Origin of the sequence: Acidovorax sp. 106 (assembly GCF_003663825.1) — a bacterium.
Lineage (GTDB): Bacteria > Pseudomonadota > Gammaproteobacteria > Burkholderiales > Burkholderiaceae_C > Acidovorax.
In genome coordinates this window covers 3753731-3984416 of record NZ_RCCC01000001.1, presented here as the reverse complement: position 1 = coordinate 3984416, position 230686 = coordinate 3753731, and the positions used below count along the sequence as shown (strand labels likewise).

185 protein-coding genes, 1 tRNA gene and 3 pseudogenes (2 of these 189 cut by a window edge) are annotated in these 230686 nt (G+C 62.7%); 97 read left to right on the top strand and 92 right to left on the bottom strand.

All coding sequences use genetic code 11. The features are described from left to right. The 5 genes from C8C98_RS17540 to C8C98_RS17520 form a co-directional block, all read right to left on the bottom strand. Positions 1–405: the start of a cell wall metabolism sensor histidine kinase WalK gene (locus C8C98_RS17540; RefSeq protein WP_121455331.1), read on the bottom strand. Its footprint begins 1092 nt before the window's first position; only the first 405 of its 1497 coding nucleotides appear in the window; its start codon is at positions 403–405; its stop codon lies off the left edge, out of view. Beyond that, positions 402–1088: a response regulator transcription factor gene (locus C8C98_RS17535; protein ID WP_121455330.1), complete on the bottom strand. Its 687-nt coding sequence runs from the start codon at positions 1086–1088 to the stop codon at positions 402–404. The genes C8C98_RS17540 and C8C98_RS17535 overlap by 4 nt, the downstream gene beginning before the upstream one ends. 9 nt (positions 1089–1097) lie before the next feature. Continuing rightward, positions 1098–1406, bottom strand: a complete 309-nt coding sequence (locus tag C8C98_RS17530; protein ID WP_121455329.1) for a hypothetical protein — start codon at positions 1404–1406, stop codon at positions 1098–1100. Between the two features lie 29 nt (positions 1407–1435). Continuing rightward, complete coding sequence (locus tag C8C98_RS17525) at positions 1436–1906, bottom strand: Spy/CpxP family protein refolding chaperone (RefSeq protein WP_121455328.1); 471 nt, start codon at positions 1904–1906, stop codon at positions 1436–1438. A gap of 173 nt (positions 1907–2079) precedes the next feature. Further along, positions 2080–3348 carry an HD-GYP domain-containing protein gene (locus C8C98_RS17520; protein ID WP_121455327.1) on the bottom strand — a complete coding sequence of 423 codons (1269 nt, stop codon included), beginning with the start codon at positions 3346–3348 and terminating at the stop codon, positions 2080–2082. A 463-nt stretch (positions 3349–3811) separates the two neighbouring features. Between C8C98_RS17520 and C8C98_RS17515 the strand changes: the two genes are divergently transcribed. Both C8C98_RS17515 and C8C98_RS17510 read left to right on the top strand, forming a co-directional pair. Beyond that, the gene (locus C8C98_RS17515) at positions 3812–5065 is read left to right on the top strand and encodes a site-specific integrase (RefSeq protein ID WP_121455326.1); all 1254 of its coding nucleotides are present in this window, start codon (positions 3812–3814) and stop codon (positions 5063–5065) included. A 239-nt stretch (positions 5066–5304) separates the two neighbouring features. Further along, positions 5305–5496: pseudogene (locus tag C8C98_RS17510) on the top strand (transposase); the annotation flags it as partial. Positions 5497–5583: 87 nt separating this feature from the next. Here the strand turns inward: C8C98_RS17510 and C8C98_RS22085 are convergent. The 6 genes from C8C98_RS22085 to C8C98_RS17490 all read right to left on the bottom strand — a co-directional run bounded on the left by C8C98_RS22085 (position 5584) and on the right by C8C98_RS17490 (position 22882). Continuing rightward, positions 5584–5898, bottom strand: a complete 315-nt coding sequence (locus C8C98_RS22085; RefSeq protein WP_233574585.1) for a hypothetical protein — start codon at positions 5896–5898, stop codon at positions 5584–5586. Positions 5899–6112: 214 nt separating this feature from the next. Then, positions 6113–10366, bottom strand: coding sequence for an RHS repeat-associated core domain-containing protein (locus C8C98_RS17505; RefSeq protein ID WP_121455325.1), 4254 nt, complete (start codon positions 10364–10366; stop codon positions 6113–6115). Next, on the bottom strand, positions 10354–14286 hold the full coding sequence (locus tag C8C98_RS21830; protein ID WP_158600181.1) for an Ig-like domain-containing protein: 3933 nt from the start codon (positions 14284–14286) through the stop codon (positions 10354–10356). Before C8C98_RS21830 ends, C8C98_RS17505 begins: the two co-directional genes overlap by 13 nt. Before the next feature lie 13 nt (positions 14287–14299). Then, a complete protein-coding gene (locus C8C98_RS21635) occupies positions 14300–17152 on the bottom strand; it encodes a hypothetical protein (RefSeq protein WP_147436403.1) in 2853 nt (950 codons plus the stop codon). A gap of 37 nt (positions 17153–17189) precedes the next feature. Further along, complete coding sequence (locus tag C8C98_RS21630) at positions 17190–18002, bottom strand: rhodanese-like domain-containing protein (protein ID WP_147436401.1); 813 nt, start codon at positions 18000–18002, stop codon at positions 17190–17192. A gap of 41 nt (positions 18003–18043) precedes the next feature. Beyond that, entirely contained in the window at positions 18044–22882 is a 4839-nt protein-coding gene (locus tag C8C98_RS17490; protein ID WP_158600180.1) for a choice-of-anchor U domain-containing protein, read from the bottom strand. 411 nt (positions 22883–23293) lie between these two features. Here C8C98_RS17490 and C8C98_RS21625 point away from each other — a divergent pair, with 411 nt between their 5' ends. Then, positions 23294–24415 carry a hypothetical protein gene (locus C8C98_RS21625; RefSeq protein ID WP_147436400.1) on the top strand — a complete coding sequence of 374 codons (1122 nt, stop codon included), beginning with the start codon at positions 23294–23296 and terminating at the stop codon, positions 24413–24415. On the opposite strand, the gene C8C98_RS17485 is transcribed toward C8C98_RS21625, so the two are convergent. Then, on the bottom strand, positions 24366–25178 hold the full coding sequence (locus tag C8C98_RS17485; RefSeq protein WP_121454226.1) for an IS5 family transposase: 813 nt from the start codon (positions 25176–25178) through the stop codon (positions 24366–24368). The genes C8C98_RS21625 and C8C98_RS17485 overlap by 50 nt on opposite strands. A 334-nt stretch (positions 25179–25512) precedes the next feature. Here C8C98_RS17485 and C8C98_RS17480 point away from each other — a divergent pair, with 334 nt between their 5' ends. Then, the gene (locus C8C98_RS17480) at positions 25513–26118 is read left to right on the top strand and encodes a tetratricopeptide repeat protein (protein WP_121455322.1); all 606 of its coding nucleotides are present in this window, start codon (positions 25513–25515) and stop codon (positions 26116–26118) included. 21 nt (positions 26119–26139) lie between these two features. Further along, positions 26140–26574, top strand: coding sequence for a tetratricopeptide repeat protein (locus C8C98_RS17475; protein WP_121455321.1), 435 nt, complete (start codon positions 26140–26142; stop codon positions 26572–26574). A 274-nt stretch (positions 26575–26848) separates the two neighbouring features. Here C8C98_RS17475 and C8C98_RS17470 read toward each other — a convergent pair whose 3' ends face one another. From C8C98_RS17470 to cysS, 11 genes are all read right to left on the bottom strand, one after another. After that, positions 26849–29497: an ATP-binding protein gene (locus C8C98_RS17470; RefSeq protein ID WP_147436398.1), complete on the bottom strand. Its 2649-nt coding sequence runs from the start codon at positions 29495–29497 to the stop codon at positions 26849–26851. Between the two features lie 721 nt (positions 29498–30218). Beyond that, complete coding sequence (locus C8C98_RS17465; protein WP_233574584.1) at positions 30219–30476, bottom strand: hypothetical protein; 258 nt, start codon at positions 30474–30476, stop codon at positions 30219–30221. Positions 30477–30899: 423 nt separating this feature from the next. Further along, positions 30900–31481 (bottom strand): hypothetical protein, encoded by a 582-nt coding sequence (locus tag C8C98_RS21620; protein ID WP_158600179.1) that lies wholly within the window; start codon positions 31479–31481, stop codon positions 30900–30902. Between the two features lie 581 nt (positions 31482–32062). Continuing rightward, positions 32063–41758, bottom strand: coding sequence for an RNaseH domain-containing protein (locus tag C8C98_RS17455; protein WP_121455318.1), 9696 nt, complete (start codon positions 41756–41758; stop codon positions 32063–32065). 28 nt (positions 41759–41786) lie between these two features. Further along, a complete protein-coding gene (locus C8C98_RS17450) occupies positions 41787–45287 on the bottom strand; it encodes an ATP-binding protein (protein ID WP_121455317.1) in 3501 nt (1166 codons plus the stop codon). After that, positions 45280–46545: a hypothetical protein gene (locus tag C8C98_RS17445; protein ID WP_147436394.1), complete on the bottom strand. Its 1266-nt coding sequence runs from the start codon at positions 46543–46545 to the stop codon at positions 45280–45282. Before C8C98_RS17445 ends, C8C98_RS17450 begins: the two co-directional genes overlap by 8 nt. 760 nt (positions 46546–47305) lie before the next feature. Continuing rightward, positions 47306–47398 (bottom strand) — tRNA-Ser (locus C8C98_RS17440). 227 nt (positions 47399–47625) lie between these two features. Further along, on the bottom strand, positions 47626–48576 hold the full coding sequence (gene tilS / locus C8C98_RS17435) for a tRNA lysidine(34) synthetase TilS (protein WP_121455315.1): 951 nt from the start codon (positions 48574–48576) through the stop codon (positions 47626–47628). Positions 48577–48714: 138 nt separating this feature from the next. Beyond that, positions 48715–49692, bottom strand: a complete 978-nt coding sequence (locus C8C98_RS17430; RefSeq protein ID WP_121455314.1) for an acetyl-CoA carboxylase carboxyltransferase subunit alpha — start codon at positions 49690–49692, stop codon at positions 48715–48717. 87 nt (positions 49693–49779) lie between these two features. Beyond that, the gene (locus tag C8C98_RS17425; protein ID WP_370450418.1) at positions 49780–50454 is read right to left on the bottom strand and encodes a DNA-3-methyladenine glycosylase; all 675 of its coding nucleotides are present in this window, start codon (positions 50452–50454) and stop codon (positions 49780–49782) included. Between the two features lie 45 nt (positions 50455–50499). Beyond that, positions 50500–51876, bottom strand: coding sequence for a cysteine--tRNA ligase (gene cysS, locus C8C98_RS17420; RefSeq protein ID WP_121455313.1), 1377 nt, complete (start codon positions 51874–51876; stop codon positions 50500–50502). Between the two features lie 214 nt (positions 51877–52090). On the opposite strand from cysS, the gene C8C98_RS17415 reads away from it, so the two are divergent. From C8C98_RS17415 to C8C98_RS17390, 6 genes are all read left to right on the top strand, one after another. Then, a complete protein-coding gene (locus C8C98_RS17415) occupies positions 52091–53176 on the top strand; it encodes a tetratricopeptide repeat protein (protein WP_121455312.1) in 1086 nt (361 codons plus the stop codon). 167 nt (positions 53177–53343) lie between these two features. Beyond that, positions 53344–54615 (top strand): L,D-transpeptidase family protein, encoded by a 1272-nt coding sequence (locus C8C98_RS17410; protein ID WP_121456349.1) that lies wholly within the window; start codon positions 53344–53346, stop codon positions 54613–54615. Continuing rightward, on the top strand, positions 54612–55193 hold the full coding sequence (locus tag C8C98_RS17405; RefSeq protein ID WP_121455311.1) for a peptidylprolyl isomerase: 582 nt from the start codon (positions 54612–54614) through the stop codon (positions 55191–55193). The genes C8C98_RS17410 and C8C98_RS17405 overlap by 4 nt, the downstream gene beginning before the upstream one ends. 45 nt (positions 55194–55238) lie before the next feature. Beyond that, complete coding sequence (locus C8C98_RS17400; RefSeq protein WP_121455310.1) at positions 55239–55745, top strand: peptidylprolyl isomerase; 507 nt, start codon at positions 55239–55241, stop codon at positions 55743–55745. A gap of 16 nt (positions 55746–55761) precedes the next feature. Beyond that, a complete protein-coding gene (locus C8C98_RS17395; RefSeq protein ID WP_121455309.1) occupies positions 55762–56553 on the top strand; it encodes a UDP-2,3-diacylglucosamine diphosphatase in 792 nt (263 codons plus the stop codon). Positions 56554–56591: 38 nt separating this feature from the next. Continuing rightward, the gene (locus C8C98_RS17390) at positions 56592–57428 is read left to right on the top strand and encodes a zinc-dependent peptidase (RefSeq protein WP_121455308.1); all 837 of its coding nucleotides are present in this window, start codon (positions 56592–56594) and stop codon (positions 57426–57428) included. 41 nt (positions 57429–57469) lie between these two features. Here C8C98_RS17390 and C8C98_RS17385 read toward each other — a convergent pair whose 3' ends face one another. Both C8C98_RS17385 and mdeB read right to left on the bottom strand, forming a co-directional pair. Then, entirely contained in the window at positions 57470–57892 is a 423-nt protein-coding gene (locus C8C98_RS17385) for a DUF2267 domain-containing protein (RefSeq protein ID WP_121456348.1), read from the bottom strand. A 71-nt stretch (positions 57893–57963) separates the two neighbouring features. Beyond that, positions 57964–60654 carry an alpha-ketoglutarate dehydrogenase gene (gene mdeB, locus C8C98_RS17380; RefSeq protein ID WP_233574581.1) on the bottom strand — a complete coding sequence of 897 codons (2691 nt, stop codon included), beginning with the start codon at positions 60652–60654 and terminating at the stop codon, positions 57964–57966. Between the two features lie 102 nt (positions 60655–60756). On the opposite strand from mdeB, the gene C8C98_RS17375 reads away from it, so the two are divergent. Then, positions 60757–61224 (top strand): Lrp/AsnC family transcriptional regulator, encoded by a 468-nt coding sequence (locus tag C8C98_RS17375; protein ID WP_121455307.1) that lies wholly within the window; start codon positions 60757–60759, stop codon positions 61222–61224. 39 nt (positions 61225–61263) lie between these two features. On the opposite strand, the gene C8C98_RS17370 is transcribed toward C8C98_RS17375, so the two are convergent. The 5 genes from C8C98_RS17370 to C8C98_RS17350 all read right to left on the bottom strand — a co-directional run bounded on the left by C8C98_RS17370 (position 61264) and on the right by C8C98_RS17350 (position 65046). Beyond that, positions 61264–62148 carry a DUF3014 domain-containing protein gene (locus C8C98_RS17370; RefSeq protein WP_121456346.1) on the bottom strand — a complete coding sequence of 295 codons (885 nt, stop codon included), beginning with the start codon at positions 62146–62148 and terminating at the stop codon, positions 61264–61266. A gap of 169 nt (positions 62149–62317) precedes the next feature. After that, on the bottom strand, positions 62318–62992 hold the full coding sequence (locus C8C98_RS17365; RefSeq protein ID WP_121455306.1) for an alpha/beta hydrolase: 675 nt from the start codon (positions 62990–62992) through the stop codon (positions 62318–62320). A 62-nt stretch (positions 62993–63054) separates the two neighbouring features. Beyond that, complete coding sequence (locus C8C98_RS17360; RefSeq protein ID WP_121456345.1) at positions 63055–63900, bottom strand: class III extradiol ring-cleavage dioxygenase; 846 nt, start codon at positions 63898–63900, stop codon at positions 63055–63057. A gap of 146 nt (positions 63901–64046) precedes the next feature. After that, positions 64047–64469 carry an alternative ribosome rescue aminoacyl-tRNA hydrolase ArfB gene (gene arfB, locus C8C98_RS17355; RefSeq protein ID WP_233574701.1) on the bottom strand — a complete coding sequence of 141 codons (423 nt, stop codon included), beginning with the start codon at positions 64467–64469 and terminating at the stop codon, positions 64047–64049. 226 nt (positions 64470–64695) lie between these two features. Then, positions 64696–65046, bottom strand: coding sequence for a hypothetical protein (locus C8C98_RS17350; RefSeq protein WP_121455305.1), 351 nt, complete (start codon positions 65044–65046; stop codon positions 64696–64698). Between the two features lie 208 nt (positions 65047–65254). On the opposite strand from C8C98_RS17350, the gene C8C98_RS17345 reads away from it, so the two are divergent. The 11 genes and pseudogenes from C8C98_RS17345 to C8C98_RS17295 all read left to right on the top strand — a co-directional run bounded on the left by C8C98_RS17345 (position 65255) and on the right by C8C98_RS17295 (position 76809). Then, the gene (locus C8C98_RS17345; protein ID WP_121455304.1) at positions 65255–67117 is read left to right on the top strand and encodes a glutamine--tRNA ligase/YqeY domain fusion protein; all 1863 of its coding nucleotides are present in this window, start codon (positions 65255–65257) and stop codon (positions 67115–67117) included. 89 nt (positions 67118–67206) lie between these two features. Beyond that, positions 67207–68637, top strand: coding sequence for an AAA family ATPase (locus C8C98_RS17340; protein ID WP_121455303.1), 1431 nt, complete (start codon positions 67207–67209; stop codon positions 68635–68637). Between the two features lie 8 nt (positions 68638–68645). Continuing rightward, positions 68646–69269, top strand: coding sequence for a hypothetical protein (locus C8C98_RS21615; RefSeq protein ID WP_147436392.1), 624 nt, complete (start codon positions 68646–68648; stop codon positions 69267–69269). A gap of 39 nt (positions 69270–69308) precedes the next feature. Beyond that, positions 69309–69842: pseudogene (locus C8C98_RS17335) on the top strand (DUF924 family protein). 132 nt (positions 69843–69974) lie between these two features. Then, a complete protein-coding gene (locus C8C98_RS17330; RefSeq protein WP_121455302.1) occupies positions 69975–70775 on the top strand; it encodes a CPBP family intramembrane glutamic endopeptidase in 801 nt (266 codons plus the stop codon). Positions 70776–71049: 274 nt separating this feature from the next. Next, positions 71050–71388, top strand: a complete 339-nt coding sequence (locus C8C98_RS17320) for a hypothetical protein (protein WP_121455300.1) — start codon at positions 71050–71052, stop codon at positions 71386–71388. 186 nt (positions 71389–71574) lie between these two features. Further along, positions 71575–72078 carry a helix-turn-helix domain-containing protein gene (locus C8C98_RS17315; RefSeq protein ID WP_121455299.1) on the top strand — a complete coding sequence of 168 codons (504 nt, stop codon included), beginning with the start codon at positions 71575–71577 and terminating at the stop codon, positions 72076–72078. Beyond that, positions 72068–72781, top strand: coding sequence for a nucleotidyl transferase AbiEii/AbiGii toxin family protein (locus tag C8C98_RS17310; RefSeq protein ID WP_121455298.1), 714 nt, complete (start codon positions 72068–72070; stop codon positions 72779–72781). Before C8C98_RS17315 ends, C8C98_RS17310 begins: the two co-directional genes overlap by 11 nt. Before the next feature lie 32 nt (positions 72782–72813). Continuing rightward, positions 72814–73140 (top strand): hypothetical protein, encoded by a 327-nt coding sequence (locus C8C98_RS17305; protein WP_121455297.1) that lies wholly within the window; start codon positions 72814–72816, stop codon positions 73138–73140. A gap of 434 nt (positions 73141–73574) precedes the next feature. Continuing rightward, a complete protein-coding gene (locus tag C8C98_RS17300; protein WP_233574580.1) occupies positions 73575–74675 on the top strand; it encodes a restriction endonuclease in 1101 nt (366 codons plus the stop codon). A gap of 412 nt (positions 74676–75087) precedes the next feature. Beyond that, positions 75088–76809, top strand: a complete 1722-nt coding sequence (locus C8C98_RS17295) for a diguanylate cyclase (RefSeq protein WP_121455296.1) — start codon at positions 75088–75090, stop codon at positions 76807–76809. A 181-nt stretch (positions 76810–76990) separates the two neighbouring features. Here the strand turns inward: C8C98_RS17295 and C8C98_RS17290 are convergent, their stop codons facing one another. Both C8C98_RS17290 and C8C98_RS17285 read right to left on the bottom strand, forming a co-directional pair. Continuing rightward, a complete protein-coding gene (locus tag C8C98_RS17290; protein WP_233574700.1) occupies positions 76991–77932 on the bottom strand; it encodes an isopenicillin N synthase family oxygenase in 942 nt (313 codons plus the stop codon). A 622-nt stretch (positions 77933–78554) separates the two neighbouring features. Further along, a complete protein-coding gene (locus tag C8C98_RS17285) occupies positions 78555–78746 on the bottom strand; it encodes a hypothetical protein (protein WP_121455294.1) in 192 nt (63 codons plus the stop codon). 246 nt (positions 78747–78992) lie between these two features. On the opposite strand from C8C98_RS17285, the gene C8C98_RS17280 reads away from it, so the two are divergent. Together C8C98_RS17280 and C8C98_RS17275 are read left to right on the top strand one after the other, a co-directional pair. Then, on the top strand, positions 78993–80012 hold the full coding sequence (locus tag C8C98_RS17280) for an ABC transporter substrate-binding protein (RefSeq protein WP_121455293.1): 1020 nt from the start codon (positions 78993–78995) through the stop codon (positions 80010–80012). Further along, positions 80009–80530: a nucleoside deaminase gene (locus C8C98_RS17275; RefSeq protein ID WP_121455292.1), complete on the top strand. Its 522-nt coding sequence runs from the start codon at positions 80009–80011 to the stop codon at positions 80528–80530. Before C8C98_RS17280 ends, C8C98_RS17275 begins: the two co-directional genes overlap by 4 nt. A gap of 233 nt (positions 80531–80763) precedes the next feature. On the opposite strand, the gene C8C98_RS17270 is transcribed toward C8C98_RS17275, so the two are convergent. The 3 genes from C8C98_RS17270 to C8C98_RS17260 all read right to left on the bottom strand — a co-directional run bounded on the left by C8C98_RS17270 (position 80764) and on the right by C8C98_RS17260 (position 83040). Further along, on the bottom strand, positions 80764–81162 hold the full coding sequence (locus tag C8C98_RS17270) for a DUF6678 family protein (protein ID WP_147436390.1): 399 nt from the start codon (positions 81160–81162) through the stop codon (positions 80764–80766). A gap of 7 nt (positions 81163–81169) precedes the next feature. Further along, on the bottom strand, positions 81170–82144 hold the full coding sequence (locus tag C8C98_RS17265) for a M14 family metallocarboxypeptidase (RefSeq protein ID WP_121455290.1): 975 nt from the start codon (positions 82142–82144) through the stop codon (positions 81170–81172). Between the two features lie 113 nt (positions 82145–82257). Then, positions 82258–83040, bottom strand: a complete 783-nt coding sequence (locus C8C98_RS17260; protein WP_121455289.1) for a transporter substrate-binding domain-containing protein — start codon at positions 83038–83040, stop codon at positions 82258–82260. A 231-nt stretch (positions 83041–83271) separates the two neighbouring features. Between C8C98_RS17260 and katG the strand changes: the two genes are divergently transcribed. The 7 genes from katG (at position 83272) to C8C98_RS17225 (ending at position 89341) form a co-directional block, all read left to right on the top strand. Then, the gene (gene katG / locus C8C98_RS17255; protein WP_121455288.1) at positions 83272–85500 is read left to right on the top strand and encodes a catalase/peroxidase HPI; all 2229 of its coding nucleotides are present in this window, start codon (positions 83272–83274) and stop codon (positions 85498–85500) included. 343 nt (positions 85501–85843) lie between these two features. Further along, a complete protein-coding gene (locus C8C98_RS17250) occupies positions 85844–86164 on the top strand; it encodes a DUF2322 family protein (RefSeq protein WP_121456342.1) in 321 nt (106 codons plus the stop codon). A 136-nt stretch (positions 86165–86300) separates the two neighbouring features. After that, on the top strand, positions 86301–86774 hold the full coding sequence (locus C8C98_RS17245) for an SRPBCC family protein (RefSeq protein WP_121455287.1): 474 nt from the start codon (positions 86301–86303) through the stop codon (positions 86772–86774). A 158-nt stretch (positions 86775–86932) separates the two neighbouring features. Beyond that, complete coding sequence (locus C8C98_RS17240) at positions 86933–87181, top strand: hypothetical protein (protein WP_099655203.1); 249 nt, start codon at positions 86933–86935, stop codon at positions 87179–87181. 168 nt (positions 87182–87349) lie between these two features. After that, entirely contained in the window at positions 87350–88237 is an 888-nt protein-coding gene (locus tag C8C98_RS17235; protein ID WP_121456341.1) for a peptidoglycan DD-metalloendopeptidase family protein, read from the top strand. A gap of 64 nt (positions 88238–88301) precedes the next feature. Beyond that, positions 88302–88559, top strand: coding sequence for a hypothetical protein (locus C8C98_RS17230; protein WP_233574579.1), 258 nt, complete (start codon positions 88302–88304; stop codon positions 88557–88559). Between the two features lie 107 nt (positions 88560–88666). Then, positions 88667–89341, top strand: coding sequence for a pseudouridine synthase (locus C8C98_RS17225; RefSeq protein WP_121455286.1), 675 nt, complete (start codon positions 88667–88669; stop codon positions 89339–89341). A gap of 235 nt (positions 89342–89576) precedes the next feature. Here the strand turns inward: C8C98_RS17225 and C8C98_RS17220 are convergent, their stop codons facing one another. The 4 genes from C8C98_RS17220 to C8C98_RS17205 form a co-directional block, all read right to left on the bottom strand. Next, positions 89577–89954 carry a hypothetical protein gene (locus C8C98_RS17220; RefSeq protein ID WP_121455285.1) on the bottom strand — a complete coding sequence of 126 codons (378 nt, stop codon included), beginning with the start codon at positions 89952–89954 and terminating at the stop codon, positions 89577–89579. Between the two features lie 51 nt (positions 89955–90005). Further along, a complete protein-coding gene (locus C8C98_RS17215; protein ID WP_121455284.1) occupies positions 90006–90401 on the bottom strand; it encodes a hypothetical protein in 396 nt (131 codons plus the stop codon). Positions 90402–90530: 129 nt separating this feature from the next. Then, complete coding sequence (locus tag C8C98_RS17210; protein WP_233574699.1) at positions 90531–91082, bottom strand: DUF2242 domain-containing protein; 552 nt, start codon at positions 91080–91082, stop codon at positions 90531–90533. A 386-nt stretch (positions 91083–91468) separates the two neighbouring features. Beyond that, the gene (locus C8C98_RS17205) at positions 91469–93520 is read right to left on the bottom strand and encodes a DUF3857 and transglutaminase domain-containing protein (protein WP_158600178.1); all 2052 of its coding nucleotides are present in this window, start codon (positions 93518–93520) and stop codon (positions 91469–91471) included. Positions 93521–93927: 407 nt separating this feature from the next. On the opposite strand from C8C98_RS17205, the gene C8C98_RS17200 reads away from it, so the two are divergent. After that, a complete protein-coding gene (locus C8C98_RS17200) occupies positions 93928–94365 on the top strand; it encodes a thermonuclease family protein (RefSeq protein WP_121456339.1) in 438 nt (145 codons plus the stop codon). Positions 94366–94394: 29 nt separating this feature from the next. On the opposite strand, the gene C8C98_RS17195 is transcribed toward C8C98_RS17200, so the two are convergent. Next, complete coding sequence (locus C8C98_RS17195) at positions 94395–96095, bottom strand: flagellinolysin (protein ID WP_121455281.1); 1701 nt, start codon at positions 96093–96095, stop codon at positions 94395–94397. Positions 96096–96369: 274 nt separating this feature from the next. On the opposite strand from C8C98_RS17195, the gene C8C98_RS17190 reads away from it, so the two are divergent. From C8C98_RS17190 to C8C98_RS17180, 3 genes are all read left to right on the top strand, one after another. Beyond that, positions 96370–97659: an MFS transporter gene (locus C8C98_RS17190; RefSeq protein ID WP_199726608.1), complete on the top strand. Its 1290-nt coding sequence runs from the start codon at positions 96370–96372 to the stop codon at positions 97657–97659. Positions 97660–97864: 205 nt separating this feature from the next. Further along, a complete protein-coding gene (locus C8C98_RS17185; protein WP_121455279.1) occupies positions 97865–99553 on the top strand; it encodes a DUF1800 domain-containing protein in 1689 nt (562 codons plus the stop codon). A gap of 123 nt (positions 99554–99676) precedes the next feature. After that, a complete protein-coding gene (locus C8C98_RS17180; RefSeq protein ID WP_121455278.1) occupies positions 99677–100888 on the top strand; it encodes a DUF1501 domain-containing protein in 1212 nt (403 codons plus the stop codon). A 121-nt stretch (positions 100889–101009) separates the two neighbouring features. Here the strand turns inward: C8C98_RS17180 and C8C98_RS17175 are convergent, their stop codons facing one another. Both C8C98_RS17175 and C8C98_RS17170 read right to left on the bottom strand, forming a co-directional pair. Next, entirely contained in the window at positions 101010–101927 is a 918-nt protein-coding gene (locus tag C8C98_RS17175; RefSeq protein WP_121455277.1) for a DHH family phosphoesterase, read from the bottom strand. A gap of 96 nt (positions 101928–102023) precedes the next feature. Next, positions 102024–102359 (bottom strand): ankyrin repeat domain-containing protein, encoded by a 336-nt coding sequence (locus tag C8C98_RS17170; RefSeq protein ID WP_121455276.1) that lies wholly within the window; start codon positions 102357–102359, stop codon positions 102024–102026. A 114-nt stretch (positions 102360–102473) separates the two neighbouring features. On the opposite strand from C8C98_RS17170, the pseudogene C8C98_RS17165 reads away from it, so the two are divergent. The 3 genes and pseudogenes from C8C98_RS17165 to C8C98_RS21930 all read left to right on the top strand — a co-directional run. Then, a pseudogene (locus C8C98_RS17165) lies at positions 102474–103232 on the top strand (pseudouridine synthase); the annotation flags it as partial. Between the two features lie 131 nt (positions 103233–103363). After that, positions 103364–106663 (top strand): WD40 repeat domain-containing protein, encoded by a 3300-nt coding sequence (locus tag C8C98_RS17160; RefSeq protein WP_121455274.1) that lies wholly within the window; start codon positions 103364–103366, stop codon positions 106661–106663. Positions 106664–106965: 302 nt separating this feature from the next. Continuing rightward, positions 106966–107109 carry a hypothetical protein gene (locus C8C98_RS21930; RefSeq protein ID WP_162995987.1) on the top strand — a complete coding sequence of 48 codons (144 nt, stop codon included), beginning with the start codon at positions 106966–106968 and terminating at the stop codon, positions 107107–107109. Positions 107110–107272: 163 nt separating this feature from the next. On the opposite strand, the gene C8C98_RS17155 is transcribed toward C8C98_RS21930, so the two are convergent. Both C8C98_RS17155 and ylqF read right to left on the bottom strand, forming a co-directional pair. Beyond that, a complete protein-coding gene (locus tag C8C98_RS17155) occupies positions 107273–109573 on the bottom strand; it encodes a bifunctional diguanylate cyclase/phosphodiesterase (RefSeq protein WP_233574578.1) in 2301 nt (766 codons plus the stop codon). A gap of 132 nt (positions 109574–109705) precedes the next feature. After that, the gene (gene ylqF, locus C8C98_RS17150; protein ID WP_121455272.1) at positions 109706–110680 is read right to left on the bottom strand and encodes a ribosome biogenesis GTPase YlqF; all 975 of its coding nucleotides are present in this window, start codon (positions 110678–110680) and stop codon (positions 109706–109708) included. A gap of 179 nt (positions 110681–110859) precedes the next feature. Between ylqF and C8C98_RS17145 the strand changes: the two genes are divergently transcribed. Continuing rightward, the gene (locus tag C8C98_RS17145) at positions 110860–111114 is read left to right on the top strand and encodes a hypothetical protein (protein ID WP_121455271.1); all 255 of its coding nucleotides are present in this window, start codon (positions 110860–110862) and stop codon (positions 111112–111114) included. Next, positions 111111–111365 (top strand): oxidoreductase-like domain-containing protein, encoded by a 255-nt coding sequence (locus C8C98_RS17140; protein WP_121455270.1) that lies wholly within the window; start codon positions 111111–111113, stop codon positions 111363–111365. The genes C8C98_RS17145 and C8C98_RS17140 overlap by 4 nt, the downstream gene beginning before the upstream one ends. Positions 111366–111455: 90 nt before the next feature. Here the strand turns inward: C8C98_RS17140 and gshA are convergent, their stop codons facing one another. After that, positions 111456–112979, bottom strand: coding sequence for a glutamate--cysteine ligase (gshA, locus tag C8C98_RS17135; protein ID WP_121455269.1), 1524 nt, complete (start codon positions 112977–112979; stop codon positions 111456–111458). Between the two features lie 166 nt (positions 112980–113145). Then, a complete protein-coding gene (locus C8C98_RS17130; protein WP_121455268.1) occupies positions 113146–114054 on the bottom strand; it encodes an SDR family NAD(P)-dependent oxidoreductase in 909 nt (302 codons plus the stop codon). Positions 114055–114690: 636 nt separating this feature from the next. On the opposite strand from C8C98_RS17130, the gene C8C98_RS17125 reads away from it, so the two are divergent. From C8C98_RS17125 to tolA, 10 genes are all read left to right on the top strand, one after another. Continuing rightward, on the top strand, positions 114691–115317 hold the full coding sequence (locus C8C98_RS17125; RefSeq protein WP_121455267.1) for a DUF938 domain-containing protein: 627 nt from the start codon (positions 114691–114693) through the stop codon (positions 115315–115317). An 88-nt stretch (positions 115318–115405) separates the two neighbouring features. Further along, entirely contained in the window at positions 115406–115696 is a 291-nt protein-coding gene (locus C8C98_RS17120; protein ID WP_099655183.1) for a 2Fe-2S iron-sulfur cluster binding domain-containing protein, read from the top strand. Between the two features lie 287 nt (positions 115697–115983). Continuing rightward, the gene (ribBA, locus tag C8C98_RS17115; RefSeq protein WP_121455266.1) at positions 115984–117105 is read left to right on the top strand and encodes a bifunctional 3,4-dihydroxy-2-butanone-4-phosphate synthase/GTP cyclohydrolase II; all 1122 of its coding nucleotides are present in this window, start codon (positions 115984–115986) and stop codon (positions 117103–117105) included. Between the two features lie 2 nt (positions 117106–117107). Continuing rightward, complete coding sequence (gene ribH / locus C8C98_RS17110) at positions 117108–117572, top strand: 6,7-dimethyl-8-ribityllumazine synthase (protein WP_099655181.1); 465 nt, start codon at positions 117108–117110, stop codon at positions 117570–117572. Further along, positions 117569–118156, top strand: a complete 588-nt coding sequence (gene nusB / locus C8C98_RS17105; RefSeq protein ID WP_121455265.1) for a transcription antitermination factor NusB — start codon at positions 117569–117571, stop codon at positions 118154–118156. The genes ribH and nusB overlap by 4 nt, the downstream gene beginning before the upstream one ends. Before the next feature lie 167 nt (positions 118157–118323). Then, the gene (locus C8C98_RS17100; RefSeq protein WP_121455264.1) at positions 118324–119508 is read left to right on the top strand and encodes a pyridoxal phosphate-dependent aminotransferase; all 1185 of its coding nucleotides are present in this window, start codon (positions 118324–118326) and stop codon (positions 119506–119508) included. A gap of 20 nt (positions 119509–119528) precedes the next feature. Next, positions 119529–119945, top strand: coding sequence for a tol-pal system-associated acyl-CoA thioesterase (ybgC, locus tag C8C98_RS17095; protein ID WP_099655178.1), 417 nt, complete (start codon positions 119529–119531; stop codon positions 119943–119945). Further along, on the top strand, positions 119942–120646 hold the full coding sequence (gene tolQ, locus C8C98_RS17090) for a protein TolQ (RefSeq protein WP_121455263.1): 705 nt from the start codon (positions 119942–119944) through the stop codon (positions 120644–120646). Before ybgC ends, tolQ begins: the two co-directional genes overlap by 4 nt. Before the next feature lie 9 nt (positions 120647–120655). Continuing rightward, positions 120656–121078, top strand: a complete 423-nt coding sequence (locus tag C8C98_RS17085; RefSeq protein ID WP_121455262.1) for a biopolymer transporter ExbD — start codon at positions 120656–120658, stop codon at positions 121076–121078. 24 nt (positions 121079–121102) lie between these two features. Beyond that, on the top strand, positions 121103–122179 hold the full coding sequence (tolA, locus tag C8C98_RS17080; RefSeq protein WP_121455261.1) for a cell envelope integrity protein TolA: 1077 nt from the start codon (positions 121103–121105) through the stop codon (positions 122177–122179). A gap of 104 nt (positions 122180–122283) precedes the next feature. Here the strand turns inward: tolA and C8C98_RS17075 are convergent, their stop codons facing one another. Beyond that, positions 122284–122685, bottom strand: a complete 402-nt coding sequence (locus C8C98_RS17075; protein WP_121455260.1) for a hypothetical protein — start codon at positions 122683–122685, stop codon at positions 122284–122286. Positions 122686–122820: 135 nt separating this feature from the next. On the opposite strand from C8C98_RS17075, the gene C8C98_RS17070 reads away from it, so the two are divergent. Next, entirely contained in the window at positions 122821–123672 is an 852-nt protein-coding gene (locus tag C8C98_RS17070; RefSeq protein WP_199726607.1) for a helix-turn-helix transcriptional regulator, read from the top strand. Positions 123673–123772: 100 nt separating this feature from the next. Here the strand turns inward: C8C98_RS17070 and C8C98_RS17065 are convergent, their stop codons facing one another. The 5 genes from C8C98_RS17065 to C8C98_RS17045 form a co-directional block, all read right to left on the bottom strand. Beyond that, a complete protein-coding gene (locus tag C8C98_RS17065; protein ID WP_121455258.1) occupies positions 123773–126331 on the bottom strand; it encodes an ankyrin repeat domain-containing protein in 2559 nt (852 codons plus the stop codon). 145 nt (positions 126332–126476) lie between these two features. Continuing rightward, positions 126477–129068: a bifunctional aconitate hydratase 2/2-methylisocitrate dehydratase gene (gene acnB, locus C8C98_RS17060; protein WP_099655170.1), complete on the bottom strand. Its 2592-nt coding sequence runs from the start codon at positions 129066–129068 to the stop codon at positions 126477–126479. 128 nt (positions 129069–129196) lie between these two features. Then, positions 129197–129832, bottom strand: a complete 636-nt coding sequence (locus C8C98_RS17055; RefSeq protein WP_099655169.1) for a hypothetical protein — start codon at positions 129830–129832, stop codon at positions 129197–129199. A 28-nt stretch (positions 129833–129860) separates the two neighbouring features. Beyond that, a complete protein-coding gene (locus C8C98_RS17050; RefSeq protein ID WP_370450417.1) occupies positions 129861–130754 on the bottom strand; it encodes a CoA ester lyase in 894 nt (297 codons plus the stop codon). A gap of 194 nt (positions 130755–130948) precedes the next feature. Then, positions 130949–131935: a malate dehydrogenase gene (locus C8C98_RS17045; protein WP_121455256.1), complete on the bottom strand. Its 987-nt coding sequence runs from the start codon at positions 131933–131935 to the stop codon at positions 130949–130951. 202 nt (positions 131936–132137) lie between these two features. On the opposite strand from C8C98_RS17045, the gene C8C98_RS17040 reads away from it, so the two are divergent. From C8C98_RS17040 to fghA, 10 genes are all read left to right on the top strand, one after another. Continuing rightward, entirely contained in the window at positions 132138–132926 is a 789-nt protein-coding gene (locus C8C98_RS17040) for a GntR family transcriptional regulator (protein WP_121456338.1), read from the top strand. A 134-nt stretch (positions 132927–133060) separates the two neighbouring features. Next, a complete protein-coding gene (sdhC, locus tag C8C98_RS17035; protein ID WP_099655166.1) occupies positions 133061–133495 on the top strand; it encodes a succinate dehydrogenase, cytochrome b556 subunit in 435 nt (144 codons plus the stop codon). A gap of 63 nt (positions 133496–133558) precedes the next feature. Continuing rightward, positions 133559–133924: a succinate dehydrogenase, hydrophobic membrane anchor protein gene (gene sdhD, locus C8C98_RS17030; protein ID WP_099655165.1), complete on the top strand. Its 366-nt coding sequence runs from the start codon at positions 133559–133561 to the stop codon at positions 133922–133924. Between the two features lie 22 nt (positions 133925–133946). Then, positions 133947–135755: a succinate dehydrogenase flavoprotein subunit gene (sdhA, locus tag C8C98_RS17025; RefSeq protein WP_121455255.1), complete on the top strand. Its 1809-nt coding sequence runs from the start codon at positions 133947–133949 to the stop codon at positions 135753–135755. 25 nt (positions 135756–135780) lie between these two features. Continuing rightward, positions 135781–136485, top strand: a complete 705-nt coding sequence (locus C8C98_RS17020; RefSeq protein ID WP_121455254.1) for a succinate dehydrogenase iron-sulfur subunit — start codon at positions 135781–135783, stop codon at positions 136483–136485. A 19-nt stretch (positions 136486–136504) separates the two neighbouring features. Beyond that, a complete protein-coding gene (locus C8C98_RS17015) occupies positions 136505–136825 on the top strand; it encodes a succinate dehydrogenase assembly factor 2 (RefSeq protein ID WP_121455253.1) in 321 nt (106 codons plus the stop codon). Between the two features lie 56 nt (positions 136826–136881). Then, a complete protein-coding gene (locus tag C8C98_RS17010; RefSeq protein ID WP_121455252.1) occupies positions 136882–138192 on the top strand; it encodes a citrate synthase in 1311 nt (436 codons plus the stop codon). A gap of 275 nt (positions 138193–138467) precedes the next feature. Further along, positions 138468–138734: a metal/formaldehyde-sensitive transcriptional repressor gene (locus C8C98_RS17005; RefSeq protein WP_099655160.1), complete on the top strand. Its 267-nt coding sequence runs from the start codon at positions 138468–138470 to the stop codon at positions 138732–138734. A 151-nt stretch (positions 138735–138885) separates the two neighbouring features. After that, positions 138886–140001, top strand: a complete 1116-nt coding sequence (locus C8C98_RS17000) for an S-(hydroxymethyl)glutathione dehydrogenase/class III alcohol dehydrogenase (RefSeq protein ID WP_121455251.1) — start codon at positions 138886–138888, stop codon at positions 139999–140001. A gap of 114 nt (positions 140002–140115) precedes the next feature. After that, positions 140116–140979, top strand: coding sequence for an S-formylglutathione hydrolase (fghA, locus tag C8C98_RS16995; protein ID WP_121455250.1), 864 nt, complete (start codon positions 140116–140118; stop codon positions 140977–140979). Positions 140980–141083: 104 nt separating this feature from the next. On the opposite strand, the gene C8C98_RS16990 is transcribed toward fghA, so the two are convergent. Next, on the bottom strand, positions 141084–143012 hold the full coding sequence (locus tag C8C98_RS16990; RefSeq protein WP_121455249.1) for a PhoX family phosphatase: 1929 nt from the start codon (positions 143010–143012) through the stop codon (positions 141084–141086). Positions 143013–143313: 301 nt separating this feature from the next. Between C8C98_RS16990 and C8C98_RS16985 the strand changes: the two genes are divergently transcribed. The 7 genes from C8C98_RS16985 to C8C98_RS16960 all read left to right on the top strand — a co-directional run bounded on the left by C8C98_RS16985 (position 143314) and on the right by C8C98_RS16960 (position 152701). Further along, positions 143314–146316: an EAL domain-containing protein gene (locus C8C98_RS16985; protein WP_121455248.1), complete on the top strand. Its 3003-nt coding sequence runs from the start codon at positions 143314–143316 to the stop codon at positions 146314–146316. 30 nt (positions 146317–146346) lie between these two features. Beyond that, on the top strand, positions 146347–146622 hold the full coding sequence (locus C8C98_RS21610; protein ID WP_147436388.1) for a hypothetical protein: 276 nt from the start codon (positions 146347–146349) through the stop codon (positions 146620–146622). Continuing rightward, the gene (locus tag C8C98_RS16980; protein WP_121455247.1) at positions 146619–147494 is read left to right on the top strand and encodes an HDOD domain-containing protein; all 876 of its coding nucleotides are present in this window, start codon (positions 146619–146621) and stop codon (positions 147492–147494) included. Before C8C98_RS21610 ends, C8C98_RS16980 begins: the two co-directional genes overlap by 4 nt. Continuing rightward, entirely contained in the window at positions 147491–148459 is a 969-nt protein-coding gene (locus tag C8C98_RS16975; protein ID WP_121455246.1) for an ATP-binding protein, read from the top strand. The genes C8C98_RS16980 and C8C98_RS16975 overlap by 4 nt, the downstream gene beginning before the upstream one ends. Positions 148460–148488: 29 nt before the next feature. Continuing rightward, on the top strand, positions 148489–149871 hold the full coding sequence (locus C8C98_RS16970) for an HD domain-containing phosphohydrolase (RefSeq protein ID WP_121455245.1): 1383 nt from the start codon (positions 148489–148491) through the stop codon (positions 149869–149871). Between the two features lie 452 nt (positions 149872–150323). Further along, complete coding sequence (locus C8C98_RS16965) at positions 150324–152081, top strand: phosphoethanolamine transferase (protein ID WP_121456337.1); 1758 nt, start codon at positions 150324–150326, stop codon at positions 152079–152081. Between the two features lie 149 nt (positions 152082–152230). Then, positions 152231–152701, top strand: coding sequence for a hypothetical protein (locus C8C98_RS16960; RefSeq protein ID WP_121455244.1), 471 nt, complete (start codon positions 152231–152233; stop codon positions 152699–152701). A gap of 343 nt (positions 152702–153044) precedes the next feature. Here the strand turns inward: C8C98_RS16960 and C8C98_RS16955 are convergent, their stop codons facing one another. The 9 genes from C8C98_RS16955 to C8C98_RS16915 form a co-directional block, all read right to left on the bottom strand. Next, entirely contained in the window at positions 153045–154532 is a 1488-nt protein-coding gene (locus C8C98_RS16955; RefSeq protein ID WP_121455243.1) for an NAD-dependent succinate-semialdehyde dehydrogenase, read from the bottom strand. A gap of 92 nt (positions 154533–154624) precedes the next feature. Next, on the bottom strand, positions 154625–155713 hold the full coding sequence (locus tag C8C98_RS16950; protein ID WP_121455242.1) for a tartrate dehydrogenase: 1089 nt from the start codon (positions 155711–155713) through the stop codon (positions 154625–154627). Between the two features lie 42 nt (positions 155714–155755). Then, on the bottom strand, positions 155756–157402 hold the full coding sequence (locus C8C98_RS16945; RefSeq protein ID WP_121455241.1) for an ABC transporter ATP-binding protein: 1647 nt from the start codon (positions 157400–157402) through the stop codon (positions 155756–155758). A 10-nt stretch (positions 157403–157412) separates the two neighbouring features. Then, positions 157413–158288, bottom strand: a complete 876-nt coding sequence (locus tag C8C98_RS16940) for an ABC transporter permease (RefSeq protein ID WP_121455240.1) — start codon at positions 158286–158288, stop codon at positions 157413–157415. An 80-nt stretch (positions 158289–158368) separates the two neighbouring features. Next, entirely contained in the window at positions 158369–159325 is a 957-nt protein-coding gene (locus C8C98_RS16935; RefSeq protein WP_121455239.1) for an ABC transporter permease, read from the bottom strand. A 37-nt stretch (positions 159326–159362) separates the two neighbouring features. Next, the gene (locus C8C98_RS16930; protein ID WP_121455238.1) at positions 159363–160982 is read right to left on the bottom strand and encodes an ABC transporter substrate-binding protein; all 1620 of its coding nucleotides are present in this window, start codon (positions 160980–160982) and stop codon (positions 159363–159365) included. 91 nt (positions 160983–161073) lie between these two features. Continuing rightward, a complete protein-coding gene (locus tag C8C98_RS16925; protein WP_121455237.1) occupies positions 161074–162375 on the bottom strand; it encodes an FAD-binding oxidoreductase in 1302 nt (433 codons plus the stop codon). Positions 162376–162425: 50 nt separating this feature from the next. Continuing rightward, positions 162426–163091 carry a haloacid dehalogenase type II gene (locus tag C8C98_RS16920; RefSeq protein ID WP_099655149.1) on the bottom strand — a complete coding sequence of 222 codons (666 nt, stop codon included), beginning with the start codon at positions 163089–163091 and terminating at the stop codon, positions 162426–162428. Positions 163092–163301: 210 nt separating this feature from the next. Continuing rightward, positions 163302–164783, bottom strand: coding sequence for an aldehyde dehydrogenase (locus tag C8C98_RS16915; RefSeq protein ID WP_121455236.1), 1482 nt, complete (start codon positions 164781–164783; stop codon positions 163302–163304). A gap of 300 nt (positions 164784–165083) precedes the next feature. On the opposite strand from C8C98_RS16915, the gene C8C98_RS16910 reads away from it, so the two are divergent. The 7 genes from C8C98_RS16910 (at position 165084) to C8C98_RS16880 (ending at position 172236) form a co-directional block, all read left to right on the top strand. Continuing rightward, complete coding sequence (locus C8C98_RS16910; RefSeq protein WP_121455235.1) at positions 165084–165980, top strand: GNAT family N-acetyltransferase; 897 nt, start codon at positions 165084–165086, stop codon at positions 165978–165980. Positions 165981–166033: 53 nt separating this feature from the next. Next, entirely contained in the window at positions 166034–166966 is a 933-nt protein-coding gene (locus C8C98_RS16905) for a glyoxylate/hydroxypyruvate reductase A (protein ID WP_121456336.1), read from the top strand. Between the two features lie 278 nt (positions 166967–167244). Next, positions 167245–168648 carry an aspartate aminotransferase family protein gene (locus C8C98_RS16900; protein WP_121455234.1) on the top strand — a complete coding sequence of 468 codons (1404 nt, stop codon included), beginning with the start codon at positions 167245–167247 and terminating at the stop codon, positions 168646–168648. A gap of 104 nt (positions 168649–168752) precedes the next feature. Further along, positions 168753–169247 carry an Lrp/AsnC family transcriptional regulator gene (locus tag C8C98_RS16895; RefSeq protein ID WP_099658574.1) on the top strand — a complete coding sequence of 165 codons (495 nt, stop codon included), beginning with the start codon at positions 168753–168755 and terminating at the stop codon, positions 169245–169247. 18 nt (positions 169248–169265) lie between these two features. Continuing rightward, positions 169266–169670, top strand: a complete 405-nt coding sequence (locus tag C8C98_RS16890; protein WP_121455233.1) for a (2Fe-2S)-binding protein — start codon at positions 169266–169268, stop codon at positions 169668–169670. Further along, positions 169667–171055, top strand: a complete 1389-nt coding sequence (locus tag C8C98_RS16885) for an NAD(P)/FAD-dependent oxidoreductase (protein ID WP_121455232.1) — start codon at positions 169667–169669, stop codon at positions 171053–171055. The genes C8C98_RS16890 and C8C98_RS16885 overlap by 4 nt, the downstream gene beginning before the upstream one ends. Beyond that, positions 171052–172236 (top strand): FAD-binding oxidoreductase, encoded by a 1185-nt coding sequence (locus C8C98_RS16880; RefSeq protein ID WP_121455231.1) that lies wholly within the window; start codon positions 171052–171054, stop codon positions 172234–172236. Before C8C98_RS16885 ends, C8C98_RS16880 begins: the two co-directional genes overlap by 4 nt. 144 nt (positions 172237–172380) lie before the next feature. Here C8C98_RS16880 and C8C98_RS16875 read toward each other — a convergent pair whose 3' ends face one another. Both C8C98_RS16875 and C8C98_RS16870 read right to left on the bottom strand, forming a co-directional pair. Beyond that, complete coding sequence (locus C8C98_RS16875; protein WP_147436386.1) at positions 172381–173232, bottom strand: hypothetical protein; 852 nt, start codon at positions 173230–173232, stop codon at positions 172381–172383. A gap of 258 nt (positions 173233–173490) precedes the next feature. After that, positions 173491–174390, bottom strand: coding sequence for a LysR family transcriptional regulator (locus C8C98_RS16870; protein WP_121455229.1), 900 nt, complete (start codon positions 174388–174390; stop codon positions 173491–173493). Between the two features lie 103 nt (positions 174391–174493). Between C8C98_RS16870 and C8C98_RS16865 the strand changes: the two genes are divergently transcribed. From C8C98_RS16865 to C8C98_RS16855, 3 genes are all read left to right on the top strand, one after another. Next, entirely contained in the window at positions 174494–175468 is a 975-nt protein-coding gene (locus C8C98_RS16865) for a tripartite tricarboxylate transporter substrate binding protein (protein ID WP_121455228.1), read from the top strand. Between the two features lie 80 nt (positions 175469–175548). After that, positions 175549–176382, top strand: coding sequence for a substrate-binding domain-containing protein (locus C8C98_RS16860; RefSeq protein WP_121455227.1), 834 nt, complete (start codon positions 175549–175551; stop codon positions 176380–176382). Positions 176383–176550: 168 nt separating this feature from the next. After that, positions 176551–177615: a porin gene (locus C8C98_RS16855; protein ID WP_121455226.1), complete on the top strand. Its 1065-nt coding sequence runs from the start codon at positions 176551–176553 to the stop codon at positions 177613–177615. Between the two features lie 235 nt (positions 177616–177850). Here C8C98_RS16855 and C8C98_RS16850 read toward each other — a convergent pair whose 3' ends face one another. Next, positions 177851–178750 carry a LysR family transcriptional regulator gene (locus C8C98_RS16850; protein ID WP_121455225.1) on the bottom strand — a complete coding sequence of 300 codons (900 nt, stop codon included), beginning with the start codon at positions 178748–178750 and terminating at the stop codon, positions 177851–177853. A 95-nt stretch (positions 178751–178845) separates the two neighbouring features. Between C8C98_RS16850 and C8C98_RS16845 the strand changes: the two genes are divergently transcribed. Further along, the gene (locus C8C98_RS16845) at positions 178846–179901 is read left to right on the top strand and encodes a sodium-dependent bicarbonate transport family permease (protein WP_121455224.1); all 1056 of its coding nucleotides are present in this window, start codon (positions 178846–178848) and stop codon (positions 179899–179901) included. Between the two features lie 160 nt (positions 179902–180061). On the opposite strand, the gene C8C98_RS16840 is transcribed toward C8C98_RS16845, so the two are convergent. The 4 genes from C8C98_RS16840 to C8C98_RS16825 all read right to left on the bottom strand — a co-directional run bounded on the left by C8C98_RS16840 (position 180062) and on the right by C8C98_RS16825 (position 183913). Continuing rightward, entirely contained in the window at positions 180062–180415 is a 354-nt protein-coding gene (locus tag C8C98_RS16840; RefSeq protein WP_121455223.1) for a cupin domain-containing protein, read from the bottom strand. A gap of 69 nt (positions 180416–180484) precedes the next feature. Beyond that, entirely contained in the window at positions 180485–181729 is a 1245-nt protein-coding gene (locus tag C8C98_RS16835; protein WP_121455222.1) for an amidohydrolase, read from the bottom strand. Beyond that, entirely contained in the window at positions 181726–182424 is a 699-nt protein-coding gene (locus tag C8C98_RS16830) for an HAD-IA family hydrolase (protein ID WP_121455221.1), read from the bottom strand. Before C8C98_RS16830 ends, C8C98_RS16835 begins: the two co-directional genes overlap by 4 nt. Positions 182425–182680: 256 nt before the next feature. After that, positions 182681–183913 carry a PA0069 family radical SAM protein gene (locus C8C98_RS16825; RefSeq protein ID WP_121455220.1) on the bottom strand — a complete coding sequence of 411 codons (1233 nt, stop codon included), beginning with the start codon at positions 183911–183913 and terminating at the stop codon, positions 182681–182683. Positions 183914–184144: 231 nt separating this feature from the next. Here C8C98_RS16825 and rnk point away from each other — a divergent pair, with 231 nt between their 5' ends. Then, on the top strand, positions 184145–184558 hold the full coding sequence (gene rnk, locus C8C98_RS16820) for a nucleoside diphosphate kinase regulator (RefSeq protein WP_099655125.1): 414 nt from the start codon (positions 184145–184147) through the stop codon (positions 184556–184558). A 102-nt stretch (positions 184559–184660) separates the two neighbouring features. Here the strand turns inward: rnk and C8C98_RS16815 are convergent, their stop codons facing one another. Next, positions 184661–185779 (bottom strand): acyltransferase, encoded by a 1119-nt coding sequence (locus C8C98_RS16815; protein WP_121455219.1) that lies wholly within the window; start codon positions 185777–185779, stop codon positions 184661–184663. A gap of 254 nt (positions 185780–186033) precedes the next feature. Between C8C98_RS16815 and C8C98_RS16810 the strand changes: the two genes are divergently transcribed. From C8C98_RS16810 to C8C98_RS16800, 3 genes are read left to right on the top strand one after another with little or no spacing between them, the layout of a single operon-like run. Next, positions 186034–186618, top strand: a complete 585-nt coding sequence (locus C8C98_RS16810) for a GbsR/MarR family transcriptional regulator (protein WP_099658568.1) — start codon at positions 186034–186036, stop codon at positions 186616–186618. A gap of 4 nt (positions 186619–186622) precedes the next feature. Then, positions 186623–187993 (top strand): cytochrome ubiquinol oxidase subunit I, encoded by a 1371-nt coding sequence (locus tag C8C98_RS16805; RefSeq protein ID WP_121455218.1) that lies wholly within the window; start codon positions 186623–186625, stop codon positions 187991–187993. Positions 187994–188012: 19 nt separating this feature from the next. Continuing rightward, entirely contained in the window at positions 188013–189023 is a 1011-nt protein-coding gene (locus C8C98_RS16800; RefSeq protein ID WP_121456335.1) for a cytochrome d ubiquinol oxidase subunit II, read from the top strand. Positions 189024–189171: 148 nt separating this feature from the next. Here the strand turns inward: C8C98_RS16800 and C8C98_RS16795 are convergent, their stop codons facing one another. The 7 genes from C8C98_RS16795 to C8C98_RS16765 all read right to left on the bottom strand — a co-directional run bounded on the left by C8C98_RS16795 (position 189172) and on the right by C8C98_RS16765 (position 197143). Next, positions 189172–190125: a nitronate monooxygenase family protein gene (locus tag C8C98_RS16795; protein WP_121455217.1), complete on the bottom strand. Its 954-nt coding sequence runs from the start codon at positions 190123–190125 to the stop codon at positions 189172–189174. Positions 190126–190287: 162 nt separating this feature from the next. Beyond that, positions 190288–192078 carry an acyl-CoA dehydrogenase gene (locus tag C8C98_RS16790; RefSeq protein ID WP_121455216.1) on the bottom strand — a complete coding sequence of 597 codons (1791 nt, stop codon included), beginning with the start codon at positions 192076–192078 and terminating at the stop codon, positions 190288–190290. A gap of 75 nt (positions 192079–192153) precedes the next feature. Further along, positions 192154–193086, bottom strand: a complete 933-nt coding sequence (locus C8C98_RS16785; RefSeq protein WP_121454349.1) for an electron transfer flavoprotein subunit alpha/FixB family protein — start codon at positions 193084–193086, stop codon at positions 192154–192156. Beyond that, entirely contained in the window at positions 193087–193836 is a 750-nt protein-coding gene (locus C8C98_RS16780; RefSeq protein WP_121454348.1) for an electron transfer flavoprotein subunit beta/FixA family protein, read from the bottom strand. It lies immediately after the preceding gene. 198 nt (positions 193837–194034) lie between these two features. Beyond that, a complete protein-coding gene (locus C8C98_RS16775) occupies positions 194035–195393 on the bottom strand; it encodes a mechanosensitive ion channel family protein (protein ID WP_121456334.1) in 1359 nt (452 codons plus the stop codon). Beyond that, positions 195393–196208, bottom strand: a complete 816-nt coding sequence (locus C8C98_RS16770) for an enoyl-CoA hydratase (RefSeq protein ID WP_370450416.1) — start codon at positions 196206–196208, stop codon at positions 195393–195395. Before C8C98_RS16770 ends, C8C98_RS16775 begins: the two co-directional genes overlap by 1 nt. A gap of 29 nt (positions 196209–196237) precedes the next feature. Beyond that, positions 196238–197143, bottom strand: coding sequence for a histone deacetylase family protein (locus C8C98_RS16765; protein ID WP_121455215.1), 906 nt, complete (start codon positions 197141–197143; stop codon positions 196238–196240). Between the two features lie 101 nt (positions 197144–197244). Between C8C98_RS16765 and C8C98_RS16760 the strand changes: the two genes are divergently transcribed. The 4 genes from C8C98_RS16760 to mltB all read left to right on the top strand — a co-directional run bounded on the left by C8C98_RS16760 (position 197245) and on the right by mltB (position 202662). Then, positions 197245–198165 (top strand): MoxR family ATPase, encoded by a 921-nt coding sequence (locus C8C98_RS16760; protein ID WP_121455214.1) that lies wholly within the window; start codon positions 197245–197247, stop codon positions 198163–198165. Beyond that, on the top strand, positions 198165–199208 hold the full coding sequence (locus C8C98_RS16755; RefSeq protein ID WP_121455213.1) for a DUF58 domain-containing protein: 1044 nt from the start codon (positions 198165–198167) through the stop codon (positions 199206–199208). Before C8C98_RS16760 ends, C8C98_RS16755 begins: the two co-directional genes overlap by 1 nt. 150 nt (positions 199209–199358) lie before the next feature. Next, the gene (locus tag C8C98_RS16750) at positions 199359–201476 is read left to right on the top strand and encodes a DUF3488 and transglutaminase-like domain-containing protein (protein ID WP_121456332.1); all 2118 of its coding nucleotides are present in this window, start codon (positions 199359–199361) and stop codon (positions 201474–201476) included. 97 nt (positions 201477–201573) lie between these two features. After that, positions 201574–202662 (top strand): lytic murein transglycosylase B, encoded by a 1089-nt coding sequence (gene mltB / locus C8C98_RS16745; protein WP_121455212.1) that lies wholly within the window; start codon positions 201574–201576, stop codon positions 202660–202662. 50 nt (positions 202663–202712) lie between these two features. Here the strand turns inward: mltB and C8C98_RS16740 are convergent, their stop codons facing one another. Beyond that, positions 202713–204059 carry a branched-chain amino acid ABC transporter substrate-binding protein gene (locus tag C8C98_RS16740; protein WP_121456331.1) on the bottom strand — a complete coding sequence of 449 codons (1347 nt, stop codon included), beginning with the start codon at positions 204057–204059 and terminating at the stop codon, positions 202713–202715. Between the two features lie 93 nt (positions 204060–204152). Between C8C98_RS16740 and C8C98_RS16735 the strand changes: the two genes are divergently transcribed. Then, complete coding sequence (locus C8C98_RS16735; protein ID WP_099740842.1) at positions 204153–204548, top strand: Hsp20/alpha crystallin family protein; 396 nt, start codon at positions 204153–204155, stop codon at positions 204546–204548. A gap of 142 nt (positions 204549–204690) precedes the next feature. Here C8C98_RS16735 and C8C98_RS16730 read toward each other — a convergent pair whose 3' ends face one another. The 5 genes from C8C98_RS16730 to C8C98_RS16710 form a co-directional block, all read right to left on the bottom strand. Next, positions 204691–205899, bottom strand: coding sequence for an ABC transporter permease (locus C8C98_RS16730; protein ID WP_121455211.1), 1209 nt, complete (start codon positions 205897–205899; stop codon positions 204691–204693). Continuing rightward, positions 205899–206693, bottom strand: a complete 795-nt coding sequence (locus tag C8C98_RS16725; RefSeq protein WP_121455210.1) for an ABC transporter ATP-binding protein — start codon at positions 206691–206693, stop codon at positions 205899–205901. The genes C8C98_RS16730 and C8C98_RS16725 overlap by 1 nt, the downstream gene beginning before the upstream one ends. Then, positions 206690–208066, bottom strand: coding sequence for an efflux RND transporter periplasmic adaptor subunit (locus C8C98_RS16720; RefSeq protein ID WP_121455209.1), 1377 nt, complete (start codon positions 208064–208066; stop codon positions 206690–206692). Before C8C98_RS16720 ends, C8C98_RS16725 begins: the two co-directional genes overlap by 4 nt. Positions 208067–208193: 127 nt before the next feature. After that, positions 208194–209615 carry an efflux transporter outer membrane subunit gene (locus tag C8C98_RS16715; protein ID WP_121455208.1) on the bottom strand — a complete coding sequence of 474 codons (1422 nt, stop codon included), beginning with the start codon at positions 209613–209615 and terminating at the stop codon, positions 208194–208196. A 210-nt stretch (positions 209616–209825) separates the two neighbouring features. Then, a complete protein-coding gene (locus C8C98_RS16710) occupies positions 209826–210779 on the bottom strand; it encodes a helix-turn-helix domain-containing protein (protein WP_121455207.1) in 954 nt (317 codons plus the stop codon). 230 nt (positions 210780–211009) lie between these two features. Between C8C98_RS16710 and C8C98_RS16705 the strand changes: the two genes are divergently transcribed. Then, on the top strand, positions 211010–212461 hold the full coding sequence (locus C8C98_RS16705; protein WP_121455206.1) for an aldehyde dehydrogenase: 1452 nt from the start codon (positions 211010–211012) through the stop codon (positions 212459–212461). A gap of 86 nt (positions 212462–212547) precedes the next feature. On the opposite strand, the gene tsaD is transcribed toward C8C98_RS16705, so the two are convergent. Further along, positions 212548–213597, bottom strand: coding sequence for a tRNA (adenosine(37)-N6)-threonylcarbamoyltransferase complex transferase subunit TsaD (gene tsaD, locus C8C98_RS16700; protein ID WP_121455205.1), 1050 nt, complete (start codon positions 213595–213597; stop codon positions 212548–212550). Between the two features lie 45 nt (positions 213598–213642). Further along, positions 213643–214806, bottom strand: a complete 1164-nt coding sequence (locus C8C98_RS16695; RefSeq protein WP_121455204.1) for a branched-chain amino acid ABC transporter substrate-binding protein — start codon at positions 214804–214806, stop codon at positions 213643–213645. Positions 214807–215011: 205 nt separating this feature from the next. On the opposite strand from C8C98_RS16695, the gene C8C98_RS16690 reads away from it, so the two are divergent. The 5 genes from C8C98_RS16690 to C8C98_RS16670 all read left to right on the top strand — a co-directional run bounded on the left by C8C98_RS16690 (position 215012) and on the right by C8C98_RS16670 (position 221324). Continuing rightward, complete coding sequence (locus C8C98_RS16690; protein ID WP_121455203.1) at positions 215012–215638, top strand: ANTAR domain-containing response regulator; 627 nt, start codon at positions 215012–215014, stop codon at positions 215636–215638. A gap of 557 nt (positions 215639–216195) precedes the next feature. Beyond that, positions 216196–217440, top strand: coding sequence for a CmpA/NrtA family ABC transporter substrate-binding protein (locus C8C98_RS16685; RefSeq protein WP_121455202.1), 1245 nt, complete (start codon positions 216196–216198; stop codon positions 217438–217440). Positions 217441–217504: 64 nt separating this feature from the next. After that, on the top strand, positions 217505–218455 hold the full coding sequence (gene ntrB / locus C8C98_RS16680; RefSeq protein WP_121455201.1) for a nitrate ABC transporter permease: 951 nt from the start codon (positions 217505–217507) through the stop codon (positions 218453–218455). Beyond that, positions 218452–219288: an ABC transporter ATP-binding protein gene (locus C8C98_RS16675; RefSeq protein ID WP_121455200.1), complete on the top strand. Its 837-nt coding sequence runs from the start codon at positions 218452–218454 to the stop codon at positions 219286–219288. The genes ntrB and C8C98_RS16675 overlap by 4 nt, the downstream gene beginning before the upstream one ends. A gap of 80 nt (positions 219289–219368) precedes the next feature. Continuing rightward, the gene (locus tag C8C98_RS16670) at positions 219369–221324 is read left to right on the top strand and encodes a methyl-accepting chemotaxis protein (RefSeq protein WP_121455199.1); all 1956 of its coding nucleotides are present in this window, start codon (positions 219369–219371) and stop codon (positions 221322–221324) included. Between the two features lie 45 nt (positions 221325–221369). Here the strand turns inward: C8C98_RS16670 and C8C98_RS16665 are convergent, their stop codons facing one another. From C8C98_RS16665 to C8C98_RS16640, 5 genes are all read right to left on the bottom strand, one after another. Further along, positions 221370–221810 (bottom strand): CBS domain-containing protein, encoded by a 441-nt coding sequence (locus C8C98_RS16665; RefSeq protein WP_121455198.1) that lies wholly within the window; start codon positions 221808–221810, stop codon positions 221370–221372. Positions 221811–222403: 593 nt separating this feature from the next. Continuing rightward, positions 222404–223423, bottom strand: a complete 1020-nt coding sequence (locus C8C98_RS16655) for a TRAP transporter substrate-binding protein (protein ID WP_121455197.1) — start codon at positions 223421–223423, stop codon at positions 222404–222406. A 64-nt stretch (positions 223424–223487) separates the two neighbouring features. After that, complete coding sequence (locus tag C8C98_RS16650; protein ID WP_121455196.1) at positions 223488–224780, bottom strand: TRAP transporter large permease; 1293 nt, start codon at positions 224778–224780, stop codon at positions 223488–223490. An 8-nt stretch (positions 224781–224788) separates the two neighbouring features. Further along, a complete protein-coding gene (locus tag C8C98_RS16645; RefSeq protein WP_121455195.1) occupies positions 224789–225331 on the bottom strand; it encodes a TRAP transporter small permease in 543 nt (180 codons plus the stop codon). Continuing rightward, positions 225328–225849 carry a gluconokinase gene (locus C8C98_RS16640; RefSeq protein WP_233574576.1) on the bottom strand — a complete coding sequence of 174 codons (522 nt, stop codon included), beginning with the start codon at positions 225847–225849 and terminating at the stop codon, positions 225328–225330. Before C8C98_RS16640 ends, C8C98_RS16645 begins: the two co-directional genes overlap by 4 nt. Before the next feature lie 168 nt (positions 225850–226017). Between C8C98_RS16640 and C8C98_RS16635 the strand changes: the two genes are divergently transcribed. Next, positions 226018–227043 carry a LacI family DNA-binding transcriptional regulator gene (locus C8C98_RS16635; protein WP_121455194.1) on the top strand — a complete coding sequence of 342 codons (1026 nt, stop codon included), beginning with the start codon at positions 226018–226020 and terminating at the stop codon, positions 227041–227043. A 74-nt stretch (positions 227044–227117) separates the two neighbouring features. Here C8C98_RS16635 and C8C98_RS16630 read toward each other — a convergent pair whose 3' ends face one another. Further along, positions 227118–227510, bottom strand: coding sequence for a hypothetical protein (locus C8C98_RS16630; protein WP_121455193.1), 393 nt, complete (start codon positions 227508–227510; stop codon positions 227118–227120). 73 nt (positions 227511–227583) lie between these two features. Beyond that, positions 227584–229233, bottom strand: coding sequence for a PAS domain-containing methyl-accepting chemotaxis protein (locus tag C8C98_RS16625; protein WP_121455192.1), 1650 nt, complete (start codon positions 229231–229233; stop codon positions 227584–227586). 671 nt (positions 229234–229904) lie between these two features. On the opposite strand from C8C98_RS16625, the gene nirB reads away from it, so the two are divergent. Beyond that, positions 229905–230686 carry the 5' end (the start) of a nitrite reductase large subunit NirB gene (gene nirB, locus C8C98_RS16620; protein ID WP_121455191.1) on the top strand. It continues 1663 nt past the right edge of the window, so the window shows 782 of its 2445 coding nt (coding positions 1–782); it begins with the start codon at positions 229905–229907; its stop codon lies beyond the right edge, outside the window.

The window sequence follows — 230686 nt, the reverse complement described above, 5'->3', positions numbered from 1 at the left end:
GTCGGGGTGCGAGTCCCACTTCACCACAGGCCCCTCGATGTGCATGTGGATGGGCAAGCGCCCCACAATGGCTTGGGCGCGCTCAATACTGGGCGGGGTGCCCACCTCTTCCACCAGCCGGTCCACATAGTCCATGAGCAACGGGCGAGCGGCCTCGCGCCAGCCGATGGCAATGGCTTTTTGAACGCCCCCCATGAAGGTGATGGCCATGGCCAGGGCCAGCAGCAAAAACACCAGCACCAGCCGCAGGCGCAGCGAATACCCCACGGCATCGCGTGCACGGCGGTGCCAGGGGCAATAGGGTGCGGTGCCGCAGGCGTTTTCTTCACCGCCGGGGTGGTCCGCCGCGTACCGTCCTCTGCGCCAACGGGGAGGCCTGGTCCGCGCAGTTCGCTGGTCGCTCATGCAGCCACCCTGCGCAGTGCCAGCGAGTAGCCCGCATTGCGAAGGGTTTTGATGCAGTCCAGCGGTTCCAGCTTTTTGCGCAAGCGGCTCACCACGATGTCCACGGCGCGGGTGTACAGCTCGGCGTCGTGCCCGCGCAGCTGGTTCAGAATGTCGTCGCGGCTGAAGACGCGGCCTGGCTCGCGCGCCAGCAGGTGCAGCAAATCAAACTCGGTGCCCGTCAACTCCAAGGCCTGGCCTTGGCGCACCACGCTGCGGCGGGCCGCATCGATGCTCAAGCCGTCAAACCGGATCACATCCCCCGCCTCGCCCACACCGTTGCCACGCCGCCTGCGCAGCACGGTTTGCATGCGCGCCACCAGCTCGCGCGGCTCAAAGGGTTTGGGCAGATAGTCGTCCGCGCCCAGTTCCAGGCCCACCACGCGGTCCATCACATCGCCCCGCGCAGTGAGCATGACGATGGGCAAATCGCTTTGCTTGCGGATGGTGCGGCACAACTCAAAGCCATCCATCTCCGGCAGCATGACGTCCAGGATGGCCGCATCAAAGCCGCCTTGCCCCAACCGGGCCAGCCCGTCACTGGGGCGCAAGGCATGGGTCAGTGCCATCTCAAACCGCTGGAAGTAAGTGGTCAGCGGGGGGCCCAGCTGTTCATCATCGTCAATAAGCAAAATGCGGTGCATACCGAATTTTCACACTGCAGCGCTGTCGGCAACGCCTGCCAACGCCCGGTGCCGCAGAATCATCCGGCGCAAGCGGGCTTGCGCAGGACCATGGAGCTGGTCGAAATGGTCGGCCGCATCCAGCAAAGCGGGCAGCAGGCTGGCCGCCACATCGGGCCTGCGGGCTGCCAGGCCCATGGCATGGCCTCGATCAAACCGGGGCCCCCACACCAGGGACATCAATTCATCGTGTGGCTCCTCCAGCCCAGCGAGCAACTGGGGGCCATGGGCGCGCAGGCCTTTGGCCAACTGGTGAACCGGTTGCATTGCAAGGTGCATGGTGCGCTCCTGAGAAGCTGTTCAAACTGTCAGCCGTGCGATGCCATCCAGCCACGGCGGCGCTGCATCATGTCGCGCACTTTTTGCTGCTGGGCGGGTTGCAGGCTGTCATAAAAATCGCCCAGCGCGGCAATCACAGCAGGGCCGCCAGCCTGCACAGCGCGGGTCTTTTCGTCGAGCAGGGACTGGGCAGCCGATCGGTCAAACCGCTCGCCTGCCACCAGGGCCTGCACCTGCGATCGGGGGTCACCTGCCGCACCGGCCATGGCCTTGCGCTGGGCCAGCAGCACGTCGGTCAGTGCCTGCAGCTTTTGCTTTTGCTCGGCATTCAGGTCCAGTTTGCTGCCGATGCGCTCGACCATCTTGCCCTGCATCTGGGCCATCTGCTCAGGGCTGGCATCGTGGTGCCAAGGCCTTGCGCTAGAGCAGGCTGTGAGCCCACCCAGGGCAATGCTGGCGCCAAACACAGTGAACAGGGATTTCTTGATCCAGGACTTCATGACAGGACTCCTCACAACACAGCGTTGAACATGAACGCCATGGTGCCGCCCGCGCTGGCAACCGTCGTCTCTGGGCAGTTTCGGTTTATTGCGTTTTGTTTCAGCGCCCGGTTGCCCTGGCGGCGTACGAGCGTTGACTCAAGGCTTGTCCGCCACTCACACTCGGGCCCGCGTCACGCCCCCATCGCCAAGGAGTCACACAGCGCCAGCAGCTGCCCCGCCTCGGGCTCAGGCAACTGGCCTGCACGCAACAAGGTCGCACGCTGCACGCCACGCAGACGGAAGTACAACTCATCCTCCAGCGCTTCCACCTCGGCAGCGTCTGCACTGAGCAGGGCTGCGGGGTTCCACAAGCCGCTCTCGTTCCAGCCCGTGCGCAAGCGACCCAACAAGAACTGCGCCAAAGCCAGCGCGGTCTGCATGGCAGGCAACTGGGCCACTTGGGCCAGTGCCAGCACGCGCTGCTCTGCGCCCGCCAGCACATCACCCAACGCCGCCAGCCGTTGTTCAATCTCGCTGGCCTGCAGGACGGCAGACTGCGGCGGCTGAGCGCCTGCCGCCTGGGTGATCTTGCCCACCCAATGCAAATCAAACTCGCCGGGCACCGCACGCAGCGCCACGCTCGCATGCAGCAGATGGCTGTACGGACTGCGCAGCGCATTGAGCGTGGCCTCAGTCACTGCCAACAAACGCCCCTGCGGGGACATCTTCCCGCCCCCCAAGGCGTTGGGGTAGCCAGATTGGTCCAGGCGCTCATGGTGTTCGGCAATCGCCCGCGCCACCTCTGCCGGGTAATTGGTGAGCTGCGCCACCAACAAATAGCCCACATGGGGGTGCACAACCAATTGCTGGTAGCTGGCAAAGTCCAGATCGCGGTCCGCCTCAGCCTCGCCATGCAGTGGATCGATGTACATCTCGCCCACATCGTGCAACAAGCCACTGAGCAAGGCCAAACGCACCGCCGCGTCGTCCCCGCCATCCGCCGCCATCAACGCCCCGTTGAGCGCCATGGCCGCCACGGCATGCGCGTAGTGCGCAGGCCGCGCCGTTTGGGCCGCCGTCAGCAGCAACTGGGCCACGGGGTGCAGCGTGATCCCCCCTACCAAGGCCAGCAAACGCGGGGCATGGGGCTGCAATACCGGCACCAGCGGCGACGCACTCTGCAACACATCCTGCACGGTCTGCACCAAGCCCGCCACCGACACGCCGTCCTCGGCAATCAGGCTGGTCTCCAGCGGCTGACGCAATTCGCGGTCCAATAACCTGCGCTGCAACGAAGCAGACACAGGCTGGTTGCCCGCCCACAGCTTCACGCCGGAAATATCGTAAATATCGGTGGCCGAGATGATGCGGCGGGTTTCGCCAGCTTCCAAAATCGTGGCCAGCGCATGCGGGTTGGCTGTGCCAAATGCGCTACGGCTTGCAGTCGTCGATGACGTCATGGAGAGTCTCCCCAAAGCTTGGTGCGCTGATTATCTGCCCGAGCACCGCAATTGCATCAGCCAAGCCGCGCAAATCACGCACACACCTTGCCGCACAACAACGGTTTGCCCCAACCAGCGCAAACCCGGATATAGCAACGAGCGGCCATGCTGGAGAATGGGGACGCAAAGAAAAAAGCCCAAGTGACGAATCACTTGGGCTTTATCTTGGCGGAAACGGAGTCTCCCTCCGCCCAATCCAGACGAGTCCAACTCCGTCTAACACAGCAGCGCAACCAATTGATTCATATTGGCTTTTCACAAAGTCTGCGCTCTGCAATGTCCAATCAAATCCTACAAAATCCACTCCAATCGTATTTTTTTTGGTAGATACAATGGTGGAATAAATTCGACCTCAATTCAATGAAGCAGGAAATCGGCCATTGACTCCATAAAAGGCGAATACGACATAAGGATTTGAAATATGGCACGAAAGGCCAAGGAACTCTCGGCACTGGAAGTTGGACGATTGACCTCTCCAGGACATCATGCAGTGGGGGGCGTAGCAGGACTCTATTTATACGTTGTGGACTCAGGCGCAAGGTCCTGGGTTCTACGAACAACTGTGGGCTCTAAACGTCGTCACATGGGCCTTGGCGGCTTCCCTGAAGTGCCACTGGCCAAAGCCAAAGAAAAGGCACGTGCAGCCAAGGAGCAGATCACTCAAGGGATTGATCCCATTGCTCAACGCATTGCGATTGCCAGCAGCCTCAAAGCGCAACAGGCTACTGAGATCACATTTGAGAAGGCAGCTCAGGCCTACATCGAAGCCCACGGAGAAAGCTGGAAGAGCCCCAAGCACAGAGCGCAATGGAGCGCCACGCTGATGACGTACGCGTATCCGCACTTTGGCAATTTACTGGTGAAAGATGTTGTTCAAGAACATGTCCTCAAAGCGCTCGAGCCCATCTGGAAAACCAAAACAGAGACAGCCACGCGACTGCGAGGACGGATCGAGAGTATTCTGGACTGGGCGACGGTGCGCAAATACAGAACAGGCGACAACCCAGCCCGATGGAAGGGGCACCTGGACAAGCTGCTACCAGCCCCCGGCAAAATCCAGAAGGTGGAGCACCACAAAGCCCTGCCCGCATCTCAGATGTCAGCCTTCATCAAGGACCTGCGAACCCGCGAAGGGCTGGCGGCCCGCGCGCTGGAATTTTCCATCCTATGCGCATCACGCAGCGGAGAGGTGCGTGGAGCTCGCTGGACTGAAATCGACATGCACCAAGCCATTTGGGTTATCCCCGCCGAACGCATGAAAGCAGGCAAGGAACACCGAGTGCCACTGAGCACTCAAACCTTGAAGCTACTGAAATCGATACCAAAATCAGAAGCCGGAGATTTGGTATTCACATCCACGACCGGCAAGTCTCTGTCTGATATGGCACTCACTACCGTATTGCGGCGTATGAAAGTCGATGCCGTCCCCCACGGATTTCGCTCGACCTTCAGAGACTGGGCAGGCGAAATGACGAACCACCCACGCGATGTAGCAGAACAAGCTCTTGCACATACGCTGGAGAACAAAGTAGAGGCAGCCTATCGCCGGGGTGATGCCCTTGAGAAAAGACGGCTCATGATGCAAGAGTGGGCGGATTACTGCGATGCATCGACTCATGCTGAACAGGCGCCAAAACTAAGCGATGCGTTCACGGGTGGCTGGCGTGTGAGCTGAGGCAAGGCGACACACCAAACGCTACAAACAGAATTTATTGCAGCGGCATTGGGTGTCGCAGGTCTTGCACTACGCCCCACTGGAGGAAACTGGTATTGGTGCCTGCTGTGAGCGCGCTGAGGTTGAACGTTTTTGGCTCTAGCACTGGCTTGGGCTGACCAGGGCTACACGGGTGAAACGGCATCCAAGCAGCGCAGAGCAAAGGCATTGAGCTGCAGATCGTGAAGCTGCCCGAAGCGAAAAAAGGCTTTGTGCTGCTGCCCCGGCGCTGGGTGGTGGAGCGCAGCTTCGGCTGGCAGGCGAGATTCCGCAGGCTCTCGCGGGACTACGAGCGGCTACCCGAAGTGCTCGGTGGACTGTATTTCCTGGTGTTTGCGGTGCTCATGTTGCCCGCTACCGCCCGGGTGCTGGCTGCCGCGGGAAATTCATAACACGCTCTAATGCAACAAAGCCAATTTAGAGAAATTTGCGCTTCATTTTTCAATCCACCATAGGATGCGAGCCCGCTCCGTCACACCTCAACTGAAAGTGCACTCGTGAGTGGCGTAATTTAGCTTGGAAATACTATAGCTTGGGCTATATATCTTCACACACCCACCACTTGAAAAAATCAAATAACTTTTTTCAATGAAATGCCCGACAAATCGAACCCGTCGCCCCTCACAGACAAGAGCACCACTGCAGAAATCACCTCGCACAAAACTTGCCATAGCCTCTTCATCCATTTTCTCGTACAAAAAAATCAATACAAAGGCAGTAGAGGCATAAAAAAATAAAGATAACAAAAAACAAGTCCAAAATCCACCCAAAAACTTATCTCCACGCACCTTCATTCGAAATCTATTAACAACAAAATATAACAACCAAAAAAAATTAAACGGAATCAAAATTATAAATACCGTCGAAACATAAAATTCCCCCCCAAAAAAACAAAAAATACACAAAAAAAACTGAATTAAAAAATTAATCCAAAAATACCTTTTGCTCATGAAAATATAAGTATGACTATTCGCCAAACTTGCCATAAAAAACCACACTCACAACGAATCATTTTTTACATTCTTCTTCACATTTCTTCGAGACAAATTTTTCAAAAGAATCTGATAATCCCGCTTCATTTCCCAGCTTCACACCGCTCAAATCACCGCCAACATCTTCAAGCCACCCGTCAAATCCGACATTATTGTTTCTTGCACTGACAGCAGATCCAATAGGAGAATAGTATCCAAAAAATACAGTTCCCGATACCGCAGCTCCATAACGCGCCCAACCAGCACTTCGCACAAACCTATGTTGAACCAAAAAATATTGCAAATCGACCCCATCAACAACCAGCGGCAACCCAAGCTCCTGTAAAAAAATTTGCTCCTGAGTTATATCATGGCTATATAGATCGTCACCGCGAATCCACGGATTATCTTTCTTTGTAGCCATCTTCCTCAAGGCATCGCATAAAGTAAATAATCCAAATGGATCCACCAATATTAGTGGATTGGCATTGCTATAACCGTAAGTATTAATTCCACCATTAAGCCCAATCGGATCCCGCTGTACATACCGCCCCGTGCGTGGCCAGTAGTCGCGGAAGTAGTTCTGGTGTAACCCGCTCTCGTCGTCGTAGTACTGCCCTGCAAACCGCAGGTTCATCGTGATGACGCTGTTGGTGTCTACATGGGTTTCCCCAAACGCTTTGCTGATCGCCTTCCACGTTTGCGCGCCAGATTTGTCTGTCCCCAGTACCGGTGTTTCCAGGTGGTCTGTGTGCAGGTAGTGGTATGCCGTGGACGCGTTGCTCAGGCCGGCGTTTTGTGGGTTGGTTTGCGCTTGCCACAGGGGGGCAGTGCTCCACAGGCCCGCTACCCGCGGGTTCCAGCCATAGGCTTTGGTAAGCATGCCGTGGTCGTTGAGTTCTGCCAAAAGGCCACTGCTGCTGTAGGCGTAGTAGGTGGTTTGGCTATTGCCACCTTGGATGGTGGTTTTGCTGATTCTGCGCCCGAAGGGGTCGTAGCGGTAGCTGGCTTGTATTGCGCCGCTGCCTGCGTTGTTACTGCTGCGGCTTTCTTCAAACCTCACCAGCCGCTCTGCAGCGTTGTACTGGTAGGTCTTGATGCTTTGGCTATTGGTTTCTTTTTGGGTGTGCCCTTGCGGGTCGTATTGCACTTGGGTCGCCAGAGTTTGACCATTTTGCTGCGCAGGGTATTGCGTCAGTTGATTGACTGCGTTGTAGCTCCAGGCTCCCGGTTGATGGGCACTGCTGGTGCGGTTGTGAACGCTGTCATAGGTGTAATGCTCTGTGGGCAAGCCCAGAGTTTGCAGGGCTGTGTCGGGCTTCGCCTGAGTGAGACGGCCAAGGGCGTCGTGGCTGTATTGGGTTAGCCCCAAGTCGCTGGTAATTTGAGTGATGTTGCCTGCAGGGTCGTATTGGTAGCTGCGGCTCATCAGGGTTTGGTTGGCGGCGCCTTGCACTGTGATGCCCAACGGGCGTTGCAGTGCGTCAAACGTTTGGGTTTTAGTAGCCCCAGGGGTTTGGATTTTGGTAGGTTGCAACCATTGGTAGTCGCCGTAGGTGATGGCGCTGCCGTTGGGTAGCTTGACTTGGGCCAGTTGTCCTTGCAGGTAGCTGTATTGGGTTTGGCTGCCGTCTGGGTAGGTATGGCTTGCCAGTTGGCCGTCTAGGTTGTAGCTTTGCCCCACCGTGACGGCGCCGGGGTTGTTGCCCAGTTTGGTAGCGCGCTGGGTGATGCGGCCCAAGGCGTCGATTTGGTAGGTGGCTGCGCTGATGGCTTGGCCTTGGCCGTCTTGTTGGTCGTAGGCAATGAGCTGGTTGTTAGCGTTGTATTGGTAGGTGATGCGCTGGTCGAGCGTGGTGCCTGCCTGCAGGTGTTCTTCTACCGTGAGGTTGCCCACTTTGTCGTATTGGTAGCGGCGGATGTTGCCGCCGGCATCGGTGCGCTGGGTTAGCTGGCCTGCTGCGTCATACTGAAAGCGCGTGATGCCGCCACCAGGGCGAGTTTCTTGCAGCAGTCGCCCGGCTTTGTCGTAGTCAAAGCGGTGGGTGTTGCCCTTGGCATCGGTCACGCTGGTTGCGTTGCCGTGTGCATCCCAGGTTTGTTTGGTGCTTTGGTTCAGGCTATCTATGGTTTCTACCGTGCGACCAAATACGTCATAGCGGATGAGTGTGGCGTTGTCAGCGGGGTCCATCATGCTGATGCGCTGCCCCAAGGCGTTCCAACCAAAGCGCCACGTGAGGGCTTGGGGGTTACTCACGTTGCCATCGGGCGTTTGAATGATTTGCGTGACGCGACCGAGTGGATCGTACCGATACGCCTGTTGGAAAGTGGGGTACTTGACGCTGGTGACGCGACCCGCCAAGGCGCTGCCCTCCAACCCGTAAACGATTTGGGTTGCGTTGCCGGCGGCGTCCACATTCCCTGTGCGACGCCCTAGCCCGTCGTATTGGGCTTGCAGTTTTTGCCCGCCGGGGGTGGTTCGAGACAGCTGACGGCCAAGCGGGTCGTACGCCCGCTTGGAGATTTGCCCCAAAGGGTCCTCAATGCTAACAATGCGACCTTTGGAGTCGTAGCCAAACTTCCACGTACTGCTCAGTGCATCCAAATAGCTGCCAAGTTGCCCGGCATTGTTGTATTGGAACTGCTTGGCTCTGCCCAAAGGGTCTTGCCAGCGCAGGTAGCGGCCAAGCTTGTCATGCTGGGCGCTCCAGGCGTTGCCCAAGGGGTTGGTCAACCCCACCAAAATACCTTGATGGCTGTAACTCAACTGGGTGCTGTTGCCCACGCCGTCTGTGACGCGTGTGAGGTTGCCCCAGGAGTCATAGGCGTAGGTTTCCGAGATGGCGTCTGCGCCTTGTGCGCCGCCAGCACCTCGGGTGTAAGTCAGTGTGTTACCCCATTGGTCATGGGTGTATTTGTGACTGATTTGCTCAGGCAAACCGGCAGCCTCGACAGCCTCTACCAAGTTGCCTTGGCTGCTGTAGCGCCAGGTAGAAATGGTGCCCAAGGGGTTTACTTGCCGAACGATGCGCCCTTGCGCGTCGTATTTTGTGCTGACGCTACTGCCGTCTGCATATACGACGCGCAATGGTCGTAAGTCTGCGTCGTATTGGGTGGTGGTGGTTTGGCCTCTGGCATCAATTAAACGATGCTGGGCAGCACTCTCAATAATGCGCTCCCATTGCTTTTGGCCTTGCAGGGTGAACTCCAGGTGCCAACCGTCTTTGTTGTACCGATTTTGGGCGTTGCTGCCATCCGGGCGTTGTATAGAAATAAGATACTCTTGTCGCGTGCGGTTGTAGTCAATACGGTAATCCCACCGCGCGCCAGATTCATCCGTGAAGCTGGCGACTCGTGCATTACGCGGTTTTGGGGCCTTCGTACTGCCGCTACTTGCGACTGCCCCGGATGTGCCGCCACCGCTGCCGTCAGAAGACCCGCTGCCCAAACCTGCAAAACCGGCAGCTGCAGGTAACTCTCCAGGATTCGAGCCATAAGACACGGTGACGCTGGCTCCCGCAGGGTTGATGCGCTTGATGATTTGATTGTGGCTGTCGTATTCGTATCGCCAGGCTTGGTTTTCGCTATCTATGACTTGCTCTAGCAGCCCTTGCGAAGACCAGCGGTACTGAACGCTGCTGCCTGAGATATCGACGATATTAGAAATGCGTCCGCTGGGGTCATAGTTCAGCGTATAGATTGTTCTACCCAGGGGGTCTTGCACATTGACAAGATTGCCACCGCTGTCACGAACAAAAGTGACTTTGGCACCATTAGAGTTGTTGTAACTCAGAATAGCGCCTGATTTACTGTATTGAATAGCATTACCTAGTGGGTCATACCAACGCCAGCCACTGACTGTTTTCTCAATCAGGTTGTTGCTGTCAAAACGATAGACCTTGCCCGTTGAACCGCCTGCTGCTTCGCCTGAAAGGCTCCCTGTACGCTCGTAAATACTGCCTGCACGCTCAATGGCCAGAACCCCGCCCATTGGATCTGGTATCAAGCGCAAGTTCGCCCATGCAGGGTTGATGTACCACTGCCCAGCAGCCCAAGTTCGCAAGATCGACACCTGGCCTGCTAGGGTTTTCACAGTCAGATCCGTGCCTTTTTCCGTGTACTCCTGATTGGGCAAAAGAACTTGCTGCGCTTGGCTAGCGGTAGGAAGCAACAAGGCCGCGACAAGGCGTATAAGCGGCAGTATGAACCACATTCGTTGGAGGGCTTGCATAAAATTTAATAAAAAAGTCTTCTCGATCGATGCGATTTCTCTGATCACTACGGCTTGCATGGTGGGGGGGGTGGGGGCCCACCGCCGCCGCCGCCGCCGCCGCCGCCGCCGCCGCCGCCACCGCCACCGCCACCGCCACCGCCACCGCCACCTCCTCCTCCTCCTCCTCCTCCTCCTCCTCCTCCTCCTCCTCCTCCTCCTCCTCCTCCCCCTCCTCCTCCTCCTCCGCCGGTGCCACCACGTGCACATGTGGAGCAACCCTCAGGTGGGCACCTAGTGAGAGAAGTAAATATGGGGCCTCCAACCCCTCCACCACTTCCGCCCCATCCTCCGCTACCCCCACCGGTACCTCCGTTCGATCCGCTCGCCCCACTACCCACAGCGGAGCAACTTCCGCCGAACAAACGGCTGATGTTCAGACAGAAGCCCCCCGTACTCGTATCTCCTGCAGCACAGGAAAACTTGAAATTCACACATGCACTGGCTCCATAGCTACTGCAACTTGCTGCCTTAGCGACTGCGTCAGCTTTCTCCCGAGGCACTGCAGCGCTCTTTCCTGTGGTCAAGAGGTTGCGAATGGCCTGCTGCACCTGAATGCTTGGGCTGTAGCCTGTGGCTAGCGGCAACAACTTGGTGGTGTCATTGAGCACCACACCGCTCTTGATGGGCGCAATCGCCGTGATTCGGTAGGGAATAACCACGCGGGACTTCGCGGCCAGCTCTTTGGGCATTTCTCCAAAAAACTCATACCGGTAGTTTTGGTCTGTCTTGGGCAACGTGAATTGCAAGTCGTCTGCACGCACCAATCCATAGTTGCTCACAGTAATCTCGCCTGTGATTTCCTCGCCCACCTGCATGTCTGGAAGATTGATGCTGGCGGGTTCCATCAAGACGACAGGTGCTGGAACCTGAGTTTGGTACGTTGCCTCCAAGGTGATGTGGTACTCGTCCTTGATGGTGGTTTCCGTCACGCTGAACTCAACGCTGATCAACTGGCTGTCCAGGAAGACGCGCTCACTTGCCGTCAAACCGGCACGCACTTGCACGCGGCCGCCAGCATCCGTGTGACCGGGTGCACTGACGCGCCAGCGGTAGTTGCCCGGAGCCAAGCTGGTCGCCTCTGCAATCCCTTGATCGTTGCTGGTAAGGCTGCGGATATCCGCCGTCAATGCTTCGTTTTGAAGCTTGATTGTGGCGCCTGCCAAACCGGGGATCAACTGGCCGTTCTTGTCCAAGGTGTTGGTGTAGATGTCCACCAGTTTGAACCGCACGCCACCTTGACCACTCTGTGCCACAGCAATCGTGACGGGAACTTTGCCACCTGCATCGTTCTCTGCATTGATGCGCAGCTCGTATTGGTAGTAGCCGTCGCTGATATCTGCGCCTGGACTGGCGACGATTTGCAAGCTGGTGGATTGCCCGATATCGAGGTTTCCGATATCGGAACTGCTCGCCAAGCGCACCCAGTTGGGCGGAGTACCGCCGGTCGGCGTGAGCAAGGTGGCCTTCACGGCCTGCGCTGCAGCCAACCCTTTATTGGTGACAGTCACGACACCACTGGCGGATTCCCCCTGCTTCACACCGATTTCCACCAAACTTGGTGAAGGGCTCAAGCCCGGGGTCGCTTCATGGAGCTGATAGTCCAAACGCAGCTCAGCACGCGGCGTAGTACCACTCTCTTGTGCGAATGCCTTGAGGATGATCGTGCCTGTGGCGCCTGCAGCCTCACTCCCCTTCAGCGTCAACGTCATTGGCACGGCGGTGCCTGCGGCTACATCGATCGGCTGACCGAGATCGAGTGTGATGCCTGGAGGCAAACTACCCGAAGGCTGGTCAGCGGCTTGAGCGACCCACCGCACCGCCTTGGCCCCGGTGCCTGCGCTGGCTCTCACCTGCAGTTGCACTGGAGTCGCCTGCCCCCGTATGGCATTGAGCTTGTATTGGCTGTAGTTGAAACTCAGGCGGTTGATCGTGAATTGCCCGGCTGCGGGCCTGGACGCATAGGTGCTGTCGTCGGGATGGACAACGTACACCGAATAGGTTCCAGCATCATTGGACTGCGGCACAAAGCTGTAGCTGAACTGCCCCGATGCATCACTGACCAATGTGATCCGACGCTCGAAGCCTTGCACACGCAAAACCAGCTTGAGCGAGGCGTTGGGTACAGACTGGGCAGAACTGTCTGTGGTCGCAACCTGTCCAGTGATGATGATCGGCTGCTCGCCAAAGGACAGTGCGGGCGTGACATTCAAAGCACGAGTGCCGTAGGGCATGACCGGGGCAGGAGGTGGCGGTGGCACCTGCTGCACTTGCACGACGCGCTGAGTCTGCGCCGACTTTCCGGAAACGCCCCTAGCAATCGCTGTCAGCGTGTAGCTGCCATCAGGCAGTGCACCCGTGTTCCACTCCACATTCCAAGGTGCAGCAGTGAGTGTCCCGAGCACGACGGGGCCCGTGGCGGTATCCGCTTGAATCTGTACTTGTGAGATTCCGCTGGCATCAATCGCACTGACCTGTACGTTGACCAAACCCCTCACGATGGCTTGATCGCTTGGGCTCAAAAAGGTCACCGTCGGTGGAGGCTGCACGTATGACACAGCAACCGCCGCACTGAATGGGCCATCGCCACGCGCATTGATCGCCCGGGCCTGGAGCGAATGGGTACCTTCCGCTGGAAGCTGAACGCTACCGGCAAAGTTGCCAGTGCTATCTGCGGCATAAAGCTGTCCAATCACTTGCCCATTCAGGGTCACCTGTACATTCGACCAAGGCTCCGCCGTCCCGGCAAAACTCAGGAAGGACGATGTAACCGTCGCACCATTCGAAGGGCTCGTAATGGCAGCAGCGCCGGGACGTTGCATATCCAAAGTGAAAGGCACATTGATGGTCGTGATACCACCTTCGGGATCACGTGCGATGGCCGCGATCGTGTGCGCGCCATTGCTGAGGTTTTCAAAACGAACTACGCCACGAGCTTCCACCGGGCTTGCTTCGGTGCTTGGCGCAGGCGAGGCACCATAGCTGCCGCCAGCAACTGGCGCACCGTCAACGTAAGCTTCCAGTTGTGTAACGCCCTTGGCACTGTATGCGCTGAGCACAAGCTCTCCTGCGTTGCGCAGCGTAGCGCCCGCAGACAGGGCTTGCCCCGCAAAACTGAGTGTCATCGTTGGGCCGGGTTTCCCCGAAGGATCCAGCGTCAGGTAAGGCTGATAAGCCACGCCTGAGCTGACCCTGCTGCCCTGCCCGGACGGATTACCGGCACTGTCTCTAGGGCCCGTAGGATGTCCCCACCAATTGTTTGCAGCCTGCACCACGGACTGTGGTGAGTCATTCAACACACCGTACGACGTGTTTTCTGCCAGACTGCTTTGGGTAATCGTTGGCGTTGCCATCAAGCTCGAACGCAGACCGATTCCATTGCCAACAATCCGACTAGATTGGATTTGAGGGGAGCCTTGCCCCGTCACCCAAAGGCCTACCGGGCTTCGTTCCAGGCGCAGATCAGAAAAGACAAAGGAGCCGCCTTTCAGATTCAGCGCCGCACCAGCATTGGCCAGTGCTGGGGGAACATTCTGAGTCCCACCCGCATACCGCAAGGTGAGTCCGTTGATGCTGATGTTCGCGGGCTTCACCTCGTCAGACAGAAAGACACCCAGCCAATCAGCGGCAGCGGGTGTGCTGCTGGAATTGCTACGAACAGGAGTGCTCGCCGTCGAGTCATGCTCACTGGTGAAAACCACGCCTGAACCGGTTCGCAGTTGATCTCGGACCCAAAGCCCGGAGCCAGGCTTCTGTGCATTGGCGCCCGCGCCAAACTTGACCACGACTCCATCAGCAACAGTCAGTTGAGCATCTGCCGCGGCGGCGGTCTGAGCCAGGCCCAGTGCCAACCCAAGACTCACAAAAGCCAGCAGGCATCGGCGAATGAGGGACATGCCTAGAGTGCAAATGAACTTGGAAATAACCATCATTAAAAACATTATTTGCACTCCACTAAGCCGGTGGCCTCACGTCAAAGCGCTTTGTATGCACAGGAATGCCAGGCACGTTGATGGTGAGCAGAGAAGTCCCCAGCGAGAGAAATTGCAATTCAACAGAAATACATTCCTGACGAGCACTCCACATCACCGGGGCAACCACAGAAGCTACGGCCTCGTCGGACATCTCCACTTGGATATTCATGTCTGACAATGAATAGCTGCGCACACCCCACGCGGGCGCAGAAAGGCAGATTTCATAGGAGCGAACGTCACCCACATTGGCGGTCTCAGCCAGGTCCCAGCCTCTGGAGTCAATAGAGAGGCTGGGAGGCACCACTTTGATGGATCTTCTTCCAACGTCGGGGTAAACATCTGGAAATGCCGGGACAGTAGCTTCCAGATTTACCTGTCCTGGGCTCAGGCCCGTAACCTCCAAATACGCGTATTCCTCGTTGGGCTTAACTTCGACAGGCGATGTCGCACTGCACACAGAAGCATCAGAGCACTGAATATGGACATTCAACGGCTGCGAGAGAGATGCAGGGCTCCCCCGATACGTCGCCTGCACGCCAAACTTGGCGGTGAATCCCTGCACAACGGTCAGAGCTGAGCAATCGCCACAAACTGCACTCATCGCGATCTGGTCATCAGCCAATACGGTAACTGGCTCAGTTCGACTACTCATGCCGTTGGCCGTGCTCAAGCCAATGCGATAGCTGCCACGGGTACTTGCCTCGCCCACATACAGAGGGACGGTACATGCTGATCCGGGCTCAATACGCGCTTGAGTGACGGGGGCTCCGCCCTCCGGTTGATCATAGATTGCGCTGACCAAGCCAGCAGGCACTTGATCAGGCAAGCTCAGATCCATCACCCATGCAGCACTATTCAATACTTGACGGTTGTAATACGGTGCGGCCTCAGGAACGGACAAGCAGATGCGGAAGCCCTGACGAACGCCCATGAATCTCTCTGAATTGACACCGTTGTCATCGGTCGTGTCCCAATAGTCAGTCCAAACCAGATGGGGCTTCACAACATGCACATCGGCCACGGCCGCCACCGCGTGCTCAGCCGATGCATGTAACTTAGTCACACCAGCCGCATACCCGATGACTGGAACATCAACCGTATCCCCCCAGTAAGGGAAATAGACACTCTGGGCAGAACAGACCGATGAGTCCTCGCAAGTGAGGGCTACAGTCAGGCGGTCGTATCCGTGGTAGCTGAATGGCTCCATTTTTCGGCGTAAACGGACCTTTCCAATCAAACCTTCGCCCACCGCAATCTGCCCGCTTCCAGAGACAGCCTCAATGAATAGCTCGGTCGGCTTGACCACTGTGATGTTGTTTTGACTTGCAGTAAATCCAGCACCACTCAGTTGCAATCGAGCGTTACCGGGGGCAATAGCTTGAATTTGGAATGAAGGCGTCGTTTGTGGATACAGGTTCTCTCCACTGACAGAGGCCTCGTTGACAATCACTTTCAGGACAGAAGGAGCGGAGCTATCCATCTGCGCCTTCAGTCCACCCTTTGGCGCTGGTGGAACCACTTGTCTGACAGAGATTTCAAGCTGCTCACCCACCAGCATGCGACTCGGAGCAAGGAATTCAGCATAGAGACCAGAAACGAATTCCAGATCGACCGAGCCCTCGCGAATGGCATACCCGGCTGGAGCCTTTGCACTCACAGTGGCCGTTGTCCCGGAGGCCCCTCCCTGGACGACGAAAGCGCCACGGCTCTCGCCCCCGGCAATCGCAACGCTTGCAGGATGCTGCACCGCACCCGCAGGGGTACTGAACAACGGTACTGCTATCCCACCGCTAGGCGCAGGTTCGGATAGATCAACGTACACCGTGTATGGAGAGCCTGCCAACATTTGATTGTGACTGGGCCAAACGCTCAAATCGACGTAAGGAATATTTGCCACTTCCACCCGCACTCCAGCTGTACCCAACTCAGGATGAGAGACAGATATGGAAGCTGCGCCAAGCTGCGATTGCGAGGAAACGTTGAAATTGACTTCACTTGCCCCCTCTGGAACCCTCAGGACGCCAGGGCCTTGCACGATATAAGAAGCGGATGAAACGAACGAAAGGTCCCGCCCCCCCTGAGGGGCCGGTTGCGTCAGCTTCAAGCGCAATGGCACATTCGAGTTGCGCGGTACTTTGATCTCAGCAGGCTCAATCAGCATCTGCGCAAGACCGACCTCCACCAAACCTTGCTCAACAAAATAAGGAATGCCTGCCAATGCCCAGCTGACTTGCCCCGTGATCACGCCCGCAGGCACCAGCACGGCATCGATCAGGTTTCCCTCAGCTGTAAGCCCCTTGCCAACAGGCGACGATTCCAGATCTATTCGGACAGCGGGTCCATTGTTGAATCGCAGCGAAACACGGTTTAGCGTAGGAGAAGATTTTTCGACAACGAGACCGCTGCCGTACTCGACACGTACATAGTCCCATTGGGTTTGCTCGTTTCGGGTTCCTTCCGTGAAACGCCACACCCCCCAGTCGCCCGGGGCTGGCGATGACTTGGCTGAAGTAATGACGATCGGCTGATCTTGAGTCCCCACGGCACGCACAGCCCCACGCATGACTGTGAAGCTGGACGACGGCTCCATGCGAATTTGCACGCCAGGATCTACAGTCAACGTAGCGTCCTGATCCAGCGTCACATTGCCTTGCACCGTGACGGGAGACTGCGCCGCAGTCCAGCGAGTGTTCGCTGCAATAGAGCCAGAGACGGTCAATGCCCAGGCGGATTGGGATGCGCAAACACCCAACAGCAGTCCCACGAAGGTTGCTGCGGTGCTTCTCACCACGCTCAACCGCCGCTGGTTTGTAGCGTCCTTGAGGACTTGCATGAATGAACCGATAGATCGCATGAAAAATCCCAAATGCTCAAGAACCACACGAGCGAGGCAAAGGACGCCCGGCATGGGCCGCCGACTGCTGCTGCTGTTGCAGATATGCGTTGTAAGAATCCCAACCGCCAGAGAGCCAGGCCAGAGCTCTTGCGCCGGGCTTGTACGGGGTTTGCTGCAGTCGCGCTAACAACGATTGCCCACTGGCCTGGTTTGGCGTGAGCAGCAACCATTGCTGGTGTGATCCCAGCGGCTTTGCACGCTCTGCATCGTTCAGCGCTTGCACAAGTGCTGCGTCATCCACCGACGACGGCAAATTGACTTCTGGTTTTCCTACAAGGCTCTGTACTTGCTCTGGACGCAGACCAATGCCGATCAACCGCCACTGGCCATCCAGTGCACCGAGCCAAGCCTCTTGCGGCGTCACCATGTCCACGGACTGGATTCGCGCCCAACTTCGCGCACCGCCGAGCAAAACCTGCACTTTGGAGAAACCTTGCTTGCGTAGCGATAGGCACGCAGTTGTCAAAGCACGCAAATCAACCCCTGTTCCTACCAAAGTCAGAGGCTGGTCACGCAAATAACGGCGGTCCGCCACCGACGGCAGCGGCAAAGCAACAGCGCCAGGCAGAGGAGCCACCGCAGCCTCCCTCACATCGAGAGCCATTCCCCCAGCACGCCGAGCTTCCACGACGTCGACCCAACACTGCGTTTCTTGCGCCGAATACGAAAGTGCTTCGGTATGGCCAAATTCAGGTACCGTGGGCTGGGGGTAGTCCACGCGCAGGCACGCAGAAACCTCCGGCTCCTGCGCCCACGCTGGCAAAGCAGTCGCAGACAGAACGAGCATGCACCCCACCACAAGCGGGCGCAAAAAGCGTTCCCGGACCATCATGTGCCCCGAGAGTTGCGGCGCTGTACAACCCCTCCAACCGCAAAGATCAACAGGCTCAGGAACATCAGAACTCGCCAATCCATGACAGGGATAGGCGCTGGATCCGTCGCGGGGATTGCGGCAGCAATCACTGGACCACCGGGATCCCGGATCACGCCGTTGACCGTCAGGTCGTCGTCACCAAGGCCCCCGTCTTTGATCGTGTAAGACACCGTGTTACCGCTGATTCGCAGGTTGTTTGGTGGGTACCAAATCTTTCTGCCGCCAGAGGTACGGGTGACCCCGTACTTGAGGTAGCCCGTGATCCCACGCAGGTCTGGCCAGGTCGTTGTGATGGTGACTTCGCCGCCTGGTGTGCAACTGACCAACTCAAAGTCAAACACGCCATGTGGCAACAGGATCTGCCCCAGCACAGGTCCCATTCCAGAGGCAGGCATCATCCTGGTTGCGTCGGGGTTGAACGCACAGGAGGCGCCACCACCAGAAACACGCGCGGTGACTTGCCCCGTTCCGGTCGCAGAAGTTCCAGTGAACACCGGCGTTGGCACCGGTGCAGCCACGTTGGTCATGCCAAAGACTTGTGTAGCAGAAGCGTCAGACGCGATTGCGACGCGCACTTGATAAGCCCCGGTCACCGCATTGGCACGCAACAGCGGAGATACAGCGGTCCCGTTGAGATCGGTGTTGACCAAAATGACGTTGGAGGATTGGCCTTCAAACTGTGCAGAAGCCCCGCTGGATGGCACTTCAAACCGCACGGCTACGCCGCTCTGAGGACGGCTTTGTGCATCCACCACGCGAACAGTCAGTGGCTTACCAAACACCACGCCGGTGCGTGCTGACTGGCCATTGCCGTCGACCGCCAACAAGCGCAGCGACTGCGCCAACTGGTTCTGCAGAGAGAAGCTCACACTAGAGGCCGCCCCTTGGGCTGCCGCACTGACTTGATAGGCGCCCACACTCATGTTGGCGCGCACCCGAGGCGATACGGCAATGCCTGAAGCGTCTGTAGTGACAAGGGCCGTCACGGCACTTTGACCCGCGCCTTCGAAAGCCGCCCCAGCACCTGTTGCGGACGCAATGGCATCAAACTGCACGGACACCCCGGCCTGTGGGCGATTCTGAGCATCCACTACACGAACACTCAAGGACTTCCCAAACAAGGTGCCAATCGTGGCGGACTGACCTTGCCCATCGACAACCTGAATGGTCAGGTTTGATGCGACCAACGGATTGTTTTGCAGCGAGAACATCGCAGAAGAATTCAGCCCGTTGACGGTAGCAAGCGCTTGGAAAGTGCCTGCAACAGCGTTCGCAGCCAAGCTCGGAGAATGCGCAACGCCTTGGGAGTCCGTCACACCGACTGCACTTGCATTGCCTCCAGCAAAGCTTGCGCTGGCACCTGTGCTTGGAAGCTCAAAACGCACAGACACACCGGCCATGGGGCGGCCACGACCATCCAGCACCTGCGCGGCGAGCACTTGGCCAAAGACCTGCCCAACAATCGAAGTTTGTCCGCTACCACCAACGCTGGTGATCTGCGCAGGAGTCAGCGCAGGATCAGGAGTCCAACGGGTTTGGAGCAAGAAGAACCATCGGGCAACGTCCAAACGCAGCTCCGCAATCGATGGAGCGGAAGGCAAGGTCGACAGCTGGTCCAAACTCGCTTGCAAATTCCCAAGCAACTCAATCGCAGTATTCCAATCACTTTGTTGCTGCGCCTGCTCAACCTTGCCCAGGGCATCACGGGCTTGAGCGACAGCTTCTTGCTGCTGTGCCCCAACTGGCGTGATATCGGCCAGAGCCAGCTTGATGCGCGGGACCAATGTATCCAGCCCCAGTACTTGCAGCGCAGTGGTTTGCGTGGCGAGCAAGCCCATATCAGACGTATCCAAGAGCTGCGATTTCGCCTCGGCAGCGCCAGAGGTCAAAGGCATCATCAACTCCAGTTTGACGATTTGCTCCTGGCCCGCAGGCAATGCAAGCGCCCATGACGGCTGCGCACTCGATGAAGCCCCTTGAGCGGGAGGCTCCGCATCGCGATAAGTGACGCCAGACGTGAGGTCCATCTTCAGATTGACGGACTTTTCAGCGGCCCCTACAGGGGCAAGGCTTCGGGCTTTGACTTTCAGGCCGAACACGGAACCCGCCAAAGCAGGCTGAGTCTTCGGAACAGGAGTCAATGCGAGCAGACGCTGCTCAGCAAATTGCGACCAAACGCCGCCGCTCGATGCAGCGTCGAGCAGATCAAAGCCCGCCAACAGGGATTGACCCAGACCATAAACATGGGACGCGATGGCTGGCTTTCCGGAAGCGACATAGACTCCGTCCAAAGTAGCAGTATTCAGCTGTAGCGGGTAAGCGGCACCGAGGGTCGGCATCGCCGTACCACCCGCCAGGGCGACCTGGAGGTTGCTGCCCAGAGCGGTCTCTTCGAAGGTTGCGCCAAATACATCAGAGACTCCACGCATAGAAACTGCGTTTCCTCCGTCCAAGACCACAGAGTCTCCCCTGCGTACAGCCGCGCGGACTTCAGCCTGGGCCGTGGCATCCAGACTGCTTGTTCCCCCCGCAAACCACAGGACGTTGTATGCACCGGTGCGCATAGCAACTCGCCAATCACCCGACTGTGTCACAACCAAAGCCCGGATAGATCGCGCTGCGAACCAGGCGCGAGCAGCGTCAGCCTTGCGCACAGCACAAGCTTCTGCGTCTTGAGACGAGCTAACTTCTGGACATTGGCTCCACACCAACACTTGGGTCTGCGAGTACAACTCTTGTGCAATCTCCGCGCCACTCTGCGGATCCTTTTGCACCAGCAGGTTCACGCGACTTTGGTTGTTGTCGCCCACGGGATCTTTGGTCTGCGAGCCAATGGCTGCGGTCCACGTGATGGACCGGGACTTACCGTCGCTCAAAGGTTGAGCAAGAGCGTGCACCGTAAGAGTGGCCGACTGGTCTTTAGACAGAGCACCGACATTCCAAACCGATCCATCAAATGCGCCCAAACTCGCCGTGACGATCTGTTGAGACAGTCCAGCCGGAAGCGCCGCTTGAACCGTCACGCCTTGCGCTGTGTCAGGACCCTTGTTGGTCGCAGTGATCGTGACGATCGCAGTCTTTCCGGGAATCAACTCGTAAATGTTGGACTGCGCAGTCACTGCCACATCTGCTGATGAAGTCTGGCTGCTACCGTCAACTGGCTTGCGCTTGGAAATCACATAGCCGCTGGCATTCGTACCTGCGAGGAGCACGATATCGCGGATCAAACCGTCCGAGGCAACACCACCCGCACTGCCAACGACCCAAGTGCCATTGATCCAACCGCTGCGCTCACCCGCTTCCAGCTGATACCGGCCTGGCATCAGGCCGCTGTAGGAAAATTTTCCTTGAGGATCTGTGTATGCCTGAATCGATACATTTCGGCCCTGGGCATCAACCCCCTTCAGGGCAACCATGAGGTTGCCTTCCGGTGCTTCGCCCGCATCGCGCACACCGTTGCCGTTCGCATCAAGATAGGCCGTGCCGCCCAACGTGGCCGTAGAGCTGTCCGAGAAAACCAGGGTGTACTGTCCCGTCGTGTTGCTGTCAAAAACGTGGACGTAATAACTCCAGCTCAGGTCGCTATTGCGCGATTTGGAGAGCCAGAAATTTTGAGCGAGCAGTTGCTTGCCATCGCTGCGCAGGACTTGAGCAAGCACACGAGAGCCGCGCGAAGGGTCGGGTAACTTGACATGCACATGGCCTTGGGTTGCAGGGAACTGCAATGCGAGGTTTCCGCCCGAAACGGTATTCAACGAAGCTGCGCCAGACAGGTTGAAAACCGGGTTGTCTCCGCCCTGGGAGTCGTAGACCCGGTAACCGTCGCCCTGTTCAGCCAAGAAGTCATCAATGTCATCCTGGCCCGGCAGATCAACACGGACATCGCGAACCAACTTATGGGTCACGATTTCTTTGATCAGTGATGTCACCGCTCCACCCAAGGAATCGGCATGGACAAAACTGGCATTGAACTGGGTGAATCTGCCCGCCAGCGTGGTCTGCATCAGCCACCGCCCCATCTTGGCGCTCTGCGGCGCGATATCGCCAAAATCCAGCAGCAAGCTCTTTCCGGCGATCGCGTTGCCCACGTATCCACCCAGGATGGTGAAGTCGATCAGCAAACCCTGGCGGTTTTCCACGATCTTGGGTTGTGCGGATTCAATTTGCAACTTCGCGGCAGTACCTGCTCCAACGTTGGCAACTCGAACCCCTAGCGTGAACGGCTCAGAGGCTTCTGTCTCTGGGGTGAATGGGTCGTCCCCGAAAACATCCGTGGGCAAAAAGTAGTCAAGCCGCAAAAGCGGCTGAGGACGGACAACAACGTAGTCGGGCGTTACTTCAACGGTGCTCGTCTGACCGTCCAATGTGTAGGTGACACGCGCGCCGATGTAGTAGAGGCGCCCTTCAGAGGTGGTGCCACCAGCGCCCTGCGAGGGAATGATCAGCCAACGGATATCAGCGGTAGCTTTTGCCGCCAAACTGGCACTGCCATCGATTGCCGTCAGACCCGTCAAATTATCTGTACGTACGAAGAAAGAAGCGCCTGATGCATTGGCATCGGTTGTGGCGACAACGTCGTTTTGATCCTGATCTTTGAAAAGCAGGTCGATCTTGACGTTGGACAGAGCGCTCGTTTCCAAGCCGTTTCTGATGACCATGTGGGCATCAAAAGCCTGGCGCTCTAAAGAGAGCTTTTGCTCAATGACGATTTTGACTTCGGCACAAACCGAATCTTGGGCATTGGCTGAGCGCCCCCATGCACCGCATAACGCGGTCAAGACCAGGACGGTCATCCACAGCCAATTCAGACATGCGCACGCCGACACGCTGAGTTGGTTAAGTCCAACTCGCACCCCTCCCAAGCGCATATGCGCACTCCCTGATGATGAAGTTACGTGGCGCCTAGGGACGCTCTGGTTCGCAACTTTGTTTGTGTAGTTTTAGTAAAGCCGACGAGCTTATCGGATGAGCACGCCAAACACGCAACAAAACGTCAAAAATTTGATGAATATTAACAATTACTCACACACAGTCACTTCGTTGCGCTGTTGGCCCAATGCGTAATTTTTGGCACTTCAAGCAGATTTCATTTCAGATTCTTACCGTGAAGATATCCACCCCCTCTACGCAAGTTATCTTTCCAGCAGATTCCGTCCTCTGCGACGCGGACGCGTAGTGAAGCACCCAGAAAGGTTGAACAAGCGATGAGCAAGAACACTCAGGTAAAAAGAACAAAGGTGAATGAAGATCCGGAAAAACAGGCACCGGCCAAAAATCCTGCTGATAAGCTTTCCCAACACAAGGCTGAAACCAACCCAACGCTCGCCACAGGGACCGAGGGCAAAATTCTAAATTCAGGATCTTTTTTCACTCGGCTAGCATCCAGTTTTGCCGTTTTATCCGCAATTGTTTCACTTGTGGGATACGGCGTTATAAGCGGGATGGTCCTAACCTTTGGACACAGCCAAGATACGCTGATCAACTCAGGATTTGACTTGATCACAATGGTTTGGCCTGCGGTGTTCGTGTTCATCACTTCGCTGAACTCGGTTCTGTCTTTTGACCTTCTCATTTCCCTCTGGGAAAAGGGGAAGGTAACAGTGTGCGCATTCGCTGCCACAATCTTTCTGCTGCAAGTTGTTTTGCTATGGCTTCGCCCGTGGCAAGTAGACGCTAGCGCCTTTCGGCAGAAACTGAGGGGTTTTTCGACAAAAAAACGGTCTTTTTTTGAATCCGTCTGCTTGGCTGCTCCCGGGGCAGTTCTTTTCGGGGCAGGTTTCTTTGCAATCCAAGTGACAGGCGCATTCATAGCCATTTCACTGCTTTGCTTGGCTATATTTTTTCCTAGCCTGGGATATGTCAGCGGGGCTGCCTATACACAAAAATATGTCGTAGAACCTAAACGATGCGCATCTGCATCGGGGCGAACTACCCGGCTGGAGCGAGACACACCAAAGTCCAAGAATCAGATGCAGGAATATGGTGCAGACTGCGTCATTGTGCATTCACTGGATCCTAGCAAGCCATTTTTTCGAGCTGGTCGCACAGTCCTATCCTCTTCCAGTTTCATTCTGATCTGGGATTCAGAATCAGGAGGAGCGCATCGAATTCCACTCTCAGGCATGGGCGTTAGCTCGATCGGGGAAGAGAGCTTCCAGCAAATGCACCAACTCTTGGTCAATTACTCATCTTCATGTTTATCACTGACCGGGGACGGGGAAGCGTTGGTACGGAGAATCGACCAGGTTGCCAACGATGCGTGCAAGTTAGAGCGTGTTATGAACTTCCCGCTGCAGCCAGCACCCGTGCGGCAGCGGGCAACATGAGCACCGCAAACACCAGGAAATGCAGCCCGCCGAGCACTTCGGGTAGTCGCTCGTAGTCCCGCGATAGCCTGCGAAACCTCGCCAGCCAGCCGAAGCTTCTCTCCACCACCCAGCGGCGCGGCAGCAGTACAAAGCCTTTCTTTGCCTCGGGCAGCTTCACGATGTGCAGGTCGATGCCGTTGTCCTGCGCCGCTTTGGATGCCGCTTCACCCGTGTAGCCTTGGTCTGCCCAGGCCAGTTGTACCGTGTGGCCCGTGGCCTGCTGTACGTCTTCGCACAGGCGCTGCACCTGCGCACGTTCCTGTTCGTCTGCAGGCGTGACATGCACTGCCAGCAAGTGGCCCAGCGTGTCCACGGCCATGTGCACCTTGCTGCCGCGCTTGCGTTTGTAGCCGTCGTAGCCTGCACGTGGACCGCTCTCGCAACTCGATTGCAGCGTGCGCCCATCCATCACTACTGCGCTGGGCTGGCCCTGGCGCCCCTGTGCTACGCGAATGATGGAGCGCAGATCCGACACTATCGCCTCGAAGCAGCCCGCGTCAAGCCAACGCCTGCTTTGCTGGTAGACCGCCTCCCACGGCGGCAGATCGTTGGGCAGCATCCGCCAGGGCGCTCCTGCGCGCACCAGCCAGCGCAGCGCGTTGAAGACTTCGCGCAGATCATGCTCGCGCTGGGGCGCGTGCTGATTCATCAAGGTCAGGTAGGGCGCAGCGAAGCTCCATTCTTCATCGCTGACGTCTGTCGGGTAAGGCTTGCGGGGCATCTGCAAACTCTACCCTTGGCTCCGTGCTCACGCAGCAAAGTTCATAACACGCTCTAAGCGCGAGACAAAGTAAAAAAAGGCCCGTCGAAATTGCGATGGGCTTTTTTATACGTTCTACCTTTGATTTTCAGCACGAAAGCAGAAAGACCGCTTGCAGTAGCTAAAAAGTCATTGCGGACATGCATCTGAATTCCTGGTTAGGGCCCGATAGCGCCCCTCACCGTGGGGCAGAATCCGGCCAGAAGGCGACATTAAAACTGTTACTTGCGCCCCAGTACTTTTGCGCTCCTGCTTTCTAGAATCTCATTTTCAATATTTTGTCGTTTGCATAGCAATGATTCGTCTAGTTCTTTCAATCCTTCTTTTTTCTGTTTTTCCTCAAATAGGTCTTGCTCAACAGGATGCGTTGAAGGCCCGCAATGATGCGGTTGCAAGACTCTATTTGCTGGGTCAATATGACCGAGGGATAGCTTTAGGAAAAGAAGTTCTTTTGGAAACAGAGGCGGGACTTGGGTCACAGAATCCAAACCTGGCTTACACACTCAATAATCTTGCCTTGCTCCATGTCGCTCGTGGGAATTTTGACGCTGCCGAGCCTCTTTATAGGCGGGCGCTTCAAATTATGGAGAAGGCCCGTGGACAGAATGATCCCAACTATGCAGGCACACTTGTAAATTTGGGCGATCTCTGCCTAGCAATGGGAAAATACTCGCAGGCAGAGATTCACTACAAACGCTCGCTGGGAATAAAACAAATCTGGGCGGGGCCAGACAGCCCAAATACTGCAATTAGTCTGCACAAGCTCGGCAGTTTTTACAACTCACAAGGGAGGCATAGGGAAGCTGGCCCCTTGTTGAAGGATGCATTGAGAATCAATGAGAAGGTATACGGACCAGATCATCCTCAGATTGCTGCAAGCTTGAGTGGCATTGGGCTTTAGTTTCTTGATGAAAAAGACTATGTGCAAGCCGAAACCACTTTGACTCGCGCTCTAAAGATCAAAGAGAGCGGTTTGCCTTCAGATCATCCAGATTTAGGTTCGTATATGGGGAATTTGGCTTCTGTTTATCAAGCCCAAGGCAGGTTCCCCCAGGCCGAGACCATGTTTCTACGCGCCTTGTCGATCAAAAAAAAGGCACTCGGGGAGGAGAATGCCGAAGTGGCGCTGAGCATGAGTAACCTTGCAGAGGCCTATATTGGCCAAGGATCATTTGAGAAAGCTGAGCCTATAGCGCTTCGCGCTCTAAAAATCAGCGAAAGCACTTTGGTGCCAAACCATCCGGATGTTGCCGTCCGCCTTGCAAGTTTAGTCAAGATTTACAGGGCAACTGGCCGAGCTGAATTGGCCAATGATTTGGCAATGCGCGTAACGAAAATATCGGCCGAAGTTCGCTAGCGGCTTTATGGGCGGCACCATAAAGGTCGGCTTTGGAGCGGGAGCAACGACTGCTTTGGGCCCGTTGCAGACCTTAGGACCGGCAAATAGCAGACGTTCCGCGCGGCAGTCCGCAGTCTGCCCTAAGCGCACGATAGAAGTTTGCTCCGCAACATTGCGGAAGCGGGCTTTGTTCTACCTTGGTCTGGGCAACCAGAAGACTCGTGTGCGCAGCAGCTTGACAGCCTTTGTGGCGGGCGCCGTCCCTCAGCCGAAACCGCAGCGAAGGTGCCGGTCATGGACCTCCGACCTCCAGCTTGTATTGGTATCTGAAGTGTTGCTCGAGCTGGACTGCTTCTCTCCACCCCCTTTTTCTTACCGCGAGGATGGAACGTCGAACAGGCTCAATTGCTTCTGGCCGACCAAGCAAAATCGCGGCCCTGATTGTCTTGATCAGCTGCGCCCTATCACTGAGGTGCTCCAACGTTGGCACAATTGCTTCAGACATTGCCGCCCTCTGTGACTCCTCAAGTCCCGCAGGCAGCAGGATGGTCAGATCACGGGCCAAGTCGGCAGTGGTAGCCGGGTCGAGAATCGACTCGTTCAGTAGGTCCAATGAACGCCTCACTAAGCGAGAAGCCAGATGCTCATCTCTACTTCTTCGAACGGACCTGACCGCAGCACGGAGGATCTCGACCGAGGTGCCATCGAATTGAAGGTAGGCCTCGATCATCGGACGAATCTTCAATGCAATCTCATTGGTTGCCGAACTCACGCTGAGATACAAAACGTCAAGTGTCTCGGTGGTCGGGAAATGGGTGGCGATCGACCAATTTGCAGTCTGCTCGCCGACCGCGACTTGCTGCTCATGCGATCCGCAATCCCTAGCAACTCGAACGAAGCGACGCCGTCCAGGACCATCCGCGTTCCGTCGGTAGAACTCGATTAGGCGAGAGAAGAGTGCATTGAACTCTTGTCGCGTTTTCCGACTCAGTGCTAGGCCGACATCAATGCGATCGATAACGCGATCTGGCGTTGCGGCTGCCAAGAACTTATGAGCTAAGGTAGATTCCCCAACGGACTCGAGCAGCGCAGCCAATCGATGCGCATCCGCAAAGGACGCATTCGGCAAAAGTCGCTCGACGCCGATCACCAACTGTTCCTTTTTGCTCCGAATTTGAGCGGTCAACGAAGAATCCGCAACCGATTTTTCGAGCAATCGAACGATCAACCGACGCTCGTCCGAGTTGGCTGGGTCGCAAGCACCGCAAAGTTTTATCGTCCTATCAACGAGATCGACCTCGGCTGCTTCTACGAGCGCCTGAGCCACGATGGAATGTCCGACTCTAAGTCGAGGCCTCCCTCCACGAGTCTCCAACACCGAAGCCAATCCGTCGAAGCTCGGGTCTCGCCAGAACGGTTGGCCCGGTCCTTTCGTTCGTTCAAGAAGGGATTGGGGAACAGCACTGTCGTATCGCCCAATGATGCAGAGATCAATGAAGCTGTCAAATGAAGGCTTTTGCCTGAGAGGCCTAAGCACGCCCTTGGCAAAGAGTTCCAGAGAGCCGCCCTGCAGCGTCAATGAGAGTGCAAGGAGTTGCCCGGTCTCGATAAACCGCGTGACTTGACCAGGACTCAAACCTGCAGACTCGGCTCTTTGCCTTCCTACCAGTTTCTGCAGGCCGCTGACAAACTCATCCGATAGGCTCCCAAGCACAACGCTATAAACGGCTAGCCTCATCAGATCCATCTTCGTTGCAGCTGAAGCCTCACCCGGCCGGCTCGACGCCAGGACGCACAAGCCAGGCTTCACCCGTGCGTTCAGAGCCTCTACGAAGCTAGCATGTCGCCAGATATCATCGACCACTAATATCACCGGCCGCGCAGAGAGCCTATGCAAGCGCAAGATTTCGATCCAATTCGACTCGGCGAGGTCGCTCGGGGCCCAAACATCAAGCACCAAGTGGGTTCCTGCAGCATGCGCGTCCCAAGCAATTTTCCTAATCAGCGCACTTTTCCCGGAGCCCGGCATTCCCTCAACAACGATCATCCCGCCGGAGTTGTGAGTCTGAACTAGCGCGTCCCTGATCAATACTCTTTCCGGTCGCTCGACATCCAGCCCGTTGGCCACCGCGGCCCACAGGATCGAGGCCGCCCCTTGCAGGAAGGCATTACGCCTTAATGGAGTCATCTCAAGGTTCTTCCTTGCAGGAAGTAGCCGGCAAGCAGCGCCGTCGCGGCCTGGATGACCTTCAGGAAGACCCACCAAACAATCTACGACCTCTGAGACCTGGAAGGTCGCTCTTGGGACAAGCGCCGACTGAAGTCGGTCAAGACTCGCTTCGACATGTTCAGGCGGAACACCAAATCGGACGAGGTTCCAAGCCGCCTGTGCCCTCAGGTCATCGGCCGCGTCGGCGTGCACAAGGATCTCGAACTCAGCGCTCATCAAGACTCGGGTTACACAATCTAGAATTCTGTCCGGTGCAAGCCCCTCGCTGTAGTCATTTCCAATCAGCGATTGAATTTCCCTGGCATGGTCCTCAACGTAAACCCGACGCAGAACTTGATATGAGCTTTCCTCGTAAGGAGAGCTCGTGCACACCAGTCGGAACTTGGGAACATCAGGATCCTGTCGACCACGAGCGACTGCTGTTATCAAGTCGCGAGCAAAGCCTGCGACGATTTCCTTGAGTTTTCCAAAGCCCAAAGTGCCAGGCTTGAGATCCTTCGCTTGAACTAAGACTTCGCCGCCATCTTTGAACTTTAGATCGACGTCTTGCGCACCTTCGTACCGCAGTTCAACGAGACCTCTTTCGCCAGTTGGTAACCAAGTCAATCTCACGAGCGCGTAGGCCTTCTGAAACGTGAAGCCTTTTTCTGCTGTGCTCCCGCCCTTACGCGGCTTGGTCTCCAAGTCCGCGCCATCAATGGACCAGTTCAAGCTCAACCCCCTCATTTTGCTCAAGCAGCCACTGTCCTTGGGAAAGCTGCATCGCGGCAGCCCATATCGTGATCCGTCCGCAAAGCGTGAAGTGGTTCACAGTACAGGTGAAATGTCGACAACAACGGAATACAAGCAACGAAGTTTCCCCAAGAATGCCATGCAGCCAGGAAGCCCGCTTCGGAGGAGCTTCCCCAGAGCCAGCGACAGTCCGCTCCTGGCCGAGAACCGCATCCTAGCGCAGACCAGCAGGCGCTCGAAACGGACATCTAGTTGCCGCTAACGACAATTGCTACGCGAGACGGCCATTTGTCGTCATCGACCCAAACCGCAACTCGGGTTCTCGGCGTCAGCCCGTCAATGCTCCCGAGCGATGCACCTTCGGATGTCATCACCCCAATGGAACCTGTGGGAGTTTGAACGTGGCCATCGAAAACAAGGCTAAGTCCTGAAGGGCCGACAAAACTTAGTGAAACTTCGGTTTCGCCGTCCACATCCGCCTGGGTTCCCACGCTTACACAGCTATCACTGTGCGAGACCAAGGCTTCATACTCTGGAATCGCAGCGGCTTCGTTGCTTGGGTCCAAAATGAAAAGGATGGCGTTAGGTACCGCTAGTTTCATGCTCATCAATGTCCGTTTCTCCTAACCGCCTTCAGTGACCGCAGTTGGCCGGATTCTGCCCCATGGCAAAGGGCGCTAGCGGACCGAGAGTGGACGCGTTAGTTCCTCTTGAAGTTGACAGCGGCATCCAGCGGCTCACCAGACTCAAACGGCTCAAGGCGGTTTCTTGCGAAGCCAATGAGCCGTTCCATAGCGTCCAGTGGCACATCGTTTGCGAAGGTCGTCACCGTGATTGATCGGCTGGCATCGCATCGGAATACCTCAGCCACAACATCACCACCTTCAGTAACAAGCTCGCACCCGAGGCCATCGCGGATGACATCTGAGGCAGTTTGAATCTTCAGTGTCAAAGTCATTAGTTCACTCCAAATGCCCGCTTCTGGCCGGAAGCACGCGATCGCCGTGGCTCACCAAAGCTGTCTATCATTGGCAGCAGCAAACCAGCAGCGACTGCTTTCGGGGGACCGAAAAGGCGCTCTCTGCCGGGAGCAGTCCTCCGAGGCATTGCCACAAGCGATGGCTTCAGGTTGATCTCGGCCGTTTGAGGGTTCGGCCTGAGCGGCGGCTCTCGCCCACAGCAGTTGTCTGAGATACGGACTCTGGCTGGCAGCGTTGGCCCTGTAACCAGCCGTTTAGCTCTGCGAAGGCGCTCGGGCGGCCCCTTGCGGCCGCTGCACCGATCTGCAGCTGACTCAGTTCGACACATTGGTGTCATTACCTGACAGGAATTCGCCACCCTGGACTCCTGTTGGCTTTTCCTAGACGCTGCCTGCTCAGTCTCAAGCTAGCAGCGCGTCGAGAGCAAGGACCATCTCTCGAATATCTTCGGCGGCTGGAGGTCGCATGTGTGCAATGGCATCGCGCACTTTCTTGACCTTGAAACATGCAGTCAGTGCCGCATTCGCAGTTTCATTCAGCCCCTTGAAGGGGTCCGCAGCATCCCGGTGACTCATCGCCACCATGTCGTTGAACTCAAGATCGTCAATGGCGATGCACTGGAAGCTACCCGGTCGCCACGGTGAAGGCTTCTTCCATACACCTTTCGTGTGGAAGAGATAATCCTCCAGGCTATCCCGCAGCTTGCCGATGACCGGTAGACGCCGCTCCTCAATCCACGGAAGCAGTGCTCGAACACAGGCCCGCCAGTAACGCTGCTCGAGGCGCTTCCATGCCATCGCCGACCCGGCTGCCTGCGCCCGCACTTCAAGCCAGTCCTTCAATGCGCCGCTGGCCCGGTCGTAGGACGCATCCCTCTGCGGCATCGAAGCAAACGATGTAGGGAGTTGCAGGAGGGCGTTGGGGTGAAGCGCCATCAACTCTTCAGCCACAAGCGGGTCTGCTCCGGCAAACTCAATCACCAAGTGCCTAGCCAGTGAGGTGCTTCCCGGCCCCCTGCGGCCTACCAAGCGTTGAGTAACATAGGCGTGCATCTCGTCTTCCGACAAGGTGCCGTCAAAGCGCAACTCACATCTTGACTTTGGTGGCAAGGGGTCAGCTAGAAGGCTCCACACCACCACTAGCCGCACGGCGCCAGCACTCAGCGTTGCTGACTCCTTGACGAACTCCTCAAAGTATCTCCTGCATCTGTCACTGGCTCTTACTGACAGGGGTGTCAGCACGACGGTGACACGAGGGGGCTGTGACCAATGAGCGAGCTCCATTGGTGAGAGCTTGCCTCGAGCAAAGTGATGCCCAACGTCCGACTCGATGTGGGAGCCTTCGTGGACGTCTAGAAACACCACCCGTTCCGTCTCATGACATGCTCGCTTGAAGGCATCGTGAATGACATGCTGCGCCCCGGCGACCGCACCTCCCGCCAAGCAGACAGTCCCGGCTGAGTGCCCTTCTAGCATGTGTCCGAGCTTTACCAGGAACGACGTCGGTCCAGGCATCGCCCAATAGATGGGGACCGATACCTGAACAAGGGGGTGGTCGGTACTCATCAGGGGCGCGCCAACAGAAGATCCAAGTAGAGCGCAGGAACGTCCCACACGCCCGTTGGCGCAACCTGAATCAAGCCCATCCACTGAGCAAACAACAGATGATAGTCATTCAGCTTGTTAGCCGGGAGCAACTCGTGCTCTTGACCTGAGTGATTGGGGGTTTCATGCAAGCTTAGCAGCACCGTCTCCAGCGCCTGGAGCTGGTCAGGCAGCAGGCAGCTTGCGATACCGATGCGGCTGTAGAACGCCCCCAAGTCGAGCGTAAGTCTCTTCAGCGCTTGTCCCGGCAAGGCCAGAGCTTCGGTCAAGGTAAGTGTGGAGCCCGCAATACTTTCGAGCTCTTCGCCATACCCACAGCTTGCGCGCAAGATTGCCGCGCGAGCCTCAGCACTGTCACGGACAGGCAGATTCTCGTGTTGGTTGTGATTGAAGCGGAAATAGACGGCATCATCGCTCCAATTGGGGACGGCGGCCATCACGGCATTCTTGGGCAACGGCTTAGTCGCAGAGACGCTGCGGATGGCAAGCGCCAACGCCTGCCCGGGACTTGCGATAAGGAACGGCCGAACAGTGGGCAAATTGACCCGGCCTGCGGCCTCGCCTTGCACTGCCAATCGGCCTTGGTCCCCCGCAAGAGCTGCGTATAGATCCAATTGGTCCGGCTGCCAGCTCCTGGACGGCACCCCGATCAGGCGGGTCTTTCGGTCGGAAGCCTTGCGTCGCACTCCGTTAACGTAGTTTCTCGCCTCGTCGGTCGTTGATGCGCTCTTAACTTCAAGAACTGCATCCTCTTGTGGGACCTCCCAGACACCACGAAGCTTCTCCACGGCGCACACTCCGCTCAGCTGATTCCCAACTAGCACCATTAGGTCGCCGGGCGTGCTGCGCAGATAGTTGCGGACCCAGGCACTCGGCATGGGGAAGGTCTTCGATTCCGACTTGAGCGTAACGGGAAGGCGTGCCTCGCCGTAGGAACGATCTTCGGTCGGGGTCTCACGTGCCAGCTCTTCCAGTAAGTGGCTGACTTGCTCCATTTCACCGAGCATCGTGGCGATGTCAGGCGTGCGCAGCTGGTAGCGAGGGCCATTGCGCTCAAGGATTGTGAGTTTATCCATCTCGTCAAGCAGTGCTTCGTAGGCACCGGGCGCGGTACTCTTGAAGTGCGCCGGTGCCTGACTGATGCAGCTGTCCCGAATCTCGGTGGCAGTCAGCCCAGCAAAGACACTGTTGGCAGGTTCAGCATACGAATGCTCGGCCAGAATCAGCGCGATCGCCTTGTAGCGCTTATCGAGGTTTAGGTTCAGACCAAACTTGTCTCTGATTTCCTGCAAAAAGGCCTCGTCGCACTCCACGGCGTCCAAGTCTGCCGAGGTAATGCGCGTAGTGAGCTCTTTACCCGCTCGGTTGTTGTACAGCCTGTTGACAAGGTTTCGGCAGTAGAGCTGGATGAACGCCGGGTAAAAGTTGCACACTGCCATGATGCGCAATGGCAGCTCCTCATCGCCGCGCTCAAAGTAGAAACCCAGCGCTGCCAGCGGTTCAGTGATGAGGTCTACGCCGTTGGAAATGTCATTCCCCGACGAGAAAGGCTGGAGTGCGATGGGCTGGGCCTTGCCAAGTGCCGTGTTTCCTCCAGTCGTCATGCGAGTAAGGTTGTGCAGCCCAGCAATGACGTAGCGGATGCGCGCACGACCAAGTGTCGAATCACTCAGAGCTTGTAAGCTTGCCAAGAACGGAGCGTTGGACAGAAGGTCCTCTCGCATCACGTCGTCGGCTTCGTCGATAAGCAGGTAAATAGCGTCTGCCTGACAGCGACCAGCCGAGATTTCGTCTTGGATGTGCTCTCGGATAGTCTGGTCGGACTTTAAGTCCGGTCTGTCGTTGGTGATGAAGCCTGCTGTGACCAACGCCTTATAGATGGACTTCCATGCAAAGAACCGGTAGTTGTCCTTGAAGCCCGCGGGGTCGTTACCGCTCAGCAACGACACATAGACGGCAAGCTCGCCCACGAGCTTCCCATCCAGTCCCTTCTGCAAATGCGTCTTGGACTCCTCCAGAATCTGGTTCAGAAGAGAGGATTTGCCCAGTCGACGCCCGCCATAGAGCACCGCCGAGGACGCCACATTGCGCAGGTCCTCAAGTTCCTGAGTGCGCCCGAAGAACATTTCAGGCGGCACCGGACGCGCGTTGTAATCGTTGTACGGATTAGTGTGGAAGGACAGCAGGCAGACTTCCAGCAGTTTCGCAAGACGTTCAGCCGGGTGCGTGGCGAGGTAAGCCACCAAGTCGTCGTCCAAGAGGAGCACTTGGTGCTTATGTCCCAGCTGTGCGCGTTGCTGCAAGGACAAACCTCCACGGCACAAAAGAAAGGTTGGAGTGTTGGTAGGCAGCTGCGCCACTCGCTGACCGAAACGCTCCGGTGTTGACGTCATATGCCGGGGCAGGATGTAGCCTTGGACGTGTGTCGCGAGAGACCCAAGGGCCGGGGGGATGAAGACCCCGAAGCCCGAAGCTGCAAGATCCGCGAAGGGCTTGCCGTCGATAAAAAACATGCCCTCGTTGGGCGCAGTAATGGTCGGTTCCTGTGCGATGCCCGCCCCTTTGAAGAAGCTGCGCAGTGCCTCGGCCACGGCGTCTTTGCTCTCAGGGTCGAAGATTCGCTGCCAATGATCGATAAACTCAGCCACGCTGGCACGTTCACTGTCCCGGATGGACAACAACCACTCGGGAGCCTGCCCAGGGACGGACTTTTCATCACGCAGCACCGCACTGAGCCCATCCAAAACCCGTTGGCCTTGTGTGATGTCCCGAAGCTCCTTACGGAAAGCCTCGTAAGTGAGGGCTACACGGCGCTCTTCGAAGCGCACTAGCGGAAGCTTCCCTTCCCGTAGCAACATGAACTCGCTGCGCGCCACCCGGACGCTCAGGGCCGTTCCCTGCTCAAGCGTGGCAAGAATGCGTGTTTTCTTTTGCTCTAGCTGGCGCAGCGTCACGGGGTCGAGCTTCAGAGCCTGCTGCTCGCGCACGAAATCCTCGATCGCGAGGCGTAGCTTCTGCCTACTGAGGTCAATCCTGCTGTCAAGCGACTTGAGCACAACGCCTTGCAGCACAGCCCGGGCATGCGGAAAGTCAGGATAGAGGGTCGCGCCTTTCGGTGATGCGCCGATCTCTTGGGCACTGTTGGCACGCGATAGAGACTCGAGCACCTTGAGCATGCGCCCCGCCTCTGTCTGCGATAGAGCGCTCAAGGCCAGGGCGTTGGTCACGCGCTGCTGAGCTTCTTGAACCTCAAGCTTGAACGCGTTCCGAGCGTCCCGGTAGACGGCGTCTGTTGCATCATGCCAGGTCGAGGCCATTGGCCGACCTTGCCGATCCAGTCGCTCGGCGATAATTCGGGCAGGCAGTAAGCGTTGCGCTACGCGGTGTTCTTCTGCCGCGTCGCCGAGCAGCCTTTGTAGGCCAGTAGCCCTTCCTTCACCAGGCTCCCCGCGGCGCAAACTCGCAAGAGCCTGCGTAACTGCGGAATGAAGTTGCCCAGCCTCGCCAAGCGTGACTTGGTTCGCCGCGTCGCCGGATGGGGACCATTTCAGCACCGGCTTCAGGTCACGCCCCAAAGGGTACCGCAACAGCAGGACTTGCTCTTCCTCAGCAAGCGTCCCCTCCCGAGCGTCCTGACCCATCAAGTCAATTGCGGCAGTGAGAGCAGACACCAACAATTGCTTGTGTACGGCGGAAGCGTCCTCTGCCAGGTCGAGGTCAGAGACGTACCCAAGGGCCATCTTGAGCTCTCGGAACAGTCCACTCAAGAAGTCAGCATGCTTTGGCGGCAGCGAGGCTTGCTTGCTGCTCTTCTGCCTGTCCAGAAGCGCGACGTATTCGGCAGTAAAAGCGGCGGTAACTCGAAGGTTCTGGACCAGATAGTCTCGCCCGACTCCCTCAATGGGTCGACGACGACCAATCTTTCGGCGCAAGTCGTCGATGGTCGCGAGGCCCTTGCCTGCCAACTTCTGTACGTCGGGCAGCATGGCTCGTACCTTGGCGTCATCTCCTCGTGCGATCGCCTCGACGCACACCCCCGTTGCAAATCCACTCTCGCCTGAGCAGATGGCCGAATGCATCTCGATATAGTCCGTCAACGCCCAAGTCGTCACCAAGTCGGAGTCACTGACCCAGCTCTTGGCGCGTCGGCGCATCCGCAGCACTCCGTCTAGCAGCGCTTGCTGCAGGCTAACCTTGGCAGCCGAGAGAATCTCTGGGGTCAAGTGCAACTGGATCGAGTCAAGCGTGGCGATGCGCTCAACGAGCGCATGAAGTTCAGCGTGTTGCTGTAGACGCGGGCGCAGAAACTCGATGGCCGCCCACCGTACGCTGTCTGTTGATCCTTGCAGAAGCATGGGCAGCAGTGCCGCCCCGAGCACTCCCAGGTGCTCAGGAAATGAATGCACTCCGGAGGCGGCTGCATTTGGCTCAGCCAGCCATTTGCCCAGCATGTCGACAGCGCTTGCATCTAGTGGCCCCCGCTGCTCAGCGCTACGCAAGATGGCAGGAACTGCAGTCCAAAGCTTGGACGTCGCTCCTGGCATCACCTCACTCAGCACCAACGCCTCAGCGGAGGCCAATGCCCAGTATCGGCTACGCAGGCACTCTGCCAGAGTCTGGAGTGCCGGCTCAGTCAAGGGTTGCGGCCCTGAAGCTTGCGACTGGATAACCTCGAAGTCTTCCGGTGGCAGCGAGTCCTCAAAGTCCGGATGGGAAGGCTCAGACTTCACTTCATCCACAGCGGCGACTTCGGCGGGCTGCGCGATTGCAACTTCTGCCGGCTCGAAGGCCTCTTTGGTCTCGAACACCACAATTTCTGGCGACTCTGCCACCATCGCCGCAGTCTGCTCAACCACAGCAGGTACGGGCTCAGGGACAACTGTATGCAGATCGCAAATCGGGTCAGGTTCCGTTTCAGGCGGTTGGTCAGGGGTAGGGGCTGGAGGTGAAGTGCCCGGACCTTCAGCCAGAAGCGCACAAGCCGTCAGGACGGTCCTCAGGTTCTGCTCAGCCTCGCCCGCGCGCTCCAGAGCTTCGCCAAGCAGCGCAGTCTTGCGGCGCAGCTTGTCTCTAGCGGTCAACGTCTCGGCGCCTTCGAACTCCCCAGCATCGATATTGACGACCGCCTGAGTCGCAAAGTTAGCTTGCGCTACCGCTTTCTGCAGCTCAACAACCTGTTGCTCAACCGCTTGGAAAGCCTCGTCGTTCGGTTCGCTGCCCACCACGTGCTCTGCCGCGAGGAAGTGCCAATCACCCACCTCAAGCTCCGGGCTCATTGCCGAGAGCGCTTCGCGTGCTAGGGTCTCTAGCCCCGTAAGCATGTGCTGCCACTGCAACCGTACAGCCGCTGCGGCGAGGGCTGCCGCCGCGGCTGCACGCTCTTGCGCTTCTGCAACGCGGCAAGCCTCTTCGGCGGCCTCAGCGGCTAGTCGTGCCGCCTCGTGGTGCTCGTGCTTGGTTTTGAGGTCCTCAAGGTGGGCTCTGCAGGCTGCCAGGAGCGTATCGAAATCGCCACTCCCAGGTACGGGCCACTCGGGCGGGTCTCTACTCAGGTCTTCGCCCCGGGCGATCTCTTGCGCAGCCATAGGCGGCGCGGTGGCGGCTGCGGACCCGGTGTCGCCCACGACAAGTTCAGCGGCGGCTGCCAATGCTGTGCTCGCAGTTGCAGACGCCAATGTTTCTGCCGTCGACACGTTGGACGCTGAGGGGTCTGGGAGAGCTTGCGCAGGCTCAACCAGGTCAGCAGGCCGCAGAATCCCTGGGACGAAGTAGGTCTTGTTCTTCCAGGTTCCGTTGCGGCGATCATCGTAGACCTGCTTGCAGACCTCAAAACAAGTCGTCATGTACTCAAGACCGGCCAAGGCGTAAGGGCCCATTGCGCTCGAGTCGGCCGCCTTTAGAACTTCTGGCAACAAGTCCTTGTAGGGATGGTGGCCCATCATACAAAAGGCCCAACCAAGCCCCTCGTCGTTCTTCTCCTTGCCGAGATGGCGAACCAGGTCTGGAAGGTCTTTCCAAAATTGCCCGCCGCTGACACCCCCCTGCTTCTTGCCGGATGCCTCCAGGTACTGACCGTAGCAATCGTCCAGCTTATAGAAGAGGCGTTTGCTAACGGGCAGCAGCTGAGAGATGTCAAGCGCGTACGCCGACTGAGGAATGCTCAGGCGCCGCATCACCCAGTCCGGGAAGTGGGCTACAGAGGGTGCATCTCCCTTCTGTGGGCGAAGTCGGATCGGGAAGGTGCCCAACTTCTTCCAGTAGTAGCCGATAGCACGCTTGTCTTTCGGCCAGGCGTCTGGTGGCAGCACCGTGTCCTTCGTGACAAACCACGGCGGCTCGACTCTAACCCGCACGCTTTCCGCGAGCATCGCCTCATAGGTCTGCTTGGCGGCAAGTCCACTGGCCGGCGAGAACAGCACAAGCGTGGACTGACCCGCTTCCAGCGCCCGCTGGAGTCTGGGGTCGTCAAGTGTGATCGGCTTCTCCTCTTCGTGCATCGCCCGCGCAGCCGATGGTTCCGGCTCAGCCTGAGACGCACTTTGCTTCGTACTTGCAGCGCCGTCAGCTCGTGGCACTGTGCCACCCGTTGAGGCAGCATCCATCGTCATAGTCGTGTCGGCCGTCAGTTCAGGCAGGCCCTCCAGCACCTCCGCGACAAGTTCGCTTTGCAGCGAAGACGCCATCTCCATCACAGCAGGGGCGGATTCCGGCGCCTGCGAGTCAGAATTATGAACAGTTGCCTCGCCCCCCTCCGCGTCGGCTGAATCAGCGTACCGGATGACGTAATCACGCACCTTGCGCTCAAAGAACAGGGGGGCTGGCAGTGCCGTCCAGTCGTCGTAATGTGCGTATCCCAGACGGAGGCCCATGACCAAACTTACCAAGGAGTCAGGCTTGAGCGCATCCGAGGCGTGCACCACGGTCACTTCAAGGCCTCCGGGGAGCGCGGCGTTGTCCTTGGCCACAGGCAACGTGCGACGCTCAAACCACCCATTGCCCTTAGGGCTCATGCGCGACCGGGGGCGGAAGGACGACATTCCCCTCTTGGTCTGCACGGTGTTCCGATAGCCCATCACCACAAGGTAGTGCGTCAGCCCCTCCCCGGCAGATGCCTCATCAAGCGCGACCGCGGTCTTGTATGTTGTCGCGTATTGCTCCTCAATGCTCGTACGCGTGGGCGTCGGTGCGGGCTCTGAGCGCCACTCATCGAACTTCTTGGTGTTTACCCATCGCATCACCATGGTGGCGTTGCGGTCCGACCGCAGCCTCAAGAGAGTCATCTGGGGATACGCCGTACCAAAGTCCGTGCCATCAAGGACAGCGCGCCGTCCCTGAGCAGCGATGAGCGATTCGTCGGACAACTCCTTCCACAATCCGGCCACCGTCGACCAGTCCACGAGTACGACAGCCTTCGGGTCTTCCTCACAGATTTTGCCGAGCGTCCTCCGGGCGATGTCGCCGAAGCTCTCTTTGAGCCAACGCTCGTCACCAGAAAGCTGCCGCTGACTGCCGAGCCACTGCAACCCCTCGTTCAGCGGCTTCCAGCCCATCTGAGTTACACGACTGCCCTTGCGGCCGGTGAAGGCAACGCTAGTTGCGCCCGTCGCAACCTCGAGGCGCGTAAAGACGATGAGACACACCCGCTGCTCTTGGGTGAAGGCTCGCGCGTTCGAGCGAACAGCTTGCACGCCGTAGATCGCTTTGGGTACATTGTTGCCCAGGCACCCCTGAACGAACGACTGCACGCCGAACACCACACCCGAGTGGGCCAAAAACACATCCAGCAGCGCGCTCTGTACGCGATGAATGAAGTGCTGAGCATCGAGCTGGCCTGTGCGACGGTCTTTTTCGAGCGGCAGCAGATGATGAACGTTCGCCTCACCATGCATGCACATTGCGTGCAGGCCAGCGAAGTAGTTCACCGGGTCTTCAGCGCGATTGCCGACATCTTTGGCTGCGCAAATGAGAACATGGCGAGCACCCGTAGCGCCCGCCTTCACCTGCTCGGCGATGGGCTTCCACCGATCCACGCGCGCCTCGAACCGACGCACACCCTTCTCATCAGAGAGCTCAAGGTCGGAGCGCAGGCCGTGAACACCCTGAGGCAGCGGTGAGAACTCAAGGCGAAGACTGTCACCAAACACAGCCTTCGCGCTGCCTTCGATGAGCTTTTTCTCGGCGGCACCATCAACGAACACCCACAGCGAGGGAATGTGGTTGGGGTGAATTCGCTTCAGCGCTGACGAGTTGGCGTTGCGATGACGCTCCAGGCGTGCCCGGCGCTTGGCCTCGGTCGCCCCGTCATCGACAGCAGCCTCTTCGTCGGTTGTACTTGAGGACTCTTCGTCTTCCGAGGGTTCAGGCTGCTTCAGGGCTGCACCAGCCACGCCAACGTCGTCCTCGTCAGGCGCCACGTCGCCCACCTTGAGCCGCGCGACCTCGCTCTTGGCCTGCGTCATGGCTCGCGGAATCTTGACCACTCGGTAAGGCACCACCGGGTCGAGGACATCCGGGAGAAGTTCAACCACTCGATCCCGCAGATCCACTTCGTCGCTCTCGAAGACGGTGCGCTGTTGCACGTAGTCGAAAAGCGTCGTCAGCTCGGGCAGGCCGACCCACCAGCCCCCACTCGTTGGACGCGGACGTCGGATGGCATCGTCCAGGGTCACAGGAAGCGCATCACGCTCGGTGGTCAGGCTTTGGTAGAGACCGTACTCGTCTCCAAACTCCCACCCTTCCTTGTTGCGGCGGATGTTGGCAGGCAAGACCGGGTACTCTGGGCTGAAGACGTAGCACCGGACGGTGGGCGGGGCATTGGGCTTTCGACCTGGGACCTTCTTTGCCCAGACGCGCTTCACCGGCGTGATCTTGAGGTAGAGCTCGCCGCCCGTCGGCAACGAGGCCACAGACAAGCGCGCGACCATGGAGAAGGTAGTGTCGTTTCCCGTTACCTTCGTCGGCCACGTCATCAGCTCGACCGAGCCTTCGAGTGACGTTGCGTCAGCAATAAGCTCGCAGGGTCCTAGCCCCTCGAAAAGCTCCTCGCCAGCCAAGCGTTCGGCCAGGTGCTTTGCAATCAAGTCCCATTGCGGTTTGGCAACCTGACCGTTGCCTTGGCGAACCACAAGGGCTTGCCGCCGCGCCTGCAGGCCGATGTGCGCGGCTAAAATCTCTCGCTTGACGGCACTTGCAGCCTCGACCAGTGCGTTGCGCTCAGCCCAAGGCGCAACGATGTCCACGTACCACCGCAGTAAGATGCTGGCAATCTCTTCTTTGAGCTCCGCGTGGCAAGTGTCGTCGAAAAGGTCGTCACCGACAGCGCGCAGCTCCAGTGCAGCCTTGGCCGCATCCTTGAGAGCAAGGTCCCTGTCCAACCTCACGATGCCTTCGAGCTTGGCCATGAACAATGCCCTAAGCTTGACGATCGGGAGGTTCTTCTCATCTTTGCCCTTCGAGGCCTCAAGCAGAGACTGCAAAGCGGTCTGCAGTGGCCCGGTGAAGCGCACTGCCAACAAGGATATCTCTTGCTTGAGCCACTCTGCGCGCAGCCTGGCCCCTATGAGAACTGCACGGTCACTACTCTTGGCATCAGGCGAGCGCTGCCAAACGGTCAGAGGGGTGGAGGAGGTATTCGTGTTCGTGCTCTCGTCACTCATTTCGTTCCCTGATTAGTCTTTCTTGTTGTCAGTCTTCTTCTGTCTTCAAGCCGCTAATGGCAGTCAGCGGCGCGTAGAACGAGCGATAAAGATTCTCATAGCAGTCCCGAAGTGCCGTATCGGGGTGAGTCAGGCAGTCATCGAGAATGCGACGCATCATTAACAACATCGACGTGCGGTTGTTGTCCGGCTGACCGTTCGCAGACTTCGGCGCCCATGCGGCATCCACAAAGTAGACGAAGGCCGGACAGTCGCCTCGCATTGCTCGGCCGATGGTCTGCAGGATCATGATCATCTGGTCGGCGACGAACGGGCGCCCGAACTCCCCGAGTGCTCGGGACGCCTGAGGCAGGCGTAGCAAGGCCCCGACCTTGTGCGATACCTCCGAGCGCCGGGCACGCATGGTGGCAAGGGCTTCCGCTGGCGAGGCAAAGCTTGCTTGGTCGAACGCCTCAGATGCTGCCCCGACGACTCCTTGCAAGAATCCGAGGCTGTCGCTCCGCGGGTGGGGCCGGGTCAGGAAGTAAAGCGAGCCGATCATGGCCTTGTCCGCCCTCGGGCCGAATTTGTAGACGATGTTGACGCCTCGCCCGATGGCACTCATCGGGAAAATGAAGAGGTCCCAATCCTTGTCATCGCCGAGGCGCTCGACTTCAGATGCAGTAATGCCGTGCTCAGACGCCAAGGCGAGCCCGCCACCGCGCACCAGGTAGCGCACTCGATCACGCCAAGCGGGAAACTGCTGGCGGATGTGCTCGTAGAGCATCTCGCACTGCTCGTAGCTGTTGACCACGAAGGCTGCTTTACGGTCAACGCCGTCAACGACGTCGTTTTGGGCGAGCGCAGACTCCACCTTGCTAACGCGGCCTCCTTCGAGCAGCTCTGTAGCCATGGCCTTGAGCACGAACTCCCGGCGAGACAAGCGAGACCCGCTGAAGAAGAGCCGCTGGCGATCGTCATACGGGTCCTTTAGCGGCAGGAAATAGTAGCGCGAGTCCGCCCAGCCAGCACCAGCGTTGGGGCGACGCAGAACATAGTGCGGACCCTCGTTGATGTGGTAGCTCGGGCTGTCTTGCAACAGGGACGTCGCACTCGTCAACAGTACCGCCGGTCCGGTGCCACCCGAGTCTCTGCCCAGCTGCGCGATTCGATGCATCAGCATCCGTGGCGTGCCCACAAAGCCGACGTGCGCAATGTCGACATCCCCTTCATCGCCGACGGTGTACCGAACGCCGCTCAGGCGGCCCGCAAGGGACTCAGGCACGAACCCTAGCAGTTCCTTGGACGGGCGAGACTCGAACACTTCGTCGCCGAGGATGCCTTGACCGTTGAGCAGTCGCAGGTGCGGCCCCAAGCCAAAGTGCTGCAAGACAAGCAAGGTGACGTTGGCCAGCAGCCGAACGTGTTCCGTGAAGAACTTCGGCTCCTTCGCCGGGGCAAGTCCTGGTGCACGCAGCAGTACACAGGCGAGCACGTTGAGGTACTCATCGGTTCCCTCCCGGTCCCAGGTGTCTAGGGCATCTAGGACCTCTGCCGCATATGCGCGGACGGCATCTGGCGTCACGTGCATCTGCGCAGCGATCTTCGAGACCTCGCTATCCCCCATCCTCGATGAAGCAACAGCCGGTGGCTCGTCACCCGAGCCTTCGCCGTCATCTTCGCGCTGCAACTCGTTGAGGTGCCGAAGCGCTTCACCGCCTTCGCGGAATGCCACCCGCTTGGCGGCGTAGTCCCAGATGCGCTCGAGTCCTTGACGGGCGTCCAAGTGCGCTTCCACCTCTTCCTCGTCCTCCACCGCGGCTGCAAACCGGCTCAGCGGGAACATGTCGGCAATCAAGGACAGCCCCGTCAGGAGCTTACGCGAGTATTCGTCGCGAAACTCCTTGGGCGACTTCACAATCCCTGCAGTCAACCGCTCGGCTGCTTGGCCAAAGCGCCCAGACATGACCATGATGGTGGCAATGGATGTCCCGCCAATGAAGGCGTTGCGCCCCTGCGCCGCCGGTGCATGTAAGTCCAGCAACAGACGGTTCCACACCGAGTCTGAGTCGCCAGAGAGCTTCATCAGTGGCGTGCCTCGGCCATCCATGTTGGCCTGCGCACCGTCGCACTCATCGACGACGACCAGGTCAAAGGTGCGCGCAAGATGCTCGAAGTGCTTGAGTTGCACGTCGCTGAAGAGAGGTGAAATGTCGCGGTCGGTCGACAGGATGTGACCTGCCCAGACGTTGGCATCGACCAAAGCCCGCTCGGCTTCTTGGCGCCCGCACACTGATGCCAAGGCGCACTGATGAGCGGCCGGCCTATTGCTGGCCTTGGCGCCGGCCGGGGTCTGGTGGACCTGCTGGCAAGGCGGATGTGCGTGCGGGAAGGCAGCCTCCTCGTCACCTGCAAAGGCCGCCAGACTGCAGTTGGTTGCGAAGAACGGCGCCGCTGTCCGAGTGACTGCATAGCCCCGGTTGTCTTGGGAGAGGGCTGCGGCAAAGCTCGCAACGTGCTTCGAGCGCGCCTTGTCGCTCTGACCGAACAGAAGAGCTGAGCGCACGTCGTACAGGGCAAGGCGTTCGATGAAACCCGTGGCCACCTCAATCGAAGGGAAGAGGAAGCACACGCGGTAATCGCGCTCGCTGGCCCAGGCCGCCAGCAAATACAGAAGCGTTGTCTTGCCGGCTCCTGGTAAACCGATGAGATGCTTAACCCCGATGAGCTCAAGTGCGTCGCACTCGGCCAATCCAGCTGGTGTCGCCTGCATCAACACCGCAGTCTTCTCGCCAGTGGCAGTGTGCAGTCGTCGATACCAGCTTCTCTCGCCAGGCCTTTGGCGACCAGCGGTTTCGTCCATGGTGTCAAACCTATCTGCGGTTGCTACTAGGTCAGACCACCGAACAAGCTCTGGTGCGCGCCCGTGACGGGCCATGTCCATGATGGGCGGCTCTGGCGGCTGATAGCCAAGCGGCGCAATTGCGGTCTCGAAATGCTGGCGCTCGTCAATCACGCGAGCAAGAAAGGTCGGGTCGTGGCGCTTGCGGGGAGCACGCTTGCGCACGAGCAACGGCGAAGTTAACGATGCCAGCGCCTCACGAACGTCGTCGGGCATGATGGACGTCCACACGGGTTGGACGTTGAGTTGCGCGTCAACCTCAAACCTTTTGCTGCGTCCGTCCTCTTCATCGACGGTCGGCTTTGACACGCTAGGTGCTCCAGCCCCGGAGTCACTCGGCTCAGGATCGTCGTCCCACACCTTCGGTTTTTTCCCTTGGCGGCGCTTTTGATCCAGACGCCTGTGCGCTTCGTTGTATTGGTCGACCATCAAGCGCAATTCGCGCTGGCTCCAAGGAGCGTGGCCGTCGATGCGCAGGTTTTGAATCGCAGTGACAATGTTGCCTGGCAGCGTCTTCATCACCGAGTCAAAGCCCGTGAGAAAGGCTGGGAGGTCGCGCAGGTGTGTCTTGCCAAGCAGCTGCGTAGCCAGCAAGCACAGGTAGTTGAGCGCATTGGCGCCGCGATAGGGTTGGAGGCGCTCACGCATGGCCGATCTCCTCCACTGCGTCTCTCAATGTCAACGCGCGGATGGCCGACCCTTCGAGGCAGGCACTCAGTCGGTCGATGTAGTTGGGGACTCGTCGCGCCAGCCAATCCGGAATCACCAGCAGCGGCTTCTTGTAGGTGCGTAGACCGCCTGGCCGACGCTTGAGTCGCTCGCCCAGCAGCTCCGGACTACTATAGGCTTTGAGATCAATCCCGACTACACTTCCTTCACCGAGGTCCAGGTCGACGGTGTCGCGGTTGGGGTAGAGCCGCACCTTGTGGCCGAGCGCTTCGAGCTTGTCAGCAAGACGCAGCTCATCGATGCCCGGCTCGAACCAGTACTTGCGCAGTGACTTGTTCAGGCGATACAGATCCGTGCTCGGTACAGTGCTTCCCGGGTGGGGGCCGTGCTCCGCGCAACAGGCAGCCGTTGTGCAGCGCAAGGCGCGGCCTGACACTACCATGATGTTTCCGCAGTGGCTGCATAGCGTCGCCTCATCGCCAGCGACGAGGCCGGCTGGCAGCGGTTCGTAGAACTGCTGGTCGATGCAAGTCCAAACAGGCGTAGGTAGCCTGCCATAAAAGCGGAACATCTTGCTTCGTTGGATGACCGGGTTGCGCACAACGAACGCCCGCGCTTGACTATAGTACTCGTCAGCGTCCTTCGTGGGCTGCTTGGACAGGGCGTCTTGGAACGCCGCAAACACTTGCTCCTCAAGCAGGCCTGTCACGCCGCTGAACCCTACAGCCAGTTCTTCGGCTTCCAGCGTTGGCATCCGGTCCTCGGCGTCGATAAGCCGCACAGAGTTCAAGCCAGCGTCTTTGACGGCGGCGACGGGAAGCCACTCGCCCAGTGGTTGCTTGCAGATGGCTAGCAGCTGGTGGATCTCCGCGCCGATATCACTCAGGCCTTCGACAAGGCGAGCCCTGGAGACAAGAGCCATCGCCCGCCGATCCTCATCCGAGAGACCCGACACATCGGCGCGCAGGCGATCGACACCTGAAACCATAGACGCACCACCACCCATGAACACTTGGCGAGCTTGACGGGTCACTAGTGCTGCCAAGGCGACTGGCAGCAGTTTCATGGCGTCGTTGCCCTGGACCCACTTTGGTCCGCCGCCACCGATGGAGGAGCTGGTAGAGAGAGGTTCGTCGGGCTTCGATGTCTCACGCACAAGCGCCTCGATCTTCTCAATCAGCAATTTGGGCATTTTGCGGTAGTCGCTTGAGTCTGCAGGCATGCGGTAAGTCTTCATAGCCCGCGACTCCACGCCGACTAGCGCCGCAAATTGATCCCACTTTAGCTTCTTCCCAACTGGGGCAAGAGCCGTCTTAGCTGCCGCAAGGAAGGCCTTCTGGTCCGATAAATTGGCGTCTAAAAGCATTCTCTAGCGTGGGCCGAATATGATCCGCTCTAAGGACCGCCAGTGCTTACAACTAGCTACAAAAGTCCGCAGCGCGTACCATAAAGCCACAACAACCGGCAGTCAAGCCTTCGTGCGACGCCGTGGTGGCAAAACAGAACGCCTAGCAGCGGCGCATAAGCCTCAGTTTCGATTGCAGCAACCATCAGCGGTCAAGCGTCTGCTGATCGGGCAAACAAGCGGAAGACGGCTGTGCGATCTTTTACAGTCGCAGGAGAGTTTCTCGATGATTGTCCACTTGAGTGCTGCGACGCCTCGTCCCAGCCAAAACCAGTCGCTCAAGAATACGGTCAGCTTGCGCCCGATTGCCGCAGTGGACTCATCACCAGATGCACACCGCTCTACATCGACCGACCGAAACCGCTGCAAAGTAGTCTTCTAGGCGTTGAGAGAAGCCACAGAGCAGCAAATCAAATCGAGTCAACCACGAAGGCCAGGAAGACCCGAGTTGCGCCTCGTCAACAAAGTAGCCGATGACCAAAGAGTCCAATTTTCTCCAACTCCATCCAAACCAATGCGCACATGAATTGGTAGATTGATTGGTAGATAGAAACAAAAAAGCGCCCCGAAAGGCGCTTTTTTGCTTGGCTTTTGGCGGAAACGGAGGGATTCGAACCCTCGATGAGGCTCTACACCCCATACTCCCTTAGCAGGGGAGCACCTTCGGCCACTCGGTCACGTTTCCAATCCGGCTATTATGCCTCATTTTTAGCGCCTCTCAGCGAAACTCGAACGTCAGGCAAACGGACGGAAGTTGGATCGAATGTGTTGCGCAGCCCGTATCCGATCTGCTCGGACTGTGTTTCATTGATCGTTTTGGCGATGCAGTTTCCAAAGCGAGAGCCTCTGCAGCCCTTGCCCCCCGAGCTCACAGGCCATGAGCACATTCCCCTGCTGGCTCTCATACAAAGCCTAGGTGCAACACCAATCCAGAACCGCCCCTTGACGGACAACGAAGCCCCGCCCTACCTTGAGCCGCAATCGATGCCCTCGGGTGGTGCAGGCGGCCACTTGGTCCAGCAGTTCGGCCAGTTGGGCGGCGGAGGGTGTGGTGTAGTGGTGCACACGCAGCCAGTGGCGAAGCACATTGGCTTGCCGAGCCCGGCTCAGCGCTTGCAAGGCCTTGATCTGTGGCGGTGCGCCAATCAGTAGCAAGTCTTGCCGGGCGACTTCTTGCAGCAATGCATCGGCCTGAGCGGCGTGGGATGCGGCGCGGCCAAAAGTGTCGCGGAATGCGGGGAAGGCGGCCTCCAGCGCAGGCAAAAGGCGTGCGCGGATGCGATTGCGGGTAAAGCGCTCGTCGCTGTTGCTGGGGTCTTCCACCCAGGTCTGCCCGCTCTGGCGCAGCCAGTCGCGCACTGCGCTGCCTGGCACCTGCAGCCAGGGTCGGTACCACGGTCGACCTGCGCGCTGCCACTGGGCGGGCATGGCGGCCAGGCCCGCGACGCCTGCGCCTCGGGAGAGCGCCAGCAGCATCGTTTCCACTTGGTCATCGGCATGCTGCGCCAGCGCTACCGATTTAATAGTACCTAGCGTTGAATCTTCGGCCAATGCGGCATCAAAGGCTTGGTAACGCGCCTGGCGAGCAGCGTCTTCAGGGCTCTGCCCGCTGGCGTGGCGGGCATCCACCCGCTGCACCACCAGGGGCACCTCCAGTGCGCTGCACAACTGCAGGCAATGCGCCTCAAACCCCGCAGCCGCAGCCTGCAAGCCGTGGTTGACATGGATCGCCCAAACTTGGCCCGGCCACTTCTGGGCCGCCGCCAAAAGCAATGCTGTGGAGTCCGCACCGCCACTCAGTCCCACGGCCAAGGGCAACTCCGGGTTGAAAGCGGCCATTGCCGCATCTACAGACAGCGTCATGCCAAACCCGCCCTTCCCGAAATGCCCAGCAAGGGGGCGACCCACCCTGCCACAAAGGCCAGCACAAAGACAAAGGCCCCTTTCGGGGCCTTGGCATGGGGGCGATGAAAACAGCCCATCGCAATCATGTGCGTGCGCTCAGCGGCTGTCGGCCTTGGTATCGCTGAAGCGGCCGTAGCTTTGCAGGCGCTCGTAGCGACGGTCGAGCAAGTCCTTGGTCTTGAGGTCTGCCACTTGGCGGAAGGCATCGCCCAGCGCGCGCTTCAGGAAGGCCGCCATTTGCTTGTGGTCACGGTGCGCGCCGCCCACAGGCTCGCTCACGATTTTGTCCACCAAACCCAGGGCCTTGAGGCGATGGGCGGTGATGCCCAAGGCGTCAGCCGCTTCCTGGGCCTTGTCGCTGGTCTTCCAGAGGATGGACGCGCAGCCCTCGGGGCTGATGACTGAGTAGATGGCGTACTGCAGCATGACGACCTGATCGGCCACGCTGATGGCCAGCGCGCCGCCCGAGCCACCTTCACCAATGATGGTGGTGATGATGGGCACTTCCAGCTGCGCCATCTCGAAGATGTTGCGGCCAATGGCTTCGGACTGGCCGCGCTCTTCGGCATCAATGCCTGGATAGGCGCCAGGGGTGTCCACAAAGGTGAACACAGGCAGCTTGAACTTCTCGGCCGTCTTCATCAGGCGCAGCGCCTTGCGGTAGCCCTCGGGCTTGCTCATGCCAAAGTTGCGCATGGCGCGCTCCTTGGTGTCGCGCCCCTTTTGGTGGCCCATCACCATGCAGGCGTGGCCGTTGAAGCGGGCCAGCCCCCCCACGATGGAGAGGTCGTCTGCATAGTGGCGGTCACCGTGCAGCTCCACAAAGTCGGTGAAAATGTCGCGCACGTAGTCCAGCGTGTAGGGACGCTCAGGGTGACGCGCAATCTTGGTGATCTGCCAAGGGCTCAGCTCACTGTAGATGTCTTTGGTGAGCTGCTGGCTCTTCTTGCTCAGCTGGTCAATTTCTTCCGAAATATCGACAGCGCTTTCGGTCTGCACGTAGCGCAGTTCTTCGATTTTGGACTCAAGTTCGGCAATCGGCTGCTCGAAATCCAGAAAGGTTTTTTTCGCCAACGTTTTTCTCCTTAGGTCGCGCACTGCGGGGCGGCCACAAATGGCACGCAATGTAACCGATGGCGGGCAACGGTCAGTTGTCCGCCATCAATCGGCGGCGGGTGCGGGGTCCAGCGATCGCCAAATATACCAAGTTGCCACACTGCACCAAGGCTTCCAGGCCTCGGCCACTTCACGGGCGTCGCTGCGGCTGACCAGCTCGCCAGAAAAGTAATTCTGGCTGATGCCAGTGATCAAGCCTGGGTCGTCCAGCGGCAGCACATTGGGGCGCTGCAGATAGAAGATCAGGAACATCTCGGCCGTCCAGCGGCCAATGCCACGGATGTCCACCAGCTCGGCAATGATCGCCTCGTCGTCCATGGACTCCCAGTCCTTGACATGCAGCTTGCCATTGTCAAAGTGCAGCGCCAAATCCACGAGGTAGTCGATCTTGCGGGCGGACAGGCCTGCCGCACGCATGTCGTCCACCTTCAGCTTGAGCACATTGGCAGGGCTCAGTTGGCGCGACAAAGCGGCAAAGCGTTCCCACACAGCTTGTGCGGCTTTGACCGAAGATTGCTGACCCACGATGCTGCGCGCCAGCGTGGTGAAGGCATCGCGGCGGGTTTGCAGCGCTGCATCGCCAAATTGGGGGATCAGGCGCTTCATCACCCGGTCTTTTTTGACCAAGTGCTTGCACGCTTCGGCCCAGTAAGCAGGCGTCGTCAGCACGGGCGAAGCCTCAGGGGCATCGATTGATGCTATTTTTTTAGTAGCTGCCACCGCTCATCCAGTCTGCCTTGATGGCGGTTTTATTCACACAAACGTTCACTGCGCAGCTTCCCAGGTCGTCCCAGCGGCTGAATCCTTGAGCACGATGCCTTGCGCCAGCAGCGCCTGACGGATGCGGTCTGCCTCGGCGAAGTCCTTGGCAGCCTTGGCGGCAGCGCGGGCGGCGATTTGGGCCTGGATGGCAGACTCGTCCAGCCCGGCACCGGCCTGCAAGAAGGCCTTGGGGTCGCCTTGCAGCAGACCCAAGCATTGGCCCAAGCCCTTGAGCAGGCCCGCCAGCTCGGCAGAGCGGGTCTTGTTGACCTCGCCAGCCAAGTCAAACAGCACCGCTACCGCTTCGGGCGTGCCAAAGTCTTCGTCCATGGCGGCCTTGAAGCGTGCGGCGTAGGAATTGCTCCAGTCCACCGCCACGGCAGCGGGCTCCACCAGGCTCAGGGCGGTGTACAGGCGCTTGAGCGCCTGGCGGGCATCGTCCAGGTGGGCATCGCTGTAATTGAGGGCGCTGCGGTAATGGGCACGCACAATGAAGAAACGCACCGTCTCAGCGTCGTACTGCTTGAGCACATCGCGGATGGTGAAGAAGTTGCCCAGGCTCTTGGACATCTTCTCGTTGTCCACGCGTACAAAGCCGTTGTGCACCCAGAAATGGGCCAGCGGCTTGCCTGTAGCGCCTTCGCTCTGGGCGATTTCGTTTTCGTGGTGGGGGAACTGCAGATCGGCCCCGCCACCGTGGATGTCAAAGGTCTCACCCAGCGTGGCGCAGCTCATGGCCGAGCACTCAATGTGCCAGCCCGGGCGACCAGTACCGAATTCGCTGGCCCACTTGGCGTCTTCCGGCTCATCGGCCTTGGCGGATTTCCACAGCACGAAGTCCAGCGGGTCTTCCTTGCCGTCTTGCACGGCTACACGCTCGCCCGCACGCAGTTCGTCCAACGACTTGCCCGACAGCTTGCCGTAGCCGTCAAACTTGCGCACGGAATAGTTCACGTCACCGTTGCCAGCGCGGTAAGCCAGGCCCTTGCCTTCGAGCTGGCCGATCAGCGAGAGCATCTGCGGCACATATTCAGTGGCCCGAGGCTCAACCGATGGAGGCTCAATGCCCAACAGGCCGATGTCCTGGTGCATGGCCGCAATCATCTCGTCGGTGAGCTGGCGAATGGTGATGCCACGCTCCAGCGCGCGCTTGATGATCTTGTCGTCAATATCAGTGATGTTGCGCACATAGGTGACGCGGTAACCGCTGCTTTTGAGCCAGCGCTGGACCACATCAAAGGCCATCATCATGCGGGCGTGGCCGATGTGGCACAGGTCGTAAATGGTCATGCCGCACACATACATGCGGACGTGGCCAGGTTCGAGCGGGGAAAAGTCTTCCAATGCACGCGAAAGCGTGTTGTAGATGCGCAAACTCATGGGGTATCAGTGTCGGGAATGGGGAGGATGGGCGATGCGGATCGCCCTGCAGCGCGGAGGCACAGCCCCACGCGGGGGACGGTGCCCGGCACCGGACACCCTATGAAATCACCAGCGGCAACAGCGCACCGTCATGACAACCCCCCTCAGCTACAATCCGCCGAAGTATAAGCCCGGCCCGGGTTTCACGCCGTTCAACCCCTCCAGAACCCCCATGAAGCAAGTCCGCCGCACCCTTCCCCGACTCCTGCGCCTGTTGGCACTGACGGCGCTTGTCGGCACCGGCGCAGCCCAGGCCAACGACTACGCCGACATCACCCAGTTGCTCAAGGCGGGCAAGGCAACAGAAGCACTTGCCAAGGCAGACCAGCGATTGTCTGCCAACCCCCGCGACCCTCAATTGCGCTTCCTCAAAGGCGTGGCGCAAGCCGACTCCGGCAAGCCCGCTGACGCTGTGGCCACGTTCACCAAGCTGACCGAGGAATACCCCGAGCTGCCCGAGCCCTACAACAACCTGGCCGTGCTGTACGCCAACCAAAACCAGTTGGACAAGGCCCGCACCGCTTTGGAAATGGCCATTCGCACCAACCCCAGCTACGCCACGGCGCACGAAAACCTGGGCGACATCTACGCCAAGCTGGCCAGCCAGGCCTACAACAAGGCGCTGCAGCTGGACGCGGCCAACGCCACATCGCTCAAGCCCAAGCTGGCGCTGATCCGCGAACTGTTCTCCGCCGACGCGGCCAAGGGCGCCAAGCCCGCCGCAGCCGCACCGGCCCCTGCCGTGATTGCCGCGCAGCGCCCCGCCCCCTCACCTGCGGCAACACCGGCGCCGGCTCCAGCAGCAGCCCCTACGGCAGCCCCTGCACCCGCAGCAGTTGCCCCTGCCGCCAGCCCCGCACCTGCAGCGGCCCCAGCGGCTGCGCCCGCTGCCGACACAGCCAAGAAAGAGGCCGCCAAAGACACCAAGGAAGTCTCTGCAGCCGTGCAAGCCTGGGCCGCAGCCTGGGCTGCCAAGGACATGAAGGGCTACCTGTCGGCCTACGGCAAGGAATTCAACCCACCCGGCAAGCAAACCCGCGCCGCTTGGGAGAAAGAACGCGAAGCCCGCATCGTGGGCAAGTCCAAGATCACCGTGCAAGTGTCTGACCTGAACGTGTCGATGAACGGCAGCAAGGCCACAGCCCGCTTTCGCCAGGCCTACAGCGCCGACTCGCTTAACGTGACCAGCCGCAAGACGCTGGACCTGGTAGAGACCAACGGTCGCTGGCTCATCGTGCGCGAAGCCACAGGCGGTTGATTGCCCCCTGGCGCCCCAACTCCAGCCCAGACTCCACACCTTTGATAGGGCCGACAGCGCAAGCCGTTGGCTCTTCGGTTTTTTCTGACAGCCCCTTGATACAGCGCCACAGCGTGCCAGCCCCTTACTGCAGCGTGCAAACCCCCTTCTGGATTCGCCACGCGGCCATGGCCGTGACCCTGTTCGCCTTGGCGGCGCAGTCTGCAGCGGCCCCGCCGGTGCATGCGCAAGCATCGCAGCCAGCGGCCAAAAGCAAGCGCCCCACCCCCGCTGCGCAGCGCGCCGCCCCAACCCCTGTGGCCCCCAAGGCGCTGCAAGACGGTCAGGCCGAAACGCGCCTGCTCAAGGTGTATCAATTGGCCAGCGAGGGGCGCGGCCGCGAGGCACTGGCCCAGGCCGAAAGCCTGGCCCGCGAATACCCCAATTTCCAGCTCGCACAACTGGCCGTGGGCGACTTGCTGGCCGCGCGCGTGCGCCCCATCAAGCAGCTGGGCGATGTGCCAGAGCCAGCCCTGCCCTACCCGCCCGAAGTGACCGCCACGCTCGATGAGCTGCGCACCGAGTCGCGCCAGCGCGTGCAGGCCCAGCGCGCCCGCCCGGCGGCTACGCACATTCCGGCGCAATTTGTCGAGCTGGCCCCGCGCTACAAGCACGCCATTGCCATCGACGCCTCACGCTCGCGGCTGTACCTGTTTGAGAACACGGACAAGGGCCTGAAGCTGGTGGCCGACTACTACGCTTCGGTGGGCAAGTCGGGCATTGAAAAAGCCTCTGAAGGAGACCAGCGCACGCCCCTGGGCGTGTACTTCATCACCAGCCGCCTCGACCCGGCCACGCTCAAAGACTTCTACGGCGCGGGCGCCCTGCCCATCAACTACCCCAACCCGCTGGACCAGAGCCGGGGCAAGACCGGCAGCGGCATCTGGCTGCATGGCACGCCACCTGAGCAGTTCTCGCGTGCGCCACTGGCCACCGATGGCTGCGTGGCCCTGGCCAACCCTGATCTGGAGCGCATCTTGCGCACGGTAGAGCCACGCTCCACCCCCGTGGTCATCGCGCAGAAGCTGCAGTGGGTGCAGGCCCAGAGCATGCAGGCCGAGCGCCAGTCGTTTGAGACGGTGCTCAATGCCTGGCGCACCGCCAAGTCCAACGGCGATATGAACCGCTTGCTAGGCTTTTACGCCCCCGACTTTCAGAGCTACAAGAAAAAGCCCCTGGGCGAATGGGCCGCCGTGCTGCAAGCCGAGGCCCAGGCACTCAAGGGCCGCACTGTCCACCTCAAGGACAAGGCCTACCTGCGCTGGACCGATTCGGCCGACACCATGGTGGTAACGTTCGGCGAAGTGGCCGAGGGCGCACGCACCGGCCCCATCAAACGCCAATACTGGACGCGGCGCGGCCAGCAGTGGCAAATCTTTTTTGAAGGAGTGATTGGATGATTTCCAAAAGAAAATCGATGCTGGCGCTTTCAGGACTTGCGCTAGCAGCTATGTTTTCAGTAGCAACAGCCCAAGCGCAAACCGCACCCAAGGTCAAGCTCGCTACGTCCATGGGCGACATCGTGGTGCAGCTCGACCCTGCCAAGGCCCCCAAGTCGGTCGAGAACTTCCTCTCCTACGTGAACGACAAGCACTACGACGGCACCGTCTTCCACCGCGTGATGGACGGCTTCATGATCCAGGGCGGCGGCTTTACCGCCGATATGGTGCAAAAGCCCACCAAGCCGCCGATTCCGCTCGAAGCCAGCAACGGCCTCAAGAACGACACCTACACCATCGCCATGGCGCGCACGAGCAACCCCAACTCGGCCACCTCGCAGTTCTTCATCAACGTGAAGGACAACGCCATGCTCAACGCCCCCAACCCCGACGGCCACGGCTATGCCGTGTTCGGCAAGGTGGTGGAAGGCACTGCCGTGGTCGACAAGATCAAGGCCGTGGCCACCGGCAACAAGGGCGGCCACCAGAACGTGCCCAACACCCCCATCACCATCACTTCCGCCACCGTGGTGAAGTGATTCCGTATTTCTACCCCAGACCTTTTTTCTGAAAGAAGCATTGCCATGAGCAACCCACAAGTCGAACTGCACATCACCGGCTACGGCGTCATCACCCTCGAGCTGGATGCTGCCAACGCGCCTAAGTCCACCGAGAACTTCCTGGCCTACGTGAACAAGGGCCACTACAACAACACGATTTTTCACCGTGTGATCCCCGGTTTCATGGTGCAAGGCGGCGGCTTTGAGCCAGGCATGAACCAGAAGAACTCCGATGCCCCCATCGAGAACGAAGCCAAGAACGGCCTGAAGAACGCCAACTACACCGTGGCCATGGCCCGCACCAGCGACCCGCACTCGGCCACTGCACAGTTCTTCATCAACGTGGCCGACAACGGCTTCTTGAACCACACCTCGCCCACACCCCAAGGCTGGGGCTACGCCGTGTTTGGCAAAGTGGTTTCGGGCACCGACGTGGTCGACAAGATCAAGGCTGTGAAGACGGGCCGCAAGGGCTTCCATGACGACGTGCCAAAGGAAGACGTGGTCATCGAAAAGGCTGTGGCACTCTGATCCTCTTGAAGGCTCTGTGACCCCGACCGTGCCCACGTTCGCGGAGCTTGTTGCTCCTGCGCACTGGCGCACGGTCGATTTCATTTCGGACCTGCACCTGCAGTCCAGCGAGCCCGCCACCGTGGCCGCATGCCTGCACTACCTGCAGGCCACACCCGCCGATGCCATCTTTCTGCTCGGCGACATTTTTGAAGTCTGGGTGGGCGACGACGCCCTCGACGACCCTGGCAGCTTCGAGGCCCAGGTCTGCGCCCAACTGCAAGCCGCTGCACAACGCTGCGCGCTGTACTTCATGCACGGCAACCGCGACTTTTTGGCGGGCAATGCCTTTTTGCAGCACTGCGGCATCACCGGCCTGCCAGACCCCACCGTGCTGACCTTTGCAGGCCAGCGCTATTTGCTCAGCCATGGCGACCTGCTGTGCATTGACGACACGGACTACCAGCGCTTTCGCGTACAGGCGCGCAGCAGCGCCTGGCAGCAACAGTTTTTGTCCCAGCCCCTGGCCACGCGGCGCGCGCAGGCACGCGGTATTCGGCAAGAGAGCGAGGCGCGCAAGCAGTCCGGCGCCATCTATGCCGATGTGGACCACGCCAGCGCCATCGCCTGGCTGCAAGCGGCAGGCGCCCACACACTCATCCACGGCCACACCCACCGGCCCGCTGACCACGCCCTGGCCCCGGGCCTGCAGCGCGTGGTGCTGAGCGACTGGGACGCCACCGCATTGCCCCCCCGGCTGGAAACACTGCGTTTGTCCGCAGCGGGCTTGGAACGGGTGGCCCTGGCCCCCATGTACCAGCCATCCTGACTCAGGGGCCGTGATCGCGTCCCCACCAGATCACTGCCATGCCTCCCATCCTCAATCGGCTTTGGCGCCATGTGCGCGCCACCGTGGCCCCCGTGCCCGACATCTCGGCAGACCTGTGGCTGCAGACACTGCAGCGCTACCCGTTTTTGGCCGCGCTGTCGCTGCACGAACAAAGCAAGCTGCGCGCACTGAGTGCGCTGTTTCTGGACCAAAAGCAGTTCCACGGCGCGCACGACCTCACGGTGACCGATGCCATGGCCATCGACATTGCGGCGCAGGCCTGCCTGCCGCTGCTGCACCTGGGCGAAGCCGCCAAGGCGCTGGACTGGTACGACGATTTCGTGACCATCGTGGTGCACCCCGGCGAGGCCGTGGCGCGCCGCCAGACGGTGGACGAGGCCGGTGTGGTGCACGAACACACCCAGGTGCTGCTGGGCGAAGCCATGGAGCGCGGCCCGGTGATGCTGAGCTGGCAGCATATTGCCAACGCACACGAGAACACCGAGCGCGGGCACAACGTGGTGGTACACGAGTTTGTGCACAAGCTCGACATGCGCACGGGCACGGCCAACGGCTGCCCGCCCCTGCCTGCGGGCTTCATGGGCGCGCGCACGGGCCGTGGCGCTTATGAAGCCTGGTGGAACGCGTGGGAGCCTGCCTACCAGAACTTTCGCGAGCGCGTCATCCTGGCCGAGCGCTTTGGCGCTGAGCAGCCCTGGCTAGATGCGTACGGCGCCACGTCACCCACCGAATTTTTTGCCGTGGCTTGCGAAGCGTACTTTGTGAACCGGTCGCGCTTTGCGCAAGAGTTTGCGGCGCTGGTGCCGGTGCTCGATGCGTTCTTCATGCGCTCGACAGACCTGCGCGGGCTGTAAGAACCTGCGCCTAGCATCAACCGCTGGGCACTTCGGGGCCCTTAATCCACCGCCCAATAGCTGCGCGCGCCCTCGGGCATGGATTCCATGGTCCGGTCCCATGTGGGCGGATGCACCTGTTCACGCAAAGCGCGAGCGACAGCCAGCACCGCGTTGTCGGGCGAAAAGTTGTGCTCGTGCCGGACCGACCGCACATCGGCCAGCCACGCACTCGCATCGCCAAAATCCTTCGGCGGCTGATTGGGGTCCCAATCTTCCACAAACAGGGCGCGCACCATGGGCGGCAGCACCCGCGCAAATCGAATGCCGTCGGCCAGACTCAGGCGGGATCGGAAGGCATGCAAAACCCCCACCACCATATTCCAGGCCATGTTGGTGGTGGGCAGGCCAGCGTGATCGCGAGCGGACACCAGAAATCGCTCGAACTGCAGCGTAGGGTTTTGGTATTCAAAAGGAGGCGGCATGTAGCGATCGTATCGCGCGAGCCCCTGCGCCCCAGCACCGCCAATGCCCCTGGCTACATCGGCGCTATCCATCAAACACCCCGCTGCAGCGCAAACCGCGCCGCCTTGGCCACTGCCTGCGCATCCACCCCGAAGAACTGGCGCAGTGCCGCGCGCGTGTCGCTGCGGCCAAAGCCGTCGGTGCCCAGGGTGAGGTAGCGGCGGCCTTCGGGCACGAAGGCACGTACGGTTTCTGGCACAGCGCGCACGTAGTCGGTGGCGGCAATCACGGGGCCCTGGGTTCCTGCCAGTTGCTGCGCCAGCCACGGGGTCTGGGGGACCGCATCACCGTCCATGGCGCGCTGCTCGCAGGCGATGCCGTCGCGGGCCAGCTCGCTCCAGCTGGTCACGCTCAGCACCGTCACCTCCACGCCTTCGGCCGCCAGCAGCTCGGCTGCCTTGACTACTTCGGTCAGTATGGCACCCGAGCCCATGAGGGTAACGGATTTGGATGAAATCGGGCTCTCATGCCCGTCCTTCAAGCGCTGGTAGCTCCTGAAAACATAGCATCCACGCAATACCCCCTCGGCTGCATCCGCAGGCAAATCGGGCTGTGCGTAGTTCTCGTTCATCAGCGTGACGTAGTAGAAAACGTCGCGCTGCTCGGCCACCATCTCGCGCATGCCAGCGTCGATGATGACGGCCATCTCGCCCGCGTAGGCCGGGTCATACGCCTTGCAGTTGGGGATGGTCGCTGCCACCAGGTGGCTGGTGCCGTCCTGGTGCTGCAGCCCCTCGCCGCCCAGTGTGGTGCGGCCTGACGTGGCGCCCAGCAAGAAGCCACGCGCACGCTGGTCGGCGGCGGCCCAAATGGCGTCGCCCACGCGCTGAAAGCCGAACATCGAGTAGTAGATGTAGAACGGCAGCATGGCCAGGCCATGCACGCTGTAGCTGGTGGCCGCCGCCGTCCAGCTCGCAATCGCACCCGCCTCGCTGATGCCTTCTTCCAAGATTTGGCCGTCCAGCGCCTCACGGTAGCTGAGCACCGAGCCGATGTCTTCCGGCGCATAGCGCTGGCCCACGCTGCTGTAGATGCCCACCTGCTTGAACAAATTGGCCATGCCAAAGGTGCGCGCCTCGTCGGCCACGATGGGCACGATGCGCGGACCCAGCGTGGCGTCTTTCAGCAGCGTGCCCAGCATGCGCACAAAGGCCATGGTGGTGCTCATCTCCTTGTCCTGCGGCTGCAGCGCAAACTGGGCGTAGCTGGCCAGGGGCGGCACGGGCAATGCGTCACAGGCCGTCTCGCGCCGGGGCAGGTAGCCGCCCAGCGCCTGGCGGTGGCTGCGCAGGTAGCGCATCTCGGCGCTGTCTTCGGCGGGCTTGAAAAAGGCGAGACTGGTGGCCTGCTCGTCCGTGAGCGGCAGGTTAAAGCGGTTGCGAAACTCGATGAGGTCCGTATCGTCGAACTTCTTTTGGCTGTGCGTGGTCATCTTGCCCTGCCCGGCCGTGCCCATGCCGTAGCCCTTTTTGGTGTGGGCCAGGATCACGGTGGGCTGGCCCTTGTGGGCGGCGGCTGCAGCGTAGGCGGCGTGGATCTTCACCAGGTCGTGCCCGCCGCGCTTGAGGCGGTCAATCTGCTCGTCCGTCATGCCCTGTGCCAGCGCGGCCAGTTCGGGGCTTTGGCCGAAGAAGTTGTCGCGGTTAAAGCGCCCGTCCTTGGCGGCAAAAGTCTGCATTTGCCCGTCCACCGTGCCTTGCAGCGTGCGCACCAGCGCGCCGGTCAGGTCGCGGGCAAACAGGCCGTCCCAGTCGCTGCCCCACACCAGCTTGACCACGTTCCAGCCCGCACCGGCAAACAGGCGCTCCAACTCGTCGATGATGCGGCCATTGCCGCGCACCGGGCCGTCCAGGCGCTGCAGGTTGCAGTTGACCACCCAAACCAGGTTGTCCAGGCCTTCGCGCGCGGCCAGGGTCAGCGCGCTCATGCTCTCGGGCTCGTCCATCTCGCCGTCGCCAAACACACCCCACACTTTTCTACCTTGGCAATTGAGCAGGTTGCGGTGCGTGAGGTAGCGCATGAAGCGCGCGTGGTAGATGCTGCTGATAGGGCCGATGCCCATCGAGCCTGTGGGGAACTGCCAGAAGTCGGGCATCAGCCAAGGGTGCGGGTAGCTGCACAGGCCCTGGGCTCCGGCTGCGGGCGCCGTGAGTTCCTGGCGGTAGTGCAGCAGGTCTTGTTCAGACAAGCGCCCTTCCAGAAACGCCCGCGCATACACGCCCGGCGCGCTGTGGGGCTGAAAGAACACCAAATCGCCCCGGTGCTGCCCTTCGCCCAGCCCCTCGCGGGCACGGAAGAAATGGTTGAAGCCGCTTTCAAAAAGGTCTGCAGCGCTGGCGTAGCTGGCGATGTGGCCACCCAGTTCTCCATACGCCTGGTTGGCCCGCACCACCATGGCCAGCGCGTTCCAGCGCATGATGGACGCCAGCCGCTCTTCCACGGCCAGGTCGCCAGGAAACACTGGCTGGTTCTGCACCGCCACCGTGTTCACGTAAGGCGTGTTGAGCTGGGGCTGCCAGCCAATTTGCTGGGTGCGCGCCAGGTGCACCAGCTCGGCCAGGATGTGGCGCGCCCGCTCTGGCCCCTCGGTGGCCACCAAGGCCACAAAGGCATCGCGCCATTCGGCGGTTTCTTGGGGGTCCGCATCCGGCGCACCCAGGGTGCAATCGAAGGCGACGGGATCAGCGGCTTGCAGCAGGGTGTGGGGTGTGGGGGCGTTCATGCCATTCACTGTAGTGAGGACATCGCCAAATAAGTTGCCGATCTCGCTCCATATTCAGAGCAGACCAGCACAGAATGCCACAAAATCCATAAACTGCAGCACATGAAACTGGACACCATCGATTTGCGCATTCTGGCCGAGCTGCAGGCCGACGGCTCGCTCTCCAACGTGGAGCTGGCGCGGCGCGTGCACCTGTCGCCCTCGCCGTGCCTAGCGCGGGTCAAGGCGCTGGAGGCTGCGGGCGTCATCAGCCGCTATGTGGCGCTGGCAAGCAGTGCCGCGCTGGGGCTGGGCTTGAATGTGTTCATCAACATCAGCCTCAAAACCCAAAGCAAGGAAGCCCTGGCCGACTTTGAGCGCCGCATTGCCGAACACGACGAAGTAATGGAGTGCTACCTGATGACCGGCGACAGCGACTATCTGATCCGCGTCGCGCTGGCCGACATGGCGGCGCTGGAACGCTTCATCCTGGAGCAGCTCTCCCCCATTCCGGGGGTGGAGAAGATCCGCTCCAGTTTTGCGCTGAAGCAGGTGCGCTACAAAACCGCGCTGCCGCTGCCCAAGGCTTGAGCAGCACCGCCGCAGCGAGCGCAGGCCACACAGGAAGGGTCAGCGCCGCGCCAGCTCACTCGTTGCAATGCGCTTGCGCAGCTCGCGCAGCACGGCCTTGGCGCGGGCCTCGTTGGCAGGACCCATGCGCACCATGATTTTCTGGCCGCTCGACAACGCCTGCAGCGCCGGGTCGGCAAACTCATAGCGCAGCCAGGGCCGTGGGTCGGGCACCTCGGTTTGCACCGAGGTCAGCTTGAGCAGCAGCGGGCCCTGTGGCTCTGGGGCTTTGATCAGGTGGTCCAGCACGGCCACCAGCCGGTCGTTGAAGTAACGATTGGGGTAGCCCAGCTCTTCATACGCCTGCTGAAACAGCGGGTACAGCCGCGCATACAGTGCCACCGCGTTGTCCATGGGCACCGACTCGGCAAACCCCAGCATGGCCGCGTAGCGCGCGGCATTGGGCTTGGCGGCCACCAGTTCGGCCCCTTCGCCGTCCACCAAAAAGCGCTGGGGGGTGGGGTGCACCGGCCACACACGCACAGGGGCATGGGCCTGGGTCAGGCTGTCTACCGTGGCCACTACGCGGCGCGCAAACGATTCGGTCTGCAAGAGCGACGACACCTGGCCTGCACCCAGCACTTCGGACAGTAGCTCCGTCACCATCACATCCGATTCGGCCAGCGGAGGCAAGGCCGTATCGGGCGGGCCCAGCACGCCCACGGGGTTTTGCACCCCGGCGGGCGCCGGTGCGGCGTTGGGCGCCGCAGGGGCAGCGCCCTGCGCGGGGGCTGCAGCCAGCACCGGGCCGGGCTGCGCGGGCTTGAGCCACACCCAGGCACCCACCGCCGCTGCCAGCACCAGGGCCCCGGCCCCCACCGCCAGCAGCACGGGCGATGCTTGCCGCCGGGGCGGCCGAAATCGGGTGTCTTCTTTGTCAGGCATGTGCATTCCTCGTCATGTCAAAAGGGCGCCATCGGGGCGCCCCATCCGAGCAATGTAGCGGCGTGCGCCGCCGTTGGCGGGCACAGCCTGCCCAGGTGGTGTAACAGCGTGTTGCCCTTGTGCAGAACAAGCCGCAGCGCCCCAACGAGAGGGCGTGGGGACTACGCCGTTACAGCACAGCGGAAGGCGTGCTGCCCAGCCCCTGCAGCCAGGTCACCGTGGCCGCCAGTTCTGCGGGGCGAATCTCGTGCGCGCCCGGAAACTCCCGGAACGTGACCGACACCGGCAACTGCGCCATGTGGTGCGCAATGGCATGCGCATGCGCGATGGGGATGACGTTGTCGTGCGTGCCGTGGCTCAGCCACAGTTGGCGGCCGTGCAGCGCCTCGGCCGGGGCCGTGAGGGGCACCACCTGCGCCAGCAAGCGGCTGTGCCACACCATGGCGGCGTGCAGCAAGCCGGGCTGGGTCAACAGCAGCGACAGCGCCATGATGCCGCCCTGGCTGAAGCCGCCCACCACCACCCGCTCGGGGGCAACGTGGAGCTGGGCAGACGCAGCGGCCACAGCCTGTGCCACCAGGGCGCGGCTTTGCGCTTCTTGGGCTTCGTTGATGGAGCGCTCGCCATTGGGCTCGATCGAAAAATCAAACCACGCAAACGAGCCCGGCCCCATGCGAAACGGTGCGCGCAGGCTCACCACATGGAAATGGTCTGGAATGTGCGACGCCAGACCAAACAAATCTTGCTCGTTGCTGCCCACGCCGTGCATCAGCACCAGCAGCCAGGGGTGGGGAGTGGAAGCAGCAGCGGGGCGCTGCAAAAAGGTGAGTGGCAAATCAAGCATTTTCAGGCGCCAAAGGCTGTTTTGGATCGGTCAAAAAAGTGCGCGTGCAAGACGCGCACCACTCAGTGAACAGGGTGCAAGGCAAACGCATCCATGGCCAGCACGCTGTACATCACCTCGCGGCTGAGGTAGTTTGCGCGCAAATCGTCGCCCGCAGCGCCCAGGGCAAAAAACAGCGGCAAAAAGTGGTCTTCGGTCGGGTGGGCGCGCGCAGCGTGCGGCGCCTGGCTGCGGTAGTTCAGCAGCGCCTTCAGGTCGCCACGCACCACGGCGTCTTCAATCCAGCGGCTGAACTCGACCACGTACGGTGCGGGCTCAGTGGACCCGCCAAAAAACTCCGACAGGTTGTGCGTCATGCTGCCCGAGCCCATCACCAGCACGCCCTGGCTGCGCAAGCTGCGCAACGCAGCGCCCATGGCATACACCTCTGCCGGGCCAGCCGCTGCGGGCAAAGCCACCTGCACCACCGGCACATCGGCCTGCGGAAACAGGTGCATCAGCGGCACCCAGGCACCGTGGTCAAACGGCCGGGCGGCATCGCCCTGCGCGGGCATGCCCGCAGCGCTGAGCAGCGCCACCACCTCGGCCGCCAGCGCTGGCGAGCCCGGTGCGGGGTATTGCAACTGGTACAGCGCAGGCGGAAACCCGCCAAAGTCATGCCACGTCGCAGGCTGCGGGCCCGCCATGACCAAGGGCGAGCGCGCCATCCAATGCGGCGACATGATGACCACGCCCCGCAGCCCCGGAAACTGCGCCTTCAAATCCTGCCCCCAGCGCCCCAGCGCTGGCCCCGTCTCACCTGCGTCCACCGCAAACAGCGGTGCACCGTGCGAGACAAACAGCGCAGGCAAAGCCAAGGCCGGGGCATTCGCAGACGTGACTTGGGGGGCTGACGGTGTGGCAGACATCGTGGACATGGTGAACCTTTGGTAACTAATAGCCACTGTAAAAGAGATCACCCAAGCGAAAAAGTAGCCCACCCACAACGGATTGTTCTAATTTCAGAGCCAATCCTGCAGTGCAGATGCAGCAGCCTGCATGCGGTGCCACAGCCTCAATCCCCGCCCCGCACCCTGCCCCGCAGCGCCTTGGTCTCACCCCGCTGGCTTTTACCTGCCAAGCGGCGCTGCTGGGAGCCATAGGTGGGCTTGGTGGCGCGGCGCGTGCGGGGCGCCACAGCCACAGACTGCACTAGCGCATTCAGCCGCGCCAGCGCATCGGCGCGGTTTTGCTCCTGGCTGCGAAACTGCTGCGCCTTGATCACCACTACCCCCTCTTGGGTGATGCGCGTGTCACGCAGGGCCAGCAGGCGCTCTTTCACCGGCTCGGGCAATGAAGAGGCGGGCACATCAAAGCGCAGGTGCACCGCGCTCGACACCTTGTTCACATTCTGCCCACCCGCCCCCTGGGCGCGCATGGCAGAAAACTCCACCTCCTGCTCATCCACGTACAGCAAAGGCGCCACCGCCAGCATCATCCGCACCCCACTCTGTTCATACCCACCCCGTGTCCCGCCACAACCTGTTTAAGAACCTGTTCAAAGGGGCACATCATAGGCAGGCGCAAAAAAACGCCCTGGCATACGCGATGCACAGGGCGTTGAGAAGGCGCCCGAAGCCCTGAAGCAGGGCAAACAAGCGCCGAGGGGAACCAGGAGACAACGGTGCCAAGCCCACCAGGGGCTGGGCACCACCAGCGCTCAATCAGCGCCAGTCACGGTATCCGTGGTGCCGGTGGTGGCGGTGCCCTTCACGGTAGTAATAACCGGGGGGCGGTGCGTAATACACCGGTGCGGGTGGCGCGTAGTACACCGCTGGGGGTGGCGGTGGGGGGGCGTAGTAAATGGGGCGTGGGGCCACATACACAGGGGCCGGGGCCACATAAGCAGGGTAGCCGTAGCCATAACCATTGCTCACACCCACCGACACACCGGGCGAATTCACGCCAATCGACCAATTGACATCGCGCGCCTGGGCAGTGCCTGCGCCAGCCAGCAGCGCCAGTGCCACACCAGCCGCAGCGGCCATGGCTTGGATAGAACGGGTTTTCGTCATGGAAATCTCCTTTTTGAAGGGAGGCGGCCCACGGGTGGGGTTGGCCTCTGCAGTGCATAACGCACCAAGTGACCAAAAGGATGTCATGAAAACACCGCAATATTGTTTCTGGAAGTACACACTGACAAGCGCCCAGAGAAATACGTCACACAAAGCCCAAGTTCGCCCACAGGCCCGCCAGCCTGTAACCGCCGCCTAAAATGGGCGAATGAGCACCCCCAACCCCGCCAACACCCAACCTGCAGGCACCGCCGCAGCCCCTGAATCCGTCAAGCCCAGCAACTTTCTGCGCCAGATCATTGAAGCCGATCTGGACAAAGGCACCTACGCCGCCCGCCGTTGGGCTGGCACCCCAGGCGACGCCGCCCACCAAGCCGCAGGCGAGCCCGACCCCGCCAAAATCCGCACCCGCTTCCCGCCCGAGCCCAACGGCTACCTGCACGTGGGCCACGCCAAGAGCATCTGCATCAACTTTGGCCTGGCGCGCGACTACGGCGGCGTGTGCCACCTGCGCTTTGACGACACCAACCCCGAAAAAGAAGACACCGAATACGTCAACAGCATCATTGACGCCGTGAAATGGCTGGGCTTTGACTGGAACGGCAGCCAGGGCGACTACAGCGCCGCCCCTTACCAGGCCAGCGACTACTTTGGCTTCATGTACCGCGCGGCGGAATATTTGATCGAAGCCGGCCACGCCTATGTGGACGAGCAAACGGTAGAGCAGATCCGCATCAACCGGGGCGACTTCAGCAAGCCCGGCGTCAACAGCCCCTTCCGCAGCCGCACCCCGGCCGAAAATCTGGCCAAGTTCCGCGAAATGCGCGACGGCCAGCACGAAGACGGCTCGATGGTGCTGCGCGCCAAGATCGACATGGCCAGCCCCAACATCAACATGCGCGACCCGGCCATCTACCGCATTCGCCGCGCTACGCACCACAACACGGGCGACACATGGTGCATTTACCCCATGTACACCTTTGCGCACCCCATTGAAGATGCGCTAGAGCAAATCACCCACAGCCTGTGCACGCTGGAGTTTGAAGACCAACGCCCCTTCTACGACTGGCTGCTGGAGCGCTTGACGGAAGTGGTAACACTTCCCGATGGTCGCGTTGTGGGCGGCCTGCTGGCATCGCCCCCGCCCAAGCAGTACGAATTCGCCCGCCTCAACCTCACCTACGTCATCACCAGCAAGCGCAAGCTGGCCCAGCTGGTGTACGACCATAAAGTGAGCGGCTGGGACGACCCCCGCATGCCCACCATCGTCGGCTTGCGCCGCCGTGGCTACACCCCCGCCGCCATCCAGACCTTTGCCGACCGCATTGGCGTGACCAAGTCCGACAGCTGGATCGACTACAGCACACTGGAAGGCTGCCTGCGCGAAGACCTGGAGCTAAAGGCCCACCGCGGCATGGCCGTGCTCAACCCCGTCAAACTCGTGCTGACCAACTGGGACGACGTCATGGGCGCAGGCCACCTGGAGCCCTGCACCCTGCCCGCCCTTCCCCACCCACCCGAAGGAACAGAGTCGCCAACCCGCCACTTCACCATCGGCAAAGAAGTCTGGATCGAACGCGAAGACTTTGAAGAAGTGCCGCCTAAGGGCTACAAGCGCCTCTTCCCCGGCAACAAGGTGCGCCTGAAGGGCGGCTACGTCATCGAATGCACCGGCTGCACCAAAGACGCTAACGGCGTCATTACCGAAGTGCTGGCCACCGTGGTGCCCGACACCAAGAGCGGCACCCCCGGCGCCGACAGCGTCAAGGTCAAGGCCGCCATCACCTGGGTGGGCGTGGCCGACGGCGTGAACGCCGAAGTGCGCATGTACGACCGCCTGTTCCTGGACGCCCACCCCGACGCGGGCGGCAAAGACTTCATCGAAAGCCTGAACCCGAACAGCCTGAAGGTGGTGACCGCCATCGTGGAACCTTCATTGGCCAATGCCAAGCCGGACGACAAGTTCCAGTTTGAGCGGCACGGGTACTTTGTGGCGGACCGGGTAGATCACCGGGCGGAGAAGCCGGTGTTTAACTTGGCGGTGGGGTTGAAGGACTCTTGGGGAAAATGAGCTGTTCAGCCTTGCTTGCCAGAAAATCAAATAATATTTAGTTGAAAAGCCAAAATCAACTCAACTTCCTCGTAGCTAGGAACTGCACAATGCTAACAAGACTTCGTGTCAAAGGATTCAAAAGCTTAATCGATTCCGAAGTTCGATTTGGCCCATTCACATGCATTGCCGGGGCAAATGGAGCGGGAAAGTCGAATTTATTCGACGCCATTCTATTTTTACGTGACTTAGCAGATCACTCTATTATTGAAGCAGCGCATCGAGTTCGCGACAGAAATGGTGGTCGCAAAGGTGATTTACGGTCTCTATTCACAAAGACTATCGATCAGAATTTACCCAACATTTCGATTGAGGCCGACTTCATAGTTGCGAATGAGGTCACCGATGATTTTGGACGCAAAGCAAAACCAAGCACAACTTTTTTGACATACAAAATTGAATTAAAATATGTCATTGATAGCGATTTCAATGAACGAATTGAGCTTGTTTCTGAGCATTTAACCTATCTACCCAAAAGCAGTGCAAAAAAACGTATTGGCTTTAGCTGCTCCAAAGAATTTTTTAATTCAGCGCTAGCTGGTGAACGCAGAGCCCCTTTTATTACAACAGAGCAAGACTCCAGCACAGGCTCATCCACCATAAATGTAAGCCAAGACGGAAACTCAGGGCGCCCATCTCAAATTCCAGCCCAAAACTCACCACGAACTGTACTTGGATCGGCAAATACTGATGAACGCCCAACTGTGCTTGCAGCACGAAGAGAGATGCAGAGTTGGAAGTTACTTCAATTGGAACCATCTCGTCTGAGGTCACCCGATGAATTTTCAGATGATCCGCACATCACATTTGATGGCGCTCATATTCCCTCCACTCTCGAGCGACTGAAGAGATATGAAGAAATTTCAAACAGAGTTGCAACACTGCTACCCGAGGTCAGAGGCGTTTCAGTAGATGTTGACAATACTCGCAGAATAAAAACTTTGCTTTTAGAACAACGAAATGGAGTAGTTCATCAAGCGCGATCACTCTCTGATGGAACATTGCGTTTTCTTGCACTTGCAACCATGGCGTTTGATTCCGATTCAAAAGGACTTATTTGCTTTGAAGAACCAGAGAATGGGATTCATCCTTCAAGAATTAACGCAATCCTAGAGCTACTCAGGGAGATGGCCGTCAATACACAGATTGCGGTTAGCACGGATAATCCCTTAAGACAAGTAATCATTAACACACACTCACCGGTTGTCGTCAGAAATTTAACACCTGACGAACTTCTAGTTGCGGTTCCAATCAGAAAAAATCGTTCCTCTTTCACGGCTTACGGAGCAATAGTTAATTCTTGGCGTCTTTCACACCCAGACCACCAATCAGAGTTAACCCCAAAAGTAACCGTAACGGAGCTGCTAGATTACCTAAGAAACTCCGACGATGTTCCAGAAGATGACTTAAACAGAGGAAAGCTCTGGCAACTGGCTTCTGAGCAAGGCATGTTTGATTTTGAACCAATCACTACTAAATGAGGTTGGTCTTGAGCGTCATTACTATATCCATAGTTTGCGATGGAACCTCTGATTTGTGCATTCACGATTTGATTCAATGGATTACAGACACGTCATTCCCAGAACAAGCCTTTCGCATCTCCGAAGCACGAGAAGTAATACCTGCACACGGCCCCTTACATTCAAGATTAAAAAAAGCCTATTCATCATACGAGCCTCACATCATTGTTTGCCATAGAGATGCCGAGAGCATGTCTATCGAAAAAAGAATAACTGAAATTATTGCTGCACATACACATGCCGAAATCCCAATTCCAGTGGTACCAGCTGTACCAGTACGAATGATTGAAAGTTGGCTCTTGACCAATGCACATGCAATTCGATGTGCAGCCGATAACAAAAATGGGACCGTTGAATTAAATTTGCCACGAAATCGCGATATCGAGCAGCTTCCAGATCCTAAATCTGTTTTATTCACCGCGCTAAAAACTGCAACGAATTTAGCCCCTAGAAGATTAAAGCAATTTGATGCACACCGCGCAAGAAGACGTATCGCAAGCTTCATGGAAGACTTTGATTCTCTTAAACGCCTTCCTAGTTTTCAAAAATTTGAAAAACAGCTGATCACTGCAATTGCCTCTCAAATAAATTAAATATTGCCAGTTTTGAATACCTCTGCACTCCATCAACTAATGGGCACGGTTCTCACATTCTGGCTCAGCGACATAGATCCAAAACAGCACTTCACAAAAGACGTTGTACTGGACGAAACCATCCGCACTCGCTTCGGCCCCACGCTGGATGCCGCAGCCCGCTGCGAGCTGTTCCCCTAGCGCGCCACTCCAGAGGGCCGGCTGGCTGAAATCCTGGTGCTGGACCAGTTCTCGCGCAATGTGTACCGCGATACGCCCCACGCCTTCGCGCAAGACGCGCTGGCCCTCGCCCTGGCGCAAGAGCTGGTAGCCAGCGGGCAAGACCGCAGCCTGCCCACGGCGCAGCGCGTGTTTGCCTACATGCCGTACATGCACAGCGAATCGGCGGTGATCCATGAGCAAGCCCTCAAGCTGTTTGCGCAGCCGGGTATGGAAAACAATCTGGACTTTGAGCGCCGCCACAAGGCCATCATTGACCGCTTTGGCCGTTATCCGCACCGCAATGCCGTCCTGGGCCGCACCTCAACGCCTGAAGAACTGGCGTTTTTGAACGAGCCTGGGTCTTCGTTCTAAACGGCCCCTCAATTGCTACTCTTTTGATAGCTACCTGCGCTTGTTCTATGTGCGCTACAGCCAGATATCTCTCATAATTTGGGCATTCAACCGCCAGAGAGCGCGCTCGCTGGCTTTCAAGAGGGGGTGGCAATGCACAAACCGACCGGGCAAGCATCGGTGGCGATGGAGCGTTTTGGCTGGATTGAGCGGCCGGGGCGCGAGTTTCCTTTCTTCAACAACCAGCCCGCCCGCATCTCCGGGCCGCAGTGGCTGCTGCTGATGGCTGCGGCAGCTGCCGGGTTGCTGGTGGTGACTTTGCCCATTGCTTGGCCTTGGCCCCCTGCAGGCAGGCTGATTCCGTCGGTACTGCTTGCGCTGATTCCCTTGGCTTGCCTGCGCTGGGTGGCTCCGGGGCATTGGCAAAGTTTGTTTGCCAGGGTGTCTGCGCGCGATGTGCTGTGGATGTTTTGCTTTGCGCTGCTCAACATTGTGGTGACGGTGGCCGTGGGGTTGATGCTGACATCGGTGATGCCCCAGGCGACCAACCCTGGCGCGACGATGTTGCAGGCCAGCGGCCCGTGGGAGCGCGTCATCATCTTTGCCAACATGGCGCCGCAGCTTCTGGGGGAGGAGCTGATCACCATCCTGCCCTTTTTGGCGCTGATGGCGCTGTTCACCCAGCGTTTGGGGGCCCGCCGCAAAACCGCTGTGGTGGCAGCGTGGCTCCTGTCTGCGGCCCTGTTTGGCCTGATGCATCTACCTACGTATGGGTGGAATGTGGTCCAGTGCCTGGCCATCATCGGCACCGCCAGGCTGGTGCTGACGCTGCCGTGGATCATGACCAAGAACCTCTGGGTTTCTACGGGCGCGCACATCATCAACGACTGGACGCTGTTTGGCATGGGTTTGCTGGGTGGGGGTGCGCTTTTGTGGACGCCACCAGGGGTTTAGCTGGCGTTCAAGTCAGGCCATGGGTCCGTCATGGGGGCTTCGCTGCAGCATCCACTACTCTATCGCTACGCTTTTCATAGCTGCCTGCGCTTGCATTGCAAGCGCTACCAGCTGATTTGACCTGTGCCGCATGAGGCCAATGACGACCCCGGTGTGCCGACTAGCTACCGTGGCGGCGGGCATACCGGCATACCAATAGCCAGCGATAAGCCTGCGCAGCACCAAAGGCCCCCGGTGCGGCAGGTGCTGCGCAATTTGCGATACAAACACCGCCATGCTATCTACGCCACCCACGCCGTCCCCGTTGCCCCCATTCACCCCCACCTATGGCCCCGTGCCGCCCGGCCCGCTGGCGGGGCCGCTGCAGTTGCTGCCCGTCAACGCCGAGGTGGTGGCGGTGCACACGGCCACGGGCGCACATGTGGGTTCGCTCAAAAAGATAGGCGGGGTGTGGAAGTTCAAGGCCATGGGCTACGGCGCTGGCGGCGGCATGGAACCCGGCCACGGCCCGCTGACGGACCAGCACAACATGGCTTTTGCCACGCCCGATGCGGCCGAGGTGAGCGCGCGGCTGCTGGGCGCGCTGGCCGGTGGGTCGGGGGCGTCGGCCTGAATCTCTTTGCACACAATTTGCTTCTATTTTGATAGCTGCTTGCGCTGGTAGTGCAAGCGCTGGGGTCGGATTTGATTCATAAAAATAGCGTCAAAGGCATTGTGAACGGTAGCCCTAGCCCCAAAAATCCAAAAAGTGTTTCTCATATTTGACAAAAAAGCATTTTTGCAAATAATGAGAAACATCATGCCATCACCCGCACCGATTACACCTGAACATTGCGCCGCCCAGTTGCAAACCCTGGGCGCGCAGATTCGCGCCCAGCGCAAGGCGCTGCGGCTGAGTGCTACGGTGACGGCAGAAGCCGCAGGGCTGTCGCGGGTGACGCTGCACCGCATTGAGAAGGGCGAGCCCTCGGTGACCATGGGCGCGTGGTGCAACGCCATGGCGGCGCTGGGCATGGGGCTGCTGGCCCAAACCGGCACGCAGGCACCGCCCGCCGCAAAGGCAGACCGCACGGGCTGGATTCCGGCGCGGGTGGCGCTGGCGGACTACCCACATCTGCGCGCATTGGCGTGGCAGGTGCATGGCACGGATACCCTCACGCCCGCCGAGGCGCTGGGCATTTACGAACGCAATGCGCGGCACCTGGACATGACGGCCATGCCTGCCCACGAGCAGGCGTTGCTAGAGGCATTGCGGCTGGCACTGCAGCCCGCCGCTAACGCAAAGGCCAGCGATGCAGTTTGAGCGCCCGCACCACCAGCGCATTGCGCATGTGCTGGCGGCGATGAATGGAGACACGCTGCGGCAGCACGGTTGCCTGTTTGGGGGTGGCACCTGCATTGCGTTGCGCTACGGCGAGTACCGCGAGTCGGTGGACATTGACTTTTTGGTGTCGGACGCGGGCGGTTACCGGGAGCTTCGGCACCTGCTCACAGGCCCTGATGGCTTGGCCGCCATCACCCACCCGCATGCCCAGCCGCTGGTGGCCCTGCGCGAGATTCGGGCCGACCAATACGGCATTCGCACGCAGGTGCAGATGGATGGGCAGGCCATCAAGCTGGAGATCGTGCGCGAGGCGCGCATTGCACTGGAGCCACCGGTGGCGGGCGACACGGTGTGCGGGGTCAGCACGCTGACACGGCTGGACTTGGCTGCATCCAAGCTGTTGGCCAACTCAGACCGGCAGGCCGACGATGGCGTGTTCAGCCGCGACGTGATCGACCTTGCCATGATGGAGCTACCCCTGCCCGCCTTGCGCGGCGCGCTGGCCAAGGCCGCAGAAGCCTATGGCCCTTCGGTAGCGCGCGACCTGGGCAAAGCCATAGACCGACTGCAAACCCGCACTGGCTGGCTGGAGCGCTGCATGCAAGCGATGGGCATGCTCATGCCCAAAGCGGCGCTGTGGCAAAAGGTGCGAGCCCTGCGGCGCATCGTGCCCGAGGCCTGAGGCAACACTCCGCCCCACCGACAACGCGCACCATGTCCCGCCGCCCACACCACCACGTCTACGTCATCGAACTATCGAAAGACGTGCTGCTGGAGCCGCGCTTTCGCCGCTGCAACCCTGGCTATATCGACGGCAAGCCGTGCGTGTATGTGGGCATGACGGGGCTGGACCCGGATGTGCGGTTTGACAAGCACAAGGCGGGCATTCAGGCCAACCGGTATGTGCAGCAGTACGGCCTGTGGTTGCTGCCAGACCTGTACGAGGGCTTTAACCCCATGCCTTACGAAGAGGCGGTAGACCGCGAGATTGAAATCGGCATTGACCTGCGGTCGGCCGGGTTTGGGGTGTGGCAGGCCTAGCGCCCCTTTGCTCGAATCGCCACGCCGTATCCGCGTCGTCGGGGGCTTTGCATAGCCGCCCATCCTGATCGACAGCGCACACGCACCGCTTGATTCGTGCACAGGATCAAGAGACTGCGCGGCCCAACGCGCTGCACTGAACGCAGATGCGGCCCGCAGGGCACCGGCCCGGCAGAGCCCGGCAAAGCGCACTAAAGCCCGGAACGGGTGCAAACCATGCCGCGCGTAACAATATACCCAAAAGTGTTAACTAAATGTAATATTTAGGCCGCGCCGCACGTTGCAGGCGGCGCAAAAAGCGCTGCCAAAACGCTATTATTTTAGTAGCTGCCTACGCCAGTATTTCAATGCCTTGGGGCGACTTAAGCACCCCAACCGCCCCAACAACTGCCGCCCACCGCCTGCCTGCGGTGGCGCCCTACGAGGAGAACACTTTGGCACACACCCGGTACAGCCCCCTGGGCCGCAGCAAGCGGCAAGACCGCGCCCGGCGCGAGTTGCAAGAAAAAGGCTGGACGGCCTGCGCGCTGGGCCTGGGGATGCTGGTGGTGCTGCCCCTGCTGGCGGGGCAGACGCCCGTGGCTACAGCGGTGGTGCAAGGCCTGCGGCCAGTGGGGTGGACAGTGCTGGCGGTGGGCGTGTTGCTGTTGGCCGTGCACTATGCGGTGCGCGCCAAGTCGCCCCGGCTGCACATGGCCGAGCAAGGCGGGCAGGCCCCGGCACAACGGCAGCAGCGGCAGCGCCGCCAGCGCACCCACTTGCAGCAAGTGCCCCGCTCCGCGCCACAGCCTGAATGGGCCAGCACCCTGGGGTCGAGCTGGGGCGCAGACCCCGGCACGGTGGCGCCCCTGACCGCAGAGGACAACCCGGCACAGCCGCACGCTATGGCGCCCCAACGCACCGAGCCCCACCTGCAGCGCGATGCGCAGCCTCTGGCTGGCGACACGGCTCCAGCGGGCAGCAGCGGGGCGGGCATGGCAGACAACGGCTGGAGCACGGCCGTGTTTGCCGCGATTGAATGGCGCCGATTTGAAGCCGTGTGCGAGGCCCTGTTTGCCCAGGCGGGCTTTGAGACGCGGGCCCAGTCGCATGGGGCCGATGGCGGGGTAGACATTTGGCTGCACAGCCGCAACAGCCCCGGCCCTGCGGCTGTGGTGCAGTGCAAGCATTGGCAAAGCAAGCCGGTGGGCGTGCGCGAGATGCGCGAGTTTTTTGGCGTCATGGCGTCGCACCAGCTCAAGCGCGGCACCTATGCCACCACATCCACCTACACCGAAGCCGCGCTGGAGTTTGCCAGGGCCAACAGCATCCATACGCTGGACGGCGCGGGCTTGCTGCAGCTGATTGCGCGGCGCACACCGGCGCAGCAGCAGGCACTGCTGCAGGTGGCGTACGAGGGGGAATACTGGCGGCCCACTTGCGCCAGCTGCGGCATCAAGATGCTGGAGCGCACGCGGGGCAGCGACGGCGGCAAGTTCTGGGGGTGTGCCCACTTTCCGACATGCCGACGCACGCTGGTCAAGACTGGGGCTTGAGCACCAGCGGCTGGGCCACTGATCGCCGGGCCCCTGGTCGCTGAGTTGCGGGTCCTTGAATCCTTGAGTTGTGGATGCATCGGCTTTGCTCCTGCATGCAAGGCCGGTAGCCCGCCACTGACGCGTCATCGCCCAGCCATCCATCGGCTGCAAGCCAGGCGCAGGCCCATAGCAAGCGGGACACAAACCAGCCACCATTCATTGCGCCCATGGGCCACTCAATAAACTATCATTTCGATAGCAGCCTGCGCATATTTTTCAATGCCTAGCGGCCTGTTATGCCTAAAATAGTGCTGAACGCCGTGCCACAGCCAACGGGTAAATCCCCGGATGCGCTGCGGGCTGGGCGTCCCTACGATGAACTGGCGCGCCCACCATTGGCGTGGCCCATTCCCCAGGAGTTTCAGCCGCCATGCCCCACACCCACAGAATGCCCACCGCACAACGATGGAGTCTGGCCGCAGTGTTTGCGGGTCTGCTGCTGAGTGGGGGTGCCACAGTGCACAGCTTGCTGGGCCTGGTGCGGGCACAGCAAACGCTGGACGCGGCCTATCGCTCGGTGCACACCACCGACGCACTGTTACGCCTGGTGCTGATTGCAGAGATCGGCCAGCGCGGCTACCTGATTGCGGGCACCTCAGACCATCTGGCCCCCTACCATGTGGCGGTGTCTGAAGTGCGCGGCACGCGCCGCCAGCTCGAGCAGATGGTGACCGACCCCCAGGCCAAGGCCCAACTCAATGAAATGCTGGCGCTGGTGGATGAAAAATTGCAAGAACTGGCGCAGGCCGTGAGCATGCACGTGGCAGGCCAGAGCGAGCAGGCCGTCGCAGGGGTGCGCGACGGCCAAGGCCTGGCGCTGATGGAGAAGCTGGGTGCCAGCGCCCAGCGCTTTTCAGCGCTGCAAAACGAAAGCATCGCCCAGCTGCAGGCGGCGCACGACCAAGCGATCAAGCGCGCCTACATCACCACCGCGCTAGCCATGCTGACCGGCGTGGGGTTGCTGCTGCTGGTGGTGGCGCGTGGCGTGGCCTTTGCGCGCCGCATGGCCGACAACGAGGCCGACCTGACCACGCGCAACGCCGAGCTGCTGGCGCTGGCAGAGCGCACCAGCGAACACAACGCACACATGCAGCGCCTGTCGCAGCTGGGGCGTTTTTTGCAGACCTGCGCAGACATGGCCGAAGCGCAGGCCCTGCTGCAAGAGCGGCTGCCAGTGCTGCTGCACGCGGCATCGGGCGCGCTGTACCTGATGTCGGCATCGCGCAACCAGCTGCGCCGCTGCGTGGCCTGGGGCGAGCGGCCCTTTACCGAATATTTTGAGCCGCAGGAATGCTGGGCACTGCGCAAAGGCCAGCCCTTTGCCCAGCCCGATCACGGCCAGGCCAGCACCTGCCGGCACCTGCAGCAGGGGGACGAGCCTTCGCTGCAAGGCACGCTGTGCTTTCCGGTGGCCTCGCATGGCGACCTGACGGGCCTGCTGGTGCTAGACCCGCATGGCGCCTCTGTGTGCCTGCCTGAGGCCCTGCTGGCGCAGCTGCGGCAGACGGCGCTGGAGCAGGTGTCGCTGTCGCTGGGCAACCTGCGCCTGCGCGAGTCGCTGCGCCAGCAGTCCATCCGCGATGCGCTCACCGGCTTGTACAACCGCCGCTTTCTGGACGAATCGCTGACGCGCGAGGTGCTGCGGGCCGAGCGGCGCAGCCCCGACCAACCCGACACGCCCCTGGCCGTGCTGATGATTGACGTGGACCACTTCAAGCAGTTCAACGACAAGTTTGGCCACGAGTTGGGCGACCGGGTGCTGCGCAGCGTGGCGCAGACCCTGACCGACACGGTACGCGCGAGCGACCTGGTAGCGCGCTATGGCGGCGAAGAGTTCACCGTGGTGCTGCCCAACACCACGCCGCAGGTGGCGCTGGAGCGCGCCCAGGCCCTGTGCGATGCGGTGATGAAGATGCCCCCTGTGGCTGACGGCGGCAATGTGCATCCGCCCATCACCATATCGGTGGGCATGGCCTGCATGCCTGACGATGGGCAGGATGCCGACGCGCTGGTGCAAAACGCCGACGCCGCGCTGTACCGCGCCAAGCGCGACGGGCGCAACCGGGTGGTGCGCTACACCGCCGGGGGGTGATGCGGCGCGGGGCCTGGACCGCGCCTCGTTGCAGCTATTGAGTCAGCTTGAATCAACTTGAACCGTTCGGGCTGAGCGCAGTCGAAGCGCCGCGCAGGGCTTCGACAGGCTCAGCCCGAACGGATTTTTCAAGTTCAAAGATGCCGACTCAATAACGTCGCAGCCGACGTTGCCGCCCGCCTCAATACCGATTGGAAAAATTGGCGCTGATGCGCTGGCGCAGGTACTCCGCCCCGGTGATGGGTGGGTACTTTTTGCCAGGGCCTTCGATCACGGCGTCTTCGTTGGCCTGTGCGAAGAAGGCCAGGCTGTAGCGGGCGCCCTGGTATTCGTGCGGCAGCGGGTTGCGCACGCGGTGGAAGTTGCTGGGCAGCGCGTCGTCGCTCCAGCGGGTGAGCATGTCGCCGATGTTGCAGGTAATGACGCCTTCGGCGGGCTCCACGGGCGTCCACTGGCGGCCTTCCATCTCTTTGCCGGGCAGCACCTGCAGGCCGCCCTGCCCTGGGCGCTGAAACAGCAGCGTGAGGCAGTCAAAGTCGGTGTGTGCGCCTGCACGCCACAGGCCCAGTTCATCTTTGAGTGCCGGGTCCATCGCAAAGTAATGCAGCATGCGCAGCGTGCTTTGGTAGCTGGGCACCTCGGGATTGTGGGCGCGGGTGAAGAAGCCTTCGTCAAACCCCAGCTTGTACGCAAAGCACGACAGCAGGCGCATGGCGACCTCCCAGCACTGGCGCTCAAAGGCCAGGCTGGCTTGCTCAAAGCCGGGCAGCTCGGCATCGGTGGGCCACAGGCCCTGCATGCGGGGGCGGGTGATTTGGTAGGACTCTTTTTGGTCGGGCGTGCGGGTGGAGGGGCGGATCTGGCTCTTGTGCTCCCACCCCGCGTTGCGGGACAGGGGCCACTGGGCCTTGGTGGCGGCTGGCAATGCAAACAAAGCCTCGGCCCGCGTGAAGGCATCGCGGATGTCTTGCAGCGCAATGCCGTGGTGGCTGACCTGGAAGAAGCCGATGTCTACCGCCGCGCTCCACAGTTCGTCGGCAATCTCGCGCTTGCGGTGTTCAAAGTCGCTCAGGTCAATGCAGCGCACCTCGCGGGCGTGGGTCTCGTGGCCCATGTCGCCCATGCGGGCTTCTTTGGCCAGCTCGCCCAGCACGTCGGGCGCGACGGAGGGGGAATACGGTGTGTGGGAGAGGCTGTGTGGCTGGGTCGTTTCAGCGGTAGCGTTAGCGGTAGCGGTGGTCATGGCAGTGTTCCTTGTCAAAGTACCAAAGTACAAAATCAACAAGGGCTGGGCCTGCACGGGCCAGCGTTGCCATCTGTGTGCGGCGCACAGCAGACACGTTCACTGGCCCATGCATGCGCCTAGGAGCCTGTCGGACTTGGAAATCGTCGGCTACAAATTGACCTCAGCGGTCCATTTTTCACCGTCTTTTTGCCCCATAGCTGGGCTATGGGGCTGCAAATCCGGCAAAAACTGTCCTCGCTGGGGCCAATTTTCGCTTTCGACGCTCCAAGTCCGACAGGCTCCTAGCGCCCTTGAAGTGGACAGGGGCAACGGCCCTGCCGGGGCCAGGCCGCTTCCCTCTTCAAGAGCAATGACCCGCCTACCGCCTCCGCACCCTGGTGGGCGGAGGCTGCAGCGCTGAACGCTTCTACTCTTGCCCTCACCCAAGCAATTCAGGGGCCAGCAGTGCGGTGGCTTCCCAGCGACTCACCGCACTCAAAGACACCGCAAAGACAATGCATCAGTGCCATGCAAGGGTGCGCAGCACCACCCCCTGCCCCGCTTCGGTGATGCGCTGCACCACAACGGCGTGCGCAAGCTGGTGCAGCGCCGTGTGCTCAGGCCAACGCAAGCGCCCAGCGGGCCGCGCAGCCGCCACCACAAAAACACCGCGCACCTTTTGCGCTGCAGCAAGAGCAGCCTGAATCACCATCGCAACATCACCGCCATGTCGCGCTCCGGGCACGCTTCATGCATTGGCATGCCCTTGAGTAGAAGCGTTCAGCACACAGGCCCCGCGCCTGTGTTGCCCGGAAATTGCTCAGTTTCGTGCCGACCTGTCTGGCATGTGTCGGAGGCTGGTGCGGGTGCCCGTTTGCCTTGTGCAGGGGCGCGCGCCCTGCCCCGCCACAGCGAGTGCGGTCGGTGGTCTGCAGCACTTGTTCAATGGGGCACCGCCATGCAAAGACGCCTGTTTCTCTCGACCTCTGTCGCTTCTTCCCTCAGCCTTGCTGCACCGTGGGTGCACGCCCAGGGGCCGCTCACACCGCTCAAGTTCACGCTCGACTTTCGGGTGACGAGCCAGACATCGCCCTTCTTTCTGGCGCAGGCCAAGGGCTACTACAAGGACGAAGGCCTGGACGTGAGCATTGATGTGGGCGCGGGCTCGGTGGCCTCCATCACCCGTGTGGCCAGCGGGGCGTATGACCTGGGGCTGGGCGACATCAGCTCGCTCACTGAGTTCCACGCGCAAAACCCCGACACACCGGTGCAGGCTGTGTACCAGTACTACAACCGCGCGCCCTTCGTCATCATTGGCCGCAAGGACCGTGGCGTGACCAACGACTTTTCCTCGCTCAAAGGCAAGCGCGTGGCGGCGGCTGCGGTGGAATCCACCCGCCGCAGCTGGCCCATGGTGGCGCGCAGCCTAAAGACCACACCCGATTTGTTTGAGTGGGTGACCACCGATTTCAGCGCGCGCGACAACGTGATGGTGCGCGGCGATGTGGACGCGGCCACGTACTTCCACGACTCGGCCGTGTCGCTGTTTGCGCGCATGCCGCCCAAGGATTTGGCGGTGCTGGAATATGGCAAGGCGGGCTTGCAGCTGTATGGCAACGCCGTGCTGGCGGGCAAGCTGCTGCAAGACAAGCCCGAGCTGGCCAAAGCCTTTTTGCGCGCCAGCAACCGCGCACTGCGCGAGACACTGCAAAACCCCGACGCCGCGCTGGCCGCCATCAAGGCGCGTGAGCCCATCTTGAACATGGATGTGGAACGCGAACGCTGGGCCATCACCCGCCAGTACCTGGCAGCGCCCGAGGTGCAGACCGTGGGCCTGGGCGGTGTGCAGGCCAGCGTGCTGGCGCAGCAGGTGGACGAAGTTGCCGCCGTGTATGGCCTGGCGCGCAAGCCTGCGGCTGAGCGCGTATTCAATCCCGCATTCTTGCCCGCTGCGACAGACCGCAAGGTGGCGGCATGACGGCAGTGCCTGCACAGCCCCCGCTGCCCGCTGAGGTGCCGCTGCACGAGCGCGATGGCCGCTACCTGCGCCACGCCATTGCGCTAGCCGACCAGGCCCGCGTACGCGGCAACCGGCCCTTTGGCGCGGTGATTGTGGCGCCCGACGACACGGTGCTGGCCGAGGCCTGGAACGCCAATGGCGAGACGGGCGACTGCACGGCGCACGCCGAGACATCGGCCATCCGCCTGGCCAGCCCGCGCCACAGCCGCGAGACGCTGGCCCAGGCCACGCTCTACTCGTCGGGCGAGCCGTGTGTGATGTGCGCAGGTGCCATCTTCTGGTCGGCCATTAGCCGCGTGGTGTACGGCATTGACGCCGAGCGGTTGCGCGTGTTTCGCGGCGAGCGGCTGGACCAGCGCGATGCCGAGCTGTCGTGCCGCGATGTGTTCAACACCTCAGGCCACGCCATCGAGTGCATCGGGCCTGCGCTGATTGAGGAGGCATCGGCTTCACACCAGGGGGCGTGGAAGGCTTGATTGCGGCGCAGATTGCTATGTTTTCTATAGCTTCTAGCGCTTTATCCATGAGCTCTAGCAGCCTATTTAGCCTGATTTTCGGCCTACCTTAGACGCCTTCTCGGCCCCAACCGTTCGGGCTGATCCTGTCGAAGCCTTGCACGCAGCTAGCCCTGGCTTCGACGGGCTCAGCCCGAACGGATGGAGTGGTATCTGAGGCAAGTCGCTAGTCAGGCATTTTCTGGAGATATCAACTACCGATAGCCATAGATCCAGATCGAACCATCGGCCTTTTCGTAGGGCACGCCCAGCGACTGCAGTGCCTGTTCCAGCGCAGCTTCGCAATCGGCCACGGTGGGCGGTAGCAACTGGCCGACAGGCTCCAGGTATCTGGGGCGGATGCGCAGCCATTCGATGGAATACAAGGGGTGAATCCCCTCCACCCAGTCGCCGATGTACCAAACGTCTGCATCAAAGGTGCTGGGCTCTGGTTCAGCGCGCAGCACGTCTTTGCGCTGATACGGCGGAGGAAAAGGCAGCGTATCAATAACGCCCAACAGCTCACGCCACTTGGTGTCATTCATCCACGCGCCCAGGCCGCGCTCCGCCAGCGCTGCCCTCACTTGGCGCTTGTGCTTTGCAACGTCGTCCATGCGCAGGTCAGCGGCCACTGGCCAGCACAAAATCCAGCGCCGCACACACCGCAGCCACTTGCGCGGCGGTGCAGGCAGCGGGCGTGGTGCGGGGGCTGTCGGGGTAGACCTCGGTGGTGGTGGTGTAGCGCGCGCCCGTCACGCTGGCGCACAGGCCCCAGGCCGTCAATTGGTAGCGGATGACGCCGGGCTCCGTCATGGGTGAGCCGATGATTTCGTTGCGCTCGTCAGGCAGGGCAATGTGGGTGACGCGGGCCACCGCTTGCAGCACGGCCTGCTGGAAGGCGGGTTGGGGGTTTTCGGTGTCATCCACCAAATAAAAGCCGTCGGGGATGCTGCCGGACTCAAACGCCTTACCGTCGCGCGCGGCCACTGCGGGGCGGTACTCGGATTCGTCGGTGTCGGTGGTCTCGTGCAGGTCGATGTGCGCCGCAAACTGGCCATGCAGCGGGGCCACTTGGGCCACCAATGCCATGAGCGCGGCAGACTCTTGCACGGTGTTGCCGGGACGAAAGCTGCGGTTGGGGTCGATGGCATCGTGGTTCCAGCGCTGGATGCGCTCCCACCCCCAGGGGCTGACGCAGGGGGCCACCAGCCAGTTCACGCAGCCTGCATAGCGCTCGCCGTGCTGGTCCACAAACCGCAGCGCGCCCATCACGCCACTGGTTTCGTAGCCGTGCACACCGCCGGTGACCAGCACGATGGGCAGGCCAGGAGCCCAGGCGCGGGGGCGAATGGCCTGCAGCGCATAACGCTCATCACCATAGATCACCTCGCCGTAGCTCGTCACATCAAAGCGGGTGCGCAGCCTATCGACTGCGGCCAGCACGTCATCGGCATAGCTGCGCTGGCGCACTTGGCGCTCGCGCCACTGGGCCAGCTCGGCAGCGCCCCAGGGCTGGCCGGGGGTGCCAATGGGATACGAAGCGGGAGGGAATGCCGTGGCGGGTGCAGTAGTGGGCGCAGTGCTCGGTACGGTCATGAAAAAAGCCCCGGCTGCAACGCCGGAAGGGGTGTGCGGCGTGTGGCCGGGGCCTTTATTTTGCCGGGGGATGGCGTGGATCCATCAAGCCGGCAGCTCACCCGCTGGGCAGGTTACTTCAGCCACTTGGTGGCGGCCTGCTGGATGGCGCCACGGCTTTCGATCAAGCCCCACACAAAGCCCATCACGCGGGTGTAGTCGGCGTCGTCGGTGGGCACCATGAAGCCCAGGTAGTTCTTGGGCGTCAGCGGTGCGTCCACAAACGCAGCATGCAGGCGCGGGTCGGCCTTGGCGTAGTGCAGGGCTTCGTAGGTTTCGGTGATCATCACGTCGCCCTTGCCGTCGGCAATCAATGCGGGGATCTCGGCGTTCTTGTCGTGTGTGCTGACCTGCGCGGCTTTGAGGTTGGCCAGCACAAAGGTTTCGTTGGTGCCGCCGGGGTTCTTGATGACGCGCACAGTGGGCTGGTTCAGGGCATCCACGCTGGTGTACTTGGCCTTGTCGGCGCTGCGCACCAGAGCCACTTTGCCAAACGGGGCGTAGCCGGGCAGCATGTCAAACAGGCGCATGCGGGTGACGTTGCGGGTGATGCCGCCCACGGCCACGTCAAACTTGTCAGCCTGCAGGTCTTTGGTTAGGTTGGGCCAGGAGGTCTGCACATATTCGATCTTCACGCCCAGCTCTTTGGCCATGGTTTCGATCACGTCGATGTCGTGGCCCGAAAAGCCAGCATCGGTCTTGATGGCGAAGGGGCGGTAGTCGCCCGGCGTGCCCACGCGGATGGTCTTGGTCTCCATGATCTTGTCGAGCCGGGGGCCTGCCTGCGCCGCCTGGGTGAAAGACAAGCAGGTGATGACGGCGGCAGCGGCGATGGCGAGGAATTTCTTAGGGGTCATTTCAAAAAGGCTCCGGAGAGGACGAGGGTGGAGGGAAAACGCGATAGCAAAAGCACCGTAAGCCAAAGCACGATGGATGCCAATGCGGGGTTACCACGGATGCATCTGGCCAAAACCCGCGCGTGCATAGCGCCAATGCATGCCAGCGATTAGTTTTAATCAATGGATATGAACAATTGATTGAAATATCCTTCAACCCACTTGTTTCAGCCAATTACCAAGGAGAGCCCCATGAGCAGCAACGAATCGAAATGCCCTTTCCACAGTGCCGCCAACGCGCAGGCAGGCGCCAAGACCGCCGTGGCCCGCCAGTCCAACCGCGACTGGTGGCCTAACCAGCTGAACCTGGGCATCCTGCACCAGCATGCTCCGGCGTCTAACCCGCTGGGCGAAGACTTTGACTACGCCGCCGCCTTTGAAAAGCTGGACTACGCCGCCCTCAAGGCCGACCTGACAGCGTTGATGACCGATTCGCAAGACTGGTGGCCTGCCGACTGGGGCCACTACGGCGGCCTGTTCATCCGCATGGCTTGGCACAGCGCAGGCACCTACCGTACGGGCGACGGCCGCGGCGGCGCGGGCACGGGCAACCAGCGCTTTGCACCGCTGAACAGCTGGCCCGACAACGGCAACCTGGACAAGGCCCGCCGCCTGCTGTGGCCCATCAAGCAAAAGTACGGCAACGCCATCTCGTGGGCCGACCTGATGATTTTGGCGGGCAACGTGGCGCTCGAATCCATGGGCTTCAAGACCTTTGGCTTTGCCGGCGGCCGTGCCGACATCTGGCAGCCCGAAGAAGACATCTACTGGGGCGCCGAAGCCCAGTGGCTGGCCACCAGTGACAAGGCCAACAGCCGCTACAGCGGCGAGCGCGACCTGGAGAACCCCCTGGCCGCCGTGCAAATGGGCCTGATCTACGTGAACCCCGAAGGCCCGGACGGCAAGCCCGACCCCGTGGCCAGCGGCCGCGATGTGCGCGAAACCTTTGCCCGCATGGCCATGAACGATGAAGAAACCGTGGCCCTGGTGGCCGGCGGCCACACCTTTGGCAAAGCCCACGGCGCAGGCGACCCCACCCTGGTGGGCCCCGAGCCCGAAGCCGCCGCCATTGAAGTGCAAGGCCTGGGTTGGATCAACAAATTGGGCACGGGCAAAGGCGTGCACACCACGACCAGCGGCATCGAAGGCGCCTGGAAGCCCAACCCCACGACCTGGGACAACGGCTACTTCGACATGCTGTTTGGCTACGAGTGGGAGCTGACCAAGAGCCCATCGGGCGCGCACCAGTGGGTGGCCAAGGATGTGAAGCCTGAGCACATGATCCCCGATGCGCACGACCCCAGCCAAAAGCACGCGCCGATGATGACTACGGCGGACCTGTCGCTGCGTATGGACCCGGCCTACGAGAAGATTGCCCGCCGCTTTCACCAGAACCCCGCCGAATTTGCCGACGCGTTTGCCCGCGCCTGGTTCAAGTTGACGCACCGCGACATGGGCCCCAAGGCCCTGTACAAGGGCCCTGAAGTGCCCGCCGAAAACCTCATCTGGCAAGACCCCGTGCCTGCCGTGGACCATGCACTGATCGACGCAACGGACGCGGCGGCACTCAAGGCCAAGGTGCTGGCGTCGGGCCTGTCGGTGGCGGAGCTGGTGTCCACCGCCTGGGCTTCGGCATCGACCTTCCGCGGGTCGGACAAGCGCGGCGGTGCCAACGGTGCACGCATCCGCCTGGCCCCGCAGAAAGACTGGGAAGCCAACCAGCCCGCGCAGTTGTCCAAGGTGCTGGGCGTGCTCGAAGGCGTTCAGACCGCGTTCAACTCGGCGCAAAGTGGTGGCAAAAAGGTGTCGCTGGCCGACCTGATCGTGCTGGCTGGCAACGCTGGGGTGGAAGCCGCAGCCCAGGCCGCAGGTCAGGCCGTGCAAGTGCCCTTCACCCCTGGCCGTACCGATGCCACCCAGGCGCAAACCGATGTGGAATCGTTCGCCGCGCTGGAGCCCGTGGCCGATGGGTTCCGCAACTACCAGAAGAAAACTTTCAGCGTGCCCGCCGAGGCCTTGCTGATCGACAAGGCGCAACTGCTGACCCTGAGCGCGCCCGAGTTGACGGTGCTGGTGGGTGGCCTGCGGGTGCTGGGTGCCAACGTGGGGGGTGCACAGCATGGCGTGCTCACCCAACGCGCCGGGCAGCTCACCAACGACTTCTTTGTGAACCTGCTGGACATGGGCGCCACCTGGGCCCCCACATCGTCCGCCAACGATGTGTTTGAAGCCCGCGACCGCAAGACCGGCGCCGTGAAGTGGACAGGCACGCGGGTGGACCTCGTGTTTGGCTCCAACTCGCAACTGCGTGCCATTGCAGAGGTGTACGGCCAGGCCGATGCGCAAGCGAAGTTTGTGCGCGACTTTGTGGCCGCATGGACCAAGGTGATGAACCTGGACCGGTTTGATGTGAAGAAGTGAGCGTGCATCCTTGATGGATGCGACGCAGGGCGCGAAATTGGGTTAACTTCACGCCCCTGCGCTTTGGCCTGCCTTTGATAAGGCATGCCGATGGACCCACTGGGCTGGTGCAGCAATGCACCAGCCCTTTTTTGTCACGACTTACGCACAACAGGGCGTATTGAGCAGGCATCTTTGCACCTGAAACATCCGTTCGGGCTGAGCTTGTAGAAGCCTTGCGCAGCGCTTCGACAAGCTCAGCGTGAACGGTCCCAAGTGGGTTCATGGCAAGGGATAACCTCTGGGTGAGCCGCTTGTTGCACTCCGATGTTGCGTAAGTCTTATTTGTTTGGAAATGGAACCCATGAACTTCGCTGACCGCCTCAAGCAACTGCCCTCTGCCGCCCACCTCACCTCCTTGCAAGTGCTGGGCGCTGACGGCGCTGTACTCGCCACCCTAGAGAACAAGCCCGGCCAAGCCGGTTCACTGGCGCTGTATGCCGCGCTGGCCGCGCTGTACGGCGGCCACATCACACCCGCCGCAGCCAGCCTGGGCCTGGAGTGGTATGCCGAGCACACCGCCGATGCCCACGCCCACCCTGGCAAGCACCCCAACATCGACCGCCTGGTGCAGTGGGCCCAGGGCAGCGCCAGCTACGCGGTGCGCGTGCAGGCACTGGCCTGAGTGCATTGACCCGATGGCTGAGCGGCCAGCCCAGCCCATCGGAAACACCCTGTAAAGCCGCAAGCGCAGGCGTTTACAGCGCCACAGGGCTGGGGGATGATGGGCGCCCCAGCACTTCCCCCACCCAAGGCCCAACATGAGCCAGAGCAACGCACCCGCCGCTGAAGCCACCGGCACCGTCACCCTGCACCGCATGTTGCGCGCCCCGCCAGAGCGGGTGTACCGCGCCTTTCTGGACCCCGACGCCATGGCCAAGTGGCTGCCTCCCCACGGCTTTACGGGCCGGGTGCTGGAGATGGACGCCCGCGTGGGCGGCGTGTACCGCATGCAGTTCACCAACCTGGCCACGGGCCACACCCACGCGTTTGGAGGACGCTATCTGGAACTGGTGCCGGGTGAGCGCATCGTCAACACCGACCGCTTTGACGACACCCACCTGCCGGGCGAAATGCGCACCACCGTCACATTCAAAGCCGTATCGGTGGGCACCGAGCTGGTGGCGGTGCAAGAAGGCATTCCGGCCATGATTCCTACCGAAGCCTGCTACCTGGGCTGGCAAGAGTCGCTGCAGTTGCTGGCGCAGCTGGTTGAGGCCAACATTCCGGGCTAGAACGGCCTGCACCGAAGGCAAGGCAGCCCGCCCACCCAAAGCAGCCCGGGCCAGCTAGCTCCTCTTTTTATAGCTGCCAGCGCTTATTCCTTGAGCGCTGGCAGCACTTTCTATTCAAAATTCGGTTACCCTCGCCGCCTTACCCTCAGGAATGCACCATGAAAAAACTCAACGTCACCATCCAGCTTGAAATGTCCGTGCCCGACGACTGGGAGCTGGTGGGCACCTCGGAAGGCACCCCTGTGCTCAAGCTGCCCAACGGCACCTTCATGGACGTTGCCATTGAGCCCCTGTTTGCCACCAACCCCGAAGAAACCTGGAGCAGCACCGACGATGACGACGTGCTCAACGACGTGCTGGACATGGTGGACAGCGAATCGGTGACCTACGAGTTTGTCACCCACTGATGTTCTTGTGACGGGGCTGGCGGTGCGCGGCGTACCGTGATTCGCACGGCCCCACGCCAACTCACCGCATCAAAATTGATAGCTGCCAGCGCTTATAAAATGAGCCCTGGCAGCTATTTTTCTTTGAATCTGCCGCTGCTCTCCCGCACCCTCACCGCTTCGCACTCCATGCACCAACCCCACCGCCGCACGCTGCTCACCACCCTGGGTCTTTTGTCTTTGCCGGGCGCCAGTTGGGCGGCCAAGCCGCAGCCCGCCGCGCCCGTGGTGTGGCCGCACGCGCTGCAGGTGCCGGGCGGCGTGGCGCGCCTGTCGCTGGGCCCCGCGCCGCAGCGGCCCCGGGTGCAGGTGCACCAAGGTGATGCCGACGTGCCTGTGCTGGTGGTGGGCGATGCCATCGAGTGGACGGCGGTGCTGGGCATCCCATTGGCCGCCGCCGTGGGCAGCGCACACGCCACGCTGCTGGCCAGCGGCGCGGATGCCCAACTGGCGCAGGCCCGGCAGTTGCCCTACACCGTGGCGCCCAAACGCTATGCAGAGCAGCAACTCAAGGTGTCTCCCCGCACCGTGGATTTGTCGCCCGAAGACCAAGCCCGCTACGAGCGCGAGCGCGACCACCAGGCCCGCGTGATGGCCACCTGGAGCGAGCCCGCAGGCGGTGCCCTGCCATCGCTGCGCATGCAGCAGCCCGTGCCGGGGCGCCGCTCCAGCTCGTTCGGGCTGCGGCGGGTGTTCAACGGGCAGTCGCGCAACCCGCACAGCGGCATGGACATTGCCGCCCCCACGGGCACCCCCATCGTGGCGCCGCTGCCTGGCACCGTCATTGACACGGGCGACTACTTCTTCAATGGCGGCACCGTGTGGCTGGACCACGGCCACGGCCTGCTCACCATGTACTGCCACCTGAGCAGCATTCAGGTCCGCGTGGGCGACACCGTCCAGACGGGGGAAGCCTTTTGCAAGGTGGGCGCCACCGGCCGCGTGACCGGGCCGCATCTGCACTGGGGCGTGATGCTCAACCGCACCATGGTGGACCCGGCCCTGTTCATTGAATGACAATGCGGCAGCGGCCCACAGCCCGCGTCGCCCCATCGCTCTCGCCTTTTCACCCGCCATCACCATGCCCAGCCTTCGCTCAACCCTCCAGACTTCTGCCGCAGCCTGCCACGCCAAGCCCCACCCACGGCCCGGCGCCATGCTGTGGGCGGCTGTGTGCACCGTATCCCTGCTGTGTTCTGGCTGTGCGGTGGTGGCCGTGGCCGACGCGGCCGTGACGGTGGTCAGCACCACCGTGAAGGTGGGAGCTACCGTGGTGGGCACCACGGTGGACATAGGCGCTGCAGGCGTGAGGGCCGTGGTGGGCAAAGACGAGGACTGAGGGCTTTGACCGGGGCCTGCACTGCCCCACCCGATGACCGCACGGCCCTGCAAGCTCTGCCCCACCGTCCCCATCTGCCCCCTCCACCCGTTCACGTTTGCACAGGCATGACGCAGCCCCCACGCCGCCCCACACTCTCGCGCCCTGCCGCCGCCCCGCGCACAGGCCCGGCCAAAGCCACACGCCCATCCCCAGCGCCCGCGCGCAGGCCTGTGACCGAGCGCATCGCCCCCGAGGCGGTGCAGCTCATCTGCTTTAACAAGCCCTACGGCGTGCTCAGCCAGTTCACCCCCGAGGGGCAGTGGCAGGGCCTCAAGGACTACATCGACCTGCCCGGCGTGTATGTGGCCGGTCGGCTGGACGCCGACAGCGAAGGGCTTTTGCTGCTGACCAACGATGGCAAGCTGCAGGCCCACATTGCCGACCCGCGCTTCAAGATGGCCAAGACCTATTGGGTGCAGGTGGAGGGCGTGCCCGATGAGGCCGCCCTTGCCGCACTGCGCCAGGGCGTACAACTCAACGACGGCCCTACCCTGCCCGCCCAGGCCCGCTTGCTGGACCCCGCACCCGCTCTGGCACCCCGGGTGCCGCCCATCCGCGAGCGCAAGTCAATCCCGACGGCTTGGCTGGAGCTGGTGATACGCGAAGGCCGCAACCGCCAGGTGCGGCGCATGACCGCCGCCGTGGGGTACCCCACGCTGCGGCTGGTGCGCGCCGCCGTGGGCCCCTACACGCTGGAAGGGCTGGCGCCGGGGGCATGGAAACAGGTGGCGGTGCAGTGATTGGAGTGAGGGGCACGGCCCCGGGGCGGAAATGACCACGGCCCCACAAGACCTTGGGCGTGTTGTAGTGCTATCGAGCGAGCTTCTTCGAACTTGAAATATCCGTTCGGGTTGAGCTTGTCGAAACCTTGCGCAGCGCTTCGACAAGCCTGTCCTGAGCCCGTCGAAAGGCTCAGCGTGAACGCATCAAGAAGGTCCGTGCCGGATCCATCACAGCAAGACCGTAGCAACCCGTTCAGGCGTACACGTTCACAAACATCCCAGCACTGACGCCACCGGCCACGCGGCCGGAAGCACTGAGCAAGCGGGTATTTTCAGGAGGTGCCGCAGGCGCCACGGCCTGGGCCTGAGTTTGGCTGGCCGTGCGAGAGGCTGGGTCATTCGCCGCCGCCAGATTGCGCCGTGCACTGACCGACCGCTGGCTCGCATCGGCCGACTGGCCGCTCAAATCATCGGCCCGGGCCTGCTCTTGGTCGGCGCTGCGCTGGGCGGCCTCGGCCTGGGTTTGCAAGTTCTGCGCCGTTTGCTCAGCCTGCAGGGCTTCACGCCGGGCGGTCTGCACGGCATACGAGCTGCTGGGCGCTGCGGCGGCGCTGCTGACGGCGGTGACCATGGTGAACTCCTAGCGCGCGGGTGGCGTGCGGTGGGGGCCGGGGAGGATGGGTCAGGCCACAGAGGCCGCACCCTCGCTGGCTTGATAGGCGCGGCGCACTTGGGCATCGCGCGGGCTGGTGCTGTTGGTGTTACTGGCGCTGTTTGCGGTGGCCTGCTGGGCCGCAGCGGTAGCCGCTGCATCGGCAGTGTCCTGGCGGGCTTGCGCCGCGTCACTGACCTGCTGGGTGCTTTCGCGGGCTTCTTCCTGGGTTTCCTGTGCCGCCAGCTCTTGCGCGCGGCGGCTCAGGGTCACGGTGGTTGCGCTGGCCGGGGTGGCAGGGGTATCTGCCGCCTGCGATGCGTTGCGGTTGCCCACCGTGGCACGGCCCGCAGGCTGCACCCCGTCCGTGGGGTTCACTGCGCCGTAGCGGCTCACGGGGTCGATGCGGGGCTGAACGGAATCCATGGCTGTCTCCTGTTGCAGTGCAGAAAACCAAATCGTCCCGCAATCGGCGCCAAAAGTAAAGGCCAGGGCGGTGAACGCGCCTGGCCTGGGTTCAGGGTTGAGCCCCTGGGGAGGGGTCGAATATCCGTTTTAACTGCCTGCCGAAACCTCAGCGGGCACATCATCGGCCACTAGGTAGCGCTTGATCAGGTCAAAAAAGCTGTCGTAGAAGCTGTCGGCCGCAATGGTCTCGCTGCCCACCTTGACCAGCGAGTCGCTGCTGGCCGCAATGGGCAAGGACACCGACCCCAGCGCCCCCACCCCCAGGCTGGCCGAGTTATTGGTTTTGCGCAGGGTGTAGCTGTCTTGCAGGGCCGTCACAAAGCCCAGGCTGACCTTTCCGCTGGGAGAGTCGGGCACGCACACCACCCGGATGACCATTTGCAAGTGGGTCTCTGCACTGGGCTGGAAGCTCTTTTTGCCCTCCACCATCTCGGCCGTGGTGGTGTTGATGAGGTAGCCCTGGCTGAGCAAGGCGCGGCGCGAGGCTTCGCAAGTCTGCGCAGGCGTGGCATCAAACAGGCGTGAATAGGTGGCGACCGAGCCGAACTTCTCCTGCGGGCCATAGAACTTGGGCGCAGGGCCGGTGGCAGCGCAGCCTGCCAACAGGGCTGCCGCACCAAGGGCGGCCCAGGGCGTCAGTCGCCCCACCAAAGCCGACAAGGCGCCGCCAACGTGTGCGCGTAAAAGATGCTTCAAAACCGTTTTCTCCAAACTGGGCATGTGCCGTGTGCCGCGCCCTGCCGATGGCTTGTGTGACCCACCAGTGTGAAAGGGTAGCCTGTTTTTGGGGCGGCCCCATGAAGCCCAGGGCCGTCGCACCAAAAGCCCCCAGCCGCACAGCAAAGAAACCCACCAGGGCAGAGCCCCCTGGGGAGGCGGGAGTTCCCCTTCTTTGCGCAGCAACCGTTCACACCGCCTTGGCTACGCCACGGGCTGGCAGCCCATCAATGCTATCACTTCAATAGCTGCCAGCGCTTTATCCATAAGCCTTAGCAGCCAAAAATCCTAAATACCTTCAACCCATCTCATCGCTTTTTGGGTTGCACCTTGCCCGGGGCTTTGGCTGGCCCCTTGGCAGCGCCCCTGGCCTGGCCTTTGACCTGGCCCTTTTGGGCGCCCTTGGCCTGCTCTTTGGCCGGCTCGCCACGCTGGTAAAAAATCTGGCTTTGCAGGTTTTGCGCGATGGGCTTGACCTCGTTGTTCCACTGCGCGGCGTACTCTGGCGTGCACAGGCCCTGCGGCGTGGTGTCGTGCACCTCACGGCTGACCTTGTAGCCATTGGCGGTGCGCTGGTAGGTGGCGCTGTAGTTCAGTGCCTGGTTGCGGGTTTGCAGATTGGGCGGCACGCGGTTGAAGGCCACGCCCGCGCCCAATTCCACGTCATAGGTTTCGTAGCTGTGGTATCCGTAGCAGCCCGTGCGCCTGCGCGGCAGGTGCTTTTCTTCGGCCTCGGCCAGGCGCGCAATGCCCATGGGCAGGTTCAGCACCGGGGCCAGCACAAAGGCGCCGCGCTTGCCTGCCTGCAGGTACTTGGCGATCTCGAAGGTGATCGAAAAGCTGTAGCTGTCCGACAGCTCCTTGGCAGGTGCCAGGTCGCCCCGGTCCAGCACGCCCTGGCCCTTGAAGCCCCCGCTGGCCAGCATGTTGCGCACAAAGTCGCGCTCGCCGTCGCCCTGCAAATCGGCCATGTAGCTGCGCATCTGGGCGGCAGCCAGCCCCTTGAAGGAGGCCTGCAGGCTGCCCTTGGCGCTGCCATCAGCCGCGATCTGGATGCTGGTATGCGCACGCTGCTCCGTCAGGTCGGCACTGCCGGGCGGGATGCTGGCCAGCGCCTTGTCCGCGCCCACATGGATCACCGGCTTGGCGTAGGCGCTGCCGGGCAGGTAGCCAAAGGGCACCTGCTTGGCGGTGGCGTCCAGGTACATCTTGAAATCGGGCAGGTAGTTGATGACGTGGTTGACGGTGGAAACCACCGGCGTGGTGGGCAGGTCATACAGCTCGCCCGCATTGACCAGCACCTGCTCGCTGCGCACGCCCACCGCGGTCAGCAGCGCCTGCAGCAGCGTGGCGTGGTCTTTGCAATCGCCCATTTTGTTGTCGAGCACAACGTCCACATCGCGCGGCACCACGGCCCCCACGCCAATGCAATTGCCGCCGTAGGTGATTTGCGTGGACACCCATTCGTACAGTAGCCGTGCGCGTTCGCGCGGGTCGGTCTGCGCGCCCACGATGGACTGGGCCAGCGACTCGATGCGCGGTGTGGGCCGGGCCTTGGGCAAGGCGCGCTCGCCATAGGCGCGGGCAATGCTTTCGTAGTCGGCAAACGTGCTCGCCAGCAGCACGGGCGATTCGTCCAGCCGCCAGATGCCGGCATCGGCCTCGTCCCAGGCCTTGGGGGTGGTGTTCTGGTAGCGCCACTGGCGCACGGTGGCGTCGCCGTCTTGCACCGGGGGCTGCTCTTGCAGGCCGTGGGCTTCAAAGCGCAGGTTCAGGCCCTTGGGCGCGCGGATGGTGACGCGGCTGTCTTCGTGCACACCATACGGCGAGAAGCCCTGCACCACCGAGAAGGCGCCCGGAAAGATGGGCTCTTTGTCATCAATGCGGTAGCGCATGCCCACCGAATCGCCCACGGCCAGGTCCGGGAACACCACGGAGATGCGGGTGCGGTCAGAGAACAGGGGCTTGGCGCCATCGCGGCCATCGCTCACCACAGTCTGGTAATTGGTGGGTGGCACCGGTATGCGGCGGCCGTCGGCCTTGAGGGTGTAGGCCTCCAGGATTTGCGCGGTCTGGATGCCTGCGCTGTAGGAGAAGGAGAACGATTTCATGCGCTCCAACGCGCTGGCGTGGGCCACCTGGTGCTGCGTGGCGTAGGCCACCGAAGACTTGCCATCGGCCGCCACGTCATAGTCTACATGCCACAGTTGCGAGACCACGGGCACGCCAGCGGCGGCCCCCGCTGCAGCGGCTGCGGCCTTGGGCGGCGTGGTCTGGGCGCCTGCCCCCACACCCCAAACCGCCAGGGCCCACAAAGCCCCGGCCGAGCAACGGCGACCCCATTGGAGGTAATTGAACATAGTCGGATCGGTTTCCTGTGATTGGTTGGAGGCAGCCCGGGGCGCTGAACGCATCCATCGGGATGGATCGGGCCATCGCCTCTGGTGTCACTCCTGCTGTCGCGGGTATACCCATTCGCCAGCGGGGCGCCTTGTGCCTGCGCAAAAAAGCCCGCCCAAGGCCCGTCAGGGGCCCAGGCAAGCGGTGGCATCTTAGTGGCGAAGTGGGCCGTTTACCCCGAAAAACGCCGCAAAAAAACATCCAGAAACACAACGGCAAGCAGCGTTAACAATGGCCTCGCGCGCACGGGCGGCACCACGAAAGAAGCCCGTATAGTGGCGCCCCTTTGCCCTTTAAATTGAACAGGTGGTGCAGGCGCTGGCATGTGGGCCGCCGCTGCCGCACGCCACCACAGACTTGGATTTTTGTGCCCGTAACGACCCTGCTCTGCCTTGTCATCGCCATCAGCGATGGCGACACCCTCACCGCCCGCTGCGGCCAAGCCGGGGCCTACCGCCCGATCAAAGTACGCATTGCCGCCATCGATGCGCCAGAGAGCAAGCAGGCCTATGGCTTGCGCTCCAAGCAAAACCTGGCACGCCTGTGCTTCAAGCAGCAAGCCACGCTGCGGCCCCTGCAAAAGGACGACTATGGCCGCACAGTGGCCAATGTGCGTTGCAACGGACAAGACGTTGCAACGGCCCAGGTGAGCGCTGGCCTGGCCTGGGTGTACACGCCTTATGCCAAGCAACACCCACAGCTGGAGCCGCTGCAGAAACGGGCCCAGGCCCGGAACGTGGGGCTGTGGTCGCAAAAGCGGCCCCAAGCGCCGTGGACGTACCGGCATCGGCAGCACCCGCGCTAACCCAGACCTGCAGACCTGCCGTGCCGCCCTCAGCGCAGCAACGCCAGCACGCCCTGGGGCACCTGGTTGGCCTGCGCCACCATGGCAGTGCCCGCCTGCTGCAGGATCTGCTGGCGCGCCAGGGCTGCAGCCTCGACCGCAAAGTCGGCATCCACAATGCGCGCGCGGCTGGCCGACAGGTTCTGGCTGGTGTTTTGCAGCGTAGACATCGTGGTCTCCAGCCGCGAAGACTGGGCACCAATCACTGCGCGCTGGCTGTTGACGTAGTCCAGCGCCCGGTCCACCGCCACGATGGCCTGGGCTGGCGAGATCGTCACATCCAGCGTGCTGCGCAAGCCCAGCGCACTGAGGTTGACTGCACCCACCCGCGTCTCCAGCGTCTGGTTGGCATTGGCCCCTACCTGGAACACTTTGGTCGTTGTGGAGCCGCCCGAGGTGGCAATCGCCTCAAACGACTCCGTGAACCCATCCAGCACATTGGTGCCCGATTTGCTGCCGCTGTTGGGCACCGTGCTGGTGGCGGTCTTCACATCCCCTCCGTCCACATCCAGCCCCCCGATGGCACCGGTGTCTGCGTTGTTCAAGTCAAACGCGCCGATGAACGCAGCACCCGCCGCCGCAAACTGGGTTTTGAAATCGGCCGCGCTGGCAAACTGCCCGCTGGACGCGTTGGCCAGTGCCTGGTCGAGCGTTGAGCCGGGGTTGCTGTTCAGGTAGGTGAGCACGTCCTTGATGCCCTCGCCCCCTGCCGCCTTGATTCGGCTGTGCAGGTAGCGCGCCGCCGAGTAGCTGGCCGAGTAAAAAGCGCTGGTGTTGGACGGCCCATTGATGGCCGCAGCCACTGTGGCGGCACTGGAGCTGGCCACGTCGGCTTTGACACGCTCCTCCGCCCCCTGGATGAATTCGGCCGTGCCCTCCACAAACCACAGGTGGTTGCCCGTCAAGTCCTGCCAGTTGGTGGCGCGCGCCATCACGGCGTGCACCATTTCGTGGGCAATGATGCGGTCGTTGTAGTACGGGGCAGAGCCGCCGTTGGGCAGGTTGGGCGGCACAAAATCTGCCATATCCACCTGCAAAACAAGATTGTTGCCACGGCCTTGCCCATCAAAGCCCGTGGCCTGCACGTAGGCGGCGACGCCACCGGCGTTGTCGGTAAAGCCGGTGTAGCGAATCTCCAGCGCCGCCCCATCGGCCTGGATGCCGTACAGGCTGGAAATCAACTGCTCGCTGCTCTCCAGCCAGCTGCCCACGCTGGTCATGCCGTCGAACACGGCCAGCTGATTCTCGTCCCCCACCGCACTGGCCCGGCTGGGGTCAAACACCGCCATGCCGTTGAACTGGGTGGCCAGGGCAGACCGGTCGATCTCTGCGGCCAGTTGCGCCACCTCGGCCTGTATGGCCTGCTTGTCTGAGGCGCTGTAGGTGCCATTGGCCGCCTGAACCGCCAGCTCGCGGATGCGCTGCAGATTGCCGCTGACGCCAGACAGCGCGCCCTCTGCCGTTTGCAAAAGGGACAACGCATCGTTGGAATTGCGCGCGGCCTGGTTCAGCCCCCGGATCTGGCTGGTAAAGCGCTCGGATATGGCCAGCCCGGCGGCATCGTCCTTGGCGCTGTTGATGCGCAGGCCCGACGAAAGCCGCTGTATGGACAAGGCCAGCTCGCCCTGCACACGGCCCAGACTGCGCTGCGCGCTCTGCGACATCACATTGGTATTGACGCTCAGCCCCATGGCAGTTCTCTTAGGTTGTCTCCAAATAGACAGCACTGGCCCCAGCCGGGGCCTGCAACGGCACACGCACCGCTGGCTCTGGCGGTGGTGACATCTCCCTCTTTGATTCGCGTTCTATGGGTTATCGGACGTTTGTGCGAAAACTTCTGGGAAATGTGTGCAACGCTCTGCGCAGCCGTTTTTCAGCGCGGGTCCGGTGCGCCCTGACCCTGGCGGCGGCCAAGCAAGCTGCGCCACAAAGCGTTAGCATGCGAATCAATCTCATGCGCGGCCGGTGCCGCTCCTTCAAGTGACGTCTTCCACCTCCCTCCCACCAGCGGCTGCCCCGGCCAGCATCTACCGCCACCCCGGTTTTCTGTCTTTCATCAGCGCACGCCTCATGGCGGTGTTTGCCACCCAGGTGCAAGCCGTGGTGGTGGCCTGGCAGGTGTATGACCTGACGCGCAACCCGCTGGCGCTGGCCTATGTGGGGCTGGCGCAGTTCCTGCCCATGCTGTGCCTGCTGCTGCCTGCGGGCGATTTGATCGACCGCTTCTCGCGCAAGAACATCCTGGCCATCAGCTGGGCCGTGGGGGCCTTGTGCAGCGCCGGGTTGTGGTGGCTGTCGGGCCACGGCGCCAGTGGCGTGGCGGGCGTGTACGCCGTGTTGGTGCTGTTTGGCTGCTCGCGGGCGTTTTCAGGGCCCGCGCTGCAAAGCCTGCTGCCCCAGGTAGTGCCGCGCGAGCAACTGGCCCAGGCCATTGCGGCCAACAGCATGCTCATGCGCTCTGCCAGCATTGGCGGCCCGCTGCTAGGGGGCGTGCTGTATGCCCTGGGTGGCGGTGAACTGACCTTTGCCCTGTGCTTTGCCTGCTTTGCCATCGGCACTGCGCTGCTGATGCGCGTGGCCACAGCCCACGCAGGCCCCGTGGGGCCCACGCTGGGCACCATGTGGCAGCGCTTTGGCGCGGGCATCCGGTTCATTCGCTCGCGCCCCATCATCCTGGGCACCATCTCGCTGGACCTGTTTGCCGTGCTGCTGGGAGGCGTGGTGGCGCTGCTGCCCATCTACGCCAGCGAAGTGCTGCACGTGGGCCCGGCGGGCCTGGGCGCGCTGCGCAGCGCTGTGGCGGTGGGCGAAGTGGGCGCCGGGCTGTACCTGAGCATGCGCCCCTTCAACAGCAAGGTGGGCCGCACCATGTTTATCGCGGTGGCCGTGTTCGGGCTGGCCAACCTGATATTTGCGGTGTCGACCTGGTTCTGGCTGTCGTTTGCGGCACTGCTGGTGGCCGGGGCGGCCGACATGGTCAGCGTGTACATCCGGGGCGCGCTGGTGCAGTTCTCCACCCCCGACCATATGCGTGGCCGGGTGAATGCGGTCAACATGCTGTTCATCGGCTCGTCCAACGAGCTGGGTGAGTTCCGCGCAGGCACCAGCGCCGCGTGGCTGGGCGTGGTGCCCGCCGCGGTGCTGGGCGGCCTGTGCACCCTGGGCGTGGTGGGCGGGTGGACGCTGGGCTTCAAGCAGCTGCGCAAGGTGGACCGCTTTGAAGAAGCGGCCGAGGCCACAGGCAAACAACCCTGAGCACCCACGGCAGATCGTTCAACAAGCAGGGGCACGCAGGGCGCAAAGCCCCCGCATCTGCAGCAAAGTGCAACCGCTTCAAGCGCATTTATGTCGCGCAGGTAAAGCCTGTGCACAGCGGCTTGCATGCCATGGGCAACGTGCGGCAGCATAGGCAAAGAGCCGTTTAAAAAGGTTCTAGACATCTGCTGCGTGAGGCTGCCCCATGACCCCTTTCTTGACACCCCCACCCTCCATCGCACGCCGCACCTTGCTGGCAGGGTTGTTGGGCATGGCGGCGTCGGGTGCATCGGCCGCTTCGGGCGACCCCAGCCCCACCCGCATCGCACGCACCAAGGCACGGCCTGCCGACACCACGGCCCCCGGTGACTGGACAACGGCCGATGAGCGCACCACGGCGCAACTGCTGGACCGCGTCACCTGGGGTTGCACGGCGATGGGCGCGCACGCCGTGGGCACCATGGGCGTCGGTGCTTACCTGGCCCGGCAACTGCGCGCCGGCACCACTGCGGCACTGCCTGCGGCGGCCCAGGCGCAGATCGACGCCATGGTGATCTCGCGCACGCCTATCGAAGCCCTGGCGCTTGACATGGAAGCCCGCCAGCGCGAGGCCAAAGCCCTGCCGACCGAAGACGAGCGCAAGGCGGCTTTGAATGCCTGGCAGCAGGACATGCGCGCACTGCAACAAGAAGCCGCGAGCCGCCACATGCTGCGCGCCCTGTACTCGCCCACCCCGCTGCGCGAGAAGATGACCTGGTTCTGGATGAACCATTTCAACGTCTTCGCGGGCAAGGGCAACCTGCGCGCCCTGGTGGGCGACTACGAAGAACGCGCTGTGCGCCCGCATGCGCTGGGGCGGTTTCGCGACCTGCTGGGCGCCACCGTGCGCCACCCGGCCATGCTGCACTACCTGGACAATGCGCAAAACGCCGCAGGCCGCATCAACGAGAACTACGCCCGCGAGCTGATGGAGCTGCACACCCTGGGCGTGGGCGGCGGCTACAGCCAACAAGACGTGCAAGAGCTGGCGCGCGTGCTCACCGGGGTGGGTGTCTCGCTGCGCCCACTGGGCGATGAGCCGCCGCGCATGAAGCCCGCACTGCGCCCGCATTACGTGCGCGAAGGCCTGTTCGAGTTCAACCCCCAGCGCCACGACTGGGACCCCAAGACGCTGCTGGGCCAACCCCTCAAAGCCGAAGGCATGGCCGAGGTGGACGAGGCGCTGGACCGCTTGGCACGCGCCCCGGCCACGGCGCGGTTCATCTCCCGCAAGATCGCGCTGTTCATGGTCGGTGACCAGCCCACGCCCGCGCTGCTGCAGACCCTGGCCCACACCTTCGAGCGCACCGATGGCGACATTGCCGCCGTACTGGAAACAGTCTTTGCCACCGCAGAATTTCGCGCATCGCTGGGCCAGCGGTTTCGCGACCCGGTGCACTACGTGCTGGCCAGCCTGCGCCTGGCGCACGGCGACGCGGTGCTGCCCAGCGTGGAGCCCACCCTGGGCTGGCTGCAGCGCCTGGCCGAGCCCCTGTATGGCCGCGCCACGCCCGACGGCTATCCGCTGGACGCTGCCGCGTGGTCCGGGTCGGGGCAGATGGCCAGCCGTTTTGACATCGCTCGGGCCATTGGGGCTGGGGGCGCCGGAGGTGCTGGCACCGCCGTGGCGGCCCCGGCACCACCGGACATGGGCATGGCCCCGTCGCGCGCGCCTGCGGCGTCTTCTGCACCACCGGCTGCTGCCCGCACGCCCCCACCCTTGGCTCAAAGCGCCTACGTGCAGGCCATGCTGCCCAGCCGATCGGCCGCCACGCGCCAGGCGCTGGAGCAAGCCACATCCCCGCGCGAGTGGAACCTGCTGTTCCTCGCGTCGCCTGAGTTCATGTACGGGTGAGGACACGATGAGGCACATCCCCTGAGTCGCTTCACGCCCTTGCACCGCAGCCCTGGCCTGCGACGCGCAAGCTCATGCACTGCAGGCGCGGCCATGCGCCCGGTCGATTGAAAGGACCCCTCCATGCTTCGCAGACACCTTCTACAAGCCCTGGGCGCCAGCACACTGGCCGTTGGCAGCGCTGGCGTGCTGGCCGCACCACAGGCACAAGATGTGCGCTTTCTGCTCGTGTTCTTGCGTGGTGGATACGACTGCGCCAGCCTGCTGGTGCCCACGGGCAGCAGCTTTTACTACGAGTCGCGGCCCAACATTGCCATCGCCCGCCCAGGGCAGGAAGGCGGCGCCCTGCCCCTTACGCCCGACTGGGGCCTGCACCCGGCGCTGGCGGGCTCGATGCTGCCGCTGTACCAGCAGGGCCAGCTGGCGTTGGTGCCTTTTGCGGGCACCGACGATCTCTCGCGCAGCCACTTCGACACGCAAGACAGCATGGAACTGGGCCAGCCCGTGGGTGGGCGGCGCGACTACCGCTCAGGCTTTCTGAACCGGTTGGTGGCCGAGCTGAGCCCGCGCACAGGGGCCAGCTCGGCTGCGCTGCAACCCATGGCCTTCACCAGCACCCTGCCCCTGGTGCTGCGCGGCGCAGTCGATGTGCCCAACACCTTGCTCAGTGCGGGCGCTGGCCGGGGCGGTGTGGATGCAAGGCAGGCCCAGCTCATTGCGTCCATGTACCAAGGCACGGCACTGGCCACAACCGTGGCCGAGGGCTTTGCCACGCGCGACGAAGTGGCCCGCACCATGCAGGGCGAAATGGAAGCCGCCAGCCGCAACGCACTGAGCACCAAGGGCTTTGAGGGCACGGCCCGGCGCATGGCGCGGCTGATGCAGGCGCGCTACCAGATCGGGTTTGTGGACGTGGGGGGCTGGGACACCCATGTGGCGCAGGGCGCCGCCACCGGGGCGCTAGCCAACCGGCTGGAAGAGTTGGGCCAGGGCCTGGCGGGCTTTGCCGACGAGATGGGAGCGGCCTGGAACTCCACCGTGGTGGTGGTGGTCAGCGAGTTTGGCCGCACCTTCCGCGAAAACGGCAACCGGGGCACCGACCACGGCCACGGCACGGTGTTCTGGGTGCTGGGCGGTGGTGTGCAGGGCGGGCGTATCGCGGGCGAGCAACAAGCGCTCACGGCCACCACCTTGTTCCAAAACCGCGACTACCCCGTGCTCAACGACTACCGCAGCCTGCTGGGCGGGCTGTTTGCACGCATGTACGGGCTCAACGCGGCGGCCGTGGCGCGGGTGTTTCCGGGAACGAAGGGGACGGATTTGCGGCTCGTCTAGGCCGCAGTGGGCGGGGGTGACAAGCCCCAGGCGCACCACCCGATTTGCTACATATTCAATAGCTGCCAGCGCTTATTCCCAAAGCGCTAGAGCCTATTTTTATTGAAAAACCACGCCCGCCTCAAGCGTTGAAGGTGCCCGTCAGCAACTCAGGCAGGCGCTCCACCCCCATGCGAAAGCCGCAGGCCTGCGCGTGGCCGCCGCCGCCCATGCTTTCGGCCAGGGCGATGCAGTCGAAGTTGCGCTGGGCGCGCAAGCCCGCCTTCACGCCCTTGTTGCTGGCACTCCACATCAGCGCAAACGTGCCCGTCTTGGCCGAGAGGAGGTCGCCCACCAGGCTGTGGAACATGCCCGGTGCATTCACCATCAGCCCAGTGATGCCGTTGAAGATCAAGGGCTGCGCGCCCTCGGCAATGTCGTGGGCCATCTTGCGGTACTTCTCGTCCATGGCGCCGCCACGGGCCATGAAGGCGTCCAGCTGCTCGGGTGTGAAGTGGGCGATCTCCTTCCAGCGGGCGAAGTCCTGCACCTCCATATCGAGCGCCGAGAGGAAGGCCGCGCTTTGCGGAAACTCCCACTTCCAGATGTCGCGGTCTTCCACGTACTGCAGAAGCGCGGGCACGGGCTGCTCGGGGTGAAAGAACTCCCAGGCTAGGCGGGCGCCCGACTTGCTCATGTCGAAATGCACCACACCACAGCGGCAGGCAAAGCCGGTGAGCTTTTCCGCCGCGCTCTTGTGGTGGTCCAGCATCACCAGCTTGGCCGCCTGCGCGTCGATGGCGGTGAGGATCTCGGCAGAGAAAGAGAAGTCGAGGACGTACACCGCACGCCCCGCCAGCGCAGGCAGGTCGGCCACGGTCTGCACGTCGCCGTGGTCCAGCCCCACATATTCGGCCCGGTCACCGTAGTAAAGCCACGCGGCCAGCGCGGCGCCAAAGCCGTCAGGGCAGCGGCGGCCGTGGTACAGCACCAGCGGAGAAGGGTCGTCTTGGCTGGGGGCAACCAGCAGTTGCAGGGGAAGAATGGTTTTTTTCGTCATGAGCCTGCGATTGTCGCCTGCACGTTGCCTGGTTTTCGCCTTAGGCAGGCTGTGCGCGGCAGGGCCAGCGCTTCAGTGCGTGCCAAGGGCAAGGCACTACACCGGCAACCAGCGCCACCAAAAGGGCTTGCGATCTTCCCTCGCACCGCGTGCTTGCAGCAGCGCAACGAACTCGCCGCGCTGGTAGCGGCGTGCCGCCTCCAGCGGGGTCATGTCGTCAAAATCCGAGCGCAGTTCCGGGTCAGCGCCGTGCGCCAGCAGGTAGTGCGCGATCTCGCGGTGGCCATGGACGAGGCTGGCCACCAGAGGTGTGCACAAAATCTCGGGGTGCTGGTAGTTGGGGTTCACCCCCGCACTGATGTGGTGGCGCACCAATGCCAGATCGCCCGCCACAGCGGCGGCATACATGTCTTTCCAATCTCCTGCGGACATACCTGGGCATCCTTTCTGCGAGGTGATCAGGCCAGTGTAGAGACCGCCGCGTGCGGCACAATCCGCGCCTTCCCTGACACCCCGCCCGCAACGCTCTTCGCCTTTTCAACTTCCATGCACACCCCACTGCACATCCTCTGGCAAGACGAGCACATGGTCGCCGTCTACAAACCTGCGGGCTGGCTGGTGCACCGCACGGGGCTGGATGCCGGTGAGACGCGCTTTGTGATGCAAACCCTGCGCGACCAACTGGGGCAGCATGTGTTTCCGGTGCACCGGCTGGACAAAGGCACCTGCGGCGTGCTGGTGATGGCGCTGCACAGCGATGCGGCGCGGGCGCTGTCGCAGGCGTTTGAGCAGCACGCCACCCACAAGCGCTACCTGGCCATGGTGCGCGGCTGGGCCCCCGCCGAGGCCGAGGTAGACCACCCCCTGCGCCCCGACGACGCCCCGCCAGATGCCCCCGTGCAGGACGCCCACACCCGCTTTCGCACCCTGGCCCGACTGACCCTGCCCGAAGCCAGCGACCCGCGCTTTGCCACCACCCGCGCCGCGCTGGTCGAGGCCGTGCCCACCACAGGCCGCCGCCACCAGATACGGCGCCACCTCAAGCACCTGGCGCACCCCATCATCGGCGACGCCACGCACGGTAAAGGCCCTCTGAACCGCTGGTGGGCCGAGCGCTTGGGGCACCAGCGGCTGTGGCTGCACGCCTGGCAGCTGAGCTTGCCGCACCCAGTGACAGGTGAGTGCCTGCAATTGCACAGCGGGCTGGCGCTGCCTGCCATGGCGCAAAACACGCCCCAGCCTGCCGGGCCAGCCACCACGCCAACAGCAGACTGGCAGCACTTGCTAACCCAATGGCCGTGGGAATGGGGGGACGCCAACGCCCCCAAGGCTGACAGCGGGTCCAGCCGCAGACACAGCCTGACGCAGATGCCGCAACGGACTACCATCGCCAGCCTGCAGCCCCTTCCTCGGCACCGTCCCCCTCGCACTACACCATGCCCTTCCCAACCGTGCACCTGACCCGCCTCGCAGCACTGGCCCACCGCTTGCCAGCCACTTGCTGGCTGGCGCAGGCGCTGCAGCGGGATGCGCAGTCTTGGGCCGATTTGCCAGTGTGGTGGGTAGACGGCGACCTGGACCTGGCAGCGCTGGAGCTGTGCGCCCACCCCAACACCAGCCACCCTGGCGAGCACAGCGAATGGCAAGCCCCCATCCCAGCGGCCGCATTGCCCGCCACCCACGCGCACCCCGGGGGTGCCCTGCTGTGGGTGAACGGGCATTTGCACCTGCAAGGCGCCTTGACCACGGCCATGGCGGGCACCACCCCTGCCAACCCACCGTTGCCCGTGCACGCGCTGGTCATGGGCGATGCGCGCATGACCAGCGCTGTGCTGCAAGGCGTGCATCTGCATGTGCAGGGCGACCTGGCCGTGCAGACGCTGCTGTGGAGCGATGGCGCGCCAGGCGGGCTGACGGTGCTGGGGCAATGCACCGCCCAGGTGGGTCTGTTCACCCGGGGCAGCGCGCTGCACTGGAACAAGCCGCCCCATCTGGAGTTTGCGCTGCAAGACCCGCCGGGCCTCAAGCATGAACACCCCACGCACGCGCACCATGAAACAGCAGACCACGAAACGCTGGGCCTGCTGCTGCCACCCCACTGCCTGGCCGCCGACGACGCGGGCACCGGCAGCCTGGCCCAGCTGCTGGACCCTGCTGAGGTACTGCGTGCCGCCAAGGCACAACAACCCCTCACCCAGCCCACGGCGCTGGTGCATGCACTGCTGCCGCCGCTGCCCATCCCTGGCTTGTTCGCCGACGAAAGCCTCAGTGCCGCCAACCTCCTGGCCGCCGTGCGCTCGCCCATCATTGCGCACAAAGAACACACAGCAGCAGGCTGGTTTGGGCAAACAGACTTTTCGCTGTGCCGCCAGCATGTGGACGCCGACGGCGATGCGCGAGACAACAGCGTGTTCATCACGGTGTGGAAGCAATGGGACTTCTACCTGGCCGTAGACCACCCAGAACACCGCCGGGGCTTGCTGGGTACAGCCCTGGCTGCACTGCAAGGGGTGCTGAAACGGGGGAGGCGACATCCGCCATCGCCCAGCGCGCCACCCAGCATGCCTTCCACGGCATCGACCAAAGCAGCGTTTGCCGGCCCGCTCACCCTGCTGTACCGCCCTTACCACCAGGGCGAGCCCGGCGACTGGCAAGCCTTGCTGCCGCCCGATGCAGCCGAAGCCCCTGGAAACGCACAGGCATGGCAAGCCTGCCAACAGGCCTGGCGCGGGGTGCTGGACTACGTGCGCAAAGGCACGGCCCAGGCGCGCGCGCGCTACCCACTGTGGGCGCAGTTGCAGGCCGAGATCACCCCGGCGCGGCTGGAGGCATTGACCTCTGGCCCGCTGTTCACCGAGCACTACAACGACTGGTGGGACGGTGAGAAAAACGGCTTTTGGGCTGGGCAGCTCTGGATCGGGGCGCGCCAGCCCTGCCTGCACGAAGGCGAGCCCTGGGGCCGCGCCTTCAAGCTGAGCTGGCAAAACGGCGAAGACGGCCCCGGCGACCCGCCCGACGATGCCCACGCCGCTTACCAGCTGGACCTGGACGAAGCACGCGAAGGCCCACCGCAGGTGCTGGTGCAGTACACCCAGCGCCAAAGCGAAAGCCGCAGCCCCCTGCCCCCTTGCGCAGCCGACCACCTGGCGCGGTTGCTGCGCCTGGTCCGCCAGGCCCAGGCGCACATTGAAAGCCGCTCGACCGCGCTGCAAGCCTCTGACCCCGCCGCCGCGCCCGCACTCCCGCTGCTGGCCACGCCCCCACTGCCGGACCAACTGCCGGACACCGACGTGTTTGGCCCCCAAGGCATGGAATGCTCGGGCCTGTGGCAAAGCCAAGGGCAAGACTATGTGCGCACCGTGCGCGCGCACCTGCAGGCCACACAAAGCCCGGTGGACGGCACCTTGCCCGGGGGCGATGCCCCTGATGCCGGGCAGGCCAGCCTCCCGTCACCCTTTCACATGGCGGATGACGCCCCCGCACCGCCCGAAGACCCACGCATCCCGCTGGCCGATGCCGTGCTGCAGCTGGCGCGTGCGGTGCACCAGCACGCAGACGGGGAGCTGTCTGCCCGCTTTCGCCAGCGCTTTGCCTTTGCGCCCGATGCGTTTGCTGCGCACGCCTACCGCGCAGGCCAGGCCACCGGGCCCGCTCTGCTGCTGGACAGCGGGCCCAACGGCAGCCGCGTGGTGGTGCGCACAGTGCAGTCTGGCCAACCCCAGTGGTGGTTGCTGCAGGGCCTGCAGGCCGAGCCCCTGCCCGGCCTGCATGGCGCAGGCCGCTCGCCCAACCACCAGTGCTTTGCCCTCTGCGACGGCACCCACATCACCACCCATGCGGGGTGGGACGGCCCGGTGATTGCCCGCTTTGCATTGCCCCAAGGCAACGAGGGCATACCGCCTGCGCTGGGCTTGGCGGCAGGTGCGGCGGGCCAGGCGTGCGACGAACTCATCCCCTTAAACAACGGCCAGCGCGTGCTGCTGCGCAACAGCACGGGCGTGTACCTGCTCACGCCGGATGCGGTGCAGCGCCTGCACCCCCTGCAATGGGACGAAGACGGCCCCTACACCTGGGCCAAGAATCAACAGCCCTGCCCCGACGGCCACATGCTGCGCCTGCACATGGTGCACATGGCCTTGTCTGCCGACGAGCAACACATCGCCGTGGGCGACCAGGACAGCGCGCATATCGTGATTCAGACCCAGGCCTCCATTCAGGCCGAGGCAGGAGTGCTTGCGCGCTACGCCCCCCTGTCTGCCTACCCTTGCCACGCGACTTTCACGCACACCACCCTCCCGCATGGATCGGCCACACTGCTGGCCAGCGCATGCCACCTGTACGCAGGCAGTACCGGCATGGTCCTGGTTCACAGCCTGGGCACGCCAATGCATCCCGCAAGGGGCGATCTGGCCCTGCAAGCCATCCAGACGCAGTGGCGGATCGAGGCATCGGCCGCCATGGCCGGGCTGGTGGTGTTGGGCGATGCGAACGGCACGCTGCACGGGCTGGACGACACCGGGCAGCCCCTGTGGCACCACCACATCGGCGGCGCGGTGGCCGCCATCGACCTGGCGCCCGACGGCAGCACCCTGATCGCCACCAGCCACAGCGGGTATCTGGTGCTGCTACAGCGGGTAGAAACAGGCCCGGACCCCTATGCCATCGGCAACTCAGACTACGCCGAAGTGGGCCGCTGGATTTTCTGGGAAGACCACGCCGCGCCACTTCACTGGTGACAGCAAAGCATTGGCACCCAAAAGGGAGACTGAAACACACCTGGGCGCCTGCATTTGTGGCTTACCATGCCGGGGCGGTCCCATCCCGAGACCCTCAGAACCTGTTTATGGGCGTTTCGGGGATCGCGTTGGAGTGCAATCGGAAGGGGTGGATGCAACGGATGCGCCACATGGGCCCATGCCCATGCAGGCAGTCGAGGCGTCAAAACTCCAAGCTCATCGGCTCGATTTCACTTCAACCCTGCGGGCAAGGCATTTGCACAACCCCGAATGATCGTAAACAGGTTCTTACAGGAGGCCCCATGGCCAAAGGCGAACAGCGCAGCAACAAGATGGCGAAGAAGCCCAAAAAGGACACTTCCCTTCCCAAAGAATCCAGCGGTTCCGACCGCCCCATGCCACCGACCACCACGGTGCTCCCCAAGGGCAAAGACAAAAACAAGTAGCCCCAGCGGGTGGCCGCCAGACAAGGCGGCAGAGGCCACCAGCCTCTGCCAACGGTCAGCAGCCACCGGGCAACGGAAAAAAGCTACCAAAAGCATAGCTGCCAGCGCTTATTCAATAAGCGCTGGCAGCTATTTTTGTTTCAAGTCTCGCACGCCCCTTGCATTACAAGGCGAGCCGCTCCATCCACTGCGCCACGGGCTCGGGGCGCCCGAACAGGTAGCCCTGGTACACCATGTCAGACTGGTGCTGCTCGAGAAAGCGCACCTGCTCGCGGGTCTCGACACCTTCTGCCACCACGCGCAGGCCAAAGTGGCTGGCCACCGACAAAATGGCTTCGACCAGCGCTCCGTCGTCGGCATTGGTGGGGGCTTCGCTCACGAAGGAGCGGTCAATCTTCAACTCCTGGATCGGCAGCCGCTTGAGGTAGGCCAGTGACGAATAGCCCGTGCCAAAGTCGTCCAGCGCAAACTCCAGGCCCATGGCCACCAGCTCGCGCATCTTGGCCACCGCGTCGTCAAAGTCTTCGATCACCAAGCCCTCGGTCACTTCCAACGTGAGCAGTGTGGGGTCGGCGCCTGTGGCCACCAGCAAGGCGCGCAGGTTGGGCACAAAGCTGGCCTGGCGAAACTGCCGCGCACTGAGGTTGACCGACATGCGCAAGCGCCGCTGGCTGAAGGCAGGTGTCGCCAGCACCGCACAGGCCTGGGCCAGCACCCAATCGCCCAGGCCCACAATCAAATCCGACTCTTCGGCCACCGGAATGAACACGCCCGGCGCCACCAGACCATCGCGCGGGTGCTGCCAGCGCACCAGCGCCTCTACCCCCGTGCACTGGCCGAGCCCATCGACTTGCGGCTGCACGTACAGCCGCAACTCTTGCGCGCCAATCGCTTGGCGCAGGTCACGCTCCAGGTGAAAACGTTGGGCCGCCACCTCACCCATGCCTTGCTCAAAAAACGCCGCGCGGGCACCGCCCCCGTGTTTGGCGCGGTGCAGCGCCGTGCCCGCCCGCCCCATGGCGTTCAGCGGCAGGTCATCCCCCCCCTGTGGGTACAGGGTGATGCCAATGCTGGCCTGCAGTTGCGCCTCCTCGGCCGCATCACCGGCTTGCAACCCAAGGCGCAACGGCTGGGCCAGGGCCTGCGCCACCTGCTCGGCAAATACCAGGGCGCGGCGGCCTGCGGCGGCGGCATCGGCGCTCAGGCCGTGCAGCACGATGCCAAACTCATCCCCTGCCACGCGCACCAACAGGTCCTGCGCCCCCAGACATTCCGACAGGCGCAAGGCCACTGCGCAAAGCAGCCGGTCCCCCATCTCGCTGCCGCGCGCGTCATTGAAGGTGGTGAAACGGTCCAGGTCCAGCAACAGCAGGGCGTTCAGGGATTCGGTGCCACGCGGGTGGCGGGCCTGCAGGCCTGTCAACCGCTCGATCAGCATGGAGCGGTTGGGCAGACTGGTGAGCGGGTCGAAATGGGCCAGGCGGTGGATTTCTTCAGCCGCCCGCTTGCGCTCGCTCATATCCTGCTTGAGCTCCACATGGTGGCTGATACGCCCATCGGGCTGCCGAATGGGCGCCACCACCACGCTCTCCCAGATGGTGACTCCGTCTTTGCGCACGTTGGCTTGCTCGCCCGCCCAGCTCTCGCCACGGGCCAGGGTCTCTTGCAGGCCTGCAAGCTGCGCCGGGGCCAGCCCGTTGCCCGAGAAGGCGGAGGACAACTGGCCGAGCACCTCGCTGCGCGCATAGCCTGTGCGGGTCACAAAGGCATCGTTCACAAATTCGATGCGCCCTTGCAGGTCGGTGATGACGGTGCTCTCGGGGCTTTGCTCCACCACGCGCAGCAGTTTGCGCAGCTCGGTGTCTCGCGCGGCCAAATCGGCCGCCATGTCTTGGGCTTCGCCCACCCGGCCCAGGTAGCTGCGCCGCGACAGCAGCGTGGCCGTGGCCGTGAGCCCCACAATGCCTGCCAGGTAGGCGGCATAGGCGTAATGGTTGTTGGCCGGCGTGACGGGCAGAGCGCCCCGGGCATCGGCCCAAAGGAAGAAACCAAACAACCCGCCCGTCAACACCAGCAGGCACAGCGTGGCCCGCCCACCCAGCAACCAGCCGGACAGCACGATGAGCACGGGGTAGTTCAGCAAATTGGGGCCTTTGACGCCCCCGTTGCCCGCCGCCACCAGCGACACAAACACCCATACCCCCCACACCAGCACGTGCGCGGCAAGCAACCAGCGGCGCAGATGCGCCAGAACCAGCGCCGTCACCCCAACCAGCCCCGCACACAGGTTCAAAACCACCCGGTTCCACTGCACTGGATCGTCTCGCAGCAAAAGCAAGGCGACCAAACAGCCGATCAGGGTGACAGCCCAACCGGTCACCTGCACCAACTTGCGGAGGGTGGGATCGCTCTGATCGGATGCGCTCAGGAGTGAAACGTCGGCCATGGCGGGTGGTTTGGACAATCGTTCCATCCTACCGCCGCCCCCCAGGGCCGCAGCCGGGAATCCACTGATGTGACGTGGAGATGCAACGGGGCAGCAACCCGCCAGCCCACCCACACAGGGGCCAGGGGCAAGAGGCGCTACAGGGGCGGCTTACTCGGTCGCAGCGTCGCCCGATTGCGGGTCGCGCCGGCCGGTGCCCTTGCCCCGGGATTTGGTGCGGGCTTCCTTCTTGGCAGCGCGTTCAGCGTCTTGCGCCTGCCCGGCGGCCAGCCAGACTTCAAACTCTGCAGGGGTTTCCAGGGTAATGCGGCCCAGCGTGGCTGTGCGAAAGTCGGTCATCACGATCTCGGACGTCTTTTGCAGGTTGACCCGGCCACCACCGAGCATGGCCCCCCGTTTGCGGCCGATGGCTTCGAGCAGTTCTTCGTCGTGCATCTCGCCCACAGCGCCTGCAGGCAGACCGAGCTTGTAGCGCGCCTCCAGCAGCGGTGCGTAGTGTTGCTGCAGGCGGCGCAGCAGCTCCAGCGCCACCAGCTCTTCGTCGTAGGCGTTGCGGCCCACAGCGCCGCTGGCGGCCAGGTTGTAGCCGCTCTCGGGCACGATGATGCGGGGCCACAGCATGCCGGGGGTGTCCCACAGGTAAAAGTCGTCAGCCACCGTGATGCGCTGCTCCAGCTTGGTAATGCCTGCTTCGTCGCCCGTCTTGGCCTGGCGTTTGTTGCTCAGGGTGTTGATCAGCGTGGATTTGCCCACATTGGGCACGCCGCAGATCAGCACGCGCATGGGCTTGGCCATGCCACCCCGGTTGGGCGACAGCAGGTGGCAGGCGTCAATGAGCTTGCGCGCGGGCGCAGGGTCAGAGGCATCGAGCGGCACCGCGCGCGTTTCGCTTTGGGCGTTGTACCAGTCCAGCCACAGCGCGGTGCGTTCGGGGTCGGCCACGTCCTGCTTGTTGAGCACCTTGAGTTTGGGCTTGTGGTCGGTGATTTCGGCCAGCAGCGGGTTAGCGCTGGAGCCCGGCAGGCGCGCGTCCAGCACCTCGATCACCACGTCAATGTCCTTGATGCGTTCGGTGATGGCTTTTTTGGTCAGGTGCATGTGACCGGGGAACCACTGGATGGCCATGCGAGGGGTACTTTCTGGTGTATTCGGGGCAAAAAACCGCCCTCAACTGCAGGGCGGGTTTCTGAGGAAAGGGGGCAAGGATAATCGCGGTCCGGGTTCACCGGCCATTCACTGGCATGTTCCAGGTGAAAACCGTTCACGCCCTTCCCGCTCACACCCAAGCCCACTTCAGGTTCGACATGTCACCACGCACGCCCTCTGCCCCCACACCAACACCTCCCAGCAAAGCCGACAAGGAGATGCTGTTCAAAGGCGTTACCTGCGCGCTGATCGGGCTGGTGATTGTGCTGGCGCCCTACGCTGCCCGCTCTGGCAGCGTGCGTGAGTTGATGGGCCAGGTGGCTGCGGTGGGCTGGTTTGCGCTGGTGCTGGGCGCGGCGTTCATTGGGCAGTACGTGGTGCGCCGCGTACGTGCCGGGGCGCATCGGCAATGAGTGCGTTGCCTGCCAGCCACCCCACTGCAGTCGCTGTAGACACTGGGGCCCCCGCCATCGATGGCCCCAGCGCCCTGGCCTTGTTTGCCGCACTGCAAGCACAGGCGCAGGCCCAGGGCGTGCCCCTGCGCCCGCCGCCGCCAGAGCCCACCACTTGCTGTGGCCGGGGCTGCAACGGCTGCGTGTGGGAAGGGTTCCTCAGCGCAGCCGAATACTGGCGGCAGGATGCTTTGCAGGCGCTGAACGGCTAGCCGATTCAAGCCAAAAACGGCTCTAGCGCTTTACCGACGAGCGCAAGCAGCTATTTATTCGATAGCAAATGCAGATCCCGCCGTGCAGGCTCAGCCCAAGCCTTCCACGGCCATGTACTGCTCGCGCCAGGTTTCAAACGGCAAGGTGTCGGCGGCTTCGATGGCTTTTTGGGCGGCGATGGATTCGTCGCTCATGGCCAGGTAGCGCGCCTGCTGCTCTGCGCTCCAAGGCAGGGCCAGCAAGGCGTCGCGGGCATGCTCGGATTGGCGGAAGGCAAAGCCCTCGAAGCTGCTGGCGTGCTGCTGGGCCATGGTGTCCAGCACACGGGCCGATGGGGTGCGATCGGGTGCTTGCATGAGGGCGCGGGCGTCGCGCAGCGCAGCGCTGTAGTCGGTGGTGCCGTGGGTGGCGTCCAACGCGGCGGCCAAGGGCTCGCAGGCGGCCAGCACTTCGTCGCCCCAGGTGGTCAGCGCCACGTTCTGGCCATTGCGCTGCAGCTGCAGGCCTGGCTCGCGGCCGCGCTCGGCCGTCAGGTGCTGGTTGCGCTGCAGTTCGGCAATTTCTGCAGGGGTGTCGGGCGGGCTGTCCGACAGCAGGCAGTGCATCAAAAACACGTCCAGCAAACGCATGGTGGGCGCCGTGATGCCCACGGGCACAAATGGGTCCAGGTCCATCAAGCGCACTTCGACATATTCCACGCCGCGCTCGCGCAGCGCATGCAGCGGGCGCTCGCCCGTGCGCACGGTGCGCTTGGGGCGGATGGTGCCGTAGAACTCGTTTTCGATCTGCAACAGGCTGGTGCCCAGCTGGTTGTAGTCGCCCCCCGGGTTGCGCACGCCCACCGTCTCATACGCGGGGTAAGGCTGGGTCAGCGCTTCGTGCAGCGAATTGGCATAGCCTTGCAGGCCGTTGTAGCTCACGGCCAGCGTGGCCTGCGCGTCACTTTGGTAGCCCAGGCGCCCCATGCGCAGCGATGTGGCGTGCGGCAGGTACAGGGCACTGTCGCTCAGGCGCTGCAAGCGGTGCTCACGCCCCTGCACAAAACAAGGGCACAGCGCGGGCGATGCGCCAAACAGGTACAGCAGCACAAAGGCATGGCGGCGGAAGTTGCGGATGAGCGAGAAATACTGCTCACTGCTCACCCCTGGCAACGACCAGTTGTAGTGGATGCCCGAAATGGTCTGCATGCGGCGCCCGTAGCGGTGGCCCAAGCCCATGCGGTAGACGCTTTTGGCGCGCCCCACGTTAGAGCCGCCGTAGCGCGCTAGCGGAATCGTCTCATCGGTGGGCAAGCCGCAGGGCATGCTGGAGGCCCACAGCAGCTCACTGCCGCTGTCCTTCAAGGTGTGGTGCACAAACTGGTGCACTTCGGTCAGCTCGTCCAGGCATTGCTGCACGCCCCGGTGCGCGCCGGTGATCAGCTCCAGCTGCGATTCGCTGTAGTCGGTGGTGATGAGGGGGTGCGTGAGTGCCGACCCCAGGGCCTTGGGGTGCGGGGTGAGTGCCAACCCGCCCGTGGGCTGCACGCGCAGCCCTTCCTTTTCAACCCCACGGCGGATGCCGCGCAGGGCGTCGGGGGTGAATGCGCTCAGTCTGTCCTGCAATTTGCTCATATCGTTATACCGGTCCATCTTCTCGTTGGGCCGGAACTTAGCACGGCACAGCGCCTCACGCCCAGACCGGGCGCAAGTCCTTCAGCCCCAACGGCTGAAAACCCGGTGGGGCGCACGATGGCGCTGGCTGTGCTTTGCAGAAGAGAGCGGACCGCAGCCGCTGCGCTCAGCGACGCGCCAGAGCTTTGCCAACCTCGTTGGTGCCTTGCGCCGCGCCGCTTTGCGGCACTTGCTCGCCCGTGCGGTCCACCACTTCGGCCAGGCGCGCGGCCAGTTGCTCAGGGATGTCGCTGCCCACACCCAGGTGCACACCTTGGGTCAGGGTGATGTGGGCCGCCTCGAAGGTGCCTGCGCCCGCGCACAAAATGGTGCGCGTGGGGGCAGATTCGTGCGCCAGCACCAGCATGGCGGGCACCACCGCTTCGGGCTTGAGGGCGTCCAGCACTTCTTGGGGCATGAGCCCCTCGGTCATGCGCGTGGCGGCCGTGGGGGCCAGTGCGTTCACATGGATGTTGTGTTTGGCGCCCTCAATGGCCAGGGTCTGCATCAGCCCCACCTGGGCCAGCTTGGCCGCGCCGTAGTTGGCCTGGCCAAAGTTGCCGTACAGGCCGGTGGACGAGGTCGTCATGACGATGCGCCCATATTGCTGCGCCACCATGTGGGGCCACACCGCCTTGCAGCAGTGGGCGGCGCCCATCAGGTGCACATCCACCACCAGCCTGAAGTCGTCCATCTCCATCTTGCCGAACGACTTGTCGCGCAAGATGCCCGCGTTGTTCACCAGCACATCCACACGGCCCCAGGCGTCCACCGCCTGCTGCACCATGGCCTGCACGGCCGCAAAGTCGGTGACCGAAGCGCCATTGGCCAGCGCCTCGCCCCCTGCGGCGCGGATTTCGTCCACCACCTTCTGGGCCGCGCCCACCGTGCCACCACTGCCGTCCACCGCCCCGCCCAGGTCATTGACCAGCACCTTGGCACCCCGCTGGGCCAGCGCCAGTGCATGCTGGCGGCCCAGGCCGCCGCCAGCCCCGGTCACGATGGCCACGCGGCCCTTGAAGTCAATGTCTGTCATGCGATGGATCTCCTGTATGGGTTGGTGGCCACCTCGGGGACACCCCGGGGCTGAAATGCTTCTGCGCGCAGCACTGTAAGCCAAGGCAGGTGACGCACGGGTTGCATGGGGGACAACCGAGGCACGCCCACGCATCCCACTCAGGGTTATCCCTGACATCACTGGACAAGTATGTGGATAACTGCGGAGAAGTCCTGTATAGGACTGCTAAGTGCTTGATTTACAAAGACCCACCACGCAGCGCTCATTTTTTAAGCAGCAACTATCCACAAACTCGCACTTATCCCGCCAGACACTGGACAATCCTGTGCATAAGTTTTGACAAGTTCTGTATGAAGCACATAACCCGTTGATTTATATAAACATTCAACGAAGTGCTCAATTTAAAGGCAAATCACAAGCGCACGGCGCACCCCTGCTTTTGCGCCACTTATCCCGCTGACCGCTGGACAATCATGTGGATAACCTTAGATAACTTCTGTATGGGCAGCGTAAGTGCTTGATTTACAAGGAGCCGCTACATAGCGCCCAATTTTTAAGCAGCACGTTACCTGAAGAGCACCCCATAAAGCTATACTTTCCATAGCTGCCAGCGCTTATCTCATAAGCGTTAGAGCCCATTTTTATCGAAAACACATGACACAAACCCCATTGGCCCACAGCCCCGCCGCAGAGCGCAACCAGGCGCCCATCCTGGGAGTGATGCGCAAGCTGCTGGCCCCCACCGGCACCGCACTGGAGATTGCCTGCGGCACTGGCCAGCATGCCGCCTGCTTCGGCGCCGCCCTGCCGGGCTGGCAATGGCAGCCCACCGACTGGCAAGACACCTTGTTCTCGTCCGTCATCGGCTGGTGCGCGCAGCACGGCGCGGCCAACGTGCAAGCGCCGCTGCGCCTGGACGTGACACTCAGCCCATGGCCTACCGATGCACCCGCCTTTAGCACCCCGTTTGACCTGATCTACTGCGCCAACATGCTGCACATTGCCCCCTGGGAGTGCTGCGGCGGGCTCATGCGTGGCGCGGCGCGCCACCTGGGCGCGCAGGGCTTGCTGGTCACCTACGGCCCCTACCTGGAACAGGGCGTTCCCACAGCCGAAGGCAACCTCGCCTTTGACGCCAGCCTGCGCGCGCAAGACCCGCGCTGGGGCATTCGCGCCGTGGAAGAGGTGGCGGCAGAGGCCCAGGCGGCAGGCCTGCAACTAGCCCAGCGCCATGCACTGCCCGCCAACAATTTGCTGCTGGTATGGCAACGTAGCCGGTGATGGACGGGCCCAGCCTCCCCTCCCTCACACGCAACTACGCACCGCTTATTTACACTGCGCCCGCCCGTCCTTCCACAAGCCATCGCACATGACCCAAGCCGCCCCCTTTTTCACAGCCCACATTGAGCCCGACGGCATGCAGTGCGATGCCTGGCCCCAGCAACCCCTGCTGCAATCCATGGAGCAAGGCGGCATTGACTGGCCCAGTTCGTGCCGCAACGGCACCTGCCGCACCTGCATCGGGCAACTGGTGCAAGGGCAAGTGCGCTACGAGATCGAATGGCCCGGCCTCTCGCCTGAAGAAAAGGCCGAGGGCTGCGTGCTGCCCTGCGTGGCCTACCCCGAGTCAGACGTCGTTTTGCAAGGCTCTGCGATCTGATCGCAGCAAAACCGCCCGCCGACACACAACGGCAGCGAGCCACCCCGGGCAACGGCACATTCTGAATATGGATATGCAGGCCATTGATGCTGCACACGGCCCGCGCCCTTTGGCTGAACTAAAATAGCCAGCTTTGTGGGAGGCTGCACGCTTGGCCTCCCCCCGTGCGGCAGCGCCGCATCGCATGTTCTTTGGGTGGTTTTGGGGGTGTGCAACGCCCCGGCCAATGAGGGGCATGCGGTTTGCGCTGCACAACCCTGCTGCGGCCCTAACGAAAGCCCTCTCCCATGAACACCCCCCTGACCCCAGTGTCCATCTCGCCGGTGGAAGACATCGTGGCCGACATGCGCGCCGGGCGCATCGTCATCTTGGTGGACGAAGAAGACCGTGAAAACGAAGGCGACCTGGTGCTGGCGGCCGACCATGTCACGCCCGAAGCCATCAACTTCATGGCCCGCTTTGGCCGTGGCCTGATCTGCCTGACGCTCACCCGCGAACGCTGCGAATTTCTGAAGTTGCCGCCCATGGCTGCGCGCAACGGCACCGTCTACAGCACCGCATTCACCGTGTCGATTGAAGCGGCCGAAGGCGTCACCACGGGCATCTCGGCAGCCGATCGCGCACGCACCGTGCAGGTGGCGGTAGACCGCAAGAGCCAGCCTGCCGACCTGGTGCAGCCAGGCCACATCTTTCCGCTGCAAGCGGTGGATGGCGGCGTGCTCATGCGCGCTGGCCACACCGAAGCGGGCTGCGACCTGGCCGCCATGGCAGGCTGCAGCCCCGCCTCGGTCATCTGCGAGATCATGAAAGACGACGGCACCATGGCCCGTCTGCCGGACCTGCAGCTGTTTGCAGCAGAGCACGGCCTGAAGATTGGCACCATCGCCGATCTGATCGAATACCGCAGCCGCAACGAGTCACTGGTGGAGAAGGTCGGCAGCCGCGAGCTAACCACCGCCTACGGCACGTTCACAGCCCATGCTTTCCGCGACAAGCCCAGCCAAGCCGTGCACTTGGCACTGGTAATGGGCGAATGGACACCCGACGATGTGGTGCCTGTGCGTGTGCACGAGCCGCTGTCGGTGTTTGACGCGCTGGAGGTCAACCGCTCCATGCACTCATGGGGCCTGGACACCAGCCTGCAATACCTGGCCAAGCAAGGCAAAGGCGTGGCCGTGCTGCTGAACTGCGGCGAAACCGCTGGGCAATTGCTGGCCCAATTTGAGGGCACGGCCCGTGCCTCTCAAGCGCCCGAGCGCGGCCGCATGGACCTGCGCACCTACGGCGTGGGCGCGCAGATTCTGCGCGACTGCGGCGTGCACAAAATGGCCCTCATGGGCCAACCCCGCCGCATGCCGAGCATGGCAGGCTACGGGCTCGAAATCACAGGCTTCATCCCCAAGGAATAAACATGTTTGGCGCAGAAAAAGGAACCTCGGACCGCCTGGACGGCAAGAAGCTGCACATCGGCATCGTGCAGGCCCGGTTCAACGAGGGCATCACCAACACCTTGGCCGCCGCTTGCCTGGCCGAGCTCAAAGCCCTGGGCGTGCCCGAGAAGAACATCACCCACGTGCAAGTGCCCGGCGCCCTGGAAGTGCCCGTGGCACTGCAAGCCATGGCCGAGAGCGACAACTTTGACGCGCTGATTGCCCTGGGCTGCATCATCCGTGGTGAGACCTACCACTTTGAACTGGTGGCCAACGAATCTGGCGCGGGCGTGACCCGCCTGTCACTGGATTACCAAATCCCCATTGCAAACGCCATCATCACCACCGAAAACCTGGAGCAAGCCATCGCCCGCCAATCCGAAAAAGGCACCGATGCCGCCCGCGTTGCGGTAGAGATGGCCAACCTGCTGGACGACCTGTCATGACTGAAAACACCCCCTCGTCCCATACACGCCCCCCCAAGCAATCGCGCACCGGGCTCAAGGCCAACGGCACGCGCAAGGCCGCGTCCAAATCCAACCGTAGCCGCGCCCGCGAATTTGCCCTGCAGGCGCTGTACCAGCACATCGTGGGCCGCAACGATGCGGCGGCGATCGACTCGTTCACGCGCGACCTGGCGGGCTTTCACAAGGCCGATGCCGCCCACTACAACGCCGTGCTGCACGGCTGCATCAACACGGCGCAAGACCTGGACGCGCTGATCACCCCGCTGCTGGACCGCAAGCTGGGCGAGATCTCGCCCATCGAGCGCGCCTGCATGTGGATTGGCGTGTATGAGTTCCAGCACTGCATGGACGTGCCCTGGCGCGTGGTGCTCAACGAGTGCATCGAGTTGGCCAAAGAGTTTGGCGGCACCGACGGGCACAAGTATGTGAACGCTGTGCTCAACGGCCTGGCCCCACGCCTGCGTGCAGCCGAAGTGGCTTCGGACAAGTCGTCCGAGAAAGCCCAAGGTAAGCCTGCTGCGGACAGCACCGCAGCCCCCGAGGCCGACGCCGACGGCCAGTGAGCCCCCTCCTGCGGAGCTTGCCGCGACGCAGGACCCCTCACACAAAGCACAACGGGGCACGCCCGCGCTGGCTGGGCGGCAAATGCCGCACCTGGCTGGCGCCAGCCCACCACCCCGCCCTTTTTTGAGCCCCACCCGCACCCACGCGGGCCGCAGGACCTCTCTCCATGAAGTTTTCCGCACGCGCAGAGCGCATTGAACCGTTTTACGTGATGGAAGTGGCCAAAGCCGCGCAGGCCCTGGCCCGCGAGGTGGCAGGCACGCGCGAGCCGATGATCTTCCTGAACATTGGCGAGCCCGACTTCACCGCGCCCCCCCTGGTGCAAGAGGCCGCCGCCAAGGCGGTGCGCGATGGTGCTACGCAATACACCAACGCACTGGGCCTGGACGCCCTGCGCGAACGCATCAGCGGTTGGTACCAAAGCCGCTTTGGGGTGCAGGTGCCAGCCCGCCGTATTGTGGTGACGGCCGGGGCATCGGCAGCGCTGCACCTGGCCTGCCTGGCGCTGATCGAAAAAGGGGACGAGATCCTCATGCCCGACCCCAGCTACCCCTGCAACCGCCACTTTGTCAGTGCGGCCGAAGGCAAGGCCGTGCTGCTGCCCACCACGGCGGCAGAGCGCTACCAGCTCAGCAGCGACAAGGTGCGCGCGGCCTGGACCGAAAAAACACGGGGCGTCTTGCTGGCGTCGCCCTCCAACCCCACCGGCACCTCCATTGCGCGGGGCGAGTTGCAGCGCATCCACGAGGTGGTGCAGGGCCATGGAGGCATCACGATGATCGACGAGATCTACCTGGGCCTGTCGTACGAGGAAGAGTTTGGCCACACCGCGCTGGCCATTGACGAGAGCATCATCAGCATCAACAGCTTCAGCAAATACTTCAATATGACCGGCTGGCGCCTGGGCTGGATGGTGGTGCCCGAGGCCATGGTGCCCGTGGTGGAGCGGCTGGCGCAAAACCTGTTCATCTGCGCCAGCACCGTCTCGCAAATGGCCGCACTGGCATGCTTTGAGGCCGAAAGCATCGCCGAGTACGAGCGCCGCCGCGCCGAGTTCAAAGCACGGCGCGACTACTTCATCCCTGCGCTGCAATCGCTGGGCTTGCAAGTGCCTGTGATGCCCGACGGCGCCTTCTATGCGTGGGCAGACTGCACCGATGCGGCGCAGCGCCTGGGCGTGACTGGGAGCTGGGATTTCGCGTTTGAAGTGATGCGCCGCGCGCACGTTGCCATCACCCCGGGCCGCGACTTTGGCAGCCACGAACCCGAGCGCTTTGTGCGCTTTTCCACGGCCAACTCCATGGCGCAGCTGCAAGAGTCGGTGGCGCGCCTGCGCACGCTGCTGGCCTAGCGCGGTTTGAAAGCACACGCATGGCCTTTGAGTTTCCGATTCGCATCTATTGGGAAGACACCGATGCCGGTGGCATCGTGTTCTACGCCAACTACCTCAAGTTTTTTGAGCGCGCCCGCACCGAGTGGCTGCGCTCGTTGGGCATTGGTCAGCACACATTGCGGGAACAAACCGGCGGCATGTTTGTCGTAACCGACGCGCAGCTGCGTTACCTGCGGCCCGCGCGGCTCGACGATGAACTCATTGTTACCGCCAGCCTGCAGGACAAGGGGCGTGCATCGCTGACAATATTGCAGCAAGCGCTCCTGAAACCAGAGCACATGACCGAAGCCAAGCCCACGTTACTGAGCGAAGGCACCATCCGCATAGGCTGGGTGGACGCCGCAACGATGCGCCCCGCAAGAATACCGAGCCCCCTTCTGGAACAACTTTCATGAACCATCAAAACATGTCCATCTTGAACCTGGTGCTGCAGGCCAGCTGGGTGGTGCAGCTGGTGATGTTGCTGCTGCTGACCGTGTCGATCGCCAGCTGGGCCGCCATCTTCCGCAAGCTGATTTCCTTGAAGCGCGTGAAGTCGCTCAACGAAGACTTTGAACGCGACTTCTGGTCAGGCACCAGCCTGAATGATTTGTTTGCGAGCGCCGCGCAGAACGCCAAGAACGCAGGCCCCATGGAGCGCATTTTTGCCAGCGGCATGCGCGAATACCAAAAACTGCGCGAGCGCCGCATCACCGATGCCGGCACCTTGCTGGACGGCGCCCGCCGCGCCATGCGTGCCAGCCTGCAGCGCGAGATGGATGTGGTCGAATCCAGCCTGTCCTTCCTGGCATCGGTCGGCTCTGTGTCGCCTTACGTGGGTCTGTTTGGCACCGTGTGGGGCATCATGCACGCCTTCACGGGCTTTGCGGGCATGGAGCAGGTCACCCTGGCCACCGTCGCCCCCGGCATTGCCGAAGCGCTGGTGGCCACCGCCATCGGGCTGTTTTCGGCCATTCCGGCCGTGATCGCCTACAACCGCTTTGCGCGCGACATTGACCGCGTGTCCACACACCTGGAGACCTTCATCGAAGAGTTCTCCAACATCCTGCAGCGCAATCTGGGCGCACAGCCTTCGCAATCGGCCTCTGGCCATTAAGGAGCCCGCATGCCCGCCATGGCGTCTCGCGGCAAAGGCCGTCGCACCATCAATGAAATCAACATGGTGCCGTTCATCGACGTGATGCTGGTGTTGCTCATCATCTTCATGGTGACGGCGCCCATGCTCACCCCCGGCATGATCGATGTGCCCAGTGTGGGCAAAGGCAAGAACGTGCCCAAGGTGGTGGCACAGGTCATCGTGAACAAGGACGGATCGCTGCAGCTCAAAACCCCCGAGGCCACCCGCACCGTGACCCAGCGCGAAGTGGGCGACGCCGCCCTGCGCTGGCAAAAAGACCAGAGCAAGGACACAGCAGTGCTCATCACCGCAGAAAAAGGCGTGCAGTACGAAGCCGTAGTGAAAGCACTGGATGCTTTGCGAAGTGCAGGTGTGCAACGCGTGGGTCTCTCCGTCAAACAGGGCGGCTGACACCGCTGCGCTACCAGGCCATCCATGCACGCTCACGACGAACGCGACCAGTTTTCTCCGCCCCGTCCACCAGGGCGCCTGCGCGCAGTGGCCATGGCCGTGCTGGTGCACGCCGCACTGATGGGCGCCCTGACCCTGGGCGTGGACTGGAAGACCACAGTAGACCAACCGGCGGTAGAAGCCGAGCTGTGGTCCGCTGTTCCGCAGCAGGCGGCCCAGGCAGACAGTACGCCCCCGCCGCCACCTGAGCCTCCTTCGCCGCCCGAGCCACCGCCACGGCCGGTGCCTGCGCCCCCTCCTCCACCCCCACCGCCCCCGCAGCCCCGCGCGCAGGACAAGCCTGACACGCGCGAGGCAGACATCGCCATCGAGCGCGAGAAGAAGCGGCTGGAGCAGGAAAAGCGCGAGCGCGCCGAGCAGCAAGAGCGCGACAAACGCGAACGCGAGCGCCGCGAAAAGCTGGAAGCCGAAAAGAAGGAACGCCTGGAGCAAGAGCGCAAGGAGCGCCTGCAAAAGGAAAAAGACAAAGAGCGTGAAAAGGAACGCGAGAAAGAACGCGAGCTGAAAGAAAAGCAGGCCGAGCAAAAGCGTGCCGAGCTGAAAAAGCAGGCCGACGAAAAACGCAAGGCGGAAGAAGCGGACGCCAAACGCAAGGCCGAGGCGGAGTCGGATGCCAAGCGCAAATCAGAAGCCGATGCAAAGCGCCGCGCCGATGCGCAGGCCAAAGAAATGGCAGCACAGCGCGAAGCCAACTTGCGCCGCATGCAAGGCTTGGCCGGTGCTACCGGCGGTGAAAACGCCACCGGCAAGGACAAGGTGTCTTCGGGCCCATCGGGCAGCTATGGCGGCAAGGTCGCGGCCAAGATCAAGCCCAACATCGTGTATCCCGATGCGATTTCTGGCAATCCACGTGCGGTGGTGGAAGTACGCGCCGCGCCAGATGGAACCATCGTCAGCAAAAAGCTGATCCAGTCCAGCGGCAATAAGTCCTGGGACGAGGCGGTACTGCGCGCATTGGAAAAGACCGAAACACTGCCGCGTGACACAGACGGAAGGGTGCCATCTGGGCCACTGGAAATCGGATTCCGTCCACAGGACTGAGAAACCGCCTGGACTCTCCAACCGCGCCCACCCGGTCACCAAGTGACCGAGTGACCGGATGGGGAGCAGGGCCTCAGCCATTGCAGAGCGCCCCAGTACGCAAATCACACCGCAGCGCGAGGCTTGGGCACGCTAGAGCCCGCCCACTCCAGCTCGGCCAGCACCAGCACCACCAGCCCCTGCAATACGACCCAAACCTGCCCCAGCGGGGTCAGGGCCATGCCGGAACCCCAGACGAGCCAGGCACTGGCGGCCACCCAGGCGAAGTTGCCAAGCGCCAGCAAGCGCACCCCCGTGGATGGCAACTGCGGGCGCGACGCCAACCAGGCCGCCAGCGAAGCAGCCGCCAGCACGATCAGCGCAGCCAGTTGCAACACGTAGGCCGGGATACCCATCCACGGAGCGATGAGCGCACTGCCCAGCCCATGGCTCAGGCACATACCGAAGCCAGAGGCGGCATCCAGCCACAACACGCGGCGCAGGGTAGAAGAACGAATCGTGAACATAAGGGACTCCTGTGAACCAAGTAGTAGGAGCCCCATGTTCCGCAGCATCGGTCATGGCGTCGATGACCTGGGAGGTCATGGGACTGCAGGCATTGGGGGTGGTGTGGCGAAACGAACCTGCTCACAATCACGGCCATGGCATCCGACACACACCCTTCCAAAGCAGCCACATCCGCCGCAACCCGGCGGATGGCCGTGGGCGATCATCTGCGCCAGTGGCGCCAGCGCAGGCGCCTGAGCCAGCAAGAGCTGGCCGATGACGCCGCCCTTTCGCCACGCCACCTGAGCTGCGTAGAGACGGGCAAAGCCAGCCCCAGCCGCGAGCTGGTGCTGCGCCTGTGTGAGCGGCTGGCCGTCCCCCTGCGCGAGCGCAACGCCTGGCTGGTGGCGGCGGGCTACGCACCCATGTACCGCCAGCAGCCGCTCGACGACCCGTCCATGCACGCCGCCCGACAGGCCGTACAACACCTGCTCGACCGTCACGCCCCCTGGCCCGCCGTGGCGTTTGACCGGCACTGGAACATGGTGCTGGCCAACCGCATGGTGCAACCCTTGCTCGGAGGGGTGGACCCTTCCCTGCTGCAAGCCCCCGTCAACCTGCTGCGGGTGAGCCTGCATCCCCAGGGGTTGGCCCCGCGCATCGTCAACCTGAACCAATGGCGCGAGCACCTGTTCGCACGCCTGCAGCAGCAACTGCACAACACCTTCGACGCATCACTGCAAGCCCTGCTCACCGAGTTGCAAAGCTACCCCGGCCAGCCAGATGAGCAAGCCCACCACTTAGCGGGAGAGCATCTGGGGGTGTTGATGCCGTTTCTCATCCAGTCCCCCTGGGGCGTTCTGAACCTGATCAGCACCACCACAGTGTTCGGATCTCCCACGGATATCACCTTGCAGGAGCTGGCGTTGGAGACGTTTTTCCCTGGCGACGAGGCCACGGCGCAGATCCTGCACACCCTGGCGGCACAGACCAAGTCACACGCTTAAAACTGATAAAAAACCGCCTCTAGCGCTTATAAACAAAGCGCAAGCAGCTATAACTTTAATAGCAAATCACCAGCCAAAGTGGCGTGGAAAGACGCAACACTCACGTTCCCGCAGGCTGCCGTTTCAATAACCATTGCTCAGTCTCCTGCTGCTGTCGAAAGCGGGCCCAATCCAGCACATTCTTGCCGTGCGGGTCGCGGCCCCACAGGTCCACGCGCTGTTGTTCCAACCATTCCAGCACGGGGATGCGGCCTTTGGCGGCCGCCAGCATGGCGGGTGTCTCGCCCCGGCTGGCGGGAGCAGGCTCGGTCAAGGATTGCCCTTGTTCTTTCAGCCAATCGAGGCACGGCACGCAGCCGCTTTGCGCTGCCATATGCACGGGGCCCCAGTCCCACCGGTTACGCGCCTGCAGGCTGGCCCCAGCCTGCACCAGGCGCTGCGCCACCGCCAGATGCCCGCCATAAAAAGCCCGCAACAGGGCGGTGTCGCCCCGCTCACTGTCTTTGGCCGTCTGCCGCAGATCGGGCTGGGCCCCAGCCTGCAGCAGTGCTTCGACATGCGCCAATTGCCCCCGGTGGGCGGCCAGCATCAACACGGAGGAACCCGTGTCTGCCAACAGATTGGGGTTGGCGCCATCGCGCAATGCCTGCGCCACCCCGCTGGCATCGCCCGCATTCTGGGCATCCATCAGGCGGGCATCTGCAGGTGCCCAAATGCGCGATGACGCCACCTTGGTGGGGTCTTGCGGCACGGCGTCCCGCCCCGCCCCAAGCACCGCACGCCCGCCATGGGCCCACCACACAAGCAAGCCAAAGGCCAAGAGCCATGCCCAACCACCCCAGGCTGGGCGTGAATGTGCTGCCACCTGGGGCCGCTGCGCCCCCGGCGTGAAGCGTCCCCTCCGGTCCAGCCAGGCACGGGCCACAGCCTGCCCCACGGCTTGCGCTGCAGCGTCGCCGTTCAGCCCTGGGGTCAGCTTTTCCTGATGCCCTGACACATCCTTGCCCAACACCGCGTGGTAGGCCTGAGCCCCCGCCGTGAACTGCAGCTTGTGCACCAGCGCCTGGCTGGATTCGCCTGGCAACAGCGCAACGCGGGACCAGATCCAGGAGCCGCGACGCACCACCAGCCCATCGTCCTGCACCCGCAGCGTCCAGCGCCGGGTGGCGGCATGCAGAGCCCAGGCAGGCAAAGCCAACCAAGCCAACCAACCCCCAAATCCCCGCGGCATCACCAATGCGCCGGGCTGGATGCGGTCGTTCACCCACCACTCCAGCGCCAACAAAGCCAGGGCCACAGCCGCTGACCAGCGCCACGCGGTCTGCTCGAATGCGAGCGACCAGGCATCCGGCGTCTCCGTCAAACGCACGCCAGGGGGAAGAAAGCGCGGTAACTCAGCGGGCTCCACCATGCCCGACGAACCCAAGGTCTGAGGGACGAGGTCTTGCCCAAAGGCAGGTGGCTCGATGGGGACTTCTTGCGACCACTGCGCCCGCCTGTCAAAGCGGTCTGCCACAGATGCGGCTTCCGTCCATGAAGGTGCAGCGGCCTCTACCGGCAAGTCATACGCCAGTTCCAACGTGCCCTCAGCGCGCACCAGCTCCAGCCGCCAGTCCACCCGCTCACCACCGCGCCGCGCACCATGGGTGGGGGCATCCTCGGGCAGCTCAAAACGCGCGACCAGGCGCATACCGCCCTCACCCGTCGGCTGGCGCCGCGCCGTGGCCTCCAGCACCTCCACCCGGCGCTCGGGCGAGCCTGAGCTGGACTCGTCCACACGGTAATGCGCCACTTGCATGCGCAGGCCATCAGCCCCCGCCTGCTGTCCGGCCCGCGCAGGCAGCACCAGCGTGATTTCGACCGGGCGCCCTGCGATGGGCCGCGATGGCAAGGCCGTCATGCCCATCCCTTGATAGCGCCAAGCCTTGCGACTGTTCTGCCAAGCAGCCCCCGCCAGCCCCACACCGATCACGACAAAGATACCCAGGAAGCCCTTGACCCACCAGGGCACGTTGCCATCCGACCAGAACAATGCAGCCATGGGGAAAGCGATGCCACACCAGAACACAGCGAAAAACCACAACGCCCCCTGCCCCTTGGCCAAGGAATGGCGCGGTTCAAGGTCCTGCACATCTTCCTTGGGGCGCCACAGGATGCGCAGGAACATCCATGCGGCCGTCACTCCAACGGCGGTGAACACCAGGGCAAACGGAAGTCGAAAAATTTGCAGCCGCCAGCGAATGCTTCGATCCAGCAGTGCCTGGGCCGGAGCCTGTGGATTGACCCAGGCGGTGACAGGTTCACCCCGCTCCTGCGCCTGGCGCAGGGTTCGGTGCCACTGCGCCTGCCAGTCGCCCACGTTGTCTGCGCCGGGGCGCAGGTCCAGCCCCACGCGTTGCCCTTCGTAAGCTTGCCCAGCCACCGTGTAGCGGTAACGGGCCTGCACCTGGTAGGTGGTGCCGCCTTCGCTGCCTGGGTGCTGCTTCAGTTGCACATCCAGCACTTGGGCTGGCACGGGCTGCCAGTCGCGCACGGTCCATGCCGCCAGCGCGGTTTCGGCCAAAGGCCGCAGCCCCGCCCAGTACCCACCGGCACCAAACGCCACGGCAAAGATGGCGCAGAAAACCAGCAAAACCCCTCGTCCCATTGTGTTGTCCATGCTTGCCTCCTTTTTGTTGTTGTTATGGATGTCTTGTTTTGGGCTCCAGCATAGTGACGAATTCGTGACGACTGCATGACACCCAAGGCAGGGCAAAAAAAAGCGGCCCCGAAGGGCCGCTTGTGTTGCGCAAAGAACGCAAGGATCAGGCGGTCACGCCCTTGGCAGTTTCTGCGTACTCTTCGATCTGGTCGAAGTTCAGGTACTTGTAGATCGAAGCACCATCCTTGTTCACGATGCCCATGGCGTCGTGGTACTCGGCCACCGTGGGGATCTTGCCCAGCTTGGACGCGATGGCGGCCAGCTCAGCCGAGGCCAGGAACACGTTGGTGTTCTTGCCCAGGCGGTTGGGGAAGTTGCGGGTGGAGGTAGACACCACCGTAGCGCCTTCGCGCACCTGTGCCTGGTTGCCCATGCACAGCGAGCAGCCGGGCATTTCGGTACGGGCACCGGCGGCGCCAAAGTTGGCGTAGTGGCCTTCCTTGATCAGCTCGCTTTCGTCCATCTTGGTCGGTGGTGCCACCCACAGCTTGACGGGGATGTCACGGCTGCCGCCGAGCAGCTTGGCTGCAGCGCGGAAGTGACCGATGTTGGTCATGCAAGAACCGATGAAGGCTTCGTCGATCTTGGTACCAGCCACATCGGACAGGGTCTTGGCATCATCAGGGTCGTTCGGGCAGCACAGGATGGGTTCCTTGATGTCGGCCAGATCGATCTCGATGACGGCAGCGTATTCGGCATCCTTGTCGGCTTCGAGCAGGTTGGGGTTGGCCAACCAGGCTTCCACCTTTTCGATACGGCGCTGCAGTGTGCGTGCGTCGGCGTAGCCGTCGGCAATCATGTTCTTCATCAGCACGACGTTGCTGGTGAGGTATTCCTTGACGGGCGCTGGGTTGAGCTTGATGGTGCAACCGGCAGCAGAACGCTCTGCGGATGCGTCAGACAGCTCAAACGCTTGCTCGACCTTCAGGTCTGGCAGGCCTTCGATTTCAAGGATGCGACCGGAGAAGACGTTCTTCTTGCCAGCCTTGGCCACCGTGAGCAGACCCGCCTTGATGGCATACAGCGGAATGGCGTGCACGAGGTCGCGCAGCGTCACGCCAGGCTGCATTTCGCCCTTGAAACGCACCAGCACCGATTCGGGCATGTCCAGGGGCATCACGCCCGTCGCAGCACCAAACGCCACCAGACCGGAGCCAGCAGGGAACGAAATGCCGATGGGGAAGCGGGTGTGCGAGTCGCCACCAGTGCCGACCGTGTCAGGCAACAGCAGGCGGTTGAGCCAGCTGTGGATCACGCCATCACCAGGACGCAGGGCCACGCCGCCACGGTTGCTGATGAACGCGGGCAGTTCGCGGTGGGTCTTCACGTCCACAGGCTTGGGGTAAGCCGCAGTGTGGCAGAACGATTGCATGACCAGATCGGCCGAGAAGCCCAGGCAGGCCAGGTCCTTCAGCTCGTCGCGGGTCATGGGGCCGGTGGTGTCTTGCGAGCCCACGGTGGTCATCTTGGGTTCGCAGTACGTGCCGGGGCGCACGCCCTGGCCTTCTGGCAAGCCCACGGCACGGCCCACCATCTTCTGCGCCAGCGTGAAGCCTGCGGTCGTTGCCACAGGCGCTGTTGGCAGACGGAACAGTGCGGAAACGGGCAGGCCCAGGAATTCGCGGGCCTTGGCGGTCAGCGAACGCCCGATGATCAGGTTGATACGGCCGCCAGCGCGCACTTCGTCAAACAGCACGTCGCTCTTGAGCTTGAACTCCACCACGGTCTCGCCGTTCTTCACGATCTTGCCGTCGTAGGGGAGGATGTCGACCACGTCGCCCATTTCGAGCTTGGACACATCCACTTCGATGGGCAGGGAGCCAGAGTCTTCTTGCGTATTGAAGAAGATGGGGGCGATCTTGCCACCCAGCGTCACGCCACCAAAGCGCTTGTTGGGCACAAAAGGAATGTCTTGGCCCGTGGCCCAGATCACGCTGTTGGTGGCCGACTTGCGGCTGGAGCCCGTGCCCACCACGTCGCCCACATAGGCCACGAGGTGGCCCTTCTTCTTGAGGTCTTCGATGAACTGCATCGGGCCGCGCTTGCCATCTTCTTCAGGCTTGAACGCCGCGCCTTCGCGGGTGTTCTTGAGCATGGCCAGATAGTGCAGCGGAATGTCGGGGCGGCTCCAGGCGTCTGGCGCGGGCGACAGGTCGTCGGTGTTGGTTTCACCGGGCACCTTGAACACGGTGACGGTGATCTTCTTTTCGACTTCAGGGCGGGTGGTGAACCACTCGGCATCGGCCCAGCTCTTGATGACTTCCTGCGCCTTGGCATTGCCAGCCTTGGCTTTGGTGGCCACATCATTGAAGAAGTCGAACATCAGCAGGGTCTTCTTCAGACCTTCAGCGGCCACACCCGCCACTTCAGCATCGTCCAGCAATTCAATCAGCGGGTGCACGTTGTAGCCACCGACCATGGTGCCCAGCAACTCTGTGGCCTTGGCCTTGGAGATCAGGCCCACCTTGATGTCGCCGTGTGCCACAGCGGCCAAAAAACTGGCCTTGACTTTGGCAGCATCGTCCACGCCGGGCGGTACGCGGTGGGTCAGCAAATCGAGCAAAAAGGCGTCTTCACCGGCAGGTGGGTTCTTGATCAGCTCGATCAGTTCAGCAACCTGCTTGGCTTCCAGGGGCAGCGGGGGAATGCCCAGGGCGGCGCGCTCGGCTACGTGGTCACGGTAGGCTTTCAACATGGTTTTCTCCGGTTGTTTTCTAAAGTGGGGCGATGGCGGGCCTGCCCTTTCAGGCAATCGGCACCGACGTTTTTAAGGCAGTGTCTTGTGCTGGCAAACCAGACGGCAAGAGGCACTGCCAGGATGATTTACTTGCTGCCCTTGGGCGCGTCGAACACGCTGGGTGGCGGCGTCTTCTTGATGGCTTCGGCGACCACGACCTGCTCAGGGCTCATGCATTCGTCAGCCATGCGCTGGCCCAGCTTCTGGTTCATGAGCATGGACTTGTTGGCAATCTGCAGCCACACAGCACCGGCCTTCTGGTCTTCCAAGCGCACGGCCCCCGTGCTGGTCGCCACTGGGGTCATGCGGTACTTGAAGCCTTTGCCTTCCACATGGAAATAGCCTGGCGTGGCAGCGTCTGCAGAGATATTGACCACAGCACCCAATTCACAGGGGATACGGCCCACATGCACGCGCTCGGCAATGGCCAGTTCTTCGGGCGACAGGGCTGCCTCCGCAGCAATGATGCCGGTCGCAACCTGGTTGGCAGCGCTCTTGAGCTGGGTGCGGCTGCTGGTTTGCTGCGCCTTGGCGACCGTGGTCTTGTTGGCGGGCGCGCTGGCATTGCCACTGGCCTTGGCGGCAGGGGCTGGCTTGGCCTTTGCCGGCGCATCCTGCTTGGCGGATGCGGTCTTGGAAGCGGGCTGGGCCGCCGTAGTGGCCTGCGCCATCACCCATGCGGGAGCAAGCAGCATGACTGCAGAAGCGATCAGAGTTTTCATGGCGTCGTGGGTCCTGTGGAATGTCAGGCTAAAAAGAAGAGTTCAATGCGCAAGCATCAAACCAGTGACTGACGGCGGGAGGCAGCGAGACACCTGTGCGGTGCGCGCGCTCCAGCAATTGCCAGTAAAAACGGTAGCTGGCCCGGTCATGCAACACCCCGCCATGGCTGATGGGTGCCCACTGCGCGGTTTCAGCCGCCAACAAAATCTGCGATGCCGCCTGCACCTCATCCATCGCGGGCGCGAAGGCACGCAAGATGGGCCGAATCTGCGACGGGTGAATGCTCCACATGCGGGTGTAGCCCAGCTCCTGCGATGCCTGTGTAGCGGCGGCTTGCATTGCAGCTGGGTCGGTGAACTCGGTCACTACGCAATGCGAAGGCACTTTGCCATAGGCATGGCAAGCAGCGGCAATTTCAAGCTTGGCCCGCACCACCAGCGGATGGGCAAATTGCCCCCGTGACGTCATGGCATGGGCAGGGATCGCGCCACCGTGGGCCGACACAAAATCCATCAAGCCAAAGCTGAGGCTCTGTACCCGGGGGTGGGCCGCAATGTCAAAAGCATGCTTTACGGCCAAAGGGGATTCGATCAGTGCGTGCAAAGGAAGGCCTGGGGCGCCTGCACGCTCCAGAGCCCGGTCCGCCGCCAACACGTCGTCTAGGGACTCGACCTTGGGCAGCATCACATGACATAAGCGACCAGCCGCCAAATCCACAATGGTGGCCACATCGTTGGCAAAAGCGGGGTGGCTGGCTGCGTGCACCCGGGCAGCAACACGGGCGCCCGCAGGGGCCTGCGCGGCCAACCCGCCCACCAGGCGGGCGTGCTCGGCCTCGAGTCCTACCGGCGCGCCATCCTCGCAATCGAGGGTGACATCCACCACGCAGGTGCCAAATTCTTGGGTCAGTTCGGCTTGCATCTGCAAGCTTTTGCGCATGCGCGCCTCAACCCCGCTGTAGTGGTCGCAAACGGGCAACAAGCCCGTTTGCGCCTGCGCACCCAACAGCAGGCTGCGAGGAGGTACCTGTGCCCGCCCTGCCCCGCCCGCTGGGGCAGCGGAGGTCGCAAGACCCGAGGACTCAGAAGGGGCAGACACGGATACCACAGGCAGATTTACAGCAGGTGCTTGACGCCGTCTTGCTCGCCTTGCAGCTCAGCCAGCGTGATATTGATGCGCTCTTGCGAGAAGGCATCGATTTCCAGACCTTCAACGACCTTGTATTCGCCGTTTTCGCAAGTCACAGGGAAGCCGAACATCGTGTCCTTGGGAATGCCGTATTGGCCGTCCGAAGGAATACCCATGGTGACCCACTTGCCATTGGTGCCCAGGGCCCAGTCGCGCATGTGGTCGATGGCCGCATTGGCAGCCGAAGCAGCCGAAGACAGGCCGCGGGCTTCGATGATGGCGGCACCACGCTTGCCCACGGTGGGCAAGAAGGTGTTGGCGTTCCATTCCTGGTCGTTGATGGTCTTGGCAACGCTTTCGCCGTTGATGGTGGCAAAACGGTAGTCGGCATACATCGTGGGCGAGTGATTGCCCCAGACGGTCAACTTTTCGATGTCAGCCACAGCCTTGCCGGTCTTGGCTGCGATCTGGCTGGCAGCGCGGTTGTGGTCCAGGCGCAGCATGGCCGTGAAGTTCTTGCGTGGCAGATCCGGGGCCGACTTCATGGCGATGTAGGCGTTGGTGTTAGCGGGGTTACCCACCACGAGCACCTTCACGTTGCGCGAAGCCACGGCATTCAGGGCCTTGCCTTGTGCGGTGAAGATGGCACCGTTGACGGCCAGCAGTTCGGCGCGTTCCATGCCAGGGCCGCGTGGACGCGAGCCAACCAGCAAAGCGTAGTCAGCGTCCTTGAATGCAGTCATGGGGTCGCTGTGGGCGGTCATACCCACCAGCAGGGGGAATGCGCAATCGTCCAACTCCATCATCACGCCCTTGAGCGCCTTTTGGGGGCCGTCGGCAGGCACTTCCAGCAATTGCAGGATGACGGGCTGGTCTTTGCCGAGCATTTCGCCAGAGGCGATGCGGAACAGCAGTGCGTAACCGATTTGACCAGCGGCGCCTGTAACGGCAACACGGACGGGCTTCTTGCTCATGGTGAAAACTCCAGGAAGTGACAAAAACAGGTAAAGGTGCAACGCAAGCACCAGCGCCTGTTACCAGCAGCCCGTGCCCCGCAAACAGCCTTGGAGTTTACCCCTGTTTCATGGCCTCGGTCAATTTGTCTTATGTCTTATATAAGATATGATTGCGCAGCTTCAAATTGCCCTCCTGCCCCACAGCCCCACGACCAGCGCCATGTCTTCGCTCCCGTTCGCCGCCGACAATCCAACCACGCCGCAAAGCGCCACCGGACTGTCAACGCCTGCGTTCAGCCCGCTGTACCAACAAATCAAAGGGCTCATCCTGCAAAGCCTGCAGCAAGGTGAGTGGAAGCCCGGCGAAGCCATCCCCAGCGAGATGGAGTTGGCGGCGCGCTTTCGGGTGAGCCAGGGCACGGTCCGCAAGGCCATTGATGAGCTGGCCGCTGAAAATCTGGTCATGCGCCGCCAAGGCAAAGGCACTTTTGTGGCAACGCATGCCGAGCAGCACGTGCAGTACCGGTTCCTGAAACTACTGCCCGACACCGGAGACGCCAGCGTAGAAGGCCCCGCCCAGCGCAACATCATCGACTGCCGCAGGGTGCGCGCCTCTGCCGAAATTGCCCGCACATTGGCGCTGCGCAGCGGCGACGCGGTGATACAGGCCAAGCGCATTTTGTCGTTTGCCGGGGTTCCCACCATTTTGGAAGACATCTGGCTGCCAGGCCATGCCTTCAAGGGCCTGACGGGCGAACAGATGGCGAACTACCAAGGCCCCACTTACGCCATGTTTGAAATTGATTTTGGCGTGCGCATGGTGCGCGCCGAAGAAAAGATCCGAGCCGTTTTGCCCGATGCAGAGCAAGCCGCCCTGCTACATGTGACGACCGGCACACCCTTGCTCAGCGTGGAGCGCATCGCCTACACCTACAACGATGTTCCGATGGAGTTACGCCGCGGTTTGTACCTCACAGACACACACCACTACCGTAACGAACTGAGCTGACAGCAGGCTGGCACCTGAGCACAAAGGTCAAAAATTGAACCCGACACAGCGCTGCGGTTGTTGCATTGCAATAGAATTTTGCGTTGTTTGCATCTTCAAATTACAGAGCAGTTACATCCACGAAAGCACCAGACATGACCGAACTAGCCAAAAAACGGCCTGAATTCCGCAACATCAATGCCTTCAAGGACCTGACGACCTACCGCATGGCGCCAGCAGCATGGGTTTCCATTCTGCACCGCGCCAGCGGGGTGATCATGTTCCTTTTACTGCCTTTCATCCTCTGGATGTTTGACACGTCTCTGTCATCTGAAATCTCTTTCGCCAAATTCAAGGCGGCCTTCAATGTAGGTTTGTATTTTGTTCCCGGCTGGTTCGTCAAGCTGGTGGCACTGGCACTGATCTGGGCCTACCTGCACCACTTCATCGCTGGCCTTCGCCATTTGCTGATGGATGTGAACCATGCAGCGGTCACCAAGGAATTCGGCAAGTCATCCGCCGTATTCACCTTGGCCGTGAGCATTGGTTTGGCTTTGGTGCTTGGCGCCAAGCTGTTCGGCCTGTACTGATTCAAACAACAAGGCAAGTGCAGCACCTGGCAGCACCGCCCCACCCCCAAAGAGGAAACTGATATGTCCGTCAATTACGGCTCCAAGCGCACCGTCGTCGGTGCCCATTACGGCCTGCGCGACTGGCTGAGCCAGCGCGTCACCGCCGCCCTCATGGCATTGTTCACCATTGTGGTTCTGGTTCAACTCGTGGCCTCCAAGGGCCCGATTGGCTACGACCTGTGGGCTGGCATTTTTTCCGCCCAGTGGATGAAGGTTCTGACCTTCTCCGTGATCGTGGCCATGGCATGGCACGTGTGGGTGGGTGTCCGCGACATCTTCATGGACTACATCCAGCCCGTGGGCCTGCGCCTGGCCCTGCAAGTTTTCACCATTGTCTGGCTCGTCAGCTGCGCTGGCTGGGGCATCCAGGTTCTGTGGCGTCTCTGATTCCCGCGATTGAAGGTACAAAATGAGCTATACAAAAGCCAACATCACCACGCGCAAGTTTGACGTAGTCATCGTCGGCGCAGGCGGCTCGGGCATGCGCGCCGCGCTGGAGCTGTCTCGCGCAGGCCTGAACGTGGCCTCGCTGTCCAAGGTCTTCCCCACCCGCTCGCACACCGTGGCAGCCCAAGGCGGCGTGTCTGCCTCGCTGGGCAACATGAGCGAAGACAACTGGCACTATCACTTCTACGACACCATCAAGGGCTCTGACTGGCTGGGCGACCAGGATGCCATCGAGTTCATGTGCCGCGAAGCCCCCAAGGTGGTGTACGAGCTGGAACACTTCGGTATGCCGTTCGACCGCAACCCCGATGGCACCATCTACCAGCGCCCCTTCGGCGGCCACACCGCCAACTACGGCGAAAAGCCTGTGCAACGCGCCTGCGCTGCAGCCGACCGCACTGGCCACGCCATGTTGCACACGCTGTACCAGCAAAACGTCAAGGCCAAGACCAACTTCTTCGTGGAGTGGATGGCCCTGGACCTGATCCGCGACGAAGCCGGCGACGTGGTCGGCGTGACCGCACTGGAAATGGAAACCGGCGATCTGCACATCCTGCAAGCCAAGACGGTGCTGCTGGCCACTGGCGGTGCGGGCCGCATCTTCGGCGCGTCCACCAACGCTTTCATCAACACCGGTGACGGCTTGGGCATGGCTGCACGGGCTGGCATCGCCTTGCAAGACATGGAGTTCTGGCAGTTCCACCCCACCGGCGTGGCCGGCGCTGGCGTGCTGCTGACCGAAGGCTGCCGAGGCGAAGGTGCCATTTTGCTCAACAGCAATGGTGAACGCTTCATGGAGCGCTACGCTCCCACCCTGAAGGACTTGGCCCCTCGCGATTTCGTGTCGCGCTGCATGGACCAGGAAATCAAGGAAGGCCGTGGCTGTGGTCCCAACAAGGACTACATCCTGCTCAAGCTCGACCACCTGGGTGCCGAAACCATCCACAAGCGCCTGCCTTCGGTGTACGAAATCGGCGTCAACTTCGCCAACGTGGACATCACCAAGGAACCCATCCCCGTGGTTCCCACCATCCACTACCAGATGGGCGGCGTGCCCACCAACATCCATGGCCAGGTCGTGGAACAAAAGGATGGCATCAACAACTCCGTGATCAACGGTCTGTACGCGGTGGGTGAATGCGCCTGCGTGAGCGTGCACGGCGCCAACCGCCTGGGCACCAACTCGCTGTTGGACCTGCTGGTGTTTGGCAAGGCCGCTGGCCGCCACATCGTCGAGTTCAACAACAAGAATAAAGAGCACAAGGCCCTGCCAGCGAACGCGGCAGACCGCACGCTGGAGCGTTTGAACCAACTGGAAAGCTCTACGGGTGGCACCTACTCGCAAGCCGTGGCAGGCGATATCCGCGCCACGATGCAGCAACATGCTGGCGTGTTCCGCACCCAGGCCAGCATGGACGAAGGCGTCCAAAAAATCGCCGAACTGCGCGCCCGCGTGTCCAGTGTCACGCTGCAAGACAAGTCCAAGGTGTTCAACACGGCCCGCATCGAAGCCCTCGAAGTGGACAACCTGATCGAAGTGGCCCAGGCCACCATGGTGTCTGCCGCAGCCCGCAAGGAATGCCGTGGCGCCCACACCGTGTACGACTACGAGCACCCTGCCGACCACGCAGAGTTCCCTCTGGGCCGTAACGACAAGGAGTGGATGAAGCACACCCTGTGGTACAGCGAAGGTAACCGTCTGGATTACAAGCCGGTCAACCTCAAGCCCCTGACAGTGGACAGCATTCCACCCAAGGTCCGGACGTTCTAAACAGTAGCCCCACGAGAGCAGAATCATGAAGCGCACATTCCAAATCTATCGCTACGATCCGGACAAGGACGCCAAGCCCTACATGCAAACCATCGAGATCGAACTCGACGGCCACGAACGCATGCTGCTGGATGCCCTGGTCAAGCTCAAGGAGCAAGACCCCACTCTGTCGTTCCGTCGCTCCTGCCGCGAAGGTGTTTGCGGCTCCGACGCCATGAACATCAATGGCAAGAACGGCCTGGCTTGCCTGACGAACATGAACACCCTCAAGGGCACGATTGTTCTGAAGCCCCTGCCCGGCCTGCCTGTGATCCGCGACCTGATCGTGGACATGACGCAGTTCTTCAAGCAATACAACTCGATCAAGCCCTACTTGATCAACGACAGCCTGACGGCACCAGACCGCGAGCGCCTGCAAAGCCCTGAAGAGCGCGAAGAGCTCAACGGCCTGTACGAGTGCATTCTGTGTGCCAGCTGCTCCACCAGCTGCCCCAGCTTCTGGTGGAACCCCGACAAGTTCGTGGGCCCAGCAGGCCTGCTGCAAGCCTATCGCTTCATTGCCGACAGCCGCGACGAAGCCACAGGCCAGCGCCTGGACAACCTGGAAGACCCCTACCGTCTGTTCCGTTGCCACACCATCATGAATTGCGTGGACGTTTGCCCCAAGGGACTGAACCCCACCAAGGCGATTGGCAAGATCAAGGAACTGATGGTGCGCCGCGCTGTCTGATCTTTTCAGAGCACACACCATGAGCGACACCGTCATCACTGCGCCCACCGCTGCCTCCGAGCGGCTGAGCGAACGCGAACTGAGCAAGCTGCACTGGCGCTGCCGGCGCGGTTTGCTGGAGAACGATCTGTTCATTCAGCAGTTCTTCAAACGCTTTGAGCCCGAGCTGACACAGCGGCACGCGCAAGGGCTGACGGCGCTCATGGATCTGGCGGACAACGATCTGCTGGACTTGGTGCTCTGCCGACGCGAACCAGACGAGACACTGGCCAGCGCAGAAGTGAACGAAGTACTCAGCATGCTGCGCTCCAGCGGCGGCACCCCTGCCCTGCGGGCCTGACAAACGCAGGGCGCCCCTAGACCGGATTGACATCGGCAAACCTAAGGAAAGTAACAATGAAGCTAGCTGACAACAAAGCCACCCTGTCGTTCAGTAACGGCAGCCCCAGCGTGGACCTGCCGGTCTATCAGGGCAACATCGGTCCGGACGTCATCGACATCCGTAAGCTGTATGCGCAAACGGGCATGTTCACCTATGACCCAGGCTTCCTGTCCACAGCCGCTACGCAATCCGCCATCACCTACATCGATGGCGACAAGGGTGAGCTGCTGTACCGTGGCTACCCCATTGAGCAGTTGGCCGTGAACTGCGACTTTCTGGAAACCTGCCACCTGCTGCTGTACGGAAACCTGCCCAACGAAGCCCAGAAGAAGGACTTCACCAGCCGCGTGACCAACCACACCATGGTCAACGAGCAGATGCAGTTCTTCCTGCGTGGCTTCCGCCGTGACGCACACCCCATGGCTGTGCTGACCGGTCTGGTGGGTGGTTTGTCGGCCTTCTACCACGACAGCACCGACATCAACAACCCAGAGCACCGCGAAATCGCCGCGATCCGCCTGATCGCCAAGATGCCCACGCTGGTGTCCATGGCTTACAAGTACAGCGTCGGCCAGCCTTACATCTATCCTCGCAACGACCTGAGCTACGCTGGCAACTTCATGCGCATGATGTTTGCCACGCCTTGCGAAGAGTACAAGGTCAACCCCGTGCTCGAACGCGCACTGGACCGCATCTTCATCCTGCACGCTGACCACGAGCAAAACGCTTCGACATCGACCGTGCGCCTGTGCGGCTCGTCGGGCACCAACCCGTTCGCGGCCATCGCAGCGGGCGTAGCCTGCCTGTGGGGCCCTGCCCACGGCGGTGCCAACGAAGCCTGCCTGAACATGCTGGAAGACATCCAGCGCAACGGTGGCGTAGCCAAGGTCGGCGAGTTCATGGAGAAGGTCAAGGACAAGAACTCTGGCGTGAAGCTGATGGGTTTTGGCCACCGCGTTTACAAGAACTACGACCCCCGTGCCAAGCTGATGCAGGAAACCTGCAACGAAGTGCTGCAGGAACTGGGCCTGGAAAACGATCCTCTGTTCAAGCTGGCCAAGGAGCTGGAAAAGATTGCGCTGGAAGACGACTACTTCGTGTCGCGCAAGCTGTACCCCAACGTGGACTTCTACTCGGGCATCGTGCAGCGCGCCATCGGTATCCCCGTCTCGCTGTTCACCGCCATCTTCGCGCTGGCACGCACCGTGGGCTGGATTGCCCAACTGAACGAAATGATTGGCGACCCCGAGTACAAGATCGGCCGCCCACGCCAGCTGTTCACCGGCTCCGAACGCCGCGACGTGCAGCCTATCGGCAAGCGCTGATCGGCACATCCCCTGCGTGGCCCCGCCCGCAGGCAGCACACAAAGCCCACAGGCCCAGCCTGTGGGCTTTTTGCTTTTCGGGAGGTATTCGGGGGGCCGATCTTCTGAGATCAGCCCTCACTCAGCCTGGGCGTGCTACGCATCTACAGCGCTCGACAAACAATACTCCCCCCTAGTAGCCTATTTTTTAAACCCCTAGCGCTTACCAGTATTGCACTAGCGTTTTATACTACCCTCCAGTACACCACCAGTAACGCTCAACTGCCGCATCCCACATGCCCCATTCAGCAGAAGACAAGCAGCGCGCGATCACCCGCCTGCGCCGCATCAAAGGTCAGGCCGAAGCGCTGGAGCGCGCCGTGGAGGCGGGCAGCGATTGCGCGCCCATCCTGCAGCAACTGGCCGCCATGCGCGGTGCCGTGCACGGCCTGATGGCCGACCTGCTCGACGGGCATGTGCGCGAGGTGCTGTCTGAAAAGCCCGCCCCCTCCCAACCGGCGGTGGACGAAACCCTCGCCCTGCTGCGTTCCTATTTGAAATGACACCTGTGGGTCGCCTTTTGAGCGAGGAGCCCTTTCTCCGCGTCACCGCACCTGCACGCGCCAGGGTTAAAACGCAGCAGTAGGCAGGCCCAATGCCCCCCCGATCAACGCCTTTTTTATTTTCACCCCACCTTTTGCCAAGGAGCCCCCCATGAAATCCCGCGCCGCCGTCGCCTTCAAAGCCGGAGAACCTCTGCAGATCGTCGAAATCGACGTGGCCTCCCCTAAGAAGGGTGAGGTGCTCATCAAGATCACCGACACCGGTGTCTGCCACACCGACGCCTTCACCCTCAGCGGTGACGACCCCGAGGGCCTGTTCCCCGTGGTGCTGGGCCATGAAGGCGCGGGCATCGTGGTGGAAGTGGGCGAAGGCGTGACCAGCGTGAAACCCGGCGACCACGTCATCCCGCTGTACACCGCCGAATGCGGTGAGTGCCTGTTCTGCAAGAGCGGTAAGACCAACCTGTGCGTGGCCGTGCGAGCCACACAGGGCAAGGGCGTCATGCCCGACGGCACCACGCGCTTTAGCTACAACGGCAAGCCCATCTACCACTACATGGGCTGCAGCACCTTCAGCGAATACACCGTGGTGGCCGAGGTCTCGCTCGCCAAGGTCAACCCCAACGCCAACCCCGAACAGGTCTGCCTGCTGGGCTGCGGCGTGACCACCGGCCTGGGTGCGGTGAAGAACACCGCCAAGGTGCAAGAGGGCGATACCGTGGCCGTATTCGGCCTGGGCGGCATTGGCCTGGCTGTGATCCAGGGGGCAAAAATAGCCAAGGCGGGGCGCATCATCGCGGTGGACACCAACCCCTCCAAATTCGACCTGGCACGCACCTTCGGCGCCACCGACTGCGTGAACCCCAAGGACTTTGACAAGCCGATCCAGCAAGTCATCGTCGAGATGACGACCTGGGGCGTGGACCACAGCTTTGAGTGCATTGGCAACGTGAACGTGATGCGCGCCGCGCTGGAATGCGCGCACCGTGGCTGGGGCCAGAGCGTGATCATCGGCGTGGCGGGCGCGGGGCAAGAGATCAGCACCCGCCCCTTCCAGCTCGTCACCGGCCGCAAGTGGCTGGGCACGGCGTTTGGCGGCGTCAAAGGCCGCAGCGAGCTGCCCGGCATGGTGGAAGACGCGATGGCAGGCAAGATCCAGCTGGAGCCCTTTGTGACCCACACCATGGGCCTCAAGGACATCAACGAAGCGTTTGATTTGATGCACGAAGGCAAGTCGATCCGGTCCGTGGTCAAGTACGCGGCCTGACACCCACTATCAAAACAGAAGCACATTGCGCTTGTTTGGCGGCGCTTGAGAAGCAAAACATCTCAAAGCCCTCTTAAAACAAGCGCGACAAGCTATCACTTTGTGAGCACACTCATGTCCACCTCCCTCGAACTGGTCAGCAGCCACGCCTGCTTTGGCGGTGAGCAACGCTTTTATCGCCACGACGCCGCCACCATCGGCCTGCCGATGAAGTTTGCGGTGTACCTCCCCCCCCAAGCCAGCCAAGGCCCCGTGCCCGCCGTGCTGTACCTGGCCGGGCTGACCTGCACCGAAGAAACTTTCATCACCAAGGCAGGTGCCCAACGCCGCGCCGCAGAGCTGGGCTTGGCCCTGATTGCCCCGGACACCAGCCCGCGCGGTGCCAACGTGCACGGCGAGGCCGAGAGCTGGGACTTTGGCGTGGGTGCAGGCTTTTACCTGGACGCCACGGCCGCCCCCTGGGACACCCACTGGCGCATGGAAAGCTACCTGATGGACGAACTGCTGCCCCTGTGCACCGGGCAACTGCCTATCGACGCGCAACGCCTGGGCATCTTCGGCCACTCGATGGGCGGGCATGGCGCGCTCACGCTGGCCTTGCGCCACCCGGGCCGGTTCCAGTCACTGTCCGCCTTCGCGCCCATCTGCGCGCCCACCCGCTGCCCCTGGGGCGAGAAGGCCTTCACGGGCTACCTGGGGGCAGACCGCACCAGCTGGGGCGAACACGACGCCACCGTGCTGATGGAAAACCAGCCCATGGCGCCCTATGCCGGCGGCATCCTCATCGACCAGGGGCTGGCCGACAAGTTTCTGGCCGAACAACTCCACCCCCACCTGTTTGAAGCCGCCTGCGCGCACATCGGCCAGCCGCTCACGCTGCGCCGCCACGCGGGCTACGACCACGGCTACTACTTCATCCAGACCTTCATGGACGACCATTTGCTGCACCACGCGCGGGGCCTGGGCGTTATCGCCTGACTGGCATTGCCGCGCTGCCATCCCATGCAAAAAGGGCTGCCCCCTACAGAGCAGCCCTTTTTTCTTGCGCAATCACTCGTGCGCGATCAGCAAGTGGCGCAGCCTCAGGTGCCGATTACACCGCCATCGGCCTTGCGCACCACCACGGTGGCAGAGCGTGGGCGGCCATTGGGCTTCTTCTCGGGCCAGTTCGACACCGCACGGGGGTTCTTGGGGTCGCTGATCTCATCGGCGGGCTCGCCAGGGTGCTGAATGTTGAGGAACATGGTGCGGCCATCGGGGGTGGCCGTCAGGCCGGTGATCTCGCAGCCCGAGGGGCCCACCAGGAAGCGACGCACTTCGCCAGTGTGCACATCGGCGGCCAGCATCATGTTGTTGCCGAAGTTCTTCAAGTCGCCCTTGCCCATGGCCGAGGTGGACATGTCGCACTGGATCCAGAGCACCCCACGGCCGTCCACCCACAGGCCATCGGGGCACGAGAACATGTCGCCCTTGATGTTGCCCTTGGCCTCTGCGCGCGCCAGCGAGGGGTCGCCCGCCATGACGAAGTGGTTCCAGGCAAAGGTCTGGCCGCTGAAGTCGCCATCTTCCTTCCAGCGGATGATGTTGCCCTGCGTGTTGTTCACACGGGGGTTAGCGGCATCCACGCCGGGCTGGTTGGCGGCGCCCCGGTTGCTGTTGTTGGTCAGGGTGGTGTAGACCCAGCCTTGCTTGTCCACGGCAATCCACTCAGGGCGGTCCATCTTGGTGGCGCCCAGCAGGTCGCTGGCCTGGCGGGCCTTGATCAGCACCTCGCCCTGGTCGGCAAAGCCATTGGCCGCCGTCAGTGGCCCTTGGCCGTGGGTCAGCGCAATCCAGCGGCCCTTGCCATCGGCATTGAACTGGGCCACGTACAGCGTGCCATGGTCCAACAGCGTGGCGTTGGCAGCCGCGCCGCCGGGCTTGATGGTGTCGCGGCTTACAAACTTGTAGATGTATTCAAAGCGCGAGTCCTCGCCCATGTAAACCACAGCGCGGTTGTCGCGGGTGACGGCCACGGTGGCACCCTCGTGCGCAGCACGGCCCATGGCGGTGCGCTTGATGGGGGTGGAGCTCGGGTTGTTGGGGTCAATCTCCACAATCCAGCCAAAGCGGTTGGGTTCGTTGGGATTCTTGGTGGCGTCAAAGCGCGCATCAAACTCGTGCCAGCGGTAGCCCGCGCCCCCCTTCTTCAGACCCCAGCGCTTTTCGTGGGCGCTCAGCGTGTCGCCACCGCTGAAGTAGTTGATGAAGTTTTCTTCAGACGTGAGGTAGGTGCCCCAGGGCGTGATGCCGCTGGCGCAGTTGTTGAACGTGCCCAGCACCTTGGTGCCTTGCGGGTCAGCAGCGGTTTTCAGCAGGGCGTGGCCAGCGGCAGGGCCGCTGAGTTGCATGGGCGTGTTGGCCGTGATGCGGCGCGCCCAGGGCGATGGCTTGACCACCTCCCACTGGCCATGGGTTTCCTGCACCTCGCACACTGACACGCCATGGGCCGCCTGCGATTTGCGCACCTTCTCCAGGCTCCAGTTGGCCGTGCCGTCGGGGAACAGCAGGCCGTGGTCCACATACTCGTGGTTCATCACCAGCAGGCCGGTCTTGGAGCCGTCTTGCGCAAAGTAATGCATGCCATCGTGGTGCATGCCGAACTGGGTTTCCTGTTGGGCAGTGGTGTTGCTCGCATCGTCCTTGAATGCGGAGGTCTCGCCCGACATGCCCACCGGGTCACCCCAAGGGGCAATCACCTGCACGGTGTAACCCTCAGGCACCGTCACCGTATCGGCCGTGGAAATGGCCACGCTCTTGAAGCCCAGGGCCGCGCCCGCTGCGCCGCCCGCCGTGGCGCAGCCCGCCAGTGCCGCAACGCCCCCCACAGCCCCCAGGGGTGCCAAAAAGCTGCCTGCCAAAGCCCCCAGACCACCGCGCAGCAGGGTGCGCCGCGCTGGGTCGGAGATGTCATGGATGCTGGGGTTGGAAGACGTGTTGCTGTCTTCCATCAGGGAAAAGTCTTTTGCCATCGTGCTGTTCTCGGTAGTAACCGCAATGCCGGGCTTGGCACAGCTGCGTCACATTTGTAGTGACTCCGTGTGACGACACAGTGACAGCCCATCGCTGGCCGCAGCGCGGTCGGTCTGCACCGGAGGAATGGAGGAATGCATAGGTGATGCCGGCACTCAAAACATTTTTATCATTTAAATGCATTTATTTGATAAATTTGCTTGAAAAACGGATGGCAATCTCCATAATGGATGCATGTAAAGCGCCAGTGCGTGGCACCCAAGGCACCACCCAGGGGTGGCGCAGCACCGAAAGGAACGCATGACACCGATCCCATCCTTGCCCACCGATGGCCCGCTGGCAGCCTGCGGGCCTGCCGCCCGCGCTGGCATGGCAGTGGACGACCTCAAGCGCCAAATCTTTGACGCCACGCCCATGGGCCTGTGCTTGTTGGTGCAGGGCGTGCCGCAGCTCATCAATGCCCGGTTTGCCGAACTGCTGGGCGCCAACGCCACCGATGCCGATCGCCCCTCAGCCTGGCTGCAGCAGCAGTGGCAAGAGCTGTGGCCGCAGCTTCAGGGCATTGGCCGGGGCCAACGGCATGTGAGCTGTACCAACCAAGCGGCACAGGTGTTCAATGGCCGTGCCTACGCACGCGCACTGCCCGCCTTCGGGCCAGAAACCGAGCTCATCACCCTGGTCGACGATCCGCAGCGCGCGCAAATCGCGTTTTCCTCACACTGGCGTGCCCGCATGCTGGAGCAAACCGAGACCATGGGGCGCAGTGGCTCTGCCGAGCTGGGCCTGGACGATGGCAAGGCCGTGCTCTCTAAAGGGCTGTACGCCCTGCTGGGATTGCCCTTCCGTCCTGACGCACTGCCCACCTGGCGGCTGCTACGCTGGCTGCCCGCCAAAGAACGTGGCTATGCCGCTTCCATCTGGCAGGGTGCACTGCCCGATGAACCGTTTGAATTTCAGCACCGACTGGTGCGCAGCGATGGATCAAGGATGGAGGTATTGCAACGCGGCATGGTCGAGATCGACCCTTCCGGGCGCCGCCATGGCTACCTCATCGTGCAAGACATTACGGCCCAACGCGAGGCCGAACAGCGCATCCAGGAATTGGCCAACCATGACGAAGTCACCGGGCTGGCCAATCGCACCCAATTGCTGGACCGCATTGACGCAGCGGTGCACAGTGCCAAGTGGAATCCCCAGCCATTTCTGTTGCTGTCCATCCAAGTTGATCAGGTGGACCAGCTCAAGCAGGCCATGGGCTACGGCGCGGGCGATGCCATGGCCATGGCCGTAGCATCGCGTTTGTGTGCCCTGGCCGAGCAAGGCGACATCGTCGCCCGCATCGATGGTGGCGAATTCGCCATATTGCTCAGCCCAGAGAGCAGTGCATTGGATGCCCAGGGGTTCCGCCACGCACGCGCCGTGGTGCAAGCACTGGCCAAGGCCGAGCGGCTTGGCGCAGCCGAAATCGTGCCCGGCGCCCGCGTGGGCGTGGCCCGCTTCCCCGCCGATGCACAAACCGCTGGCGAGCTGCTGGAATCCGCGCAAACTGCACGCATGGGCATCGACGCCACAGGCGAGCAGGTGGCAGTGTTCACACCAGAGACGCGCCAACACGCCCTGCGCAAGCTGGCCATCGAATCGGGCCTGCGCCACGCTGCAGAGCGCGCTGAGTTGAGCCTGTCATTTCAGTTGCAGGCAGACCTGACGACCGGAGACATTGCGGGTGTGCAACTCAGAGTGAACTGGCGCAGCCAAGAGCTGGGTGACGTGCCTGCCTCGGAGTTTGTTCCTGTCGCCATGCAAACGGGCCTGATCGTGATGCTGGGCGATTGGAAGCGCGAGGCCGCTTGCCGCCAACTGCGCGCCTGGGAGCAGGCCGGTGTGCGCCCGCCCCGCATGGCCCTGCGTATCTCGCTGCTGGAGCTGCAGCAGCCCGATGTGGTGGACAAGCTGCGCCGCTGCATCTCCAGCCACGGTCTCACACCGCAGTCGCTGGGTATCGAGATCAGCGAGCAGGCGCTGTTCAACGCAGCCCCAACACTGGTGCGCACCCTCACGCAGTTGCGCGACATCGGGCTCGAGATTTCCTTGAGCGACTTTGGCGCAGGTGCGACCAACCTGGGGCTGCTGCGCAGCCTTCCGGTAGACGTGATCAAGGTGCACCGATCCTGCGTCTCGGACGTAACGGCAGCCACGGGAGATGTCTCGCTCACCCGCGCCATCATCAACATGGCCCATAGCCTGCAAATGAAGGTGCTGGCCGATGGCGTGGAGACCACCGGCCAACTCACACTCCTGATCGCCAATGGCTGCGACCGCATGCAAGGGCCGGTGCTGTCGGACCCAGTGGACGCCCCTACCCTGGCCCAGCTGCTGGCCAGCCGCATCCGGCTACCTGCCAATTTGCTGACCCGGCGGCGCGAGCGCACGCTGCTGCTGGTGGACGACGAACCCAACATCGTCTCGGCCCTGCGCAGGCTGTTCCGGCGCGAGGGCTATCGCATCGTCACGGCTTGCAGCGGCGCAGAAGGCTTGCAGCGCATGGCCGAATACGAAGTGGACGTGGTGCTGTCAGACCAGCGCATGCCCGGCATGACGGGGGTGGAGTTTTTGCGCCGAGCCAAAGAGCTGTACCCCGACACCGTGCGCATGGTGCTCTCAGGCTACACCGAGCTGCAGTCCATCACCGACGCTGTGAACGAAGGTGCCATCTACCGCTTTCTCACCAAGCCCTGGGATGACGAGCGCCTGATCGTGCACGTAAAAGAGGCCTTTGCCCATAAAGAGCTGGGTGACGAGAACAAGCGGCTGGCCACCGCCGTCGTCACCGCCAGCGAAGCACTGACCGCTGCCAACGAGCGGCTGGAACTGGTGCTGAGCAACCAGCAACACCAAATTGACCAAGAAACTGCCCGCGCCAATGCCGTGCGCGACATGGTGGACCTGCTGCCCGCCCCCCTGCTGGGCATCGACCCCGACGGCACCATCGTGCTGGCCAACCAAGAAGCCCAGCGCACTTTGGGCATGAGCACCCCACTGCTGGGCGAAGCCGCCGCCACAGTGCTGCAGCAAGCACTGCCCGTAGCCGAAGGCGAGCACGCAAATGCGTTGCCAGAGCCAGGGACACCGCCCCTGCACTGGCAGGGCCAGCACTGGAGCATGAAGGTGCGTGCGCTGGGCGAAACACCGCCGCGCGGGCTTCTGGTAGTGCTCACGCAGCGGCACCGCCAGCCACACAAGGCCGATGGCAAAGACTCCGACATTCCCCCCGTCCCTGGCGGACAGCCCATCGTGCAGGGATAAGGACCAGCGCATCACATCAGGACATTGCCCATGGACACCGCACACCCCCTCCCGCACGCACTCCCGCACACACTTCCCAGCGATGGGCCGCACACAACCACGTCAACCGGCATGCCCGCTGACGCCGGTACGCAAGCAGCCAATGGCCACGACGCCGATGGCGCCTCCCCCGTCAGACCCGCTCCCGATGGTGCAATACAAAAGGCCAACACCCAGCGACTGCACTACCTCTTTCGCCGCACCCCACAGCAACCGCATGTGCTGCAAAAGGCGCTATTCACCTACCGTGGGACACCCCTGCCATGACCAGCATCCCCACCCTCCTGACGCTGGACCGAGAAGCCCTGGCGCGCGACATCCGCGCCCTCCCGTCCCTGCCCACCGTAGTGCAAGAGCTCATGCTGCTGGTGCGGCAAAAGGAGGTGCAGCTCGAAGCCATCTCCAACACGCTAAGGCTGGACCAGGCCCTCTCCATCAAAGTGCTGCAGCTCGCCAACTCACCGTTCTATGGGCTGTCTGGGCGCATTGGATCAGTGCGCGATGCCATCAACATCCTGGGGTTGCGGCAACTGGGCAGTCTGGTGATTGCCGCTGCGCTCACAGTGCAGTTTGAAAAGCTCCACGGCAAGTCGCTGCACATGGATTCGTTCTGGCGCCACTCCATCGGCTGTGCCGCTGCAGCGCGCCAACTGGCCGTGCATGTGGGGCTGGACAGCGCAGCCGCCTTCACCGCAGGGCTGCTGCACGACGTGGGTCGCCTGGTGGTGGACAGCCACTACCCGCTGGAGGCCGCCCAGGCCATCGCCTGGGCTGAGGAACACGACATGCCGCACTGCGAGGCCGAACACACCTTGCTGGGCATAGACCATACCGAGCTGGGCGAATGGGTGTGCCGCCACTGGCGCTTCAGCAGCGATGTCGTGGAAGCCATTGCCGGGCACCATCGCCCCCCCCCAGCAGGCCCCGTCTCGCTGATCGACGTGGTGCATGCAGCCGATGCCATCACCCACGCGCTGGACATTGCAGGCGCGGCCACCGAAGCCGTGCCGTGCGTGAACCCCATGGCATGGGCCCGGCTGAACCTGCACGAAGACGACCTGCCTGCCCTGCTTGCAAGCATAGAGAGTGAGTTCAACGACCTGCTGGCCGTGCTGCGCCCCGCCAAGGAGACCCCATGACATCCAACGCCCTCACCACCCCCGTCCACGAAATGACGTTGGCAGAAATGTCGGACGAGCAGATCCGCTCGATCGTGGGCGAGCTGATCAAGGCCAACAACGATCTCAAAGAGCTCAACACCAAGCTCTCGGATGCGCAGAACAAGCTCATCCAGTCGGAAAAGCTTGCCTCCATCGGGCAACTAGCCGCCGGTGTGGCGCATGAGATCAACAACCCCATAGGCTTCATCTTCTCCAACTTCGGAACCCTGGAGCAATACCTGCAGGACCTTTTCCAAATGCTCGATGCCTACGAACTGGCCGAGGCCAGCGTGGGCGACCCTACAGCCCTGGAGCGCATACGCAGCCTCAAGGCCGATCTGGACATCGACTACCTCAAAGACGACATCCCCAACCTGATGCGAGAGTCACGTGACGGCATCCAGCGCGTGCGCAAAATCGTCCAAGACCTCAAGGACTTCTCGCGCGTAGATGCCCGCCAGGAATGGGAAAGCGTAGACCTGCATACAGGCATCGACTCCACACTCAACATCGTCAACAACGAGATCAAGTACAAGGCCGATGTGGTCAAGCAGTACGGCCCGCTGCCCGAGGTGCAATGCCTGCCCTCCGAGCTCAATCAGGTATTCATGAACTTGCTGGTCAACGCTGCGCACGCCATCACAGCCGAGCGCGGCACCATCACCATCAGCACGGGAATTGAGGGCACCAATGTGTGGGTGGACGTGCAAGACACGGGCGCCGGCATTGCGGCAGAAAACATGCAGCGCATCTTCGACCCATTCTTCACCACGAAGCCCGTTGGCAAAGGCACAGGCTTGGGGCTATCGCTGTCGTATGGCATCGTGCAAAAGCATGGCGGACGCATGGAAGTCAGCAGTGAATTGGGCGTTGGGACCCGCTTCCGCGTCACCATCCCGATCAAGCATGAACCCGCCCCCAGCCCGGCAGACGCCGCAAACTGACCTGGCCCCCACTCTCTGTACCGACTGCCATGGACACCTTCCCTCCCGCCCTCACGGAAACTGTCACCCCCACGGCAGATACATTGGCCCCTGCAGTCCCTGAATCGGTGTCTGTGGCAGCGCCGGCGCCGCAGGCCGGCCCCGCGTGGACGGTGCTGTGCGTGGACGACGAACCCAGTATCTTGTCGGCCCTCAAGCGGGTCCTGCGCGCCGAAGACTGCAAGGTGCTGCAAGCTGGCAGCGGCCAAGACGCCCTGGCGCTGCTCGCACAAGAAGCCGTGGACGTGGTGGTCAGCGATATGCGCATGCCCGGCATGGACGGCGCGGCATTGCTCGCCCAGGTGCGTGCCCGCTGGCCTGCCACCGCGCGCATTCTGCTCACGGGCTATGCCGACATGAATGCCACCATTGCGGCCATCAATGAAGGGCAGATTTACCGCTACATCCACAAGCCCTGGGACGAAGCGGAATTGCGCCTGACCGTGCGCCAAGCGGCAGAGCACCAGCAGCTTGCCCGCGAACGCGACCGCCTGCAGGCACTGACAGCCACCCAGAACGAGGCGCTGATAACCCTGAATACCGGCCTTGAGCAGCGGGTACAGGAACGCACAGGCGAACTGCGCCAAGCCAACGACCAGTTGCGCCGCAACTACCTCACCAGCATCAAGATTTTCTCCAACCTGATGGAGTTGCGCAGTGGCGTTTTGGCTGGGCATGGCAAACGCTGCGCCCACTTGGCACGCAAGGTGGCCGCGGCCATGGGCTTGTCCGAGGAAGAAGTGCAAGACATCTTTGTGGCCGGGCTGCTTCACGACGTAGGCTTCATGGCCATGCCCGATGCCATTTTGAGCAAGCCCGTCGGCAAACTCGCCGCCCCCGACCTGGTCAGCTACCAGCGCCACGCCAGCCTGGGCGCACAGTCCTTCATGGCGTTGGACGATCACCAAGCCGTGGCCACCCTGATCCGCTCCCACCACGAGCGCTTTGACGGCACCGGCTACCCAGAGCAGCTCCAGGGCGAACAGATCCCGCTGGGCGCCCGCATCCTGGGGGTGGTCGATACCTTTGACGATCTCACCCACGGCCACCTCACAGGCGCAGCCCTGACCGAAGCAGAGGCCCGCACCTTGCTGCAGCGCGGGCGCGGCACCCAATTCGACCCCGAGGTAATCGATGTCTTCCTGCACATCACCCAGGTAGAAAAGCCCAAGCCCATACGCCTGGAGCCCGTCACCCCCGAACACTTACAGCCCGGCATGGCGCTGGGCAAAGACCTGCTGTCCAAAGAAGGTGTGCTCCTCCTGTCTGCGGGCCATGTGCTGACAGCAGACATGATCAGCCGCATCCGCAAATACGAAAAGACCGAAGCGCTGAACCTGACGCTGGACATCAGGGTCCCCCCTGCCGACTGATCGCGGCCAGGGTACGTGAGCAAGGCCAGCGCCCAACGATGCTCTGCATGCATCGAGTGGAGGGTTGCGCTTCGCATGGGAATAGGCTGCCAGGCGCAAAACGCAGCAATAGCCCTCGCCATTTCAAGTATTTTCAACGCCTTAGACCACCTTAGACCGCCATAGACCGCAGATGCACACGGCTTAGTGATTCGTGCAGAGGGCGCCTAGGGGAAGCGATAGCACCCAAAACCTTCAAAGAAACTTCACACTTAGATACAAACTCAAGCTGTGTAGCGGGGGCACTGCTTGCTCAGCACCAGTCCACAAGACAGCGCCCACCAGCCTGTTCACACCCAGCAGGGCCTCAATCGGCAACTGCACTCGCCTTTACAGGCGCCGCATACCCGCACCGCTGAAGGGCGTCAAGCACCTTAATGTTGCTTTAAGTGAGGTTAAGAACAATGGCCTCCATGCCCCTGATCCTGCAACGGCTGCTGCCTCACCCCCTGCGTTTTGGTTTTCTGCAACGGGCCCAAGGCCCATCCCATCAGCCATTGCACCCTGGTTGGGTGGTGCTGTGGATCAGTGTGTGGATGTCTGCGGTGTGCAACGTGCCCCTGTGGCGCGAACTGGCGCACCTGCCTGGGCACGGCAGCCTGCGCTCCTGGGCTTTCATGTTGGCTTTCATGGTGCTGGTCACAGCGGGCAATGCTGCGCTGCTCAGCCTGATGGCATGGCGCTGGACACTCAAGCCCGCAGCGGCCCTGCTGGTGCTGATGGCGGCCTTTGGCGCCTACTTCATGCTGGCCTACGGCATTGCCATTGACGCCAGCATGCTCACCAACGTGCTGCAAACCGATGTGAAAGAAGCAGGCGACCTGCTGAACTGGCGCCTGCCGCTGACCGTGGGCGCCCTGGCCCTGCCACCACTGGTGTGGCTGGCCCGCCAACCCGTGCGCACCATGCCCCCTCTGCGCCAGGTGCTGCACAACGCAGTACTGCTGCTGGCCGCCGTGCTGGTGGCGGTGTGCAGCGTTCTGGTGGTGTTCCAGGACTTTGCCTCCACCATGCGCAACCACACCCAGCTGCGCTACCTGATGAACCCGCTCAACAGCGTATACGCCCTGGGCAACATCGTCACCCGCCCGCTGCGCATGGACACACGCACCATCCTGCCCCTGGGGCGTGACGCGCAGCTGGGCGCCAGCTATGCAGGGCAGTCCAAGCCCCCCTTGCTGGTACTGGTGCTGGGCGAAACCGGGCGTGCAGGCAACTTCGCCATCAACGGCTACGCGCGCCCCACCACCCCCCATTTGTCGGCACGCAACGACTTGGTCAACGCCCCCAACGCGTGGTCGTGCGGCACCAGCACGGCAGCTTCGGTGCCCTGCATGTTTTCGCACCTGGGGCGCAGCGCCTACGAATCGCGCAACGCCAACTACGAAGGCCTGATGGATGTGCTGCAGCACGCCGGCCTGGCCGTGCTGTGGGTAGACAACCAGTCTGGCTGCAAGGGCACCTGCGACCGCATTCCCAGCGCCGACACCTCGACCCAAAAAGACGCTGAGCTGTGCCCCACTGGCAGCGACTGCCTGGATGTCATCATGCTCAAAGACCTGGACCAGCGCCTGGCCGCGCTGCCCGCCGAGCAGCGCAAGCGCGGCACGGTTGTCGTGCTGCACCAGATAGGCAGCCACGGCCCCGCCTATTCCAAGCGCTCAGCGTCCCAGCGCAAACCGTTTCAGCCCGAGTGCACCTCTACCGCACTGCAAGAGTGCGAGCGCCAAGCCGTCATCAACGCCTACGACAACAGCATTGTCGAGACCGATCACTTTCTCAATTCAGTGCTCAATTGGCTCTCAGCGCAAGAGAATAAAGCGCAGCCAGCTATGATTTATGTAGCAGACCACGGCGAATCGCTGGGCGAGAACAACATCTACCTGCACGGCCTACCCTACTCCATCGCCCCAGACGTGCAAAAGCACGTCCCCTGGATCACCTGGCTCTCACCCGCCATGCAATCCCGCAACGGCACCACCACGCCCTGCCTGCAAAAAGAACTGGCAGAGCAACGCATCACGCACGACAACTACTTCCACTCGGTGCTGGGACTGATGGACGTGCAGACCGGCGCGTACAAGCCTGAGCTGGACATGTTTGCGGGCTGCAAGAAGAACGCGACCCTGGCGGGTGCGCCAAACAAGGGCGCTGCATCGCATCGTAGTTAGCGAGCAGGCTGACTCGCCAAAAGCGAGATCACCAGGCTTCAGTCGAGTGTGCTCAAACAGCCCAGATAGGGACGCCCTTGCCGCGGCAGATGCCTGACCCATGGGGCACCTATACTTTCACGACCGCCGCACTTGAAAAGCCAGATTTCATGGAAGACATTCTCACGGCCCTCGCCGCTCTGATCTTCTGGCGCGTCTTGCTTTGCACAGTCGGCTCGATAGCACTCGCGCTTACTCTCTCCAACGCAATCGCTCCCTTTACTGCGGAATACAGCATGACCCTGGTGATCCTCGGCGTCGCATTGGGTGTGTATTGGCAAAGCCGCGCCGAAGCTGCATGGACCGTGACAGAAAGCGTCAAGGAGCCGAAAATTTCTCGGCCTGTTGCCTTCCTGGGGCTTTCGTTCATCGGGCTCATCGTTGGCGGAGCTTTCGCCGAATTGTTCAGCTCCAAACTCTTTGGTGCCGTCTCACTCGTCGTTGGTGCCGCTTCGGTAGCGGCTTGGTACCGCTACGCAAAGCACCAGTCTTTCAGCCGTGGTGCATTTGCTTTCGCGTTGGCGTCTTTGCTGGCGGGCTATTGGGTTCCTCTATGGCTGTCGCTATGGGGTGCGCCATGACTTCAACGGTACTCCCACAGCAACCACATCGACCAATCGGCCCAAAGATCTCCTGCAGAGCCCTCGCGAGTCGGTGGTAGTGTGGATCGGAGTGGGCCGACAGGCGTCTGTTGGCAGCCCATAGCCCGGCTGTGGGCAAGACAAGCAACGCAGCAAACCGCCCGCGGCCGCGTTGTCACAAACTGCGGGGAGTTCTGCGCGACATCCTCAAGCCTCCCCACGCCAACCACTGTCCGCAGCGACGAAACCCAGCCGCCAGCATTCAAATTGTGGCGTTGGCTCAGCTGCGCAGCAGCCACAAAAACAGGGGCCATGAAGGCCCCCGTTTTCTCAGCTTTTTGCCTCAGTCGAGCAACCCCTGGCAGACATACTTGGTGTGCAGGTAGTCGTCCAGTCCATGGGTGGAGCCCTCACGCCCGTAGCCCGACTCCTTGACCCCCCCAAAGGGCGCAGCCTCCGCCGCAATCGCCCCTTCGTTGATGCCGACGATGCCGGTTTCCAGGGCTTCGGCCACCCGCCAGATGCGCTTGATGCTCTGGCTGTAGAAGTACCCCGCCAGCCCAAACGGTGTGTCGTTGGCCTGGGCCACTACCTCGGCCTCGTCGTCAAACACGGTCAGCGGCGCCACTGGCCCAAAGGTTTCTTCGCACGCACAGGCCATGCTGGCGTCTGCTCCGCTGAGCACGGTGGGTGCGTAGTAGTTGGGCCCCAGGTGGGCCAGGCGCTGCCCACCGGTGAGCACCCGGGCGCCCTTGGCCACAGCGTCGTTGACGTGCCGCTCAATCTTCTCTACCGCCCGGTCATTGATCATGGGGCCAATCTGCGAGGCCGGGTCACTGGCCGGGCCTACCTTGAGGGCAGCCACCTTGGCCGAGAGCTTGGCGGCAAAGGTGTCAAACACGCTGCGGTGCACAAACACCCGGTTGGGGCACACACAGGTCTGGCCACCGTTTCTGAACTTGGCCGCCATCAGGCCATCCACTGCTGCGTCCAGGTCGGCATCGTCAAACACGATAAAGGGTGCATTACCGCCCAGCTCCAAAGACAGCTTCTTAAGCGTGTCGGCACTGCGCCGCGCCAAATGCTTGCCAACGGGGGTAGAGCCGGTAAACGTGATCTTGCGCACGCGGCTGTCGTCCAGCCACACATCCACCACCGCAGGGGTGTTCTGGCGTGAGGCAGTGACGATGTTGAGCACCCCTGCAGGCACCCCCGCCTCATGCGCCAGCAGCACCAAAGCCAGTGACGTCAGCGGCGTGTCCTCCGCAGGCTTGCACACCACGGTGCACCCTGCCGCCAGGGCAGGGGCAATCTTGCGGGCAATCATGGCGGCGGGGAAGTTCCAGGGCGTGATGGCAGCCACCACACCCACGGGCTCCTTCAGGGCAAACATGCGGCGGCCTGGAACGGGGGCAGGAATGACTTCGCCATTCATGCGCGTGGCTTCTTCACCAAACCACTCGATGTAGCTGGCGGCGTAGGCCACTTCACCCTTGCCTTCGGCCAGGGGCTTGCCTTGCTCCAGCGAAATCAACGCACCCAGATCATCCTGGTGGGCCAGCACCAAGTCGTTCCAGCGCTTGATGATGGCGGCGCGCTGCTTGGCGGGGACTTTGCGCCAGGTGGGAAACGCTGCATGGGCGGCGTCCAGGGCGGCCAGGGCTTCGGGGGCACCGGAGTCGGGCACGGAGGTGATGACGGCGCCGGTGGCGGGGTTGGTGACCTCCAGGCGGGGGTCAGCAAAGGCGGTCCACTGGCCAGCGATGAAGTTGGTGCTGCGGATCAGGTCGGGGCGGGTGAGCGACAGAGGCTGGGAAGGCGTGGCGGACATGGGTTTGAATGAGTTTTAATGAAATAGGGCTCTAGCGCTTATCCAATAAGCGCTAGCAGCTATATTTTTAGGAGCAATTGACAGGCAGCCGATCAGCCCTGCGCAATGCGCTGTGCAATGGCCTCCCCCACCTGCGTGGTGTTGGCCGTGCCCCCCAGGTCCGGCGTGCGCGGCCCGCCCTTGAGCGTCTCTTCAATGGCGCTGACGATGGCATCGTGGGCCTGTCTCCCCGCGCCCTGGCCTTGGGTGAGGAAGTCCAGCATCAGCGCCCCTGACCAGATCATCGCAATCGGGTTGGCAATGTTCTTGCCGTAGATGTCAGGCGCGGAGCCGTGCACGGGCTCGAACAGGCTGGGGAAGTTGCGCTCGGGGTTCAGGTTGGCCGATGGGGCCAGACCAATGGTGCCGGTGGTGGCCGGGCCCAGGTCACTGAGGATGTCGCCAAACAGGTTGGTCGCCGCCACCACATCAAAGCGGCCGGGCTGCAGCACAAAGCGGGCGGTGAGGATGTCGATGTGCTGCTTGTCCAGGGTGATCTCGGGGTAGTCCTTGGCGACGTCGTCCGCCCTCTTATCCCACCAGGGCATGCTGATGGCGATGCCGTTGCTCTTGGTGGCCAGGGTGACGTGCTTTTTGGGGCGGCTTTGGGCCAGGTCGAAGGCGAACTTCAAGAGGCGGTTGGCGCCGTGGCGGGAGTAGACCGATTCCTGGATGACGATTTCCCGGTCGGTGCCCTCGTACATGATGCCGCCGAGCGACGTGTATTCGCCTTCGGTGTTCTCACGCACCACGTAGTAGTCGATGTCGCCAGGCTTGCGGCCTGCCAGGGGGCAAGGCACGCCTTCAAACAAACGCACGGGGCGCAGGTTGATGTACTGGTCGAACTCGCGGCGGAACTTGAGCAGAGACCCCCACAGCGAGACATGGTCGGGCACGGTGGCGGGCCAGCCTACGGCGCCAAAGAAGATGGCGTCCATGCCCGAGAGCTGGGCTTTCCAGTCGTCGGGCATCATTTTTCCGTGCTGGGCGTAGTAGTCGCAGCTGGCCCACTCGAAGGTGTGCAGTTGCAGCTCAAAGCCAAAGCGGGCGGCGGCGGCCTCAATGGCGCGCAGGCCTTCGGGCATCACTTCTTTGCCGATGCCGTCTCCGGGCAATACGGCGATGCGGAATGCGGGAATCATGGGGTGCTCCTTGGAGACTTGAGGGCTGGGTGAGTTTGACGGTCAGGCAGTCATGGCCAGCGCTGGGGCCGCAACCAAGCGCTGTGGATCACGCTCCTCCAGCCAGCCCTGGCGCAGCTCGGGCACCGAGGCAGCCAGCAGCTCGTAGTACGGGTGGTGCGGGCCCTTGTCAAAGTCGGCACGCGCCACCTGGTCGAGCTTGCGGCCATGCTGCATGACGATGATTTCATCGCACACCGCACGCACCGTGTGCAGGTCGTGGCTGATGAAGAGGTACGACACGCCCAGCTCGCGGCGCAGGTCGGCCATCAAATCCAGCACGGCAGCGCCTACCACCGTGTCCAGGGCCGATGTGACTTCGTCGCACAGGATCAGGTCGGGCTCGGCCGCCAGCGCACGCGCCAGGTTCACCCGCTGCTTTTGCCCGCCCGAGAGCCCACCCGGCAGGCGCTGGGCCACGCTGTGCGGCAAGCGCACCAGGTCCAGCAGCTCATGGATACGGCGTTGCAAAGCGGGCCCCTGCAGGCCTTTGTAGAACTGCAGTGGGCGCGCCAGGATGCGCTCGATGGTCTGTGAGGGGTTCAGCGCCGTGTCGGCCATCTGGAACACGATCTGGATCTGCCGCAGCTCTTCCTTGCTGCGCTGCCCCAGGTCAGGTTTGAGCTCGCGGTTGTTGAACAGCATGGCGCCCTTGCACGGCGCGATCAGCCCTGCAATCGCCCGCGCCAGCGTAGTCTTGCCCGAACCCGACTCACCAATCACCCCGATGGCCTGGCCGCGATAGAGCTTGAAGTTGATGTCTTCGAGGATGAGTGTGGCGGGCTGGCCCTTGGCATCCACCGCACCGTAGCCCGCAGACAGCTCGCGCACATCCAGCAGCAGCTCCCCTTGCCCTTTGCAATGCTCTGTGGCACGCGGCGCGGGGCGGGCGGCGGCCAGCAGGCTCTTGGTGTAGTCGTGTACGGGCTCGGCCAGGATGCGGGCGGTGGTGTTGACCTCCTGCGCCTTGCCGCCGCGCAGCACCAAAATATGGTCGGCCATCTGCGCCACCACGGCCAGGTCGTGACTCACATACACCGCCGTGGCCTGCCGCTCGCGCACCACGCGCCGAAAGGCGCGCAGCACCTCGATCTGCGTGGTCACGTCCAGCGCTGTGGTGGGCTCGTCCAGGATCACCACATCGGGGTCGGTGATGAGGGCCATGGCCGCCATCAGCCGCTGCAATTGCCCGCCCGACACCTGGTGCGGGTAGCGCTGGCCAATGGTGTCGGGGTTGGGCAAAGCCAGTTCGCGGAACAGCTCCACAGCCTTGCTCTCGGCCTCCTGACGCGTCAGCGTGCCGTGGATGCGCGCAGGCTCCACCACCTGGTCCATGAGGGTGCGCGATGGATTGAACGATGCCGCAGCACTCTGCGCGATGTACGACACCGTGCGCCCCCGCAAGGCCCGCTGCCCTGCGGGCGAGAGCTGGAGCACGTCGGTATCGCCAATGCGCACGCTGCCCGCTGAGATGGCGCAGCCACGCCGGGCATAGCCCATCAAGGCCAGGGCCGTGGTGGTCTTGCCCGAGCCCGACTCGCCAATCAGCGCCAGCACCTCGCCGGGCTGAATGGCAAAGCTCAAATGATCGACCAAGGTCTGGTCGCCTGCCGTGATGTGCAGGCCTTCTACGATGACGGGTGCACCCATGCCGGGCTCCTTAACGTTCGCGGGCCGCGCGGCCCGGCAGATTGTCAATCACCAGGTTGACGGCAATCGTCAGGCTGGCAATGGCCAACGCAGGGGCAATCACCGAAGAGCTGCCCTCTGACAGCGCCCCGATGTTCTCGCGCACCAGCGAGCCCCAGTCGGCCTCGGGGGGTTGAATGCCCAGGCCCAGAAAACTCAGACTGGCCAGCAACAGCACCACGTACACAAAGCGCAGGCCCAGGTCGGCCAGCATGGGACCAATGATGTTGGGCAGTATCTCGCGCAGCATGATGTAGAGCTTGCCTTCACCGCGTGTGCGGGCCACCGTCACGTAGTCCAGCGCATTGATGTTGACGGCCAGCGAGCGGGCGATGCGAAAGGCCCCAGGCACGTAGATGAGCGCGGCCGTAAACACCAGCATGCCCACTGAAGACCCAAAGCCCGCCACCAGCACGAGCGCAAACATCTTGCTGGGGATGGAGGTCAGCGTGTCGAGCAAGCGACTCAACACCGCATCCAGCACAGGCCCGCTGGATGCGGCCAGCAGCGCCAGCACCGTGCCTGTGCCACTGGCCAGCAGGGTGGCGACCAGTGCCAGCCCCACGGTGTAGCGAGCGCCCTGGACCACGCGCACCAGCATGTCGCGCCCAAGGTAGTCGGTGCCCAGCCAATGGGTCGCATCGATGGGGGCATAGACCACAGACGCCTGCAAGTCCACCAGCGACCTGGGCAGCAGCGCAGGCCCCACCAGCGCCGTGGCGAGCCAGAACACCAGAATGGCCAGCCCGACCAACCCGGAAAAACCAAAGCCTGCCAGCCAACGCCCCACCCCGCTGCGGCGGGAAGCGGGGACCGCCGGGGCGGCCAAAGAAGGAAGTGTGTCCATCAAAAGATCCCCGTGGTTTCGGCGGTGTTCAGCAGCATGTGCCGATGTTTTGGTATGTGCATGGTTCGCTCCTGGCCTCATCAGCGGTGGCGCAAACGGGGGTTGGCCACAATGCCGCACACATCGGCCAGCGTGACGAGCAACAGGTAGCCCGTGCAGAAAATCATGGCGCAGGTTTGCACCAGTGGCATGTCGCGCTGGGTGACGCCATCGACCATCAGTTTGGCGATGCCGGGGTAGTTGAAGATGGTCTCAATCACGATCACCCCTCCCAACAGATACGACAGCGAAAGCGCTACGGCGTTGGCAATCGGCCCCACTGCGTTGGGCAGTGCGTGGGCCAGCACCATGCGCATGGGCGATGCCCCCTTGAGCTGCACCATCTCGATGTAAGGAGCCTCTAGCTGGTCGATCACTGCGGCGCGGGTCATGCGCATCATCTGCGCCACGATCACGCAGCACAGGGTAAGCACCGGCATGGCAAAGGCACGCAGCATCTGGCCCAGCGATTCAATATCGCTGGCGTACGAGAGTGCAGGCAGCCAGCGCAACTGCACCGCAAACACCAGCACTGCCAGCGTGGCCACCAGAAACTCCGGCACCGACACCACGGCCACCGAGAGGCCCGACGCAACGCGGTCCAGCCACGAGCCGCGCCACACCGCAGAGGCAATACCCAACACCAGGGCAATGGGCACAGAGAACAGCGCCGTCACCGCCGCCAGCAGCAACGAGTTGGGCAGGCGGCTGCCCACCAGTTCGCCCACTGGCATCTGCGTGGTGACGGACTGCCCCAGGTCACCGCGCACCACGCCCCCCAGCCACTTCAAGTAGCGCTCGGGTGCGGGCACATTCAGCCCCATCTGGGCGCGCAAGGCCGCCAAAGCCTCAGGGGTCGCCTCCTGACCCAACTGCTCTTGCGCAGCGTCGCCGGGCAGCACGGCGGTGATCGAAAACACGATCACCGACACCGCCAGCAGCGACAGCAGCGCAAAGAACAGGCGCTTGGCCAGCAGCGAGAGAATCACGCGGTTCATGCAAAGCCTTCCATGGCAGTGTGCCGGGCCCCGTGCGTCAGGCGTCCAGCCAGACGTGCTCGGCGAACGAGTAGCCCATCAGGCCGCCCAGCGGAATGGGCGACAAACCCTTGAGCTTGGTCGAATGGCCGTCGATGCTGGCCAGGAACAGCGGGATACCAATGCCCGCATCGTTGTGGATCATGGTCTGCATGTCGGCATACATCTGCTTGCGCTTGGGCAAATCGGTCTCGGCGCGCGAGGCCAGCAGCAGTTGGTCGAACTTTTCGCTCTTCCAGCGCGATTCGTTCCAGGCCGCATCGGACTTAAAGAACTGCGTGAGGATGGTGTCGGCGCTGGGGCGGGGGTTGACATTGCCAAAGCCCACGGGGCTGTTGAGCCAGTGGTTGGACCAGTAGCCGTCGGCTGGCATGCGCTTGACGTCAATGTCCAGCCCGATGCGCTGGCCGGCTTGCTGCAGCAGCAGCGCGATCTCCACCGAATACATGGCTGCGGGCGAGACCACCATGGGGATCTTGCCGGTGACGCCGGACTTTTGCAGATGGAACTTGGCCTTGTCCAGGTCAAAGCTGCGCTGTGGCAGGTCCTTGAAGTGAAAGCGGTTGGTCGGGTCAATGGGCTGGTCGTTGCCCAGCACGGCGTAGTCCAGGGCAATGGTCTTTTTCATCTGCTCGCGGTCGAACAGGTACTTCATGGCCATCGCAAAGTCAGGGCTCATGCCAGGCCCCATGTCTTTGCGCATGATCAGGTCAGAGTACTGGCCCGACTGCGTAGTAAAGATGGCGTAGCCCGGCGTGCCCTTGACGCGGGCCACGGAACGGGGGTTCACCGAGGCGACCAAGTCCATACCACCAGACAGCAGTGCATTGACGCGCGCCGTTTCGTCGCCGATACCCACGAATTCGATCTCGTCCAGATAGGGCTTGCCGGGCTTCCAGTAGGCTTCATTGCGCACCACCAGCGAACGCACGCCGGGCTTGAATTCCTTGAGTTTGTAGGGGCCAGTACCAATGCCTGCATTGAAGTCGGTGGTGCCGTCCTTGACGATGCAAAAGTGGAAGGTACCCAGGATCACGGGCAGGTCGGCATTGGGGGCGGACAGCACCATAGTGACCTCATTGGGACCGCTTGCGCGCACCGTCTCAATCTGGTCGGCCAGCACCTTGGCCTTGGATGCCGTGGCGGGGTCCTTGTGCCGCAGGATGGAGAACACCACATCGGCAGGCGACAGGGCCTTGCCATCATGGAAAACCACCCCTTTGCGCAACGTGAACACCCAGGTCTTGGCATCTTGCGTGGTGAACGATTCGGCCAGCGCAGGCTGGGGTGTGAGCGATCCGTCCAGCGACGTCAAACCGTTGTACAGCATGCTGCCGCGCGAGTAGTCGGTCTGGTTGGACTGCTTGGCAGGGTCCAGCGTATCGGTGGCGGCCGCAGTTGCACCTGCCACCCGAATGCGTCCGCCGCGCTTGGGCGTTTGTGCATGGGCAGAGGTGGCCAAACTTGCCAAGCCACCCGCTGCGCCCGCCTGCATACCGCAGGCCATGAGCATGGTGAGCACATCGCGGCGAGACGCGCCGCGCTTGAGCGATTCCATCACTCGCATGCTCTCGCTGGGACCGACAAGGTTCTCGAACTGTTTGTGGCTATCGCTCATGGTCGCTCTCCTGGTTGAAAAGGGTGGGGGTCAGGGGTTGTGGTTATTAAAAAATCACGCGGGGCAAATTCGGTTGTCAGCAAACAAGGCATCACGCCAGTCGGTCTTTGAGCCTGTAATACAGGCCCACGGCAGGCAGAAACCAAGGGGGGCCAAAGTGGCCCGGAATGGCGGGCCAATGGCGCCCTTTCCAGGGGTTGGCAGCGGCATTGCCCGCCATCACTTCGGCCATGCGCTCACCCATGTGCACCGACATCTGCGTGCCATGGCCGCTGTAGCCCATCGAATAAAACAGGCCATCGCGCTCGCCCGCTTGCGGCAGGCGGTCCTGGGTCATGTCCACCAAGCCACCCCAGCAATAATCGAGCCGCACAGGCCCCAACTGCGGGAAGGTCTCGGCCAGACCGGCACGCAGGATCTCGCCGCTGGCCGCATCCGACTGTGGGCTGGAGATGGCAAAACGTGCGCGCCCACCAAACACCAGCCGGTGGTCTGGCGTGAGCCGGAAGTAATGGTGGATGTTGGCAATGGTGGTGTAGGTGCGGCGCTCGCGCAGCAAAGCGTAGGCGCGCTCAGCCCCCAAAGGCTCGGTGACCACGATGAAGCTGCCAATGGGAACGATGCGCCGGCGCAGCCAGCCAAAGCTGCCATAGCCGCCGTGGCGCGATGCGCCCGTGGCCAGCAGCACCTGCTGGGCCGTGACCACGCCGTGCGCCGTATGCAGGCGGTGCGCCTGTCCTTGCAAGCGCTCCAGTCGGTTGACGCAGGTGTGGGTGCAAATGGTGGCGCCGTGGCGCTCGGCCGCCTGGGCCAGCCCGTGGGCAAAACGGCCCATGTGCATCTGCGCGCTGCGCTTGTACAGCAAGCCGCCGTGAAAGCGCTCGCTTTGCACCTCGGCGCGCACACGCTCAGCGCTCAGTATCTCTACATCGGTGTCCACGCCATCTGCCACCAGGCGCGCTGCACTGCGCTGCAGCGCGTCCATCTGGTAGGGGCGCGTGGCCAGCTTGAGCTTACCGTGGCGCAGAAAGTCGCAATCAATCGATTCCTGCTGCACTAGGCGGTCCACGGTGTTCACTGCATCGTCGTAAGCGTGGTACCAGGCGCGCGCAGTGTCCACCCCCACCTTGGCAGCGACATCGGCGTAGTCAACCGCCAAGCCGTTGTTGACATGCCCGCCATTGCGGCCCGATGCCTCGGGCGCCACGGTGGGGCCGGCCTCCAGCACCACCACACGGGCGCCCTTGCGGGCCAGGGCCAGCGCCGCCGACAGGCCGGTAAAGCCACCGCCCACAATGGCCACATCGACCGTTTCAGGCAGGCTGCGTGCACCCCCTGTAGCAGCCGCAGGCCACAGGGGCAAGGCATCATTCCAGTACGAGTCGAGCTTCATGGTGTGGACAGGTCAGCAATAGAAAAAAGGGGGCTGGGCCATCGTGGGCGTCAGAGGCCCACCACACCGGGCAGGCCGCCAATGTCCTGGATCTCGGTGTAGCCATACGCAGGGTTCCCAGGGCCGTGGCCCCGGTTCACAAACACCTTGTTCTTGATGCCGATGTCGTCGGCAGACATGAGGTCGTAGCGCAGGCTGGAAGACACGTGCAGAACGTCTTCGGGGTTGCAACCCAGCGAGTCGAGCATGTACTCAAAGGCCTTGAGGCGCGGCTTGTAGGCCTGGGCCTGCTGCGCGGTGTACACCCGGTGGAATGGGGCACCCAGCATGGCCACGTTCTTCTGGATCTGGTCGTCTGCGGCGTTGGACAAGATCACCAGCGGGATCTCCTTGGCCACCTTGGCCAGGCCTGCGGGTACATCGGCATGCGGGTCCCAGGTGGGCACGGCGTCGTAGTACTTTTGGCCATCCGCGTCGAAGTACTGGATCTTCCACTTCTTGCACAGACGGCGCACGGCGTTCTTGAGCACCACCTCGTAGGGCTGCCAGTCGCCCAGCACTTCATCGAAGCGATAGGCCGTGAAGTCGGCAATGAATTGCTCCATGTGCTGGGCAGGAATCCGGTCAGCAAACAGCTCACGCGTCATCTCACCCATGCGAAAGCGGGTGAGTGTTCCGTAGCAGTCAAAGGTCACGTACTTGGGGCGAAAAGTCATGGTCTCGATTCCAGTTTGAACGGTCACCGACCGCAGCGGGTCGCATCACTAAATTACTGTTTGCGACAGAGTTATTACAAATTCATTGGAGCATGCAACTGCGCAGAACATGTTGGGAAATGGGCCCTGTCCACGCCAGAAAGTTGCGCTTTGAGTGGGGGGCTGCGGCATGCCGTGCGGTGTGCACTGCATGCGTGCAGACCCGCACCATTAGTGCGCTGCAGCGAAGTCGATGAGCACGCTTTTGAAGCGCAAATTGGCCTCGACCGCCTGGCGCCCCAGGTCCTTGCCAATGCCCGACTGGTGGTAGCCGCCGGTCGGGATGACGAAGTCGGCGCTGCGCCCATAACGGTTGATCCACACCGTGCCCGCAGAGATACCCCGCATGGCCCGCAGGGCCCGGCCGATGTCAGCGGTGTGCACCCCGGCGGCCAGGCCATAGTGCTCGTGCGCGGCCAGAGCCAAGCCTTCTTCCTCCGTGTCAAAAGTCTGCACCGTGAGCACCGGGCCAAAGATTTCCTCTTGCACCGCTGGGTTGGAGGCCGTCACGCCCTCCATCAATGTGGGCTGGAAGTACGCACCGCCCGGCCCACCATCAAACAGGCCACCACCGCAGCGCACTTGCGCGCCTGCATCGCGTGCGCGCTCCACAATGTCCAGGATGCGCGCCGCTTGGGGCGCAGAGATGATGGGGGGCAGCGTGGCATCGGCATCCCAGGTGGCGCCGGGGCGCAAGACCGCAAACCTGGCCGTAATGCGATCCACCAAGGGCACCGCAATGCCGCGCTGCACGATGAGGCGCGAGCCCGCCACGCACACCTGCCCGGCATTGCCAGTGATGGCCCCGGCAATGATCCCCGCCAGGCGGTCCAGGTCCGGAGCATCGTCAAACACCAGTTGCGGGCTCTTGCCACCCAGCTCCAGCGTCACAGGCTTGGGGCCTTGCAGCGCGCAGCTGGCCATGATGGCCGCGCCCGTGCGCGTGGAGCCAGTGAACGTCATCTTGGCAATGAGAGGGTGGCGGGTGAGCGCATCGCCCGTGATGCGACCATCGCCCTGCACCACGTTGAACAAGCCTGCAGGCACACCGGCCTGCACAGCCAACTCTGCCAGACGCACAGCAGAAAATGGTGTCATCTCTGAGGGCTTGAGCACCACCGCGTTGCCCGCAGCCAGCGCAGCGCCCACCTTCCAGGACATCATCACCAGCGGGAAATTCCAAGGCGTGATGGCACCCACCACACCATAGGGTTCGGCCACCACCAGCCCCAGGTGGTCGTGCCGCGTGGCAGCCACATCGCCGCCCAGCTTGTCGGCGTACTCGGCAAAAAAGCGCAGCCCCTCCGCCGTAAAAGGCACATCCCAAGCCGTGGCGTCACGCACCGGGCGGGTAGAGCACACGGCCTCCAACGGTGCCAAAAGGGCCACATCGGCGTCGATCAGATCAGCCCAGCGGCGCAACACGCGGGCACGGTCACGCGGCGCGCGGCGAGCCCAGTCGCTGCTGCGCCAGGCCTGCCAGGCGTTTTGCACCGCCGCATCCACAGTACTGGCATCAGCCAGTGGCAACTCGGCATGCATTTGCCCGTCAGAGGGGCGCAGCACACCAAGGCGTGGGGTGTCTTGCACCAGGCGGCCACCAATGAAGTGGCCGCTACTGACAGCGATGGAGCGGGGATCAAATAACGACATACGGGCACCCAAAATGAGAAGGCAAAGAAAGCGAAATGGCAAGGAAGGCAACCACTGGCCCAGGAGCAACACGAGCCGCAGCAACGCACCCCCAAGCCCTGGCCGAATCCGCCATTGATGCTAGGCAGGAAGCCCCAGCATTTGTCGCCGTAAGCGCCCCTGCTGCCGCAGCGAATTGCAAAAGCCACAGGCCGTACAGATGAAGCTTGCAAGTTGCTGGCAAACCCTGATTCACGCTGGTGCGCAGGCGCTTTGTCGGCCAAGATAGGCAGCCATTTCACTGACAAGAGGTTGCCGCACATGCACTTGAAGTCCCCTTTTCCAGCATTGGAAAACGCCGCCCCTGCAGACGATGGCGTGCTGCTGCGCCCCATGACGCAAGCCGATCTGCCCAGCGCCCACGCCCTGTCGGCCGAGCTGCGCTGGCCCCACCGCCTCACCGACTGGGAGCAGGTGTTTGCCCACGCGGAGGGATTGGTCGCCGAGCGCGATGGCCAGATCCTGGCCACCGCACAGCGCTGGCGCTGGGGCCCTGCGCACGCCACTATTGGTTTGGTGATCGTCACGCCCGCCTGCCAGGGCCGCCGCATTGGCCACCGCCTGATGACGGCGCTGCTGGATGGCATGGACGACTGCACGGTGCTGCTGCATGCCACCGCCGAAGGCCGAGGCCTGTACGAACGGCTGGGCTTTGTGCGCACCGGTGAAGTGCGCCAGCACCAGGGCGTGGCGCAGCCCACCCCGCTGATTGCCCTGCCCACCGGCTGGCGCCTGCGCCCTGCAGGCCAAAACGAAGCTGTCGCCTTGCAGCAACTGGACACGGATGCGCGTGGCATGCCCCGGCATGCCTTGATAGAAGACCTGCTGGCCCAGGCCGATGCCTGCGTGGTGCTGGACCATGACGGCACCCAGCAAGGCTTTGCCATACTGCGCCGCTTTGGACGCGGACACATCATTGGCCCTGTGGTGGCCCCCGATGCCGAGAGCGCCAAAGCCCTCATTGCCCACCTCGCGGGCATGAATGCGGGCCACTTCACCCGCATTGATATTGACTTTGACTCCGGCTTGGCCGAATGGCTGGAAAGCATTGGCTTGCTGCGGGTAGACGCCCCCACCACCATGGTGCGTGGCACGCCTTTGCAGCACCCGGCAGACGCACCCAAGCTGTTCGCCATCGTCACCCAGGCCGTGGGCTGACTTCGCCCTTTTTCCTTGCTACTCCACACCACCGCATGAGCCTCCAAGCCCCCCTGCCCGCCACCTTTGTCTACAAATCTGACCCGGTGCGAGGCCGGCAGTGGGCCGAGGTCTTCCGCGCCCAGGCGCCCGAGATCGACTTTCGCATCTGGCCCGACATGGGCGATCCGGCAAAGGTGCGCTTTCTGGCCGCGTGGGAGCCGCCAGAGAACATTTCGGAGTGCTTTCCCAACCTCCAGGTGTTGTTCTCTTCGGGTGCGGGCGTCGATCAGTTCAACTTTGCCGCCCTGCCACCCGCACTGCCCGTGGTGCGCATGGTGGAGCCCGGCATCGTGCAAGGCATGGTCGAGTACGTGACCCGCGCCGTGCTGGACCTGCACCGCGACATGCCCCAGTACCGCCGTCAGCAACAGCGCGGTGAATGGAAGGCCCTGCCCGTGCGCCCTGCCAGCCAGCGCCGCGTGGGCGTGCTGGGCCTGGGCTCGCTAGGGCAAGCCGTGCTGCAGGCACTGCAAGGCTTGGGCTTTGCCTGCGCGGGCTGGAGCCGGTCACAACACCAGATGGATGGTATTTGCTGCTACGCCGGCAGCGACGAATTGCCTGCGTTTCTCGAAAAACTCGACGTACTGGTGTGCCTGCTGCCGCTGACCGATGCCACGCGCGGCTTTCTGAACGCAGACCTGTTCAGCCGTTTGCCAGCGGGCACTGCACTGGTGCATGTGGGGCGAGGACCGCAGCTGGTCACCGCCGACCTGCTGGCCGCCCTGGCCACGGGGCAGCTCAGCGAAGCCGTGCTGGACGTGACTGACCCAGAACCCCTGCCCACCGCGCACCCGCTGTGGCGCCACTCCCAGGTGCAAATCACCCCCCACATTGCGAGCATGACCCAGCCTCTGAGCGCAGCCGCAGTGGTCATCGACAACCTGCGCCGCTTTCACGCAGGCGAGCCCATGACAGGGCTTGTGGACCGCGCACGCGGCTACTGAAGGCGGCCACAGCATGCAGCCATCGGCGTTCAACCTTGTGCACTGCTGCTGCATTTCGGGGCGGGGTAGCGCGCCCGTGCACCACACCTGGGCACACCAAACGATCTGCTGTAGAGCCCCCAACAACCGCAGGCTGCTTTGCCAAAGCCCCCCATTGCAGCACCAAGTTGAGGGGCAATCGGCCTAACCTTTGTCTTCATGAAACTGCGTTGGCAACGCCCCCGGCGCCCCTTGATTTCAGACCCTCGTAAGCCTCTTGCCCACCACCGACGAATGCCATGACCCACTCTGAAGCCCTGCCCCAACTCGCTGCGCTGGACGCGCTGGACCGCGCCCACCTGATCCACCCCGTGGCGCCCTGGCGCACGCACGAAGAACGCGGCCCCAACATCCTCACCGCTGCACAAGGCATTTGGCTGACCGATGGCAAAGGCCAGCAATTGCTGGACGCGTTCGCCGGACTGTGGTGCGTGAACGTGGGCTATGGGCAAGAGAGCGTGGTGCAGGCCGCAGCAGACCAGATGCGCAAGCTGCCCTATGCCACCGGGTACTTCCACTTCAGCAGCGAACCCGCCATTCGCCTGGCCGACAAGCTGGTGCAGATATCTCCCGCATCGCTGCAGCACGTGTACCTCACGCTGGGCGGCTCTGAATCGGTGGATGCTGCGGTGCGCTTCATCGTGCAGTACTACAACGCCTTGGGCAAACCGGGCAAGAAGCATTTCATCGCGCTAGAGCGTGGCTACCACGGATCGTCATCCACTGGCGCGGGTCTCACGGCGCTGCCGGTGTTCCACCGTGGGTTTGATCTGCCCCTGCCCACGCAGCACTACATCCCCTCGCCCAACCCTTACCGCGCAGCCAATCCAGCTGACGGGCAAGCCATCATCGATGCGTCCGTCGCAGCCCTCAAGGCCAAGGTGGCCGAGCTGGGTGCCGAGAATGTGGCCGCGTTCTTTTGCGAGCCCATCCAGGGCTCGGGCGGCGTCATCGTGCCGCCCAAGGGTTGGCTCAAGGCTATGCGCGAGGCCGCACGGGCGCTCGACATCTTGTTTGTGGTGGATGAAGTCATCACCGGCTTTGGCCGCACCGGGCCCATGTTTGCCTGCGACGCCGAAGGCGTGGAGCCTGATCTGATGACGGTAGCCAAGGGCCTGACCTCTGGCTACGTGCCCATGGGTGCCACACTCATGAGCGACAAGGTGTACGCAGCCATTGCCGATGGCGCCCCCAAGGGTGCGCCCATTGGCCATGGCGCCACCTACTCCGCCCACCCGGTGAGCGCCGCCGTGGCACTGGAGGTACTGCGCTTGTACGAGGAAGGCGGCGTTCTGGCCAACGGTCAGCGCGTGGCCAGCACGTTTGGCCAGGGGCTGGACGACTTGCTGGCCCACCCGCTGGTGGGCGATTCGCGCCACCGTGGCCTGCTGGGCGCGCTGGAGCTGGTGAGTAGCAAGACCACCAAGGCAGGCTTTGATGCCGCGCTGGACCTGCCTACCCGCATGGCCGCCACGGCTTACCGCAATGGCATCGTGTTCCGCGCGTTTGGCGACAACATCCTCGGCTTTGCGCCCGCCCTCACCTTCACAGAGTCGGACTTCGGCCTGATGTTTGAGCGCCTGAAGAAGACCCTGGACGATGTGCTGGCTGCACCCGACGTGCGGGCCGCCTTGAAAGACTGAGGCGTGCGAGAAGAACACGTGTAAACCACATCGCTACAGCCCCCAGAGCACCAGAGCAGCCGCAAAATGGATGCACTCTTTTCTTCAAGCCCCTGCACACCATGATGAACGAAGCCTTCAAGATCGACCGCCTGGACCTGCGCATTCTGGGCCAGTTGCAAAAGAACGGCCGGATGACCAATGTGGATTTGGCCGACGCGGTGGGCCTGTCGCCAAGCCCCTGCCTCATCCGCGTCAAGCGGCTGGAGCAGGCGGGCTACATCGCAGGCTACGGTGCCCACCTGCGCCTCGAAAAGCTGGGCGACACGCTCACGGTGTTCACCGAAGTCACCTTGTCGGACCACCGCCGCGAAGACTTTGCCCGCTTTGAAGCTGCGCTGCGCGAGGTGGATGAGGTGCTGGAGTGCCACCTGGTGAGCGGCGGGTATGACTACCTGCTGCGCTTTCTGACCCGTGGCGTCAACCACTACCAGGAAGTGATCGAAGACCTGCTGGAGCGCAACCTGGGCATCGCCAAGTACTTCAGCTACATCGTCATCAAGTCGCCCTTCATCAAGACGCACTGCCCCATCGAACGCCTGTTTCCGCACCAGCGCTGACCTGTGATCCAACACCCCATGCCTGCACCCGCCTACACCCCACCGCCGCGCTTTGTGCGGCTGGCCGAGGCCGACCGGCCCGCTGCTCCCCTCACCATCGATGGCAAGCCCTGCACTGCACTGGAGGGCGACACCTTGCTGGTGGCCCTGATGTGCAATGGCCGCCGCGCCCGCGACAGCGAATTTGGCGATGGCCCGCGCGCAGGCTTTTGCCTGATGGGTGCCTGCCAGGACTGCTGGGTGTGGACGCCCCAGGGCGAACGCCTGCGTGCATGCTCCACCCCCGTGATGGCAGGCATGGCTGTGCTGACGCGGCCGCCTGCACTGCACTGGCCGGTGACCCAAGACCTGGCCGAATCGCTGCAACGCCATGGGCAACCCCTGCCCGTGCGAGCAACACCGGCCAGCGAGGGCAACGCATGACAGCCCCCCGCATCGTCATCGTCGGCACCGGCCCAGCGGGTGTGCGAGCCGCCCAGGCCGTGGTCGAAGCAGGACTGCGCCCCACCGTGGTGGACGAGAGCCGCCGCGATGGCGGCCAGATTTACCGCCGCCAGCCTGAAGGGTTCAAGCGCCCCTACATCAAGCTCTACGGCACCGAAGCCGACAAGGCCCAGGCTCTGCACAGCAGCTTTGACACGCTGCGCCCCCACATCGACTACCGGCCTGACACCCTGGCCTGGAACCACACGGCAGGCGCGCTGCATGTAGTGAGCCAGGGTGAGCCCGCCACGCTGGCGTATGACGCGCTCATCCTGTGCGCTGGCGCCACCGACCGGCTCATGCCCGTGCCCGGCTGGCACCGCGCAGGCTGCTACAGCCTCGGTGCCTCGCAAATCGCCCTCAAGGCCCAGGCCTGCGCCATTGGCTCGCAGGTCGTTTTCATGGGCAGCGGGCCGCTGCTGTACCTGGTGGCCTCGCAGTACGTTCAGTCAGGGGCCAAGGTGGTGGCCGTGCTCGACACCGCACCGTTCTTCAAATCCGCCAAAGCCTTGATGGGTCTGCTCGCCCGCCCCACATTGGCACTGCGCGGGCTGGGGCTGATCCGTGGGCTGCGCGCTGCGGGTGTACCCGTTCTGCAGGGGGTCACACCCCTTCAGATTGATGGTGATGACACCCTGGGCGTGCAAGCCGTGACGGTGCGCACCACTCAGGGCGCCACCCAGCGCTTTGAATGCGACGCGGTGGGCCTGGGATGGCACCTGCGGTCCGAGACCCAACTGGCCGACCTGGCCCGGTGCGAATTTGCGTTCGAGCCCCAGAGCCGCCAATGGCTGCCACGCATTGACGAGGACGGACGCAGCTCCACCCAAGGGGTTTATTTGGCAGGCGATGGCACACGCATTCTGGGCGCTGATGGTGCCGAGGCTGCTGGTCGCCTCGCTGCGCTGGCAGCCCTGCATGACGCAGCGCACACCGCAGGCCAAGCCACCTACCGTGAGCAAGCCCCAGGCTTGCGCCGCACGCTGACCACCATGGACCGGTTCCGCCAGGGGCTGATCCACGCTTTTCCGTGGCCGCACCAGCAAGCAGCAGCATTGCCCGACGAGGCCATCGTCTGCCGCTGCGAGGCCGTCACGGCGGGCGAGCTGCGCCGCTGCGTCACCGAGCTGGACAGCCAGGAAGTCAACCGCGCCAAGGCCTTTAGCCGCGTGGGCATGGGCCGCTGCCAGGGGCGCTTTTGCGGCCATGCAGCTGCAGAAGTCATCGCGCACACCTGCAGCATCCCCATTGAACAGGTGGGCCGCCTGCGCTCGCAGGCGCCCGTCAAACCGTTGATGATGAACACCCGCGAGGTGCAGCCATGAGCAGCGCACACCCTCATACGAACCCATCCACCACGCAGGAGAGCGATGTGCTGGTGCTCGGCGGTGGCCTGATGGGCACCACCACCGCCTTCTTCCTGCGCCAGCACGGCAAGTCCGTCACGCTGCTGGAGCGCGAACTGGTAGGCCGCCAGGCCAGCGGAACCAACTTTGGCAACGTGCGCCGCCAGGGCCGCGAGCTGCACCAGCTCCCTCTGGCCAACCGCGCCCGCGCTGTATGGGGCCGCATCAAAGACCTGCTGGGCGAAGACGCCGAGTTTGTGCCCTACGGCCACCTGCGCGTGTGCTACACCGAAAAGCAGGCAGCCATCATTGAAAAACACACGCACGATGTGAAGCCCTATGGGCTGCGGCTGGAAATGCATACGGCCGAGCAACTGCGCAAGCGCTGGGGCATTTTTGCGCCGGGGGTTGTGGCAGGCTCGTACTCGCCCGAAGATGGACACGCCAACCCTCGCCTGGCAGGCCCAGCGTTTGCCCGCGCAGCGCGCCGTGCCGGAGCGAACATCGTGGAACACGCCGAAGTGCTGAAGGTGGAGCACGACGGCCACGGCTTTACCGCCCATACGGCCGACGGCCGCCGCTACCGTGCGCCGCAGATGCTGGTAGCTTGTGGTGCCTGGTCCAACCGCATGGCAGAGCAGTTTGGCGAAGGCGTGTACCTGGACCCGCGCGGCCCCCAGATGGGTGTGACCGAGCCCTTGCCCTACGCCATTGGCCCGTCAATCGGGCTGTCGTCGCCCATCGAGCACGAAGGGCTGTACTTCCGCCAGATCTCGCGCGGCAACATCGTCTTTGGCGGTGGCCTCAAAGGCCCGGCCTATGCCGACCATGTGCGCGCCTACGTCAAGCCCGACAACATCCTGCGCCAGTTGCGCGAACTGCGCCGCTTTGTCCCCGCTTTCGAGCATGTACAGCTGGTTCGCGTATGGAGCGGCATTGAGGGCTACACCCCCGACTGGCAGCCCATCATGGGCCCCAGCGCCAAGGTGCCTGGGTTGCACTATGCGTTCGGCTTCAACGGCGAAGGCTTTGCCATCAGCCCCGGTGTAGGCGAGACCATGGCGGAGCTGATGGCGACGGGACGCACCGACATTCCGCTGGAGCCCTATTTCATTGGCCGACCTGGGGCGCAAAAGGCAGAGGCCGCCAAAGCCGCCTGAGTACGGCCGGGTGTGACAGATCAGAGCCCCCATAGAAAACGCCCCGCATGCCTGTGCATGCGGGGCGTTTTGCTTTGGATTGCGGGCACAGCAGCCCCCACAAGGCGCCAGCGCAAGCCCGGTCAATGCCGGGGACTGATTGGCTTACTGGCCGTTCACCAGCAGGCGTGTGGCTTCCGAGGTCTTCACGCCGTTGGCATTGGCCGAGCGCAAGAAGAGGCCCTTGTATCGGCCTGAGGCCACCAGCCACGCATAGCTGACGTTGCCAACGGTCGCACCGCCAGTGACTTCGACCTTGATCTTGCACGCAGGGAAAGTACCAGCCAACACCGTCACCGACTCTACCGAGTAGGTGGTGGTGCTGGTCTGTGCCAGCGCAGGCTGTGTGGTGCCACCGGCTTCTGTGGTGGTGGAGAAGCTGGCCACGTAAGGCGTATTCAGGGCCGGGCTCACCGGCCCCCCGGTGTACGCATACGGCGTGAAATAGCTGCTGGCCGTGGTAGTGGAGCCCTGGAACAGATTCGATACGGTCAATCCGTAGGTCTGCCGCACATCGCCAACGACGCTCGAATAATTGTTCTCGGTCGTCGTCATGACGGCGCCGCCAAACGATCCATTGATGGCCACATTGCTGTAGGTGGTGGTATTGACCTGGTTCACCAGGAAGAGGCCCGTCCTGCCGCGAAAGCTCGCGCCAGTGGACGTTGCGAGCTTTCGCTGCTGGGTGGCAATGACCGTAGCGCCGTCCGTGTGGTACACGTTGGCGTCGATCTGGGCGGTGTTGCCAGCCACCGTCATCACATTGCCGTCTTCGCTACAGCCGGCATCCGCCCCTGGGGTCGGGGTCACGGGGGTGGTATCCCCTGGGGTGACTGGGTTGCCAGGCGTGACCGGTGTGGTCGGGCTGGTATCGCCGCCCCCGCCTCCACCACCGCATGCCGACAGCACGCACAGTGCTGCAGCGCAGAGCGCTGCAGTGGTGGTTTTGGAGAACATGAAGAGGCCAGAGATGTTGGATGGATTTTTTGTTTCTGGAAAACTCACGGAAAGCCCTCTGTTTGTAAAGAGGGCCGTAGCCTATGCGAGGCGCAGTCGAATCCTGAAGCAATTGCACTCCGTTACACCGTCGTATCGCTATAGCTACCAAAACGCATGTCCGATGGAAATTCGCTGGCTATTTTGTAAAGAATGCGTTAGCGCTGGCAAAGAGAAACGGCCTCAGCGCCCCTGGCTGTGGCGCCCATAGCCAATGCCTCAATCCACCGCACGCAATTGAAGCAGCCGCTGCCGCAGCGCCTCAGCCGCCGGGGCCAACACACGGTCGCGCCGCTGCAGCAGCCCCAAGGTGCGCCACAGGTCTGGAGCCGTCATGGGCACGCCGCAGACCTGTGACGAATCGGACGACAACGCCAGCTGCGGCAGCACGGCCAGACCCAAACCCGCCTCCACCAACGCCAGGGCGCCGGCGACATGGTTGCACTCGTACCAGGCCACCGGTTGCTCGGGCAAGTCGGCCGTAGCCTGGTCCAGCAGCAGCCGGTTGGCACTGTCACGCGATACCGACACCAGGCGCTGCCCGGCCAGCTCAGACCAGGCCACCTCATCGCGGCCGGCCCAGCGGTGGTTGCGCGGCATGGCAAGCATGTAGCGTTCGCGGGTCAGCGCTTCAAAGCGCAGCGCCGACTCCTGGCTGCCGGTAAAGCTCAGACCAAAGTCCGCCTCCCCCCGCAACACCGCGTCCAGCACCTGGCTGGCGCTTTCGTCGATGACATGCACCTGCACTTCGGGCTGGGCTACCGCAAAGGCGCGCAGCACGCGGGGCAATACATGGGTGGCCACCGAGGGGATGCAAGCCACCGCCACGCGCCCCCGGCGCAGTTGCACTTGGTCGCTCACGCGCTGCACCGCTTCGTCCAGCCCCACCAGGGCCGCACGCGCTTCCAACAAAAACTCTTGCCCCACGGCCGTCAGCGCCACGCTGCGGGTGGTGCGCTCCAGCAAACGCACCCCCAGGGCCAGCTCCAGCCGCTCCACACGCCGGCTCAGGGCCGGAGCAGACAGGCACAAGGCCTCGGCGGCCAGGCGAAAGCTCTCTTTTTCTGCCGTAACCACAAAGGCCTGCAGTTCTCCCAGATCGAATTTAATGCGCTGCATGCAATAGTTGTTTCATAAATTGCAATTCACAGATTATTACGCGCTACCTAGACTGGCGCCTTTCGCACGGCCGACCGTGTTTCGGCCCCTTCTGGAATTGACCATGCAACGACGCCCCCTGATCGTGGCAGCCGCCTTCGCGGCCTGCCTCCCACTGGCCCACACAGCCGCCCAAGCCCAAGACTTCCCGCCCAAGAAGCCCGTGACAATGGTGGTTGGCTTTGCGGCGGGTGGCTCGGCAGACATCGCAGCGCGCGTGATTGCCAAGAAGCTGGGCGAGAACATCGGTCAAAGTGTGATCGTGGACAACAAGCCCGGTGCCGGGGGCAACCTGGCCCACGCCCAGGTGGCAGCAGGCCCCGCAGATGGCACGGTGCTGCTGTTTGGCTCCATTGGCCCCCTGAGCATTGCCCCCCATTTCATGAGCGTTCGCTACGACCCGCTCAAGGACTTGGCGCCCATCACCATGGGCGTGACCTTCCCCAATGTGCTGGTGGTGCCCGCCAGCACCGGCATCAAGACCCTGGGCGAGTTTGTGGCCAAGGCACGGCGCGAGCCCGGCAAGCTGGACTTTGCCTCCACCGGCCCCGGCTCTGCCGCCCACCTGGCGGGCGAGCTGCTCAATGACGTGGCCAAGATCGATACCGTGCATGTGCCCTACAAGGGCGGTGCACCGGCCCTGCAGGACGTGCTGGGCGGCCGTCTGGCCTCGTTCTACGCGGCGCCGCCCACGGCTTTGCCTCACATCGAATCGGGCAAGCTCATCCCGCTGGCCACCACGGGGCTGACCCGCCCGGCCTACCTGCCCAACGTGCCCACCGTGGCCGAGACCTTCCCAGGCTTCAACGCCACCAACTGGTACGCATTCGTGGCCTCCGCCAAGATGCCTAAACCATTGCTGGACCGCTGGAATACCGAGCTGGTGAAGGTGCTCAACACCCCCGAGGTGCGCGAGAACCTGCTCAAGCACGGCCAGACGGCCGCCCCTGGCACGCGTGAAGAGCTGGGCCAATTCATCGCAGCAGAGAACACCAAGTGGGCTCGCATCATCCGCGAGCGAAAGATCACAGCCGACTGATTCCCTAACGGCGGCATCCACCTACCCGTTCAGCCGCCCATTCCAACCCGCAGACAACAACAACGACCAGGAGACAAACCATGCAAAACCTTCCAACAACAACCGCCCACACCCTGCCCCGCCGCCGAGCCATCGGTGCCCTGCTGGGCGCCGCTTTGAGCCTGGGCTTGGCCCTGGGCGCGGCCACACCGTCCAGCGCGCAAGCAGCAGAGATCCGGGTCATCACCTCGGGCGGTTTCTCAGCCGCTTACGACCAGCTCATTCCCCTGTACGAGCAGGCTACAGGCCACAAAGTGGTCACGGCGCGCGGCGCCTCCATGGGCACCGCCCCCGACTCCATTCCTAGCCGCTTTGCCCGGGGCGAGGCGTTCGACATCGTCATCCTGGCCGACTCGGGGCTGGAGGCGCTCATCACCCAGGGCAAGGTGCAGCCCGGCAGCCGTGTGGACCTGGCCCGCTCGATGATTGGCATGAGCGTGCGCAAGGGCACGCCCAAGCCCGACATCAGCACGGTGGACGCCCTCAAGCAAACCCTGCTGAACGCGAAATCGATTGCCTACTCGGCCAGCGCCAGTGGCACCTACCTCTCGACCGAGCTGTTCCAGCGCCTGGGCGTGGCCGAGCAGATCAAAGACAAGGCCACCAAGATTTACAGCGAGCGCGTGGGCACTGTGGTGCTGCGCGGCGATGCCGAGATTGGATTCCAGCAAGTCAGTGAACTGCTGCCGTTCAAAGAACTGGACTACGTGGGCCCTCTGCCCGATGAAGTCCAGCAACGGGTGTTCTTCTCAGCCGGAGTAGCCGTGGGCACACAAAACCCGGAGGCGGCCCGGCACCTGATCCGCTTTCTGGCCGCGCCTGCAGCAGCCGCCATCGTGCGCAGCACCGGCATGGAGCCTGCGGCAGCCCGCTGATCCCAGCGCACGGCAGCGCTGTCCCACTGGCGGCGCCGTGCCTGGCGCGCACTGCCTGCGCCTCTCACCGCTCAGCACTTTCTCTTCACTAGCGCACCAGCACTGCCTGGTGTGGCGCAGCGCTGCGCGCAAATCACAACGACGACAGACCAAAAGACAAGGAGACCTATGACCCCCAAGCACCTGGCCCTGGCCACCGCACTGGCCACACCCGCCCTCGCACTGGCCCAGAGCAGCCTCACCCTCTACGGCATTGCCGATATCGGCGTGCGCCATAGCGCTGGCATGACGGCAGCCAACGCGCCCAGCGCCGCTTCGGCCAGCAGCGTGGCCAGCGGTGTCAACAACACCAGCCGTTTTGGCCTGCGCGGCCGAGAAGACCTGGGGGGCGGCCTGCATGCGCTCTTCAATTTGGAGACCGGGCTGAACCTGGACACCGGCAGCCCTGCCAATGCCAACAAATTCTTCGACCGCGCGGCCACCGTGGGGCTGGGCGGCGACTGGGGGCAAGTCACCGCTGGGCGCCAAACCAACTTGCTGGCCGATGCCATCAGCCCGGTGGACCCGGTGGGCATGCGCTTCGCATCGTTCAACCCCAACATCGCCACAGCAGCCTTAAGCAGCCATGGCCTGGGCGTGGAATACGGCGCGGCAGGCTCCTCCAGCGGCTCCTACCGACTGGACAACGCGCTCAAATACACGGGCCGCTTCGGCCCGCTCACCGCCCGGGCGATGTACAGCTTCGGCGAAAACACCGGCCGCGCTTCGGCCCAGTCCTCCGTCGGTGCAGGGCTCTCCTATGCCGCTGCAGGCTGGGTCGTCTCCGGGGCGCACCAGCGCTTCAAGACGGCCAGCGAGCTGCCGCTGCAAGCCAGCACGCTGGGCGCGGCGTACCAGTGGGGCAGCGTACGCCTGGCCGTCAACACCGCTCGCCATCAGGGCGACACCTCTGCCACCGCCCGCACGGTGCAGCGCGTGCACTCCGCTGGCGCCACCTGGTCGGTGACTGATGCGGTGGACCTCACAGCAGCTGAGTACCGAATGAACCGCCAGCGCACCGGCCTGCAAGCCGATGGCTACACCCGCGCCGTGGCGTTTGCCGAGTACAAGCTGTCGCGCCGCACCAAGCTGTATGCCGAACTGGACCGCACCCAGTGGCGCGCTGGCTACCAAGGGGCAGCCAACAAGGATCGCGCCACAGGCATTACGGCCGGGGTGCTGCACACGTTCTGACCTCGGACTCAGGTGCATTGCGGCCATGGGGATCTATTGCGTCTGAGTCGCTATCAAAAAAAATAGCTGCCAGCGCTTTATCTATAAGCGCTAGCAGTCAAAAAAACCCATATCAACGCCCTGTGCACTGCATGCACAGGCGCAAGCGCAGGTGGCGCACAGAACCGCTGCGCTCAGAATGGAGCTGAGGTAGTGCACGGCCTGAGATGTCTATCCAAAACTCAGGTCCGCAACCTCAGCGGCCCTCCATCCACCCCGCCACCTCACCCATCAAATGCCCCTTGAACACCTGGGCAATCGGTGACAGCTGCTTGCCCTTGGGCCACACCAAGTGCCATTGCGACTGGACGGGAAAGCCCTGCACGTTGAGCACAGCCAAGCCTTCATGATGGGCACCGAGAGCGTGGCGCGAGACGATGGAGACGCCCAGTTGGCCCTCCACCGATTCTTTGATGGCTTCGTTGCTGCCCAGCTCTAGCACAGCGCTGGGCGCAAAGCCAAGCTGGCGCAGGTGGGCATCGGTGGCCATGCGGGTGCCAGAGCCCTTTTCACGCAGGATGAAGCGCTCGGCCTGCAATTGATCGATCTGGATGCGCTTTTTGGCGGCCAGCTTATGGCCCGCAGGGGCGATGAAGACCAGCGGGTTGGGCATGAGGATATGGTCTTCCAGCGGCAAGTCGCCCGGCGGCATGGACATGACGTAGAGGTCGTCCTGGTTGGCACGCAGGCGGGTGATGACGTGGTCGCGGTTGAGCACTTCGAGCGAGATGTCGATGTGCGGATGCAGCTTGCAAAAGCTGCCTAGCAAGCGCGGCACAAAGTATTTGGCGGTGCTGACCACGGCGACTTTGAGGCGCCCGCTGGTCAGGCCCTTGGCGCCTGAAACGCGCTGCTCAAACGCATCCCACTCGCCCGCGATGGCGCGTGCTGTGCCCGCCAGTGCCTGACCCGCCTCTGTGAGGTGCACGCGGCGCGACACCACTTCGTACAAGGGCAGGCCCACGGCCTGCGTCACCTCGCGCAGCTGCATGGACGCCGTGGGCTGCGTGACATGCATGACCTTGGCGGCAGCACTGACGCTGCCGGTTTCGGCCAGTGCCAGGAACAGGCGCAGCTGTCGAAAAGTGATGTTCATAGATTTTTATCTATAGATAACTGCATTTAAATCGATTTTACTTTGTACTGATACCCCTCTAGCATCAGGGTTCTGCCATCGTTTCGGAGAAAAAAATGCAAAGCCTGCTGGACCCCGCGATCTTGTTTTTTGCCCTGGGGGTGTTTGCCGGGCTGGTGCGCTCGAACCTGGAGATGCCTACCGCCATTTCCAAGTTTCTGTCGATTTACCTGCTGATGGCACTGGGTTTGAAAGGCGGCTTTGCGCTGGCCGCTTCGGGCTTGACGCCCAGCGTGGCCAGCAGCCTGGGGCTGGCAGTGCTGCTGGCCGTGGTGGTGCCGCTGGTGGGCTATGTGCTGCTGCGGCGCGTGCTCTCTGGCTATAGCGCAGCAGCCGTGGCTGCCACGTATGGATCGGTGAGTGCAGTGACTTTTGTGACTGCCACCCAGTATCTGGAGTCGCAACAAATAGCCTACGGCGGCTACATGGCCGCTGCGATGGCGTTGATGGAATCACCCGCCATCATCTTGGCGGTGTTGCTGGCCAATTCGCTGCGGCAAAAGCAGGCGGCGGTCACCACACAGGGAGTGGGCATGACCGACAGCGGCGCGGCCACCCTGGGCGGTGCGGGCATGGGCAGCGGTGGCGCTCATCAGGGCAGCAAGAGGGCCCACAACCTGTCTGTCGGCAAGATCCTGCACGAGTCGTTCACCGACGGCACGCAACTGTTGCTGCTCGGGGCCATGGTGATTGGACTGGTGACGGGCGATGCGGGCAAAGCGGCCATGCAACCGTTTTCGGGCGATTTGTTCAAGGGCATGCTGTGCCTGTTCTTGCTGGACATGGGACTGTCTACCGCACGCAATCTGCCTGCGGTGCGCAAGCAGTCGCCCTGGTTGCTGGCCTATGCGGTACTGGCGCCCATCACCCACGCAACCTTGGCCTTGGGGCTGGCATGGCTGGCAGCGGTGCCTGCGGGCGATGCGGTGTTGCTGATGGTGTTGGCGGCCAGTGCGTCGTACATCGCCGTTCCTGCGGTGGTGCGCTATGCGATCCCGGAGGCCGACCCTTCGCTGTACATCAGCCTTTCATTGGGAGTGACGTTTCCCCTCAACATCGTGGTGGGCATACCGGTGTACACGCAGGCTGTGCAACGGGTTTGGGGTGGGTAACACTGCGTGACCGTGCGACACCGCGCAAACGCTTGAAGCTATCATATTTATAGCTGCCAGCGCTTACAAATAAAGACCCAGAGGCGATTCCCCCTAATTTCCATCGCATGGAGTAACACGGCCAGGTGCTGAAAGCAGGTACGCACTGGCCTGGGCAGCGTCACTGCGCCACGATGAAAAACACCTTGCGCAGAGTTTCTGTGATATGCCACACCCCCGTGGTGTGGGCCGGGAAGAACAGCGTATCGCCCGCCTGGATGTGCAGCGGCTCGCCCTCGGTGGGAGTGAAGATGCAGGCGCCCGTGAGGATGTGCATGACCTCAGCGTTGGGCAGCACGCGCTCGAACTTGCCAGGGGTGCATTCCCAGATGCCGGTCTGGTGGGGGGCTACGCCAGCCAAATCCACATCTATGCCACTGAAGGCGCAAGGCGGCTGGGTGATGGGGCGAGCCGGGCCGCCTTGGGGCTGCAGGCCCGTGAGGGTGGCGGTGCTTTGAAGGACAGTGATGCTCATGGATCGGTTCCGAATGGCGATGTGAAAGGCTGAGACGTGGCTCCGCCTTCGGTACAGAGTTGGCGCCCCTCAGCAGGACGCTGGTGCAGCCAGCGCACGCGCCGCAATCTCGCAAAACCAACGCACGCCCAAAGGCAGCGCGTCGTCGTTGAAGTCGTAGCACGGGTGGTGCAAGGCCCATTCGCCCTCAGGGCCTGGGTCTGCACGGCCCTGGCCGAGCCACAGGTAGGCGCCGTGCTTGCGCTGCAGCATGAAGGCAAAGTCTTCGGACGTGAACGCGGCGCGGGGAGCCACCTGGGCTTGCAGGCCCACGGCCTGGGCTGCGTCCAAAGCCAGCGCGGCCTCGGCTGCGGAGTTGAGGGTGGCCGGGTAATAGCGCTGGTAGTTCACCAGCACCTCGGTACCGCTGGCCAGGGCCATGCCTTGGCAGGTGGCGCGCAGGGCGGCTTCGATGCGGTCTTGCACGGTCGCATCAAAGCTGCGCACGGTGCCGGTGATCTGCACCTCGGCCGGCAGCACGTTGTGGCTGTGACCGCCTTCGATGCGGGTGACCGACAGCACGGCCGATTCACTCGGGTCGATGCGCCGGGAGACGATGGTGTTGAGCTGCGCCACCAGCTGGCTCGCAGCCAAGATGGCATCGGGGGTGTGCTGGGGCTGGGCCGCGTGGCCGCCCTTGCCGCGCACGGTGATGTCAAACCGGTCGGCTGCCGCCATGATGGGGCCGGGGCGCGTTTGCGCGTGGCCCAGGGGCAGGTCTGGCCAGTTGTGCAGGGCGTAGACGCTGTCGCACGCAAAGCGCTCAAACAGCCCGTCGTCGATCATGCAGGCCGCACCGGCCTTCCCTTCCTCAGCGGGCTGAAAGATGAAGTGCACCGTGCCGCACAAACCCAGCGCCAGGTGGGTGCGCACCAGCTGGCGAGCAGCGCCAATGAGCATGCTGGTGTGCCCGTCGTGCCCGCAGCCGTGGTGCTTGCCCGCGTGGCGGCTGGCATAGCTGCGCTGGCCCAGTTCCACCATGGGCAGCGCATCCATATCGGCCCGCAAGCCTACGCTGGGGCCCTGCCCTGCGGCACCGCGGCTGTCGCCGCCACATTGCAGTGTGCCCACCACCCCCGTGCCGCCCACACCCTCGGTCACCTGCAAGCCCAGCAGGCGCAGGGATTGCGCCACGATGCCTGCGGTGCGGCGCTCCTCATAGGCCAGCTCGGGGTGGGCATGCAAGTCTTGCCGCAGCGCGATCAGCTCGGGCAGCAGGTCTTGCACAGGTGCGGTCACAGCGGCCAGGCTGGCCGGGGTTAACACCTGGCTCATTGGCCTGCGTCCACCGCATCGGCCAGTTGGGCCAGGGTGTGGAAGTGGTAGTCGGGCACGGTGTGCTCGGATTCGATGGTGCCCCCAGAGCTGGCCAGGCCGTGCCGGCGCTCGATCCAGCAGGTGGTGATGCCCAGCTTCTTCGAGATGCCAATGTCGTGGTACTGGCTTTGCGCCACGTGCAGGTTGTCCGCTTGCTTGTAGCCCCAGGCGCCTTCAAAGCGGCCACGGGCATAGGCAAAGTAACGGGCATCGGGCTTTTCGCACAGGGCGTCGTCGCAGGCCAGCAGCAGGTCAAAGGGCGAACCCAGCGTCTTCTGGAAGTGCTGCAGCGCCCAGGTCTGGGCATTGGTCATGGTGACCAGCTTGAAGTGCTTGCGCAGCCGGGCCAGCGCTTCGATGGAATCGGGGAAGGCGGGCCACTGCGCGACAGAGTCGCGAAAGCCCTGGGCCAGCGCATCGCTGTCGGGCAGGCCCAGTTGGGGGGCGACCACATGCCAGCAGCGCACCAGGTCGTTGGGGTACCAGTCGGTGTCGGGGCTTTTGCGGGCGGCGCGGTAAGCGGCCAGAAACTGCTCATCGGTCGCATCGCTGCCAGGCACGGCCTGGCGCAGGTAGGCGAGCATGCCGCCCTCAAAGTCGATCAAGGTTCCAACCACATCAAACGTCAGCACTTTGAAATCACGCAGGGCCATGGGGCTTTCCTCAAGTCAGCATTGGGGGCGCTGCATGCTGGCTGCAACGGGGGCGAAATCAGATGCCAAGCTTAGGAGCGCGCGCCCTTGCCATGGCACTGAACCAAGGGGCTGTCGCAGCAGCGAATTGCGTTTTCAGGGGCCTGCGGCGCAGATTGTGAGAAAGGCACCAAGGTGAGGCCAACGCTCACCAAAGCGTGCATCCAATCACTGGCATGGTGCGTTGCGCAATGCCACCACGTCAGCACCCTGTGCGTCAAAACAAGCTGCCTTGTCCTCGCAGCAACCCTGGCCTGAACTGGCCCAAGTCCAGCCCCTCGCGCTCGCGGTTCAGGCCCAGGCGGCGGCAAGTCGTGGCAAAGCGCTGGCGCACCAGGTCGGCCCACAGGCCACTGCCTTTCATGCGGGTGGCAAAGTCGGCTTCATAGGTTTTACCCGCGCTGCGCTGGGCATCCGTCAGGTTGTGCAGGTCTTGCACACGGGCCATGACGCGGGCCGCACGCTGAGGGTAGTGCACCTGCAGCCATTCGCGAAACAGCGCATCCAGCTCCCACGGCAAGCGCAGCACGGTGTAGAAGGCGCTGGTGGCACCGGCATCCCGGGCGGCTTCGAGCACCTGCTCCATGTCTTCGGTGATGAACGGAATTTGCGGCGCCACGCTCACGCCCACGGGCACACCCGCCTCGGCCAGCGCACGGATGGTGCGCAGGCGACGGTGGGGCGCGGCAGCGCGGGGTTCCATGCGGCGGGCCAGGGTGGCATCGAGCGTGGTGATGGTGACGTACACCGCCGCCAGCCGCTGCGCTGCGAGCGGAGCCAGCAAATCCAGGTCGCGCTCCACACCGCTGGATTTGGTAATGAGCGAAAACGGGTGGCGCGCGTCACGCATCACTTCGATGAGGCCGCGGGTAAGCTTCAGGTCCCGCTCCACAGGTTGATAGCAGTCGGTGGCCGAGCCAATGTTGATCAAACGGGGCACGTAGCGCGGGGCGCACAGCTCGCTACGCAGCACTTCGGCAATGTTGTGCTTGGCTACGATCTGAGTCTCGAAGTCGAGCCCCGGCGAGAAGTTGAGGTAGCTGTGCGTGGGCCGGGCGTAACAGTAGACACATCCGTGCTCGCAACCCCGGTAGGGGTTCACCGAGAGTTCAAAAAAGATGTCGGGCGAATCATTGGCGCACAAAGCGCTGCGGGCTGTCTCCAGGTGCACGCGGGTGGCAAGGGCTGGCGCGCCGCCTTCGCCTTCATCGCCCCATGCAGAGGTCGATGTCATTCCGCCCTGCTCGCCCCCCTTATTGGCCTGCAACCCCTGCATCTGCGGGCTGGCCACGTTGCCCCAGCCATCGTCCACAGCCTCGCGCACATCGCGCGCAAACCGGTGTGGCAGTGCCGACGCAGCACCCCGCCCCCGAATGGCTTGCACAGGGATGCGGATGTCTTCTGGCACCGCAAAGTCATCGGGCTCAGAAGGTGTGGGTCGGCTTTTCATAACTGTATGAATATACAGTTATTTCACAAAAGAGATCATAGGCGCTGGTGGCCAGACGTGTCAGGCGACAGCCCTGGGAATGGTGTGCGGGTGGGCTGCAGTCGCAAAAATGGAGCTGCGCATGCCAGACGTGAACATGGCAGGCCAAGGTCGGATGGCCCTGCGGGCCAGTGCGAGATTGCCCCCTGGGCTACAGTCCCGCGCTTTCAACCAAACACTCAAGGTACTGCCATGGCGCGCAAGCCCCAGATCGTTCTGTCCTCTCTCGACCTCGACCGCATTGAAGCCCTGCTGGCCGCCATGCCTTCCAGTGTGTTCCCGGGCAAGGCAGACCTGCAGGCAGAGCTGGATCGGGCGGACGTGGTGGCGCCCGAAGAAATTCCACCCAACGTGGTCACCATGAACTCCACGGTGGAGTTCAGCATCGTGGAGACAGGCAAGTCGTTTTGCCTGACCTTGGTCTACCCGCGTGATCTGGACGGCAGTGCCGACAAGCTCTCCATCCTCGCGCCTGTGGGCAGCGCCTTGCTGGGCTTGTCAGTAGGGGATGAGCTGGCCTGGCCCGGCCCCGGTGGCAAAGCCATGACAGTGCAGGTCAAACGCATCGTGTACCAGCCTGAAAGCGCGGGCGAATTGCACCGCTGAGCACTGCGCACTACTGAAACGGCGCCTGCGGAGGCGTCCCAGCAAAGCAGGCGACTGAGGGTGCTGCGCCAGTGCATCCCCACACTGGCCGGCTCTCAGACATCAACCCCAGTTGCTGCCCAGTTGCACCAGCACCCCTGCGGCCACCAGGCTCGCCTGCCAGCGCAGCATGGTCGGCAATGTGGGGGTGCGCTGCTCCACGGTGCGGTACAGCCATTGCCCCGCCACCATGGCCAGCGAAAACGCCAGCAACATGCCCAAGGCATTGACCCATGGCGAGGCGGGCCACAGGCTGCTGACCACGGCATTGACGAGCAGGCACACGGCAAAGTGGATGAGGAACACCGAGTAGGATATTTGCCCCAAGCGCACCAGCGGCGAGACCCCACGCCACTGCCGCACCGCAGGGGTGCGCATGGCCCACACCATGAGCAATGCAGTTGCCAGCGCCAGCGCGATGCGCGCCCTGAATTCCAACGCCAAGCCCACGCCGCCCAGCACGGCCATCGCCAGCACCCAGCCCGTGGCCTGCGGTGCGCGGCTGGCCCAAAAGGCCATCATGCCCAGGCCATAGGCACCAAAGAAGTAAACAGCCCACACATCCCACTGCGCATCGCGGTTAAAGCCCCACAGCGAGACCGCAACGCCCACCACCACCAAGGCCTGGCCCAGCAAGGCGGCACGCTGCTTGGCCAGTGCCGATGGCAATGCACGCACTGCAGCAAACATGAGAAGGCTGAGCGCGAACAGCTGGAAATCGATCGCCACGTACCAAACCCCGGCCGACAGAGATTCATGGTCTACCAGGCTGTGCAGCAGCAACGCATGGGTGACCAACTGGGCCAGATCAGGATCGCCGGGCACCGAGGGGTGCTCCATCCAGGGGCGCACCAGCGCGCTGATCAGCACAGTCACCAACAACGCCACCACATACGGCACCACCAGGCGCACAAAACGCTTGCTCAATTGCTGGCCCACCTGGCCGAAGCGGGCCACGCCCTCGGGCGCCAAACTGGCGGCAGCCAGGTAGCCGCCCAGCACCAAGAACACTTGCACCGCCATGCGCGCGTAGTCGTACAGCCAGGCCATCAGGTCAGGCGCCAGGGGCTGGGCTATGTCAGACATGGGGCCATAAAAGGCCAGATGGTGCGCAACGATGGCTGCGCAGGCCAGACCCTTGACGGTGTCCAGCAGAGGCAGGCGTGAGGTGTGTTGAGACATGCAGAGAACGGGATTCACCAACGCGCGCTGGCGAAATGGTTCGCAGGCGCAAATGTAAAACCCTCTATTGTCCTCTTTCCATGTAAAGCGTGCCAGCCCCGGCCCCAACCGGTGAACGCAAGGCCGTCCGCATCCCAACGCCGATGGGCAGATCGCCTCTGAGCAGGCACCGCCCGAATACGTGACACAGGCAATTTATTGAATTTTCAGTATTTACTGAAAATTCAATAAATTTGGAGCACAATGCGCCTCCTATGACCTACGTCAAAAACCTTCCTCCTCTGAATCGCCAATTCGTGTCCCATTTCGGCGAGATGGGCAGCCGCTGGGGCATCAACCGCACCGTGGGCCAAATGTATGCGCTGATCTTCCTGTCGCCGCGCCCCGTCAATGCCGACGAGATTGCTGAGACCCTGGAGTTCTCGCGCTCCAACGTGAGCATGGGCCTCAAGGAGCTGCAGTCGTGGCGGCTCGTCAAGCTCAGTCACCAGCCGGGGGACCGGCGCGAGTACTTTGAGGCCCCCAAGGATGTGTGGGAAATCTTCCGCGTGCTGGCCGAAGAGCGTCGCCGCCGCGAGATCGAGCCCACGCTGTCCATGTTGCGCATGGCGCTGCTGGAAGAACCCACCTCGGACGAAGAACGCTACGCCCAAGAGCGCATGCGCGAGATGCACGAGCTGATCGACCGGCTGATGACCTGGTTTGACGATGTGCAGCGCCTGGCCCCTGAAACCGCCCTGCAACTGATGGGCATGGGCACGGCGGTGACGCGGGTGCTGGAGTTCAAAGACCGCCTGACCGGCAAGGGCCGCGCGGGCGACAACGCCAAGGGGGGCTGAGGCCATGGACGCGCTCGATACCTTCACGCTGTCGCGCATCCAGTTCGCAGCCAACATCAGCTTTCACATCCTCTTTCCCACCATCACCATTGCCCTGTGCTGGTTTCTGGTGTTCTTTCGGCTGCGCCACGCGGCCACCCAGGGCACGCCAGCAGCGGCCGGTTGGGGGCAGGCCTATTACTTTTGGACCAAGGTGTTTGCGCTGACCTTCGCCATGGGCGTGGTCTCGGGCATCACCATGAGTTTCCAGTTCGGCACCAACTGGCCCGGCTTCATGGAGCGCGCGGGCAACATCGCCGGGCCCCTGTTGGGCTACGAAGTGCTGACGGCATTTTTTCTGGAGGCCTCGTTCCTGGGCATCATGCTGTTTGGCCGGGGCCGTGTGTCTGACCGCGTGCACCTGGTGGCCACACTGCTGGTGGCCTTTGGCACCACGCTGTCTGCGTTCTGGATTTTGAGCCTGAACTCGTGGATGCAAACCCCCGTGGGCTACGAGATCATCGACGGCAAACTCCATGCGGTGGACTGGCTGGCGATTGTGTTCAACCCATCCTTTCCCTACCGGCTAGGGCACAAGCTTCTGGCGTCCAGCCTCACAGCGGGCTTCTTGATTGCGGGGGTGAGTGCCTGGCAGTTGCTCAAAGGCAAGGCCGCACCCGGCACCCGCCAGGCCTTGCACACGGCCGTGGTGGCAGTGTCCGTGGCCATGCCGCTGCAAATCTTCATGGGCGACCTGCATGGCCTGAACACGCTGGAACACCAGCCCGCCAAGATCGCTGCCATTGAAGGCATCTGGCACACCGAAAAAGGTGCACCGCTCACCCTGTTTGGCCTGCCCAACGAGAAAGAAGGCCGCACCGACTACGCCCTGCAGATCCCCAAGGCGGCCAGCCTGGTCCTGGCACATGACCCAGATGCCGAGCTGAAGGGGCTGAACGAGTTTGCTGGCGCGCACCCGCCGGTGGCGCCCGTGTTCTGGGGCTTTCGAGTGATGGTGGGCGTGGGCATGCTGATGCTGGCCGTGGCCTGGGCTGCCGCGTGGGCTTTGTGGCGCCGCCGCGCGCACAGTGCTGGCGTGCTGCCACGTAAGGTGCTGTGGGCGCTGGTGGGCATGACGTTCTCGGGCTGGGTGGCCACGCTGGCGGGCTGGTACGTGACGGAAATCGGTCGCCAGCCCTACCTGGTCTACGGCCTGCTCAAAACCGCCGAAGCCGTCGCGCCCCACCCCAGTGGCATGGTGGCCGGCACGCTGGCGGCCTACCTCACGGTGTATGCGCTGTTGCTCGTCGCCTACGTGGGCGTCATCAAGCACATGGCTGAACACGCGGCCCTGCCCGCCCCCGCCGTGGCGCCCGCCTCACCCCAAGCCGTATGAACGGCAGGAGCCCCGCATGATGGAACTACTGAACTGGGCCACCGCCCTGCCCCTGATCTTCATGGCCGTGATGGGCCTGGCCTTGTTGGCCTACGTGATTTTGGACGGCTACGACCTGGGCGTTGGCATGCTGCTGCCCCTGGCCACGCAGGCCGAGAAGGATGTGATGCTCTCCAGCATCGGCCCCTTCTGGGACGCGAACGAGACCTGGCTGGTGCTGGGCGTGGGCGTGCTGCTGGTGTGTTTTCCGATGGCGCACGGCCTGGTGCTGTCGGCGCTGTACCTGCCCGTGGCGGTGATGCTGATCGGACTGATCGTGCGCGGTGTGGCGTTTGACTTTCGCGTGAAGGCACGCGACTCGCACAAGGCCGCCTGGAACCACCTGTTCGCGCTGGGCTCGCTGGTCACCACCCTGGCCCAAGGCTGGATGCTGGGGGCTTATGTCACCGGCTTTCACACCGACCTGTGGAGCCGCCTGTTTGCCGTGGGCATTGCGCTGACGCTGCCCGCCGCCTACGCCATGCTGGGCGTGGGCTGGCTGGTGATGAAGACCGAGGGCGAACTGCAGCGCAAGGCCTTGCGCTGGGGCCAGGGCGTGCTGTGGCCCATGGGCTTTGCACTGGTGGGCATCTCGCTGGCCACACCGGTGGTCAGCCACACGGTGTTCAACAAGTGGTTTGCCCTGCCCGGCTTTTTTGCACTGCTGCCGATTCCGCTGGCGTGCGTGGCCGCCTTCTTCGCCATTCGGCATGTGCTGGCCGCACCCCGGGTGGTGGCAGCGGGCTATGGCTGGGTGGTGTTTGTGGCCACGGTGGTGATTTTTGTGCTGGCCTTCTTCGGGCTGTCGTACAGCATCTACCCCTACATCGTCATCGACCGCCTCACGGTGTGGGAGGCCGCCAGCGCGACGGAATCCTTGGCGGTGATCGGCATTGGCGTCGCGATCACGCTGCCGGTGATCGTGATCTACACCGTCTTCATGTACCGCGTGTTCTGGGGCAAAGCGCGGGAGCTGACGTATGGGCTGTGATGCGTGCCGCTGAATGCCACAGCCCAGCGCCCCAAACATTGAATCTAATCAGGCTCTAGCGCTTATTGAATAAGCGCTAGAAGCTATACATTCAATAGCAAACATACCACTGGCGATACAGTCCAGCGGTATGCGTTGCAGGCTCCGATCAGAGCTTCAACCGCGCCCGTGCTTCTTCGTACTCTCGGCGCAGCTTGGCCACCAGCTCGGCCGTGCTGGTCACGGCGTTGATGGCGCCAATGCCCTGGCCACAGCCCCAGATGTCCTTCCAGGCCTTTTGGGCGCCGCCGCCAAAGTTCATCTTGCTAGGGTCGGACTCGGGCAGGTTCTCGGGGTCCAGCCCTGCGGCGCGGATCGATGGCGCCAGGTAGTTGCCATGCACGCCCGTGAACAGATTGCTGTAGACGATGTCGTCGGAGTTGCTGTCCACAATGGCCTGCTTGTAGGCATCCACCGCACGGGCCTCGTGCGTGGCAATGAAGGCCGAGCCGATGTAGCCAAAGTCGGCCCCCATGGCCTGGGCCGCCAGCACGGCGCCGCCGCTGGCGATGGAACCGCTGAGCGCTAAGGGGCCGTCAAACCATTGGCGGATTTCCTGGATCAGCGCGAACGGGCTCTTGGTGCCTGCGTGTCCACCGGCACCCGCCGCCACGGCGATCAGGCCGTCAGCGCCCTTCTCAATCGCCTTGTGCGCGAACTTGTTGTTGATGATGTCGTGCAGCACGATCCCGCCCCAGGCGTGCACCGCCTGGTTCACATCCTCCCGCGCACCCAGGCTGGTGATGATGATCGGCACCTTGTACTTGGCGCACACCTGCATGTCGTGCTCCAGGCGGTCGTTGCTCTTGTGCACGATCTGGTTGATGGCAAAGGGCGCAGCGGGCTTGTCGGGGTTGGCCTTGTTGTAGGCGGCCAGCGTCTCGGTGATTTCGGCCAGCCACTCATCGAGCAGTTCGGCGGGACGTGCATTGAGTGACGGCATGGAGCCGACCACACCGGCCTTGCACTGCTCAATGACGAGCTTGGGGTTGCTGATGATGAACAGCGGCGATCCGATGACGGGCAGCGACAGGTTTTGCAGCACAGCGGGCAGTTTGGACATGGCAACAACTTCCAGAAACAGGTTTTGATTGAAATAGCCCTCTAGCTCTTATCTAACAAGCGCGAGCAGCTATTATTTTTATAGTAAAGACCTGCACCCTGCGCAGGCCTCGTCTCACTCTTTTTTCACTCCTCAAAGGGCAGGCTGCCCTTTCAGAACGCGTTAGAACGCTTCCAGTGCCAGCTCGGTCACACTGGGGGCACCTTCCACAATGCTGTCGCGCAGGCCGGGGGCCTTCACCAGAATGTGGTCGGCGTAGAACTGGGCCGTGGTGATTTTTGCGCGCATGAAGGCTTCATCCTGTCCCTTGTGCAACAGGTCCTGCGCCACCAGCAGGCTGCGCGCCAGTTGCCAGCCCGCCACCACATTGCCCGCCAACATCAGGTAGGGCACGCTGCCCGCAAACACGGCGTTGGGCTGGGTCTTGGTGCCACCGGCCACGAAGTCGATCACGTCGAGCAGCGCCTTGCGGGCAGCCGTCAGCCGCTTGGCCACGGCCAAGGCTGCGGGGGTGCCACTGGCCAGCAGCTCGCTTTCAGTCTTCTCGATCTGCGCTGCAATGCCCTTGGCCACCTGGCCGCCATCGCGTGCCGTTTTGCGACCCACCAGGTCGTTGGCCTGGATAGCGGTGGTGCCTTCGTAGATGGTGAGGATCTTGGCGTCGCGGTAGTACTGGGCGGCGCCGGTTTCTTCAATGAAGCCCATGCCGCCGTGCACCTGCACGCCCAGGCTGGTCACTTCCAGGCTGGTCTCGGTGCTGTAGCCCTTGACCAGCGGCACCATGAATTCGTAGAACGCTTGGTTCTGCTTGCGCGTGTCCGCATCAGGGTGGTGGTGCGCGGCGTCGAACGCGGCAGCCGCCACGGTGGCCATGGCGCGGCAGCCTTCCACGGTGGCACGCATCGTCATGAGCATGCGCTTGACGTCGGGGTGGTGAATGATGGCGGCGCTGGCGTTGATGCTGCCGTCCACAGGGCGGCTCTGCACGCGGTCTTTCGCGTACTGCACGGCCTTTTGGTAGGCGCGCTCGGAGATCGCAATGCCCTGCATGCCCACCGCATAACGGGCGGCGTTCATCATGATGAACATGTATTCGAGACCGCGGTTTTCCTGGCCCACCAGGTAGCCCACAGCGCCGCCATGGTCGCCAAACTGCAGCACGGCCGTGGGGCTGGCCTTGATGCCCAGCTTGTGCTCGATGCTCACGCAGTGGGCGTCGTTGCGGTCGCCCAGCGTACCGTCCTTATTCACCATGAATTTGGGCACGACAAAAAGGCTGATGCCCTTGACGCCCTCGGGTGCGCCCTGCACACGGGCCAGCACCAGGTGGATGATGTTCTCGGCCATGTCGTGCTCACCGTAGGTGATGAAGATCTTGGTGCCGAAAATCTTGTACGTGCCGTCGGGCTGGGGTTCGGCGCGCGTGCGCACCAGGGCCAGGTCCGAGCCCGCCTGGGGTTCGGTCAGGTTCATGGTGCCGGTCCACTCGCCGGTCACCAATTTTTCAAGGTACGTGGCCTTGAGCTCATCGCTGCCCGCCGTGAGCAGCGCCTCGATGGCGCCATCGGTCAGCAGCGGGCACAGGGCAAAACTCATGTTGGCGCTGTTGGTCATCTCGATGCAGGCTGCGCCAATGGTCTTGGGCAGGCCCTGACCGCCAAATTCGGCGGGGTGCTGCAGGCCTTGCCAGCCGCCTTCGGCGTACTGGCGAAAGGCTTCCTTGAAACCGGGCGTGGTGGTGACCACACCGGATTGAAAGCTCGATGGATTCCTGTCGCCTTCCCAGTTGAGCGGAGCCAGCACGCCCTCGTTGAACTTGGCGCACTCTTCCAGCACGGCGGAGGCGGTGTCCAGACCTGCGTCTTCAAAGCCAGGGATTTGGGCGATCTGTTCGATGTTGGCCAAGTGCTCGATGGCGAACAGCATGTCCTTGACGGGGGCGGTGTAGCTCATTGTTGTCTCCGAAAAAGCAAAATTTCGTCAAAAAAAAGGCATCGCGAACGATGCCTTTGTGCAAGCCACAGGGCTTTACAGCGCCTTGACCAATTCAGGCACTGCCGTGAACAGGTCGGCTTCCAGGCCGTAGTCGGCCACGCTGAAGATCGGAGCTTCTGGGTCCTTGTTGATCGCCACGATCACCTTGGAGTCCTTCATGCCAGCCAAGTGCTGGATCGCGCCCGAGATGCCCGCTGCGATGTACAGCTGCGGCGCCACGATCTTGCCGGTCTGGCCCACTTGCAAATCGTTGGGGGCATAGCCCGCATCCACCGCTGCTCGGCTGGCACCAATGGCGGCGCCCAGCTTGTCGGCCAAGGGGGTGATGACTTCGTTGAACTTTTCTGCGCTGCCCAGCGCGCGGCCACCGGAGACGATGATCTTGGCGGCGGTGAGTTCAGGGCGGTCGTTCTTGGCGATTTCGCTGCCCACGTAGCTGCTCTTGCCGGCATCGGCGGCTGCAGCGGCGGTTTCAACGGCGGCGCTGCCACCCGTGGCGGCTGCGGCGTCAAAGCCGGTGGTACGCACAGTGATGACCTTCACGCTGTCGCTGCTTTGCACGGTGGCAATGGCGTTGCCAGCGTAGATGGGGCGCTCGAAGGTGTCTTGGCTCACCACCTTGGTGATGTCGCTGATCTGGGCGACGTCGAGCTTGGCGGCCACGCGGGGGGCCACGTTCTTGCCGCTGGCGGTGGCTGCAAAGAGGATGTGGCTGTAGTTGCCTGCAATGGCCAGCACCTGGGCTGCCACGTTTTCGGCCAAGCCGTGGGCCAGGCTGGCGGCATCGGCGTGGATGACTTTGGCGACGCCTGCGATCTGGGCGGCTGCTTGTGCAGCGGCGCCAGCGTTGTGGCCAGCCACCAGCACGTGCACATCGCCACCGCAGGCCACAGCGGCCGTGACGGTGTTCAGCGTGGCGCCCTTGATGGACGCGTTGTCGTGTTCAGCAATAACGAGTACCGACATTTAGATCACCTTCGCTTCGTTCTTGAGTTTCTCGACCAGGGCGGCGACGTCGGCCACTTTCACGCCAGCGCCGCGCTTGGCGGGTTCGGTCACCTTGAGGGTCTTCAGGCGCGGGGTCACGTCCACTCCGAGGTCTTCGGGCTTGACGGTGTCCAGCTGCTTTTTCTTGGCCTTCATGATGTTGGGCAAGGTGACGTAGCGAGGCTCGTTCAGGCGCAGGTCGGTGGTGATCACTGCGGGCAGGCTCAAGGCCAGGGTCTCGAGGCCGCCGTCGATTTCGCGGGTCACATGGACCTTGTCAGCGGCCAATTCGACCTTGCTGGCGTTGGTGGCCTGGGGCAGGTCGGCCAGGGCCGCCAGCATCTGGCCGGTCTGGTTGGCATCGTCGTCAATGGCTTGCTTGCCCAGGATGATGAGCGAGGGTTGTTCCTTGTCCACCAGGGCCTTGAGCAGTTTGGCCACGGCCAGGGGTTGCAGCTCCACGTCGGTCTCGACCAGGATGGCGCGGTCGGCACCAATGGCCATGGCCGTGCGCAGGGTTTCCTGGCATTGCGCTACGCCGCAGGAGACTGCGATGACTTCGGTCACCAGGCCTTTTTCTTTCAGGCGCACGGCCTCTTCAACGGCGATTTCGTCAAAGGGGTTCATGCTCATCTTCACGTTGGCGATGTCCACACCCGTGTTGTCCGACTTCACGCGGACCTTCACGTTGTAGTCCACCACGCGCTTGACAGGGACCAAGACCTTCATTGCTGCGGCTCCTAGAGAGTTGGTTGAATTGACGTTTACGTAAACCAGATGATTCTATGCCGCACTGCAGCGAACCCCACAAAAGGATGCACTGCTTGCTGCAAATCTTCAAAAAACGAACGACCGTGCTTTTTGTGAATTATAGGCCAGCAATTCACTGGCGCGCAAAGAGTTTGCTGTCACCTGCGACAAGCAGGGTCACTGCCCATGACTTTGGGATGAAGATGCCGCATCGCCCCCCACCAACGCTGCCACCGTGGGGCCGGCCCCAGGCAAGCTGCCCTCTACCTGCACGTGCATGACGCGCTGGGGGAAAGGAATGTCGATATGGTGCGCGCGCAGCGCCGCCAAAATGGCCCGGTTGATGTCTGATCGGAGGCCCAGGGCGCCGTTTTCCGGATCGGCAATCCAGAACCCCACCGTGAACTCCAGACCATCGGCGCCAAAAGCAGACAAGGACGCAGACGGCGCGGGATCACGCAGCACGCGGTTGCTGGCGAGGGCTGATTCGGTCAACAGCTGTATCACCAGATCCACATCGCTGTCATAGGCTACGCTCACCACGGTGGACAGCCACACGCGCGGGTCGGCCAGAGACAGATTTTCCACCCGCTGGGTGATCAGCATCTCGTTGGGCACAATGGATTCGCGCCCTGCCGCAGACCGCACCACGGTGTAACGCGCATTGATGTTGGTAATGCGGCCTTCAAAGTTGTCTACGCGCACGTTGTCGCCAATGCGCATGCTGCGCTCGGTCAGGATGACAAAGCCGCTGACATAGTTGGCCGCCAGCTTCTGCAGCCCCAGGCCAATGCCCACGCCCACGGCGCCCCCGAGCACTGACAAGGCCGTGAGATCAATCCCCACCGCCGACATGGCCACGATGAGGCCAAAGAAAATCATCACCGCCCGCAGCGCGTTGCTGACGGCCTTGCGCAGCGACAACTCTGCCCCCGTGGCCGAGCGCAGCAAGCGCGACTCAATCGCAGCCGACACCCACAGCGTCAGCAGCAGCACCGCCGCCGCAGTCAACGCTCCTTCCACCATGGTGCGCAGGCTGAGGTTCACACTGCCCACCTTCCAGTGGATCTGCTCCATCTCGCCCAGCACCAGAGGCAACAGGCCCGTGACCCAAAGCACCATGGCCAACCACGCCAGCCAGGAGATGGAGCGCTCAATCGGCTTGACCCACTGGGACTGCGGGAAAGCGACTTGCAGCACCTTAGCCCCAATGCGAATCACAACCAGCGACACCAGCACAGGAATCGCCACTTTGAACACGGCCATCGGTACCCAATTGAGGAGCACGACGCGCGCCACGTAGCCCAATGCCAGCAAAGCGATAGGGAACAGCGCCCCATCCACCACCTTGCGACCAAACAGAATGGAGCGATGTCCTTCCTGCTTAAGCCCACGGCGCAGCAACGCCACCACACCCCAGGCCAGCCCCACACACACCAGCAGGCTGGCCAGCTCAATCAACACCGTGGGCGCTGCAAAGGCGCGCAGCCACTGCCCCACATCGTCCAGCATGGGGGTATCTACAGAGCCTGCCATCAGCGCTTCCACTCCGGTGTGCGTTTCTCGGCAAAGGCCCGCGCGCCTTCCTGGGCGGCAGGGTCCATCATGTTGAGCGCCATGGTCTGCCCCGCCAACTGGTAGGCAGCCTCGATACCCAGCTCGCGCTGCTGATACACAAGCGCCTTGCCCATGGCAATGGCAGCGCGGGGCTTCTCCAAAATGGACTGGAGCAGTGTTTCCACCTCGGCATCCAGCGCATCGGCAGGCACCACGCGATTGAGCAGGCCCTGCGCCTGAGCGGTGCGGGCGTCGATGAAGTCTCCGGTGAGCAGCATCTCCATGGCGCGCTTGGCGGGCACATTGCGCACCAGCGGCACACTGGGCGTAGCGCAAAACAGGCCGTAGTGGATCCCGCTGGTGGCAAAGCTGGCGTCTTCCGCGGCCACCGCCAGATCACACTGCGCCACCAGTTGGCAGCCAGCAGCGGTGGCCATGCCTTGCACCCGCGCAATGACGGGCACAGGCAGCTTGTGGATGGAGAGCATCATGCGGCTGCACTGCGCAAACAGCTTTTGGTACCACGCCTGGTCCGGGTGGGCGGCCATGTCCTTGAGGTTGTGCCCCGCGCAAAACGCCTTGCCTTGCGCCGCCAGCACCACGGCACGCGCGGACGGGTCCTGGGCCACGGCGTCCAGCGCCTGCTGCAGCTCCACCAGCATGTCCGAGCCCAGGGCATTGAAGCGCCCTGGATCGTTCAAGGTCAGGGTGATCACCCCCCGCTCATCGCGCGCCACCGCCAGGGGCGATTGCGGCGTTTGCAGCGACATTTGCGCCATGTCCAAAACCGTCATCCGTTCAACTACCTTTCACAAAATACAAATCACAGATCCGCCAGCACGCGCAAGTGCGCCTCCACACTGCGGGCCAGCGGCCCCATCACGTAGCCTCCCTCCAAGCACGACACGATGCGGCCCTTGGAGTAACGCCGGGCAATGTCTTTCACACGCTGGGTGATCCACGTGTAGTCCTGCTCGGTCAGGCCCAACTGGCCCATGTCGTCCTCGCGGTGGGCGTCAAAGCCGGCGCTCACAAAAATCATCTCGGGCTTGAACTCTTCGAGCCTCGGGATCCACATCATCTCGATGATCTCCCGAACATCCATGCCGCGCGTGTAGGCCGCCACCGGAACGTTCACCATGTTGGGGGCCGGGTCTACATCGCCGCTGTAAGGATAAAACGGGTGCTGGAAGATGCTGACCATGAGCGCACGCGAATCGCCCGCCAGGATGTCCTCCGTACCATTGCCATGGTGGACATCAAAGTCCACCACCGCCACGCGCTGCAGGTTGTAGCGCTGCAACGCATATTTGGCCGCCACCGCCACGTTGTTGAAGAAGCAAAACCCCATGGCCTTGCTGCGGGTGGCATGGTGGCCCGGGGGGCGCACGGCGCAAAAGGCATTTTCCAGCTCACCCGCCATCACCGCATCGGTGGCGGCCAGTGCAGCGCCTGCGGCGCGCAAGGCGGCTTTCCAGGTGTGGGCATTGATGGAGGTGTCCGTGTCCAGCTGCGAGTAGTTGGGCCCGCCCGCCATCAGCTCTTCGTTCAGGCGGTCCGACAGGCCCCGCAGCGCCGCTATGTGCATGCGGTCGTGCGCCAGTTCAATGTCGGCCAGCGCGGCCTCGGGGGCTTCAAACCGCTCCAGCGCATCGCCCACGCCGGTGACCAGCAAGCGGTCTTCAATGGCATCGAGGCGCTCGGGGCATTCGGGGTGACCCGGGCCCATTTCGTGTTTCCAACAGTCCCTGTGCGTGAAATAGCCCGTCTTGCTCACAGTCTTGTCCCCGTGTCTCAGATTTTTCAGAGTTTTTCGGATAACGTTGTGCCATGGATGCACAGCACAAAATCAAATCGCTTTTAGACCAGCTTAACACGGTGATCGTAGGCAAAAAGGCCCAGGTTCAAGACTGCGTGGCCTGCCTGCTGGCCGGGGGCCACCTGCTGATTGAGGACGTGCCCGGCGTGGGCAAGACCACCTTGGCCCACGCGCTGTCGCGCACTTTCGGTCTGCAGTTTTCGCGGGTGCAGTTCACTGCCGATCTGATGCCCAGCGACCTGACGGGCGTGTCGGTGTACGAGCGCGGCAAGGAGGGCTTTGTCTTTCACCCCGGCCCGGTGTTTGCCCAGGTGCTTCTGGCCGACGAAATCAACCGGGCCAGCCCCAAAACGCAAAGTGCCTTGCTCGAAGCCATGGAAGAAAAGCAGGTCTCGGTCGAAGGCGCCACCCGGCCCCTGCCCCACCCCTTTTTCGTGATCGCCACACAGAACCCACTCGACCAGCTTGGCACCTTCGCGCTGCCTGAATCGCAGCTGGACCGGTTTTTGATGCGCATCTCCATCGGCTACCCCGACCGTGCCTCAGAGCGCCTGCTGCTGGCCGGATCAGACCGCCGCGACATGGTGGACACCCTGCCCGCCCTGCTGGACGCCCCCGAGCTCGCCGAGCTGCAACGCCAGGTGCTGGCCGTGCACGCGTCCGATGCCCTGCTGAACTACGTGCAAGACCTGGTGGCCGCCACGCGCTCGGGCCAATGGTTTTTGCAAGGCCTGTCGCCCCGTGCGGGGATTGCCCTCATGCGCGCGGCCAAGGCGCAGGCACTGATCAGTGGGCGCGACTATGTCGCCCCTGACGACGTGCAGGCCGTGCTGCCCCAAACCATCGCGCACCGCCTGGTGCCCGTGGGCGATGCCGGGCGCGGCGCGGTAGAGCAAGTGCGTGCCATGGTCGATGCCACCCCCCTGGCGTGATGGCTGGCACAGCAACCCGCCCCGCTGCCCCAAAGCCGTTGGCAGGCGTTGTCGGGGGCTTCTCGCCCCTGGCGCCGCTGCGTCGGCGCTTTCGCGCCTGGTGGGAGGGGCGCCTCAAGCGCGATGACACCCTCACCCTGACCCAGCGCAACGTCTATATCGTGCCCACCGGGCCAGGATGGATGCTGGCCGTCACCCTGCTGGTGCTGCTGGTGGCGTCCATCAACTTCCAGCTCAACCTGGGCTACCTGTTCACCTTCATGCTGGCAGGCAGTGCCGCTATCGGCATGCACATCTGCCACGCCACGCTGCGCGGGGTGACGTTGCACCTCAAGCCGCCCCAGCCCCAGTTCATGGGCACCAGCGCAGCGCTGGAGGTGCAACTGTCCAGCCCCCGCACCACGCCGCGCTATGGCATTGGCGTGGCTGTGCACGAGCCCGAAGCCCACGCCGAGCACCACTGGGCCTGGACCGATGTGCCCGCCCAGGGCCAGGCCACGGTGCAGGTGGCGTTCCAACCCCAGCGGCGCGGCCTGCACCCGGTGCCAACGCTGACGGCCGAAACGCGCTTTCCCATGGGCACCTTCCGCGTCTGGACCTATTGGCGCCCTGCCTCTCAAATCCTGGTGTACCCCGCCCCCGAGGTGCCCGCCGCGCCCCTGCCCCCCGGTGAGCCCCGCGCCGCAGGCAAAGGCAGCGCCAACAGCCAGGGCATTGGCGAATTTGACGGCGTGCGTGCCTACCGGCGGGGCGACCCGCTCAAACTCGTGGTGTGGAAGAAAGCTGCCAAGTCACTGGGCAGCGGCACCGATGACCTCGTCAGCCGCGACGCCCAGCAAAGCCAGCGCCAAGAGCTGTGGCTGGACGTGAACAAAGCCAACCTGCCCGACCCAGAGGCGCGCATTTCCCGCGTCACTGCCTGGGTGCTGCAGGCCGACCGCCTGGGCCTGGACTATGGCCTGCGCGTGCCAGGGCGTGAGATTGCCCCAGGCAGCGGCGCAGCGCACCGCATGCAGTGCCTGGAAGCCTTGGCGCTGTGCTGACACGCGCCGCCAGCCCCACCGCTTGAATACACCCATAAAAATGCCATCTAGCGCAATCCAATCGAGCGCAAGCAGCTATATTTTCAATAGCAAACCTCCCCCCCCATGGGGGACGGCGCTGATAGCCCCCCCGTGCGGGACGGCCTGCCCATGAGCGCACTGTCTGCCACGGCGCCCCGCGCCACACTGCGCGAAACCCTGGCCCACCTGCCCCGCGAAGCGCGGGACACCTTGTTCCTGCTGGCCGTCATCGCCTGGATCATTGCGCCCCAAGCGCAGTGGCTGCCTGTATGGACCAGCCTGCTGGTGGCCGGCATCCTGCTGTGGCGCAGCTGGCTGGCCTGGTACAGCCGGCCACTGCCCAGCCGCTGGATCACCTCGGGCCTGATAGCGCCTGTGGCGTTTGGCGCCACCATCTTCTCGCACGGCACCTTCGTCGGGCGCGAGGCCGGGGTCACGCTGGTGGTGACCCTGCTGGCCCTCAAGACACTGGAACTGCGCGCCCGCCGCGATGCCCTGGTCATCTTCTTCCTGGGCTTCTTCACCATGGTCAGCAGCTTCTTCAGCTCGCAATCGCTGCTGACCGCGGCCGCCATGCTGGTGGGGCTGCTGGGCATGCTCACCGCGCTGGTCAATGCCCACATGCCCGTCGGGCGCCCACCGCTGCTGCAATCGTTTCGCACCGCGTTCACCATGGCGCTGCTGGGCGCACCCATCATGGCAGCGCTGTTCATGCTGTTCCCCCGCATGGCGCCGCTGTGGGGGGTGCCCAGCGAGCAAACGGTGGGCGGCAGTGGCCTGTCGGGATCGATGAAGGTGGGCAGCATCGCTGAGCTGGCATTGAACGAAGCCGTGGCGTTTCGCCTGCGGTTCGACAACCCGGCGCAAGAGCTGCCACCATCCTCGGCCATGTACTTCCGTGGCCCCGTGCTCGCGGGGTTTGACGGCCGCGAATGGCGGGCCGAGCCTTTTCGCGAAGACAGCGCCTGGGCCGCGCGTGCGGGCCTGCCCGCCAACTTGCAGGTGCAAGGCCCCGCGCTGCGCTACGAAGTGACGCTGGAGCCCCAGAGGCGCCCCTGGCTGATGGTGCTCGAATCCACACCCCAAGCCCCCGACCTGCCTGGCAACCCCACCTACATGACGCAGGATTTGCAGTGGATGGCGGCGCGCCCCATCATGGACGTGGTGCGCTACCGGGCCGAAAGCTACCCCGACTTCCGCCACGGCCCAACCACCGCAGCACGGCAGCTGCGCGAGTTTGTGGCCTTGCCCCCAGGCTTCAACCCCCGCACGCTGGCACTGGCCGCCCAAATGCGCGCAGACCCGGCCCTGGCCAATGGCGACACAGCCGCCCTGGTCAGCGCGGCACTGAACCGACTGCGCACTGGCGGCTACAGCTACACGCTGGAGCCCGGCGTGTATGGCGAGCACACCGCCGACGAGTTCTGGTTTGACCGCAAGGAAGGCTTTTGCGAGCACATTGCATCGGCCTTTGTGGTGCTGATGCGGGCCATGGACGTGCCCGCGCGCATCGTCACAGGCTACCAAGGCGGCGCCATCAACCCGATGGATGGCTACTGGACCGTACGCCAAAGCGATGCCCACGCCTGGGCCGAAGTGTGGATGCCCGAGCGCGGCTGGGTGCGGGTAGACCCGACCGGCGCCGTGGCCCCCGGCCGCGTGGGGGCCTTTGAGCGCCTGGCTGCGCCCCGGGGTGCCTTTGCATCGGCCATGGGCACCATGATCGGCGTGAGCACCCTGCAGCAACTGCGTGCAGCGTGGGAAGCCGTCAACAACCGCTGGAACCAATGGGTGCTGAACTACACCCAAAGCCGCCAGATGGACCTGCTCAAAAAGCTGGGTTTTGAATCGCCCAGCTGGCAAGACCTGACGACGATTTTGGGCGGCCTGCTGGGTGTGGCTGCACTGGGCGGTGCCGCCTGGAGCTGGTGGGAGCGCAGCCAGCACGACCCGTGGCTGCGCCTGCTGGCCCGCACCCGCAAGCGCCTGACCAGCGCCGGGCTACCGCTGCCCGATCACCTGCCACCACGCACCATGGCGCAGAAGGTGCTGGCGCACTGGGGACAAAGCGGCACCCACCCAGGGCACGCCCCTGAATCAGCGCCTGCGCAGCCCATTCAACCCATTGCAGACTGGCTGCTGCGCCTGGAGCAGGTACGCTATGCAGCCCACCCGGCAGAGCAGCTCAGTGCCCTGCAGCGCGAATTCAACGCCCTGCCCTGGCCTGCAGCCCGCAAAGGTCCTTGACAAGGTCCAGGCTCAAAATCTGGCCCCACCCCACCAACGCACCCTTACCCCATTGCGGGCCGACACCGAATCGGCCCTGCCCCTTCAGACCCGTTTCATGCTCAAGACCGTTCTGCTCGCTACATCTTTGATAGCTACTAGCGCAACCCCTGCAAGCGCAAAACCCCAAAAACCTTCACAACCAGCGGCCACACGCAACAGCACGGTGCAGGGCAGCACCCCGTACGCCCAGCGCGAAGACGCCATGCAGTTCGCCGACGACCTGGCCGCCCGGCGCGGGCTGGATCGGGAGTGGGTGCGCCAAGCCGTAGGGCAGGCGCGCTTTCTGGGCGGCGTGCCCAAGCTCATGCTGCCGCCCGCATCGGGCACGGCCAAAAACTGGCGCGTGTACCGCAGTCGGTTCATCGACCCCATCCGCATCCGCGCAGGGGTGCGCTTTTGGCAAGAGCACCGCGAAGCCCTGGCCCGCGCCGAGCAGGAATATGGCGTGCCCGCCGAGATCATCGTCGGCATCATCGGCGTGGAGACCATCTACGGCCAGCAAATGGGCAGCTTCCGCGTGATGGACGCGCTGGCCACACTGGCCTTCGACTTTCCCGCCGCACACCCCCGCGCCAAAGAGCGCACCGAGTTCTTCCGCCGTGAGCTGGAGCAATGGCTGAGCCTGGCCAACCGCACCAACATCGACCCGTTTGAGGTCAAGGGCAGCTACGCAGGCGCCATGGGGCTGGGGCAGTTCATGCCATCGAGCTGGGCGCGGTTTGCAGTGGACTTTGACGGCGACAGCCGCATCGACCTGTTCAAGAGCCCCACGGATGCGATTGGCTCGGTGGCCAACTACTTCAAGGGCCACGGCTGGACCACGGGCATGCCCACGCACTTTGCCGTGCAATTCGACCCCGCCACGCTCAAGCTCGACGAGCTGCTGGCGCCCGACATCCTGCCCACCTTCAGCGCCGCCAGCATGCAAGCCAAGGGGGGCGTGCTGGAGGCTGCAGGCGCCCAGCACACAGGCCCCATGGCACTGGTCGAGCTGCAAAACGGCGGCGATACGCCCACCTACGTGGTGGGCACCGAAAACTTCTACGCCATCACGCGCTACAACTGGTCGAGCTACTACGCCATGGCGGTGATTGAGCTGGGCCGCGAGGTTGCGGCCGCGCGGGCCACCACCACCGCGAAATAGCCCCTGCGGTCCTGGGCGCAGAGACCGCTGAAAGACCGCTGAAAGACCGTTCAGGGCCGCTGCATCTGGCAGCTGTGCGGCTGCTCGGCTTTGGCTGCAGCAATCTGCCGCACCACGCGAAAGCCGTAGCCCGAGCCTTCCACGTCAAACTTCACGCCGGGCGCGCCCTTCTTGTCCATCACGCCCACAGCCAGGGCCTGCTGGAACTGGTGGTCGGCCGCGCGCATGGCGCCGCCCTGCCCAGCAAGCTGCACGTTGGCCTTTTCCATTTGCCGGGCCACGGCCACCACGTCGGTGGTGCCCGCGCGCTCGATCGATTGGGCCAGGGCTTCGACCATCAACTGCATGCGCATGTGCACATAGTCGTCCTGCGGCTTGGGGAAGCGATCGCGGAACGACTGGTAGAACGCCTCGCTTTGCGCACCGGGCACGTTGGGCAGCCAGTCGGCCACGGCCACCACTTTGCCAATGCCTGCGTCGCCCATGGCTGCAGGTGCACCCAAGGCATTGCCGTAGAAGGTGTAGAAGCTGCCGTCAAAGCCCACCTCGCGCGCAGCCTTGACCAGCAGCGTGAGGTCGTTGCCCCAGTTGCCTGTCACCACGGCCTGTGCGCCGCTGGTCTTGATCTTGACGGCATAGGGGGCGAAGTCTTTGACGCGGCCAACCGGGTGCAGCTCGTCGCCCACCACAGTGACATCGGGGCGCTGGGCGGCCAGTTGCTTCTTGGCCTCGCGCAGCACGGCCTGGCCAAAGCTGTAGTCCTGGCCAATGAGGTACACGCTCTTGAGTGCCTTGTCCTCGCGCATCACCTCCATCAACGCGGCCATGCGCATGTCGGCATGTGCGTCAAAGCGGAAATGCCAGAAGCTGCACTTTTCGTTGGTAAGGATCGGGTCTACCGCCGAGTAGTTCAAGAACAGCACGCGCTTGCTGGGTTCGCGCTCGTTGTGTTTGTTGATGGCCTCGATCAGCACCGCCGCCGTGGCCGACGAATTGCCCTGCAAGATGACCTGCGCGCCATCGTCAATGGCGGCGCGCAGGGCCGACAGTGCCTCTTCGTTTTGGCCCTTGCTGTCGTAGCGCTCCAGCGTCAGGGGGCGCTTGCCGCCGGCGGCGGCAGGCAGCGTGACACCACCGCGCGCATTCACGCGCTCCATGGCCCAGTACACGTTGCGAAACACAGCCTCGCCGGTGTTCGCAAAAGCGCCCGAAAGGCTTTCAATCAAGGCCACTTTGATGGGCTTGCCTGCGGGCACAGCGGCCGTGGACGCAGCACTTTGGGCCCAGCCCGATGCCACGGGCGCAAGGCCCAGAACCGCAGCACCGGCCACCGTGCAAGCGGCCTGAAATAGTGCTGCGCGGCCCCATTTCAAGCCCGCAGTTTGCAATTTATTCATGCTCATTTTTCCCTTGAAATCCCGTGGATGCGTACACACCTCCTGTGCATGCGGCGACCACCCCGAGAGCCGCGCAGTGTATAGGAGTACCCCATGATCTTCGCCCCCGTGATCCGCCGCGCCGCCTTCAACCCCACCCCACGCGCCGCCGACCTGGCCTTGCAACGTTTTCTCATGGGCAGCCTGGGCGCCACCGCTGCGGCTCAGCCCACCACAGCAGGCTGCACCGTGACGCAGGACGAGAAAAGCACCACGCTGCAGCTGGATGTGCCGGGCCTCTCACGCGAGCAGCTGAACATCACCATCGAAGGCAATGTGGTGAAGCTGCAAAGCGCCGAAGGCGCCCCCCGCCAGGTGCAGCGCGCCTGGGAACTGGCCCAAGACATTGACGCAGCTGCCAGCACGGCCAAGCTGGAAAACGGCGTGCTCACCCTGACACTGGTGCGCGTGGAGCCCGTGAGTAAAGCCACTTCGCTGACCATCCACTGAAGCATCTCTGGGGTACCGCGCCCTGCACGCCCAGGTCATCAAATCCGTCCCCATAAAAAAACCCCTTTCGGAGATTCCGAAAGGGGTTTTTGTGCCTGTGCGCTGGCCACATCACCACCGCAATGGATGGTGAACACGCCACTCACTCGTGGCGCAACGCGTCAATCGGGTCCATGTGCGCCGCGCGGCGGGCCGGAAAGTAGCCAAACACCACGCCAATGCCCGCCGAGAACACAAACGACAGCAGGTTGACCCCAGGGTTGAACAGGTAGGGCACGCCCATCACCTGCGCCAGCCCCAGCGATGCGGCTGTGGCCAGCACAATGCCCACCAGCCCGCCCAGAGCGGCCAACACCACGGCCTCGATCAAGAACTGCAACAGCACCTCGCGCTCCAGCGCACCAATGGCCAGGCGCAGGCCAATCTCGCGGGTGCGCTCGGTCACGCTCACCAGCATGATGTTCATGATGCCGATGCCGCCCACCAGCAGGCTCACGGCAGCCACCGCGCCCAGCAGCATGGTCATCACCTTGGTGGTGCCCGACAAAGTGTCGGCCAGTTGCTTGGTGTCGAGCACGTTGAAGTTGTCTTCATCGGTGTCCGATAGCTTTCGCAGCTCGCGCAGCAGTTGCGTCAGCGCGCTTTTCACGCGGGTAGGGTCGCTGCCATCCTGCATCGACACCAGCAGCGTATTCACGCGGGTGTTGCCCGTCACGCGCCGCTGCAGGGTCTTGATGGGGATGAGCACCATGTCGTCTTGGTCGTTGCCAAACGCGCCCTGCCCTTTAGACGTCAGCACGCCCACCACCTCGCAAGAGAAGGCCTTGACGCGCAGTTGCTCACCCACCGGGTCGCGGCCACCAAACAGCTCGCGGCGGATGGACTCGCCCACCACGCACACCGCCGCGCCCGCACGCAGCTCGGGCTCAGAAAACGCGCGGCCTCCGGCCTGCAAGGTCCAGTTACCGGTCTCCAGCCAGGCGTTGGTGCTGCCGATCACGCTGCTGGTCCAGTTGCGCCCCCCAGCCACCAAGGTAGCGCTCGCGCGCGCCTCAGGCGCCACGGCCAGAATGCCGCCGATTTGCTGCGCAATCACATCGGCATCGGTGTCTTTGAACGAGGGCGCGCCAGTGCCGCCGCCTGGCCCCATGCGCTGACCGGGGCGCACCTGCAGCAAGTTGGTGCCCAGGCTTGAAATTTGTGTTTGCACTGCCATGGTGGCGCCATTGCCCAGGGTCACCATGGTGATGACCGCGCTCACGCCAATGACGATGCCCAGGATGGTGAGGAACGAGCGCATGAGGTTGCGCCGGATAGAGCGCAGTGCCAAAAGAATCGTACTGAACAGCATCACACCGCTCCTTGCACTGCGGGCGCAGTGATTGCTGCCACGGGCTTGGCACGCAGCCCTGCGGGCGAGGCGTTGATGGCGTCGGTGTCCACCACGCCATCCACAAACCGCACGATGCGGCGGGCGTACTCGGCCATGTCCGGCTCGTGCGTCACCATCAGCACGGTGATGCCCAAATCGGCGTTCAGCCGCCAAAGCAGCTCCATGATTTCGTGGCTGCGCTGGGTATCGAGGTTGCCGGTGGGCTCGTCGGCCAGCAGCACCACGGGCTCGGTGACGATGGCGCGGGCAATGGCCACGCGCTGCTGCTGCCCGCCCGAGAGTTCGGCCGGTGTGTGGTGCTCCCAACCCTTGAGGCCCACGGCATCCAGCGCCCGCGCAGCGGCTGCCTTGCGCACAGCCGCTGGCTCGCCCCGGTACAGCAAGGGCAGCTCCACGTTCTCTTGCGCCGAGGTGCGCGCCAGCAGGTTAAAGCCCTGGAACACAAAACCAAAGTAGTGGCGGCGAAGCATCGCTCGCTCATCGCGCGACAGAGCCTCCACATGCACGCCCTTGAACAGGTATTCGCCCGTGGTGGGGCGGTCCAGACAGCCCAGCGTGTTCATGGCCGTGGATTTGCCCGACCCGCTGGGGCCCATGATGGCCACGAAGTCGCCCTGCGCAATCGACAAGTCCACGCCCTTGAGAGCCTGAAACGCCAGCGCACCTTCGCCATAGACCTTGGTCACGCCCCGCAGTTCGATGATGGGCGGCGCAGCATCCGTGCCCCCGCTTCCAACCGTTAGCGCACTCATGGCGTGGCCTTGCCAGTGCGCTGGTCGGTGATGACCTTGGCGCCGGGCTCCAGGCCTTCGGCGCTGACTTCGGTCATGCGGCCGTCGCTGATGCCGACCTTCACCGTCAGCGGCTGCGGCGCGCCGTCCTTGAGCAGCCAGATCTGGCGCGTCTGGCCTGCGCCTTCGCGCTGCCCACCGCCACCGGCAGGCTTGCGACCCGAGGGCGCGCTGCGTGGCGGGCCGGGCATGAGTTGCGAGACGATGCCCCGGTTGCCGCTGGCAGGCTTGCCTGCAGACTCAGCCCCGGCCTGGGCCGGGGTAAAGCGCAGCGCGGTGTTGGGCACCAGCAGCACATCGTTGCGCTCGGTCGAGGTGATGGTGGCCGCTGCCGTCATGCCGGGGCGCAGGCTCAAATCGCTGTTGTCCACGTCCAGCCAGGTGATGTAGGTCACCACGTTGTCCGTCTTGGTGGAGCCAAAGGACACGCGCGTGACCTCGGCCGGGTAGCGGCGCGAGGGGTAGGCGCTGACGGTAAAGCTGGCCTTTTGCCCCACGGTGAGCGAGCCCACATCGGCCTCGTCCACGCTCACATCCAGCCGCAGGCGCGTCAGGTCTTCCACCACGGTGAACAGCGTCACGGCTTGCAGCGATGCAGCCACGGCGTTGCCGGGCTCTACGCTGCGGGTGAGCACCACCCCGTTGATAGGCGAGCGGATGGAGGCCTTGGACAGGCTGGTTTCGTCGGTAGACAGCGCCGCTTTGGCGTCATCGACCGACGCGCGGGCGCTGAGTTCATCGGCCTTGGAGCGGTCCAGCGTGGCACGCCCGGCGTCCAGCTCGGTGGCCGATGGCACCTTGCCGCCCGAGAGGCGCGCCACCTCTTGCAGGCGCGCAAAGCCGGCCTCGGCCTCCTTCGTAGTGGCCTGGGCTTGGGCCAGCTTGGCCTGGGCCGACGCCAGCGATGCCCGTGAGCGCAGCACCTGCGCTTCGAGCTTGGCGGTGTCCAGCTCCACCAGCACCTGGCCTTTTTTGACCTTGTCGTTCACATCCACCAACACGCTGCGCACCGTGCCCGACAGCTCACTGCCGATGGTGACCGTTCGGGTGGGGTTCAGCGTGCCATTGGCAGCCACGCTGAGCGTGAGATTGCCGCGCCGCACCTCTTCGGACACGAAGCTGGGGGCCGCGCTGGCGGCCTTGCTGGCTTGCCAGGCGTACACACCGCCCGCCACCACCAGCAGACCCACCACGCCCAGCCACACCGTGGTGCGCTGCCACCAGCGGCGCGGTGGCGCGCTGCCCAGCAGGTCGTTCAGGCCTTTTGCCACCGTGGTCTGGGGTGCGGCAGGCTGAGGGGAAGAGGAATTCACAGAAGCGTCAGGATGGTTCATGGAATGTGAGAAATAGGGTCATCAAAATAGGAAGGTCGTGGGCCAGGGGGCCATGCACTGACAAACGCTTGGGGTGCCGTTACACCAACACGCAACACAAGGCGGGCCAGTGCGAGCCCTGCCACGACTACTGCCAGCCGCCGCCCAGGGCCTTGTACAGGCGCACATGATCGGCCGCCACGCTGGCCACGGTGGTTGCCACGCTGTCTTGCGCAGACAGCTGCGTGCGCTGGGTCTCCAGCACGGTGGCAAAGTCGATCAGGCCACTGCTGTAGCGCTGTTGCGCCATCAGCGCGGCGTTGGCTGCGGCATCGGCTGCGGCTTGCAGGCGGGCCAGGCGTTCGCGGTCGCCTTGCAACGCCACCAGGGCGTCCTCCACGTCTTTCAACGCAGTGAGCACAGTGGCTTCATAACCCACACGCACCTGCTCCAGCGCTGCTTGCTGCGACCGCACTTGGGCTTTGGCCGCGCCACCATCGAACAGCGAAGCAGACAGGCTGGCCGCCAGCGCACTGGCGACCGAGTTGCCCCCCGTCAGCGTGCCCAAGGTCAGTGCACGCAGGCCCAAGGAACCGCTGAGCGAAAAGTCTGGGTAGCGCGCCGCATCGGCCTGGGCCACCCGCGCCACGGCGGCTGCCACGCGGTGCTCTGCAGCCCGCACATCGGGGCGCTGGCGCAGCGTTTGCGCAGGGATGTCCAAAGCCAGGTCATTGGGCGCCGTGGGCACCGGCGCAGTGGCCGCAAGGCGCGCATCCAACGCCGCAGGCGCTTGCCCTGTCAGCACGGCCAGGCTGTGGCGCGACTGGGCCAGGCTGCTTTGAAGTGCGGGCACCTGGGCAGCGGTCTGCTCGGCTGCAGCGCGTGCCTGCTCGGTCACCAGCGAGGTGGTCAGGCCCGCCTGCAGGCGCCACTGGGCAATCTGCAGGGTTTCTTGCTGGCTGGCCAAGTTGCTGCGCGCAATCTGCAGGCGCTGCTGCAAGCCGCGCAGCTCGATGTAGTTCACCGCCACCTCGGCGGCCAGCGACACCTGCACATCGGCCAGGCTGGCTTCTGCCGCGCGGGCATCGGCCTCGGTGGCCGTCACCCCGGCGCGCAGGCGGCCAAACACATCGGGCTCCCAGCTCGCATCAAACCCAGCGCTGTAGCTGTTGCCCGTGCTGCCGGAAGAGCGGCTGCGCTGCGCCGAGGCCGAGGCGCCGATCTGCGGCAGGGTGCCTGCCGTCTGCACATCAACCAGCGCCCGCGACTGCTGCAATGCCGCCTGCGCACTGCGCACCGAGGTGTTGGCAGCCAGCGCTTCAGTGATGAGCGCCGTCAGCTCCGGGTCACCCAGCCGACCCCACCACTGCGCCAGCGGCGTGGCCACAACCCCTGCGCTGGCGACGGACCACCCGGCGGGCACAGGCACTGCGGGTACATCGGCGCTGTGCGGCTGCAGGCTGCTGCAACCCGCCAGCACCAAGGCCAATGCCAATGCGGGCAAGGCAACGGCCCCATTGCGCGGGCGATTGCCTGGCGAGACTGGTGACTGGAAAAGAAAAGACTTCATGGACGTATTTGAAAATCATTCTCAATAAAAATCCATTGTCACGGCTTACCTTGTCGCCCGGAAGGCGCTTGTGTCAACCTTTGGTAAAGAAATGGGAGCGCTCAAACCTCTGCCATGCGGCACCGCGCAGGACATGCAGCGCACAAGCCAAATACCGAAGAATCATTTGGTTTGGCAACCAACCCATGCCAACCCCCATCCGAGCCGCGACTAGCCGACTACCCCCATCCGGTACTCCGTAGGCGACACCCCCACATGCGCCCGGAACACCCGGCTGAAATACGCCCCGCTGCTAAAGCCCCATGAGAAGGCGATCTCGCTGATCGTGCGGTGGCGGCAGTCGGGGTGGCGCATCTCATCCATGCAGGCCTGCAAGCGGCGACGCAGGATGTGTTCGGCCAGGGTTTCGTCGGTGTCGGCAAAGGCGTTGTGCAGGTGGCGCTTGCTGCAGTTCAACCCCTGGGCCATGCGCTCGATGTTCAGCGCCGGGTCTCTCAGGTGCTGGGCGATATAGGCGCGGATGCGGTCTTTGAAGGCCTCGTGCAGCGCGGCAGCAGGGGCCTGCCCGGCCAGCTCTTGCAGCGAGAGGCACACCAGCTCGCCAATCAGGCGACCGGCGCCGCGTGCGGCCTCGGGGGTCATGCTGGGCAGCTCGTTGTAGGTGCTGCGCATCACGTCCAGCGCCACGCGCGATATGCCCGCGTGGCCGCCCACCACACGGCCCATCAGCGTGGGCAGGTGCAGGCCGCGCTCGGTCAGTTGGCTGGTCGGCACCCTCACGATGAGGTGGCGGCTGCGCTGGGGATTGGCCACTTCGTAGCTGCCCGTGGTGTCGTAGATGGCCCAGCCACCGGGCTGCACCGCTGCTTGCCGCCCGTGCTGTTGCACCAGCGCCTGGCCCTGCCAGGGCGCGACGATTTTGAGATAGCGCTGCGTGCCTGCACGGGCGGCGCGTGGGCGGCGGATGACGCGGTGGCGGTTGGCCTCTAGCTGCGTCAGCACCACATCACCGGCCCAGGCGGTGTGCAGGTGGCCATCAAAGCCGGTGTCGCCGTACAGATCAGACTCCAGCCCGTCAAACAGCGTGGCCATCCAGTCGCGCCAAGCCAGCGCGGCCTGCTGCGGCGGCAGGTTGTCGGTGGTGAGGCGGGTCGCTTCGGCCATAGGGGGAGAGGTGTCCTGGGGTGCGGGCCATTATGGGTGGCGGGCCAAGACCCTGCGCTGCGCAGGTGGGTTGCCGGGGGTTATCCCTAGGTGGGGTGCACTCTCAGTCAACACCGCTGTGCGCTGTGGGTCAAGCCAATGCAAGGTGTGCTGGCTAGCATCGACAAGGCGCGTGGCTTGGGCCGGTGACCAGTCCATCGCCACGGTTTACACCCCAAAGGAGACACCCCATGAACCCCATTTCCATGCTGATCGGCGGGCAGCCCCGCGCTGCGACCAACGGTGCCACGTTTGAGCGCCGCAACCCGCTGGACCACACCGTGGCCACCACGGCGCCTGCAGCCAACGTGGCCGATGCCGTGGCGGCGGTAGAGGCTGCGGCACAGGCCTTTCCTGCCTGGGCGGCCCTGGGGCCAGGTGCGCGCCGCACCCTGCTGATGAAAGCCGCCCACGCACTGGAGGCCAAGGCCGACGCCTTTGCCCAGGCCATGGCGGCAGAGACCGGCGCATCGGGCTTGTGGGCGGGCTTTAACGTGCATTTGGCGGCCGACATGCTGCTCGAAGCCGCGGCCATCACCACGCAGATCAATGGCGAGGTGATTCCCTCTAACGTGCCGGGCTCGGTGGCTATGGCGGTGCGCCAGCCTGCGGGCGTGGTGCTGGGCATTGCACCGTGGAATGCGCCGGTGATTCTGGGCGTGCGCGCCATCGCCACGCCACTGGCCTGCGGCAACACGGTGGTGCTCAAGGGCTCGGAGCTGTGCCCCGCCACGCACGGCCTGATCATTGAGGCGCTGCAGGAAGCCGGGCTGCCACCGGGCGTGGTCAACTTTGTGACCAACGCCCCCGCCGATGCGGGCGCCGTAGTGGAGGCCATGGTGGCCCACCCTGCCCTGCGGCGCGTGAACTTCACCGGCTCGACCAAGGTGGGCCGCATCATTGCCCAAACCTGTGCCAAACACCTCAAGCAGGCCGTGTTGGAGCTGGGCGGCAAGGCCCCCTTTGTGGTGCTGGACGATGCCGATGTGGACGCCGCCGTGGCGGCCGCCACCTTCGGGTCGTTCGCCAATTCGGGGCAGATCTGCATGTCCACCGAGCGCATCGTGGTGGACGAGACAGTGGCCGACGAGTTCGTAACCAAGCTGGCCGCACGCGCCACCAGCCTGCCGCTGGGCGACCCGCGCAAGGGCCCGGTGGTGCTGGGCTCGGTGGTAGACCAAGCCACCGTCACCCGCTGCAACGCCCTCATCGACGATGCCCTGGCCAAGGGCGCCACGCTGGTGTGCGGCGGCAAGGCCGACAGCACGCTCATGCCCGCCACGCTGCTGGACCATGTGACGCCTGCCATGCACATCTACCGCGAGGAGTCCTTTGCGCCCGTCAAGGCCATCGTGCGAGTCAACGGCGTGGAGGCAGCCGTGGCCTGCGCCAACGACAACGAGTTCGGCCTCTCAGCCGCCGTGTTTGGGCGCGATGTGGCGCGTGCCTGGCAAGTGGCCGGGCGCATCGAGTCGGGCATTTGCCACGTCAACGGCCCCACGGTGCACGACGAGGCGCAGATGCCCTTTGGTGGCGTGAAGGCCTCAGGCTACGGCCGCTTTGGCGGCAAGGCGGGGATTGATGCGTTCACAGAGCTGCGCTGGATCACGGTGCAGACAGCGCCACGCCACTATCCGTTCTGATATTGGGTGTTTTTGGGCTCTAGCGCTTGATAAATAAGCGCTAGCAGCTATATTTTCAATAGCAAAACATCCTGCAGCGAAGCTGATCAACCCGCAGGGGCGGTAATCGCATCCAACGGCCAGCGCGGCTTCACGTCAAAGGCGTAGGCAGTGTTGGCCTGCTGTTGCCCGGATTGCAGGCGCATGGCGGCGGCCATGGCAATCATGGCGCCGTTGTCGGTGCACAGGTGCAGCTCGGGGTAGTGCACGCGCACGCGGTTTTTCTCGCAGGCCGTGTTGAGTTGCTCGCGCAGCAGGCGGTTGGCGCCCACACCGCCCGCCACCACCACCCGCTTAAGGCCCGTTTGCTTGAGGGCCGTGAGGGTCTTTCGCACCAGCACATCGACAATTGCCGCCTCAGTGCTGGCGGCCAGGTCGGCCTTGCGGGCTTCCAGGTCGTCGCCCAGCTTTTTGGCCTGGGTCAGCACCGCCGTTTTGAGCCCGGCAAACGAAAAATCCAGATCGCCGCTGTGCAGCAGTGGCCGTGGCAGCTTGAAGGCAGTGGCATCGCCCTGCTGCGCCAGGCGCGACAAGGCAGGCCCGCCGGGGTAGCCCAGGCCCATGAGCTTGGCGGATTTGTCAAACGCCTCGCCCGCAGCGTCGTCAATGGTTTCGCCCAAAATTTCGTAGCGCCCCACCCCGTCCACCCGCATGAGCTGGGTATGGCCGCCCGACACGAGCAGCGCCACAAACGGAAACTCTGGCGGGTCTGCACTCAGAAAGGGCGAGAGCAAATGCCCCTCCAGGTGGTGCACGCCCAGCACGGGCTTGCCCAGCGCAGCCCCCAGCGCACAGGCCACGCCCGCGCCCACCAGCAAGGCACCCGCCAGGCCGGGGCCCTGGGTGTAGGCCACCACGTCCACGTCGGTCAGGGTCTGACCAGCATCGTGCAGCACCTGCGTGGCCAGTGGCAGCACGCGGCGGATGTGGTCGCGGCTGGCCAGCTCAGGCACCACACCGCCGTAGGCCTGGTGCATTTCGATCTGGCTGTGCAGCGCATGGGACAACAAGGTGGGCACACCGGTGCCCGATGAACGCACCAGCGCCACGCCGGTTTCGTCGCAAGAAGATTCAATACCCAGGATCAGCAAACTCATGCCCCGAGTGTAAGAGCCTGCCCACAACAGCGTGGCCCATCGGTCTTACCAACGGTCTGACCGCATACGCAGCTCCCAGTTGCCGCCGCGCAGTTCGTACACGCCCACGGCGCCATAGCGCTGCTCGCCCTTGTCATCCCAGCTCATGGTGCCGATGACGGGGGCGTAGCCGTTGATGGCGTGCATGGCTTTGGTGATCTCTTTGGGGTCGGCCGACTTGGCCTTCTGGATCGCGGCGGTCAGCACATAGGTGCTGTCGTAGCTGTAGTGGCCACCGTAAGCCGGAGGCTTTTTGTAGGCAGCCAGGTACTTTTCGAGGAACGGCTTGCCCGTGGTGAACTCCTTGGCCTCCAGCACGGGGGAAGTGGCGTAGAGCCCCTCGATCAGGCCTGCGCCCTTGAGCATGTCGGTGGTCTTGATGGTGTCGCCACCCAGCAGTTGCACCTTGGTGTGGCCCACCTTCTGCAGCTCTTTGAGCAGTGCCAGGGCCTGGAAGTCGTTGAGGGTGGAGACGATCACCTCCACGCGAGCGGCCTTCAGCTCGCCTGCGAGCGCTTCAAACTCCACCGTCTTGTCGTCAAACGACTTGCGCACCAGGACCTCCCTGTTCTCGACCTTGAGCTGCGCAGCAGCGCCGTCGGCCAGGCCTTTGCCATAAGGCGTGCCGTCGTCCAGCGCAGCATAGCGGGCAGCGCCCAGCTGGGTGGCCGCAAACGAGCCAATGGCGCGCGCCTGCAAGGTGTCGTTGGCCACCATGCGAAAGGAGGTGTCAAAACCCAGTTGCGTGAACTTGGGGTTGGTGGAGATGGCGATCTGCGGGATGCTTTTGCCCGCGTAGATAGGCGCCGTCTCGATGCTCACGCCCGAATTGAGGTGGCCAATGACCGCCACCACGCCGGCGTCCACCAGTTGCTGGGCGACCTGCTTGCCCGTGGCTGCGTCAGCCTTGTCGTCCACCGCCACCACTTCCAGCTTGACGCGCTTGCCGTCCACCACGAAGCCGTCCTTGTTCAGCTCTTGCACGGCCAAGTTCACACCGTTGAGCAAGTCTTGCCCCAGCGCGCCCAGCGGGCCAGTCAGGGGCTGGGCTACGCCGATCTTGAGGGTGTCTGGCACCTTGCCGCACCCGGCCAGCAGGGCCGCCGCCACCAGGGCGGGCAGCAGTGCCAAGGCCACCGGGAAACGGCGACGCGCAATGTGATTCTTCATGCAGTGGGCTCCTGAATATGAGATGAATGATCAAGTGACCGGAGGTATAGAAGAGCAGCGGGGCCCCGCACCATCGGGTATGCCCTGCCAGGGTTACATTTATTAGCAAGTTTCAGGCCCCGTAAGCCACGGCAGCGCAAGCCACCGCCCTGTGCACCGCAGCAGTGCACCAAAATGTGGCGTAAATCTTGCTTAAAGTAGTGGTATGAATGAGGCATTACGTATCGTGGTGGTTGCCCCCGACCTGGCCGTGACCGACCCGGATGATGAGCACGCGCTGCTGCAGGCGCAGCGCTCCAAGGCGTTGCGCATTGGTCTGCTGGAGAACAACTTCAACCTCGTTGCCACACTGCCCGCCGATGTCTTCTTGAGCGACCGGCTGGCGCAGTTGCAGCCCGACCTGATCATCGTGGACGCCGAGAGCGAAGCCCGCGATGCGCTGGAGCACGTGGTGATGGCCACGCGCGATGCGCGTCGGCCCATCGTTATGTTCACCAACGACGAGGACACCTCGCACGTCAAGGACGCGGTGGCCGCGGGCGTGTCCGCCTACATCGTGGCGGGGCTGGCACCGCAGCGCATACGCCCCATTCTGGATGTGGCGATGGCGCGCTTTCAGCACGAGCAGGCCCTGCGTGCCGAGCTGGCCGGCGCCAAGACCGAGCTCAAAGACCGCAAAACCATCGACCGCGCCAAGGGCCTGCTCATGCAGCGCCAGGGCCTGAGTGAACAAGCCGCCTACGACAAGCTGCGCAAAACGGCCATGGACAAGGGCCTCAAGCTCGTGGACGTGGCGCAGCGCATGCTGGACGTGATGGACCTGCTGGGCTGACGCACAGAGCATCCCCCTGAGGCGATACGCGCCTTCCCCCTCCTCTCGAATCGCTCGCATGATTCGGGAAGAGGGACGATGCCCTCGCTGCGGTGCGGTGCGGTGCGGTGCGGTGCGGCCAGCGTAGGCCCTTGGCTTGCTATCCCTCGTCTGGGCCACGCCCAAGGCCGCAGACCTCGCCCCAAATGGTGCGCCGCACAAACGCTGTGCAATCCCCTCACCGCCGTTGCGGCAACTCTGTTCGAAACCACACAACCTCCTAGCGCTTATGAATCAAGCGTAGGCAGCTATCAAATCAATAGCCATCTATGCGCCAACATGGCGCAGCGAGTTCTGGCACGCCCCTTGCATTGCACAGTGCAAGACCAATGCTGGTCTGACCACTGACAGCACAGACCCAACGGCGGGTAGGTGCTGGCAAGGAGCCCCGGACCCGTTCCAGGCTCCACCCAGGACAAAGGCGTCCCCACCCTTGCAACGCGCTGCCCCGGCAGCCGTGCCAGGCGTGAGGACGCCTTTTTTGTTTTCTTCACCGACTTGCCCTTGAGGGATGTGCCATGACCGATTTGTTGAAAACCAGCCTCCACCGCCGCACCGTGCTGCAAGCGGCCACCGTGGGTGCCGTGGGTGTCAGCCCCGCACTGCGTGCGCTTGTCCACGCCCAGGGCTCAGATGCGCCTGAGAAGAAAGAGGTCAAGATCGGTTTCATCCCGCTGACCGACTGCGCCAGCGTGGTGATGGCCTCGGTGTTGGGCATCGACAAGAAGTACGGCGTCACCATCATCCCCACCAAGGAAGCCAGCTGGGCCGGTGTGCGCGACAAGCTCGTGAACGGCGAGCTGGACTTTGCCCACGTGCTGTATGGCCTGGTGTATGGCGTGCATCTGGGCGTGAGCGGCCCCAAGAAAGACATGGCCGTGCTGATGAACCTGAACCACAACGGCCAGGCCATCACGCTGTCTAAAAAGCTGGCGGACAAGGGCGCTGTGAACGGCGCCGGGCTGGCCAAGCTGATGGCCAGCGAAAAGCGCGAATACACCTTTGCCCAAACCTTCCCCACCGGCACCCACGCCATGTGGCTGTATTACTGGCTGGCCGCGCATGGCATTGACCCCATGAAGGACGCCAAGGTCATCACCGTGCCCCCACCGCAAATGGTGGCCAACATGCGCGTGGGCAACATGGACGGCTTTTGCGTGGGCGAGCCCTGGAACCAGCGCGCCATCATGGACGGCATCGGGGTCACGGCCAGCACCACACAAGCCATCTGGCAAGACCACCCCGAGAAGGTGCTGGGTACCACGGCAGAGTTTGCGCAAAAGTACCCCAACACCGCCCGCGCCGTGACAGCCGCCATCCTGGAAGCGGGCCGCTGGATCGACGAAGGCCTGGCCAACAAGAACAAGATGGCCGAAACCATTGCGGGCAAGGCCTATGTGAACACCAGTGTGGACGCGATCAACCAGCGCATCCTGGGCCGCTACCAGGACGGCATGGGCAAGAGCTGGGACGACCCGAACCACATGAAGTTCTACAACGACGGCGCGGTGAACTTCCCCTACCTGTCTGACGGCATGTGGTTCCTCACCCAGCACAAGCGCTGGGGTCTGCTCAAGGATCACCCCGACTACGCGGGCGTGGCCAAGGCCATCAACCGGATCGATCTGTACAAGCAGGCCGCCACCGCGTCCAAAACGCCGCTGCCCAAGAGCGACATGCGCAGCCACAAGCTGATCGACGGCGTGGTGTGGGACGGCAAGGACCCCAAGAAGTACGCCGACGGCTTCAAGCTCAAGGCCTGAGGCCCGCCCCTTCATCGCAACCCCCACGCCCCGCCATCCCCCACGATGAAACCAGGAGATCGCCATGGTCAGTGCTGTTTTTCACACCCCGCTGGATGCCGCGCCCCACGCGGACAAGCCCGCTACAAACTCCATAGCGCCTAGCGCTTTACCCATGAGCGCTACAGCCCAAAACACCTCAAAAACCATGGCATCCACCCCCACCAAGGCCGCTGGCCGCGACATGGCGGCGTGGTCGCGCAACTTCTGGATGGCGGTGTTGCCACCCGCCTGCGGCATTGCGCTGCTGCTGGCGGTCTGGTCGATGGTGTCCGTCTCCACGGGCAAGAGCATCCCCGGCCCGCTGGAGACCTGGGGCCAGGCGGTGGAGGTGTTCAGCAACCCCTTCTACCGCAATGGCCCCAACGACCAGGGCGTGGGCTGGAACGTGCTAATGAGCCTGCAGCGCGTGGCGGTGGGCTTTGGGCTGGCGGCGCTGGTGGGCATTCCGGCCGGGTTTGTCATCGGGCGCTTCAACTTCCTGTCGCGCATGTTCAACCCGCTCATCAGCCTGCTGCGCCCGGTGTCGCCGCTAGCGTGGCTGCCCATTGGCCTGCTGGTGTTCAAGGGTGCCAACCCGGCCGCCATCTGGACCATCTTCATCTGCTCCATCTGGCCCATGGTCATCAACACCGCCGTGGGCGTGCAACGCGTGCCGCAGGACTACATGAACGTGGCCCGCGTACTGCAACTGTCGGAGTGGAAGATCGCCACCAAGATCCTCTTCCCCGCCGTGCTGCCCTACATGCTGACCGGCATCCGCCTGGCCGTGGGCACAGCATGGCTGGTGATCGTGGCGGCCGAGATGCTCACGGGCGGCGTAGGCATCGGCTTTTGGGTGTGGGACGAGTGGAACAACCTGAACGTCAAGAACATCATCATCGCGATCTTCGTGATCGGCATCGTCGGGCTGGTGCTGGAGTACGCACTCATCAAGCTGGCCACCGCATTTACTTTTGAAGAGGTCAAAGCATGAACGCCACCGCACCATCGACCCATGCATCGCTATCGACCAAGTTCATCGAAGTCCAGGGCGTTGAGCAAACGTTCAAAACCGCCAAGGGGCTGTTTCCGGCGCTGCGCGACATCGACCTTCACATTGCCAAAGGCGAGTTCGTGGCGCTGATTGGGCACTCGGGCTGCGGCAAGTCCACCCTGCTGAACCTGATTGCAGGCCTCACCACCCCCACCCACGGGGTGCTGATCTGCGCCAACAAAGAGATCAAGGGCCCTGGCCCTGAACGCGCGGTGGTGTTCCAGAACCATTCTCTGCTGCCCTGGCTCACTTGCTTTGACAACATCTACCTGGCCGTGGAGCGCGTTTTTGGTGCCAAGGAAAACAAAGCACAGCTCAAGGCCCGCACCGACGCCGCACTGGCCCTGGTGGGCCTGACGCATGCGGGCCAAAAGCGCCCCGGCGAAATATCGGGCGGCATGAAGCAGCGCGTGGGCATTGCCCGTGCGCTGAGCATGGAGCCCCAGGTGCTGCTGATGGACGAGCCCTTTGGCGCGCTGGACGCCCTGACCCGCGCCAAGCTGCAAGACGAGTTGCTGGAAATCGTGGCGCGCACCCAAAGCACCGTGGTCATGGTGACGCACGACGTAGACGAGGCCGTGCTGCTGTCCGACAAGATCGTGATGATGACCAACGGCCCCGCCGCCACCATCGGCGAGGTGCTGCACGTGGACTTGCCCCGCCCGCGCAAGCGCGTGGAGCTGGCGGAAGACCCGCACTACGTGCAGTACCGCAAGGCGGTGATCGACTTTTTATACACACGTCAAACCCATGTAGAAAAAACCGCTGCCTGAGCGTGCACCTCACCCCCGCCCCCCTGGGGCGGGCCTAAACTGAATTGCGGACTCTGTCGCATGAGAGTCGCCAAATCAACATGGGAACCACCAGGATGAATGCGCTGATTGCGCGCCTCAAACTCTGGCAAAAATTTGCACTGGTGTGCGCGGCCAGCTCCCTGCTGGCCATTGTTGCCTCGGCCCTGGTGCTGCAAGCACGCTATGAGGCCCTGCGCAGCGGGCAGACCGAGCAATCCGGCCTCAAGCCTGCCGAGCAGGTGCTGCGCCTCATTCAGTTAAGCCAGCAGCACCGGGGCCTCTCGAACGGAGCCCTGTCAGGCAACACAGACTTCATCGCGCAACGTGAGAAAAAGCAGGCTGAGGTGCAAGCAGCACTGGCCCAGGCACTGCAATCGGCCACAGCCCTGGCCAGCAGCGCACATAACCGCAAACTGCAGCCACTGGCCCAGCAGGTGCAAGCCGATTGGGGCGCACTCACGACACTGGTCGTTGCGCCGAGCACCAAGGCGCCTGATAGCTTTCGCGCCCACACAGCACTCATCAGGCTGCAGCTGGACTGGCTGTACCAAGTGCTGGATGCCTCTACGTTGACACTGGATCCCGAGGCCGCCAGCTACTACCTGATGTCGGGTGCCTTGGAGCACTTGCCCGGTCTGACCGAATCGCTGGGCCAGGCCCGCGCACTGGGCGCCGCAGCCCTCACGCGCCGCGAGCTGAGCCCCGCGGACCGCGCCGCCATCCTGACTGTGGTGACCACCGCCCGCTTGCAGGCCGACAAGGCCCAGGCACTGCTCAGCCGCTCTGGCGAGGCCGACCCGCGGGTGCAGCGCGCACTGGCCACTGCACAAAAGCAGGCCGCAGAAGGTGCCAGCCGGGCACTACAAACCATGCAAGAGCAACTGCTCGCGCCCACCGAGCTGAGCCATGCCCCCAAAGCCTACTTCGCCAGCCTGACCGAGGCTATCGACACCCAATTTGCCCTCATCGCCAAAGGCTACGAAACCCTGGACACCCTACTGGAAGAGCGGGTGGCACAGGCACAGCGCTTCATGTGGTGGTTCAGCGCCGCACTGCTGGCCGCCCTGGTGGTGACCCTGTGGGTGAGCCTGGCCACGGTGCGCCAGGCGCAAGCCGCCGTGCAGCAAACCCTGGGCGCTGCCCGGGCCCTGGCGGCGGGCGACCTGGGCCACCCTCTGCAACTGAACACCCACGACGAGTTTGGCGACATCGCCCGTGCGCTGCACCAATCCACCCGAGCCCTGGCACACACGGTGCAAGGCATTCAGCAGTCCATCGCTACGGTGCACACAGCATCCGTCGAGATTGCGACAGGCACGCAAGACCTGAGTGCGCGCACCGAGCAGCAAGCCAGCGCGCTGGAGCAAACCGCCGCATCGATGGAAACCCTGAACCAGACGGTGAACGCCAACAGCCAAAGCGCCAACCAGGCCCACGCACTGGCCCGCCAGGCCAGCGAAGAAGCAGAGCACGGCGGCGCGCAAGTGCAAAAGGTGGTCGCGTTCATGCAGGGCATCCACGAAAGCTCACGCAAGATCGCAGACATCACCGGGGTGATCGACTCCATTGCGTTCCAGACCAACATCCTGGCGCTGAATGCAGCGGTGGAGGCGGCCCGCGCAGGCGAGCAAGGGCGGGGCTTTGCGGTGGTGGCCAGCGAGGTGCGCAGCCTCGCCCAGCGCTCAGCCCAGGCCGCCCATGAGATCAAGGCACTCATCACCGATTCGGTGCAGCGCATGGACGAAGGCTCTCGCCAGGCCGACAGCGCGGGCCAGGCCATGCAAGGCATCGTGCAGGCGATTGCCCGGGTCAGCGGCATCATGGCCGAGATCAGCAGCGCCAGCACCGAGCAAGCCTCAGGCATCTCGCAGGTGCTGGAGGCGGTGGGGCACATGGACCGCATGACCCAGCAAAACGCCGCCCTGGTGGAGGAAACCGCTGCTGCATCGCAGGGACTGCGCTCGCAGGCCGATCAGGTCAGCAGCGCGATGGCACATTTCCGCTTGCAACGCTGACGCAGCAGCGGGCGGCCCCCTTGCGCAGCGCGCCAGGGGCTTGAATCAACGGTGGCCGGTGATGTATTGCTCCAGCTGCTCGATGATGAATTTTTGCTCTGAGATGATGTCCTTGACCAAGTCTCCAATGGAGATCATGCCCACGAGCTTCTCGTTCTCGACCACCGGCAAGTGGCGCAAGCGGTTGTTGCTCATGATCTGCATGCACTGCTCGCTGGTCTGGTGCAGTCGCACAAACAGCACATCGGGGGTCATCACATCGCGCACCTGGGTGGCGGCCGATGTGCGGCCCAGCAATGCAATCTTGCGGGCGTAGTCGCGCTCGGTGAAGATGCCCACGATGCGGTCATCGTCCTGTGTCACCAGCAGGGCTCCAATGCCCTTTTCGGCCATCAGGCGCAAGGCGTCCAACACCGAATCGGCGGGGCGCACGGTGTGCACGGTGGCGTCGGGTTTGGATTTCAGGATTTCGGCAACAACGGTCATGGCAACCTCCCGGTAGAGCGCAAAGCACGATGGATGAACCGACCTGTTCAAGCCCCTTCAGGGCTCTACCCAAAAAGAATTGAGCAGGCTTCAGAACCTGTTCAATGCCTTTTCGGGGTCGCACAAGTGGCTTGCAGGGATGGGCTGCTAGGCGCAGCGCGCAGCCAATAGCCCGTGCTATTGGCAAGCGTTGCAACAACGCAGACCGCCCGGCAAGCCACTTGCCCGAAGGGTTGGAGTGAAATCGGGCGATTGGATGCCCCGGCTGCTTGCATGGGCACGAGCCCATGCGGCGCACCCGAAGCATCCACTCATCCCGATTGCACTCCAATGCGATCCCCGAAAAGGCATTGAACAGGTTCTTAGAACATTTCAGCCCATCTGTGCGTTGAATGCAACCGTAGATGCCTTGATGAGACGTCTGGTTACCAAGCCAGGCGCTGGTTGCGCGGCAGGCCTGTGCCCGGCATCCACAGTGACAGACCGTGAAAAGCACAAAAGCCAGCGGCCCAAGGGCCGCTGGCTTTTGCGTGGACGGTTTGACTACGCCGTCAGGGTGGAAGCCCACCCTGAGCCTACTCCCTGCCCTGCGCTCACTTGGCGGGGCGTGCTTGCGCCACAGCGCCCTGCACTTCCTTCCACAGGGCTTCGCCCACGTTGGCGGCGATGCTGGCGTTCACCGCCGCCAGTTTCTCGCGCATGCGGGCCGCTTCGGCAGCGGGCAGGTCGTTGACCTGCATGCCCTTAGCCTTCAAGTCGGCCAGTGCCTTGTCGGCTTCGGCTCGGGTGTCTTGGCGTTCAAAGTCGCGGCTCTTTTTGGCCGCGTCCAGCAGCACCTTTTGCTCGGCCTTTGACAGACCATCCCAATACTTCTTGCTCACCAGCACGATCCAGGGGCTGTAGACGTGGTTGGTGACGGTGAGGTACTTCTGCACCTCATAGAACTTGCTCGACAAGATGGTGTTGAAGGGGTTCTCCTGGCCATCCACGGTGTTGGTTTCCAGCGCGGTGAACAGTTCAGAGAATGGCAGCGGCACGGCGTTGGCGCCCAGGGTCTTGAAGCTGTCGAGGAAGACGTTGTTCTGCATCACGCGCAGCTTGATGCCGTTCATGTCCTCCAGCTTGGCCACGGGGCGTTTGCTGTTGGTGAGGTTGCGAAAGCCGTTCTCCCAGTAAACCAGGCCCACCAGGCCTTTTTCCTGCAGCTTGTCCATCACCTTCTGGCCCACGGGGCCGTCCAGCACCACATCGGCTTCCCTGGCGTTGTTGAACAGAAAGGGGGTGTCCCAAATGGCCATTTCTTTGGTGATGCCGACCAGGGTGGCGGTGGAGCCCACCATCATCTCTTGCGCACCGCCAATCAGCGCCTGCTGCATTTGCAAATCAGAGCCCAGCGCGGCCGCGCCAATAGCGCGCACCCGCATCTTGCCGCCCGAGGCTTTCTCGACCTCTTCGGCAAACAGCTTGGTGGCACGGCCCTGGTTGGAGACTTCGTTAAGCCCGTAACCAAAGCGGATGATGCGCGGCTTGAAGTCTTGCGCAGCGGCCTGAAACGAGCAGGCCAGCGCAGCCACCGACAAGGCGGCCAAAAGGGTGCGACGGAAGGTTTTCATGGTTGTCTCCATTGTGGTGAGGGAGGAAAAGACAGAGGAAAAATCAAACGACTCAGGGGCTACGTCATCTCAGCCAGACGACGGGCGCAGTCACGATCTGCGGGAACACGACCAGCAGCGCCAGGATGAGCACATAAGTGAGCAGAAAAGGGTTCACGCCCTTGATGACGCTGTGCATGGAAATGCGCCCCACGCCAGCCACCACGTTGAGCACGGTGCCCACAGGCGGTGTGATGAGGCCAATGGCGCCGTTGAGCACGAACATCAGGCCGAAATACACCGGGTCGATCCCCGCCTTCACGGCGATGGGCAACATCACCGGAGCAAAGATCAGGATGGTGGGCGTGAGGTCCAGTGCCGTGCCAATCAGCACCAGCACGATCATCATCACGGCCATCAACAGGCGCGGGCTTTGCACCAACGGCCCCAGCCAGTTAGTCAGAACATTGGGCAGGTCGGCCAGCGTGATCATGTAGCTGGCCACTTGCGCGCCAGCGCACAGGAACATGACGATGGAGGTGGTTTTGGCCGCCCGCACCAGCACACCGTAGATTTCGGGCACGCGCATTTCGCGGTGGATGAACAGCGCCACCACCAGCGCATAGAACGCGGCCACCACGGCAGCCTCGGTGGGCGTAAAAACGCCCGACTTCATGCCCCCGATGATGATGAGCGGCATGAGCATGGCCCAGAACGCACGGGCAGTGGCACGCAGGCGGTCTTTCACCGGCAGTGGCTCGCCCTTGGGCAAGTCCAGGTCGCGCAGCACCCAGCGCCAGGCGAATATCAAACCGGCACCCATCATCAACCCAGGCACGATGCCCGAGACAAACAGCGCCGAAATCGAGGTGTTGGTTGTCACGCCATAGATCACGAACGGCATGGACGGCGGGATGATGGGCGCGATGATGCCGCCCGAGGCGATCAGCCCCGCCGAGGTGTTCATGGGGTAGCCTTGCTGGCGCATCATGGGCAGCAAGATGGTGGCCAACGCGGCCGTGTCTGCCAGGGCTGAGCCACTCATGCTGGCCATGAGCACCGCTGCGCCGATGGCCACGTAGCCCAGGCCGCCACGGATGTGCCCCACCCAGGCCTGGGCCATGTCAATGATGCGGCGGCTGATGCCGCCCGAGTTCATCAGCTCCCCAGCCAGGATGAAGAACGGCACCGCCAGCAGCGGAAAGCTGTCCACCCCCGCTACCAGGTTCTGGGCCAGCAGTTGCGTGTCCCAAAAATCCAGCACCCAGGCCATGCCAGCGCCCGTGAGCACCAGGGCCAGGCCCATGTTCATGCCCGTGCCCATCAGCACCAACATGCCCACCGAAAAGACCACGAAGGCCATGGCTTCAGGTGTCATTCCCAACATCACTCCACCTCCGCACCGTGGCCCAGGTCCAGCGGCTTGCGCTGCACCAGTTCCACCAAAGCCATCACGCCAATGGCCAGCGCACACAACAAGGCAGGCAACGGCAGCAGGGCCGACGAGTACCCCAGCACCACCGAATGGCTGCCCATGCCCACCACCACCTGCTGCCAGGCTCCCCAGCCCAACATCACGCAAGCCGCAATCACCAGCAGCCGAATCACTGCCGTGAGCAGCCCAAACGCCAGCGGCTTGCGGGCCAGCAGACCCGCCAGGCTGGTAAAGGCCATGTGCTCACCGGCGGGGTAAGCCGCCGCAGCACCGATGAACACCATCCAGACAAACAGCAAGCGCGACAGCTCTTCGCTGGCGGGCACGCCACTGCCAAAGCCGTAGCGCAGCACCACGTTGGAGAAAACGGCCACGGCCATGGTGCCCAGGCACAAGGCCATCAGCACACTGGCGATGCGGGTGAAACGGCTGCTGGCCGTGCTGCCCTCACCCTGCGGAGCGGGTGCGGGCGAAGAAGGAGATGCGGCGCTCATGCGGCCTCCAGGGTAGTGAGCCAGGCGCAGGCCTGCTGCTCCAGCGTGGACAAAGGTAAGGCGGCGTCCAGCGTCAGCACGCCGGGCTCGCCCGTGGGGGATTCGAGCGTGGCGAACTGGCTGTCCACCAGCGCTGCCGAGAAAAAATGGGTTTGTGCGCGCGCCTTGACGCGGGCTTCCGACTCAGCCCGGTCAATCTGCAAGAACGCAAAGCGCAGCGAGGGGCAAGCGGCACGCAACCGGTCGCGGTAGGCTTTTTTGAGCGCTGAGCAGGTCAACACAGCCCCTTCAGGCTGGGCCTGCAGCAACTGGCCCAACTCCGTCAGCCAACCCTCGCGGTCGGCATCGGTCAAAGGCACGCCCTGGCTCATCTTGGTGCGGCTGGCGGCGCTGTGGTGGTCATCCCCCTCAATCAGCGGCAGTTGCAGCGCAGCCGCCAGGGACTGACCCAGGCTGGACTTGCCACAACCCGCCACCCCCATGACCACCAAAAACACCGAAGAACTGTTCACAGACATATTGGTAGCGCTATCCCATTAAATTCTAAAAAAGCACACCGCCTATTGGTGTGCTGCGAGACCGGATTCCTGTCGAAATTGCCACAGAATAGGGAATTCCGCCTTGTTCCAGAGCAAGGACAGCGCTATCCTAAATCCACATCCTCAAACCCCAACGAGGGAAAACCCTTGACCAAACCCGACAGCAAACGCCGCTCCAGTGGCCGCATCACCCTGAGCGACGTGGCCAAAGCCGCCGGCGTGAGCCCCATCACCGCATCGCGCGCTTTGCGGGGCGAACGTGGCGTAGCGCAAGACTTGGTCGACCGCGTAAAGGTCGCCGTGCAGCAACTGGGCTATGTGCCTGACCCCGCAGCGCGCGCCCTGGCATCGCAACGCAGCGTGCAGGTGCCCGTGCTGGTGCCGTTGCTGTCCAACGCTTTGTTTGTGGATGTGCTGGATGCCGTGCACCGCGTGCTCTTTCCCCTGGGCTATCAGGCCTTGATCGGCGTGACCCACTACGACCCGCTGGAGGAAGAGCAACTGCTGCGCACCTACCTGGCCCACCGCCCGGCAGGCCTGCTGGTCACGGGCTTTGACCGCACCGAAAACGCCCGCCAGATGATTGCCGCCAGCGGCGTGCCCTGCGTGCACCTGATGGAGGTGACAGCCGCCGCAGGCGTGTACTGCACCGGCTTTTCGCAGCAAGACGCGGGCTATGCCATGGCCGAGCACCTGCTGCAACGCGGCTACCGCCACATTGCCTTTGCGGCCGCCCAGCTAGACCCCCGCACGCTGCAACGCGCCGAGGGCTACCGGCGCTGCCTGCGTAATGCAGGCCTGTATGACGCCAAACTGGAGGTGCTCAGCCCCGAGCCCTCCTCCATCCGCCTGGGTGCCACCTTGCTCGAAGACATCGTGCGCACCCGCCCGCAGGTGGACGCCATCTTCTTTTGCAACGACGACTTGGCCCAAGGTGGCCTGCTCGCCGCCCAGCGCCTGGGCATTGCCGTGCCGGGCACCGTGGCCATTGCAGGCTTCAACGACCTCGCGGGCAGCGACCAGATGCTGCCCCCCCTGACCACGGTGCGCACCCCCCGCGCTGCCATGGGCGAGGCCGGAGCACGCATGCTGCTGGCCCTGATGCAAGGGCAACGGCCCGAGAGCAACTCGGTGAACCTGGGGTTTGAATTGACGGTGCGGGAGAGCACTTGAGGCCACCGCCTGTCATCGGTAGCGCAGATCCGGGGGCAACCCAGCCAAGGGCACGGCCAGGTTGACGTGAAACACTAACCCGGTGGGGCCACGCCACGCTCGTTCACCAAAGACCGAAGCGTGCTGATCGCCGCGAGCTGCACAGGCAACGCCGCGCACACCAGAACGGGAGACAAAAAAGCATCCCAAAACAGCGCAGTGACAGCGGCCAGGCACCAAACAAAGCCGACGAGCAACAGGGCCGCCACGCATTGCGCCAGTGGCGGCCCTTTGCGTATCCACCACAGCCACGCCCCCAGGACCAGCACCAGACTCCATCCAATGAAGGGGTTGCTGACCAAACGATACGGCGTGGTTTTGGGCTTCCAGTCAACCACCAGCCCTCCACTGTGCAGCAAGAGAATGGCGGCCAGCATGACGACCACTGCCAGCAAGACGGCAGAACCTAGGTGATTGAGCTGCTTCATGATTCGCATGCTGGCATTGTGTGCCCAACCCTGCGCAAAGGCCGCCAGTCCAGGCGATTGCAGCCCACAGGCCTCAAGCCTCAGCCAATGCCCTCTGGCCTGAATCTGCCTTCATGGACTTGCGCAGCGCCACAGCGTCCACGCTGCGTGCGCTGGACGATGCATCAATGCGGAACACCTGCACCGTCTCTGAGACAGACTTGGCTTGGGTGCTCAATTGCATGGCAGATGCGGCATTTTCTTCGACCAGTGCTGCGTTTTGTTGGGTGATGGTGTCCAACTGAGCCACGGCAGAGTTCACTTGAGAGATGCCGCTGAGTTGTTCGCTGGAGGCACCGTGGATTTCGCCCATCAGTGCATTCACCCGGCGCACCAGGTCCAGTGACTCAGACATGGTTTTTTGCGCCATGTCCGTCTTCACGTTGCCTTCTTGCACCTTGTTAGCCGAGTCGTCAATCAATTGCCGAATCTCTTTGGCGGCCGCGAGGGTGCGGTGCGACAGGCTGCGCACCTCCGAAGCCACCACCGCAAAGCCTCTGCCCTGCTCGCCCGCACGGGCGGCCTCCACCGCAGCGTTCAACGCAAGGATATTGGTCTGGAAGGCAATGCTGTCGATCAACTGCGTGATCTCGCTGATACGCCCGGAGGCGGATTGGATCTGCTTCATGGTAGCGGCCACGCTGTTGACGACTTCGCTGCTGTGCTCAGCCACCGAAGTGGCTTGGGTGGCCAGCTCGGTGCCACGGCGGGCAGACTCGGCAGTTTGCCGCACGGTGCCGGTGATCTCCTCCATCGAAGCCGCCGTCTGTTCCAGGTTGCTCGCCTGGGATTCGGTGCGCGCTGACAGGTCCTGGTTGCCTTGCGCGATTTCCTGGGTGGACAACTGCATGCGCTCGGCCTCCTGGCGCGCATCGCGCACGATGGAGAGCAAATTCACATTGAGCTGGGCCAGGGCTTTTTGCAAATGCCCTGCGGTGTCATCGCGCGACACTTGAATCTTCTGGGTCAAGTCCCCCGCCGCCATGCGGTTGGCCCACAGCAGCATCTGGTTCAGGGGGGCAATCGTCACGTTGTGCAAATAGGCGGCCGCCCCCACGGCCAAGGCCAGAACACCCAACCAGGCCAAGCCAGACACCAGCGACAGGCTGTGCCCCCCTGCCGATGCAGCCAGCCAGGCGGCAAGCACCACAGCGCACATGCTCAGCAGCATCTTGCCCAGCGCGCCCAAGCGCAGCAGCTCAGTGGTACGCCCCCACAGGTTGTCTTTGATCAATCGCCCGGCACGCAGCTTGTGCACCAAGGTACCGGCCTCTTTCTCGGCCCGCATGGTCTTGTACAGCTGCTCGGCCTGCTGAATCTGCTCGCGGGTAGCTTCGGTGCGCACCGACATGTAGCCCACGGGCTGGTCCCCTTGCATGAGAGGCGTGACATTGGCCATCACCCAGTAGTAGGTGCCGTTTTTGCGGCGGTTCTTCACGGCGGCGGACCAGGGGATGCCCTTTGCGATGGTGTCCCACATGTCGCGAAAGGCCTCTTCTGGCATCTCAGGGTGGCGGATCATGTTGTGGGGCTGACCCAGCAACTCTTGCCTTTCGTAGCCGCTGACCTCCACAAACATGGGGTTGCAGTAGAGGATGCGCCCCTTCAGATCGGTCGTCGAGACCAGTGTTTCGCCTTTAGGGAAAGGGTACTCCTGAGAGACAACAGGCAGGTTCATTCGCATAGATAACTCCTGAAAAGCCACTTCACGCCAACACGCCAGTGAACTCTTTGCCTAAGAGGCCGCCACTGCCCCAAACCGAGAGCACCGCTGCGCAATCAGCATAAATGAAAAGAAATGTTTCACACACCGGGATTTGGACGGCTCAACGCACAAATCAGACACTAAAAGCGATATTTCGATCGCTTTTATCAATGGATTTTTCACCGCCATTAATTCAACAAAACGCGTCATTCAATTTAGACCCGAACCAAATGGGTGCAAGAGCCAACAGCTCGGCGAACTCAAGCACCCAAGAATGGGCATAGCGAAGCGATTGAACGGCGTGCCCAGAAGGCCTGCTCGTCAATTACAGACTCGCGATGACCGAGCAGCGGGGTACGCCGGCACGGCAACAGACCGCCAGAGGCTGCAGATGCAGAGCCTGGGCAGGCCAGCCTGTTGATTGCGTACCGTCCTAGCGCCCCACACCAGTGCGTCCAATCTGGCACAGGCATTGCTTAACACCAGCAACGACCCAAGCGGGTCGCGCAATTCACCGGTGCAACGGCGCACAGAAGGGTTGCACGGACGAAGGCGTCCCCACATGCGGTTTCGAGAACTCGAGACGGCATCGTGTGGACGCCTTTTTTGCTTTTCGATTCGCCCCTGGCGATGGAACCGACGGAGTCACGATGAAAAAGCCCAAACTGGTGATGGTGGGAAATGGCATGGCCGGTGTGCGCACGCTGGAAGAGCTGCTCAAGATTGCCCCCGATATGTATGACATCACGGTCTTCGGGGCCGAGCCGCACCCCAACTACAACCGCATTCTGCTGTCGCCGGTGCTGGCTGGCGAGCAGACCATCGACGAGATCATCCTCAACGACTGGCAGTGGTACGCCGACAACCGCATCACGCTGCACACCGGCTTCACGGTCAATGATGTGGACCGCGTGCGCCGCGTGGTGAGCGCCACCAGCAAGGACGGCGATGTGATCACCGCCGAGTACGACCGCCTCATCATCGCCACAGGCTCCAACCCCTTTATCTTGCCCATCCCCGGCAAAGATCTGCAAGGCGTGCTGGCCTACCGCGACATTGCCGACACCCAGGCCATGATTGACGCTGCCGCCACCTACAAGCACGCAGTGGTGATCGGCGGCGGCCTGCTGGGCCTGGAGGCCGCCAACGGCCTGATGAAGCGCGGCATGCAAGTGAGCGTGGTGCATGTGGGCGACTGGCTGATGGAGCGCCAACTGGACGACGTGGCCGGCAAGATGCTGCAAAAGTCGCTGCAAGAGCGCGGCATGCAGTTCCTGATGAAAGCGCAGACCCAGGAACTGGTGGGCAACGCCGAAGGCCGCGTGGCCGCCGTCAAGTTCAAGGACGGCACCGAGGTGCCCGCCGACTTGGTGGTGATGGCCGTGGGCATCCGCCCCAACACCGCGCTGGCCGAAAAAATGCGCCTGTACGT

Excerpts from the sequence above, each read along its gene's own strand:
- sdhC (WP_099655166.1), top strand. The coding sequence starts at position 133,061 with ATGACCGAACTAGCCAAAAAACGGCCTGAATTCCGCAACATCAATGCC.
- C8C98_RS17520 (WP_121455327.1), bottom strand. The coding sequence starts at position 3,348 with ATGACGTCATCGACGACTGCAAGCCGTAGCGCATTTGGCACAGCCAAC.
- C8C98_RS17050 (WP_370450417.1), bottom strand. The coding sequence starts at position 130,754 with ATGCAAGCCGAACTGACCCAAGAATTTGGCACCTGCGTGGTGGATGTC.
- C8C98_RS17345 (WP_121455304.1), top strand. The coding sequence starts at position 65,255 with ATGAGCACCCCCAACCCCGCCAACACCCAACCTGCAGGCACCGCCGCA.
- C8C98_RS17020 (WP_121455254.1), top strand. The coding sequence starts at position 135,781 with ATGAAGCGCACATTCCAAATCTATCGCTACGATCCGGACAAGGACGCC.
- C8C98_RS16940 (WP_121455240.1), bottom strand. The coding sequence starts at position 158,288 with ATGGACACACTTCCTTCTTTGGCCGCCCCGGCGGTCCCCGCTTCCCGC.
- C8C98_RS16965 (WP_121456337.1), top strand. The coding sequence starts at position 150,324 with ATGCCCCTGATCCTGCAACGGCTGCTGCCTCACCCCCTGCGTTTTGGT.
- C8C98_RS17220 (WP_121455285.1), bottom strand. The coding sequence starts at position 89,954 with ATGGTCACCGCCGTCAGCAGCGCCGCCGCAGCGCCCAGCAGCTCGTAT.
- C8C98_RS16990 (WP_121455249.1), bottom strand. The coding sequence starts at position 143,012 with ATGGCAAAAGACTTTTCCCTGATGGAAGACAGCAACACGTCTTCCAAC.
- katG (WP_121455288.1), top strand. The coding sequence starts at position 83,272 with ATGAGCAGCAACGAATCGAAATGCCCTTTCCACAGTGCCGCCAACGCG.
- C8C98_RS17280 (WP_121455293.1), top strand. The coding sequence starts at position 78,993 with ATGCAAAGACGCCTGTTTCTCTCGACCTCTGTCGCTTCTTCCCTCAGC.
- ylqF (WP_121455272.1), bottom strand. The coding sequence starts at position 110,680 with ATGGCCATCCAGTGGTTCCCCGGTCACATGCACCTGACCAAAAAAGCC.
- C8C98_RS17405 (WP_121455311.1), top strand. The coding sequence starts at position 54,612 with ATGATTTCCAAAAGAAAATCGATGCTGGCGCTTTCAGGACTTGCGCTA.
- C8C98_RS16685 (WP_121455202.1), top strand. The coding sequence starts at position 216,196 with ATGACCGATTTGTTGAAAACCAGCCTCCACCGCCGCACCGTGCTGCAA.
- C8C98_RS16800 (WP_121456335.1), top strand. The coding sequence starts at position 188,013 with ATGGAACTACTGAACTGGGCCACCGCCCTGCCCCTGATCTTCATGGCC.
- C8C98_RS21930 (WP_162995987.1), top strand. The coding sequence starts at position 106,966 with ATGGCCAAAGGCGAACAGCGCAGCAACAAGATGGCGAAGAAGCCCAAA.
- C8C98_RS17205 (WP_158600178.1), bottom strand. The coding sequence starts at position 93,520 with ATGTTCAATTACCTCCAATGGGGTCGCCGTTGCTCGGCCGGGGCTTTG.
- C8C98_RS17370 (WP_121456346.1), bottom strand. The coding sequence starts at position 62,148 with ATGCCTGACAAAGAAGACACCCGATTTCGGCCGCCCCGGCGGCAAGCA.
- C8C98_RS17385 (WP_121456348.1), bottom strand. The coding sequence starts at position 57,892 with ATGCCGCCTCCTTTTGAATACCAAAACCCTACGCTGCAGTTCGAGCGA.
- ribH (WP_099655181.1), top strand. The coding sequence starts at position 117,108 with ATGTTTGGCGCAGAAAAAGGAACCTCGGACCGCCTGGACGGCAAGAAG.
- C8C98_RS16980 (WP_121455247.1), top strand. The coding sequence starts at position 146,619 with ATGACCAGCATCCCCACCCTCCTGACGCTGGACCGAGAAGCCCTGGCG.
- C8C98_RS17170 (WP_121455276.1), bottom strand. The coding sequence starts at position 102,359 with ATGTCCGCAGGAGATTGGAAAGACATGTATGCCGCCGCTGTGGCGGGC.
- C8C98_RS17040 (WP_121456338.1), top strand. The coding sequence starts at position 132,138 with ATGTCTTCGCTCCCGTTCGCCGCCGACAATCCAACCACGCCGCAAAGC.
- C8C98_RS16630 (WP_121455193.1), bottom strand. The coding sequence starts at position 227,510 with ATGAAGCAGCTCAATCACCTAGGTTCTGCCGTCTTGCTGGCAGTGGTC.
- C8C98_RS17235 (WP_121456341.1), top strand. The coding sequence starts at position 87,350 with ATGCACCAACCCCACCGCCGCACGCTGCTCACCACCCTGGGTCTTTTG.
- C8C98_RS17010 (WP_121455252.1), top strand. The coding sequence starts at position 136,882 with ATGAAGCTAGCTGACAACAAAGCCACCCTGTCGTTCAGTAACGGCAGC.
- mdeB (WP_233574581.1), bottom strand. The coding sequence starts at position 60,654 with ATGAACGCCCCCACACCCCACACCCTGCTGCAAGCCGCTGATCCCGTC.
- C8C98_RS21625 (WP_147436400.1), top strand. The coding sequence starts at position 23,294 with ATGAGCAAGAACACTCAGGTAAAAAGAACAAAGGTGAATGAAGATCCG.
- C8C98_RS17145 (WP_121455271.1), top strand. The coding sequence starts at position 110,860 with ATGTCACCACGCACGCCCTCTGCCCCCACACCAACACCTCCCAGCAAA.
- C8C98_RS17045 (WP_121455256.1), bottom strand. The coding sequence starts at position 131,935 with ATGAGCAAGAAGCCCGTCCGTGTTGCCGTTACAGGCGCCGCTGGTCAA.
- C8C98_RS17515 (WP_121455326.1), top strand. The coding sequence starts at position 3,812 with ATGGCACGAAAGGCCAAGGAACTCTCGGCACTGGAAGTTGGACGATTG.
- C8C98_RS16860 (WP_121455227.1), top strand. The coding sequence starts at position 175,549 with ATGCAAAACCTTCCAACAACAACCGCCCACACCCTGCCCCGCCGCCGA.
- C8C98_RS21635 (WP_147436403.1), bottom strand. The coding sequence starts at position 17,152 with ATGCAAGTCCTCAAGGACGCTACAAACCAGCGGCGGTTGAGCGTGGTG.
- C8C98_RS16795 (WP_121455217.1), bottom strand. The coding sequence starts at position 190,125 with ATGTCCAAACTGCCCGCTGTGCTGCAAAACCTGTCGCTGCCCGTCATC.
- C8C98_RS17400 (WP_121455310.1), top strand. The coding sequence starts at position 55,239 with ATGAGCAACCCACAAGTCGAACTGCACATCACCGGCTACGGCGTCATC.
- C8C98_RS16930 (WP_121455238.1), bottom strand. The coding sequence starts at position 160,982 with ATGAGCGATAGCCACAAACAGTTCGAGAACCTTGTCGGTCCCAGCGAG.
- C8C98_RS16710 (WP_121455207.1), bottom strand. The coding sequence starts at position 210,779 with ATGGCCGAAGCGACCCGCCTCACCACCGACAACCTGCCGCCGCAGCAG.
- C8C98_RS16760 (WP_121455214.1), top strand. The coding sequence starts at position 197,245 with ATGGATGCACAGCACAAAATCAAATCGCTTTTAGACCAGCTTAACACG.
- C8C98_RS16925 (WP_121455237.1), bottom strand. The coding sequence starts at position 162,375 with ATGAAGCTCGACTCGTACTGGAATGATGCCTTGCCCCTGTGGCCTGCG.
- C8C98_RS17015 (WP_121455253.1), top strand. The coding sequence starts at position 136,505 with ATGAGCGACACCGTCATCACTGCGCCCACCGCTGCCTCCGAGCGGCTG.
- C8C98_RS16735 (WP_099740842.1), top strand. The coding sequence starts at position 204,153 with ATGATCTTCGCCCCCGTGATCCGCCGCGCCGCCTTCAACCCCACCCCA.
- C8C98_RS16715 (WP_121455208.1), bottom strand. The coding sequence starts at position 209,615 with ATGAAGTCTTTTCTTTTCCAGTCACCAGTCTCGCCAGGCAATCGCCCG.
- C8C98_RS16645 (WP_121455195.1), bottom strand. The coding sequence starts at position 225,331 with ATGAGCGCCGCATCTCCTTCTTCGCCCGCACCCGCTCCGCAGGGTGAG.
- C8C98_RS16850 (WP_121455225.1), bottom strand. The coding sequence starts at position 178,750 with ATGAACATCACTTTTCGACAGCTGCGCCTGTTCCTGGCACTGGCCGAA.
- C8C98_RS17065 (WP_121455258.1), bottom strand. The coding sequence starts at position 126,331 with ATGGACAACACAATGGGACGAGGGGTTTTGCTGGTTTTCTGCGCCATC.
- C8C98_RS16835 (WP_121455222.1), bottom strand. The coding sequence starts at position 181,729 with ATGAGCCAGGTGTTAACCCCGGCCAGCCTGGCCGCTGTGACCGCACCT.
- C8C98_RS16750 (WP_121456332.1), top strand. The coding sequence starts at position 199,359 with ATGAGCGCACTGTCTGCCACGGCGCCCCGCGCCACACTGCGCGAAACC.
- C8C98_RS16855 (WP_121455226.1), top strand. The coding sequence starts at position 176,551 with ATGACCCCCAAGCACCTGGCCCTGGCCACCGCACTGGCCACACCCGCC.
- C8C98_RS17295 (WP_121455296.1), top strand. The coding sequence starts at position 75,088 with ATGCCCCACACCCACAGAATGCCCACCGCACAACGATGGAGTCTGGCC.
- C8C98_RS17005 (WP_099655160.1), top strand. The coding sequence starts at position 138,468 with ATGCCCCATTCAGCAGAAGACAAGCAGCGCGCGATCACCCGCCTGCGC.
- C8C98_RS17250 (WP_121456342.1), top strand. The coding sequence starts at position 85,844 with ATGAACTTCGCTGACCGCCTCAAGCAACTGCCCTCTGCCGCCCACCTC.
- C8C98_RS16975 (WP_121455246.1), top strand. The coding sequence starts at position 147,491 with ATGACATCCAACGCCCTCACCACCCCCGTCCACGAAATGACGTTGGCA.
- C8C98_RS16815 (WP_121455219.1), bottom strand. The coding sequence starts at position 185,779 with ATGTCTCAACACACCTCACGCCTGCCTCTGCTGGACACCGTCAAGGGT.
- sdhA (WP_121455255.1), top strand. The coding sequence starts at position 133,947 with ATGAGCTATACAAAAGCCAACATCACCACGCGCAAGTTTGACGTAGTC.
- C8C98_RS16955 (WP_121455243.1), bottom strand. The coding sequence starts at position 154,532 with ATGTCCGCCACGCCTTCCCAGCCTCTGTCGCTCACCCGCCCCGACCTG.
- C8C98_RS16725 (WP_121455210.1), bottom strand. The coding sequence starts at position 206,693 with ATGAGTGCGCTAACGGTTGGAAGCGGGGGCACGGATGCTGCGCCGCCC.
- C8C98_RS17465 (WP_233574584.1), bottom strand. The coding sequence starts at position 30,476 with ATGACTTTGACACTGAAGATTCAAACTGCCTCAGATGTCATCCGCGAT.
- C8C98_RS17505 (WP_121455325.1), bottom strand. The coding sequence starts at position 10,366 with ATGCAAGCCGTAGTGATCAGAGAAATCGCATCGATCGAGAAGACTTTT.
- C8C98_RS17180 (WP_121455278.1), top strand. The coding sequence starts at position 99,677 with ATGCTTCGCAGACACCTTCTACAAGCCCTGGGCGCCAGCACACTGGCC.
- C8C98_RS17315 (WP_121455299.1), top strand. The coding sequence starts at position 71,575 with ATGCCATCACCCGCACCGATTACACCTGAACATTGCGCCGCCCAGTTG.
- C8C98_RS16945 (WP_121455241.1), bottom strand. The coding sequence starts at position 157,402 with ATGGGTGCACCCGTCATCGTAGAAGGCCTGCACATCACGGCAGGCGAC.
- C8C98_RS16985 (WP_121455248.1), top strand. The coding sequence starts at position 143,314 with ATGACACCGATCCCATCCTTGCCCACCGATGGCCCGCTGGCAGCCTGC.
- C8C98_RS16890 (WP_121455233.1), top strand. The coding sequence starts at position 169,266 with ATGCCTGCACCCGCCTACACCCCACCGCCGCGCTTTGTGCGGCTGGCC.
- C8C98_RS17075 (WP_121455260.1), bottom strand. The coding sequence starts at position 122,685 with ATGTTCACGATTCGTTCTTCTACCCTGCGCCGCGTGTTGTGGCTGGAT.
- C8C98_RS16785 (WP_121454349.1), bottom strand. The coding sequence starts at position 193,086 with ATGTCGGTACTCGTTATTGCTGAACACGACAACGCGTCCATCAAGGGC.
- C8C98_RS17530 (WP_121455329.1), bottom strand. The coding sequence starts at position 1,406 with ATGCACCTTGCAATGCAACCGGTTCACCAGTTGGCCAAAGGCCTGCGC.
- C8C98_RS17275 (WP_121455292.1), top strand. The coding sequence starts at position 80,009 with ATGACGGCAGTGCCTGCACAGCCCCCGCTGCCCGCTGAGGTGCCGCTG.
- C8C98_RS16865 (WP_121455228.1), top strand. The coding sequence starts at position 174,494 with ATGCAACGACGCCCCCTGATCGTGGCAGCCGCCTTCGCGGCCTGCCTC.
- C8C98_RS17490 (WP_158600180.1), bottom strand. The coding sequence starts at position 22,882 with ATGACCGTCCTGGTCTTGACCGCGTTATGCGGTGCATGGGGGCGCTCA.
- tilS (WP_121455315.1), bottom strand. The coding sequence starts at position 48,576 with ATGACGCTGTCTGTAGATGCGGCAATGGCCGCTTTCAACCCGGAGTTG.
- C8C98_RS16875 (WP_147436386.1), bottom strand. The coding sequence starts at position 173,232 with ATGTTCTCCAAAACCACCACTGCAGCGCTCTGCGCTGCAGCACTGTGC.
- C8C98_RS16825 (WP_121455220.1), bottom strand. The coding sequence starts at position 183,913 with ATGAAAAGCCGACCCACACCTTCTGAGCCCGATGACTTTGCGGTGCCA.
- C8C98_RS17415 (WP_121455312.1), top strand. The coding sequence starts at position 52,091 with ATGAAGCAAGTCCGCCGCACCCTTCCCCGACTCCTGCGCCTGTTGGCA.
- mltB (WP_121455212.1), top strand. The coding sequence starts at position 201,574 with ATGCTCAAGACCGTTCTGCTCGCTACATCTTTGATAGCTACTAGCGCA.
- C8C98_RS17265 (WP_121455290.1), bottom strand. The coding sequence starts at position 82,144 with ATGACCGTACCGAGCACTGCGCCCACTACTGCACCCGCCACGGCATTC.
- C8C98_RS16810 (WP_099658568.1), top strand. The coding sequence starts at position 186,034 with ATGACCTACGTCAAAAACCTTCCTCCTCTGAATCGCCAATTCGTGTCC.
- C8C98_RS16730 (WP_121455211.1), bottom strand. The coding sequence starts at position 205,899 with ATGCTGTTCAGTACGATTCTTTTGGCACTGCGCTCTATCCGGCGCAAC.
- C8C98_RS17140 (WP_121455270.1), top strand. The coding sequence starts at position 111,111 with ATGAGTGCGTTGCCTGCCAGCCACCCCACTGCAGTCGCTGTAGACACT.
- C8C98_RS17410 (WP_121456349.1), top strand. The coding sequence starts at position 53,344 with ATGGCCGTGACCCTGTTCGCCTTGGCGGCGCAGTCTGCAGCGGCCCCG.
- C8C98_RS16900 (WP_121455234.1), top strand. The coding sequence starts at position 167,245 with ATGACCCACTCTGAAGCCCTGCCCCAACTCGCTGCGCTGGACGCGCTG.
- C8C98_RS17070 (WP_199726607.1), top strand. The coding sequence starts at position 122,821 with ATGGCATCCGACACACACCCTTCCAAAGCAGCCACATCCGCCGCAACC.
- C8C98_RS16885 (WP_121455232.1), top strand. The coding sequence starts at position 169,667 with ATGACAGCCCCCCGCATCGTCATCGTCGGCACCGGCCCAGCGGGTGTG.
- C8C98_RS16690 (WP_121455203.1), top strand. The coding sequence starts at position 215,012 with ATGAATGAGGCATTACGTATCGTGGTGGTTGCCCCCGACCTGGCCGTG.
- C8C98_RS21610 (WP_147436388.1), top strand. The coding sequence starts at position 146,347 with ATGGACACCGCACACCCCCTCCCGCACGCACTCCCGCACACACTTCCC.
- C8C98_RS16915 (WP_121455236.1), bottom strand. The coding sequence starts at position 164,783 with ATGTCGTTATTTGATCCCCGCTCCATCGCTGTCAGTAGCGGCCACTTC.
- C8C98_RS17230 (WP_233574579.1), top strand. The coding sequence starts at position 88,302 with ATGCCCAGCCTTCGCTCAACCCTCCAGACTTCTGCCGCAGCCTGCCAC.
- C8C98_RS16755 (WP_121455213.1), top strand. The coding sequence starts at position 198,165 with ATGGCTGGCACAGCAACCCGCCCCGCTGCCCCAAAGCCGTTGGCAGGC.
- C8C98_RS17290 (WP_233574700.1), bottom strand. The coding sequence starts at position 77,932 with ATGGGCGACATGGGCCACGAGACCCACGCCCGCGAGGTGCGCTGCATT.
- ntrB (WP_121455201.1), top strand. The coding sequence starts at position 217,505 with ATGGTCAGTGCTGTTTTTCACACCCCGCTGGATGCCGCGCCCCACGCG.
- C8C98_RS16970 (WP_121455245.1), top strand. The coding sequence starts at position 148,489 with ATGGACACCTTCCCTCCCGCCCTCACGGAAACTGTCACCCCCACGGCA.
- C8C98_RS17085 (WP_121455262.1), top strand. The coding sequence starts at position 120,656 with ATGCCCGCCATGGCGTCTCGCGGCAAAGGCCGTCGCACCATCAATGAA.
- C8C98_RS16665 (WP_121455198.1), bottom strand. The coding sequence starts at position 221,810 with ATGACCGTTGTTGCCGAAATCCTGAAATCCAAACCCGACGCCACCGTG.
- C8C98_RS17285 (WP_121455294.1), bottom strand. The coding sequence starts at position 78,746 with ATGGTGATTCAGGCTGCTCTTGCTGCAGCGCAAAAGGTGCGCGGTGTT.
- C8C98_RS17365 (WP_121455306.1), bottom strand. The coding sequence starts at position 62,992 with ATGCTTGATTTGCCACTCACCTTTTTGCAGCGCCCCGCTGCTGCTTCC.
- C8C98_RS16840 (WP_121455223.1), bottom strand. The coding sequence starts at position 180,415 with ATGAGCATCACTGTCCTTCAAAGCACCGCCACCCTCACGGGCCTGCAG.
- C8C98_RS17130 (WP_121455268.1), bottom strand. The coding sequence starts at position 114,054 with ATGACAGACATTGACTTCAAGGGCCGCGTGGCCATCGTGACCGGGGCT.
- C8C98_RS17360 (WP_121456345.1), bottom strand. The coding sequence starts at position 63,900 with ATGTCTGCCACACCGTCAGCCCCCCAAGTCACGTCTGCGAATGCCCCG.
- C8C98_RS16670 (WP_121455199.1), top strand. The coding sequence starts at position 219,369 with ATGGGAACCACCAGGATGAATGCGCTGATTGCGCGCCTCAAACTCTGG.
- C8C98_RS16805 (WP_121455218.1), top strand. The coding sequence starts at position 186,623 with ATGGACGCGCTCGATACCTTCACGCTGTCGCGCATCCAGTTCGCAGCC.
- C8C98_RS16870 (WP_121455229.1), bottom strand. The coding sequence starts at position 174,390 with ATGCAGCGCATTAAATTCGATCTGGGAGAACTGCAGGCCTTTGTGGTT.
- C8C98_RS17195 (WP_121455281.1), bottom strand. The coding sequence starts at position 96,095 with ATGGGGCTGAGCGTCAATACCAATGTGATGTCGCAGAGCGCGCAGCGC.
- C8C98_RS16770 (WP_370450416.1), bottom strand. The coding sequence starts at position 196,208 with ATGACGGTTTTGGACATGGCGCAAATGTCGCTGCAAACGCCGCAATCG.
- C8C98_RS17245 (WP_121455287.1), top strand. The coding sequence starts at position 86,301 with ATGAGCCAGAGCAACGCACCCGCCGCTGAAGCCACCGGCACCGTCACC.
- rnk (WP_099655125.1), top strand. The coding sequence starts at position 184,145 with ATGGCGCGCAAGCCCCAGATCGTTCTGTCCTCTCTCGACCTCGACCGC.
- C8C98_RS16775 (WP_121456334.1), bottom strand. The coding sequence starts at position 195,393 with ATGGCAGGCTCTGTAGATACCCCCATGCTGGACGATGTGGGGCAGTGG.
- C8C98_RS16790 (WP_121455216.1), bottom strand. The coding sequence starts at position 192,078 with ATGAGCTACACCGCCCCCGTCAAGGACATGCTGTTCGCCATCGAGCAC.
- C8C98_RS16675 (WP_121455200.1), top strand. The coding sequence starts at position 218,452 with ATGAACGCCACCGCACCATCGACCCATGCATCGCTATCGACCAAGTTC.
- C8C98_RS16640 (WP_233574576.1), bottom strand. The coding sequence starts at position 225,849 with ATGTCTGTGAACAGTTCTTCGGTGTTTTTGGTGGTCATGGGGGTGGCG.
- nusB (WP_121455265.1), top strand. The coding sequence starts at position 117,569 with ATGACTGAAAACACCCCCTCGTCCCATACACGCCCCCCCAAGCAATCG.
- C8C98_RS16650 (WP_121455196.1), bottom strand. The coding sequence starts at position 224,780 with ATGACACCTGAAGCCATGGCCTTCGTGGTCTTTTCGGTGGGCATGTTG.
- C8C98_RS17450 (WP_121455317.1), bottom strand. The coding sequence starts at position 45,287 with ATGCGTGAGCGCCTCCAACCCTATCGCGGCGCCAATGCGCTCAACTAC.
- C8C98_RS17310 (WP_121455298.1), top strand. The coding sequence starts at position 72,068 with ATGCAGTTTGAGCGCCCGCACCACCAGCGCATTGCGCATGTGCTGGCG.
- C8C98_RS16655 (WP_121455197.1), bottom strand. The coding sequence starts at position 223,423 with ATGAAAACCTTCCGTCGCACCCTTTTGGCCGCCTTGTCGGTGGCTGCG.
- C8C98_RS17160 (WP_121455274.1), top strand. The coding sequence starts at position 103,364 with ATGCCCTTCCCAACCGTGCACCTGACCCGCCTCGCAGCACTGGCCCAC.
- C8C98_RS17100 (WP_121455264.1), top strand. The coding sequence starts at position 118,324 with ATGAAGTTTTCCGCACGCGCAGAGCGCATTGAACCGTTTTACGTGATG.
- C8C98_RS16950 (WP_121455242.1), bottom strand. The coding sequence starts at position 155,713 with ATGATTCCCGCATTCCGCATCGCCGTATTGCCCGGAGACGGCATCGGC.
- C8C98_RS17175 (WP_121455277.1), bottom strand. The coding sequence starts at position 101,927 with ATGACGAAAAAAACCATTCTTCCCCTGCAACTGCTGGTTGCCCCCAGC.
- tolA (WP_121455261.1), top strand. The coding sequence starts at position 121,103 with ATGCACGCTCACGACGAACGCGACCAGTTTTCTCCGCCCCGTCCACCA.
- C8C98_RS16910 (WP_121455235.1), top strand. The coding sequence starts at position 165,084 with ATGCACTTGAAGTCCCCTTTTCCAGCATTGGAAAACGCCGCCCCTGCA.
- C8C98_RS17260 (WP_121455289.1), bottom strand. The coding sequence starts at position 83,040 with ATGACCCCTAAGAAATTCCTCGCCATCGCCGCTGCCGCCGTCATCACC.
- C8C98_RS17185 (WP_121455279.1), top strand. The coding sequence starts at position 97,865 with ATGACCCCTTTCTTGACACCCCCACCCTCCATCGCACGCCGCACCTTG.
- C8C98_RS21830 (WP_158600181.1), bottom strand. The coding sequence starts at position 14,286 with ATGTTTTTAATGATGGTTATTTCCAAGTTCATTTGCACTCTAGGCATG.
- C8C98_RS17305 (WP_121455297.1), top strand. The coding sequence starts at position 72,814 with ATGTCCCGCCGCCCACACCACCACGTCTACGTCATCGAACTATCGAAA.
- C8C98_RS17390 (WP_121455308.1), top strand. The coding sequence starts at position 56,592 with ATGCCTCCCATCCTCAATCGGCTTTGGCGCCATGTGCGCGCCACCGTG.
- C8C98_RS17350 (WP_121455305.1), bottom strand. The coding sequence starts at position 65,046 with ATGACGAAAACCCGTTCTATCCAAGCCATGGCCGCTGCGGCTGGTGTG.
- C8C98_RS17480 (WP_121455322.1), top strand. The coding sequence starts at position 25,513 with ATGATTCGTCTAGTTCTTTCAATCCTTCTTTTTTCTGTTTTTCCTCAA.
- C8C98_RS17340 (WP_121455303.1), top strand. The coding sequence starts at position 67,207 with ATGCTAACAAGACTTCGTGTCAAAGGATTCAAAAGCTTAATCGATTCC.
- tsaD (WP_121455205.1), bottom strand. The coding sequence starts at position 213,597 with ATGAGTTTGCTGATCCTGGGTATTGAATCTTCTTGCGACGAAACCGGC.
- C8C98_RS16935 (WP_121455239.1), bottom strand. The coding sequence starts at position 159,325 with ATGAACCGCGTGATTCTCTCGCTGCTGGCCAAGCGCCTGTTCTTTGCG.
- C8C98_RS17120 (WP_099655183.1), top strand. The coding sequence starts at position 115,406 with ATGACCCAAGCCGCCCCCTTTTTCACAGCCCACATTGAGCCCGACGGC.
- C8C98_RS17320 (WP_121455300.1), top strand. The coding sequence starts at position 71,050 with ATGCTATCTACGCCACCCACGCCGTCCCCGTTGCCCCCATTCACCCCC.
- C8C98_RS17525 (WP_121455328.1), bottom strand. The coding sequence starts at position 1,906 with ATGAAGTCCTGGATCAAGAAATCCCTGTTCACTGTGTTTGGCGCCAGC.
- C8C98_RS16625 (WP_121455192.1), bottom strand. The coding sequence starts at position 229,233 with ATGCGAATGAACCTGCCTGTTGTCTCTCAGGAGTACCCTTTCCCTAAA.
- tolQ (WP_121455263.1), top strand. The coding sequence starts at position 119,942 with ATGAACCATCAAAACATGTCCATCTTGAACCTGGTGCTGCAGGCCAGC.
- C8C98_RS16960 (WP_121455244.1), top strand. The coding sequence starts at position 152,231 with ATGGAAGACATTCTCACGGCCCTCGCCGCTCTGATCTTCTGGCGCGTC.
- C8C98_RS16895 (WP_099658574.1), top strand. The coding sequence starts at position 168,753 with ATGAACGAAGCCTTCAAGATCGACCGCCTGGACCTGCGCATTCTGGGC.
- C8C98_RS16845 (WP_121455224.1), top strand. The coding sequence starts at position 178,846 with ATGCAAAGCCTGCTGGACCCCGCGATCTTGTTTTTTGCCCTGGGGGTG.
- C8C98_RS17375 (WP_121455307.1), top strand. The coding sequence starts at position 60,757 with ATGAAACTGGACACCATCGATTTGCGCATTCTGGCCGAGCTGCAGGCC.
- C8C98_RS17125 (WP_121455267.1), top strand. The coding sequence starts at position 114,691 with ATGACACAAACCCCATTGGCCCACAGCCCCGCCGCAGAGCGCAACCAG.
- C8C98_RS17445 (WP_147436394.1), bottom strand. The coding sequence starts at position 46,545 with ATGAAGACTTACCGCATGCCTGCAGACTCAAGCGACTACCGCAAAATG.
- C8C98_RS17270 (WP_147436390.1), bottom strand. The coding sequence starts at position 81,162 with ATGGACGACGTTGCAAAGCACAAGCGCCAAGTGAGGGCAGCGCTGGCG.
- fghA (WP_121455250.1), top strand. The coding sequence starts at position 140,116 with ATGTCCACCTCCCTCGAACTGGTCAGCAGCCACGCCTGCTTTGGCGGT.
- C8C98_RS17485 (WP_121454226.1), bottom strand. The coding sequence starts at position 25,178 with ATGCCCCGCAAGCCTTACCCGACAGACGTCAGCGATGAAGAATGGAGC.
- gshA (WP_121455269.1), bottom strand. The coding sequence starts at position 112,979 with ATGAGCAAATTGCAGGACAGACTGAGCGCATTCACCCCCGACGCCCTG.
- sdhD (WP_099655165.1), top strand. The coding sequence starts at position 133,559 with ATGTCCGTCAATTACGGCTCCAAGCGCACCGTCGTCGGTGCCCATTAC.
- arfB (WP_233574701.1), bottom strand. The coding sequence starts at position 64,469 with ATGATGCTGGCGGTGGCGCCTTTGCTGTACGTGGATGAGCAGGAGGTG.
- ribBA (WP_121455266.1), top strand. The coding sequence starts at position 115,984 with ATGAACACCCCCCTGACCCCAGTGTCCATCTCGCCGGTGGAAGACATC.
- cysS (WP_121455313.1), bottom strand. The coding sequence starts at position 51,876 with ATGAGTTTGCGCATCTACAACACGCTTTCGCGTGCATTGGAAGACTTT.
- C8C98_RS16780 (WP_121454348.1), bottom strand. The coding sequence starts at position 193,836 with ATGAAGGTCTTGGTCCCTGTCAAGCGCGTGGTGGACTACAACGTGAAG.
- C8C98_RS17330 (WP_121455302.1), top strand. The coding sequence starts at position 69,975 with ATGCACAAACCGACCGGGCAAGCATCGGTGGCGATGGAGCGTTTTGGC.
- C8C98_RS16830 (WP_121455221.1), bottom strand. The coding sequence starts at position 182,424 with ATGGCCCTGCGTGATTTCAAAGTGCTGACGTTTGATGTGGTTGGAACC.
- C8C98_RS21630 (WP_147436401.1), bottom strand. The coding sequence starts at position 18,002 with ATGCTCGTTCTGTCTGCGACTGCTTTGCCAGCGTGGGCGCAGGAGCCG.
- C8C98_RS16720 (WP_121455209.1), bottom strand. The coding sequence starts at position 208,066 with ATGAACCATCCTGACGCTTCTGTGAATTCCTCTTCCCCTCAGCCTGCC.
- C8C98_RS17000 (WP_121455251.1), top strand. The coding sequence starts at position 138,886 with ATGAAATCCCGCGCCGCCGTCGCCTTCAAAGCCGGAGAACCTCTGCAG.
- C8C98_RS16695 (WP_121455204.1), bottom strand. The coding sequence starts at position 214,806 with ATGAAGAATCACATTGCGCGTCGCCGTTTCCCGGTGGCCTTGGCACTG.
- C8C98_RS17455 (WP_121455318.1), bottom strand. The coding sequence starts at position 41,758 with ATGAGTGACGAGAGCACGAACACGAATACCTCCTCCACCCCTCTGACC.
- C8C98_RS17055 (WP_099655169.1), bottom strand. The coding sequence starts at position 129,832 with ATGAAAACTCTGATCGCTTCTGCAGTCATGCTGCTTGCTCCCGCATGG.
- C8C98_RS17535 (WP_121455330.1), bottom strand. The coding sequence starts at position 1,088 with ATGCACCGCATTTTGCTTATTGACGATGATGAACAGCTGGGCCCCCCG.
- acnB (WP_099655170.1), bottom strand. The coding sequence starts at position 129,068 with ATGTTGAAAGCCTACCGTGACCACGTAGCCGAGCGCGCCGCCCTGGGC.
- C8C98_RS16920 (WP_099655149.1), bottom strand. The coding sequence starts at position 163,091 with ATGACTTTTCGCCCCAAGTACGTGACCTTTGACTGCTACGGAACACTC.
- C8C98_RS16740 (WP_121456331.1), bottom strand. The coding sequence starts at position 204,059 with ATGAATAAATTGCAAACTGCGGGCTTGAAATGGGGCCGCGCAGCACTA.
- C8C98_RS16880 (WP_121455231.1), top strand. The coding sequence starts at position 171,052 with ATGAGCAGCGCACACCCTCATACGAACCCATCCACCACGCAGGAGAGC.
- C8C98_RS17225 (WP_121455286.1), top strand. The coding sequence starts at position 88,667 with ATGACGCAGCCCCCACGCCGCCCCACACTCTCGCGCCCTGCCGCCGCC.
- C8C98_RS16765 (WP_121455215.1), bottom strand. The coding sequence starts at position 197,143 with ATGGGCCCGGGTCACCCCGAATGCCCCGAGCGCCTCGATGCCATTGAA.
- ybgC (WP_099655178.1), top strand. The coding sequence starts at position 119,529 with ATGGCCTTTGAGTTTCCGATTCGCATCTATTGGGAAGACACCGATGCC.
- C8C98_RS16705 (WP_121455206.1), top strand. The coding sequence starts at position 211,010 with ATGAACCCCATTTCCATGCTGATCGGCGGGCAGCCCCGCGCTGCGACC.
- C8C98_RS17240 (WP_099655203.1), top strand. The coding sequence starts at position 86,933 with ATGAAAAAACTCAACGTCACCATCCAGCTTGAAATGTCCGTGCCCGAC.
- C8C98_RS22085 (WP_233574585.1), bottom strand. The coding sequence starts at position 5,898 with ATGAAGGTGCGTGGAGATAAGTTTTTGGGTGGATTTTGGACTTGTTTT.
- C8C98_RS17215 (WP_121455284.1), bottom strand. The coding sequence starts at position 90,401 with ATGGATTCCGTTCAGCCCCGCATCGACCCCGTGAGCCGCTACGGCGCA.